Genomic DNA, 230,686 nt, shown 5'->3' with positions numbered 1-230,686 from the left:
GGAAATTCCTGAATCCATGATCGTTCTTGGCGGATCGGTTGTGGCGATGGAGTTCGCCTCAATTTATGCGACACTGGGTACGAAAGTCACCCAGGCTGTAAGATCTCAGATCCTCCGTATGGTGGATACCGAGATCGTCAAGCGGGTCAAGCCCCTCTACAAAAAGCAGGGCATTGAGGTCAATGAAAAGACCACCCCGAAAAAAATCGAAAAGACGGAACAGGGCTTTAAAGTTTACTTTGATAAGAATGGCAAGGACTATGAAGTGGAAGCACAGCATGTCCTGGTCGCTCTGGGCCGGGAACCGGTTTCGAAGGGGCTTGGATTCGAAGAAGCCGGCGTTGAACTGGTAAAGGGCTCCATCAAGGTTGACCATAACCTGATGACTACCGCCCAAGGCATTTATGCCATCGGCGACATCAATGGCATTGCCTTGCTGGCTCACGCTGCCGAACACCAGGGTGTTGCGGTCGCGGAGTACATTATGGAAGGCAAGCCGGTGGAACATGTTCCGGTACCAAACTGTATTTTTACCTTGCCTGAAATCGCCACCATCGGAGCTTCCGAGGAAGAACTTAAGGCAGAAGGCATCGAGTATAAAACAAATAAGTTTATGATGGCTGCCAACGGGAAAGCCCTCGCGCTCGGTGAAACGGACGGTCTGGTTAAAATCATTACGGACATGAATAACAAACTTCTGGGTGTCCATATCTTTGGCCCGCACGCTTCTGATATGATCCATGAAGGCATCCTGGCCATCAATAAGGGGATGACAGTGGAAGACATCAAGGCCGTCATGCACGCTCATCCGACGCTTCCTGAGGCTTTCTATGAGGCAGTCTTAGGAATTGATGGCATGATGATCCACGCCCTGAATAAGAAGAAATAAGGCATCTGAGGATCGAGCGATCCGCCTGTTCGAAAAAAGTCTAAAAAAGGGATCACGGTTATTGCCGCGGTCCCTTTCCTATCTCTTGAAATGAAAATCAGATGATGAGGAGTGCTGTTCCATGGCATGACTTTTCCCAGTTCATGCTGTTCAATGGCTTTGTTTATCCTATACACGGCGGGGCAAAGCCTGGCTGTATGACTAGCTTGTTCAAAACAGTGCCTTTCAAGGCAGTGGCGTTAAGGCGAAACTTTCCAGGGGATCCTGCTTTACAGAAGAACCTGATTAAGGTTATGCTGATTTTAGAACTTAAGCATCCATGAAAGTTCCTCTCAGTGTTGCATCAGAAGAGTACAATGATTATTGAGAGAAAAATCATTGTAAGTTTGAAGGACACGAGACGTTTTGTATCGAAGAGCCACAGCTGAATCCAACAGAATGTATAACCTCTGACATTTTTCCAGGGAGATGAAACTGCGGAGAAATCAGGCTGACATCAATAGTTTTCGAGATTTGATCCGCGTCACTGAGTGTTTTTGGAACGGGGTTTGTCCATTGAAAGAAAGTTGAGAGTAATATTGTGATCATTCAAGGGGAAAAAATTTCACTGGAACCATATACATTTGATCGTTGTCATGAGGTCTTTGAACAATATATCCCAGACCCGGCAATGACTGAGGATGACTTTCATTACGACAGAGACATAATCAACCGATATTATCAGGTAAAAGTGTTGAGATCTGATCGAGTTTACTTTGGGATCTGTGCAGCCGGGAAATGTATTGGAGAAATTCAGCTGAAGCAGATTGACAAGGCGAAAAAATGCGGGACGCTGAGTATTCTGATAGCGAATGATTCATACAAGGGAATGGGGTGTGGGTCGGAGGCTCAACGTTTACTGCTGGACTACGCCAAACACGCTCTGGATCTTCGGACCATCTATGCCGATGTTGTACTCAGAAATGAGCGGAGCAGGCATATCCTGACAAAACTTGGGTTTGAACATCTTTCCGATGATGAGCAGAAGGCGTATTACCGGTATCTTGTTACCTAGTCAGGTCACTCGGGATTTAGTCGATCTGATCTTTGCGCCTGCGCGACTATTTGGATATCAGGCTTAACAATTAATTATTTTTGCGACTATTGCAAGAATCATTCCAACATAGTAGAATAATATAAGACCTAGATGGGAAAGAGTACATTCATGGCAGATTCCTAGAGAGAGATGGCAGGTGGGAGCATCTTATGAAGCCCGAGTGGAAAACCAGTCCCGGAGTCTCCGGCAATTCAATGCCGGCGCAGGAACGTGCGTTACAATCATCTGAGTTCAAATTTAGGTGGAACCGCGAGTATGATCGCCCTATGGTGGGTGGATCATTTTTTTTATCAAAAAATCAGTTTGAGGAGGAGTTACCAATGATCAAGATTACTTTACCTGATGGATCAATTCGTGAATATGAAGATGGCGTAATGCTATTTGACGTAGCGCGCAGCATCTCGGAGGGTCTGGCCAGAAATACCCTGGGCGCAGTGGTAAACGGGCAGACCAGAGGGTTGCAGGAACGAGTGAATGAGGACAGCGAAGTTCGCTTTGTGGATTTCGAAGATAAGGAAGGAAAGGCGATATTCTGGCACACCAGTGCCCACATCATGGCCTTGGCCGTTCAGAGGCTTTATCCGGATGTTAAGTTTGCCATTGGACCTGCCATTGACGACGGATTCTATTATGACTTCGATACAGAGCATCGGTTTACTCCGGAAGATCTGGAAGCCATTGAAAATGAGATGAAGAAGATCGTCAAGGAAGGCCATGAACTGGTACGGACTGAAATGCAGCGGGAAGAAGCGATCACACACTTTGAGCCCATGGGAGAAGTGTATAAAGTCGACCTGATTCGGAATCTGCCAGAGGATTCTGTCATCAGCTTCTATACCCTGGGTGAATTCATCGACCTTTGCAGAGGTCCTCATCTGAAGGATATCTCCAAGGTCAAGGCGGTCAAGCTCATGTCCATTGCCGGAGCTTACTGGCGCGGTGATGAAAAGAATAAAATGCTGCAGCGGATTTATGGCACAACCTTTGAAAAGGCCAAGGATCTGGAAGCGTATCTCCATCGGCTGGAAGAAGCCAAGCGCCGGGATCACCGGAAGATCGGCCGAGAGATGAACCTCTTCTCGATTCAGGAAGAAGGACCTGGTTTCCCGTTCTTCCATGAAAAAGGCATGATCATCCGCAATAAATTGGAAGAGTACTGGCGCCAGGAGCACATTAAAGCAGGATATGGCGAGATCAAGACTCCGATGATCCTGAATGAAGCCCTCTGGCATCAGAGCGGACACTGGGATCATTATAAGGAAAATATGTACTTTACCGAGATTGACGAGGCGGATTATGCCATTAAGCCGATGAACTGCCCCGGATCTATTCTGATCTACAAGAATGGGATGTACAGCTACCGCGATTTCCCGATGCGCTGGGCAGAACTGGGACTGGTTCATCGTCACGAGCTCTCCGGAGCACTGCATGGACTCATGCGGGTTCGGGCGTTCACTCAGGATGATGCCCATCTCTTCATGACTCCGGCCATGATCAAAAATGAGATTAAGGGTGTCATTGAGCTGTGTGACCGCATCTACAAAACCTTTGGCTTCGAATACCATATGGAGCTGTCCACTCGTCCGGAAAACTCCATGGGAACGGAAGAACAGTGGAACCTGGCTACCGACCAGCTGCGCGAAGCGCTGGAAGAACTGGGTGCAAAGTATCAGCTCAATGAAGGCGACGGCGCATTCTACGGCCCGAAAATCGACTTCCATCTGGCCGATGCCATTGGCCGGACCTGGCAGTGTGGAACCATTCAGCTGGACTTCCAGATGCCGGAACGCTTCGACATGTACTATGTAGACGACAACAGCAACCGGGTTCGTCCGGTTATGGTTCATCGGACCGTACTCGGATCCATGGAACGGTTCATGGGCATTCTGATTGAGCAGTTCGCTGGAAAATTCCCGCTTTGGATCGCTCCCGAGCAGGTTCGTCTGATCCCGGTCACAGAACGGCATCAGGAATTTGCCGCCGGCGTTGCCGCTCAGCTTCGTGAGAAAGGATTCCGGGTAAACCTGGATTCCCGCAATGAAAAAGTCGGCTATAAGATCCGGGCTGCGCAGATGGAAAAGGTTCCTTATATGCTGGTTATCGGCGATAAGGAAATCGAGGAGAATATCTTCACGGTTCGTCATTTCATTACGGATGAGCAGGGGAAAAACTTCCAGTACGAACTGTCTCTGGAAGATCTGTCGAATAAACTTCAGCAGGAGATTGACTCCAAGCAGTACTTCCTCTAAATACCAAATAGCTTAATATCACGTTGCTGAAGGCCGGATCGATCATGATTCGGCCTGTTTTCATTGGCAGTTCACCCCAAAGGTTCGACCGATACCAGCCAGATACTTAAGTGTTGCAAAACTAATTTCGAAAGTAAGCGCATTGTAGAAGACATCTTTTAACTTCCACCCACGCGCGAGAAGATGATTACCATAAGTGTGAGTATACAGCACAAAGCACCTGAACTTTTAATTGTTCAGGTGCTTTGAATTCTCTTGACGATATACTACTTTGACATGATCCGGGATCTTATCAGACCAAGGGAGGACTTCAGCCAGCTTTTCGGGGGTCTGTTTGTTCTGACTCAGTTCATCGATCAGGTATTTCAGATACTCATAGGGATGCAGGTCATTGGCCAATGCAGTTTCGACAATGCTGTAGATGACTTCACTGGCTTCAGCGCCAGCCACGCTGTCACTGAACAGCCAGACTTTACGCCCCATCACAAACTTCTTGATCCCGCGTTCGGCTCGATTGTTCGTCATTTCCAGTCTGCCGTCTTCCAGGTAGGCCATCAGGTACTTCCACTGATTAAGGCTATAGGCGATTGCCCTGCCAAGGGCAGACCTAGGCGTTACTTCTCCCTGAGTCTTATTAAGCCATGCCTTCAGCGCCTCAAGCTTCGGTTTACTCTGCTTCAGGCGTGCTTCATATCGTTCTTCAGGGGTCATATTCTTGAACTTTCGCTCCAGTTCGGAAAGCTCCTCAAAGAACATGAATCCTTCCAAGGTCTTGCTATGCAGGTTCTTCGCGGAAGGCCCCAGGCTTTTTATGGTATCCACAAACATCCGCCGTGCGTGGGCATGACAGCCGACATTGGTCACCCCAGGGATCTGGTGGTATGCCTGGTATCCATCACTGTGGAGATAACCGCTGAACCCTTCAAGGAAGGTCAGGGGATATTCCGCTGCTCGGCCCGGCTGATATTCATAGAGCCGAATCTGTTTGGATTCCAGATGTCCACTGGGATAATGCCACATATAGGACGTCTGCTGAGGGCGGCGGCCTTTCTCCTTCAACACCTGGACTTTGGTTTCGTCCGCGTGAAGTATGTCGCTTTGGACCAACTCCTGGTGCAGCAGATCATAGACGCCCCGCAGGTAGAGTTCTGCTCCGGTTATGATCCATCGAGACAAGTTCGCTCTGGAAATTTGGATCCCCGTGTTGAGCAGCATGGTCTCCAGCTGATAGATCGTTGTTCGCTCCCAGTATTTCTTGGCCATGACATAGGCCATAAGGGATGCGGAAACATAGCTCCCGGGAATGACCGGCAGCCGCTTGGGCGCTTGAACGATGGGATTGAGAACTCCCTCCTGACTGCACGGGGGACAGACATAGGAATAGGTGATATATTTCTTTTTGATGATCTGGGCCGGAATAACTTCGATTTCTATTCGCTCAGAGCTGGTCATCTGCTTCAGCTGACCATGGCAGGAGGGGCAGAACTTGTCTTTTTCCGGCAGCTCTTCGATGACTTCCACTACGGGCAGGTGGTCGAAACAGCGCTTGGATCCACCAACTTCTCCCTTGATCCGACGGGCATGGCCCTTCTTGGGTTCCTCAAGCTCCTGAGCTTCTTCCTCGATGATTGCTTCGGCTTCGTTGAAGATACCAAATGGTTCATCATTAAGTAAGCTCATCTGGCCTGCTTGTTCTTGCTTGAGCCGTTCGCTGGAAGCGCCAAACTTCTGACTGGATCCCAAGCGCAGGAGTGCTCGCATCTGTTCGATGGTCTCTTTGAGCTCTTCATTCTCCAGTTGCAGGATTTCCCACTGAGTGATGATTTCTGCCTTGCTGAACCCTTCAAGTTTAGCCTTATTAAGTTGGTTTTTTTGAGTGTTCATGCGCTTTTCCATAAGTATATTATACTTGAATCGAGCCAACAAAAAAAGCCCTGAGAACGCTGAAAAACAGCATTTCTAGGCTCGATTCTATATGACTTTTCGTGCTAAAACCTCGGAAAATCCATCTCTTTGATTGATATTCAGGCCATTCATTAACCAATCGTATTGCTCTCTTGAGATGCTCATAACTGGCAGGGTGGACTGTGGCCATTTGAACTTGCCCGATTCCAAACGCTTATACGCTAACCAAAATCCGTTAAAATCCCACTCGATGATTTTGATTTTATTATGCTGCTTGTTACAGAACATAAAGCACCCGGATGCCATCGGGTCAAGCTGGAGCTCCAGTTGAATGATGGCGGTTAATCCATCCACGGATTTCCGAAAATCGACAGGTTCGACAATCAGATATATATCAGATTCAGGCTTGAATCCCCGGTAATTGCTGATGATAAAACACCTCCCACTTACTTGATGTCATCATTCTCTCACGCGGAGGACATCAGAATAAGATGGGTTCTATAAACCGCTTACTTTCGAAAGGTGCAGGCTGGCGGTCGAGGAGGTGTTGGCCTGAACTGATTCTTCCTGTTCGGCACGGGCTGAGGAACTGCGGCGAAAGTTCCACCGGAGGAGAAGAATTATCTGATATAATAAGAAAGTGATAAAATCAACCATTAAGCAGGAGAAAGCAATGATTAAAGCGGTACTGTTTGACCTGGATGGGACCATCGCAGATACGAATAGCCTGATCTTCGAATCCTTCCGGCACACCTTTCGCACTCACTCGATTCAAGGAGTAAGCGATCAGGAAATCTATTCCTTTTTCGGTGAACCACTTATTCAATCGATGCGTCGATATGCCCCGGACCAGGCGGAAGAACTGGTAGAAACCTATCGACAGTATAATCAGATGGTTCATGACGACATGATCCGTCATTTTCCGGGAGTCCGGGAAATGCTGACCGAATTACAGGACATGGGGTTGGCATTAGCGATTGTAACCTCCAAACGGAGTGAAGCCGCGCTGCGCAGCTTGAATGCGCTGGAACTGAAGCGTCATTTTGAAGTGGTGGTGACACCGGAAGCTACCTTACTTCACAAACCGAATCCCGAACCGGTGCTTTACGGAGTGAAGTTATTGGGCGTTGAACCGCGACAGGCCATCATGGTGGGAGATTCCCCGTACGATCTGCTGGCTGGGGGCTCGGCCGGAACCTGGACCTGCGGGGTCGAGTACACCAGACTGAATCTTGAGATCCTGCGGCAGGCGAAGCCTGATTTTATGATTGCGGCAGCGCAGGACCTGATCCCGATTATTAACCAGTTAAACCAGGAGGAGACCAATCGATGAGAACAACTCTGCAATTGCCTGAACGGTATGAATCAACCGGAGAGCTTGATCTGTCCAAGAACCGAAGTCTGAAATGGAAGCTCAATGCTGCCGCCCTTGTCCTGATGGCAGCTTTATTTTTTATTGGGAACCAGGTTTTCTCCGTGTTTTCGCTGCTATTTGATTCAGACGCTGAACCAGCGTCCATTCCTTACATCCTGGCAAAGCTGGGAGCCATTCTGCTGATCGCGGCGTTCTATCTTCTGATCCATGAAAAGATCCATGCCATGGCCATGGAGCGTCTTTCTGCTGCCAAGGCTTCTCTCGGATTTCAGGGGACTACGGCATATGCCAGCTCCAGGGCTTATTTTTCTAAGCGGGATCACCGCATTGTCTTGCTGGCCCCGGCATTTTTCCTGACACTCCTGATCACGCTTCTTACTTTGATTCTGCCGGTTGACTGGTTCTGGGTCGGACTGTCGGCCCTGATTCTAAACCTGGCTGGTTCTGTAACCGACTTTTATGCAGCCTGGCGAGTAGGCAGAGAACCCCACAATGTCCTGGTTTTGGATTCCGGATCGAGCCAAACTTATTTTGCACCGGTTAAAACAGCAGCGGCAACTGTTCCGGTCCAACGGAAACGAGTGGTATCAGAAGCCAAGCAAAAACAGATGGAACGAATTTACGGCAAAAAGCGAAAAAAATGATGATTGATTCGTCAATATGAACAAAGCGAGGTTGAAGCCCCTGGGTGGGGTCAACCTCGCTTTGTTTCTTTATCGACTCTCTTTCGAGTGATATCGGTCCATGCCGATTGTATCCCTGGAAGTTTTTTTCTAAGGGAGGAACCTTCTCAGGGAGGAACCTTCTCAGGGAGGAACCTTCTCAGGAATCTTCGTTCCATGGAAGAAATATTCCTGGGAATTCTCCTTGTTGATTTCTACGCTGGTTAATCAGCGGGAGGATCATTGATTTCCTTCAGCTCGTCTGGAAGGGAATAGCACCGGTTATCAAACTCCAGATCATCCGGCCGACAGGCACCCGAAAGATCGGGCGATGTCACAGGAACGGACGGTTCGGGTTCTTTCAGCTCAGGCCGGAGGTGGGATCTTCTTTGAATTTTAACTCCTTGTCCGGATTCTGAAGCCAGAATAGAATCTTCCAGCGGGACAATGGGAGACAGCACCTGCGGATTTACCGGGAGTATCAGTTTATGAGTCCGGCGGCGCCAGACATCATAGCCAACCAGGGCAATTAATGTTAGCAGGGTAATGATTAAGCCCGGGATAAAGCCATAGGAACGGAACTGGAAGATCAGTTCATGGGTTCCCGGTTCCAGTGCAATGCCGGACAGAATCCCGTTCATTCGTTCAATCGGCAGAGGCTTGCCGTTATCCTTTACTGTCCAGCCTTTGTTGTAGGGGATATTCAGTACCAGGATGCCTTTCTCTGTGTTGGTAATGGTTCCGGTAATGTGATTTCCCGATACCACCAGGTTTTCCATGTTGTACTTGTTGCGCTGCTCGATGAGCTGTTCATAATCACTCAGATCAACCCGGTGCAGATAGAAATCCTTGATTTCATAAGATTTCTTGGCAGCGGTCCAACGGATGGATGGTTCATTGCCGTTCAGAGCCCAAGTCCAATTATTGGTGTAGTAAACATAAGGATTGGATTCGTAGGATTTAAAAACGGTTTTTTTGTTGACGGTCTGGTCAAATTCTTTCTGGTCTTCGGGGCGAAGATAGTTGTGCAGGTACAGCTGAGAGGTATCATAAGGTTCAGGGATGGTAAAAGTAACTGCGCCGCCTTCGTCAAATTCAATGCGCTGACCGTTGAAATAGACTTTGTCAAAGGTCATGACGGAATCGGTCAGTGGAATTTCTTCCGAGCGGACAGGGGTGCCTTGAGGCAGGATTGGTTTCCCTTCCGTGATCGCGAAATGCATCAGGTTCATATCCATGTCGGGTTTGATCATCTGATAGACTTCGGTGACCGGAAGTTCTTCCTCAAACCATAAGTCCATTCCGACGGTATACTCGTTTACGTACAGGGTGTATTTCTGGTTGGAGTAGACTTTTTTGTAATAGGGGACTGGCTCGTAGCTGCCATTTTCCGTGATGAGATATTTGACGCCCAGGAGACCTTCCAGGTAGAGCCGATCATCCAGGTTGTTGAACGAGGAAAGATAGACAATATCATGGCGAATATTCAGGATCCGCTTGATCCAGTCATGCATGTTGCCATCGGTCATAGAGGAAAATGTCGATATACCATAGTAATCATAATAGGTAGTCGCATTTTCCATGCGGTTATTCCGGAAAACGGTACGGAAAAATTCATTTTCCGACGGGACAACCCGACTCATGATATCAATCAGCTCGGGGCTTTTCATTTTCTCGGTTTCCATTTTGGCTGAATTCAGGTTCAAATTCTGATCCCCGGCATAGGCCAGGTTATTTCCAACCATAATGCCGAAAATGAGCAGAACAACGACCGCGTCACTAACCTTGCGCCATTTGATTTGCCTGATCTGCTGACGCAGGGCAATCAGCAGGAACGCAGCCAGATTAAAGAGAAGGACCGCCACATATTTGTCCTTGTCATCAAATCCTTTGATAACGTCCCAGCGCAGATAGATCAGAACCGAGGAACCAATGAAGATGAGCCCGAGCCAGAACAGATTGAAATGGTGGGGCTTTTTCATTTCATCCAGGATATCGGCCAGGACATAACTGAATACAAAGAGCAGCAGATAGAACCATCGTTCCGAGTGGTAATTCATCCCGTTGAGGAAATAACCGGTAAACGGAAGCATATACAGGATCAGGAAGGTCAGCAGAAGGAAAATTTTTCGGTCGGTGAGCTCTGAAGTCCTGCGATAATTTATGAATAAGGCAAGGATTATGAGCATCGGGATCCCCAGGGTTGAGTTGTTGAAGAACAGGTTGATCGGCATGTTCATATAGAAATCCTGGGAATAGAACAAGGAAACGGGATTCACCGTATCGAATCGGTCGATCCGCAGGAAAGCGAATGCTGCCGGAAGAAACGCGAACATGGACAGCAGCAGCGCTGCGATGCCCTGCCAGGCATAGCCCCCGACTTCCCGGAACCAGTTTGCAGCTTTCTCCCGAAGGCTGCGGCCGTAATTTGGAGACTTCGCCATGATCAATACAAAGAGAATAAAAAACAGATAAGTATGGTAGGCGAAGTAATAATTATTGATTGCAGCCAGGGCAGCTGATATGACCAGCGGCCAGAAGTTTCGTCTCCTTTCCCAAATCCGATAGCCCAGGACCATGAGAGGAACCCAGAGATAAGCATCCGTCATGAAATCAAAGAAATTGGCGTTCCACATGTAATAAATGCCGCCGCCATAAACCAATGCTGCCGCGAAGGACGAGCCCCTGCTGCGTTTTTCGTAGCGCAGGAGTCCATACATGAGGGCCATGATCCAGACTTGCTTATAAATGGAAATAAAAAGCTTGAGGTTGAGAGAATTTTCCAGGGTATACCAGGACTCCGGCAATGTTTTAAACAAAGGCAGCAAGGACCAGATAATCGGTGCTGTCGTATAATAGTAGGAGAACTCAGAGAAGATATCACCGCCCATGCCATAGGTCCAGGCCCAGAAATGTCCCTTGATCAGCACTTCTTTAATAAGGTAAGGCAGGAAAAAGATCATTTGAACCGTTGAGTCGGTATGATCATCACCATACAGGAAGCCTGATTTGAAAATGTAGCGATGAAGCAGGAGAGAGAACAGGATCAGGCCAGCCAGAATGAGCAGGTCCTTGGTATCCAGCCAGCGCATCTTCTCGCCTAATTTCCGGGCTTGAAGCTGATAAGGGCTGTCATATTTGGAGGCTGAAGAAACAGGTGTTCCTTCTTCCCTGGTGAGAATCAGACGGGTGACCAGATAGGTTACCGGTATGGCGGCTAGTGAAGCCAGCAGGCCGGAGATGTTTTTGGCCAGGTGAAGCTGTTCTACCAGGAGCCAGAGTCCGGCTTGACTGATCAGGTAATTTGGCAGTGTAGTAAGCGGGAATCGGATGAACTTCTTGAGCGTTGGCTTTGTTTTGAAGGTGAAATAGGTATTAAGAAAAAAAGAGCCGATCATGGAGAGCACAAAACCCAGGGTGAAGGCAACGGGGTAGGCGATGCTCAGTTTGAGGAAGAGATTATACCAGAGCCAGAAATGAAAGGTGTTGAAAACTCCGATCAGGATAAAACGAAGCAGGGAATGGTTCCAAATGGAACCATCCCTGACAGAGCGGATCAAATTGTTAAACTGTTGCTGCATTTGTTCTTTCATGGTGCGTTGTTTCCTTTATGGTTCGCCTCGCTGCGTTCTGTAAGGTCAGGAATATTGGATTCCTGAACCAGAAAATGAGGGCGCCCTTTCACTTCATAATAAATTTTTCCAATATATTCACCCAGCACTCCGACGGAGACAAGCTGTACGCCGCCCATGATCAGGATGGCTGAAATCATCGTGAAATAGCCTGGTTCTTCAATTCCTACCACCAGAACCCGGACCAGGGAGTAAAGGATGTATAAAAGTCCCAAAAACATGGTGATGGCGCCGATGTAGAAGCTGACTCGAAGCGGCTTGTCGTTGAAACTCATGATTCCATCCGCTGCGTAGCGCAGCAGGGCTTTGAGGCTCCATTTCGTTTCTCCGGCTTCCCGCTGAACATTCTCATATTCAATCACGGTGGAGCGGAAACCGATCCAGGCGAACAGACCTTTGGAGAAACGGGTGTATTCGCGCATGGACACCAGCGCATCGATGGCTTTACGGGAGAGCAGTCGGAAGTCGCCGACGCCATCTTCCAATTTCACATCAATCAGGTGATTCACCAGGCGGTAGTAAAGTTTCGACAGAAATGTCCGGCCTTTCTTATCACCGCTGCGAGTTCTTTTTGCAATGACCTGATCGAAACCGGCCCGGCCCTGATCCATCATTGCCGGAATCATCTCCGGCGGATGCTGCAGATCGCTGTCCATGATAATGCCAAAATCACCGGAACAAAAACTCAAACCAGCCAGCATGGCAGCTTCCTTGCCGAAATTGCGGGAAAAACTGATGTATCTGACACGGGGATCTGATGCCGCAACCTGCTTGATCTCCTCCAGCGTCCGGTCGCGGCTTCCGTCATTGACAAAAACCAGCTCATATTCATAACCGGTTTCGAAGCTGTCCCGGGACAGAATCGAGGTGAGTCGTTGATGAAGTTTTCGGATTGATTCCTGCTCGTTGTAAGCTGGCGTGATGACTGAAAGCAGCATGGTCGATTCTCCTGAAGGCAGAAGCCTGTTTTATAGTGAGGCAATGAAAAGGTTTCTTTATTATTATACCAGTCTATTTTACCTTACAAAGGCAATCCCTTCAATTTCAAAGCGGTAACGAAAGAGGTAAGGCCTTTCATTCGCCTTGCAGCAGAGAAACTGGTCTTCTCTGAAGGGACTCATTACAAACTAACGTCAGACCAGCAGACCAGCAGACCAACAGACCAACAGACCAACATATTTATATACAGACATAGGACATCCGGGATCTGAGATCTGAGCCGTAAAAAAAGACTTCCAGCGGAAGTCTTTTTGAAACGTATTATATTCGATCTGTGAAGTTGGTTCGGGCTGTTTTTCTGCGTTTGGCCTGGCGTTTTGATCGGATTTTGTGCTGGGTAGATTTTCTCGATCGCAGACCTCGAATGATGAGGAAAAGAATGAGCGCCGCCGCGAGGAGGCCGCCCACTGCCAGTCCGGCATAAGGGACTGCATTTGGCATGATAATGGAGTCGAAGGTATTTGTCTGGGAGAGCGCTTTGGTGGTCAGGGTCGTTTCCCCTTTGACCAGGGTGATATCTGCCACCGGGAGTCCCTCGTTCAGTTCGAACACATCCAGGTTGGATAGGGGCTTAACTGACGGAGTGAGACCTTCCGAGTCATTGTTGATGGTGTTGTTGTACAGCATGAGATCGTCCTGAATCTGAGCCTTGATCTGAACTTTTTTAATGGGTCCGAACCAGCGGAACAGCTTGTATTCAGCGGTAATGCTGTCAACCGGTGTGCCTTTGGTCACCATGGCAACCTTTTCCATGGCATAGGCTTCATCTGCCATGGCGGCCATATCAGTGAACACCAGGGTGCTTTTGCTGGTGGTTCCGTCATTCAGTAGTACCTGAATCACTTCCCGGCCATCCCGCACATAAATACCGATCAGGCAGCGGCCGGCTTCCGGTGTAAAGCCGGTTTTTCCTCCGACATTACCGTTGATGCCCAAGAGCTGATTTGAATTTTTGATGTCACCGATCTTCTGATTCTTGGTTCGGATATTGGCAGTCTGGGTGGCAATGATTTCTCGAACCCAGTCGTTGGCATAAGCTGCTTTCGCCAGTTTTGCCAGATCATAGGCTGTCGTGTAGTGCTCCGGATCGTGCAGTCCAGACGGATTGACAAAGTGAGTGCTGGCCATGCCGAGTTCCTTGGCCTTTTCATTCATCATCTGGACGAAGCCTTCAATCGTAGTGCCAACATGTTCCGCGGCCACAACAGCCATATCATTGGCAGAGGGCAGGAGGATGGCTTTCATGGCGGCATCTGCCGTGATCGTGTCGCCTTTATAGAGCTTGTACATATTCTTATTAATGGCAAAGGAAGGCTGTTTCAGCGGTTCTGTGCCAATCTTCAGGGCATCTTCGCGATCTGAGTGCTCTGCCAGAAGCAAAGCAGTCATAAGCTTCGTGATGGATGCCGGAAACATCTTCTCATTCATATTCTTTTCTAAAATGATTTCATTATTCGTCAAATCATAGGAAATGGCGGCCTTAGCCTTCACTCGGGGCTCTACCGGCAGCAGTTTCTTCGACGTGGTTGCTCCCAAAGCCGGGACACTGAGGCTGAAAAGAATCAACAGCGACAAAATAAAAGAACTAATTTTCTTCATAAATCTCCTCTTGTACGATAAGTTCATAATTTAACAAAAATTAAATGGGATCGATGGCGGAAATGGTATATTATTATAAAGGAAGAGCGCTTGTGCTACATTTATGTTAACACAGGACCATTTTTCAGTAAATGACAGGAGTTTTTTATTTTGCTTGACTTGGACATCTTCCGTCAGTGGGAATGCCGTCCCTTTGGCAATCGTCGCCAAAGTGCCGTCCTTTTGCTGATTCAAACGATAGGAGAAGAACAATATTTAATTCTGGAAAAGAGGGCTCTGACACTGCGTACGCAGCCAGGTGACATCAGCTTTCCCGGGGGGCGAATTGAATCCGAGGAGACCCCCAGCCAGGCGGCGGTAAGGGAAACCTGTGAAGAAGTTGGGCTGAAACCTTCTGAGATTACGTTGATTGGACCCCTGGAGTTCTACGTCACCCACTATGGAGCAGTACTATACCCGTTTGTGGGGATAACCACGGTGCAGGATTTCGTGCCCAGCCCAGACGAAGTGGACCGGATCATTCGGGTGCCGCTGGCCTGGCTGATGGATCAGGAGCCGGAGATATATACCTTGAGTGTGAATCCTGTCCCTGCGGAAGATTTTCCGTATGACCGGATTCAGGGCGGCAGAAATTACCGCTTTTCGGATGTCACAATCGACGAGTATTTTTATCGCTTTGAGAACCACCATATCTGGGGCACGACGGCTCGGATTCTGCATCACTTTCTGGAGCGCCTGAAACAAGGGCAGTGACGGATGACCATGGATCCGCAAGTACTCATTAAATGGTGCGGCCTGATAGGGGTTCTTTACGAAACCAGCCCCTGAATTTATAATTTATAGTAGACATAAGGAGATCATTTTCCCATGGACATCATGTACATCTTAAAAGGCATTATCATCGCCATTGTAGAAGGAATCACTGAATTTCTCCCCATCTCATCCACCGGTCATCTGATTATCGCCAACGACCTGATTGGATTTGGCAATGGCGGTTTCGAAAAAATGTTTATGGTTGTGATTCAGCTGGGAGCCATCCTGGCAATCATCGTACTGTACTGGGAGAAGCTGGTAGGACTTCTGGTTTCTCTGCTTCGCCGGGAACCCAGGGGAATCCGCTTTACCATCGCTTTGCTGGTCGGAGTCATTCCTGCTGCCATCCTCGGGTTTTCCCTGGAGGATCTCATCGACGAGAAGCTGTTCAGTATCCCGACCGTCATCCTTGCTCTCATTGTGGGTGCGCTCATGATGATCTGGTTTGAGAAGAAATACCGCAATCAGGCCGCGATCACAGAGGTGGACCAGATTACACCTTCTGCGGCATTAAAAATCGGACTGTTTCAGTGCCTGTCCCTGTGGCCGGGGTTCTCCCGGTCAGCATCCACCATCATGGGCGGGTGGCACCAGGGGCTGGCTCCCGAAGTTGCCGCTGAGTTCTCTTTTTTTCTGGCGATCCCCATCATGTTTGGGGCTTCCGGACTAAAACTGGCGAAATTTGGAATGGACGGAGGCTTCGCTGCCATAACATCCACCCAGATCGTTACCCTGATCGTTGGGTTTGCTGTAGCCTTTGCCGTGGCACTGATCTGCGTGCGGGCCTTTATGTCCTACATTAAAAACCAGCCGATGAAGGTGTTTGCATGGTATCGGCTGATCCTGGCCGCTGCTTTAACCGTGAAAATTCTGTTCTAAGACGTTTCTGTCCGGAACCTTGGTGGAATCCATTCACTGATTTTGAAAATCCTGTAGGAGGATGCAATATGAAAGATATTAAAAAGTACCTTGACGAAGAAAGAGACGGGAGATACAGCTTCTATTTTGAAGACTTGGATGGAGCCTATACCTATGGCTATAATCAGGATGTCCCGCAGACCAGTGCAGGCTGCATGAAATTAATGCTTGCCGTCGCGTTTCTCAAAAAAGTTGAAGAAGGCATGTTCTCCATGGATGAACTGGTCCCGATTAAAGATGAGGATAAAAAACCCGGATCTGGAATCCTCTATGAATTCATCGAGCGAACCTACACCATCCGTGAGCTGATTTCATCCATGCTTGTAGTAGGTGATAATACAGCAACCTATAAGCTGATGACATTGCTTGGAGTGGATCAGATCAACATTATGTTCCGGGAAATGGGGCTCACCCATACTCACATCAGTAATTTGCCTGGAAATGAGTCAAATACTACGACTGCATCGGATATGGCGAAAATCATTAAGCTGCTCTACAAGAAAAACTATCTGACGGAGAAGCATTCAGACTACATCATTGACCTGATCCGACGTCGGGTAAAATCCAAAATCGCTTTCTATCTTCCGAACAAAGTTCGCAACCAATTCGCCAGCAAGACCGGCGATGCTCCGGGCATTGAGAATGAAGTAGCATTAATTAACACCGAATCGGGTAATTTCGTCTTCTCCATCATGTCCCATGACCTGCCCAACTCGGTTTATGGCATGATTTCTCTGGCTAAAGCCGGCATGATGATCTGGAACAGCGTTCATGAGAACTGGGAAACTGTTCAGAAGGAAACGATGGAGTAACTGACTGGACAATCAAAAGCATTTAATGAAGAAGCGCCATCAGCCCGTCTTGGTATGCTCCCTTAAGAGAGACAGTGAAAAAAGAAAATCACTGTTGATCATAAAGGGGGCATTTTTATGTCGTACCGATCAAAACGAAGTCCTGAGGAAATAATACAAATCCTAACGGATTATCTATCCGGTAAACTGTCCATGATCGATGCAGCCAATATGGCTGGAGTGGATAAGAGCACAATACGCGGCTGGGTGAGCCTTTATCAGCAAGAAGGTTCGTTGGGACTGTTGAATACAGGCTCTCAGCGAAGCTACACTGCGGCCTTGAAACTGGCAGCAGTCAAGGCCTATTTGTCAGGAAAAGGAAGTTTGCGAGACATTTGTATAGAGTATAAAATTCGCTCCGAAAGACAGCTCAGAGATTGGATTAAGGTTTATAATAGCGGCAAAGACTTCAATAATCGAACAAGAGGAAGCCGCATGAAATCAAGTCGCAAGACTACCCAGGAGGAACGACTCAAAATTGTTCGGGAGTGTCTGGAGTTAGGTCGGAATTACACAGAAATTGCACAAAAGTATCAAGTCAGCTATCAGCAAGTCTACGGATGGGTGGAAAAATACATTGCACTTGGAGAAGCCGGACTGGAAGATCGACGAGGGAAGCGAACAGCCCAGCAGGAAGCCAGGACCCCCTAGGAAGAGTTAAAGATCGAGAATGACCTGCTGTTGAAAGTATAATTCTGTGAAATTCTTATTCTTTTTCGTTGTCCTATTGACGGGATGCACACCAGCCCGTCTGGGAATGATGGCGGTTCTTCATTTTAAACAAATGATTAATGTATGTAGTTATAATGAATTTTTCGGGATTTTCTTGTCAGGCTGCGGCTTACAGAGTATGATTGATTGGTACAGAAACTGTACCAATCAAATAACTTGTCGGAGGTGTATTATGCAAATAAGTAACAAGTTAAACACAGCTGATTTTGTAGAGCTCCAAAAAATATTGATGGAACACTACAAGCCGGGTGGCGGTTTTATCTTTGTGATGAAATACCTGGTGAATTTTCTCTATGCCCTGGTAGTTTTCCTGGGATTCTATTTCATTTTGCAGCGAATTGCTCAAGTGGACAATCTCATCGTTCCTGCCATCGCCGGACTCATTGTGTTTGTACTGTTGCTCTATTATCATCCCAGAATTTTAAAAAGCCGTCTGATGCGGGCGATTGAAAAAGCCTATGCCAAGTCAGACATCCGGGTGGAACGGGATCTGACCCTGACCAAAGAAGGATTTCTCAGCAGGGATGAGAAAGAAGAAAAGTCATACCAATGGACAGATTTTGATCGCTATGTTCGCAGCGCCAACAACTACTTTTTAAAGTTGAAGAATGCGGATGAAGGGTTCATTATTAAAGGCGATCATTTAACGAAAGAAGAAACGATGATGCTGGAAGATTTTATGTCCGGTAGCGGATTAGCCATCGAGGAGAGAAATCATGCAAAATAGTGAAAACAAAAGACAAGTCAGTCGAGTAAGAGAAATCGTGTTTATGGGAATAATGATTGCCCTGGATGTACTGGCCGTACGCTTTCTTAGCGTAGAAACACCAGTGATGCGGGTCGGACTGGGATTTTTGGCGAACATTATCGCCGGAATGTATCTGGGTCCGGCAAGAGCAGGCATTGTGGGACTGTTGGCCGATCTGGTTGGATTCTTCATGTTCCCGAAAGGAACCTTCTTCCCAGGATTTACGATCTCAGCCGCTGTGAATGGAATTCTGGCGGGATATTTCCTGGAAGGCAGGAAATCCGCTAATTTCAAGTGGTTTGTGTCATATGCCATCCTGTCCACGTTGCTGGTGGATACGCTGATGAACACGATCTGGCTGGTCATGATGCATCATAATGGCGATATGTCCTTCTTCTGGACCCGCCTCAGCATCCGGATTCCCAATCAGGTGGTCGTCACCGCGTTGAAGATCATCATGGTTCCCCTGTTGTACAACACAGTATTTAAACGGCTGCGTGCTGTCGGGGTTGAACGTCCCGGCATCCGCGAGAGTTCAGCAAAATCGATCAATTAATGGGATGAAATCCCTGAAACTTTCCTCAAAGTCTGCCTGGCTTTCTTGTCAGGAAAAAAGTTGCATGGCCTAAATCAAGGCTGATGCAACTTTTTTCGATTTTAGAACACTATAAATAGAACACCTGTGCTCATTTACGAATAAAAATTGTTAGTTATGCCAAAAGTAGGTATAATAAAAGAAGCGAAAAGCAAGTCAAATAAAGGTTGGGAGCGTTTTTATGCCAATCACTGAAATAGAAAAAACCTCATATAACGTGACGGATCTGACCAGTCTGGATAAACTGGAACCGGTTCGGATCCGTCCGGGAATGTACATTGGAAATACCGGCAGTCGAGGCCTGCATCATTGCCTCTGGGAAATTCTGGATAATGCCATTGATGAAATAACCAATGGCTATGGCGACACAGCCACAGTCATACTACACAAGGACCGATCCTGCACGGTCATGGACAACGGCCGGGGAGTACCAACGGGGATCCATCCGACCAAGAAAATCAGCGGGGTCGAGATGGTCTATACCGAACTTCATACCGGGGGAAAGTTCAATAACAAGAATTACAAAACTGCGGGCGGCCTCCATGGTGTTGGGGGGTCGGTTGTAAATGCATTGTCGGAATGGTTTGAGGTAGAGGTGCATCAGAATGGAAAAATCCATTTCATGCGGTTTGAACACGCCTTTGACAAGAAGTTTGGCCGTCTGATGCCGGGAACTCCGGTTACGAAACTGGAAGTGACCGGTAAGACACAGGAATCCGGTACCAGAGTTCATTTTCTGCTGGATAAAGCGGTCTTTGGGGATCATCAGTTCAAGCTGGAACCCATTGATGAGCGCATGAAGGAGCTGTCGTTCCAGAACAAGGGAATTACCCTGAAACTGATCGATGAGCGGGGACCGGAAGTGATTGAAAAAACTTATCATTCCGAAAACGGTCTTCTGGATTTCATTGCCTATCTGAATGAGAGCAAATCACCGATTCACGACAAGCCAATTCTGTTCGAAGGTGAACGAAAAATCAATGAGCAGAATCTGGTGGGAGAAGTTTGCATCCAGTTTACGGACAGTGCGTTGGAGACGATCGCATCGTATGTCAATAACATTCCAACGTCAGAAGCCGGTACTCACGAAACCGGTTTTAAAACCGGCATGACCCGTGCGTTCAAAGAAATGGGCAAACGGTTGGGTCTGCTGGCACCAAAGGATGATTTTGAAGGGGATGACCTGCGCGAAGGCATGACGGCGATTGTCAAGGTACGGCTCACCAATCCGATTTTTGAAGGCCAGACCAAGAACAAGCTGGGAAACCAGGAGGCACAGACTCTGATGGCGGACCTCACTTACACCAAGCTGTCCGAGTGGATCGAGGACAACAAGGATGTGGCGGCCCTGATCGTAAATAATGCCGTTGAAGCGGCCAAGCGGCGGGAGAAGATCAAAAAAATCGCCGATCTGGAACGTAAGAAGATTGGAAAGGGAACCAGTCCGCTGGCCGGAAAAGTCATGGTCTGCAACGGCCGGAATCGGGCCATCAATGAATTCATCGTGGTAGAAGGGGACTCCGCCGGCGGGACGGCCAAAAAAGCCCGGGATGCCAGTTTCCAGGCGATCATGCCATCCAAGGGCAAGATCATGAATACGGAGAAGCAGAAACTCGAGAATGTCCTGGCATCGGAGGAGCTGAAAATCTTCAATGCCGCCATTGGCACGGGTACTCTGGATAATTACCGGGAAGAAGATTTAAAGTACAGCAAAATCATCATCATGAGCGACGCCGATGTCGACGGATATCACATCCGCACCCTGTGGATGACCTATATTTACCGCTACATGCGCCCCCTCATCACCAACGGCCACCTCTTCCTGGCTCAGCCTCCCTTATTCAAGGTGTATAAGAAAGTCAGGGAAAAGGGCAAGGAAAAAGAAATCAGCAAATACTGCTTCAACACGGATGAACTGGAACAGGTCAAGAAAGAAATTGGTTCCGGATATCAGATTCAGCGCTATAAAGGACTGGGGGAAATGAATGAGGATCAGCTTTGGGACACAACCCTGAACCCTGCAACCCGCACCCTCTACAAGGTCACCATCGAGGATGCGGCCAAGGCCGAACGGATGGTGTCTCTGCTGATGGGAGATGTGGTGGAACCCAGAAAGAATTATATGTACGCCTACGCAGAATTTTAAGGAGATCACAGCATGTCGAAAAGCATAATACCTAAGGATCAAAATATCATCGATCTCCCGCTGGAAGAGGCGATGCCTGACAATTACCTGCCCTACGCCGTAGAGGTAGCCAAGGACCGTGCTCTGCCAGATGTGCGGGACGGACTCAAGCCGGTTCATCGGCGGATTCTATATGGAGCCTATCTGCTGAAAGCCTACCCGGATCGAGCATACATGAAGTCAGCTCGAATTGTCGGTGACATCATGGGTAAGTTCCATCCCCATGGCGACTCATCCGTCTATGATGCCATGACGATTCTGGCACAGGACTTTTCTACCCGTATTCCCTTAATCGAAGGCCAGGGCAACTGGGGTTCCATGGACGGAGACTCAGCCGCAGCCATGCGTTACACCGAGGCCCGCTTGTCCAAAGCGGCCATGGCCCTGATCGGAGATATTGATTCCAATACAGTGGACTTCGTCAATAACTACTCAGATACCGAGACCGAACCGGTCGTCATGCCCGCCAAATTCCCCAACCTACTGGTCAACGGGTCCTTTGGCATCGCGGTGGGTCTGTCCACCAACATTCCACCCCATAACCTGGGAGAAATCATCGATGCCACCTGTGCGCTCATTGAAAACCCTGAGCTCACAGTGGAAGGGCTGATGAAGTACGTACCCGGTCCGGATCTGCCCACCGGCGGAACCGTTATTGGGCGAGACGGGCTGAAGGCGGCGTATGAAACCGGAGAGGGCAAAGCGGTTCTGCGGGCTAAAACCCAGATCGAAAAGTTGGACAACGGACGTCTGGGCATTGTTATTACTGAGTTTCCCTATCGCAAGAACAAAGCCCGCATTCTTCAGACCATCTCCGAAATGACCGGCGATAAGAAGCATCAGAAGGCCCTGGAGGCCATTACTGACATCCGGGATGAATCCGGCCGGGCTGGTGTCCGGGGAGTCATTGAGCTGCGCAAGAGTGCCGGGGAAGAGGAAGCGGATCGGGTCCTGAAGTACCTTTTAAAGAAAACGGATCTGCAGAGCAATCTGAACTTCAACATGGTAGCCATCGATAAAGGCAAACCAGTCACCTTTGGCATGAAAGGAATTCTTTCAGCTTATATCGAGCATCAGCGGGAGGTTATCACCCGACGCACTCAGAATGAGCTGGAAATCGCCGAACGTCGGTTCCACATCGTCGAGGGCTTTATGCACGCCATTGATGTCATGGATGAACTGATTATCACAATCCGGGCATCAAACAACAAAGCGGATGCCAATTCCAACATTCAAAAACAGTTCGGTTTTACCGAGATGCAGGCGACTGCGATCCTCGAATTAATGCTGTACCGACTCACCGGACTGGAAATGAGTGCCTTCCTAAAGGAGCACGAGCAGCTGGCCAAACTGATCAAGAAGCTGAAGGGAATCCTGGCGGTTCGGCGCAAGCTGGACGATCTCATCGTGGCGGAGCTGAAGGAGACCAAGGAACAGTTTTCGAATGAACGCAGAACTCTGCTCATCGATGATGAAGGGGAAGCAGCCATACACGTTGAAGAACTGATTGTAGTGGAAGACTCCATGGTGACCCTGTCGCAGGAGGGATTCATCAAGCAGATGCCGTTGAAGAGCTATCACCGCTCATCAGCCGATCCGGCTTCCATTGAGTACCGGGAAGGTGATCAGCTGATCGCTCACTTTGTGACGAATACCCTGGATCAGGTGTATTTGTTTACGAATCTGGGCAATCTCTTCCAGCTGGAATCCAAACGAATTCCCGAAGCCAAATGGAAAGACAAGGGCACCCGCTTTGATGAATTCCTTCGCACCAAGCTGGATGATGAGGAGAAGGTCGTAGCGGCTTTCAGTCTGCCCCGGATCAGTGAGGCCATGATTTTTAAGTTCTTCACAGACAAGGGCCGGATTAAGCGAACCCTGGGCGAAACCTATAATTCGAAATATACGAAGCTGGTTGCCCTGAAACTGGCACCTGGCGAGCGATTATACGGAGTTCTGATTGAAGAGGGTCAAAAGCTCATCGATCACCGTACTCAGCCGCTTGTTCCCACGGCGTCAGGCCAGATGCAGGAAGAGGATTCCATGATCCTGACACAGATCAATCCGGAAGAAGACTGGTCTGGAGAAAACGGGGCAGTGTCCGTTGAGTATCAGCGATTCCCAGAATTCTTAAGCATAACCACGGAACAAGGACTCACATTCAGCGTGCCGGAGGGCGAATGCGAGGTGCGGGATAAGATGGTTCTGCCAGATCGCTTTGCTGTTATACCGGAAAAAGATCGAATCGTGCAAATCCGCTATGTATTTGACTATGAGATCAAACCCTACGAGCTGGAAGTAACCGACCGTGGAGAAATCAAGCCGATTCAGGGAAAACGTAAGACGGCAGGATTCGTTTTAAGAGGCGATTCATATTCTGAACTGATTTTCCTGACAGCAGACGGCATGGGACACAAGCTTCCGGGCTACCTGTTTGAGAACCTGAAAAGTCCGGTGCATTTATCCAGCCTGTTCGATTTTGAACCGAGAAAACGACGCATTGTGGGAGCATTCACCGGAGACAGCAGCCAGTTGATCGAGGAAGAAATCATCCTGGCCACAGCCAAGGGACTTATCAAGAGAACTCTGCTTCACGAATTCCTGTCTGCTCAGGACAGTTTTCCAGTGGTGAAGTTCAGGCATCCGAAGGATCAGCTGGTATTTGCCCAGGTACTCTCCAATCCCTCGGAGGTGGTTATTCTGCTGACGGAGCGCGGCATGGCCATCAAGTTCTCGGCGGAAGGAGTATCCCAGATGGGACGCACCGCCGGCGGCGTACAAGGCATGTCACTAAAGGAAGAGGATCAGATTGTCTGGGGAAGTTTGGAAATGGGCTATAAGACGCTGGAGCTTGAAACAAACCGGGGCGGGAAATCAGAGGTCAAAGTAACCTCCATTAAAAATCAAAACCGGGCGGGAAAGGGTTCCAACATCATGAAGATGGTGCTGGATGAAACGATCAGCAAGGTGACGCCAAAATAAGGTCCGATGCTTTGAGGCTGAATCCGCTCATCGAAAACAATGAATGATGGATCATTCCCGTCATTATTCACGGAAACGCCCAGGATTCGTCCTCGATCCGTTCGGGATCCGTTCATGAAATGTCCGGGATTTTTTGGGGGTATTTCCGGGATGTTTCCGGCTTACTTCCGGGATATATTAACAGTCGAAAGAGCTCAAGAACATAAAAACAATCTATGGCAGGAGGTGCAGTATGAAAAAAGTAGCATGTTTCTTTGCAGATGGATCAGAGGAGCTGGAACTTATTGCGGTCGTCGATGTTTTGCGCAGAGGTGGTGTGAAAGCGGATTTAATATCAATTTCTGGTCCTATGCCGGTGTCGGCTCATGGAATCTCAATCAAGGCGGATTATCAGATGGATGCCATTCAAATCGAAGACTATGATGCGATCTTCATTCCTGGAGGTTCCAAGGGGGCGGAGAATTTAAGCAATCATCCCGAAGTGTTGAAAGCGATCCGTTTGTTCCACACTCAGGCCAAGCTGGTGAGCGCGATTTGCGCAGGACCGGTCGTGCTGGAAAAGGCTGGAATCCTGGCAGGGCATCATGGCACGTCCTATCCCGGATTTGAGGGTGAACTCAGTTTTAAGGTCTATGAAGAGAAGCTGGTTGTGGCATCGGAAGGGGTGGTTACTTCCAGAGGGCCGGCTACTGCACTGCTGCTGGGATTTGAGCTGCTCAGGCAGTTGGATCTGACAGAGGATGCTAAAAGAATCTGGAAGGGCATGCTGATGCCGCAGTTGGCGCAATCGATCAAGGATCCGGAAATCAGATCATGAGTTTAAAGCCTGGTACAAAAGGAAAACGAATTGGCTGGTTCCTTGTACTCGGAGCCGTTTTATTGGCAGTTGCCGTGTTCTTTGGCGGAAGTCAGATGGCGAAGGGAATCTCGGTGGGTTCTGTTGACCTGAATAAAATAAACGATGGAACTTACACGGGGGAAGCCACCTGGAACCCGGTTAAAGTTCGAGTGCAGGTTACAGTCGAGAATCATCGAATGACCAGAATCGACATATTGGAGCATACCAATGGGATAGGATTTCGTGCGGAAGAACCGGTTCGTCAAAGCATCTTGGATCGTCAACAGCCCAGCGTGGATCATGTGAGCGGTGCAACCATCAGTTCCAAGATTATCATGAAAGCGGTAGAAAATGCATTAAAACCATAACATTAGAGACATTGATACAGGATATACTGTCAATGTCTCTTTTTTCAATTAATCAGTTAAAATTTCACTGGATCGGAGAAAAAAAGTCGAAGTTTACCAACGCTTATGAATAATTTATGAACATATATGAACGAAAATGAACAAGATTATGTTAATTGATAACGCTTCTCATTAAGAGGTTGATAATTCATTCGCCTGAAACTATCTTTCATTTCAACTCGGATGGTTATGTCAATCAGGAAAATGAAAAGTGGAGAAAATTAATTGCAGCCGAACATCGGAATAACCAGCAAAGAAAAAACCTTGCTCAAATATATTATTCAAGAAATATCATGATAAGGAAGGAGATTATAAATAATCCATTGCATTATAATTATATTTTAATTTTAATTTCTTAAGAAGGTTACTTCCTACTTTGACAATATGGCGAAAGTAAAATTGCGGATACTCCTATAATACTTATTATGACAAATTGAGAATTTAACATTTCGTTAAAAATGAAGGTGTTAAGATTGAACGAATAAAATTAATAATTAGACTAAAATAGTTAACGAGTTTCATGGTTAATCACAACTATTAAAATAGTATAATCAAATTAAGCAATTAACTTTCTCTCATACTGCTGTCGGACCCACCCAATCAGAGGTTCTGATTTTGCCATCACTAACGGATAAATATTGAATAAAAGGAGAAAACTTATGAAAAAGATGTCTCGCAAAGGGTTTCTTTCTCTGGTTCTTCTTTTCGCTTTTCTTCTCACAAACTTTTCTCCAGTCTTTGCAGAGGTAAATGATGTTCAAACTGCCCCGGAAACCGAGATTACGGAAACGATCTCGTCCGACGCAGCAACAGAAGTGCCTGCAGAAGAAAAAGAAGAGCCGGCCAGTACTGAAGCAGAGCCTTCAGCACCAGTAGAAGAAATTGCCGAAGAGAGTAATGAGGCAACCGTGTCCGAACCAGAAGAAGAAAAAGAACCTGTTTCTGAACCGGAAAGTGCTCTGGAACCCCAAGATGTCCCTGCAATCGCAGAACCGCTGCCGCCCGCTGAACCAAAACCGGTTAAGGAGCCTGAAATCGTGGAAGTCCCCGAAGTTGAAGCTCCTGAAGCAACTGCACCAGATATTCCTGTAACTTCAGAGCCTGAAGCTCCGGTCGTGCCGGAGAAAGGCGAAGAGAAGGATCCACTGCCAGTCGTGCAGCCTGCAGTAGTTGCTCCACAATTAGTCACCGTTGAACCGACGGTCGTTACACCAGGATGCAACCCCAATCCAGGTTATTACACGACGGATATTTCGTACATTGCATTGTGTGCTTACTTCGGAAATCAGTCCACCAACAATCACACAGAACCGGAACGGCTGTGGGTCCAGGGGGGCAGAGTATTCGTAGCAGTTAAGTCTACACACCTTTTGGATAATATACAGGTCAATGGCATTGATGGAAGACTGGAAGAGTTCTATCTACCTTGGATTAAAGTGCATGTAGATGGACATGAACTGGATCTGACCGGATTAAACGGAAACATCAAGTACAGCCACTGGACCATTTATTCCTGGCCCATCAGTACATTCAACATCGGATCACCTAATATGATGTATGTTGACGGAATCGGCGGCTGCCATGATGTTACTGATACCATCGAAGTGACAATTCCTGAGACGAAGCTGATGATCACCAAGCAGTGGCTGGGAATCAATCCTCCGGCCGGAACAAAAGTGACCTTCAACATCTATGGTATGCCGGCAAACTATAAACTGAAAGAAGCCTCAATCACCTATCCCGATCTTTCAGTGACAGTTGATGTCCCGGTATCGACCAATACAGGACAGATGCACACTCATTACAAGATTACTGAGAATGGAATTACCGGATACGAATCCAATGCTCCGGTGAACTCAGTTCAGACGGATGAGAAGGTGACAACCACAACATGCGGCATTACCAGGGAATTCTTCAAGCATGCTGCGACAGTGGTTAACACTCCTTCACCCATTGATGTATCCGTTGAGAAAAAATGGGTCAATGGCGACAGCCTTTGGGCAGAAATTACTGTTCAGCTGACCCGGCACCTCGATGGCGAACCATCGGAAAATGTTGGCTTACCGGAACTTCTGAATGCCGGAAATTCCTGGAAGCACACATGGAACGGTCGGGAACGAGTAAATGAATTCGGGGAAACCTGGATTTATGAGGTGAAAGAAAGCAGCATTCCGGAGTTCTTTACACCAGATACAAAGCATTCTGTCGATGGATCCGGAAATTACTCGTTTACCATTACGAATACTTTTACATCTCCCAAGGGAGACGTGATCGGCAGCAAAACCTGGATCAATGGAGATCCGGAGGACTGGTCGGCAGTAACCCTTGATCTGTATCGCAAGGTGGGTATGGGAGATGAAGAGAAGGTAGTAGCTACTCCGGTGGTTGTACCGGACGGCATGAACAAGTGGGTTTATACATGGAAGGATCTGCCGCTCAGGAATGAAAAAGGTGAAGTTTACACCTATTTCGTGAAAGAGCCGACAGTACCTGACAATTATATTTCAACTGCCCGAGGACTCCATGTAACCAATGAGTTCGATGTAGGAAAGAAAGACATCCCGTTTGAAAAGATCTGGGATGGCGGACCAAGTCCGAGACCGGACATCACCATTCGCCTGTGGGCAGATGGACAGGAAGTTGATCACATAGTTCTTGAGGACGGGACAGTAGCTGATTCCTTTAAGGACAAGCCGATCTACAATTCGGATGGATCAACCATCGTTTATACGATTTCGGAAGATCCGGTTCCTGGTTACCTCAGTTCAGTCGACGGCTTCACCGTGACGAACGACTTTGATGAAGGCAAGAAGGACATCCCGTTCAGCAAGATCTGGGACGACGGCCCAACCCCGAGACCGGATATCACAATCCGGCTGTGGGCTGATGGCATCGAAGTAGCCCATAAGGTACTATCTGACGGCATGCTTTCTGATTCCTTTAAGGATGTACCAATTTACAACTCCGACGGCTCAACGATCGTCTATACGATCTCCGAGGATCCGGTACCTGGATACATCACCTCCATTGATGGCTTCGTTGTAACCAACGATTTTGATGAAGGTCTCCAGGATATCCCGATCATCAAGGTTTGGGTCGGAGGACCGACAATCAAACCTTCGATCACAATTCATCTTCTCGCAGATGGAGAAATGGTCAGAGAAGTTACCCTGAATAACGGAACAACGGAGTATACCTTCGAAGATCTTCCCATCTATCGGTCGAACGGAACCATGATCGAATACACGCTGCACGAAGTCGACGCAGAGGGATACACCAGCTTCATCAGAGGAATGACCATAACCAATACTTTCATCCTTGGACAGAGAGATATTGTGGTTACCAAGATCTGGCAGGGTGGACCTGAAGTAAAGCCTGACATTACCATCTACCTGTGGGCTGATGGAGTGAAAGTAAGAGAGGCTGTATTGAAGAATGGAACAACATCTTACCGATTTGAAGATGTGCCAATCTTCACGATGGAAGGCAAAGAAATTGTCTACACTGTTTCAGAAGCTCCGGTCAAGGATTACAAGACCACCATCCAAGAAATGGAGATTACGAATACCTGGACAGGCGAGCTGCCAAATACAGGAACAACTGCCTCCGCACTCCCCATCCTGGGAGCTGCATTTGCACTTGGTGGACTGGCGCTGACCTTTGGGAAAAAAATGAGACGTAAATAAGTTCAATCATCTGAGGACCGGAAACGGTCCTCTTTTTTTGGGATTTTTAGAAATGAGTACGAAGGTTGGAGAATGCTGTACAAGTTATCGGAATATATATTCTGTAAATTAAAATTCTGCCGCTTTTGTTTTATAATTGCCGAATCAAAGACTAGGAGCAATGTAAGTGAATAATCCATTCAAGTGCAAAGAAAAACAAACCTTGTCCACACATACTGATAGATTATAAATATCTTAGATCTTGGAAGATATGACCGTTATTCACCTGGATATAAAAAAAGAAGTATATGAAAATCACAATGGTCAAGTATAAGACTGCGTGAAGTTTACATCATTTTATTAAGCATTCGATTAATAACATGCCTGATAATTGCTTTGATTTCATTGATATTAATGTAATTTTAATAAAACGTTCAACTTGCCTATACTTAAATCTAATAGGAGTCTATAATCAAATCAAAGGGAAAATCATAAAAAATAGAGCGTGTCAACCCCCTTTAAGTATTGATTATTTCGACGGCTCAATGTGTTTTTGATTTTCTTTCGACATGAGATGGAATAAACTCAACTTTAATTCGTGCAACAGCATATTTATTGAGGGCGTCAAAGCATCACCAGGAGATCAAAGGTAAAAAAAAATCAGTTCGTTTCGAAAACGTATACAGAATGGCTTCGGATTCTCACATTTGGATATATTCTGAACGCCATCCTGAGAAAATAGATATTGGAGGTGGGTACTCTGTTTTCTTTGAAAAATGGATTCATGGTTGAATCAAAGAATCAAGGAAATGTGACAAACATCACTAGCTCTATAAGGTGCAAATTCATGAGAATTCCTACTGCCGGCAGTTTTTACACTTAGCTTAACTGAAAGGAGTTGAGGTTATGAGTGTAGATTTCAGACAAACCGGAAAAAATCTGCTGTCACTCTTTCTGCTGTTTACCTTCTTAATGGGCTTCCTGCCATTCGGGATGACATTAAGAGCAGAAGAGTCAGGCGGAGAGATTGAGCCTGCAATGAAGGTTCAAATTACAGCCGATGTGAAATGGGTCGACGTCCTGGCGTGGCCAGTGTCCCTTCACAAACAATGGTTCAGGCAACCATTCCGCCTCAAAGCAACACCGTGACTCAGCAGCCAACTGCCGGAACACCGTCAGCTCCGGGAACTCAACCTCTGCTGATTGGATTGGCAGCTACCGGTGTGGCAGCCATTCTGGGCTGGCTCTTCTGGAACCGGCGAAAACAGGAAGAAGGTGAGGAGCCATGATGAAGAAGCGGTTGTCTTACATCATTTTTCTGGTTGGACTGACCGTATTTATGTATCCTCATGTGTATAACATTCTCTTTGAGGTTCAGAGCATCGAAGCCTACCAGGAATATGAAGAAGCGGTTCAGGAAATCAGCGAATCGGAAGAGCAGGGGTATCTGCAGCAATTCCGGGAATATAATGAGAAACTGGCGCAGGGATACTTCAATGAGGATTTCGCAGATCCGTTTCTGCAAAACCTCCCGGTGGAAGTGACGGGCATTCAGCAGCCCGGTCCCGCGGTGACAGGACCATCCGGCCAGACCCTGCCGGGCAACCCGTCGAGCGGCGGAACCGGCGGGAATCAGACCCCAGCGAAAGACCCGCAATGGAGTGATCCCTATCCGATTCTTTCGACCAGCTCCTATCTCCCCAATGGGGCGTTTGGTTATTTGGATATTCCGAAGCTGGGGGAGAAACTCCCAATCTACCTGGGAGCAACATTCTCCCATTTGGAACGGGGCGTAGCCCAGCTGGAAGGGACTTCACTCCCGGTTGGTGGAATTGGTACCAATTCTGTTATTGCGGGACATCGCAGTCTTGCCAGAGGAGCGCTGCTGTTCAAGCATCTGGACAAGCTTCGGCCCGGGGATCGTTTCTACATCCAGATCTTCAACCAGACACTCACCTATGAAGTGATAGGTTCGGAAGTGATTCTGCCTTATCAGAGAGATAAACTGACCATCCAGCCTGGGCGCGATCTGGTGACGCTTTTAACCTGTACCCCCTACGGCCAGGTCACACACCGACTGCTGGTTTATGGAATGAGGGCGGAATGAGAGGAGAGAAATCATGAATTCTGAAGTTTTCAACGAAAAGATGATCAGTTATCTGGTCGTGGGAATCGGTTCCCTGCTTTGGATTATTGTGTTTATTCTGCTCATCCGAACTTTCCGCAAGAAATAGAGAATGCCCTGCCGGTTTTCCGGCAGGGCATTCTCTATTTTCACTATCTGGTTTTTGTATTATCTATTCTACCGTGACTGATTTTGCCAGGTTTCTTGGCTTATCGACATCGAAGCCCTTGAGCAGAGATACATGGTAAGCCAGGAGCTGGAGCGGGATGATTGCCAGCACCGGGGTGATCAGATCATGGGTATCCGGCAGAATGAAGACTTCATCGGCTGCGTCCCGGACGATATCCAAGTGTTTCTCCATGGTCAGGATAAGGTTCCTGGAACCTCTGGTTTTGACCTCATGGAGATTGGAAACCATCTTTTCTACCAGATCCGACTGAGTCACCGGACTGATCACGACAGTGCCGTCTTCAATCAGCGCAATCGGGCCATGTTTCAGTTCTCCTCCGGGATAGCTCTCAGAGTGAATGTAGGTTAGTTCCTTAAGTTTCAGGGAACCTTCGGTGGCAGTGACATTATCCAATCCTCTTCCGAGGAAATAGACATCATGGACTCGGAACATGGTTTCGGCATAGGCTCTGACTTTCTCGTTCATGGCCAGTGCTTCTTCCACTTTTTCGGGAAGATTCAGCAGAGCGCTCTTCAGTTCATCCAGATCGGAACCCTGGCTGATGTTCAGGATTTCGGCGAACTTCATGGCAAGGGTGTACATGGCCACGAGCTGGGTCAGATACGCCTTGGTCGAGGCGACGCCGATTTCCGGTCCAGCCCAGGTATAGATGACGTCATCTGCATCCCGGGCAATGGAAGAACCAACAACGTTGGTCACGGCAATAACCCGTGCCCCTTTGGCTTTGGCGTCCCTGAGGACGGCAAGTGTATCGGCGGTTTCCCCGGACTGGCTGATCACGATGACCAGGGTCGCCTGATCCACGATAGGATTCCGGTAGCGGAACTCTGACGCGACATCGACTTCGACTGGTATGCGGGCCAGATTTTCAATGGCTTTTTTCCCAGCCAGGCCGGCATGGTAAGCTGTGCCGCAGGCTACGATGTAGATCCGGCGGTAGGCTTTCAGCTGTTCCTCGGTCAGTTCCAGCTCATCCAGTCGAATCGGGTTGCCGGGCTGAATTCGGCCGGTCATGGTATCGCGCAGCGCTTTGGGCTGCTCATGAATTTCCTTCAGGGTAAAATGGTCATATCCGCCTTTTTCAGCCAGTTCCGCAGTCCAGGTAATTTCATGAATATCCTTCGCGAGCGGATTGAGATCATAATCATAGAAGTTCATGGCATCGGCGTTCAGCACGGCGATTTCCTGATTATCCAGATAAACGACCTGTTTGGTGTATTTCAGAATCGCCGGGACATCACTGGCAATGAATCGTTCTTTGTCACCAACTCCGACAATGAGAGGGGAATCCTTGCGGACGGCAATCAGCTGGCCTGGCTCGCCCTTTGAGAGAATGCCCAGCGCATAGCTGCCCTTGAGTTCCTTCACCGTGCGGGCTACTGCCTTAAGCAGACCGCCTTCCTTACTGAGATAAAATTCAATGAGATTCGGAATAACTTCCGTATCGGTGGCACTGCGAAATTCGATGCCTTCTGCCTGAAGTTTCGACCGCAGTTCATTGTGGTTTTCGATAATGCCGTTATGAACCACCGCAATATTGCCGCTCATGGAGGCATGCGGATGGGAATTGATGTCACTGGGAGCTCCATGGGTTGCCCACCGGGTATGGCCGATGCCGGCATGACCTTCCAGATGGTGATGTTCCAGTTCCTGAGCCAGATTCTTCAATCGGCCTTTGGCCTTTGACATGCTGAGCTCTCCGTTTTTCTGAATGCAGATTCCGGCTGAGTCATAGCCGCGATACTCCAGTTTGGAGAGGCCCTCCAAAAGAATCGTTTCTGCCTGCTGTTGTCCTAAGTATCCTACAATACCACACATAGTCTGTTTCCTTTCCTGTCAAAAAATTGCAGGGGCAGCCTGGTCAGATCTGTCACCGAAGTTGCCTTCGGGCTTTGCTGACTGTTATCGGAAGCTGTCATTCCGTGGAGCATCCGCCGAATTTTCGATCACTCCAACCTCGTCAACCCCAAGGGGTTCTGGCGCTTGGTTCGTCCGTAATTCCTATAATAAATTCCTGCTCATTCATTATATTGAAATTAACTACGCAATACAAATCAAATTATAAATAATATCGTGCTAAATCCTCTTTTTGTTAACACCTCTCCTTCATAGATGGCTTGATTCTGCCAATGCATTAACGATTAGCCTTTGTTCAGAATTTGAATGGGAAAGATATAAATATATTTATGTAATTTTCAGGAGTTATTCATAACTTCCAAACATTCAGAGGCTATAATGTTATAAAGATTACAGCCACTTTTTTGAAAGGGACGATTGCATATGAACAGAAAAGGGGAGAACTCATTCAATTTGGATGAGGAGAAGGCGAAATACGACCTTGGCATGGAGGTTTACCTGAAAAAGAAAACCGGTAATATCATCTTCATGAATGAGCATTATATCACAGTGAAATTTAAGGACGGCATTAAGGAATCATTTATCTGGCACGAACTTTTTGAAAAATACACGGGGATCCTGGGTGAGTCCGAGGAATCGGATGAGCCCCTTGATCTGAACCTGTAACGGAGCGTGAGCTTACATGCGAAGACCAGTGGGTCCGGCTCCGAAAAAATGGAATATGGGAAGGGCATTTCTCGGCTCCATCATGGGAGCATTCCTGGGGAGTGTTCCTTTGTTTTTTATAGAATTCAGGGATCAGCTGATGGTCCTGCCGCTGGCCGCTCTGGCAGGCTTTCTGGCCGTCATGGGCAGTCGCCTGCTGGGGGCTCGTCTGAAAAACTTCAAGGTGCTGGGAATCATTGTCCTGGGGACCATCCTGGTGAACGCAGTCTATCAGATCTTTATGAACATGCTCTATGTGTATGAGTCCGGTCAGGCGACAACTTTGGGCAATTTGTATCAGTTTACGCTGGTTGGCCCAGCCTTGATCACTGCGTTGACCCAGTTCATCTTCCGCGGTGTGATCATCCTGCTCAGTGTCATCTTCATGGCTTACTTTCTGGTTGATCCCGATCTTCTGGTTGATCCCGATCTTCAGGTTGATTCCGACCTGATGGAACAAACCCGAACCCGCTCCCGATAGCATGTCAGCTTTCTGATTTGAATGTTTGATTTATTGTCATACCATGGAAATTCGACTCCATTGCAGGCCGTCCCGGTTTGGGACGGCCTGTTTGGACTGCGGGATTCAGCAGATCAGCGGATTATGCCCTGGTATTCTGAGTGCGTCTGCAGCGGGTTTCGGCGTTGCAGGATCTCAGTCCCTTTCGTGAACTATTTGTTGAATATGAATTCATGCAGCTTTCGGACCGTATACTCTTTGTCATACTTGAGGTAATAGATGCCTTTGATCAGAACGCCCTTGGAGGTTTCATCCTCCGGGTATGAATCCTGCACCACTTCATAACCGCCCAGACCGGTGGTATAGCCCATTCCCAGAATCTCCGGAGAGGACAGTGAGGTTTTCACCAGCGGAATCAGGCTGTCTACAGCCTTGGCCATTTCGATGGGATTGAGCTTCATGAGCTTCTGAGTAATCGCGGTAAGAACTTTTCGGTGTCTCAGGGTCCGGGTAAAATCTCCGCCTGCGGTGCTTCGAATTCGGGCATAGCGCAGAACCTGTTCTCCCTGCAGATGATACGTGCCGCTGCCGGGTACACCGACAATTTTGGCCTCTGCGTCCGACAGAGTTAGTTCCAGACCGCCAAGGGTATCCACAATCTTCTTGATGGAATCAAAATTCACTGTGACATAGTCAGTTAGGTTCAGATCAAAATTGGAATTGACTGCCCGCAGCGCCAGAGAAGGACCGCCAAAGGAGAAGGCGTGGTTGAGTTTATCCATGCCGCGTCCGGCAATATATACATAGGAATCCCGGATCAGGGAGGTCAGTTTTATTTTCTTGGTGGTTCGGTCCAGCGTGAAAATCATCATGGAATCGGAACGTCCGATGCCATTTTCAGAATCGATGCCCAACAGGAGGATGTTGGTTATCGTACCATCATATTTTTTTAACGCATCGAGAACATCTTCGGACATGCCCAGCCCGTTGGTAGAGGGGGCAATTCCCTGCTGAGCCAGCAGATCGGGGTCCTCATTGGTGACGTTGGGCTCTACAACGGCTTCCTTCGGTATTTTTTCCAGGTAGTACCAGAGAGCACCGCCAACGGTTACTGAAACAACCGTCAGGATAATAAGCAGTGAAAGCAATATTTTTTTAAGCATAATCATTACGTCCTTTTTCGTTAATCACGTTTTATTATAAACCGTTCTGCACGGGAGAAGTTAAAAAAAGGTGTCAGAAGCGGAATTGTATTTGAAAAGATTTGTTGGGGTTTAAACGTTTTATGTTGCCGGAAATCATCATGTTATTATAAGATGAATGTGTCAGGCCAAATGTTTTTCTAATAATTTCGTAATTTGGCAATAAAAATAAACAGGGGGAGTCATGAATTTAGCAAAAAGAATCTTAGTCTGCATTTTGTCTGCGGTGATCCTTTCGCCCGTCATTTTTCACCAACCGGTTATGGTTTCTGCAGCCAATGAGGTGGTCATCATGTCACCGCAGCCTGATAACTGGGTAACGGACCAATATGTGGTTCGCTATAATGTCAGCAATTTGATCCTGCCGACTTCTATTCAGATCAGTTATCGCAATGCCATGAATACCGAAGCTCAAGTGATGGTAGTCCCAAATCTTTCCTCGACTACGAGGTCTTCCTACACGACATTGATCCAGGGCCTTGGTGTGGGAGCCAATTATATTAAAGTCACGGCGCAGGGTCAGGACGGGCAGATCTTCAGTGACATCCGTCAGGTGACTGTGGATCCCCAGCTGACCAACATTCATTCCGATCAGACAAATATTGCGCCATATGTCAACGACCGCAATCAGTTCAAGCACATGCTCAAGATCAGCAATGAAGCTTCCGCAAAAGAACATGGGCTCATCCCCAAGGACAACGCGTTTGTCAGCCGGTTTGTGGATCTGCTGTTTGAAGAGGCCGCCCTTGAGAAAGTCCGGCCGGATATCGTATTTGCTCAGATGATGCTTGAAACGGGCTGGCTGAGTTATCTGTATACCGTTCAGGAAACTCAGAACAACTTCGGCGGAATCGGCGCTACGGGTGGTCCGGTCCGCGGCAATGTGTTCCTGAACATGAGAGAGGGAATTCGGGTCAATGTTCAGCATCTTGTGGCCTATGCGTCCGCACGGAAACTGAATGGAACCCTGGCGGATCCGCGCTTCAATTATGTTACCCGGGGGAACGCGCCTGCTGTCGAGTATCTTGGCTATCAGGAGAACATCCAGGGCGGAGGCTGGGCTATGGGCCATCAGTATGGCTACAAGATCCGCAATATCATTGATCGGACCAGCAAGTCTTCCAACCTGCCCTTTGATCCGACGCCGGGCACAGCGGCTATTACGGACATGGAAGTCTCCAGCGTCCTGCGCTCGAAAACCAATGCCCTGAACATCACCCTGGAGGATGGCTTTGCCCCCGGACAGGAGTTGCGGGTGGCTGTTGCGACGAATTCAGATACAGAACACCGTTTCACGTTTACCAATCGTACCACCAACCAGACGGTTCAGACCGCCTGGACAGAGAATAAGGCAGCATTTTATACGCCCACAATTGCAGGAAACTATCGTTTCTCCGTTCAGATTCGGCAAAGAGGCGCAACGACGGTCAAGGATGTTAAGGAACAGGACGTGACCATCGGTGAAATCATCGAACAGCCCGATCCGGACCGCGATGTCATTCCGGTAATCGGCACGGTCCTGTTAAGCTCATCGCCTTATTATCCTGGAACTGAAATCGGAATCCAGATTGAGGATGTGTCGGAGGCTACCACCCGAGTGAATGAGTATCAGCTGGAAGTGGAACATGCCGGAAAAACCACTTTGCTCAGCTCCTGGTCAGGCAGCCGGGTTTATGAATACACACCGCAGACCACTGGAACCCATATGATTCGGGTGCTGTCCAGAAATAAACTGATCGGCGGGGAAGCGGTCCAAAGTGCCACGGTGACTGTTGAGGTGGAAGAGGCACCCGTATCGCAGGCGGTGATTGCTTCTATCTCATCTCCAACCGGAGGAGTATACGTGAATCGCCCGGCTTCGGTTACAGTGACTCCGATTGCCGGAACGGGAATGAACCTTGATTATCGACTCATAGATCAGTCCGTTTCTCCGGCCAGAATTTTACGGGACTGGAGCCTGGATCCCAAGCTCACCTTTACACCAACCCGGAGCGGCGAGCTGAACCTGACCGTTCAGGCCCGTCAGCAATCCGGCAACGGGACAGTGCTTGAAGAAAAAGGACTGAAACTGCAGGTGCTGGCGGAACCCGTTGCGGATCTTAAGACCATTGCGCTGGGAACCGGACCTTACGTAAAGGGAAGTCCGCTGTCTGTCAGCGTGACGCCTTATCGGACAGATACGGCCTATGAGTATCGACTGTTCCTCCAGGACGGTGCAGCCAGCCTGCCCCTGACTCAATGGGGTTCTTCTTCGAAGTTGAGTTTCACCCCGACCATGAAGGGTAGCATTACGCTGGGAGTAAGGGCGCGAGAAATCGCCACCGGCCGCGAAGGCGCCTTGAAGACAATTCAGGCAACCATTACCGATGCGTCTGTACCGGTATATGGACCGACTTCATATACTCCTGAAAACCCTTATTCCATCTCATTGAACGGAATGTATACCGCAGGCATTAAAGCGGCCGGCAAAAACCTCGAAATCAATGCAGCGCCTGTCAGATCGGACTACCTGTACCGCTATTACCTGATCAGCCAGTCCACCGGACAAAAGATCATGGTGCAGGACTGGTCCAGTCAACCCAAGGCCACTTGGAAAGCTCTGACCGGTTATTACACCGTTGTGGTGGAAGCCAGGCATGCTGCTTCCCGCAGTTTCTGGGATGTGCGCCGGACAGAATCCATTCGGATCAAGAACTATCCTACTGTGTTCCTGGATCCGGGCCATGGTGGAACCGATAAGGGCGTAACGGTCCTGAAAAATGGCGTGACCTACTCGGAAAGCAATCAGGCACTGTACCTGTCGAACCTGGTCAGAACCAAGCTCAAGGGCCGCGGCATCAATGTCGTTGTTTCCCGCAGCACCAATACAACGGTCTCGCTGGATCGCCGCATCGAACTGGCCAACAATGCCAAAGCAGACCTGTTTGTGTCGTTCCACTACAATAAGAGCTCAATTTCAACGACCAAAGGAATCCGCACTTACTTTGCAGGAGCCAAGCTGGATCCGCTGGCCAATCTGTACCAGCCGGAAGGCAAGGAAGCCGCTGGAATTCTGTCTTCGAAAGTCGCGCCGATCTACACCCGCAATCTGGGCATTATCTCAGATATCGACCATATGGGATACAGCTTCCGCATTCTGAAGAACACTCAGATGCCGGCAGCCCAGCTTAACCTGGGATATCTGTCCAATGTAGAAGATCTTGCCCGAATCAAGAGCAGCTCTTACCGCGACAAACTAGCTCAGGCAATCGCAGATGGGATTATGAACTACATGAACGCCAATTAAACAGGGAAAGAACTTTGATCGAATCGCGCGTTGCGCCACCACTTCAATAGAAATGACGGGGACCTTCGCGGCAGGCAGCAGCCTGCCTGGTAAGGTCCCTGTTTGATATGACGGAACTAATATTGATTTCGAAAAGTCAGGATTGATTTTGGAAAGTCAGGATTTGGTTATCAATCCTTGATCCACAACCTTAAACCCTGGATTCTTCAACAAGATCGGCTCTGGTAATTGATCGGAAGGCTCCAATTCCCGCACAGCTCAACGGGCAGGTGATAGGGTTAGCTGCCCGATTCAGCGCGGTCTGATTAAGGATACTGTCCTTCGGACGGGCCCTGCTGCAGGAAGGTTTCAGTGTTTTGTGGGGGGATATCACGGTAGATGTAGTCATGGAGTTCATCCACTGTGGCGGGTTTGTCCATTTTGATGTACCACTCGGATTTGCTGATTTCCTCCGAGGTATTGACCGTGGGGAAATGAGTTCCCTTGATGCTGAATTCTTCCGTCAGGACTTTCAGACCCAGGTCGAATATCTCATCATAAGTCAGGCTGGTCTTGACAAAGGGACTTAACTGGGCGATATAGTTGGGCAGATCCACCAGGCTGGCGGTTCGTACTTTATCATACACTTTCTTCAGGACGAGTCGCTGTCGCTCGGTTCTGGCGTAATCTCCGCCCTTCGTGCTTCGGATCCGGGCGTAGGAGGTCGCCTGGGTGCCATCGAGATGGATCAGGCCTGGTGTTTCTACATAGGGGATTTGAGTGCCTTCCAGGTTGTTGAGGTTTCGAATGCCGTTGTTGATATATTCGATTTCATTTTCTTTGATGTCCACATCAATCCCGTCCACCGCATTTATGATAGAGATCATGTCATGAAAATCAACCATGACATAATCCTCGATATCTAAATCAAAATTCGTGTTCACGGTTTTCATCAGAAGCTTGACTCCGCCATAGGCATAGGCATGGTTCAGTTTGGTGGTGCCGTGGCCGCTGATTTTTACGTGAGTATCACGCATCAGGGATGACAGTTTCAATGAATTGTGCTGATCATCAACCGAAAGAATCATCATGGTGTCCGAACGGCTGGGATCGGCCGGATCATTGTTCCGGTCAATGCCGATCAGGAGTATGTTTTTGATTTGGTTGTCGTATCGATTGATACGATCCCGAACGGAGCGATCGATTCCTGCCTCCATAGGGGTAATGGCTTCGCCGCGGATATTGGTCAGTACGGTGGAGGTGTACTGATGGATAAACCAGGCGATGCAGCCAACCAGCAAAAAAAGTACGACGAGAATGGATCTCATGATCAGTTTTCGTTCGACCAGCAATCTATGTTCTGTATGATTCGGCTCCAATGGTTCACCTCCTAGCTTAGAATACAAGGGTATTATATCATCATTAAGTTACGGCAGGGTTACAGCGGAGCGGCCTGACCGATTACTTTTTCCAGGTGGTTCTGTCAATTTGCCGGGCAGATATATTATGAAATTCGAAACATTGCCTGGCGGAGCTGGATAATTGGTGAAAGCCTGTCCTTCTCCCCGTCAGGTTGAATAAACCCCTTCCAAAGTTTATCATGAAATTACTATTTCAATTCTTCAGTCGGTTGGTATAATGATTAAGTCAACCGACCGGATGAAATAAGATCCATGAAAGAAGGTCTCAAACTGATGAAAGAAATTACATTAAATGCCATATTGCTCCAAATTCTCCGTAGAAAAAGACTGTTTGCACTGGTGATTCTGATTCCTCTGGTTCTGGGAATGGTGCTCGGCATGCAAAAGAGCCTGAGCCCTGTAAGTTCCGGAGAACAGCAGGAAGAACCACTTTCCTTCAATTATCGAAAAACTCAGTATGATGCGCTCGAAAGCCTTTACCTGAGTCAGCAGAAGAGTCTCAAGGAGAGCATTTTGCTGAATTTTGATCCTTCTGCGGTCACGACCCGCAGACACGCCATTTTTATTGATGATTCTTCCCGCGTGGAAGGAGGAGCACAGGTCCAGACTGCCAATGAAATTGGATATTTCTACTCATTCTATAAGTTCACGTCGCAAGATTATGTTCAGTTCAAGCGGATTTTGGGCAATGCTTCCCTCAGTGATGAGCAAGTTGATGAACTGGTGGCGCAGGCCTATAATGACGATCTCAATCTACTGACACTGGCGGCAGTCCATGAGGATCCGGCCGTGGCGGAAGCACTGGGAAACTACAACTATGACCGCATCATGGGGATCTATGAAGCACAGGCTAATAAAACCTATGAACTGAAAGAAATCGGCGCTACGACGCAGAAAAAAGCTGATGAGACCATCATGCAGCGGCTCACACTTCGAATTGAGCAGCTGGATGACTATAAGAAGCAAATGGATGAATTGAGACCGGCCCTCGTACTGCCAACGGATCCCTCAGCCGGAGTCAGTGCCGGTTCCATTCTCCGCTCGGTAGCGAAATGGGGACTGCTTGGGCTGTTCGGAGGATTGGCTCTGGCCTTTGTTCTGGCAGCGGTCCTGGCGGGGCGCTCCATGATGATTCATGACAGTGCAGACCTTGAGCAATTGACCGGAAGACCGCTGCTTGGGTTTATTCCGGATGGTTCGCAAAAGCTGGCTGACCGATTGATTTTTGGAACCGTGACACAGAAGGATCAGACCGAGCGACTGTTGTCGCGTCTGAGTCTTGATTTGAAGGATGCCCAGGCTCACCGTCTGACACTCATCCAGTTGGGAGCTGCCTCTGCGTCAAAGCTCCAGACGATGTTGTCGGATCAGCTGAAGGAAATGGAAGTGGAGCTGTTGGAGCGATTCGATTATGACCATCTCTCAGAAATCGGCCCGGATTCCCAGGTTGTCCTGGTTGCCAATCCCATGATTTCCAGGAGTGAACTGAAAAACGTTCAGGAACTGGCACAAAAGGCCGGAGCCAGACTGTTCGGGACGGTTATCATCGCCGAATAGAACGGCTCAATGCCACAGAAAGGAACCCTATTATGAAAGTACAATCGAATCACCGGGATCTGGTGAATCTGGGAGGGATCCTGGCATTCAAACTGGTGCTGGAGGCCATATACATCTTGTTCGTCCAGCCGCTGTTTGTTTCCAACCGGTTTATTCTGGAATTCTCTCCCTATAAATATTTGCTGGGTATATTTCTCCTGGTCCTGATGTATTTTCTAATGCCGCGGGACCAGCGCCCGGCCTCTGTCATTTTGCAGATCCACCTGCTGCTGATCTTTCTCCCAATGCTGTCCTATTACAGTCTGACGGACAGTTCCATGCGGTTCATGGGATGGAGCATAGCCGCCTTCCTGCTGGAGTGTATCCTGGTACGGGTGATCCCTCCACTGCGAATTTTACGAATTGCAAATTCCCGCCGGATTCTGCTCGTTCTGATCGCGCTGATGACGGTTGCGGTTTATGCGGTGATGATCCCGGCGAACGGTATTTCCCTCGGCGCGCTCAACTTCGACAACACGTATGACATCCGGGAAACCATCCGCTTTCCTTTGGGGATGGGATATCTGGTGCCATGGCAGAGCAAGGTCATAAACCCGTTTTTGATCGCTTTGGGATTCAAGCAGAAAAAAAAGAGCCTGCTGGGACTCGGCATAGGACTTCAGCTCCTCCTGTTTTTTATTACAGCCCAAAAGGCCATGCTGTTTATTCCCGTGGCCATCCTGGGAGTCATGTGGTTTATGGAGCACTTTGATTTCCTTCCGTCGGCGGCTCTGATTGCTCCGCTGTATGCCGCCGGCAATCTGGCAGTGTATGTCTACACCGGAAATATCTATATTCCGTCCCTGTTTATCAGACGACTTCTGTTTCTTCCCGCGCAGCTGAAGTTTTTCTGGTATGAGTTCTTCACCTTCAATCCCAAGCTGTACTATTCTCAGGGAACCATCGGGCGGATTCTGAATATCCCCAATCCGTATCCGACGGACGCGGCGAAAGTCATCGGTGATACCTTCTTCAATAAGCCGGATATGCACGCCAATGCCGGTTATGTGGCGGATGCCTATGCCAACGGCGGTCTCATTGGACTGGTGGCCATTGCCGTCGTGTTTGCGCTGATTCTGGTTCTGATCAATTCGCTCAGCCAGTCCCTGGGTCAGGATTTCATCATCGGAATGGCTATGTTCCATATCATTTCCCTGAATGACGGAGGGCTTGTAACTGGCCTGGTTACCGGAGGACTGCTGTTTCTGCTGCTGATCCTGTACCTTTATTCCTCAGAAACCGAAGATGGCCTCTCAAAAACCAGGTAAAATCTGCTCAGTGGCTTATGACAGAAGATCGCCGGGCTGACAGACCACAAATATAATGCAAAAAGAAGAAGGTGCTGGCCTTCTTCTTTTTGCGTTGTATTCGATTCGTTTTTCCCTGTGTTTGGATATGACTCATGGACTTGGGTTTGATCCCGGAAATTCTCTGATCCTGACTCTGGATGGCGGCAGGATCAGAGTCTTTGGCAGCGGTAGATGTATTTCAGTCGACTTACAACTGATAGCTACTGTTATCTACCGATTTCTACTGATATCTGCTGGTTCACGTCTTGGGAAAGGGGGATTCATGTTCGCACAGGGGGCGGTAATAAGACTTGACCATTCAGGCATCAACGATTAGGGTCAGACTGATAGATCTGACTGAGGTCCTTCACCACATGGTCCCAGGTGAACTGGAACTGAATGGATTTCATTCGTTCCCGCATTTGGGCCAGTTCCTCGCGATGGGTGGCGATATGAGCCAGCAGACGGCGAATTTCTCCGATGTCTTCACCATCGACCAGATAACCGATGCCATACCTGGTAACATACTGAGCCAGGCGGGAGAGCGGACTGACGATCATGGGGGTTCGCGTGATGATGGCTTCGAAGAACTTGATGGGTTCAGATTCCCGGTTCTGCAGCGTATCCATGGGGTACATGATATATAGCAGATCGGCTTCTGAGAACAGACGAGTGCTTTCCTGGAAATGGTAAGGACCGGTAACCTGAGCATTGGGATAGCCCGCTTCAAGCTCCTGGAGCTGTTTATATGCCGTGCCAAACCCGTGGATCGATGTGTAGACACCTTCGGCACCTGAGGCGGCATCCAGGAGGTTTTTCATTTGCTGAAAGTGCCGGACCGAACCGATATAGGAAACCCGCAGCAAAGGAGAAACGGTCTTTTCATCCGAACTGAAATTGGCTGCATCGGGATAGTTTGGCAGATGAATCAGTTTTTTACGATTCGCCGGGCTCATGTGTTCCAGCTGAAGTTCATTGACATACAGGATGGCGTCGGCCAGGCCGTGATAACGCGAAACCAGCGCACGAACCAGCCGGCGGATTTTCTGCTTTTTTCCCTGAACTTCATAGATTTCGTGCATATCAAAAATCAGTTTGGCAGAAGGATTGGCGGAGCGGCAGGCCGCGCCGACGATCATGCCGTCCAGATCATGGCAATGGAGATAGGCATATTCCTGAGTCTTAAGATATTGCCGAACCTGCCGGAGAAATTTGATGTAGGGAACCAGCTGCTGCAGGCCTGTGCCATATACAGCGGGCGGATTGAACCGGCGGATTCGTATTCCATCCACCACTTCAGTCCGGGCATATTCATTTTCCCGATCCCAGCACAGGATTTCAACGTCAAAACCTTGTGCTGTGAGGTAGCGGGCTTCTTTATAGACACGCACATCGGGATCAAACCGATTGGTCAGTATCATTTTCACGGATTGCTGCCCGGATGCAGCAGGGGAGTGGGCGACAGGCGAAACTTGTTTCATGATGGGATCCTCCAGCGGATAATTTCCATCCCCATTATATACCATGGTATAATAAAAATGGTGTATTATTGTCTGGCTTCCCATGAACAGCCAGGAACAATGGGGTCCAAGGGATCCTCAAAGCGGGAATAAATATGTTTTGATACTGTTTTGTTCTTTATTTCTTTATATGCCGGATATATAATAGGGAACGGTAAGCATTCAGACTGAATGGTGTGGCATAAAGGAAATTCCTTTATGCCATTCGTATAGTTATGGAAAGAAAAAACTTGATTCCCAAATCTGAATGGTCACTTGCACATGTGGCTGGATGTTGGGATTGATCCCTGAGGCAGAGGAGGAACCGTGCTTGTCCCCTCGAGAAGTGAATTGACATTTGAAAGGAACTATCATGACAACCAATTATCGCAAGTATGTTTTGATGATCGCGGATATCATTATTATCTCAGGCGCATATTTCATCTCGCTGAATCTGAAGCGGGACTTTTTCCTGACTTCGGGTGATATCAACTATTTTAAAACTTATGTGCCCTTTATCCTGATGATTTATCTTGGCAGTTTCCTGCTGTTCGGTCTGTATCGCAACATGTGGGCCTATGCGGGACTGGACGAATACATGAACGTCATGTATGCCAACGTCGTTGCCATGTTCGGTTCAATTATGCTGGATCAGTTTTATCTGAACGATATCACCATCGCCACGATTCTGATCTCGGTCATCATTGCGTTTATCGGGACAGAGGGGGTTCGAATTGCCTACCGCGTCCTTCTGATTAAAACCAAGGCTCCGATCCTGGGAGCAGAGAGCAAGACCAGACATGTCCTGATCATTGGAGCCGGACTGGCTGGCAAGCTGCTCATCAATGAAATCCGCAACAACCCGAATTTCGACTACGAAGTACTGGGTCTCATCGACGATGATCCCTTAAAGCTCCATCAGAGCATTTCCGGTGTATCCGTCATCGGCACCACTGCCGATATCCCAAGACTCGTGGAGGATTTGTCGGTGGATGAAGTCGTGTTTGCGATTCCGTCGCTGACCGGAGAGCAGAAGAAACGCATTATGGAAATCATCAACCAGACGAAAGTCCGGATGAAAACTCTGCCCAACCTGTCTGAAATCATCAGCAAAGGGGTCGACGTGGCTGCGATCCGCGATGTTGAAATCACCGACCTGCTCGGCCGCAAGGAGATTGAGCTCGAGGTGTCCTCCATGATGGAGTACATTGAGGACAAAGTCATCCTGGTGACAGGGGGCGGTGGATCCATCGGTTCAGAGCTTTGCCGTCAGATTGCGGAGTTTAGGCCCCGCCAGCTGATCATTTTCGACATCTATGAAAACAATGCCTATGAGATCCAGATGGAGCTCCTCCGGCGCTATCCTCAGATGAAGCTGGTCACGCTGATCGGCAGTGTCCGTGACCGCAAAAAAGTCTTTGAAGTATTTCAGACCTACCGCCCTAATCTGGTATTCCATGCCGCGGCTCACAAGCATGTTCCTTTAATGGAGACCTCTCCGAAGGAAGCGATCAAGAACAATGTGTTTGGGACTCTTAATGTGGTACAGGCAGCCGATGAAACGAAAACAGACCGGTTTGTCCTGATTTCAACGGACAAGGCAGTGAATCCGACGAACATCATGGGCGCGACCAAGCGTCTGTGCGAAATGATCATCCAGACTTATAACCAGACCTCAAAACACACGGCCTTTGTGGCAGTCCGTTTTGGCAACGTGCTGGGATCCAACGGTTCCGTCATTCCGCTCTTTAAAAAGCAGATTGCCGAAGGCGGCCCCGTAACCGTTACCCATCGCAACATTACGCGTTATTTTATGACCATTCCAGAAGCGGTCAAGCTTGTCCTGACAGCTGGTTCATTCGCCAGAGGCGGTGAAATCTTCGTTCTGGATATGGGGGAACCGGTCAGGATCTACGATTTGGCCAAGAATTTGATCCGCCTGTCCGGCTATGAACCGGATGTCGACATTAAGATTGAAGTCACGGGGCTGCGCCCCGGAGAAAAGCTCTATGAGGAGCTGCTCATGAGTGAAGAAGGACTGACCAAGACCAAAAACTCCCTGGTCTTCATTGGCAAGCCCAGCGAATTCAAGTGGGAAGAACTGCTTGACGGACTGACTCAGCTCAAAGCGGTCATCGAAGATAGCGCTGCATCGAATCAGAAAGTGAAAGACACCATGAGGACCATTGTTACGACCTACCGGGAAGCTCCCACCGAGAAGCTTTCTTGAAAGAGGGACATTTGATGAAAATTAATTTTTCGCCACCGGATATCAGCCAGCTGGAAATTGATGAAGTGGTCGACACCCTGCGGTCCGGCTGGATTACGACGGGTCCGAAAACCAAACGACTGGAACAGGAACTGGCTCAATTTGTCGGCACCAGCCGTGTCGTGTGCATGAACTCAGCGACTATCGCCATGGAAATGGTGCTGCGCTTTCTGGGAATCGGACCAGGGGATGAAGTCATTACATCAGCCTATACGTACAGTGCTTCCGCTTCCGTGATTCATCACGTCGGCGCCAAGATCGTCATGGCCGATACCGCGAAAGACACCTTTTTTATTGACCCGGAAGATGTCCGCCGCAAAATAACGAATCGGACCAAGGCGATCATACCCGTGAACCTGGGCGGTGTCATGACTGATAATTCCGCCTTGATCGAACTGTGTGAGGAGTACCGCTCTGTGTTCACTGCAGCCAATGACCGGCAGAAACAGCTCGGACGGATCGTCGTGCTGGCCGACGCGGCCCATTCTCTGGGAGCAGTTCGCAATGGACTGCGCAGCGGACAGGACGCCGATTTTTCCTGCTATTCTTTCCATGCGGTCAAGAATTTTACGACCGCAGAAGGCGGAGCCATCACCTGGCGGCAGGAAGGCGGCTGGAATGATGAGGAAGTGTATCGGGAATTCATGCTGCTGGCCCTGCACGGCCAGAATCGGGACGCCCTGGCTAAAACCAAGGGCGGTGACTGGGAATATGACATTATCTATCCCGGCTATAAGGGCAATATGACTGATATCATGGCATCTCTGGGACTGGCTCAGTTAAAGCGCTACCCCGAACTGCTGGAACGCCGGGCTCAGATGATCCACCGCTATGACGAGCGTCTGACCCAATTGCCTTACCTGCGCCCGCTGAAGCACTATGATGATACCAGCCGGTCCAGCGGACACCTCTATCTGGTCAACCTCCTGGGCTTTCCGGTTGAGGCCCGCAATGAGGTGATCGAGCGCATGAGCGAACGCGATATCGCCGTGAATGTCCATTACAAGCCTTTGCCGATGATGACGGCCTACAAAAATCTGGGATTTGACATTGCGGATTATCCCAATGCCTACCATATGTACGAAAATGAAGTCACTCTGCCCCTGCACACCCTTTTGACCGATGAGCAGGTGGAGTACCTTCTGGACCAGTTCATTGAAGTATGTGAACTAGTGCGTAAGGAGCACCGGATTGACTATGAAACCATCTAACAGCTTCGCCAAATCAGCCTTTGACCGTATATTCGGAGTCATCGGTTTTGTCCTGCTGTCGCCGTTCCTGGCAGTCATTGCCCTCCTGGTCAGACTGACTTCGCCGGGCCCTGTGCTGTTCCTTCAGGAACGGGTGGGGAAAAACGGGAAACCGTTCCGGATCATGAAGTTCAGAACCATGGTGGAAGGGGCGGAAGAAATGGGGTTGAAGATCACGGTGGGCAATGACGCCCGGGTGACCCGGGTAGGGGAAACGCTTCGCAAATTCAAGTTGGACGAACTGCCCCAGATCCTCAATATCGTCAAGGGGGAGATGAGCTTTGTCGGTCCTCGGCCGGAAGTTCCCAAATACGTCGCCCATTATACACAGGAACAGAAAAAAGTTCTGTCCATCAAGCCTGGGGTGACCGACCTGGCCTCGATTAAATACCGCAAGGAATCCGAGCTGCTGGGTCAGTCACAGGATCCTGAGAAAACTTATCTGGAAGAAATCATGCCGGAAAAACTCCGGATCAACCTGGACTATGTCGAACGCGCTTCTCTCGCTTATGACCTGAGACTTCTCTGGATGACCGTGCGTGAAGTGTTTTTCGGCAATTGACCTTCCCTGAATTTAAAGGAGATGACTCCGACCATGAACGTACTATACATTGACCATTATGCCGGCTCAGAAACCCTGGGGATGGAATTTCGCCCCTTTTACCTGGCTCATGAGTGGCGCAGGGCGGGAATTGACACGACCATCCTGGCGGCTGATTATTCACATCTGCGCAGCCATAATCCCGACATCAGCGAAGACCTGGAAGAAAAAGTCATTGACGGGGTCCGCTTTTGTTTTCTAAGGACCAGGCATTATCACGGCAATAATTTTGACCGTATTCTGTCTATGGCGCAGTTTGTTCAGAAGGGCATGAAAGCCGCCGATGAACTCATCCGGCGCTATCAGCCGGATGTGGTCATCTGTTCCTCCACGTACCCGATGGATACCTGGATCGGGCAGAAAATCAAACGAAAATCCGGGGCGATGCTGATCCATGAGATTCATGATCTCTGGCCGCTGTCACCGCGCCTTCTGGGCGGTTATTCCAAGCATCATCCCTTCATCGCGGCGATGCAGGTTGCGGAAGATTCGGCCTACCGTCAATCGGACTGCATCGTTTCGGTTCTGCCCAATGTGAAGCCCTATATTCAGTCCCGAGGCTTCACGACTCCGGTAATCCACATTCCCAATGGACTGCCGCCATCCTATTTCAAGGAAGCCGGCACCCCGCCGGAGGTCAGCGACCGCGTCGCGAACCGAATTCAGAAACTGAAAGAGCAGGGGAAATTTGTCGTCGGTTATGCCGGAGGCATCTCGGTCAGCAACGCCATGGAGGATTTGATCCGCGCCATGATTCATCTGAAGGATCATCCCGAGATTGCCTGCGTGGTTATCGGTGACGGCATTCTGAAGAGTGAGCTCCTTCGCCTGAAGGAAGAGCAACAGCTGAATGGGGTGCATTTTGAAGATCCCATTCCCAAAGCTCAGGTCATTGGGACACTTTCTGAATGCGACGCGCTGTATCTTGGCAGCCAGCCTTCGCCGCTTTATGAATATGGAGTGTCCGCCAACAAGATCTTCGATTATTTGCTGGCTGGCCGTCCCATCATCAACGCCTGGGATACGGAGCACAGCCCGATGGATGAAGTCGGGAATACCCTGAAAGCCCGTGCCGGAGATGCCCGGGACATTGCTGACCGGATCCTGGAGGCGAAGGGTCTGAAAGAGGAAGAACGAACAAAGATTTATGAGGAATCCAGACGTTTTGTCCGTGAAATGCATCACTATGGCAAGCTGTCCGATGACTTCCGCAGATTATTCCGTAAACGAAAAGAGGATAAAAAATCATGATGAAAAATGAACTGTTGAAGAAGATTCAGGATCGTGCGATCACGGTCGGGGTCGTGGGACTTGGCTATGTCGGCCTGCCGCTGGCCGTGGAAAAGGCAAAAGCCGGATTCCAGACCATCGGCTTTGACGTCCAGGAGCAGAAAGTGGACTGGGTGAACGACGGCCATAACTACATCGGAGATGTCGTGGATGATGATCTGAAAACCCTGGTCCAGCAGGGCATGCTGCGGGCCACGAATGATTTCTCGTTTATCCGTGATGTCGACTTCATCGCCATCTGCGTCCCGACGCCGCTGGATGCGTATCAGCAGCCGGACATCAGCTATGTCAAAAGCTCTACGGAAGCCATTGCAGGCTACCTGAAAAAAGGTTCCATCGTGGTCCTGGAGTCCACCACTTATCCCGGCACAACGGAAGAACTGCTGAAACCGATTCTGGAGGCTGGCTCAGGGCTGACCTGCGGCGAGGATTTCTATCTGGGATTCTCTCCCGAGCGGGTCGATCCAGGCAATAAACATTACAATACCAAGAACACCCCGAAGGTAGTGGGCGGAGTCGGCAAGGATGCCACCGAAGTCATCGCGGCCATGTACCGGGCGGTTCTGGCCGGCGATATTCTGGAAGTTTCGTCTCCGGCTGTCGCTGAAATGGAAAAGATTCTGGAGAACACCTATCGCAACATCAACATCGGTCTGGTCAATGAAATGGCGATAATCTGCGATAAAATGGGCATCTCCGTCTGGGAAGTGATCGATGCGGCCAAAACGAAGCCTTACGGCTTCCAGGCCTTCTATCCGGGCCCAGGTCTGGGCGGCCACTGCATTCCGCTGGATCCCTATTATCTGACCTGGAAAGCCAGAGAGTATGATTATCACACCAAGCTGATTGAAACGTCGGGTGAAATCAACAACTACATGCCCCAGTACGTCATCGAGCGCGCCGCCCGGGTGCTGAACCGGCATCGGAAACCGCTCAACGGCTCCAAGATCCTGATACTGGGTGTTGCCTACAAGAATGACATAGACGACTACCGCGAATCCCCGGCACTGAAAGTCATTGAAAACTTTGAGAAGCAGGGCAGCGAAGTGACATTCTTTGATCCCTACATCGCGGAATACAAGTTCAAGGGTCAAAAGCATCAGGGACTGACGGAACTCACTATCGAAACCGTGGGACAGTATGACCTGGTTGTGATCACTACGGCCCATGGCGTCATGGATTATGAAGCCATCAACCGGGAAGCCCAGGCGATCCTGGATACCCGGAATGCCATGAAATACATTGCGGATCGGTCCAAGATCGATCTGTTATAGGAGATATGTCATGAAATTTGCAATTATCGGCTGCGGCCGGATTTCGGTTAATCATTTTGCGGCGGCCCAGGCCAACGGCCTGGAGATTGTCGCCATCTGCGATGTGATTCCGGAGAGAATGGATGAAAAGGCACAGGCGTTTGGGCTTGCCCAGGTTAAGAAATACACGGATTACCGGGAGATGCTCAGGCATGAGGCCATCGACCTTGCGGCCATCTGCACCGAGTCGGGCAAACACGGGTCCATTGCCCTGGACTGCATTGATGCCGGGGTTCATCTGATCATTGAAAAGCCGATCACGCTGTCCCTGCCGGAAGCCGATGAAATCATCCGGCGCAGTACGGCCAAGGGGGTAACGGTGTGTGCCTGCCACCAGAACCGGTTCAATAAATCGGTCCAGAAGATCCGTGAGGCCATGGAACACGGCCGGTTCGGCCGTCTCCTGCACGGAACCGCCCACATCCGCTGGAACCGCGGTGAATCCTATTACAGCCAGGCTCCCTGGCGGGGAACCTGGGAACAGGACGGCGGCGCGCTGATGAATCAGTGCATCCACAATATCGATCTCCTGCGCTGGATGATGGGCAACGAGATTGAAGAAGTGGTCGCCTATACCGACAACCTGATGCATCCGTTTATTGAAGCGGAAGATCTGGGCATGGCTCTGGTCAAATTCTCCAACGGATCCTATGGCATGATTGAGGGAACAACGAACATTTTCCCGCAAAACCTGGAAGAAACGCTCTACCTGTTTGGTCAGGACGGGACCGTCAAGGCCGGCGGAAAATCCGTCAATATTATTGAAGAATGGTTGTTCCGTGACCAGCTGGACGATCCGGAAGAGATCAAAACGGTGTACCATGAGAATCCCCCCAATGTCTATGGGTTTGGCCATACGCCGCTGTATCAGGATGTCATCGCTGCCATTCGGGAAGGGCGTCCGCCGTACATCACGGCGCAGGACGGACGCAATGCCCTGGAACTGGTGCTGGCCATCTATCAGTCGGCGGCATCCGGCAAGCCGGTCAGACTGCCCCTGACAGAGGTGGCATCCACCGACTTTGAAGGCCGGTTCAGCGACCGGATCGATGTCGAGCATGTTGCCCAGGTCAAACGCAGGCTGCGAGAGACCAACTGATGAGCGAATCGATGGAACAACATCTGCCAGAGGCTACTCCGGCCTTGGAGAAGGACTATTTTGTCCATGAGTCGGCATATATCGATGAGGACGTACAGATCGGCACTGGAACAAAGGTTTGGCATTTCGGCCATATTCAGCGGGGTGCCCGCATCGGGGAACACTGCTCCCTGGGACAGAATGTCAATATCTCGAACAATGTCATCATTGGCAGCGGAGTCAAGATTCAGAACAACGTGACGGTCTACGAGGGGGTGGAGCTGGAAGATTATGTCTTCTGCGGCCCCTCCATGGTATTTACCAACGACCTGACTCCCCGGGCCAAATATCCCAAGGGACGGGTCGGCTATCTGAAGACAAAAGTAAAATATGGCGCATCGATCGGCGCCAATGCCACCATCGTATGCGGCGTCACACTGGGCGAATGGTGTCTGATCGGTGCCGGTGCCGTTGTGGTGCGGGATGTGAAAGCCCATGCCCTGATGCTGGGCAGTCCGGCCCGTCAGCGCGGCTGGGTCTGCGAATGTGGCAAGGTTCTGCCCGGGGAACTGCACTGCAGCTGTGGTCGTTCCTATGAACTGACTGAGACCGAGGAACTGAAGGAGTTGAAATAGTTGGAATTCAGAGATCTGAAAAGCCAGTATCTGGCACTAAAGGAAGCCATTGACCCCAGAGTCATGGAAATCATGGGCTCCGCCCAGTTCATCGGCGGGAAGCCGGTGCGGGAGCTGGAAGAAATGCTGGCAGATTATGTCGGAGTGAAGCACTGCATCAGCTGTGCCAATGGCACGGATGCTCTGATGCTGGTATTGAAGGCGTGGGGCATCGGACCCGGCGACGCCGTCTTCGTTCCTGACTTTACGTTTTTCGCCTCCGCGGAGGCTGTCAGCGTAACCGGGGCGACCCCGGTGTTTGTCGATGTCCTGGAGGACACGTTCAACCTCGATCCCAAAGCATTGGAACAGGCCATTCGCAAGGTTCGGGCGGAAGGCCGCCTGACCCCGAAAGCGGTGGTAGCCGTTGACTTATTTGGTCTGGCGGCGGATTATCCGACCCTGGAACCGCTGTGCCGGCGCGAAGGCCTGATGCTTCTGGAAGATGGGGCGCAGGGATTTTCCGGTGCCATCGGAGATCGCCGAAACTGCAGTTTCGGCGATGCTGCCACCACTTCCTTCTTCCCGGCCAAGCCGTTAGGCTGCTATGGCGACGGCGGCGCGGTCTTCACCAATGATGATGCAGTGGCTGCGCTGATCCGCTCCCTGGCGGTGCACGGCAAAGGGGAGGAGAAGTATGACAATGTCCGCATTGGGTACAATTCACGGCTGGATACGATCCAGGCGGTGATTTTACAGGAAAAGTTCAAGGCCCTCAGAGACTATGAGCTGGATGACATTACCGGAGCAGCCGCCAACTACGACGATCTGCTCCGGGGTGTGGCTCAGACTCCCATCATTCCTCAGGGGTATACCTCCGGCTGGGCGCAGTATACCATTAAATGCAAGGATGAAGCGCAGCGCGATCACGTCATGACCGAGCTCAAAGCCCGGGGAATTCCTACCATGGTGTATTATCCCAAACCGATGCACCGGCAGACTGCCTATGCCAACTTGGCCGTCAATGAGGCGGAGCTGGCGGTTTCAACCGACCTGTGCCGGCGTGTACTGGCTCTGCCATTGTCGCCCTATATCACGCCAGCGGATCAGGAAGCCGTTGCTGCGGCGTTAAAGGACGCTCTTCATGCCTAAGAAACCGCTCACCCCGGAGGAACGTCTGAACCAGAAACCTGCGGCTGAAACCACCAGCAGCTCAAAGGGAAAGTCTGCCCGATCGGCGGTCATCCTGCTGATGGCATTGTCAGCTTTCACGAAAGTGTTCGGATTTATCCGCGATATCCTGCTCGGCCGGTTCTTTGGGATCGGTGAAACGGCCGAAGCCTACAAAATCGCTCAGACCATCCCCATGATCATCCTGATGATGGTGGGGACAGGAATTTCCACGGGCTTCATTCCGACCTTCAACCGGACTCAGATGAAGAAGGGCAGGGACCAGGCTCACCGGTTCCTGGCCAATACAACCAATGTGACGATCCTGATCGGGATCGTCTTCAGTCTCATTGTTACGCTGTATCCCGGATTTTTTGTGAAGCTGTTTGCCTCAGGCTTTACCGGCAGCAAGCTGGAACTGACCAAGCAATTCACCCGAATTGCGGTGTGGGGCGTGGTATTCTCATTTATGAGCTATCTGCTGCAGCCCTATCTGCAGATTCACGACAACTTCTGGGTGCCGGCACTGGTGGGGATTCCGATGAACCTCGTGTTCTATCTGTCCTATCCAGCCGCAAAGTACCTGAATCCTCTGTTCCTGCCCATCGGGATTGTTCTTTCGGTGCTGGTCCAGGTTCTTTGGATGCTTCCTTTTGCCCGGCGGCTGGGCTATCGCTGGCAGCCGGTGATTGATTTTCAGGACCGGGAACTCCAGCATCTGCTGGCTCTGGCGGCGCCGGTGGTGCTGGGAGTGGCTGTCAATCAGATCAACGTTGTCGTGGACAAGACCATGGCTTCCCGGCTGCTGGACGGCGGGGTGGCTTCTCTGGACTATGCCAGCAAGATGAATGGCTTTGTACAGGGGATCTTTGTTTACTCGATCATCGCCGTCATCTATCCCAAGATCAGCAAGCTGTTTTATCAGAAAGATCTCAAAGGAGTGGAGGACATGACAACCAATTCCATGGTGACCATGGCGCTGGTAGTCATTCCGTGTGTCATGGGGCTGATGGTTTTAAGCCACCAGATCATCTATCTGCTGTTTTTTGGCGGAGAATTTGATGAACGGGCCGTCAATCTGACCGGCGGCGCCATGTTCTATTATGCACCGGGCTTGATTGGTTATGCCTTCCGTGAAATCTTCTCCCGAATTTTCTATTCCATGAGTGATTCCAGAACCCCCATGATAACAGCGGCCATTGCCGTTGGAATCAATGTGGTCCTGAACCTGTTGCTGTCGAGTTTTATGGGCATCAATGGCCTGGCTTTGGCTACCTCGATTTCCTCACTGATCAGTGCCGGCCTGCTGGTAATTATCCTGCGCTGGCGCGGAGAGATTTCGCTGCAGTATCGGTCCATGGCAGGGAAGCTTTTAAAAATCTCGTTCGCGTCCCTGGTAATGGGTGCCACGGCATGGTTCTCGTTCCATCAGCTGGAAGCAATGGCGGGGACAAAACTGGGTGTTATGGCTTCCATTCTTCTCTCTGCCGTCGTTTATGGTCTTCTGATCTTGTGTCTGAAGATCCCCGAAGTGGATCAGATCGTCCAGGCTGTCTGGAAAAAGATTCGTCGGGCCTGAAGCATAAGTTGAGCAACTCTTTGCCGCCGGCAGAGAAAGGAGCATTCGCATGAAAAGAATTCTTGTCATTTTTGGCACGAGACCGGAAGCCATCAAAATGTGCCCCCTGGTTCTGGAACTGAAAAGCCGCGAGGAGTTTGAAACCATTGTCTGTGTTTCCGGCCAGCATCGCGAAATGCTGGATCAGGTGCTGGATGTCTTTGGCATTGTGCCGGATCATGATCTTTCCATTATGAAACCCAGACAGACCCTGAATGACCTGACCACAAATATCATGACGCGGTTAAAGAAAGTGCTGGAGCTGGAAAACCCTGATCTGGTCCTGGTTCATGGCGACACGACCACAACCTTTGCCGCTTCCTTAACCTGTTTCTATGAAAATATCCCGGTGGGGCACGTAGAGGCAGGGCTGCGCACCTTTGACATTCATTCGCCCTTTCCCGAGGAATTCAACCGACGGGCGGTATCTTTGGTGGCGGATCTCCATTTCGCCCCGACGGCTACTGCCAGAGAAAATCTGCTGCGGGAAGGGGTTGACCCCGCGCGTGTCTTTGTGACGGGCAACACGGCCATAGATGCTCTGCGCACCACGATCAGCCCGGACTTTGAGCATGATGTGCTCGATTGGGTGGGCGACTCCAAAATGATCCTGATCACGGCTCACCGCCGGGAAAATCAGGGGGAACCGATGGATCACATGTTCCAGGCACTGGCTCAAATCTTGCAGGAGAGACCCGAATTGAAGGCAGTCTACCCGATCCACCTGAATCCGGACATCCGGGCAACCGCCGATCGGATCCTGGGTCACTTGGACAATCTGCTGCTGATTCCCCCGCTGGATGTTCTGGAGTTCCACAACATTATGGCTCGGGCTTATGTAGTCATGACAGACTCCGGAGGAATCCAGGAAGAAGCGCCGGCGCTGGGCATACCTGTTCTGGTCATGCGCAACACGACCGAACGGCCGGAAGGGATAGAATCCGGCACCCTCAAACTGGTCGGGACCCAAATTGAGGAAATCACCACAGCCCTGTATCAGCTTCTGGATGACCAGGCCGAGTATGACCGAATGAGTCAGGCCAGAAATCCTTACGGCGACGGAACGGCATCCAGACAGATCGCGCAGATCCTGTCGGAGACCATGAATCGCTGATCCGGCAGTTCGCTCTGGCGGATTGCCTCAGTCATAGCAAAAAATCGGATAAGACACTTCATTCAAATATTAATTCACCAAAAGGACTCCGCATCGCCGAAGGGCATCCGGAGTCCTTTGCTATTTTCGAAAGCGTTAGTTCCTTGCGGGGACAACACTTTGGAACAGCGCTTTGGGGAAAGCGCTGTTCCGGGTCAGGTTTTTTGTTAATATGTGCTTATTTTCTCCGGTTCGACATTCTAACACGTAAAGCGATCCGGCAGCGGTTGACGCCTGAAAAGCCCGGTGATAGGCTTAATTTGGGTCTTTCCGAGAATGAAAGAATTTCCGGGCAAACCGATGATCAAGACGGACAAATTTCTATTTCTTGATCGATATGGCAGCTATCATTAAGCGGATAATCCTGGATAGCAGCAAAACCATTGCCAGGTAATTCTGCTTGGAATCGGAAAGTCCATGGATTGACGAATGATGGCGAAAATAGAAACACATGACATTTTAGAGGGGGAGAAAATGAAGATTGCAGCAGCAGGGGATAACTGCATCGACTGGTATGATGAGGCCGAAACGGGGTATCCGGGAGGGAATGCGGTCAATGTGGCCGTCTATTTTAAGCGACTGGGGGGAGAAGCCTCCTACACCGGAGCGGTGGGGCCGGATGATCATGGAACCATTCTGCGCAGCGCGTTGTTGTACAAAGGGGTCGACATTACTCATCTGTACACTCTTCCGGGCCAGACGGCAGTGACGCATGTTGCCGTCAAAGAGGGAGACCGGATCTTCGGGGCCTATGAAGAAGGAGTGATGGGTGACTTTGATCTGCAGGCGACTGACATCGACTTTCTGTGCGATCACGATCTGGTAGTCACCGGCTGCTGGGGACATCTGGAACACCACCTGGCCGGTCTGAAACAACGCGGACTACAGACCGCCTATGACGCGTCGACGGACCCAAACAGTCCCGCAGCTTATCTGGCGGCAGCATCCACAGATTATTTCTTCTATTCTGCGCAAAGCCCGGATGGTCCGGAACTTCGCAAACAAATGGCGAATATCAAAGCCCGGGGCCCACGTCTGGTCATTGCGACCCTGGGTGAATCCGGCAGTCTGGTTTTTGATGGTACTGAGTATCATCAGTACGGCATTGTCCCCTGTGAAGCGGTGGACTCACTGGGAGCAGGAGACAGTTATATCGCGGGTTTCCTCAAAGGCATTCTGCTGGACCTGCCCATCATTGACTGCATGGCACTGGGGGCAGAAAGTGCCAGCATGACGCTGGAATATAAAGGAGCCTGGTAAGCAGCTCCCTGGAGCAAAGCACAATCAAGCTGAGTCATCGGTAGATCCGACTGATTCCCTCATCTCGGGATCAGCGTGATCTGGCTGATTCCCTCATCTCGGGATCAGCGTGATCTGGCTGATTCCCTTGAAATGACTACACGGCAAATAAAACTCAGAATTCGTCAGGTGCAAGGATTCTATTGGAAGAAGGAGTGAAGAACATATGTTAAATCTGGATGTCGAACGGCAGGTCATGAGCGTAACAGGGGCACTGGAGCTGCGGCCAAGGATTGAAGCTGTGGTGGATCAGTTCTGCCAGAATGGCTATGATGCTGTTTTCATCATGGGGATTGGGGGAACCTGGGCGTCCGGTCTTCAGACACAAGCTCATGTTAAGGCGAGAAGCGCCATCCCGTTTGAAATAGAACATGCAGCGGAATATCTGACCACCGGAAACCGAAGGATTACGGATCGTTCCATCGTTCTGTTTTCTTCGGTCACCGGTACTACGGAAGAGATGGTACAGGCATTGAGAAAAGTGAAGCAGACAGGGGCCAGGATTCTTGGATTCATTGATCTGGAACATACCGCGTTGGAGGAGTTCTGTGATTATTGCATCTCCTATCCGAAGAATGAACAGCTGAAGTTCTTTATGACGGCTGATCGATTTCTGTATCAGGCTGGAGATTTTCCCGATTATGACACATATTATGAAGAGATGGAGGCGCACCTGCCGCAGGCTCTCGCCGAAGTGGAGAAAGCAGCGGATGAATGGGCTCAGGAGTTCGCGGCGGACAAATACCGCTACTGCCTGGAGAATCCGCATATGCCGCATTATTTCATTGGTTCAGGCACTCAATGGGGTGCGACCTATTCCTATGCCATGTGCTACTGGGAAGAGCAGTTGTGGCTCCGGACCAAATCCATCAGCGCAGCCGAATTTTTCCACGGAACACTGGAAATCATTGATGCCCAGACCCCGGTGGTGCTGTATATCGGAGAGGATGCCCAGCGTCCCTTAGCGGAGCGAGTGGCCAGATTCCTTCCGAAAGTGTGCAGAAACTATACGGTGATTGATTCGAAAAACTACGAGCTGAAAGGAATTCGGGAAGAATACAGAGGCTCTGTTTCCCACCTGATTTTAAGAGCTGTGAACAATCGCATCGATGCCCATATGGAACGTGAATTTTGCCATCCCATGGGGATCCGGCGCTACTACCGTCAATTCGATTATTAGGATCTGCCGGTATCCAGGTGAAAAGTAAATGCAGACAAGGGACCATACGATCGTATGGTCCCTTGTTCATGAAATGCAATTTAAGGCAGGGGAAAGAGAGTATAGATTTCATCTAGAAAGGAGCAGTCTGTGACTGTTTACTGGACAGGTGCCATAAGCACAAAATCGGCTGAAATATAGTACTTGCGTCCATCCAAATTCAGTTCATACCAGCCATTGAAGTTGTTGCCAAGGATGACCTGATCTCCTTTGTACAGCTGGGTGACAACCGGGAAATCAAGGCCTGGCCCAGATCGGACATTAACGGAGTCCTCCAGGACTGTACCATTGGGGGTTGTTTTCAAATACAGTGGAGTGGTATCTGTGGCAGGACTGGTTTGCGGCTGGGAACCGGCTGATGATGTGGATCCGGCACCAGGGGTTGGGTCAGCGGCCGCAACCGGCGTAGTTGAATTTTGCGCTGTCAGGTTTTCAAATTCCGTTATTGCCAGTGATTCTTCGGGACTCAATGTCTCTTTATGGCCAAAGAAGACCATGAAGGAGAGGACGGCAACCAGGAAGATCATGTACTTCAGGATTTTCATCGTAAAAAATACCTCCAACCGGATTGGATGTCTGTTGTTATTGGGAATGAGTTTGATTAATTAATATCATCAGTTCATGATTAATTATAGCATAAGCGTTCAGTTGTGCCGTGAATTTTTGGCCAGGCTCATGACATTTGCTTGAAAATTCTTGATACGGAGTGATCAGTGTAGCGAATTCATTAATAAAAAGAACAATACGAAAAGGATGAAAACGCCGGAACAGATTGAGTTCACGGATAGGAAACCTCAATGGATGAGTAGGAGGTCTCAAACCAGGGATATTGAATGGACTTCATGAAGCAAGGCAAGAAATTGCAGACCCGATTTGTCATGTGCTGATGTTGTTTCTGGAGATAGGAAAGGCCTCTGGAAATGTTTCCAGAGGCCTTCATTTATTCACTTTACTGATTGGATCCGGTCATGGTCTTGACGGAGACGAATTCACTCTTGATGTAGAGCTGAGTTCCGTTGATGGAGACTTTCCACCAGCCGCCGACCAGTTCTTCTACAAGCTGAACTTCATTTCCCTTAAACAGCTGCATAACTGCCGGGAAATCTACGCCGGGTCCTTTTCTGACGTTGACACTGTCTTCCAGAACGATTCCGTACTTCAGGTCGGAAGGAGTTCCTTCCGTCATCGTGGGTACAACCGTTTCGGAAGCTACCTGAGTCGGAGCAGCCGGTTCACTGTCCACTTGAGCGATAAATTCCTGGACATACAGCTGTTCTTCGGCTGTCAGTGTTTCTTTCGGACCTAATACAATCATCCAAGCCATGACAGCGGCTAAAAAGAAGGTGTATTTGATCACCTGGCGTCCGATACTTTTCAATTTACCATTCAGTATCATGCAAACTTGCTCCTCACGTATAATTATGATTTCACCTTTTTCATTATATAACGAATCAGGCGAATGTAAAGTGTATTTTCCGAGAATTCTGTTGATGTCAGTTGATTATTTTACTCAGCCGGCACGCTGGTGCGCCATACGCCGCCGCGTCTTGAATCAGCCGCACCGTCCACGGTTTTGGTGACCGGATCAAACAGCAGCGCCTGGATTCCACCGAAGTAGATCGAGTCATCATTGACTCGGATGGAGTAGCCCATGCGGTTGAGATCTTCCGTAACCTGGGCGTTGAGTGCACGTTCTGTTTTGATGACGTTCTTGTCAGCAAAGATCCGGTACCGTTCCATGGCATCGCTCAGCGGAAGGTTGTAGTAGACGAAGTTTGCCACACCCTGTGCCAGCATGGAGGGGATTCGGGCTCCACCGGGAGATCCCAGACCGAGCACTTTGCCATCCTTGATCATGATGGAAGGGGTGATAAAGGAGCGGGGACTCTTGCTGACACCCCAGTAGCCGGGATTTTCATCGTAATCGTTGAAGTTTGTCAGCAGGTTGTTCATAAAGAAGCCTTTGGTGAACTTTCCGGTTCCGAAGAACGTGCCCAAAGTATTGGTCATGGAAACCATCATGCCCGTCTTGTCCACGACAACCAGGTGGGTGGTGTGGGATTCTTCCTTCGGAGCATAGGTGGGGATGGGTTCAGCCATACCGGTTGTTCCGGCGGGTGTTGTGGAGGCAGGATCCCCGGGGTTGATTTCAGAATCCTGGTTCGGAATAAAATCATTCTGATCCAGTTCGGTCTTCACCCCTGGCTTGATCTGGGCTGCCAGCTTCTGAGAATAAGTTTTGCTGGCCAGCGAGGTTGTGTCGATAACATCGACCGAAGGATCAGCCAGTTCCAGGAAGCGGGAGCGATAGGCCAGATTCGTGATGTCGGCAATGAAGTGATAATACTCCGTAGAGTCCACTGAGTAGTTCTGCAGCTTGACGTATTCCATCATGTTCAGCATCTGAACGAAGGTGACGCCAGACATTGGGGGGGATGCAGTAAAGATGTCCCAGCCCTCGAAGGAGCCTTTGACGGCTTCGTCCACATACATGGTGTATCCTGTAATATCGGACACATCCAGACCGGTCACGGCTTTGGCCAGCTCGGAGGCAAAGGGTTCCTTGTAGAAGGAGCCCAGGCCGTTATCCTGAAGATACTTCAGCGTGTCAGCATACTCCGGCTGTTTCACGAAGGTCTGCATGACGCCGCTGGGGAAGAACAGGTCATTGGCTTTTTTATCGAGCAGGTTGCCGAATTTATAGCGCTTCCAGATATCAAACAGAGTGGAGTCCATCTTGAAGCCATTGGCGGCAAGCTGCCGGGCGGGTTCAATCAGAGTTTTTTCATCCACCGACCCGAAGGAAGCGATAAGATACTCCAGACCTTTCGCCAGTCCCGGAACGCCGGTTTTTTTGCGAAGGTTCTCCGGATTGGCGGACGACTTTTCGCGGTACATGATCTGAGTGACTTTCTGATCCGCCGGGGTATAGACCAGAGCGGCGCCCGCTCCGCCCAGACCGGAAGCATGAGGTTCTACCACGCTGAGCACCAGAGCGGCGGCAGCGGCTGCATCTGCGGCATTTCCGCCCTGTGCCATAACTTCCATGGCGATATCTGCGGCAATGCGGTTTGAACTGGAGACGCCGTAGGCTCCGTCAGCGGTGACCACGGTAGTGGTGGTATTGCCAGGCTGAGTCGAAGGGTTGGTCGGAAGGGTCGAGACTCCCGGCACGGTTTTTCCCGTTGAGCCCGGTGTGGTGTTTCCGATGTTGACATATCCCTGGACATTTCCGGTTTCCCGGGTGTTCTGAAAGATCGCCATCAGTGGCTTGACTGCCATGGACAGGATGACGACAAAGCCAAGAACAACGGTCAGTTTGGATGCCCAGCTGCGATATCTGTTATTTTGATCTCCCATTAATTATCCCTCATTCTATTTCGTTCCCAGGTTGATGATGATTTTATCGTCTTTCACTTCCCACTCAATTTTGGAATCCAGATCCTTCGTCAGAAGGGCTTTCATTCGATTGAATTCCATGCCGGCCAGCGGGCCGCTCAGCGGGGATGGACTTGCTTCATTCACCTTCATGGGGGTGAGTTCAACCGTCTTGGATCCGTCGTCGTGTATTTTGAACTGGGCGACCACGGAATCCTTGGTTTTGGACCAGCCCTGGTCAAATACAAAATTGCCCAGTGAGTAGAAAATTACTTTGCCTTTGTAGATTTCCACCGGCTGCAGCGTGTGGGAATGATGTCCCACGACAATATCCGCTCCGGCATTGACCAGAGCCCGGCCGATTTCTTTCTGCCTGGGGTTAGGTGATGAATCATATTCTATGCCCCAGTGAGAATGAACAATGACCAGATCGGCATTCTTCCGGGCTTCCTTGACGATCGGCAGCACATCGGTGAGCCGGGTTTTGTTGGCACCAGCCTGATGATCGGTGGAATAACCCCACTGATAACCGACATCGGTCATCCCGACCGTTGCTACGACAAAGCCATTGTAATCTTCATAATGGATCTGTCCGGACTGGAATTTGTTCAGTCCGCCGCCGATGGCGGCAGTTTCAGTTTTTGCAAAGGTGTCCAGCGTTTCGGTGAGTCCGGCTACCCCGTAGTCCATGAGGTGATTGTTGGCCAGGTTCACGGTTGTAAACCCAATAGAGGACAGGTAGGGGGCAACATCGGCCCGGGCATGAAGGTAAATGCTTTTATCCGGCAGTTCATACTCTGATTCATTCCGCAGAATGATCGGATTTTCGAAGTTGCCCGTGTTGTAGTCGGATGCGTCCAGATAAGGTTTGGCGTAACGGAAAAGGAAATCATATCCCTTGCTGTCCACGACTTTCTGCACATTTCGGCCGAACATCATGTCACCGACCATGGTTGCTGTAAATTTCGCGTCTTTGGTTACCACCACCTGAGCGCTGGCAGTAAAGGCATTGGCCAGCTGTACGACCAGATACAACACAATGAGCCCTAACAGGAGCAGTACCGCCTGGCTGTCAGTCTGACGCCGGTTCTTTTTCTGGAACAGCATGATGCGTTCCTGAAAACTCAGATTTTTATATTTATTTGGCTTTTGGTTTCGTTCTTCCATAGGTCCCTTCCTTTTCCTAGAATATGATGTTGTATCCCAGGATGATGAGATAAGTGAGCGCTGTCATCAGAACAGTACTGGTAACGGTGAGAACGACGCCTTCCTTATGAATCGTGTTGGCGATGAGTCCGGGAACAATAACGCCGATTCCGCGGAATTCATGGATCTGAAAGGGGACGATGGGATACAGAAAGTCAAATACCAGTTTCAGCAGCAAGCCGACGGTAAGCATGGCGGCAAATTTGCGCTTTCCATAAAGAATCGTGAAACGCCCGATTCCGTGAACTACAATCAGATAGGTCAGCAGAGCGAAGATGAACACATAGGCGATGAACATGGGCTGGTCAAAAATCAATGACAGGTATCCCGGAACAACCAGACCCGATGGGGAAATACCGGTGACATCGTTATAAATCAAGCTGACAACAATTCCTACAACTAAGGCAATATACAGATCAGTACCGAACATGGTGATTAATCCTCCTGAAGACTCCGTGAAAGATAATTTGAGAATTTTGGACTGGTTGATTGAAGATTTCTATATAAGTCGGTGTGTTCACTGACCTCTTCCAGGGCTTCCAGAAGCGGCTCGCCGTCTCCGTGGATATTGCCGACGGAGAAGATGACCGAATTCGGTTCCTGTTTTCGAAGTTCCTTCATGATCGAGGCAATGGGAGCGTCTTCCATGTTTATATACTCCGGTGCCTGATACTTGCCTTGCTGATAAGCCTGAGTGATGGGATGAGTGATCTGACCCATGGCAATGATTTTCTTTACGTTCATATAAGGCAGGACATCATCGGCGAACTGCTGCGACCGGTCAACCCGGTCGGGCCGGCAGTTCATAATGACCGTGGCATTTTCCGTCTGATAGCCCAGGGCATTGATTCGCTCCAGCATGGACAGCGTAGAGGAGGCATCATTTACGGCAAAGCCATTGATGAAGTAAACATTTTTGCCGAAGGAGGGCAGGCTCCAAACCTCAGCAGCACCCGGATCCGGATGAGCGTGAAGCATACCCCGGAATGAGGTTTGCCGGTCGATGCCCAGCGCATCGGCGACCGCCAGCGCCAGCGAGGCGTTTTGCGGGAAAACCATGTATTTGAATTTTTTCAGGAACGCTTCTGAGATCAGGTTGTCATCCGCCACATAGACCTTGGTTTTGCGGCGGCGGGCGATCCGTTTATAGTAATTGACGTATTCATTATTGGAAATGATCAGCTGTCCGTTGTAGGGGATCGTATTGGTGAACCCTTCCGCAATCTGGTCCAGGGTGGGTCCCATGACGTCCATGTGATCTTCCAGGACGTTCACAATGACCACCAGATTGGCCTGTACGAATTCTTCCTGCAAGGCTTTCTGGTAATCCGGATTTACCGCCATGCATTCCGAGACCAGAGCGTCGGCTCCTTTTTTAGCAGCTTTTCGAACGACGGATTTTTGTTCCGTTATGTTCGGACCTTCCGGCCGGCGGTAAATGATCTCCTCTACCTCGGAGTCCCAATAAATCATTCGGGCTGCGGAGCCGGTAGTTTTACCAACCACCTGATAACCGGCTTCCTTCAGGATTCCGGTGATCAGTCGGGTAACCGTGGATTTCCCTCGAATTCCGTTGACGACAATTCGCAGCGGGATTTGATCAATATTTTTTTTGACCTTTTTCTTTTCCATGACGCCAAGCGCGAATGCGCCAGCCATGATGACCGGAATCAATGTTAAATTCTGCATCTCTTTAACCTTTATTTCATATTTAACGTTAATATTGTGCCCAATTGGCACACACTAAATCTTAACACATCCACTGTTCAAACTCTACCTTCAACATAAACTTTTCATTAGATGGCAAGGTGTTTACAGGTTGCATTCAGCCATCTTCCCGGGGAGTGAATCAGGTGGTTTCGGATGGAACCGGATGATGTCAGACCTCAAACCAGCTTAATGGACGGACGTGTCCAAATCATGTAGAATTTGAGGCAAATTAGTGACAAAAAAATGACACCGGGCCAGTCAGGAGATCCTAGGCTCCGAATCATTCATTGCCGTCGAGAGCGGGAAGTATGTCGAATGTAGAAACGCAAAAAAAACCGGTCAGTGACCGGTTTGGATTAAGGCAGTTTTCATTTGCTGAATCGTAAGGGACAGACCCTGCCGAATGGGCGTGACCGGAAGAGTCAGGAGTTGGTCCATCTTTTTTGTCGACAGGAAAGACCGCTCAATATCACCAGGTCTGGGTGGACCAAAGTGAGGCGGTTTTGAAAAGCCAGTGAACCCGGCGATCAGTTCATACAGCTGTAGTATGCTGGTCTCAACTCCGGTGCAGACATGAATGGTTTCCTGTCCAAAGCCCGTAAGGCAGCGCAGATTAGCCTGAGCCGCGTCGTTCACAAAGAGAAAGTCGCGGGCAGCCTGCCCGTCTCCAAAGATTACCGGGGTGCTGTCATGGAGCATGGCCTGACTGAAGATCGATACCACACCACCTTCTCCGGATGCATCCTGTCGCGGACCGTACACATTGCTGTAGCGCAGGATGGTGTAGTCCAGGCCATACAGTGCGTGATAGACCTGAAGATAGTGCTCCACTACCTGCTTGCTGACTCCGTAGGGAGAGAGGAAGGAGATGGGGTGGGACTCATCGATTGGCAGATATTGGATTTTGGCAAACATCGATGCCGAGGCGGGATAAATGATCTTGCGGACGCCTGTTCTGACGCAGGCTTCCAGAAGATTCAGCGTTCCCAGGATATTGACGGAGGCGTCATGAAGCGGATGCTCAATACTCTCAGGGACGCTGATTTGAGCCGCGTGGTGAATGACCACTTCCGGGGCCAACTGACTGATCACCTCAGTCAATGCCGGATCTCTGACATCAAAGGTCAGCAGCGGGATCTCAGAAGGCAGATTGGAACGATGGCCATGACACAGCGAATCAATCACCGTCACTTCATGGCCTTGCAGCAGTGCCAGTTCAGCAATATGTGAGCCGATGAACCCGGCTCCTCCGGTTACAGCTATTTTCATTGCCCACCTCTTTGGCTGCAGTGCGATGCGAATGGGTTAGCACTGCGGATATCAATTATTATCCTTATTATAAGGCAGGACAGCAATGTATGATCATTCTTTGCAAGGCAGCAGATAATTTTTGATGATCTATTATTGATGATCAGTGGTAAAGTCACTACAGGGTGGATTTCAGCTTGGCCAATGCCAGATCCTTCATGTAACGGACTTTCCGGTAATTCTTGCTGTATTTGTCGGCATATTCTTTCAGACCGCCATAGGGGTTCATGATGTAATAGGAGATGAGGTCTTTCTCTTCGGTGGAGAGGGTATTGTAACTCTCCTTGAGGGCCCGCTTGTCCAGGTTGTACAATACCTGGGACTCGGTATTGGCTGAATCATCCACCAGCAGGTCCATTAATTCCAGGCCGGAATCTCCTTCGGTGTTTAAACTGTCTGGCTCGGGCTTGGACAGAACCTTGCGGCATTCAAATTTCAGGGCGTTCTGCATACACCGGATAATAAAAGACGGTGCTGTGATCAGCTCCTGTTCATTCAGGCGATAAACGGCATATACGATGGTCTGGTAACAGACCTGCTTGAGATCTTCAAATTCATAGCCGCGAAGGTGATAATAGTTGCACTGCTTTACCACCCAGCCCTCAAAGCTCTTGATTACCTGAAACATCGCAGCCTGATCTCCATTCTTTGCCAAAAGCAACACATCGGTTTTCATCTATTTGGTACTCCTTTAGAGAAAATTGTTCCTACAATAATTCAATATGGTATCCTTAGGATAAAAAGCAGGTGTATTTATATTTCCGAAAATAAAAAAATATAGACAGATTTTTGCGCTATTATTATATTTGTCCTTTATTTACGGATTGTCAATGATAGATTGCATATAATCTGAGGGAGGGATCCACATGAGCGTGAAGACAAATGCCATGCGCCAACTGGACAAAGCCAGGATTTCATATCAGATGGTTGATTATTTACCTTTGAAGGAAGAGGAGGAACTCAGCTACGATGAAATATCTGCCCGAACGGGGGTGCCAAAGGAGAATATTTATAAAACCATTCTTGCAGTCGGTCATTCAGGATCCTACTGTGTCCTGGTTGTCCCGGGTGAAGCCTCCGTTGATTTGAAAAAAGCTGCAAAGGTCCTGGGTGAAAAATCCATCGAGCTGGCAGATGTCAGGGATCTAGAGAAAATCACCGGCTATGTTCGGGGCGGATGCTCTCCGGTAGGGATGAAGAAGCAGTTCCGGACGGTGATCGATCAAACGGCAGGTACTAAGGAGTACATTATGGTTTCCGCCGGCAAGCGGGGATTCCAGTTGAGACTCGTTCCAAACGATCTGATTTCTTTTGTGAAAGGATCCGTGGCAGACATATGCGCCGATATGGACTAAACGATTTCCACTGGCGCTGGCCATCAAAAACAAAGAGCCACTATGACCTCAAGGACTGCATTGCCTTCAAGAGTTGCAATGACTTCAAAGCTCTCTAAACTATAATGGGCCAGAATGCTTTTGACCTAAATTCCCGAAAAATTATAACGTGGATGGCGGGTCTACTCCCAAGTTCGTATACAAGCCTTCCTGCTTCTTGGTCACTTCGCCTACTTGGAGAGCCTTCCCTGGATTTTCAAATGCTTCTATGACATCAAGTTCGTCTAGTAGCTCCTGCATGGTGTAGTTTTGGAATAGACCCTTATCGGCCATCGTCTTTTTCAAATGGGACATAAAAATCAGGGCAATGAATTGGACAAACAGCTTTCCGTCCAGCGAGCTTTCAGATGAGACTGCAGTTCGCCTCAGATTGAGCCTTTCTTTAAGATTCCCAAACGCCTTCTCGACCAGATCTTTGTTACGGTAAATCTCCAAGGCTATGATGGGATCCTTGATGTCGTTACTTAACAGCGCGAAAAAGCCATAGTCCTTTTCAGCTCGAGTGATGGCATCCTGTTTGGGAATGATCTTGATTCCACGTACCGGGGTATCTGACAGTTCAAAGTATTTGGCGTACTGCTTCTCGTTCTCTGGTTTTCGATTTCCGCTCGTAAGCTCAGCCTCCAACTGATCCAGCATCAGATTGAAGCGGCTCTCATGTTCCAACGCCTTCTCGCTACTGTAATAGATGTGCAGATACATGCGGCGAGTATCCTTGATGACATCGCCTTTGCGGGGTCTTGTTTGAGAGTAGTTCCATTCAATGGCGGTGGAATGGCTGTATAACTGATAGATTGAGTTGTAGTTGGTCCTTGTTTTTATGCTGTCTCTGACTTTGTCTAATTCTTTTCGCACAAACTTCAGGGATACTTTGGTGGCAATCAGGAATTTCAGGTTGTTCTGATAAAGGGCATTGATGTTGGCTTCACTGTAAAAGCCACGATCCATGACCAGTTTAACTTTGCCAAAATCAAGTTGCTTTAAGTCGGCCAGCAATTTCTTCAGGGTCGAGATATCGCTGATGTTGCCGGCCAGCTTTCTGTAGTAGAACGGCAAGCCTGAGTCTTCTCCAAAGAGCAGCGCCAGGTTAATCTGGGGAAGCGGATCATGATCCTTGTTCATCCCATATTTGACTTGTTTGAGAGACTCTGAATAGGACGAAATGCTGGTGGTATCATAGGCCCAATATTCATTTTCCATCCGGCGCTTGCCCTGCAAGCGAAAGAAACGTTCTTTTGCTTCTTCCGTAATCATCGAGAACAGATCACTGCTTCGTTGGGAAGAGATGCAGGCCCCATGTGGATGAAAATGGGTCCTATCCCATTTCGGGAAACGAAGAAGGGAGTTGCGGTCCTCCAAAATCAAATAGTAGGCCACGGAGAGGATCTTCTTATAAATCTGCGGAAAGCATGCCTTCAAGTCTTGTGTGATGCCCAGCTGCTCCCCGATCGCATCAAACAGATACGTAGCGCCAAAATAACCATGCCGAGTGGAAGTAGATGGAGTCGGCCCTGGTTTAATCACAGTGGAGACCGGAGGTTGAGTGAGTCGTTTGGAAGGGATCAAATTGCCCTGTTCATCACGTTTGCCAATACAAACACGCTTACTTCGAGACTGTTTCTTCTCTTTGTCCCAGTAGTCGATGGATTCGTAGACGTAGATAACTCCGTTTTTCTTGTTTTTGACATCGATGATATTCATGCGCCACCTCACGTTATAATTATAACGTGTTCATGAGGCAAAATCAAGAGAAATTATGCTGCTAATCCAGTGATATCAACGATTTCCAGCATTCCCCGTTATAATTCGCCGGGAATCCAGGTTTTGACGAATAAAACATCGGATGATTATAACCTCACATTACTGAAACCACCGTCCCTTTGAACCACCGTCAAAAAAGAACTTCTGGCCATAAGAACACCAGGCCATAAGAACCTCAGGTCATAAGTACTTCGTACAACAATAATCCCCGTTCGATCAGATCACCAGATGAGATCAACCGGACGGGGATTGTTGTTGTGTCTGTTATTTTTCATTGATCAGATGGGTTCATCCGCCCCCCTGGGAAAGCGGGGGATAAAGAGCCATTCAATAGACTCTTCCGGTGAGGAATAAATGCCGACTGCGCCCTCTGCGGAAACACAGTAGAGGATATCAGGATCCGGCGGATTGATTTCATCGTGGACTGTACAGACGGCCAGGAGGGATGCTTTGTCATGACATTCTTCGGTTTCCTGGAAGCGCCAGTTCGAACAATGTTTCGCGGCTTCGAGAGCAGCCAATGTCAGAGTCTCGATCATCTTCAAGACAGATCACCCGTTTTCTGTGTTTTCGTTCTGTCACAGTCTTCTGCCTGGTTATGGGTGATTCCATCCCAGCCGGAGATTGTCGCGCAGACGCCGGTTTCCTGCCACAGTTCATCTTTGAGTTTCAGAATTTGCTGTGAATCCTTAATTCCATGAACGATCTCGATGTTGGAAGCGGTTCCCTTTTTACCAAAAGTCAGCTGTAGGTGCTGCTGATCGATGCGGATTCGTTTCAGGTAGTCTTTGCCAGAGCCCTCTGTGTCCCAAGGGTATACCTTGCTGCCCACCAGCAGGCCAATGTTTGAGATCACAGTATCGCCATGAGTCCGCTGCATCTTCCCACTGGCAGTTTTCAAGTAGCTGGAAGGGAAGGTCCAAATCGCATTGCTGGTTATGCGCCGGGCATGAAACAGGTGCTGGTTCAACATGAGCAGAAGGACCCATAAAAGCAGATTGATCCCCATCAGTAAATAGGGGAAATCCTTGGATGTCAGTGAGGACCACATGGTGACTGCGACTGACAGAAGTAAGAGTGCTGTGAGAAGGATTTTTTGTTGCTTTATGACTTTCATATGATGTCACACTCCGTGCACGTAATGATTAATGGAAAGAAAGAAGAGGGCAGGACAACGGTCCATGAAGTTGCGGCCGCCGGTTGTAAGTTGCAAACGCCGGTCTCTTTGATTCCTAATTATAAGGGATGAACGCCTAATAATAAACAGATTATTCACAAATAATTACGGAAATGTTAACGTTATAACTTTTTATGCATTCTCTTATATTTTAGTGAATATTGTTGGCTGAAACTGCGAATTAAGCTAAAAAAAACAACACCACCCCGAATCGAAACTGAGGTGGTGTCAAGGAATATCTGCTATTTACGTACACCGAGCAATCCACCAATGGCCATTTGCCGGATTTGGAATGCTGTCAAGCGTTCATCGGTATAGAGGCGCGGAACCACGAAATCAAAGATGCTGAAATCGGAGGCGACCACTCCACCAGGCAGACCGATAACCGGACAGTCTTGATGGTATGCCAGCATGAACATTGCTCCTGGCAATACCGATGTTCCATAGATCACTACTTGATCGCAGACGGCAGCAATGGCGTCCTTTGTGCAGTCATCGGGATCCACGGACATTCCTCCGGTCAGCTGCACCATGGTGCAGCCTTCATCAATGAAATCCCGGATGGCCTGTTCAATCGCTGCCTGTTCATCCCCTGGGTAGCGAGTTCCAGCAATTACCCCCCCTAATTCTTCATTGCGGCGAACCAGAATGGGCCCAAAGGCATCTGCGATTCGTCCGTCCGATATTTCGGATCCAGTGATAATCAGACCGACTTTTTTCGGAAGGTATGGATCCACCCGAAGGAGAGCAGGCCGGGAGCTAAATGTATCTTCGATGGCTTTCAGCTCTGATTCGGGCTTGAACAGGGGAATAATCCGGCAGGAAGCCAGGAGGTCGCCTTTTTTTACAGCCTGGTTCGGAGTTCGGGTTGAGTAACAGATTTCAGGATCTTCGAGGAGTTCCATGAGACCAGATTCATCCAGACGAAAGACTCCTGCGCAGGGACTTTTCAGGTTGACTTTTCCTTCCGCCGGTTCAGTGATTATGATGGATTCGTCGCAGGTTGAGCGGGCGATGCGCAGCCCGGCTTCATCTTCATGAACCCCTGATTCGGATCCGTCGGTTACATAAACATTCTTCTTTCCAATATCGAGTAAAAGCGGAATATCATTTGCTGTAATCAGATGACCCCGTTTAAAAAAAGCGCCTTTTTCTACTCCGGGTATAATCCGGGTTAAGTCATGGGCAAGCGTCATTCCAATGGCGTCTTCCACCCTCATTTTCTTCATGCTGATTCCTCCTGATTGGAACTTCTGACCCGCGAATGGGCAGATTGATCGATTGACTGCGCCGGGCTAAACCCAATGTCTGATTGGTATCACTATCTATTATAACCACTTTTCATGCAATTATTTGTTATCCCTTTTCAGTCTCAATTTTAATTTTCTGTCTCATACCAACAGATCAGCTGAAAAAAGCAACAGAAACCTCTCGCCAGATCGCTTCGATCCGATGATCCCAATCGATCCGTCCCTTCGGTCAGGCGATGGCATTGTCCGGATGGATTCGCCGGGATGACCGCTCAGTCCATCCGGCCGGGACATTCGAAGGGCGACCACTTGAAAGCTCTTGATAGCACAACACACAGCTGTTCCAGTGGGGGGAGCGCTTGAAAGGATGCGGCCTCACGGCAGGAGGACATGAATCCGGTGGTGTATACCCTGTTTTCGGGGATCGGGCAACGATCGGACCTGGCTTGGAACGGATGCAAGCGACGGTTTTAGAACAACGAGTCATTATGGCAAGAATTGCCAGGACGTGAAAGACTTATCCGAACAGGACAGGACAAAGATTAACAGACATTGACAGGAATCTGTTTCGAGAGTGTTTGAATGATGCCAGTTGCAGTCATGCATAAGTTGCAGTCATGCATAAGTTGCAGTCATGCATCCGTTTTTCACAAAGGGAACGTGATGCTATAATTTAATGGTTGACTCATGGCATCCTTCTGTGCAGTGGCACCAGATTCAATGCCTGGATTGACCGTATTAGCTTATATTTAGGTGTCCGCAGATCTGCCTTCGATGGCAGGAACGTCTGTGGGACAACCGGAAGTGAGGGAATCATTCATGACAGGACAAAAGGTCGTTCTGGCCACCGAGCAGCTTTCGTTCCAAAACTTCTTATCCTATCCTGACCTTGAGGTCTGTGAAGGCGAGTTTATTGCCGTTGCCGGAGCATCCGGAGCTGGAAAATCGACATTGTTTAAATTAATGAACTATACGCAGACACCCACCCAAGGGACGATCTACTATCGGGGGATGCCAACGCATGAAATGGATACGGTTGAGTTAAGACGGAAGATTCTACTGGTCAGCCAGTCGACGTTTCTGTTTGACGGAACCATCTCAGAAAATTTCGACCGGTTTTACGAGTTTCGTCAGAAGTCTCATTTAACCGAAGCGGAAAAGAAGCAGTTTTTGCAGCTGGCGCAGGTACCCTTTGGTCTGGATGAGATATGCCAGACAATGTCAGGCGGGGAGCGCCAGCGTGTCTACATCGCGATCTGCCTGTCGTTTCAACCGGACATCCTGCTGCTGGATGAACCGACATCGGCGTTGGATCAGACAACTGGCAGCAGACTGTTTCATGCCATCAGGGACTACGCGCAACATCAGGGGATGACGGTTCTTGTCATCAGCCACGATCGGTCTCTGCTGGATGGGGTTGCGGATCGTACCATTCTGATCGAGCGGAGGAATTGATATGAAAGGAATCGTCGTCATGCAGATCTGGCAGTTTGCATTAATTTATCTGCTGTTGCTGGTTGTGCTGTTTGTGATGAAAAAAAGTCGGATTGATCAGACCAGGCTGCTGGTTATAGCCAGCATTCGAATGACAGTTCAGTTGATCCTGGCCGGTCTGATTCTGACTTATATTATTCAGAACCCGCATCCTTTGTTTACTGTGGCGTATTTTCTTCTGATGACCGGGTTCGCTATTCTGCGGATTCTGCGCAAGAACAAGGGGCTGAACCGCGGCTTTCAAATCGCAATTGCCGGATCGCTCTTTTTTTCGGGACTGTTTGTCGTGGTCTTCTTTATTGCCCTGGTGGTGGGGGAGTCTGTCTTTAATCCGCAATATATGATTCCAGTCAGCGGGATGGTCGTGGGGAATGCAATGACCGGAACCACATTGGGGGTGAAAACCTTCCGGGAGAGCTTCTCGGGTCAGCGCAACCGGATTGAAGCCTTGCTCAACATCGGAGCACGGCCGGATCAGATTCTTCTGCCTTTTGTCAATCAGGCCATTGAGACGGCTCTCCTGCCGACTCTTAACTCGATGCTTGGCATGGGGATTATCGCCCTGCCGGGAATGATGACCGGGCAAATCCTGTCCGGCACTCTCCCAACCACGGCAATTCTCTATCAGATCGCCATTATGATTGCGATTACGACAGTGGTTTGTCTGTCCGTGTTCGGCTCACTTTATTTTGGGTATCGTTCGATCTACAATGACAAAAATCAGATTCTGCTGGAGTCGGATCCGGCAGCTTAGAAGCTGATACCGGCTGATCCGTGCCTGATTCACGGTTCATTCGGAGTTCCGTTACTGAACGTCCATCAACTTATGGTAAACTGGTCTCATCAGGAATCGATCTTCATAATTAAATCACAGGAAGGGAAATCGATATGAGCATTTGGGATAAATTGAAAAAGAAGCCAACAGTGCCTGCAAGTACGGATTATCACCGGGAAAAAGGCCGCTATGAAAAACCTGAAAATGAGAATTCGCCTGCCGATCACTCAGATGCTTTGAATCAGGTGAATGATGACGCTCTGAAACAGCTGTATGAGGATCAGGCCGTAAAAGCTCGTCTGAAGGAAGAACTGGCAGCCTGCGAAGACAACGAGAAGAAGACCTTTGGTCAGATGCTGGGCAAGGGTGCCGCCACCCTGGGGGAATCACTGAAGAAAGTGTCAACCGGACAGGATCTCCTGGATGAGAACCCGCAGCGGAAGGATTCTCCAAACCAGGACTAGGAGAAAAGGCAGGGACACTCACTCCGGATCCATGCATCCATTCAGTCGAAAAAACCGATCTGACTCAGATCGGTTTTTTCGTGTGGAAACCTGCAGTAATCATCTTACGGATGCCAGGGATTGATTTTTCATCTCGGAAGCGGTTCGGTTCGGGCGATCCATCAGAGGATGCCTGAACTAAAAATCATGGCGTCAACCAGTATGATTACAGCCATACTGGTTACAGTCAGTCTGTTTACTGTCAATCGATTGAAGACAGTCGGTTTAAAGCAGACTGTTCATAGCAGTTGCCAAATGGAATATCAGGATGATGAATAAAGCGGTGTGCCGGTCGGTGGTTTGTGGATCAGGTCATCATCTCATAAATCATCTTGACGAATACAGCAAAACTCATGATGAGGAAGATCGGTTTGACGAAGGAGGCACCTTTTCGGATGGCTACTTTGGTTCCAATCACGGACCCCATCAGGGAGAAGATGCCAGCCATAAGACCGAAGCTGTAGTTGATTTTGCCAGCCAAGGCAAAGACGATGAGGGAGGTAATGTTGCTGATGAAATTGAGAATTTTAGTATTGCCTCCGGCCAGGACAAAGTCCATCCCGAAAAATTTGATGAAGATGAAGAGCAGGAAGGATCCGGTACCGGGGCCAAAGAATCCGTCATAAAAGCCAATGACAAACCCAAAGAACATGCCCATCGCGATCTGAGTTTTGGATTTGAGCTGGAACGTATTGATCAGGCCGAGATCTTTCTTAAAGTAGGTATAGATGCCAACGACCAGGATCATCACCGAAATCAGCGGGTACAGGAAATCCTGATTGATCAGCAGAACTGAATTCACGCCCAGGATCGCTCCCAGAAGGGTGCAGGGGATGATGTATTTGACCAGGGGAAAGTGGATCTTGCCTTGCCGGAAAAATTCGATGGTGGAGGAAAAAGAGCCAAAGGTGGCCGACAGCTTGTTGGTGCCCAGTGCGAAGTGGGGCGGGAATCCGCCCAAAACGTAGGCTGGCACGGTGATCAGCCCGCCGCCTCCCGCAATGGCGTCAACAAAAGCTCCGATAAAAGCGGCGGCGCATATAAAAACGAATGAAATAAGACTGCCGTATTCCATATGAATAATCTCCTTAAGTCCATTAAAATCAGCACTTTTTCCATTTTATCATTCTTTTGTCCGGTCGAGACAGGGTACAGTCAATTTTCCTGTACTCTCCAGCGCAAATCAGAGGAGCATTTCAGATTGTTCCCCTATGTTATAATGGATTTCAGACACGAAAGGGAACTGAATCCATCAAGCCAAAGGAGTACCGATATGAGACGTGTTGTCATCCAGATTTTCAGCATTTATTTTTCCGTGTTTTACGGGATCTTCGGAATATACATGAGGGAGTACCCGATCGCGATTTTTTTGATTATGAGTGCCATCCTGAACTTCATAGTGGCGATCAAAATCAGTATGTTTAAATCCCGGACGAATATGTTCTATAACAGTCTGTTTATGTATCTATCGTTCCTTATAAACTACTTCATGATCCAAAACTTTTTATTGATCAATTCGGATCTGATGAGCAACTATATTTATCGTACGCTGCCTGATTTGTTGAAATACAGCTTCCTCCTGGTAAATCTGGTGGTAGTGATCATAGCTCTGATTGAATTCACCAATTCGAAAGTTATGTATTAGGACAGGCATTCAAATGAAATTTACCGAAAGGCGGAGCTAACAAGTCCATGGAAAAAAGAAGACGAAACCGACCAGAATATGAGATGGAGATCATAGATACCACCTATCCGGGCATTGGCGTGGGGTACGTGGAAGGCCAGGAGATGCATGCAAAGCATATGTTTCCAGGTCAGGTCATTCTGGGCCGGCATCTGAAAAACAAGCAGGGCATCGGTCAGATGATGGTTCTGGATAAAGTAAAGGCAGCACCATGGGAAGTTGAGCCCAAGTGCGTTCATTACTTAAAATGCGGCGGTTGCATGAGCCAGGAAGTCCCGTATGACCTTCAGATTCGCTGGAAGGAAAAAGAAGTCCTTGAGATGATGGAAGCCGGCGGCTTGATCCCGGTTCGATATCACGGTATACACTCCAGCCCGGAGCAGTATCATTATCGAAACAAAATGGAGTACACCTTCGGGGATGAAACCAAGGGTGCACCCCTTAGTCTTGGACTTCATTACCTGAGTCGCAAGAACTCAATTATTACGGTGGATCAGTGCCAACTGGTATCGGAAGATTTCAATCGCCTGCTGCGTGCTACGCTGGATCACTTCAGTGCAACTGGAATACCCTACTACTGGCCGATGAGCCATCAGGGAACCCTGCGCAATCTGATCATCCGGGAAGGCAAGCGAACCGGAGAGTTAATGGCAATTCTCGTGACCGCCACCGACCCAGAACTCGATCCCCTGGCTTGGGCCAACGAACTGCTTAAGACAGACTTGTCTGGCAAGCTGACCTCGATCTGGCACATGACCAATGATTCACTTCAGGATGCCGTAGTGGCAGACCGGCTGGATCTGTTGTATGGGGAGCCCTATATTCATGAGATTGTCTGTGGACTGAATTTCAGAATCTCCCCGCAAAGCTTCTTCCAAACCAACACAGAAGCGGCCGAGCGTATGTACCGGCAGGTTCTGGAGTTTGCCGGAGATCTTGCAGTGAAAGATGTGTTCGACCTGTACTGCGGGACCGGTACCATCGGCAACATCCTGGCTCCTTACGCCAAACACGTGACAGGAGTCGAAATTATTGAAGAGGCCGTTCAGATGGCACAGGAGAACGCCAAAATCAACGGAAATGATAATGCCACATTCCTCGCCGGTGATGTGAAAGACGTCATAGCCACACTAACCAAAGCCCCCGATTTGATCGTGGTAGATCCCCCCAGAGGCGGAATCCACCCCAAAGCACTCCAGTACCTCCTGGAGTTTAAGGCAGAACAGATCATCTATGTCTCCTGCAATCCCAAAACAATGGTTCAGGATGTCATGAAGATGACCGATTACGCAATCCATGATCTGGTTCTCATGGATAACTATCCCAATACGAACCACATCGAGGCAATCGTATTGATGTCAAGAAAATAACACTCTAAAGCCCAGTAATACAGCGGTTTCCAGGATTTCGACTCATTATGAATGATGAGGAAGAATGCCTGAAAACCGCTGTTTTCTAGTATTGGGTTAGTTGTCCAAAGGCAAAAAATCAGTCGGGTTGAGTGAACACTTTAGATAATGAGTGATTATGTCGAACCTGTGTGAAGATGGAGTGTAATGAAATAATCATCCATTTGCTTAATATAGAATCTGAAAGCTTAACCTTGTCAAGAGTATGTTATAATATCATAAGAATACAATAGGAGGATAGAGTATGAATAAGGATGATCCGAAGATTATTAATTTTGATGATATCTTCAGCTATTTTATAATGCTTATTCCTTATGCACTAAAATTCTTTGCGATAGTTTTTATAGGCATTTTAGGTGAATTTATTATCTCTGAATCTCCGTTTTCTGGGCTAATGTGTTCATTGGGTTTAGCAACATGTTTTATAATAAAAGAGTTAAAAAACTAAAAAAATACCCAAGGTATAATTATCGCCCTGTTCACCGAGGTTTTTGTTGTACGGGGGACATGTTGGCTAACCACCTTGTTGTAAGATACACTGCCATTTTTTCTAGTATTGGGATAATTATACAAAGGTAAATAATCGGCCACGTCGAGGCAAACGTATTGATGTCTCGAGTCGATAAATAGATTATTGTAGAACCATTGATACCAAAGGTTTCCAGGTTTCGAGCGCTTTTTTTGCGACCTCCGTTGCCGGGAAACCTTTGTTTTTTACGCAACTAAATCAGTGCCTGCGGGTCAAAAAACCATTGGGTTGAGTGGATACTTTACCCAAATTCCCGGGAATTCTATAGTCTACACTTCAAAGTGGAGAATGGTTTGAAGAAATTCCTCCGGTTCGATGGCGAACGCGCTAAGAATGTCCTTTTGTTTCCTGGTCAGTGGCTGGAGCAAACTGCAGCCTGATCCATAATCGGTCCGCTTGATCGTTCCCATCTGTTTGACCACCCGGTTGATGGATTTCTCCCCGCTGTTTTTCCCATGATTGGTCAAATCCGACCACAGAATAAGACTCAAAAAGGCGACAAAGGCTTTCCCTTCTGTCGTCTTTTCTGTGTGCGTCAGAAAGCGGTCATAGTCGATGCTGTTTTTTAAATTCTGGAAGGCCTTCTCCACCGTGTCCCGTCGCCCATAAAGTCGTAGTGCCTCCTCTGCGCTCTTATCCTGGGTATTGCTCAGCAGGCAGAACATGCCGGCCAGCTCAATCATCTCGGTGATCTTCTCGTGATTGCGTTCGTACTCCTCAATCGGTGATGCATTGCGTGTCACATCATAATACTTGTTATACCGAGTAATACTGATGGGCTTCATCTGATTTTGCAGCTCTTCCTCGAGACGATCAACATGCTGGTAGATCCGGGCTTCTTCATCCGCCGCACTGGATGTGTTCAGGTAGATGTGGAGGGTATAGGGCAACTCATTGATCTGGATCACTTTGGACAGTCCATAGCAGCTGGTCTGGGGGATGTGATAACGAGAGTGACGGATCACCGCGGTTGCCTCGATTAATGCCTGACGATAGATTTTCTGGGATTTGGGAGCAGCCATCAGGAAATTGAGTTGGTTCTGGGCCATGAAGCTCAGATTGTCTAGGGTGAGAAAGCCTCGATCCATGATGTAGAACAAATCATTGAGACCGACCAATTCGCCCAATTCCATCATATAGGGGAAAAAGGCCTTGTCCACGATACTTCCGCTGTAGATCTCATAGCAAAGCGGGAGGGCTGTCTTGGTGCCATAAAGCATGCCGATGTTGAGTTGCGGTAGGGTTTCCTGATCCCGATTATAGCCGTACTCTGCCATTTGGATCTCCGCATAGGTCGATATGCTCGTCACATCATAAGCCAGGGTCTGTTCCTCGTCTTTGTGGAAAGCACTCCAGAGCTTAAAAACCGAAAGCGCTGCTCTTCGCTGATCTGTGCAAACAGTTCGCTGCTGCGCTGGGAATTCAGACTGAGCCTTGTAGAAAGTAGGCTCTCCCGGATGAACAGATCCAGATTCATCATGACATTGCCTTCGCAGACCATATAGATGGCCATCGCCAAAAGCTCTTGTGCCTGCAAGGGAAATACCTGTTGTAAAGCCTTGGTCAATCCAATAGCCTCAGCTCGCTGCCACAACAGAGCGATATGACCAGCCGCCAGAACCTCTTGAGGCGGGGTCAGGGAAATGGCATCGACTGGCAGCGGATAGAACTCAGTGAATCGTTCATTGGGGATCATCCAACCGGGACGAGTAGGATCCTCTTTGCCAATGGCAACTTCCTTGGCTGTAGGGGTACCCAATGCGTTTCTGTAGCGTTTTTCGACATGATAGACGCGTCTGGGCTTATCCGGGCCATCTTTTTTGTAGGTGATGCGCTCGGTGGGAATTGGGATTGAAATATTGAGCATTGCCATAATATCCCTCCTCTGTAGACTACTTATATTATAGTCTACAGAGGGGTAATAAGCAAGATAAAAATAAATTAAGTCACAGAGCCATCTCATATGAAATCGGCTCTGTGACTTAATTCGAGGAAAATCCAACATCTATGTCACCCAATTGGGGGATCAAACCGAAGGTGTAGACTATACTATTTCCGGGAATTGGGGTACTTTAGATAATGGGGCTGTTTTAGAGGGTTGAGAAGACGGTTTTGATTTATAAGATTTAAGTCAATTTTGATTCAGGGAAAGCACAGTTGAAAATCGTAAATGAGGATAGAAACATAATCAAATGACAGCAAAATAGACTAAACATCATAGGTGGTTTCTGTGAATATGATTATTAGGCGAATCGTGTTTATTTGCCAGTAACCCACTGGATTTCAAAGTCCAAGCAGGCCTGGTCAGCACGTTTTAATGGTATTATGGAAATATATAAAAAATCTCCTGACTGTAATTCATCTTTTTCAAGAACACGCTGCCTGGTCAGGCTGATTAGGATGATAATATAATCAAAAAGTTCTGAGTAGGTTTTAAAGAGTTGTCTTTTACTGAATGTTATAAGATCTGGAGAGGTGCTCGCTATATCAACGAATTTCATTAACTGAGCAGTTAATCCGTCCATGCTTATATTGATTGAGGATTCCCAAGGATCGTTCGTTAGTCTTAGTGAATATGCCGTCAATCGATCGCGGAGCCTTGCTTTAATTTCTGAGTCGCCAGGGTAATAAACTGAAATATCCATACTGGTACCCCCTTGTTAGTATCATATGTTAGCTCTATAAATGGCCAGTATCAAGCACAAATTAATAATTACGGATCAATTTTTCTTTGGAGGTATAACATGTGGCTTAATTTGGATATGGAGGGAATAACGTTCCGACTTCAGATTCGTAATTACATACCGACCTTTGATGAAACGGACTCAAATTGGTGCAGGGTAGATTTATCTTTAAGATCTGGAGATTGGTTGAATTACCTCTTGAAAGATGATGAATTGCTCTTCTCCTATGAAGTAGATACGTTGTTAGAATCTCTGGAAAATTTATTAAATGATAAGATTGAAATTATTCAAGAAACGGAATGTATAGAACCAGATTTTAAATTTATTTTTCATCCGAAGACTGACTTAAGAAATGATCCTCGATACATTTTTATTCAAAAGGGTTACGAAATAGAAGATGGATTTATGGAATGGAATATCATCTTTTGGAACGGGGGAATCACTGATAATTTCATTTCTATCCACTTTGATAGGCAAGACATAACTAATCTAGTTTGTTACTTAAATCTCGTTGTTGGAAAGATCGATATTCATGATGAAAAAGTAGATCACTTGATCAATAAGGGTACAATAATTATCTAGGATCGGGGGTTACTAATGGCAGAAAAGACGATTACTTACATTCCACCAAAACCTCAAGTAAGAGAGAAACGAGTTGGGATCTACTGCCGTGTCAGTACAAACAGCACGGAGCAGTTGAACAGCCTGACAGCTCAAATTTCAGCCATGACCAGATTTATTTCCATCAATCCAAAGTGGCTACTGAGGGACATCTACATTGATATCACATCAGGCAAAGCCGGTTCTCAGAGGAAAGAATTTTCTCGAATGCTTCAAGACTGTAACTCTAAGGATTTGGACATTATTTTGACTAAAAGCATCAGCCGGTTTGGACGGGATACGGTGGAGGTTCTTGAGGCTTTGAGTCAGCTCAAACAGCTGGGTATTCGAGTGATCTTCCAACAAGAAGAGCTGGATACCGCTGAAGTGGAGAGTGATTTAATGATTTCTGTTATTGAAGCCTTGGCCCAGGCAGAAAATGAATCCCGCAGCCAGAACATCAAATGGGGTATCAAACAACATGCAGCGCAAGGTAGTTCCAAGTTATATAACCGAAAGTGCTTTGGGTATGTGAGTGGAAATGAAGGCAGCTTGGAAATAATCGATAGTGAAGCGAGGATCGTTAGATTCATCTATCATCAGTATCTTCGAGGCATGAGTGTAGTAGGGATTAAATCTGAACTAGAGCGGCTTGGACTCAAGTCTCCCAAGGGTAATGATCACTGGTGCAAAAGGACCATTGATGTAATGCTTAGCAATGAAAAATATATGGGGGATGTGAAGCTCCTGGATAATGGAAAGTACGATGATTATTATCTGGCTGAGGGAGCTCACCAAGCCATCATTCCGAAAATGATGTTCTATGCAGTCCAAATTGAGAAAGAGCGACGAAGTAATGTTGTTAGAAGTGATGAAGAGGGAATCAAACGAAAGAACAAGAAATACAGTTCAAGAGTCAGAAAACACCAATAGCCTAATCGAGATTTTGGCTTGAGGAAACAGAATTACTTTCAAGGCGGTAATAACACACGGTTTATTTAAGATTACGTCCCGCATTAAAATAGCCTAATAACTTCATGTTGAGACGGTAGTATTGATGTCACGCAATATATAGTAATTTACAAAACTACGAACGCAATATGTTGTGTTTTTGCTCATTTAATAAACATAAATTGCCTACTTATCATCAGTGCAAAATTGCTAATTAATGATGTGGAGGGAGCTGATGGATTCAAAGATTTGGTATATACCGGCAAGGAATGACCGTTTGGACAAGAATGTTGGAATCTACTGCAGAGTCAGTACAAACGAAAAAGAACAGCTTTATAGCCTCGCAGCACAGATTTCTGCTTTGACAAGAGCGGTTGCAAATGTCGGTCAATGGAGACTGGCAGATGTCTTTATTGATATTGCGTCTGCAAAAGGCGACGTCCCACGTAGAGAATTCGAACGTATGATTCAGGAATGTGAGGCCCACCGCATTTCTGTTATCCTGACAAAGAGCATCAGTAGATTTGGGCGGGATACGGTTGATACATTAACTGCTTTAAATAGAATGAAAGCTTCTGGTGTGCGAGTGATTTTTGAAGAGGAGAGCATTGATACTGATGATGTTGACAGTAATCTTTTGATTTCGGTAATGGAATCTGTTGCACAATCCGAGAATGAAAGCAGAAGCGAAAATATTCGTATGGGTCTTTCCTTCCGAGCAGCTAATGGAACTTCTGGTTTATATAAGCGAAGGCTATATGGATATAACAAGACTGAGACTGGCGAACTGGTTATCGATAATGGACAGGCTCAGGTGGTTCGTGATATTTTCCGGTGGTATCTCGGTGGTGACAGCGTACTGGGTATCATTAAAAAGCTATCTGAAGCAGGCATCCCTTCTCCTACAGGCAAGGAGAAGTGGAGCAAGCGCTCCATAGAGAAAATGCTTGAAAATGAAAAATACACAGGTACTGTTACACTATTAGATTCATCTACGCAGGAATATGAGTATCAGATAAAAGATAATCATCCGCCAATTATTACAGAGAATGAATACAGGTCGGTACAGGAAGAAAGAATGAAGCGAAGCAATATAGTTACAGATCATGACGGTACGCATCGTAGCAGTAATAAATATAGTTCGAAGAAGAAATAACAAATTTGAATTTGTTCGCTCAACTGTAGTATACTTACGGCTGTCCTCAACCGGACTGCCGTTTTTCAAAAAAGATATTTTTTCAAATCTCATGCAATGAAACCCGATTTTCTACGAGTAGATGAATGAAGGGCTTTTTAAATCAAATCTGACCGACAGGAGGTGATTGGATGGAGGATAATCGTATTGTTGACCTGTATTGGCAGCGCAATGAGGACGCAATCGCGGAAACTGCGTCAAAATACGGTAAGTATCTGCACAGTATCGCATATCAAATCCTCTCCAATACACAGGACACCGAGGAATGCGTCAACGATACATATACCGGTGCATGGAATACGATACCTCCCCACCGTCCTTCCATCCTATCAACCTTTTTAGGAAAGATCACACGCCGTATCTCTATTGACTTATGGAGAAGACACAGCGCCGAAAAGCGCGGCGGCGGAGAGATGAGCTTGGTCATGGACGAGCTGGAAGACTGTATATCTGCTCCGTCGGATGTGGAAACGGTCATCGAGCAGCAGGAAATGGTTCGGATAATCGGGGAATTTCTCGATGCGCTCCCTGTAACGGAACGTCGGGTGTTTCTCAGACGGTATTGGTATATGGATTCCATTGCCGATATTGCATCGGATTTCGATTTTACCGAGAGCAAAACCGCTTCCATGCTGCACCGTATTCGTTCCAAACTGCGTGAGAAATTGGAAAGTGAGGATTATCTATGAAGAAAGAACAAATCATTGATATTATTGGGGAAGCTCCCGATCATTATGTGAAAGACGCAAAAGAATATAAGAAAAAGCGGCGAATTCCCCGATGGTCAAAGTGGATGGGCAGCATTGCGGCAGTGCTGGCAATCGCACTGCTTGTGACCAACATGCCGGGGATTCCGCTGACCGTCTCCGCCCATGCGATCAGCGAGGCATCGGAATCCCGTAAGATGGAACGACCGGAAAACGGAAGCGATTCCGAAATGTTTGATGAATGGAGGACACAGCTTGACGCTCGCAAGGAACTGGTGGAAACAGCGCAGACACCGATTGCCGGGTTCGCAGGGCTTGTTTCGGACGATGTCCTTTCCGGCGTAGATGGGACTAACCGGGTTTGGTCCCCCATCAATGCTTATATCGCGCTCGCTATGACCGCAGAACTGACAGACGGTGAAACGCAGGCGCAGATTCTGGATGTCCTCGGAGTATCCGATGCAGCAGAACTGCGGAAACGCGTCAGTGCTGTATGGGAAGAAATCTATGAGGACAACGGAAAGGAAATCAGCGTTTTGGCTAACTCCCTTTGGCTTGATAAGGATGTTGAATATGTACAGGAAAAGATGGATTCCATCGCATATGACTATTATGCGTCGGTGTATCAGGGAGATCTCGGAAGCGAAAAGACCAACAAAGCGATGACAAACTGGATGCGGAATCAGACCGGCGGACTTCTCAAAGACCGCACACTGAAATGTCAGCTGGAACCGAAAGACCAGGTACTCGCTATTGCCTCCACAATATACTTCCAATCCCAATGGGCAGATAAATTCAATGCTTCCGATAACACGCATGGGATGTTCCATGCTGTCACCGGCGATGAAGAAGCTACCTTCATGAACAAGAAGGAATACCATATGAACTACTATTGGGGCGAAGATTTCGGTGCTGTTCAAATGTTCCTTGAAAACGGTTCTTATATGTGGTTTATCCTTCCGGACGAAGGAAAGACAGTCGATGATGTACTGGCAAGCGATGAGTACATGGATATGATCACGCAGCTTTCAAATAACTCTGAAGAAGAATCCAATCGCAAATGGATGAAGGTAAATTTCTCTGTTCCTCAGTTTGATGTTTCGGCAAGCACCGACTTAAAAGAAGCGCTTCAAGCGGCAGGACTTACAAATCTTTTCGAACTGTACGGAAATGACTTTTCCCCATCCATTATTAAAGCAAATGAAAACGATGATCCCGTCTATCTCGACAGCATTAATCAGGATACCCGTGTGAAGATCGACGAAAAAGGTGTCGTAGCGGCAAGTTATATTGAACTGAATTTCGGCGCAGGAGCTGCCATGCCGCCGGATGAGGTCATAGATTTTGTCCTTGACAGGCCGTTTGTGTTTGCCATCACAAAGAGCCAGATTCCGCTGTTTGTGGGAACTGTGAATACTCCATAATAATGTTTGCGCATTGGTAATGTGCAGACAAATGAATTTCAGTTTGTTTTTGTATGCGAAATTGAAATAGCCTACTTATTTGAAGCAATAAGATGGATGCCGAGACAATTCACTACACATAAAAAAACTTGCAAAATCAATGTTTTTTTACAAGTGATGGACATGTTTCTCAATAGCCTAACTATCACACGTTGAGACTGTGGTATTGATGTCAAGGGTTGATAAATAGAAAGCTGAAAAAGGCTATAAACAAAGGGTTTCCAGATATTGAGTTTTTCTCTTGGCTGCTCAGCCGGAGATACTCATATCAGGAAACCCTTATGGTTGCTGTTTGTGGTAACATAGCAACTGCCCTGAAAGGTGATAGGGTTGAGTTGACAAGATTACTTTTGGATAGGTTGTGGAGATAGGATTGATATTTAGGGATAGTGTGATAAGATGGATATAGGCTAATTAACATAGGATAAAAGTATTAAAAGGTAATTAGCCTATGTGAATTTACTAAAGATAAACTTTAAGTTGTAGTGAACATCATGAAGATTCATAATTTGATATGAAAATTATTTATATACTTTTTAGCATAGCTGTTTGCATTTGTAGACTGCTTTTTCGAAATATTTTTCTAAATATGCAACCAAATTGAAACAGATATTGTTATAAGGGGTGAAAGGAGGTTTTTCTATAATTGTTAGTGATTACTGGCATGATTTAATGGAAGAGAATGCTCCCTTAAGAGCAATTATAAATGGAAAGATAACTTCTGTACCAGAAGATTTTTATGATTTTATTATCATAAGGAATCTTCCAGAGAATGACTTTATTATGGCACGATTTATTGGTAAACTCTTAGGGGAATATAGTCTGGGAATTAGTGATAGTTGGTATGCTGCGACAACAGGCATGTTGATGATGAGGTGTTTTATAAGGCTTTTGTTGAAGTGTACAATGCAGTGGTTGAAAATAGAGAACCTTTCATGACAAGATAGAATGAACAGAATGAAAGTGATGATGATTTATTAAAAAGAGCGACAGCTAAGGGGTTTATAGGAATATTTAAATATGCAGAAGTCATTAAAGAGTTTAATGTGGATTTATTCTTCAAATTTGTTGAAATAATAACGGTTTGTGATGGTGAGAAGCTGATAGTTAGTTTGCTTGATGGGATAGAGATTGAAGTTAAAACGGAATAGTATTAATAATTATAATGCCGAAATAGTAAATGTTATAGCATAAGCTATATTTCCCTTAAGTGATTTTTTTATTCGAAATATATAGTTTGATTGACTTTATGTGCAATAAGTTGTAAAATATGTCTGTAAATTAAATCAAAATTCTTGTGCGAGGAGCGATAAAAATGGGATTTTTAACAGGCAAAACAACAATCATTACTGGAGCAGGCAGAGCGTTACTGAGTGACGGAAGCTGCGGCTCCATCGGCTATGGAATTGCAACTGCATATGCTAAGGAAGGTTCAAATCTGGTAATTACCGGACGTAATGTTCAGAAGCTAAACGATGCAAAGGATGAACTTGAAAAGTTATATGGCATTAAGGTTCTTCCTATAAGTGCTGACATTAATTCAGGCGATGATAATGAGGCGGTAGTTAATGACGTGGTTAAACAGACAATTGATACATTTGGCAGTATCGATGTTCTAATTAACTGTGCTCAGGCATCAGCATCCGGTGTTACGCTTGCTGAACATACAACCGAACAGTTTGATCTTGCGCTTTATTCTGGGCTATATGCTACATTCTATTACATGAAAGCTTGTTATCCTTACCTTAAGGAAACTAAGGGAAGCGTAATAAATTTTGCTTCCGGAGCCGGTTTGTTTGGCAACTATGGTCAGTGCGCATATGCGGCTGCAAAGGAAGGTATCCGCGGACTAACACGTGTTGCTGCTACAGAATGGGGAAGAGATGGAATAAACGTAAACATTATTTGTCCGTTAGCATGGACAGCACAGCTGGAAAACTTCCAAAAGGCATATCCTGACGCTTTTAAAGCGAATGTTAAGATGCCTCCTATGGGTCATTACGGTGATGTTGAAAAGGAAATAGGACGTGCTTGTGTTCAACTCGCTTCTCCTGATTTCAAATATATGTCCGGAGAAACTATAACTTTAGAAGGCGGCATGGGACTTAGACCATAATTTTCAATCTGCCAATACCTTTTGCTAAAGGTCAACAGTAAAGATAATAGTATATTTTTCTGTCGTTTGGTCATCTTTGACTGGCCGGCGGCTTTGATAGTGATTCGACTGTCCTAGTTTACAAAAGAAAATATGAAGTTAAGGTCATTATCGGCAGCAGTCGGTAATGGCCTTATTTAGTATACCATCGACCTCCAAGCCACGGGCAATTATTTTACCCCTGGTAAAATCTATTATAATTTCGCCAATTGGTATCATTTATCAGCCAAAACGCATGTGGAGACGGTAGTATTGATGTCAAAGGTTGAAAAATAACCGTGAAAAAAGCCTTGATGGTATAAGGTTTATAAGATTTATTGACTTTTAAGTTAGTTTTCTAAAGTGCCTATATAACTTACAACCCTGTATTATCAAGGATTTTGGGAATATATCGAGAAAAGATGAATTTTATAGGTTGAGTAGTTTACTTAGATGATTTTAGCAGGACGAGTATGTAGAATAGATGAATAATTCTTATATAATAGACTACTTAACATATGAGAAAATCACCTAAATGATGAGTAGTCGCGGTAAAGTTAGTTAAGAAGAAGGTGATAGAATTGACTTACAATCCAAGAGTACAATTTATACCAGCACGACCTCCAAAAAGAGAAATACGTGTTGCTATTTATAGTCGTGTAAGTTCAAATAGTATGGACCAATTAAATAGTCTAACAGCGCAAATATCAGCACTAACAAGGATGATAGCTTCTGTACCTAAGTGGCTACTTGTTGATATCTATATAGATATTGCCAGTAGTAAGACAGGCTCCTCAAGAAAAGAATTTAATCGTATGCTAGAAGATTGCAAATCTAATAATCTTGAAATTATTATAACTAAAAATATAAGCAGGTTTGGACGAGATACAGTTGAAGTTCTAGAAGCACTACATCAATTAAGGCTACTTGGTGTCAGGGTTATATTTGAACAAGAAAGCCTGGATACAGTTGATACCGATAGCGATCTGATGATTTCAATAATTGAGTCTATAGCCCAAGCAGAAAATGAATCTAGAAGTGATAATATAAAATGGGGTATTAAGCAAAAAGCTGCCCAAGGGACCTCGAAGCTTTATAACAGAAAATGTTATGGCTACAAAAATGATGCAGATGGTGAGTTGATTATTGATGAGGAAGAAGCAAAAAATGTTAAATTGATATTTGACCTTTACTTACAGGGAAATAGCATTGTAGGGATAATGAAGGAATTAGAAAATCGAGGAATCAAAACCCCGACAGGAAAAGATACTTGGAGCAAAAGAACAATTGATGTAATGCTAAGTAACGAGAAATATATAGGTGTGGTAATGTTACTGCTATTGTTCCTTGTCCAGAAGTTGATGGTATTTCTTGTCCGGGAATTGCTGGAAAGAATGGCAAGTTGATCTGAGTTTTGCAAACAATTATACTAATAACGATCTTCATACTCGTGAAACGCTTGTAATATCTGAGAAAATCAGCTCTTTCCCTCTTGTTATCCCCTCCTGTTATTAGTATAATTATACTAATAACAGGAGGGGATAACAATGGCTCGTCCCACTGATTCTAACAGCCCTTACCGGGTCTCGATCCATCACAATAATGGATACCACTATGCCAGTACACAGCCGGCCAGAGTGAACCCAAAGACCGGAAAACGAGAATACCGCCACGTTTATTGGGGGACGGTAACAGATGATCTTAAGTTCATTCCGGGGAAGAACTATCTTCTGGAGTCAATCGAGGAACGAGGCAAGCTCGTCTTCCCGGAAGGCTGGGATCTAAGTGAAATTGACAAACTGTCAGGACGGCGGAAGACGGGAAGGCCGGTTATTGAAAGTCAGGATGAGAACCGGCTTTACGGCGACATCTGGCTTTTAGAGAAGATTGCGGAGCAGACCGGCCTGAGATTCGACCTCATGAGCACATTTGACGGAGATAAGGAAAAAGTAGATACCCTCATGACACTGGCCCTCTATCTACTTTGTGGACGAGAGACCTATAACCAACTGGCTTCCTGGCAGCGCATAGCAAAAACACCACGGGCAAAGCCACTCTCTTCTCCGTATATTACAAGGTTTACCCAGTCCATTACAGAGCAGGATCGCATGGCGTTCTTGCGTCTGCGGGCACGCCGACTCCACGACAATGAGGTTTGTGCTGTCGATTCCACAAGCTGTTCCAGCTACGGACACTCGCTGGCAGATATCCATTACGGGCGGAACAAAGAACATCTGCCCCTTCCACAAACCCTGGAAGTAGTAGTCTACACCTTGGATGGCCACATGCCAGTCTATTATCGCAGCTTTGCCGGAAACACCCCTGACTCCCGAAGCCTGGCCGTGATCCTGAAGGATTTGAAACAGGCCGGCATGAAACGAATCATCCTGATCACTGACCGGGGGTATGAATCGATCCGCAATCTGGAACTATACATCGACCAGCAGCAACGCATGATCATGGGAACCAAAACCGGCCAGAAACATGTTCGTCAGTTGATCGATGAATTCGGAAACTTCGGCCACCACCCGGAGGGTATGCAAGTGGATCCGGAGGAACGGATCTACTATCTGCAGAAAGATATGGATTACCAGATCGAAGGGCAGCGTGACAACGTCAAGAAAGCAGAAAATCTGAAACTGAACCTGTACTTTGATCCCATCCGCCGAGGCAATGAACTAACGGATCTGGACATTGCTCTGGCAGCTCAGAGAGAAGCCTTGGAAGCGTCCCTTGTGAATAAAATTCCTTTGGACGATGATGAAACGCTGAAACAGGCTTTCCGGTTTTATCGTTTGAAGTACAATGCGAAAACTCGAATCCTGGAGGACTTCAGCCTGGATGAGAATAAGGTCATCCGGTGTCGGCGAGAAGCAGGTTTCTTTGCCAACACGACCCATGGTTTGGACATGGATGCGTTGAGTGCTAATCGGCATTACAGGCTGCGGGATGAACAGGAGAAGTATTTTGCCCTGATGAAAGGGGTCCTGGGAGCCGACCGCCAGCGAACATCAACGGAAACCGGAAAGATTGGTCGTTCCTTTATTCTCTTTGTTGCCCAGATCATGGGCTGTTACCTAAGCCATGTCCGCAAAACAAAGCTGGCTGAACAGTTTCACTCGGTAGCGGATGTGTTAAACGAGATGAGGCCGATTCGCTGTATCGAGCACCCCAACACGAAGGCGTACATTACCCCGTTTGTGGGGAAACAGGTCGACATATGCGAAGCTCTTGGCTTTGAGATCCCTGAGGGATGCGCCCCGGACTACGTGGTGAAAAAGACGAACAAAGGTAAGCGTGGACGTCCACGCAAAAACCCCTTGGTCGTCAAGGATTAATTTCTAGTATAAAACGCTGTAAAACTCAGAAAGTTGAGAGAAATTTCAACTTGCCATTTTGTTTAGCTCAGTTCCCCATTGATGACCAGTTTGACCATGTGGTCGTCAATGATTCGCTTTCCACTTTGGTAACCAAAAATCAGGGTGCTAGTACACACTTGGTTGACTAGCCTGGCGGATCCACCGGAATATCGATAGATTGCCTCAGTAGCCTCATCTGAGAAGAGCTCATGGTCGATCCCGGCATATTCCAGGTGGCGTTTCATGTATCCCTTCACCTGTGAGTGGTCCATCAATTGCATTTTGCACTGGATGTCGATCCGTTGCCGGATCGCCGTATAGGACTGCATCTGGAGTTTCTCCCATAGCTCGACCTGGCCCACCAGAACCAGTGCCATGGGACTGACGGCATCCATCCGGAAGTTGAGGAGAAAACGTACCTCTTCAAGCATTTCTCGATCCAGCAGATGCGCCTCATCGACAACGACCACCGGACGCTTATTGTGGAGTCCTTTCATCAACTCGATCTCTTTATGCAGCTGGCGTTTGGCATCCCCTCGATAGAATCTTGATTCGGCCCCTAACTGATCCAGCATCCCTTTGTAGAAATTTCTCGGCGTCATTTTCGAATCTGCCAGATAGATCAGGGTGTATCTGGTGTCATCCAGTTGATCGCGGAATCGGCGAATGGTTGTCGTCTTACCAGTGCCGCACTCTCCGGTGAGTACACAGAAGAGTTGCCGTTCGGCGACATAGGATAATCTGCTTAGGGACTCCTCCAGCGTATTGGAAGGGAATAGTTCCGTAGTCGGCAGATCCCGACAGAATGGAGTTTTCTTGAAGCCATAAAACGCTTCAAACATCACTGCCACCCCCTTTTCTTATGTCTTTGAAAGAGATGGCCGTAGACTGCTGTTTGTCTTTTCGCTTCTGATTCTGCTTTTGGGCACCATCGAGTAACCGGGAAGAGGTTGGCTTGACTGGAGTCAGGAACTCCGGCAGCTGAGGCTTGGGCGTCACACGCTCCCCAATGACCAGCTTTCTCACCACAAAGGGTTTGTCATCCTGATACTCAATGCTCAGTTCCTCGGTGTTACTGGGGTCATAGACCACTTCCACGCTGCGAGCCACATAGGGTAGCCCAACTTCATACTTCGCGCCGCCAAAGCTGATGCAGCCACTCTTATCGACTTTTCTGGTCTCAGCGTGCAAAAAGGCGTTGGCGACCTTCTCCGCTGGCAGATATTTCAAGGGCCTGGGATCCAGATTATACGCCTGATGCGGGGTCGTTCCATTGAGTGCGGTATGCGGTTTGTTCTGGTAGCATTCTTCCAACCAGATCCAGAACCGCTCATTCATAACCTCGAGGGATCGTTCCGAGTTATCGAATTTATACTCATCGAGAAACCGATCGATATTCTGATTGAATTTTTCTATTTTTCCGGTGCCTTCCGGAGAGTAGGGCTTTGCGAAGATCAGCCGGATGCCAAGCTTTGCGCAGGCTCTGGACATCCACTTATTTTTAAACTGGCGGCCGTTATCGAAGTATGCCTGCTCTGGAATTCCCCACTTGAGGATGGCTTTGCGGAAGCAATCCTCAACGATGCTCTGCTCCAGGTTCGAGTAGAACTGGGCATGGAGGATCATCCGGGTAGCGTCGTCCAAAAACGCCACCAGATAGACCTGCTGCGGCTTGTTTCCAGGACCGATCGGCAGGTAACAGCCATACTTGATATCCGAATGCCACAGTTTGTTGCGGGTGCGTTTTTGAAATCGGCGGGTAGCTACCCCGCCAGCGGCATAGATGGCCATATGCTTCCCGCTGTAGCCCTTCTCCTGCAATTTCTCCTGCAGGCTGCTTCGCTTGATCGAGCCAGCTTCGGTGAGGCCTTCCCATTCCATGATTCGAATGATCTCAGCCACACTTCTGGACGGGATCTCTTTGCGCAGCCGCACGGCTTCGTCCAACACCGGCGCCGGGATGGCTCTTGAATCCTGCGATCCCCTCGCCTGCGGTATCAGTCCGGAAAATCCCTTCTGCTGATAACTATTCAGATATCGCCGTAAGGTCCGCTCGGAAATCCCAGCCTCGCGGCAGATCTGCTCCTTAAGCACCCGGATCTGCCCCTTGTCCAAGTCATGGGAAAGAAGGGGCGCCAGTAGAATCGCCCGTTGCGTCGCTATTTCCTGTGCTTTTTCCTTGTCCTTCATGTCATGCCTCCATTCAATTTCGAGTGATGACATGATTTTAGAGGACTCCTCGGTGGACACCTATGCCAACTGGGTATGTGGCCATCGGTGATTGTTGACTAAAATCCGGACAACCTTTTTCAGCCAGCCCGCAGGCTCGCCTACAAAGAAGAAAATCCTATCGAGTATGGACTGAGGCAGATCGGAAAAGTCGACCCCATAGTCCTGAGTGACTGTAGCATATGTACTGAGCAGAGCACCGACTAAAGCGTGGGCTCTGGAGTTGAACCAGGCTCGGACCCGCCGAATGGTCGAATTCTCAACGGGCACCGCTTCATGTTGACCGGTGATGATCTGCTCCAGGATCGTTGTGGTCTGCCGCTTATAGGGAGTTAAGAGATCCGGAAGTTCGTGATGGATCTTCCCGCAACCGGGGTTGGTACAGCGCAGGCGACGAAGCACCAGGATCATGACATCCCCATTCTCGTCGATCACTGATCTCCTGCGGGAGCCAATGACCTTAAGCGACTGATGACAGATGGGACATATGCTTTTCTCCATACTCCGAACAAAAAACACCCTGATCGGGATTCCATTCTAAAACGTATTTTGATATACTGATCATGCTAATAACTTAGTAAGGATCCTCCCTGATGACTCGGCGCTAACCATAGAGTCAGGGAGGATCTCTTTTTGTCCTCCACAATATTATTAGGGACATTATATCCGTCTATTTACGGACAGACAAGGCTGGCTACTATAGGACGATTGGATCCGGCATAAACAGTGGTAAGGTTATTAGATAAAGGGGATCATGAGGTACACTATGTATCTGAAAATAACCATCCACCTATTATTTCTAAGGAAAAGTTTCAGGCTGTGCGGGCGGAAAAGATTAATAGAAGTAATGTTAAGAAAACTAAAGATGGAGTTCAAAGGAAGAGTAGTAAGTATAGTTCGAAGAAAGGAAGATAAGAATGAATGGAGAAAATCTAAAAATGAAAAATGAGGTGGGGGTAAAGAATACAATTAATATAAAAACATGGAATGTTGATTGGTTTAGAAATAAGAAGAGGTCGGGGCAAGAATGGGAATATAATGAAAACGATTGCGATATAAATGCTTATATTAATATTGTAAAAGATATTAAAGATTTTCTGGATAGTCGACAAAATGCAATTGTATTATTGCAAGAAGTTCCTTATAAAATAAAACAAGGTGCAATGTGGTTAGAGTGCGACTATCATAAGAAACTGCACAATGATTTTCCCACCAATGAATTTGAGATAGTTGAAAACATATCTAGGAATTATATAACGAGATGTACTATTGCAATTTTTAAAAAAGGAATATTTAGTAGTGATATAAACTATAAGCCTTGTAACAATAGAACAATTGGATTAAGCCTTGGTGATGACATAACAGTTCTGGGTGTACATATGCCTACTAACTTTAAAGAAGATGATCAAAATGATGATATGTGGCGAGAATTAATTGAGTATACTGCTGAAAAGAAAGCCAACAAGGAAAAGCTCATAATCGCAGGAGATTTTAATGGATATATTGGATGTAAAAATAAATTAACGGAAAAAAGATTTATAGAGCTAGCTAGAGTTGCAAAAGATATAGTCTCTGATGATACCCCAACTTATATTGGACAAACACCGATTGATCACATATTTATTAATTTTAACTCTGGCCTAGATTATAAAGTTGTTATTGAAAAAGATTGGGCCAATAGTGATCATAAGTATTTACAAGCAGAATTAAAATATTAATAACTTTTAAGTTTGTAAAATATATAATAGCCTAATCAAAAAGACCATTAGAGTTAATACAATAGATGTCAAAGGCATATAAACACAGGGTTTTGTATAGTTCTATCAAACTTTGGAATAGTCTAAGTACATCATGTTGAGTGCGTGACATTGATGTCACGGGTGAAAGAGTGAGTGTGCTAAAAACCCTTATGTATCAAGGCTTTTAGCATACATGGGTACAAAACCCATCGAGCGAAAAACATGAAAATATCGCTTCGTGGAAACAAGTCTATAAAGGCGCTTTTTGATAGTCAAGTGGTCAGGTTAGATGTTTTTTCGAGATTTTTTGAGGTTGTGTGTTCAGGTTGGATGTTGGTAGAGAATAGGTATATATTATAATTTTCTTCCAAATGAACGGAGATGATACTATGGATTCAACAGCGTGTGGTGCTGCATTTTTCAGGGCGGCTGAAACTTTAATGGATAGCTTAGTATCTTTTTGTGGATAGTTGAAAGGTGGTGTTACTTATGGCAATTCAGATTTTTGTAATTATTATTGGGCTGGTATTATGCTACTTGGCTGTAGTGATTTTTAGTCCATTTTTATCAATTGAAGCTGAGGTTATCAACAAGGGACATAAAGATAAAAGGACTCCAATATGCCGCCAAAACATCAATATTCCAATAGATGATACATTTATCAGCGGGTGGCTATATCTGCCGGAAGATATAGTGAAACCGGTCTCATGCGTAATTCTTAGTAACGGATTTTGCGGAACAAAAGATGCTGTTTTAGAAGATTATGCCCTTAAATTTGTAGATATTGGTGTGGCTGCTATTACTTATGATTATCGTTATTTTGGAGAAAGCGGCGGAGAACCCAGGCAGCTTATTAACGGAATCAAACAAATGGAAGATCTGAGAGCTGTAATCGATTATGCCAGAAACCAAGAAAATATTGATGAAAACAAAATTGTTTTATGGAGTACTTCAGCGGCAGGAAGATACGGAATAATTATCGCAGCAGAAGATGAGAAAATTGCAGGGGTCATATCCCAGTGTCCCAGTCTGGATCATGGCAAGGATGATAAGTTAATTTATCAAAGAGAGGGCATTGGTTATTTTCTTAAACTCTTCATGCATGCTCAGAGAGATAAAGGGCGTTCCAGGTTTGGATTATCTACTCACTTCATCCCTGCAGTTGGCAAACCCGGATCCTTTGCTATGCTTAATGCTCCTGGAGCATTGGAAGGTTACCGAAGTTTGATGTCTAATTCAGAGCATTTTATAAATGGGATTTGTGGCAGGAGTATGCTCATGCTGCAAGGACCAGATGTTGCCAAGGTGGCTGAGAATGTCAAATGCCCGGTACTGATTCTGGTATGTGAGAAAGACACCACAGTTTCACCTGATTCTTACAAGAAAGTAGCGGAAATCCTGGGAGAGAAAGCGACTGTAATCAAATATCCTGTTGGCCATTTCGATATATATAGGGGAGAGTTTTTTAGTAAGGCTATTAACGAACAATTGAGTTTTTTGAAACGAGTACTATAAAATGATGTGGCATAGATATACTTTCCTATTGTTTTCGACTTGCGTTCGGATGAAATGTTTGAGGCGGTTTTCTTGCTTGCCGATTTCAGGAAAAGCATAAAATAGGTGGTGAATATATGAAAATTAAGAAATACAGCAAAGCGGATGAAACTTTGCTTTTTGATTTACTCATCGATGAAGGGGACGACTGGATTGAGTATCACGGAGCGGCTGGTCGCAGTAAATATGTAAAAGCACTTGAATCAAGCATCACGTATATTGCTTATCATGAAAATCTCGTGTGTGGTTACGCACGCTGTCGGGAAGATAATGGTTTTGGTGTTTACGTATATGATTTGCTCGTAAGAAAAACACGTCGGGGAAGGCAAATTGGAAAAAGCCTAATGGAACGGGTATGCCAAGACTTTCCAGAACAGCCCGTCTATGTTATGAGTGATGTCGATATGTATTACGAAAAACTTGGATACCGCAGAGAGGGATCAATCTTTGAGGTTAAAGCAAAATGAAGCAAGGCACCCTACACTGAAATTCGTAGAGTGCCTTGCTCGTTTTTACTCTATTCATTTACATCCACCGTCACGCCGGACTTGAATTCAACAAAGATTCAACAAGCATAATGCAAAATATATATTGCATTATGTAATATATGATGTATACTGAGACTATAGAAGGGGGTATTCCATGAAAAACAAGAGAATGAAAATCGCCCGAATGGAAGTTGATATGAAGCAGGAAGACTTGGCAAAAGCGGTAGGGGTTACCCGACAAACAATCGGGCTGATAGAATCTGGTGAATATAACCCTACGCTAAACCTTTGTATAGCGATTTGTAAGATACTTGGCAAAACATTAAATGATTTATTTTGGGAGGAATCGAAATGAAAAAGCAAAATTCGCAAGACGAAAGAGTTGTAGCGCAGCGCCGTAAAATAAATAGTGAAGCATACGGCATTTTAATGATTGTGCTTCTCTGTTCAATTCTTGTACAGCAGTTTCTTCTGAATGCTCCGTTTAAGCAGTATGCCGTTGAGTTTATATGCTTTTTCGGAATGTCCCTTTATATGATAATACGTTACATGACCTTGGGACTGAACATATATGGCGAAGGAAAACGAGCGAAAGCCCTTCCCTTTGTGAACAGTATAGTAGTCGGAATTGTTGTAACAGCGACTAATGGTGTTTCGAACTATATACAGTACGCTGAACAATATAAGGAAGATGGTATCAGTTATTTTATCGCCGTGTTGGCAGTAACTTTTATTAGCGCGACCGTTTCGTGTTTTGTTGTAATGTATTCCCTAAGTTACCTGAATAAGAAAAAACAGGCGAAGATTCAAAAACAGTTAGACGAAAAAGAGCAGGATGAATAGCTGCATTTTTTGGTTAATAAGCATACTACGGAGTTCAGCTTTGTCTTCAAAGATGTAAAATTGTCTGGATTTTCAGTATACTGAAGGCACCCTACATTGTAATTTAGTAGAGTGCCTTGCTCGTTTTTACTCTATTCATTTATATCAACCGTCAGTCCAGACTTAAATTCCACTGTGAACTTGTCCTCGTGAATAGTGACCTTTTCAATCAGCCTTCGGACAAGTTGCTCATCATATTCGGTGAGAGCGGTGGGTTGCTTCTTTAGGAATGTACTCATATCAGTAATGCGTTTTTTAAGTTCATCATGGTTGGCATTTTCAACTTGCAGCTTTTGCTTTTGGTCACGCAGTCGGTGAATCTCATCACCGACTTTATCATAATCGGCATTGGAGGTAGCCAGCTTCAGCAGTTCCGTTTGTAGTTCTTCCAACCGCTTATCGATATCTGCCAAGCCCTTGTCGTTTTCTCGATTTATGACGGTAGCGATGTTATCCCGTAGAGAAGCGAGAAAGGAGTCCTTGTCGCAAAGCGTCTGATTAATAGCGGTGACAAGCACTTGTTCGATAGTGCTTTCCAGTACCGTGCGGGCATCGCAGAACAGACCAGTGTTCTCCAGTCTGCTGACACAGCGCCAGACGATGGATTTCTTGCTACGGTTGTTCCAATGAACCCTGCGGAACACTTCACCGCAGTTGCCGCAGATGACTATCTGTGCAAAACAGTGGTTGCTGCTGAAGGTTCTGGTTTTTCCGTTCGGGCTAGTATGGACAATGCGGCGTCGGACAAGTTCCTCCTGCACCTGCATGAATACTTCACGCGGGATAATGGCTTCATGCGACCCTTCTACGTAATACTGCGGAACGATACCGTTGTTCTTGACCCGCTTTTTTGTTAGGAAGTCAACCGTGTAAGTTTTCTGTAAAAGAGCGTCGCCGATGTACTTTTCATTTCGCAGGATCTGATTTATGTTGCTTGTATGCCAGCGTTCCCTGCCCGCACCGTTAAGGATACCATCCGCTTCCAAACCGCGAGCGATTTTTAGCATACTGGCACCCTCAAGATATTCTCGGTAAATGCGCTTGATGATTTCAGCTTCCTCGGGCACAACCACAAGACGCTTATTCTCATCCTTGCTGTAACCGAGGAATCGAGCGCAGTTGACTTGAATTTCACCTTGCTGATAACGATACTGCAGACCCAGCTTTACGTTTTGGCTCAATGACTGGCTTTCCTGTTGGGCAAGGGATGCCATAATTGTGAGCAGAACTTCGCCCTTGGAATCCATGGTGTTTATATTTTCCTTCTCGAAGTAAACGGGAATGTTTTTCTCCTTAAGCTGACGGATATATTTCAAACAGTCCAGTGTGTTTCGGGCAAATCGGCTGATGGACTTTGTAATGATCATATCGATATTACCGGCCATACACTCGTCAATCATGCGGTTAAATTCTTCGCGTTTCTTAGTATTGGTGCCGGAGATACCGTCGTCCGCAAAAATCCCCGCCAGTACCCAGTCGGGGTGACCTTGTATGTAGGTGGTATAGTGTTCAATCTGCGTGTCATAACTGGTAGCCTGCTCGTCACTGTCCGTGGAAACTCGGCAGTATGCCGCAACCCGGAGTTTGGGTTTTTCTTCGTCTGCACCTTTTCGGGTATGCTTCCTTGCAGGAATCACGGTGACGCTTTTACTTACTGCCATTCTTGTTCACCTCCGTTTCGATTAAACTGTAGGCGTGTTCCGCCTGTGCAAAGGGGTCGTCGAATTCTTCTCTTCCTTCTATTACATGAAAAGCAGTAGGATAGACGACCGTTGTTTCTTCTTTTGGTTCATAAATACGACCGAGTTTCTCAGCCCGCCTGATACGCTCCGCTTCGGCGGATGTAAACGTGTTCGGGTCGATTATGGCGGGGTAATAGTCGTCGCCAAGATAACGCGCATTACGAAGCATTCTGCCGATGCCCGCGTGGAAGGCTGTGATACCCGCCTTCTTTGCAGCAGTTGCCAGTGAATCACCGGACAAATAGGAATCAAATAAGGTTTTTATCTGCTTGGCAGCTTCTATATCAATTACGGCTTTTCCGTTTTCAATGCGGTAGCCAAATGGTGTGTGACTCACTTATCTCACCAGCCTTTCTTTGAGTGTAATGCCGCATTTAAACTCGAATCCAATCTCCGACCTGGAATACACAACAACCCGCTCTACAAAGCGTTTGAAAATGTTCCCGTCAAAGCCCTTCAGCATTGATGCCTTGGTAGCATATTGCAATAGGGCACTGACCTCACTTAAGTTTTGGAAATCGTTATTTAAGAATCGGGTTATGGATTCTTTTTGACGGCGTAGACGTTCTGCCTCTTGCAGCAGCTCATTGTTGCTTTTATTGTAAACGGCAGGCTCAAGATATTTTTTGGTCATCAGCCCAACCAGTACATTTCGCTGTTCCACATTTTCTTCGAGTTTCTTGTCAAGCGCATGAATGCTTTCCAGAGTCTCATCTGAATTCATCCCACGCAGACTAATGAGCAACGGCTTGAGTACAAATTCGTGCCCAAATATGAGCTTGTTCATCATGGTGACAAATGCGTATTCAAAATCGGACTCCGGCACATATTTCATAGAGCATTTTTTGATATCTACGATATGAATGGAGCAGCACCAAGCAATTCGATGTTTTCCGCTTGAATGGATTCTGCGCTTAAACGTCCCGCCGCACTGACCACAGATGATTTTTCCTGAAAAGGGGTATCGGTTCTGATATTTTTTATGTTGCCTTTCTAAGCCTTTTTCCTTGCCACGCTGTTCGATAATATCCTGAGCAGCTTCATAATCTTCATGACTGATAATTGCCTCATGATGGTTTTTGATCAGATACCGATCCTTCTCACCCCTGTTGTTATGGCGATTGAAATGGACATCGGTATAGGTTTTTTGAAAAATTGCATCTCCTGTATATTTTTCGTTCCCCACCATTCCGCGGATTGTTGTTGCTGTCCAGCGGCCACCTTTTTTGGTGGGTACTTTTCGGTTGTTCAACTCGTCGGCGATTTTATGAGTGCTTTTACCGGATAGAATTGAAGCGAAAATATAGCGAACAATTTCTGCTTGTTGCTCGTTAATGACCATCTCACCATCTATGTTATCGTAGCCATAGGGTGGATAGGATATCTTGTACGTGCCATTTTGAAAGCGACGCTGAATTGACCACTTGTTGTTTTCAGCAATGGTGACCGATTCACTTTCGGCCAGTCCACTTAGGATTGACAGCATGAGTTCACTTTCCATTGACCCCGTGTTGATGTTCTCCTTCTCGAAATAAATAAAAATGCCGAGGTCAAGCAGTTTTCGAACCAGTTCAAGGCAGTCGGTAGTGTTTCGAGCAAATCTGCTGATAGACTTCGTTACAATGAGGTCTATTTTTCTGTCTTCACAGTCGGTAATCATTCGAAGCAACTCAGGTCGTTTTTCTTTTTTCGTGCCGGTGATGCCTTCGTCATAATAAAGACCTGCAAACGCCCATTCAGGGTTTGCATTGATGTAGGTTTTGTAGTGTTTTATTTGCGTATCCAGACTGACGAGTTGCTCATCACTGTCGGTAGACACACGGCAATAAGCTGCAACTCTGAGCTTGGACTGTTCAGCTAAATCGACTGTATTTTGAGCTATTTTTGTTACCTTTTTCAATTTCTCACCTCCTTGGTCAGTGTCACATGTTACCGTCAAAACCAAGTTATATCAACGGTTTTAGAGCATAATCTCAGCTAATAAGGGTGAGAAAGTTTTGCGGTTTAGCTCGGTTATCTTGTTGAACTCTGACAAGGAAATAAGTCCACAATTCATCATTGCGGTTAGTATCTGTTGTGCCCTGACATAATCGACTTCACGCTGCATTAGTTCCTGCGGTACAGGCCTTTTTTCCGATACAGCATTAATATCGCTTGTGCTGATACCTTGGTTTTGTAAGTTGTTCACTCAGCTTTCCTCCATTCGGAGGGGAAATAAAAAGCACCCCTCTACCGTCTACAGACAGAAGAGGGGCACTTGCGTACCAGCATATGCTGGTTATTCGGTTTTGATGAAAGCATCCGTAAATCCCGCCGCCTTTACCCTTTTGAGCATGGCATCAGCATTCGATTTGACGGCGTAAGCACCGACTTGTACACGGTATAGCTTTTTCGGTTCAGTTAGGGTGGGAGGCTTTGAAGGTTCTGTTGCCTTGAGCAACCTTTGAACTTCGGCGCGAAATGTATCCATTGACTTGCCGTGCTTCGGAAACCAGTGTACTGGATCGGCATGGTTACTGGCGATGCCGCGTTTATGCCCCTCGTAATGACCGATAATAACGCCATCTGCCATCGGGTCGAGATTATACTCCTTGCAGAGATAGGCACACAGTTCGGTGGCTTCCTTGTAGACTGCGTTGAAATAGGCTTTGTCGGTTAGGCCATCCTCGCAGATTTCAAAACTTGTGTGGCTGTCATTTACCGATCCTTTTGAGCCGGAAGCCCCATGCCAACCGCGATGATTCCACGGCAGTGTCTGATAGGTAGCGATACTCCCATCAGCCAGTTTTCCGATGAAGCCATGTACGCAGACCTGTCGACCGTCCGGTTTGTCTTGATTCCAGTGGTTGTTATATTGATTCTTGCCAAGCAATCCATCGTCCGGACCCACATAACGACGCAGATTCGGATTGTTCGCGCCGGTGGAGTGAACCATAATGCCTTTGACAGTAATAGTCCTGCCAGCCTTGTAGCAGGCGTTGTTTGTGAATATCAATTTTCGTAGATTCATTTCTGTTCATCCTTTCCATGAAGCTGTGCCAGCACATCTTTTAACTTTGCAGGCACGGGTAACCCAATAGCCGTGGCATTCTCAACGAGAGAAATTCCCTCGTTAGCAATGTAGAAGAAGATAATCGCCGTCCGAAGTGGTGCTCCCGTGCCGCCGAGCAGATAGGTGTCGATGAGATGACCAATGCCGACCACAAGGAATAGCGCTACCTTCTTGGCGATACCCTGCGCTCCGATTCTGCTGGACAGTTTCTTCTCCACAATTGCCCGAAGCACGCCCGTGATGTAGTCGACGACCACGAAGGCGATGAGCGCATAAAGGAAGCCGTCCAATCCGCCCAAAAACCAGCCAAGCGTACCTCCGATGGCTGCAAATGCAACCTGAATCCAGTTCCAAATCTCTTTCATTTTCGTTTTACCTCCTGTTTTTTCGCATAAAAAACGCCTACTGAATATGCAGGCGCGAATGCCAATATGAATGATTACTCCTTAACTCTGTTTCGGGAGTGCCTCCCAAAGCCGCAAGTCTTCCTGACCGAGTGACCATAGGGCAAAACCACGCAACCGCCATCGGTATGCCGCTTCATTTGCCCAGTAGACAATCGAGTCCACGTCTTGGTAGTAGACAATTCCAAAACCATCCCCATCACCGAGGAATACCCTCGAACACCAGACGTTGATGTCGTGTGGCGTAAATTTTGCCGTGTAGTCAGCGTTGCATGGAATGTATAGCATTGCTGAATGTACGAAGTCATAGTCCATAGAGATATCCTCGCTTCGGGTAGCGGATTCCTCCACATCTGAGGTAAGCGTGAATACCTCGAATTCACTGTCCCATGTCACGCTACTCCGGGCGATCCTTCCGTAGTTTTCGGTAGTACCGTTTGGCATCGTCACATCAAAGGCTTCATACGGCTCGTAAGTCCATGCATCGCCCAAACGAAGCAGTTCACACTTGATTTCATTGTCCGACTGAATGCCGCAATAACCGCTTGTCAGTGATACTGTGGCAGTGAAGCGGAGGGTGTTACTGTTACCGGAATAGACCCTCACACGGTTGCCGCGTTTCCTCATTTCAATGAGATACATATTGGGGTTTGTGCGGATGTCGGTGGCAGGTGTTTTAGCGTAAGCTGCACCATAACTGCCGAGCAAAATAGAGTCTTGATAGAGTTCCACTCGCTCAGTGTCGATGTTGATACAACAGAAGATGTCGCCGATAAATACCCCGGCGCGCCCGCTTCCGTTATGAGGGAAAGCAAGCCGTGCTCGAAGGTGAACGTCGGAGAAACCGTCATATCTCCAGGCAAGTTGGCCACTACCTTCCAACTGTGAATAAACCCTGCCGGATGCATATTCATCGCTTCGCCAGACTGCCCAACTGCCTGAAAGTGTAGTCCAGTAAGTGCTTTGCAGCGTGATTGGGTCTTGGAAGTCCTCATACCACACCAGAGCCGAATCGGGTTTTCGCCGCAGAATCTCGGTGGTCAGTTTGAAGCCTTTGTCCGGCACAGCCATATTCCCGTTCACGTCCTTGAAGCTACGAGGAGAGAGTTCAAAGGTAGCCGAACCTGCCGAGGGCTGTTCAGAAAACGATGAGCAAAGACGAAAGCCATATAACTGCGCGCCCACCACACCGCCATCAACGGTGATGGTATGTTCTCCTGCCGACAAGCTGCGTCCTTTAGCAAGAATCGCCCAGAAGGTGCTTCTCCAATACGGCCACCATAGACGGTTTTCGTAAAAGCCGACCGAGGAACCGTCAAGGGAGATGTTGATACCGTTCTTGTCCCAATACGGATAGCAGATACGGACTGCGACATCATAAATTCCCGATTGCGGAACGGTAAAATCGTAGGTTGCTGTACCCATTTCAGATGAGAGCGTAATCATTCCGTTGCCGATCACCACGCCCTCTGTGTAACTATCCGGCTCGCCGTCACGGTCAATATAGATTGTGCCAAACTCTGCCTTTTGTGTTTTGCCGTAGCAAGTTAAGTATCGACGGCGGTTGTATGTTTCCCCGATTATTGGAGCTTCTCGGCTGGTTGCATCGCCACCCTCAGCATAATCGTAGACTTGAGGGAGTATATACGGCACTTGGTCGTAATCGTCCCAGTAGGCAAGCCACGGTATCATCGGCTGCGGAGGAGCATTACCTGTAAAGTTATAGCCGCCCTCTGCCCATATTTTAGCGGCATAGTAGGTAAGTGACACACCACGATATGTCTGGCCGAGGTCGTCAGGGTTTGCATATATCTGCCACTCCCAACCGTAACCCGGCAAACCCATATAGATCTTTTGCGGATTCATTACTCTGGCGGCATAATCATAAACACCGACAAGCCAGTCCCGTGGAGAGACAGGACCCGGTGCGCTGCCTGCCCAGGCCATACCGTATGACATAATTGCTGCCGTGTCACAGTAAGCATCGAGATCGGCATAGACACACCAATTCTCGCCGCCGACTGAGCCTTGGACGCCCGTCATACCGGGCAAACAGATATTGACCAGCTTGGCAGGATTGTACGCTTTAACGGTTTGGTAAATGTCGCTGAAGAGAATATTTGCCGCTTCCTTGTTCTCATATCCACCGCCGCGTTCCAAGTCGATATCCACACCGGCACACCACGGATATTTCTGCATGATACGCACCAATTCGGAGAGAAACTTCGTCTTTGCGCCACTTTCGTTATTTCGTAGAGCAGTGAATATAGAAGCTGTGCCGTGATTCATCACGGTAAGAAACCAACGCACTTTGGGCCATTTATTGATGTATGGCATCATGCTGGATATCGGTGTACCTGTTTCGGTTATCGTTCCTGATATGTCCACCTCAAAGGTGAAAATGCCGACGGCTTCATAGCGGTCACCGTAATTGTTCAAGGCCTGGTGCATTCGGGTGTTTCCCATGAACGACCATATCATGCACTTCTTGCCCTTAAGATAATCCTTACTCATAAGCGCGGATCTCCTTCCATCATTTCTACATATTCGAGGTAGACCCTCGCTGATTTTCCGTTTTCCAGCTTCACGTGGTGCTTGCTGTCGTAAGCGGCGGTATATTGGTAAAATCCATCCTTTAGCGTGGGATTGCCATTTCGCAGACATTCCCTTACCACAGCTTTTAAGGCAAATTCATCACCCGCATTTACCGCCGATGTAAATTTGCACTTATGCGAACCCATACCTTGTGAAATTTCAATGCTTCCCGCCGCCATTGGCTGTTTAGGATAGATATATAAGTCAAGACCCGCCGAGGTTTCCCCGGTGTTGAAGAGAACGAGGGTCGCGCCGCCACGCACCACGGCATTTTGGTAGCGAGGAGCATTCCCGCTACCTTGAAGCATGGTCGAAGTGTGCGGTGTATAGCCTGTCAGTTTGTCGCCCTCCTGAAGCTGAAGGTCGGTGAAGTAAATCTCGCCCGTGCAATCGGCGATGAGGGGACGGAGGGTTACGCTTACAATTCGCTTTTCCTCTTTGAGTTTTAGTACTTCCGCAAAGCGGATGAAGTTGTTGATTATCTTTGCCACCTCCTCCGAAAACGGTGCATAGCTCAAATGCGAGTGTGTACAAATGCTGAATTTGACAACATAGCCTATTTATTTTATAATGAAAACCAATCTATATTTGGAGGCTTGAATACACCTATGAGTGGAATCTTTCGGACTCGTCAATAAGGTGCACTAAACAAACGGAAGCGTAAAAAACTCTTCCTTTTGTTTTCGGTAAAATAGGAATGCAGAAAAAGGTCTCCAAAAGTGCATAGCGGATGATGGCAAAAATAGGAGCCATTGTCAGCACCTCAAATAAAAGTTACCCTTAGTTTGTGAAAGACTAAGGAGGTAACAGGAAGGTGTTGAAAATGGCTCAGAAAGAGTATATCAAGCATCTCTACGAAGTGGAAGATAAAAGTGTGCTTGAAATTGCAAATGCCACAGGCTTTAATTACCGCACAGTCCGGAAGTATGCGTATCAGGAGGACTGGAGCAACGACGACCTGCCGAATATCGAGCCAACAAGCTATCCGGTTTTGGAGTCTTACATTCCTACGATTGATGCGTGGCTGGAGGCTGACCGCAAGATTCCACGGAAGCAGCGCCATACCGTGAAGCGGATCTACGACAGGCTGCGGGACGAATGTGGTTTTCCCGGCAGCTACTCCAGCGTGAAGAAATATGTCCGCAAGAAAAAGTTTGTGATGAAAGCGGCCACCGAAGGATATTTACCGCTTGCACACCCTGACGGCTGCGGACAGGTGGACTTTGGCGAGTTTATCTATTACGACGCCAATCAGGAGGAACACAACGCCTATGCCCTCACAATCTCATTTCCCAATTCCAACAAGGGCTACACGCAGGCGTTCCCCTCGCAGAACCAGGAGTGCCTGCTGACGGGGATGCAGCGCATCTTTGAGCATATTGGTGGCGTTCCTCCCCGGCTGCGGTTTGACAATATGACGACCGCTGTGGCCCAGGTCTTAGAAGGTACAGAGCGTGTTCTGGCAGACGGTTTTATGCGCTTCAAGCTGCATTACCGCTTTCAGGCGGATTTCTGCAATCCTCGCTCTGGAAACGAGAAAGGCAATGTTGAGAACAAGGTTGGATACAGCCGGAGAAATGCTTTTGTGCCGGTGCCGACCATTACCTCTTTTGAGGACTTCAACGAAAGCCTTTGGGATTGGTGCGAGAAGGACGCCGAGCGCACCCACTACAAGTACAAGGTCTCCATACAGGAGTTGTGGCTTGAGGAGCAGGACAGCCTTCTGGCACTACCGGAGTACCCGTTTCCGGTGTTCCGCTACGAGAGCATGGCGGTGAACAAATACGGCTTCGCTGTGATTGACACCAACAAGTACGGCCTCGCTCCTTCTCTGTACGGAGAAACCGTGCAGGCAAAGATTTTCTATGACCATGTGGAGTTCTTCCATGACCACCAGCCCATTGGGAAGTACCGGCGTTGCTATGGCTCCAACGAAGAAATCTATGATTGGACTCAGTATGTGGCTACCCTGTGCAAGAAGCCGGGAGCCATTGAGCATACTCGGTTTTTCCACCAGATGCCGCAGCCGTGGCAGCAGCACTTGGAGCAGAGCCGCGGCAAAGACCGAAAGAATGCGTTGCAGCTTCTGAGTGAGATTGTTCGTGATGGCAACGCTGCCCTCTGCGACGATGTTTTGGAGCTTGCTGGAATGAATGGCCGCACCGATGCCGACAGTATGCGGCAATGCTATTACATGATTGCCAAAAAAGAATACCGGCCTGAACCGATGAAGATGATTTCCAATGCCCCTGCGCTGAACTACAACCCCAACCTCTCGGCCTACGATGGTTTGACGGCGGGAGGTGAGGCTCATGGATGAACAGATTGAGCAGATGATGCGGACTCTGAAACTCGGTGGTTTGGCAAAAGAATGGCGCTCCGTGGAGTACATGAACCCCGAACAGTATGTGACCGACCTTCTGATGGTGGAGATGCGAGAGCGAGAAGCCAACCGCATTAACCGCATGGTGAAGACAGCCGGATTCCAAGTGCTGAAAACGCTGGATGACTTTGAGTGGAAATCTGATCTTGAGCTTCCTGTTGGTCTGACGCGGGAGTACATGGAAGATTTACAGTTCCTTGCGCCAAAAGAAAACCTCGTTTTTATGGGTGCTGTTGGCACCGGCAAGACACATTTGGCAACTGCCCTCGCCTTGAAAGCCTGCCAAGAGGGACGGCGGGTACGGTTCTTTACCGCCGCAGCCCTCGCTAACATCCTGCTGGAAAAGAACAGCCGTGGTACGCTGAACAATTTCTTGGGGACGCTGAAAAAGGTGGAGCTGATTGTGCTTGACGAGATTGGCTTCGTACCGTTGCACAAGGACGCTGCCGAGCTGCTGTTTCAAGTGGTCTCGGATTGCTACGAGCGCAAAAGTCTGATTATTACATCCAATCTGGAGTTCTCTCAGTGGAACACGGTCTTTGGGGACAACCGCTTGACCGCAGCACTGATTGACCGGCTCATCCACCATTCTCATATTTGCATTTTCTCTGGTGAGAGCTACCGGCTTACGCAGTCCATGCTCCGCCAGAAATCCAAGAAAGGAGCTACCCGATGAATACTGCTTTGACCGCCGAAGAAAAGTGCCGCCTCCGCAAATGGATTGCTGACGGAAATGACCCTGCCGACAATCCGTGGCTCATGTCTGGAGAGGATGGCAGGCCGTTGAATTTCATTACCGCATGGCGTGATATGCTCAGCTTGGAAGCAGAGCACATGGTGGGCCTCTGAAAAGGTCCCCAAAAGGCGCTCCAAAAATGCAGAATTGGGTCTCCAAAAAGGTCCCCAAAAACGCAGAACCGGGCCTCGTAAAAGGCTCGCCAAAAGTACAGCGTTGGGCCCCCAAAAGGGCTCGGCAACCAACCATGCTGGTGCTGACCAGACTATGTACTTCTCGGGGCCCTTTTTATGCACTTTCTACTTGACGAACACACTCTTCCTTTAGTTTTGTGCACTTTTTTTCGACCCGAATAGAATCGAAAGAGGTATATTTTTTATGTCCAAAAATAGAAACCAAGGGCAAAATCCGCCCATTTGTGTATCCCAAAATTACCTGACCAGCTACAAAACAATAAAAAAATTGCTTCATAAAACCAGTATCACCGCAGGTGATCATGTGATTGAAATAGGCCCCGGTAAAGGCCATATTACTGGTTTACTCCTTGAAAACTGCCAGAAAGTAAGCGCTATTGAAGTTGACAAAAAGCTTTATGGAAGGCTTCTTGAAAAATTCAGTGATGCCGAAAACCTCGACCTTTATCATCAGGACTTCCTGCAATGGCGGCTTCCTGCTTCTGTGGACTATAAGGTTTTTGCAAACATTCCTTTTTTCCATACCACCAGCATATTGCGCAAGCTGACGGAAAGCAAAAACCCACCAACAGAAGCATGGTTAACGATGGAAAAGGGTGCGGCCAAGCGTTTCATGGGAACCTCGCGTGAAAGCCTGCGGTCACTCATGATAAAGCCAGTATTCGATCTTGAAATCGTCTACCATTTTCGCCGGGAGGATTTTCATCCGAAGCCCGGCGTAGACGTAGTATTGCTCCATCTGAATAAAAAGGCACAACCAGATGTATCGCCAGTCCAATGGCTTGCTTACGAGCGCTTTGTCTCAGCCGGCCTACGAAGCAATGGTGCCGAATTACGACGCATGTTTACAAAAAAGCAGTTGTCCAGAGCATTTCGAGAAGCTGGCATACATGGTTACGCCTCTGGGGAAATGCTTTATGTGCAATGGCTCTGCCTTTTCCGATGCTACTACAAGCATGTACTTCGCAAAGACTGAATCACCCATCCAGTGTCCACCTAATTTCACAGACATGGCCGACCCAGCCTGTGGCGACGATACCTGCTTGCAACATTAGATCAGTGAAGAACACCTCTCCAGTACAGTTCTGTATAACAAGACGGATGGTGATGGAGCGCAGCCTGCCGTAGCCTTTGGGTGAAGCGTCTCGCGCCACTTGTTGAAAAGATACCATGTGAAATCACCGCCCTCTCAATACAAATCAATAAATCGTGTTTCGGTCGTCCCGTCCTCGTATTCAAATACTACCTCGATACCGACCTGTCCATTTGCACCCTTGTTCAGATTATCTGAGCCGATTTGAGCCGAAATAGTGTAGTTACGTCTTGATGCTGGATAGACTGTTTGCGCCATGCTTTTGGTCATATCCGCCACACCAACTGCCTTAAAGGAAGCTGTACCGGATACACCGTTTTCAGTATCCACTACAAAGCCGCTATTTTGCCAATAGGCGAAGCCATCATCGGCTCTGCTGTTTCGCAGATGGTTGAACGGTACCATATCCTTGATTTCCTGCCCGATGAGATTGCTTTGGTCGAACTGGTCGGCAATCGTTGCTGATGAGGAATCGCCAAGTTCTCTGAGTTTTGTGGAGAGTTCCAATACGGTTTTCCACGGCTCTTGAAGGTTATACTGGCGGCGTATAATTCGTGTTTTAATGGTCAGATTCAAATCCCTGTCGTCAACGGTTACAATATCACCCAAATTCCAGCGCTCGTGTTCATAGCCTGTCAATACGGACAAATCCATCGCCGAGAGGACATAGGAAACGCGGGGCTTTGCGTACTCAGCAAGCCGCATATTGGTAAATTCAAGCATCTGATAGGGGTTCGTAAAACTGGAGCAGTCGAGTGTCGCTACCCGCACCTCGCTTGAATAGGTTAAGTCCTCCAGATATTCCTTGCCGCCGTTAATGGCACTAAAGGTCATGCCGTCTTTACCGATGGCGTAGAGTCGCGTAACAAGGGATCGAGTATCGACTACACGCTTAATCCCCGTCAAGTTTTTGCGGTAGGCAAAGAGCGCACCGCTGTCTGTCCCGCTGAATGTCAGTAAGTCCACTCGCCTGTCCCGGCTGTGGAATACCAAATCGCCACCATGGATGTTCTGCACCATCCGCAGGATGGAGAGTGCGTTCTTTTCTTGGCATTCCCATGTTCGAAGGGTGATCACATTTACCGTGCCGACTTCCCAGCCTGTGCCCGCAAGCGCAAACGCCATCGGGGCAGCGGGCAGGTCGGCGTTGAATTCAATCGGTTGTTTTTCTGCAGAAAAAGTCAGGTCATAGAATGCCGCTTCAGCATAGACCGTTGTGAGTATGCTGTTGCCATCCGAACCTTTTTCATCCGTCATTGTCCGTATGCGGTAAACATCCTCAGCGATCTGCACCTGCTTCTCGTTGTCAAGCGTCGCCCGCTTCGGGTCACTGTAGGGCAGCTTGAATTCCAAGGTGTCCGCTCCGTTGATCTCGCCCGTAACAATGATGTCGTAAGCATTCTCCAGAACCGTTTCCCACGCTCCGTTCCCGTCCAAAACCACGGGGCGGGCAAAACCCAGTTTCTCATATGGAGATTTTGGGATATCATGAAGTGTGATATCGAGCAGCTTCGGCGTGACCGTCGTATCGCTGGTGGTGAGCGTTACCCTGTAACGGATATATGAGCGATTCGGTGAGGACAGTTCGCCGTTTGTGCCAACTGTCTGCCATGCCGACCAGTCCTGCAAATCATCTGAAGTTGATGTTTCTATCAGTGAAATGGACGTGACGCCCGCCGTGTATTCGCTTGTTGCCGATACCCGACCGCTCCCGGCAAGGCTGCATTCGGCAGCAATCGTCGTCAGTTGGCCGATTTCGGGGTAGAGATTATCAATTCCTTTCCGTAGGGTGACAGCTCCCGGCTCAGTTAGCGCATCCACGTTACCCGAAGTATCTCCGCCATTGGCAAGCATCGCCTGACGGAAATAGTGAATCAAGTCATCAATAGTTAAGTCGCTGTCTGTTTCAAAGAACCACTCGTCCAAGCCACCTGCGTAGTAATACTGATTTGCGTGCATTCCCATGACGATATCTGCTATACAGGATGGATTCAATGTACCAGTAAATGTCCGCAAAGGGGCTGTCCACACTACACCGTCGGCACGGTTACACAGAACTATCTGAGATGTTTTTTCCGTCGCATTTATGATGGCAGAGAGGAAATACCAACCACCATTGACCATGTTGAATCCAGGTGTTTCGGTTTGGTCAAGGATAAGCGTGCCCGCTGAATTATAGAGCATCATTCGCGGCCGTCCTTGATAGAGGGAAATATATAAAATTGGCTGACCGGGTCCTTGCCTTGTATTGAAAAGCGGAATGAAGTTCTGCCCGACAGAATAGGTGGTCGGATTTACCCAACCGCCGACGGCAATGTTATCACCGAGATCAGAAAAGAATGTACCGTCGTTGGCGGCGACAAGGTGCGTCTTTTCTGTGGTTGGATTGTTGATGTTTATGCGAAAATACCGCCCAAACCTGCCGTTTAGTAAAGAGGCTGTTGTGCCGCTCCAGCCGGAGACAGTAAAATGTCGTCCGTTGCCGGAGGAGTCCGTAAGGCGGGTATCGCTGTCCGGCGTGGATTCGTTGAAACGCCAGAGTGCGGATGTTTTTTCGGTTACAGGGATCTCGCCTGTAAAGTCTGTTTGAGAAGTCAATATGGATTTTACCGCCATGTCCTCACCTCCAACGGCTCTTCGCCTGTATTTGCAGCTCTGTAAAGGTCGCACCGATTGCCGTAATGGTTACGCTGTTCGCTCCTTTGCGGAGAATTGGAAAATTCAACTCTTGAAGCAGCGGCAGACCATTTCGGAGCGTTTCGCCCGTGCCGTCTACCACCTTGGCAGTAACCAAACCGCTGTCGATGACAAGGGTTTCCCCGGCAGCCAGCGCACCGATAACGCGAAGTTCTTCGTCATTTGTTTTCAACGACACATAGGTTGATGACCCTGACGGAATGATGCCTTTCAAAAGGAAGACAGGCAGTGAGTCTGTATTGCCTTTACTCCTCGTGATCGCATTCGCGCCTGTTTGGGTTAGCGTAAAACCCTCGTCCGTCAAAGCGTAAGCATGTGGGTCGGGGCAGACGAAGTTCAAGTCAAATGCACCCGCTGAGCGAATAAGCCGTTCACAGTTCACTTCCGTCTGCAGTCGCGCTGTGAAATAGCGGTCGGCTACATCGTCAAGCACAAGCTGTTTCAGCCCCTTATCCGGGTCAAGCCATTCTGCCAGACCATCCAGAACTCCAACCAATGAAGCGAGGTTGTGCTTTGGAGCGATATTACAGCGAACGGTTATGACCCGCTCTGCGCTATCACTGCCAAAGTCTGCCACGCCGGGCTTGCCGGGTATGGAAACAAAGGAGTTGCGCAAGGGTGGCGAAGCCTGCCAAGAGGTCAGCCGAGCCTTGACGTTCATGCTTTGTGATGAGATTCCGTTGAAAATAAAGCCCACGCCAACACCTCCTTATGCCGGGCTAAACCGCCCCTGCGCCCGCGAGCCGGTTTGCATCAGGTTGTACAGTTCCTGTGATATTCTGCGGATGTCATCCTCGCTGCGGACAATCATCTGCTGTATGTTGATGAGCGAGGGCATACCTGATACCGCAAAGCCGCCATGACTTCCTGTCACATCACCCATATTTATGCCAGGCGTATCAAAAGCGGTGGGGATAGCGTTCTGCATATCGTCTGCGACTTCATCCATCGCCCGTTCAAAGCCCACACCGATGCCCTGACCCATGTTTTCGCCAAGTCCGGCAAATAAGGTGGAGGGAGAACGGATACCGAAGAAGTTTTTAATGCCGTCGACGATCCCTCCGAAGAAGCCGGAGATTTTACCCCAAATCCAATCGGTGACGTTCGAAATACCCTGCCACAGCCCCTTGATAAGGTCGCTACCGACTTGCACGATTTTACCGATGTTACCGGTAAAGCCTTTCACGATGGCCGTAATAATCTGAGGTATCGCTTTTACGATTTCCACGATGATGGTTGGCAGGTTCTTTATCAACGCCACGAACAGCTGAATGCCCGCTCCCACAAGCTGCGGGATGCTCCCGATAATCGCCGTAATAAGCGATGAGATGATCTGTGGTATCGCCGCCACGATGGCAGTTATAATCTGCGGCAGGTTTTGAACCAACGAAATTAACAGCTGAATCCCGGCGTCAATAAGCTGGGGAATAGAGCCGAGGATCGCTGTAATTAAACCCTCGATAATTTGCGGTATAGCCGCCACAATTGCCGTGATGATTTCAGGCAAGGCGTCTACTAAGGACACCAGTAGCTGAATCCCTGCATCAATAATTTTCGGGATGGCCCCGATGATAAAATCTACAATGCCGAGGATGATAGCGGGCAGAGCAGCGATCAATTGGGGCAGTGCATCCAGGATTCCCTGTGCCAGTCCAAGAATCAGTTGAAGGGCGGCATCAAGTATCATAGGCAGGCTTTCCATCAAGCCTTGAACGATTGTGATCACAGCGTTCACCGCCGCCGGTATCAACTGTGGAAGTGCATCGGCGATGCCTGTAACGAGAGTGGTCACTAATTGAACCGCTGCATCAATAAGTAATGGAAGATTATCAATCAGCGCACCCACAATGGTCATAACAGCATCCACGGCAGCGGGGATAAGTTCGGGTAAAAGCGTTAAAATCGTTGTCAGCACCTGTGTGAAAAGGTCGACTACCGTAGCGAGCAGAGTCGGAAGCAAATCACCGATTGCCTGTAGTATCCCGTCAAGGGCAGGCGGCAGTGCTCGTACGATATTCTCAATAACTGGAACAATGTTTTTCACGACGTTCTGGAACGCTTCGACCACATTACCAATCAAAAGTCCTACATCAGCATTGGCATTACCCAAACCCGCCATCAAGTTGCCGATAGCCGACTGCATCCCTGCCATAGAGCCAGTTATTGTTTCCGTGGCTTCCAAGGCGGTCGTTCCTGTGATCCCCATTTCGGTCTGAATGACATGGATTGCTTCGGTCAAATCGGAAAATGAAGAAAGGTCGTATTTAATACCGGAGATTTTTTCGGCATCAGCCAAGAGCCTCTCCATTTCAGACTTTGTGCCGCCATAGCCCAGTTTCAGGTTGTCGAGCATCGTGTAGTTCTGCTTGGCGAAACCCTGATAGGCATTTTGGATGGATGCGATGTCCGTACCCATTTTATTGGCGTTATCGGCCATATCCGTAATCGCCATGTCCGCAACCTGCGCTGCTTTTGCGGTATCGCCGCCGAGGGACTGGATAAGACTTGCTGAAAAGCCCGTGACGGTTTCCATATATTCGTTGGCGGACATACCGGCGGTCTTGAAGGCATTTTCGGCATACCCCTGTACAGACTGTGACGCCTCCCCGAACAGCGTATCCACGCCGCCGACCAGTTGTTCGTAGTCCGCATAGGCGGATATGACTTCTTTGCCAAGTTTGACGGCAGCGGCTCCGGCAGCAACAGCCACCGCGCCCATTGCCACGCCGATGCCTTTGAGGATGCCGCCCAGCCTCTCGAATTTTCCGCCGGATTTTTCGGCGCTGTCACCAGCGTCCTCCAGTTCCTCACCAAGGTCGTCGGCTTCTTCCGCTGACTCTTCCAATTCACGCTCCATGTTGTTCAGTTCCGCGTTGGCGTTATTGAGAGCGATCTGCCAGTTTTGAGTGCGCCGATCATTTTCACCAAAGCTGTCGGAGGCGTTTCGAAGAGCGGCTTCAAGGGTGGAGATTTTGTCCTTCTGGGCATCGATCGCTTTATTGAGGACTTCGTTGCGAGCGGCAGTAGCTGCTATGGATTTATCCTGTTTGTCGAACTCGCTCGTTACCAGCTTCATTTCTGAGCCCAGCACTTTGAAGGACTGGTTTATGTCACGAAGTGCGCTCTTAAATTCCTTTTCGCCCTCGACGCCTATTTTCAACCCGAAGTTATCAGCCACTTAAAACACCTCCTCCCTCAAAAAAATTAGATGCCATCAGGGATGACATCTTCAATAAACTGTTCGTGCTTTGGTTTGGTCATTCCGAGGAACTGGCGATGGCATTCCCACAAGTCCAGCAATTGCCCTATCGGGGTGAGCCACGTTTCCTCTTCGGAGCGATTCAGATGAACCGTACCGTAATATAAAAGTCGGGTAAACAACTCATCGTCGCTTACCCGACCTCGGCGTTTTTTGGTTCACCATCCTCGCTTTCGATGTTACGAGCCGTCCCTTTGAACATCGCCTCGGTAATTGCCGACTTATACGCCGCCAGTTCAAGTGGCGAGGTGAGCAATTCCACTTCCTCCTCGGTCAGCAGATCTTTCGGTTTCTCCTTGTTGCGCAGGTTGTGGATGAGGATGGGCTGGTTAGCAAGGAGCGTAATCAGCCAGATAATCTCGTCCAGCGCCATCTCGAAGTTTTCTGACTTCATTAACTTATCACCCAAGTTATCCAGCCCGCCGTAGCGTTTGGCGATTTCCTTTGTAGCACGGGTGGACAGAATCAACTGATAATCTTCATCGCCGATTTTTATGACGGCACTTCGTTCGTTATCCATGCATTAACCCTCCAAACCCGTGTCAAAGTCAGGTTCGTACACTTCTGTATACCAACCGCTGATCACACCTGGTAGCACATCCGCATCATCTTCGTTAACTTCCGCTTTCCAAGGATGACGATCGTTGCCGTCCGGTTTATTGCGGCGGGAAACAGTACCTTCAATACTCGGTGTGGAAAAGGTGATGCTATCGCCCTTGGTGGCGAGATTGGTGGACGGAACGCCGAACTTCACGCGGTAAAGCCAGAAGTAGCGGTACTTACCATTCGCTTTTTTTGCCCGAAATCCAATAGCAACAGGGTCGCCACCGTCCTCTGAAGCCGAAATAAGAACGCCGTTTTCATCCATGGTCGCTCCTGTCAGCTTTGCGGCGACGGTTTTTCCGATGTCATCCACACCAAGGGTAAGCTTACCGTTTTTGAATTCCTTGATGATTTCAGCGGCACCATCGTCCGCCCAGAGTGTCGCTTCCGCAAGTTCGATAGATAATTCAGCTGAGATTGCCTTAGCCAGCATTACCGGAGTGTCGTAGGTCTCGTGACCCGTAATAGGCGCTTCGGTGATTGTTGCGTAGTAGAGCTTATCAAGACCAATTGTAGCCATGTCAAATTTCCTCCGTTTCGTATTCTTTCGCCACATCGATGGCGTAATGATAATAGCCGCTATCGTTCTCATAGCCGATGTAGCGGCGATCTGTTATCGTAAACGCCGCACCAAGCAGGGCGGCGGTAATCTGATTTTTCCGGTTGATGTAATTGCCTTCTGAAAACAGGGATATCCTCACCTCGGACACATCAATAAGCGGTGTATTATCCCCGAACAAGGCAAACTCATCCGTCATCGGTGTGAGAACAAGATACTCGTTGGGTGCAACACCGCTGAATATGCCCGTTTCCACCGGTAGTAGAGGAGAGAGCAGCGCGTTCAGTTCCTGCAAAATGCTCATATGCGCTCCACCTCCTGGTCGAATTTTTCCTTCATCGCTTCAATAGCCGCATTCCTCGATTGTCTGCGGGCTGGTGTCATGAAGGGTTTCGGCGGCTGACCGTGCTTACCGTATTCGAGAATATTAGCGATTTTGGCGTTACTGTCGCCGTCACTTCTTGGCTCGGCAAAACCGATTTTGATATCCCAGCCTGAGCCGTCCCGTTTCTGCTTCGCAGGCGACAAACCGAGAGAGTCTTCCAACTCACCTGTGGAACGACTCTTTGTTTTCGTGCCATGCCCGACTACAGAGGAGAGGTTGCTTTTTGCCTTTGAAAGAACGACTTCACCGCCTGCTTCCAGCACATTGGGGATAATTTCATCCGTTTTATTGCCAAGTCGAGAGAGTTTTAAGAGGAATTCCTCCGGCATTTTCATTTCGATTTTTGCCATTACCTCACCGTCCCTTCCAATTTCTCCGCCAACACTTCGATATACATCCCGCGTCCACGCACATCTTCCGCGTTAATAATGTTATAGCGGCCATCAGCTTCGGAGATAAAGTGTGAAGTCGTGACCGTTAAGCCCGGAATTTTGCGGAAGCGAAACATCGCTGTTACGCTTGAAAACGCTGCATTCCCAATAATCCGTTCCCATTTTGCGGTGGTGTTGCGAACTTCCTTATATGCCTTAACCGAAGCGATGATGTTGTCGCCTTTAGTGACGAAACCCTCTGCATCTTTGATGGGATCGGTTGAGATGATGTTGATTGGCGTACTCATTTTTCCGTATCCCATGCTTACACACCCCACAATCTGTCAAGACGCAAAAGCATGTTGACCGTATTCCAGACTTGTTGAGAAGCCTGAACGCTGTCGGCAAAGAAACCGGCCGTTGAGCCATCGCGGGATTCGTACCAACTCGATACAAGCATGATTACGGCCTGTTCAGTTGCGGCGGGCATAGAATTTTCGGTGTAATAGCCCTCCGCAATATGCTGGTAGCTCTCGGCATAATTGACAGCGGCGGCGATGAGGCGCAGGAGCAGATCGTCGTCATCAGCGTGTGTCAGTATTAGGTTTTCTTTGACTTTTGGCAACAATTCCGTTGGCGTCATCGCCGCTCACCTCCATTATTCTTGGTCTGCCATCAATCCCGCAGCTTTCAGTTTTGCGAGCAGAGCATTGAAATCCGTAACAAGTGTGGCTGTGTCCTCAGCTATGCTGTCAGCTTGATTCGCAGCAGCTTTCACAAGTCCGGAGATTGACTCCGTAGCATCGGTAGGATATGTCGGGACATACAGCTTATGGTCATCGCCGATTTTAACTTCGACGGTGTCGTCCTCGGTTGCTTCGTCAGCTATGACACCGCCTAAAGTTTCATCTGTTGCCGCAGCAAGTGCTTGAACATACAGCTTACTGTCTTCGCCGATTTTCACTTCGACAGTGTCATCCTCACCAGCAGCGGCGGCTTTTACACCGCCAAGAGTATCCCCAGTTGCCACAAGGAGAGGGTCGGCGGAGAGCCCCGTTACCGAGGCTCCCTCTTTGATTTCCAGCGTGCCGCCGATGACGGTTTTTTCGCCGCCCTGTTCGGTATAGTTCTTTGTGTTATAGCTCATATTGCACCTCCGTTAAGCTTTCTGCTGGAGAACCTTGATAGCCTCCGGCAGAATCAATTTGCCATCCACACGTTGGGTGGCAACGAAGCCCACCTGCCCGGTGACAGCGAAGAGTTCATTCAGTCGCTTAAACACACGCCCCTGACGGTCGGCTACCCAGTAATAACTGAAGTCTCCAAACACAATGGTCTTGGCGGCTGCAGCGATGGTGGGTACATATGCGGAGGTGTAAACAGGACGGTTCAAAATGGTGTCAGGCGTACCCGCTTGCAGGGAGGGCTGCCACAGATACTGGCCCTGCCCATCCTTTAACTTGCGGATGGCCTTTACAGTAGCATCGTTCATAACAAATACAGCCTTGTTGCGGTAAGGCGCCTTAAGCGAGTAGAACAAATCAAGCACCTCATCCATCGTGACGGCGGTAGCTCCTGCCGTGGTTACGCCAAGCTGTGCACCGCCAGTCGCAGCAAGGATGCCAGTGGGCTTGCCGGAGCCGTCGCCGGTAAAGAAGGCGTCCTCCTCTTTATTACCGATGCGCCTTGCAAACTCTCTGGAAATGTAAGCTTCGAGATTGAACACGCTGTCGTTTAGGAGTTCCTCGGATACCTTGATGAGCGTGCCCAGCTTGTAAGCGCCGATGGACACCTGGCCGAAAGCCTCGTCGCTGTCGGGGATGGTACCTTCTTCGTCGATCCACGATGCGGTGCCTTTGGATGCTACGACAGGAATTTTACGATCACCGGAAGAGGTGGTGATGACGTTTGCCAACCTGCGGAAGACATTCTCCTCGTCGAGGGCTTCCACAAGCGTGCGCTCAAATTCGTCGGGCACGAGGTAGCCGCCCTCGGAGTCGGTGCCGATTTGCAGGGCGTTCTTTACGCTCATATCAAGACCCTCGTTGCCACGAGTGCGCATGGCATTCCAGAAGGCTTTTCTGTATTCGGCGGACGCACGGCCAGTCTTGTCCTCAGTGGACTTGTTCGGCGCACCCAAAATAGGAGCGGATGTAGGCTTACTCATCTCAAGGTCATAGGCCGCCTGGCGTTCCAGACGCTCAATTTCCTTGCCGAGAGCGACCATGTCGGCTTCCATCTTGTCGTACTCTGCGGCAGCTTCAGCGGGAACAAACCCGTCCGCGCTGCGCTTCTGGTCAAGGAACTCCTTTGCGGTGTTCCAGATTTTGTTGCGCTTCTCGCGCAGTTCAAGGATTTTATTCATTGTCATTACCTCCATAAATTTAGTGGATAATCAAATTGAGCCGCTGTTGAAGCGACTCAGCGAGTACGCCTTGCGGCTCAGGTTCGGGTTGCGGTTGTTCTTTGGTCTTTACCTTATCAAGCAAGGAATTGGTGACTGCCCTGCGACTGAACGCATAGGTCGGAGTGGCTTGATGTCTTTTGCTGTCTTCCAGCACACCGTCGGCAAAACCCAATTCAATCGCCTTGTTTGCGTTCATCCACGTTTCTGCGTCCATCCAGTGGGAGATTTTTGCTCTCGACTGATTGGTCTTGACCTGGTAGGCGTTGATGATGGATTCCTTGACCTCGTCCAGCATGGAGATGGCTTTTTGCATTTCGTCCGTGTCACCAATGGCGATGGTCAGTGGATTGTGCACCATCATCAGTGCGGTGGGAGCCATGAGGACTTTCGTGCCAGCCATAGCGATGACACTTGCCGCCGAAGCGGCGATGCCGTCAATCTTGACCGTGACGTTGTGCGGATAATCCATCAACATGGCGTAGATTTGACTTGCAGCGATGCAGTCTCCGCCGGGCGAATTTAGCCAGATGGTGATGTCACCCTTGTCTGAGAAGAGTTCCGATTTGAACATTGCCGGAGTGATTTCATCACCCCACCAAGTCTCATCCGAGATCTCTCCGTCAAAGTAAAGGACGCGCTCGCCACTTTCGTCAGCATCACGCGCCCAGTTCCAAAACTTCTTGTTTTTTGCCATTAGCTTGTATCCTCCGTTTCATTTGGTTTGTATGCTGCTCCAACATCGGCCAGCTTGACCATGTTGCCGTTGACGAAGTGCAGATCGCCGCCTTCCTCGGCAGTCAGCAGATTCATATCCTCCAAGCCACGTACATCGTTGACCGACATAAATCCGTTTTGAATGCCTGTTGAATAGCCTTGCATACGGCTTTGGTAGTCGCCGCGAAGTAGTCCGTCGAGATTAAACTTGATAAAGATCGTCGCTTTTTCCGATGGCAGAATGAGAGCCTGCTGTAAAGACTGCTCCCACCTGACCACCCACGGGTCGAGGGTATACTTGACGAACTCTAAAGACTGCTGTTCGATGTTGGAGAAGCTGCTCTTTTCAAGGTCGCCGACCATATGAGGAGGCACTCTGAAAATACGGGCGATTTCATTTGTCTGAAACTTACGTGTTTCCAAAAACTGCGCCTGTTCCGGCGGTATGGACATCTGGTGGAATTTAAGACCTTCCTCCAAAACCGCTACTTTGTGTGCATTTGCGCCTCCGAATTGCGACTGCCAGCTTTCTCTGAGCCTGTCGGCCTGTTCCGGCTTGATGACACCGGGGTGTTCCAGTACGCCGCCAGGATTCGCACCGTTGGCGAAAAAAGCAGCGCCGTAGTCCTCCGTTGCAAGGGCAAGCCCCACGGCGTTCTTTGCCATCGCTATCGGCGAGTAACCTATAAGGCCGTCAAAGCCCAAGCCGGGGATATGCAGGACGTTCTCACGCCGTAATTTGATATGCCCCTTGTCACTTTGGTAGGTGTAGACCAGTTCGCCACTTTCGTTTCTATCTACAGCCATTCGGTCGGGTAGTAGTGGATAGATTGCAAAGGGAAACCCTCTGCCGTCTCTGATAATCTGTGCGTAGGCGTTGCCCCAAAGTAAAAGATGACTCATCAGCGTTTCTCTGAACACAAATGAAGTCATCTCGCGGTTAGGCTCATCATGAAGCAGCCGGTAGAGGGGGTGCGACGGTTTTGTGGATTTGCTCCCGTTGGCGGTTCGCTCATATACATGGAGCGGAAGTCCCGCCACCGATTCGGCAAGGATACGGACGCAAGCGTAGACCGCCGAGGTCTGCATCGCCGTCCGCTCATTGACCACCTTACCGCTGGTTGTGCCACCGAAGAGAAAACTCCAGCCGCCGCCTACACGGTTTTTAGGCTTATCCCGTGAGCGGAACAACCCTGAGAATATGCTCATATAAATAACAACCCCCTTTCATCATAGACACTGTCGTTGATACCGCCGCCGAGGGTTGCCCTCGCAAGTCCCATGATCAGCGCGACCACACCATCTATTTTCTCTGTTGATTTCTTTTTATTGGGTTTGATGTTGCCTGCAGCGTCTTGGTCGACGATGACATTTCCCATATTCCAATCGAGGACAGGATGTTTGCCGTGGCGTATTTTGCCTTCCATCACAAACTGATAGAAGTCCTTTGAAGGTGGGGACATGGAAATGAAACCCTGACCGAACGGAAACACTGTAAACCCATGCTCCGCACCCAGCTCTTCAAGGTCGCGGCGTATCTTCTCCGCACCGTAGCGGTCGTAGGCGATTTCACGAACTCTAAAACGCTCCGACAGCTTGGCGATGAAAGCCACTATGTAGTCATAGTCCACCACATTGCCCTCGGTGGTGTTGAACACTCCTGTCTTTTTCCATACGGCATAAGGAACGTGGTCGCGCCTTGTCCGCAGGTCAATCACATCTTCCGGCAGCCAGTAAAACGGCATCACTGTATATTTGGTATCGCCTCCAACCGGTGGGAATACCAGAACCAGAGCCGTAAGGTCGCCGGTACTGGAAAGGTCGAGACCGCAGTAGCAATCCCGACCCTCATATTCTTCGAAGTCTATGTCTTCGCCGCAGACGTCCCATTTGTCCATAGGCATCCACCTGATATCAGCATTGCACCATTCGTTCAGGCGAAACTGCCGAAAGTGCATCTCCTCGGCAGGGTTTTGTTTCGCCTGTTCATACGCAGCCTGCACCGTTTCAAAGGGAATCGTTACGTCGATGGATGGATTGACCCGTCGCCAGACGGCTTCGTCGTTCCAATCGTCATCTTCTTCAATGCCGAATACGGCAGGATAAAAGGATGGATCAATTTTCGAGCCGTCCATAACCGCTTTGGCTTTTTGGTGGATTTCATAACAGATGCTCGTTTTATCCCTGCCCGCTGTGGTGATGAGAAAGTAGAGGGGCTGCCGCCTGGCGTCACCCGTGTACTTGGTCATGGTATCAAACAGTTCGCGGGTCTGCTGGGCAAAAAGCTCATCAAATATAAGACCGGAAACATTGAAGCCTTGTTTGGACTTTGTTTCCGAGGACAGCACTCTATAAAAACTGTTGGTGTGCGGGAATATAATTCGCTTGGTTGACGGCACGAGTTTTGACAGTTTTGCCAGATCGCCGCATTGCTCGACCATCGCTTTGGCAGTATTGAAAACAATACTCGCCTGATTGATGTCGGCGGCACAGGAGTAGACCTCGGCACCCGCTTCGCCGTCGGCGAACAGGAGGTAGAGGGCGATTGCCGCCGCCAGTTCTGACTTACCGTTTTTCTTACCGACCTCAACATACGCCGTGCGAAACTGCCGATAACCGTCCTCTCCGACGATACCAAAAATATCACGGATAATTTGCTCCTGCCACGGCATCAACTGAAAAGGTTTTCCATACCATTCGCCGGTGGTGTGCTTGAGCATGGATATAAAATTAACCGCAAAATCCGCTCGTCGTACATCATATCGGCTGGTCGGCAACATGAGTGGTGTTGGTTTGTATTTGAAATCAGGCACCGTCGTCCTCCTTTCGCGCAAAATAAAAGACCTCCGAAGAAGTCATCAAAATCTATCTGTACGAGAGACAGCCCCTTGTCGGGGTGTCTGTCTTTCGATTGTTTCGTGTTTAGTTGTACTTGCTGAGGATGATGGTGTAGACCGCCTTGACCTCATCGGTGGGCTTGATATCCCAACCCCTGTCGTAGTTAACAACGTCGCGACTTTCGCCGAACTTGCGTAGTGTCAGCTTACTGATTTTGCCGCCGTCGATACCGAACGGAGAGCTTTCCTCATAATGCTTGACCCAATATTTGTACTTGCTGCCTGTCGATGGGCAGTAGATAATTCCTTCACTCCACATTTTCAAGTTCCCCTGTCAATATCAGATTTGCATATCGCTTGGTGTCCGTGGAAATGAAGTTCGCTAATTCGTTGAATCCCATCTCCATCGCAATTTTGAACACTGCTTTGGTATCAAACATATTCGTGCGCCCCGTGGCCGCCACCTTACGACATTGTGCTTTGACAACCTCGGCTTTGGAAAGCAGTCTGATTTCATCCTCGCCAAAAACTGCTCCGAGATGTGAGCCGCTGTCCCAGATAATGAAAACCGTGCCTGTGTCGTCTACGAAGTCTACCGTACCCGTGTCGCCGGGTTTCAGCTTGGTGTAGGGGTCAGTCATGGAAATCAGTTCAACACGAGCGCCTTTCTTGTACCTTGCCCTCCGTGCTTCGAGGGCTGCTTTTGAAATGAAACTATTCACTGTCTGCCACCTCCATTTTCTTGCCGCCTTTCCAGCTTGAATTGCCCTCAAGTCTTGAAAGTAATATCTTTCGAGCTGCTTTGTACTCGTCGCCGATGAAGCCAAGGGAGAGCAGGAAACACCGCATGGCGTATTTCGGGTTGCCGTCGATGTCTTTTTCTCTTGCCGTGATACGCTTCTTTTCAATTGCAGTTTTGCAAAGCAGGCTGATCAGCGTGGCGTAGGCTTCTGTGTGTTCCGCATCAATCGTTCCTTTAAACCAGGGGAACTGCAGTGTGTCGGTGGTCTGCTTAATCGGCAGGTCATCCGTTCCGAGCGACGCCTTGAGAAGCGGGGCTTTGGCATTCACCAGTTTGGAGAGATTGTCGAGTTTTTCAGGTGTAAAGCCGTCAAGGGGTATTTCGATGGTCAGGCGGTCGCTGAGTTCCGTTTGGTATGTGCAGCTTTCGGGTCCAGTCGCCAGCTCATCGTATTCTTCGGTGACTGCCTTGAAGCTGTGCAAACCGCAAAGGTTAGCGACCAGCTCCCGGTTGTCCTCGCCCGTGACTGTGCCGGTCTTGTCGATGTGGTAGCCGCCAACCTCGTAGGCGAATGTCGGCGCTCCGAGGTAATTGGTCGGGGCGTTAAGTTCATGACTGATGGCTGCGACCAGTGTTTTACGTTCAGGGCCTGTTACGTTGTAAGAAAGTCTCATGCTCGTTTCCTCCATTTTCCTTGATTTTGCAGGGGTTTTGTCCTCCGTGCACTACATATATCACTCTGAACGCCTTTATTAGCAAGCTTTTATGTGATAATAAATGCACCGAATATCAAGGAAATACAGCCCCTTGTTATTGTGTGTATGACACAATGCCGCTGAGAATAAAATCATACTTGGAAGAGCCACATAGCGCTTTTGACTATATTAAAGCCACCTCTTTCACGAGGTCGGCATATTGTAATACCTTGCCGTCACGCTCACAGGTGATATCCTCGCCACCGTTTTGCTTGTACTCGGCATACCTGCGTAAAATGACCGAAGCATATTTCTCGTCCAATTCGAGCATGTAGCAGGTGCGGTCAAGCTGCTCGCAGGCGATGAGCGTCGACCCGGAGCCGCCGAAAGTGTCCAGCACGATGGCGTTTGCCTGACTGCTGTTGGCAATAGGATATGCCAGCAGGTCGAGGGGTTTGCTTGTCGGGTGATCGGCGTTTTTCTTTGGTTTATCGAAGTTCCAAATGGTAGTCTGCTTACGGTCGGAATACCACTTGTGTTTGGAGGTATTCTTAAAGGCATACAGCACCGGCTCGTGCATTTGCTGGTAATCACCCCGACCAAGCACGAGGGCATTTTTCACCCAGATGCAAGTCGTGGAATAATGGAACCCTGCGTCCACGCAAGCGCGGAAGAAATTTACCTTCTCCGAATCTGAATGGAAGCAGTAAAAAGCCCCGCCGTCGGCGAGGTTCTCGTAAAGATTCTTAAATGCCGACAGCAAAAAGATGTAGAATTGTTCTGCCTTCATGCTGTCGTTCTTGATTTTTAGTCCGCTCACAGATTCAAAGCTGACGTTGTAAGGGGGATCGGTCAGGACAAGATTGGCTTTGCGACCATCCATCAGCTTCTTGACAGTTTCCGATACCGTGGCATCGCCGCAAATGAGTCGGTGCCGTCCCAGCGTCCAAACATCTCCGGGTAAAACAAAAGCCGCCTGTTCAAGAGCGGCTGTTAAGTCGAAATCGTCGTCAGCTACGTCCCCGCCGGGGTCGGCGAAGAGTTTTTCAATCTCGTCGGCGTCAAAGCCCGTAATTTCGAGGTCGAAGCCGAGTTCCTTGAGGTCGGCAAATTCCAGAGCTAAAAGTTCCTCGTCCCATCCGGCATTGAGTGCCAGTCTGTTGTCAGCAAGAATATACGCCCGCTTCTGCGCTTCGGTCAGATGTTCCACAAACACGCAGGGAATTTCGGTCAAACCTTCTTCCCGTGCTGCCATAATGCGTCCGTGTCCTGCGATAATATTCAGGTCTTTATCCACGATGACCGGATTGACAAAACCGAACTCACGCAGGGAGGAACGAAGCTGTAAAATCTGCTCCTTGCTATGGGTGCGGGCGTTCCTTGCATATGGGACGAGCCGGTCTATATTTACTTTTTCAAATCGCTCTGTTGATTGCATATCCTAAAACCCCCTATTCGTGAGTAGCTCCAAAAAGGCGTTTTTTTCTTCACCTTGAGTGCTACTGTGTCGATTGATGATTTGCATAATCAAGTTAAAATCGCCTTGCATCGCCCTATAATACTGAGCGCCTGCCGTGACGTAGGGCGACAGCTTCAAGTCCTTGGTCATTCGGCCGATTTTACGGTTCATGGCTTCGCAGGCAAGGAAGCCCTGTCTGTTTAGCACATAGTCCGTAATCGTCTGCGGTGCGACATAGCCGTCACAGCCGCGAGCCTCGATGTATTCCTCGATTTCACTTCGCAACACATCTGCCGATGGCACTTCTTTTTCACATTCCTTCATGGCTATAGAGAAGTAGTCCGCCATCACATTTTTGGAATTGACCTTTTTAGGTTTTGGCTGACTTGCAGTATTCGCACCAGAAGTTTTACCTTCAAGTTTTTTATCGATTGGATTTTTCCGAGGGCGGCCTGCCCCCGGACGATAGCCTCCGCTGGGCATGAGTGTCACCTCCTCGGTTTGATTCTAAGTTTGATTTTGATTCTTTGATTTTTTGATTTTTGATTATTGAAAAACTCACACGAAAGGCCAAGCGCGCTGTCCACCTTAGAAGTCACAGGGATTGAGACCGCCCCTCGGTCTGAACTTAAAAGTAGTCGCCTTGCCCAGCGTGAAGTCTTGAGTGGCATTCCTGACAAAGCGCCATCATATTCTCCCAGTCGTTTGTGCCGCCGTCGGTCAGCTTGATCTTATGGTGGGCAAGCGTTGCGGGAGTGAGCCGTCCGTCACGTTTACACATCACACATAGCGGGTTGGCCGACAGGAACGCTGCACGGATTTGTTTCCACGTTCTACCGTAGCGTTTATTGCTGTCGGGGTCGCGGTCGTATCTGTTATATCGTTTGGCTTCCTGTTTCTGATGTTCCTCACAGTACCTACCCGTAGCCAGCTTGGCGCAGCCGGGGTAGGCGCAGGGTTTCTTTGCTTTATATGGCACGTTGCACCTCCTGTTCTGCGCATAAGAAAAGCCCCGTGGGATTGCTCCCGCGAGGCTCGTGTGTGCATTCAATTTTGCTATTCTAATAGTAACAGGCTTCTAAGCGGAATTATAGTGGTCAACAGTGGCGTATGGCATCGATCTCGTCCAAAGCCCGGCCATGAAGCCGGTAAACCCAGCGAAGGTCGAAATGCAGCTCGACCGCTATCTGTTCCCATGTCTTGAAACACAAATACCTTAATTCCAGAAGCGTCTGGAGTTCGGGGCTTTCCACGCACTTAATCACCGTGACGATTTCATGCTTCAGATTTATCAAGCGAGTCAGGTCAGCGTTGATTTCAGACTCCAGGTCTACCATCTTGGCGATAACATCTTCCATGCGGTGGACATTGCGGTTTCCCTTGCTTGGCGGCACATCGGACAGAGTGGCACTTGCTTTTCCGGCGAGTTCTCGCAATGACTGTACCTGCTCAATCTTGCTATTGATACGCCGGTCTATGCGATAGGCTTGGGACAAATAATCCTTTGCCGATAGTTTTGGTTTGCTCATAGGCTACCTCCGATAATTTAATCCCCTCGGATTGGCAGCTTTTGACTCCATAGATTGTCATAGATTTGCTTTTACCGCATCAATTAAGGCGGTTTGTGTTTTGTCCTTGGCGGACAGGGCTTTCATTACCCGTTCGTCAATGGTGTCCTTGGCGATAATGTGGTAGAGAACCACCGTTTCAGCTTTCTGACCCTGCCGCCAAAGACGGGCATTGGCCTGCTGGTAGAGCTCTAAACTCCACGTCATCCCGAACCAAATAATCGTGGAGCCGCCCGACTGTAGATTCAATCCGTGTCCGGCAGAAGCGGGGTGGATTAAGGCGACAGGCCATTTGCCCTCGTTCCAGCTTGCGATACTGTCCGATGTATCCAATTTTGTAAATGATATATGCCGTTCTTTCAGCCTTGCTGATATTCGCTCCAAATCGTGCTTGAACCAGTAGGCCACGAGAACGGGCTTGTCGTTGGCGGCTTCGATTAAATCCTCAAGGGCATCCAGTTTACGGTCATGGATGTAGTGGACTGCACCGTCGTCGCCATAGACCGCACCATTCGCCATCTGGCAGAGCTTTCCTGATAGGGCGGCGGCATTGGCGGCAGTGACATCGCCACCAGCCAGTTTTAACACCAAATCCTGTCGCAGTTCGTCGTATCGCTCACGCTCTTTGTCTGATAGCTTAATGGGGTATTGGGCGGTTACCAGTTCCGGCATGATCAAGTGGTCTGTAGATTTCATGGATATGGTAATGTCGGCGATTTTGGCATATATTTCTTTTTCAGCAAACGGCAGAGGCTTGTAGCTGAATATGACCTGACCGTTTCGTTTGTCGGGCGTAAAGTATGTGCTGCAATACTGCCCGATGAACCGTCCGAGCCGCTGGCCCATGTCGAGAAGCCGGTACTCAGCCCATAAATCCATCAAGCCGTTACTGCTCGGTGTTCCTGTCAGACCGATGATGCGTACTACTTTGGGGCGAACCTTCATCAATGACCTGAACCGCTTTGTCTGGTGGTTCTTGAAGCTGGATAGTTCATCAACCACTAAGGTGTCGAAATCGAAAGGGATGCCGCTGGCCTCGATCAGCCACCCTACGTTTTCGCGGTTGATGATGTAAATATCTGCTTTAGCCTGGAGTGCCGCTTTGCGTTCCGTCTCCGTGCCGACAGCCACGGATAACCGCAGATCGGAGAGATGCTCCCATTTATGAAGCTCATCCGGCCAGGTGTCACGGGCGACTCGAAGCGGGGCAATTACTAAGATCCTGTGGGCTTCAAAGCTGTCAAACAGCAGGTCGGCGATGGCGGTAAGTGTTAACACCGTCTTGCCTAACCCAAGCCCATATCGAGAAACACAGCAGCGACATGGTTTTTCTTGATATATTCGGTCGCATATAGCTGGTAATCATGCGGTATGAACTTCATTCGGCATCACCTCCTATCTGCTCTAAAATTTCTCCGATTTGCGCTCCACTGTTCAAAACGTAGACCGCAAAACCTAATCGCCGAAGCAGCCCATGCCGCGCTTCCTGCAAAGGTCGAGGTTTCTCCCCATGCCGCTTCACTTCAACAAAGGCGATTTTGCCACGTGGCAGGAGAATAAGGCGGTCGGGCATTCCATCAAAACCGGGACTTGTAAATTTAAGTGCGATACCACCCATTGCTTTGACTGCTTGGACGAGTTTCTGTTCTATGGTTTTCTCTCTCACGATAACCTCCAATTTCTCATTTGCCGATTGCCCGATTTTTCCTATAATTACTACGCGTGCGTTTCCCGTGTGCCTATTACTCTTATCCTTACCTATATAAATTAGTAGAATAAAATGGGCAATAAGGGAAAGAGCAACCACAGAACACTGATTTAGTAGGGGCTTGCGACTTTGCCGAGTTTGGTTGCCGAAGCCCCAAAACGAGCAGACAGGCAATAAAAATGCTTCATTCCGTTCTAACGAACACTCTCTGAATGCCATAGATGGGCAAGGATTTTTTGCCGGTCTTATTTCCATCGAATAGAGACCAGCCGCCGATACGGTTCAAGATACCTTGGATTTCGTAGGAATCAGCTTTCTTTATGGACTCGCGGGACTTTCCGAAGCACTCACACCATATCTCCATCACGCAGACTTGATTCCTGCGGACGCTTCCGCTCGCTCTTGTGGGGTCGTCAGGAGAACGGATGTATTCGATCCTGCGATAAAGGTCCATTGCATCCCAGCTTTCAGGTAGCAGGGTTTCAAGGTAATCTAAAACCATGCCCTCGCGCTCGTCGTTTTCCATAGCATTGCGCTGTTCGTCGAACGCCGCCATAGCAACATCACCTTTTAAGAACAATTCTTCGCCGCCTTGGTATTTTACGAGGGCTTCTGCCCAAATCTGGTCTATGTCCGCAAGCTCCCAAGCGCGGTATTTACTCTCGCCGGATACCCAAACAGGCCAGAAGCGTCGGTTGCCCGTGATGTCCCGCAGAAATCCGCCGTCTGAGTTGGTCGTACCCACGATAATACATTGGCGCGGGTGGCTCTCAACCGCCCGGCCGTACGAAGGACGATACTTATCATCTGTGCGGGTGATAAACGATTTTACTGTCTCGACATCCATTTTCTTAATGCCCGCAAGTTCCCCGAGTTCGAGAATCCAGTAGCCCTGAAGCTTCTCCGGGGCAGTTTTATCTTTCATATCAGATATAGAAAGGCTGTCGGAATACCATTGCTGCCCCAGTTTGGAGAAGAGTGTGGATTTTCCGATACCCTGCTTACCGTTGAGGACAAGGATGGAGTCGTGCTTTGTGCCGGGGCTAATAATCCGAGCCACCGCCGCTACGAGGGTCTTACGGGTGACGGCTCTGGTATAAGGTGAATCTTCTGCACCGAGGTAATCAATAAGCAGTGTGTCGATTCGAGGAACTCTGTCCCATTCTGGCAAGCCTTCGAGGTATTCCCGAATCGGATGATAAGCACGGTCGTCGGCAACCTTAGCCAGCGCAAGTTCATAATTTCGAGCCGAAAACGTACCATAGCGTTTATCGACGAAAGCCACAAGCTGGGCTGTATCGACATCCCTCCAAGGCTTATGCGGACGTTCCCAGGGCAGTTCGTCACCGTATATCTGGTTGGCGAGGCGATTATGTCGGATACCCGTTAAGGTTTCGTCGTTATTCAGGATAAGGAGCAGGTTGCCGAGGGTGTTGGAGAGGATGCCGCTTTTCTCACGCTGAAGCTGGGATTTCCAATCAGCATCTTCATCAAAGTCGCTTTCAGCCTTGGCAATGCGCTCCTCGGCGAGCAGTAGTTTTACATTTTCATCCTGTACTGCCAGTGCGCTCATCGCTTTAAAGCCTGCCTTTTCATCAAGGTCGGTGAACTTGTGGATGCGGACGAGGTCAAAGGCGTTTAACAGCCTGCCACAGGCGGGGTCGGTGGCGTGATGGGAATACGACCATTTGCTTTCATACAGCACCACGCCCGCCGAACTGTCGGCAGGGATATAGTCATAACGACCGCTCATTGCCGACGCTTCGTATACATCGAATAGAAATGTTGCAATCACATCTTCAATCGAATAAGCACGACAGAAAGCGCCGACTACGCCATCTTTTTCGAGCGGATCTTGCTGCTGCCTGATGCTGCGCTGTATTACTTCGGACTGGCGGCTTGATGTAGGCCAGAGTGAGCAGTCGTGCCAATCGGAGAGTTTGGAGAGGTATGCGTCTGGATCGAGTATAGTGCCATCGATATCTTTATAAATGTATTCACCGTCGGAAGGTGTGGACGGCCAGTACATCAAACGCTCCGGTTCATAGGTGCTGTCATCAAAAAAGTCCATGCCGATGACTTCCGCGACCAGTCGGGAAACGGCAGCGTATTCGTCCGGCGAAACCTCGCGGGAAAGTGGGATAACCATGCGAAGCCGGGGTTCTTCGGGTGTATGGCTGTGGGTAGAATAGATCACGCACTTGTGAGGAAACAACATCTCCACTGTGTCAATAAAATTACTGCCGGCGTGATCGGCATCAAGGGTTATCCCCGAGCGGCTTTCTACCGTATCCTTTTTACGTCTGCCACCCTTGAGATGCCCGAGAACATAGCCGCCTACATCTTTTGCGGCATCGCGACGGTCTTTGATGAATCTCTTGTATTCTGCGACAGTTTCAGTTGTGCGGCGAGTGACTTTGAACCGCTCGCACAATCCATCAAATGTGGTCTTTTTATTGATCCACCGTTTTGAAAGACGGCTGTCGCCATATGCGATTTTAAGTTCCATATTCCAGCACCTCACATTTGTGGTTGTAGTACTTAATAGGTATACCGCGCTTTTTTGCCTTAGCGATCTCGCGGGACATACCCTCTGAAGGTTTGCCGAAAACCCAAAGCTCATCGCATTTGTCAAGCAGGACCAGGGCAAAGAACATCCCTAATTCGCGCTGCTCTCTGTCATCATCATCCATGAACTGCGGGTAGTGGAGGTGGGGCGCAATCGGGATGCACCCCTTGGAAACAGCAAAGCGGCAATAGCCTCTTGCCCGTTCTATGTTTCTTTCCGTGTCTCCTGCGAAAGGTGAAGCGAGGTAAACAAGCGGACGATAAGTTTTCTTCGGGGCTCCCGATTTGGTAACCGCCGTCAATGCTTCATAGGCGGTCGGATCGGGATAACCCTCGCTATTGCACTTGTCCATCGGGCACCTCCCCTTGGTAATACTGCTCAACAAGCGAACGCAGCCAGTCGATTTCTTCATCAAGGCGGGCGTTTACCGATTCGTACATAGCGTTCTCAGCTTCAAGCGCAGCAAGCTGTTTTGACCGTTCTGCACTTTTGTCCGCACTGATAAACAGGAGTGAGAAGAAGCATGTCAGCCCGATCCACATCAATACCCACGGGAGCGCTGACCATATTGCCTTCCCAACCTTCTTCAGAGCCGTCTTGATAGCTTGCTTCTTCTCAATATTCATTTTCGTTTACCCCTTTCCCAAGGAACAGATTGATGAAATATTGCTGCCCCTTGCCTGTAACCTTGGTTGTTTTACTGATGGTGACATGACCGTCTGAATGAGTGATGGCGGTTTCCTTGACCCGGAAAAGCCCCAACTCCATCGCCCTTTGGGTTGGCGCGTTATAATCCGATCCCTTGCGCTTGATGAGGTAGCCGTCCTGACGAAGTTTTTCAAACAGACGGTTCTGGCCGATTTCGATACCGTTGCCTTTGAGGATTTTCGCCAACTCACCAATAAGAATGGTGCCCTCGGAGACAGATACCGCATCGGCGAAGATAACCTTTGGTTTATTCTCGGTGGCTTCCAGTTGCAGCCGTTCCTTGGCAGCTCGCTCTTCCTTAAGGGCGGTCAGCACTTTAATCCATGAGTCGGGATCGTTCATCAACTCTTCTAATTTGGCGGGGGTGACATACGCGCCGTGCTTGCGGATGGTAGGAAGCACTTCATGGGTGACCCAGCGTTTGAACTTTTTGGCTTCGGGCTTGCGGGATAACAGAATAATGCTGTAAAGCCCGCTTTCAGTAACTGCGATCATTTCTTGTCGGCCACCAAGGGTGTCCACTAATACCGGCTCCCTTTCATCGTCGTCTAATCGTGTTGCTGCGTCGCGATATTTCTCAATCCCGAGAATGCCGCACACATCCTTAAGTATCCAGAGAATTCCGCTACCCTTTTGAACAGTCCTGACTTCGTTCCCCTTATAGGAGAACACTTGTAATCCGTTCATATTGAACCTCCTGAAAATTTATTTTCGAGAGGAAACAACCCCTCTACTGCCTACAGACAGGAGGGGTTGTTTTGCGTACCGGCATTTAATCTTTTTTATAAAATGAGCAATCGAACCCATCGGCAATGAGTAAAAGTCCCTCAGCCCAAGGCGGCGTCCGGCTCATTTGCTGACATAAAACTTCGGCAGACATCTCTGGACCGGCTTCGATGACGACTTCGTCGTGGATGTGCATCACGATGGAGCAATGACGAAGCGTCTGCATGGCGTGGGATAAAATATCCCGGCTGATCGCCTGCACAATATTTTCTACGAACTTGGGACCATAGCTTTCGATACGTTCCCATTTCTTTGTGCCACCGACGCCTTCGTAGGTCACACAGTCTGAGCCGAATTGGTTTGTTTCGATACGTGGCTTGACGTAGGAAAGCCGTCTGCCTGAGGGAAGTGTGATAAACAGCATCCCGCTTTGATAGCCGAAGCGAATGCCATGAGTTTCGGTCATCGTCCTGTCCCTGACAGCTTTCATAGCCGCACGGTCAACATCCCACCAAAACTTCACGATATTCGGGTTCGCTGACCGCCATGCTGAAACGAGTGGACGGAGTTCCTCTTCAGATAAACCCATCTCCAAGGCACCCATCGCTTTAAGTGCACCGACCGAGCCGCCGTAGCCGAGGGCGAGTTCGGCAATCTTTCCTTTTTGTCGGAGTGGGCTACCCTTGGTAACTTCCTCAATCGGAACATGGAACATCTGGCTTGCTGAAGCTTCGTAAATCTTGCCGTGGGTGGCAAACACATCATTTCGCCACTGCTCTCCGGCAAGCCAAGCGATGACACGGGCTTCAATCGCCGAAAAGTCTGCAACAATTAGTTTGTAACCATCCTTCGGCACGAACGCTGTGCGGATCAACTGGGAGAGAACATCAGGAATATTGTCATAGAGCAGTTCCAAAGCGACGAAGTCGCCATCATGAACAAGCCATCGTGCCTCTTCAAGATCGACCAGATGGTTTTGTGGCAGGTTTTGCATTTGAATGAGCCGCCCAGCCCATCTGCCGGTTCTGTTAGCGCCGTAAAACTGAAACATTCCACGGGCGCGACCGTCAGCGCAGACGGCGTTTTCCATCGTCTGATATTTTTTGATTGAGGATTTTGCTAATTGCTGTCGGAGCGATAGGACTTTTCCAAGTGGCTCAGGTGCATCCTTAAGCAGCTCCGTTACCACTTTTTTCCCGAGAGAATCAGTTTCCATACCGTTATCGGCGAGCCACTGTTTCATTTGTTGTACTGAATTGGGATTGTCCAGATCAGTTAGTTCCTTCATTAATCGGGTCAACTCGGTACGGGAGCGGGCATCTGCTCTGATGGCATTGCGGACGAGCGCCATATCCAAAGCTACGCCACGATCGTTAATCTCTTGGTCATGGGCGTATTCTGCCCATACAGTATCAGGCACGGGAAACTTGGCAAGCCGCTCGTGGATAGAGAGTTCCGTCTCAACGTCGCGGCGATTGTATGCTTTGAATGCTTCCCATTTGTCGGGGGCATGTTCGGGTCGGTTACGAATCCGCTGACCGTTTGTGGCGGTGGGTTTACAGGGTGAGCAGAAATATCTGATGAGATCCTTGCCCTCGGTCAACTTTTGCTTCTGCAATCCTAAGACCGCTCCCGCACCTTCGAGGGAGAGGGGCAAACCCATGTAGGCTGACCAGACCATCGCACACCGCCACGATGAGGGGTTCAGGTATTTCGCCTTGCCGAGCATTTCAGAAGAGTGGTGGTTGTCGGCGAAGGGGTCAAGACTGATGTCCATATCCGAAATGTATCGAGAGAGACAGACTCTCTCAAAATTGGCGTTGAACGCCCATTTTTGAACATCATCGTCTGTTAATGCGTTGAGGATTTCTGGCGGTAGATGTTCGCCCGCCGCAAGGTCGATGACCTGAACATCGTCGCCATCTATGGAATAAGCGAACAGGAGAATATCGAAGTCGGGCGACTCGGCGTACTTGTACACGCCGCATTTGGAGAGATCGTAGCCGCTATAGGTTTCAATATCTATGGATAATGTTTTCATAAGACCTCCATAATCGAAAAAGGCGGCAAGTTGCCCTGCCGCCCTCCGTAGTCTCGCGAATGTAGTTAGCCGAGGAAATCCTCGTCGTCGTAGGTGGCAAAATCATCCTCTGCACGGGATTTACCGCCGAGGGGTTCGCCGTCGCGAATTTTCTGCAGGTTGTTCAGGCCACAGGCAATGCCTTTATTGCCGTTACTGTTGAAAGCGTAGAAATTGATGCTCGCTCTGCCATATACACCGCTGTAAACTTCAGAGCGGTTTATAATTTCCTGACGGTCTGCATCCACCACGCCCGGTGCGGTCGCACTGTTGGCGTTGATAAAATAGGCATTGTTGTAAGCGGGATCATCGGGTCTTTCGGTGTCGCCATCACGGAGCGGGGTCTTGAGGGCGGCAAGGGGCGGTACGGTTTTGCCGTTGCCTTTTAGTTTCGCCTCACCTTCGCGGTAAGCCGCTTCAATCGCTGCCTTGATTTTGGCGATGGTCTTGGTATCTGACTTGGGGATAATGAGTGATACCGAGAACTTCGGCGTGCCGCCGTTGATAGATTTCGCTTCCCACACATTAGCGTAAGACCAGCGGGTATCGGGTCCTGTGATGACCTTCATAGGGTTTTGAGCCTGTGCGTTTACATTGTTTGTCGTGTTAGCCATTGGAAATTTCCTCCTCATAATCATTAAAATCGTGTTTTGCTGTATGGATTGCCGGACGTTTGTCGCCCTCCGGTACGAGCGTTGGTTTGCCTTGGGGTTTCTCGATCAGACCGCTGAGCAATTCGGAGAACCTTACCTTGCCGAGAGCCTTTTCCATTGCGGTGATGCCCATCATCTTGTGTTCATACGGATCGTAGCCTGCCGCGCTGACGGCATCAGCGACTGCCTCATCGTTTGTGTATCTGCGGTTAGAACGTCCTTCAACCAGTTTCCAACCTGACCAGTGCTTGCCGCTGAGCGCGGTTTGCAAAGCGTAGTCCTTGATGTCCGAAACCCACGAAACAAGATCGTCTATCTTGCCAAGAATGGATTCGATTTCATCATCTTCCAAAAGGGGCGGCAGCTTGAATTCGTGTTTTGCGAGTTCAAGGTTTTGCTCCGCCCGTTTGCGGCAGTCATGCTTTGCCTTGCAGAACTGGCACCAATCGCCACATCGGAATTCGCCCTCACCGTCGTAGGCAAGTTCTGCGATAGGTATTAAGGTTTCTGCTGCCCACTGATAAAGTGATTCCTTGAAAACTGTGTGGGTACTGATGTTATCCCGCCTTGGCTGGTAAATGGTCATGCTGACTGTGTCGATGTCATAGATGCCGTCAAACAACTCCAGAGCACCCAAGGCGTATAATTTCATTTGCGGGTTGTCGTCTGCTTCTATGAGGACTCCGGCACCCATTTTAAAGTCAATTACATTGAGCGTGCCGTCAGCGATGATCACGCAGTCGCCGGTACCAAAGCCACCCTCGACATACTTAGAAAAGTCGAGCCGCTGTTCAATCAGCACCACAGGGTCGGCGCAATTCTGCTTTGCCGTTTCCACCAGTTCCATGATGTAGGCGGCGTATCCGTTGGCGCATTCCTCCATCTCTTCGGAGTAGTAGGTCAGGCTGGTGGTTGGGTCTTTGGTGCGGATGCCGAGTGCCGTTTTTAACTTGTACTCACAAAGGGTGTGTGCCTCCGTGCCTTCGGCGGCATAACTGCTGCCTTTGTCCTCGTACTTCTCACCAAGCCGGGCCGAGGGAGGGCAGTTCAACCATCGGCGGCTTGAAGAAGCAGAGAGAAGTGCATGCTTACCCATTGCCCAGTACCTCCGCTTCTGCAAGCAGGGCAGCGTACTTTTGGGGGTCGATCTCTGAAAGCTTCGCAGCACCATGCTTTTCCAGCAGTTCCCGAATTTTAGCGGTGTGACCGTTACGAGATTTTTCCGCAAGTACTGCTCTGACATCTTCCAGCGTTAGAGGTTTTGAAGTTGGCTGGACCGATGATTTGGGCTGGCTGCCGCTGAAAAGAGAAGTCAAGCTATCAGCTACTGAATTTAGGGATTGTGCAGCACTACGAAGTTCGCCGACACAGAGGTCGAGTTCACTCATCTTGCTCATCTGGTGCACCTCCTTCCCTGGTGGGTTCTTTCTGCTTTTGAAGTGCGATCAGCTTCTTGGCAAGACGTTTAGACACGACGCTTATTGCCGTGAGGATGCCTGCAAGTTCTTCATCCAGCTCGGCATCACGCATTTCCGCGTTCCTTTCAGTTGCTTCTGTTTGCATTTTCTTACCTCCGTTTCCGAGAAGCTTTACCGCCCCTCTACCGTCTACAGACAGAAGAGGGGCGGTTGCGTACCACGGAGAGTGGTTACTCGAAAAACTTCTTCAGGGCTTCGTCATTTCGCAGGATGTCAAGGATACGGCGTACATGAACGGTAATGCTCCGCGATGATTTAAAATTATACTTGGGCGCTAATTCACGTACGGTTTTTTCAAGGATAATCCGGTCTGTTATAAGCTCACGGTCTTTTTGAGTGAGGGTCGCAAGGGCGGCATAGAGGGTGTCTAATACAGCCTTTTGTTCTAAAAATTCTGTGATATCAGTGGGATCGGCAGGTTCGTAATATGTATCCGAGCCGTCAGAATCGTTACCCAATGGCTTATCAAGTTCAACAGTGCGGCTCGTGCGGGACTCACAAGTCTCACATTTTTGGTTACACTTGCTTGTTCCTTTCCATACGCATTGAAATTTCCGCTCTTGATATTTTTGTTCCCTCCATATAGAACGCATGTTGTCCCGTGCAAGGTCTTCCCCCATCTGGTTACGGGGCAGACGGACAACAAGGCCGGATTCTTCATCGACATACCAACGTTGTGGGAATGGGTTTTCGGGCTCTTCGGAACGGGCAAGACACTCTGCTCTTGGTACTTTGAATTCCTGTGCTCCATCCTCTGATAGGATGTAGTAGGCCATCGGTTCACCGGATTTCGTGCGGTGTGGAATGGGGGTGGGTTTGAAAGACTTGTTTTGGCTTTGATTGGCTTGGTTTTTCATCAGATTTCCTCCTGTGATTTGAATTGCGTGAGCAATCGCAGGGAGGAAATATGGAAGTTTTAACAGAATCAAACTTGCATCATTGATATTCGAGTTGTCGTGTGATATAATGATTTAGTGGGGTTTGGTGGGAGTTGCTTCGTCCGCCAATTTCGCTATATCCACAACCACAAGAGAAACAAAAAGCCCCTGCGATTTCTCACAGGAGCGACATGACAGCTTGTCCCTGCGAATCTCACAAGAACAATCCAAAAGTGCGTAAAGTTGACCGTCAAAAGTCGATAGAGTTTATAGAGTAGATAGAGTTACCAAGTTTCTATGGAGGCAAAAGGATGTCAATAATTGATTTTCCGCGATTATGCGGAGGTACAGTTTTTATATTGCTGTTAGCCGCACGAGGACAGCGAACCGCTAAGCGAGATAATGCTAACGGGAAAACCGACGGATTGTCACAGCCGGAACTACTTATCGAACTTGTTAGAATAATTAAGCCATCATTTAATCCGCCTGCAAAAACTTCTACTTTAAAAAAGAATGTTGGAGGATACAGAAAGTGTGAAGATAACGGAGGTACATATTTTGCTGCCGTTTTTGAGTCATCAGACATTGATGCTTTTAATGTGCGTATAAAAAGCGAATACCACAATGTAGTGTCAGCCATGTCGGAGCTGATACAACGGTTTGTCAGTGATGATAAAGTTGAGTGGCTTTTTAAGGCGTTTCTCGAAGTTATCGAAAAAGACACAAGCATTGATAAAGACTTCATAATCGAAGGAAAACAAATGTCTAAAAGTGAAGTGTTGAATATTGACAATGTGTCGCTGGCATCTTTTGCTCTCGGGGTATGGCATTATGTCGTAATGAATGTGAAGGATAATACTGTGGGACAAGCCACCTTTAACAGTTGGCACACAAAAAAAGGCGACACAAACAGCGAGTGGGTTTTTGATAGTGATATCGGAAATGAAATAAAACGGACAATAACGATTATTCCGTTTTCGGATGAATCCTCCGATACGGCAACGGATGGTTATGATTTCATTGATGAAACCGAAGCTAAAGCAGAGGGTGAGCCTCATGTATTTGAAGAAACCGCAGAGAAATCAACGTCAACAACACAACAAGTGATAGTCAATGGGAATGTTTTCAACGCTAAAAACCAGTTTTTCGGAAATGTTGAAAATGTATTTGACAGTTAGGGGGATGCTATGAATAATACATTATCAAAATTGCAAAACCCTAACGAGCAAACTGTTGTGGCGCAGACCGCCTACAACGCTCCGAACGGCAACCAGTTCTTTGGCAGTGTCAGCGCAGTTAATAGCACCGCCATATTTGTAAATGGAGTAAACGGTCAGCAACAAATTCAACTGAGCACAGATTACTGCAATCTATTTATTATTAAGGATGAGGCTTTTGCGGGGCAAACCGGCTCGTTTCTTGTACCGAGAGAGCGGGCGCAGCATTTCGTAAAGTTAAGCGATGCGTCAAAAGCTGATATATTGACATTCCCTTCTTTGTTTATGGATACAAATAAGGGCTACAGACGATGTGCAAACGCAAGCCAACAGTTTTTTTACGGTCTTGTCACGAACTTTCATGAGCAAGGAAAGTGCTATAAAGTGTTTTTTCAAAAACTATCAGTCCAGTCTTTATTCCAAAGCCAGCTAAATGAAAATGCGGTCAGGCTTGGGATCAACACCAATGACGGCAGGGATGTTTTAGACGAAACAGCATGGTTAATTAAACAGATGGATTTGAGGAGAGCCTTGATGAGTGTGGGCATTTATCTTTAACAGTTATGGATACTAACCATGAACACTATTTCCTAAGCAAGTATGAATGGAGGATTCCAATGAGCAACGAAGTCGACAATACAGTTCCTGAAAAATGGGTAAACCTTGAAGATGTAGCAACGCATTTGAGTGTGAGCCCCGATACAATTCGTGCATGGATACGCAAAGGTACTATTCCTTTCAGCCGTGCCGGAAAGCAGTACAAATTTAAACTTTCCGAGGTCGATGAATGGGTACGCGAAGGAAAGATTTCAGAATAAAATACAAGAATTTAAGGAGTCAAACAATATGGCTAAGAAAGCAGCAACGACCGAGCAATCGCTCGAATCTATAATGTGGAATTGCCGCAACGCCCTACGCGGGACGGTTGGCGGCAATGACAAGAACCGCGATGCCGTTATGGGCTTGGTGTTCTTAAAATTTGCGGGTGATAAGTTCGATAAGCGCCGTAAGGAAATAACCGAACAATACGGCGATGTTCCGGCTTTTTTGGAGAAGAAGTCCTTTTATCTATCCGAAAATGTGTTTTACTTGAACGAGACTTCTCGTTGGAATCACATCGTAACGAACGCAAGCGCAGACGACATTGCTGTTATCATCGACAAAGCGATGAAAGATATAGAGGACGGAAACCCGCCTTTGAAAGGCACTCTGCCGCAAAACTTCTACGCCACTCTCGGCACACGTCCCGAACAAGTAAAAATGCTTATCGACGAGGTCAATAAAATCGATGAGAAGCGTTTTCATGACCGCGATTTAATCGGACGGGTATATGAATATTTCCTGCAGGTCTTTGCCATCGACTCCGGCACGAGCAACGAAAAAGGCGAATACTATACTCCTTCGAGCATCGTTCAACTCATTGCCGAACTCATCGAGCCATATGAAGGTGTTGTGTACGATCCCTGCTGCGGTTCTGCTGGGATGTTTGTTTCTTCCATTAAATTTGTGGAGCGGCATAACGGTAACCGCTCAAAAATATCCATAGTCGGGCAGGAGCGTATTCCCGACACTTGGCGGCTTGCCAAAATGAACCTCGCCATTCGCGGCATTGCCCATAATCTTGGCGAACGCAATGAATCTACCTTTGCCGCGGATTTGCATAAGGACAAAAAAGTTGATTTCATCATGGCGAATCCTCCGTTTAATTTGAAATTGAATGCCCAGGGCGTGACACAGGACAAGCTGAACGGCGATCCGCGCTGGGACGGCTACACGACTCCGCCTGTTTCCAATGCCAACTATGCATGGATTCTACATATGCTCTCGAAACTGGATGTAACAAACGGCATCGCTGGTTTCCTTCTTGCTAACGGAGCATTGAACGCCGATGGCGTGGAGGGTGACATCCGCCGTGAGCTGATCGAGAACGACAAAGTAGAAGCGATTATCGTCCTGCCCCGTGAGATGTTCTATTCCACGGATATTTCAGTTACGCTTTGGATTTTGAACAACAACAAAAAAGCCCGCTCATTGAACGGGCGACAGCTTCGTAACAGGCAAGATGAGGTTCTTTTTGTTGACCTACGCCGTTGGAATGAAAATATATACGAAAAGAAATACATTCAATTTTCCGATGAACAGATTGACGCTATTAAAAATATATACACCGACTGGCAAACAAACGAGAACTTTGAAGCGGTACCGGAACTCTGCTGCTCGGCGACCAAAGCTGAAATCGCAGCGCAAAGATATTCTCTTGCGCCGAGTAAATACATCGAGTTCATTGACCATGACTTGGAAATCGACTACGCTTCCGAAATGGCACGAATTCAAGGCGAGATGCGCGAGGTGTTAAAAGCTGAGAAGGAATCACAAGCGATGCTCGAAGAAGCATTTAGGGGGATCGGATATGGGATTGACTAAACTCGGTTTATACATCGAACCGTCTGAACACCGTAATTCCGAAGGCGTTTATGATCGCACTGCTGTCGTCGGACTTTCTACTGCCAAACAGATTATTGAGACGAAAGCGAACTTAGACGGTGTAAGCATGACTTCATATAAGCTATTGCCGCCTCGTCATTTTGCTTATGTCCCAGACACATCGCGGCGCGGCGAAAAGATGTCACTTGGCTATAATACTACGGAGGAGACTTTTCTCGTGTCCTCTATATCGGTGGTATTTCGTGTTTCCGATACAGCAAACCTTAACTCCGACTATCTTTATATGTATTTCAATCGCCCGGAATTCGACCGCTATGCTCGGTTCAATTCTTGGGGTTCGGCGCGCGAAGCGTTTTCGTGGGACGATATGTGCGATATTTCTATAGATCTGCCGCCATTGCCGGTGCAAGAAAAAGTTGTCGCTGTCTACAATGCCATGCTTGCCAACCAACGTGCCTATGAAAGCGGTTTGGAGGATTTGAATATGGCGATAGCGGCAAGCATCGAAGAGTTCAAACACACTGCTCCGCGTGTGGCTGTTGGTCGATTGCTTGAAGAAATTGATACCCGCAACCGAGACAATGCGATTTCAAATGTTCAAGGCATCAATATCAACAAAGAATTCATGCCTTCCGTTGCGAACCTCAGTACAACAGATTTGACAAAATACAAAGTAATCAGAAAAAATCAGTTTGCCTACTCCGCTATGCAAACTGGTCGTGATGAGTGCATTCGCATTGCTTTGTTCCACGAGGATGAGCCTGTTATTATTTCACCTGCGTATTCTGTTTTGCAAGTGAAGGCTGAGTCGGAATATGAAGCACTCGCCGAATATATCATGCTTTGGTTTAGTCGTAGCGAAAGCGATCGTTACGGTTGGTTCATCAGCGACAGCAGTATTCGGGCAAGTTTGGAGTTAGCACGGTTTTATGAAATTGAGATTCCATTGCCATCATTGGAAAAACAGCAAGCGGTGGTGAACTTTTATAACGCCCGTCATTTAATAATGAAAAATATAACGACTGTGGGCAATATGTTAAAAGAACTCTGCCCGATACTGATAAAAGGTTCGCTCGAAGAAGCGAGTGCATAGAATTGGAGGGGGAAACCGTGGACTTGAGTTTTATACGGGGTCAGTTTACAGAAGCCCAGCTCGAAGAAGCTATCATCAGCCTGTTTCAAGAACAGGACTACAAGTATGTCCACGGTGAAACCATACACCGTGGCTTTGATGAAATATTGTTGAAGGACGATTTGCAAGCTTACCTTGCTAACCACTATCCAGACCTCACAGCGGCTGAAACGAAAAAAGTCATCAGTCGACTTGAAAACATACCGTCCGCACCGCTATACATCGGTAACCGTGAGACGTTTCTTTTGGTGAACGAGGGATTTGATTTAGTGCGTGATGACCCCAGTAAAATTGCCCTACATATCAACTATATAAATTTTGAAGAGCCAGACAAAAATGTGTTCAAAGTGGTCAACCAGTTTTCGGTGCAAGGTGACCGCTTGCGTCGCCCAGATTTGTTGTTGTTTATAAACGGCATTCCTGTGGCAGTTTTTGAGTTCAAATCCGCTATCAAAGAAAACACGACCATCTACGATGCTTGGGAGCAGATAACAATACGCTATTGCCGCGACATCCCTAAACTGATGAAATATTGCTTTTTGTCTGTCATAAGTGACGGTGCAAACACGAAAATGGGCAGTGTTTTTACGCCGTATGAATATTACTACGCATGGAATAAAATCAACGAAACGGAAAAGGTCAGCAACGGCATCGCCGCCCTGCTTACGATGATAAATGGTGCGTTTTCTCAAGAACGTGTCGTTGCCATTTTGCGAGATTTCGTCTATTACCCGGATGATGCCACAAAGGTAATCGCTATTGTTGCCCGCTATCCGCAGTTCTTTGCGGCACAAAAGATGTTTAAAAACATAAAAGATCATCTAAAACCAAACGGCGATGGTAAAGGCGGAACATACTTCGGAGCGACCGGTTGCGGTAAAACCTACACAATGCTATTTCTTTCCCGCCTACTTGCCCTGCGTGACAGGGATACCTTTAAGAATCCGACAATGGTCATTATTACCGACCGTGAGGATTTGGATAGACAGACCTCGGAGTTGTTCGTCTCGTCAAAACGGTATCTGCATGAAAATAACGTGCGGAGCATCGAAAGCCGAAGTGACTTGCAAAAAGCATTAGGGGTAGAAATATCCGAGTTCGCAAGGGTTGCGGAGGAGCCTGTTGACTATAGTGTGACAGGAGTGGAAAGCGGCGGCGTGTTCCTGACGACGATTCAAAAATTCTGCGAATCGACCGGCTTACTTTCCAACCGCGAAAACATCATCTGCATTTCTGACGAGGCGCACAGGACACAAACAGGCATCGGCTCGAAACTGAAGAAAACCGATAAAGGTGTTTTTACTACTTTCGGGTTCGCCAAATATCTACGCGACAGTTTCCCCCAAGCCACTTATTGCGGTTTTACGGGAACACCGATTGACGAGACCATAGCCGTGTTCGGTGAAGTCGTGGACAGCTACACAATGAAAGAATCAAGCGACGACGGAATCACCGTTCGTATCGCTTATGAGCCGCGCTTGGCGAGAGTTATTCTCTCCGATGAACAAGCCCGGGAAATACAAAAATACTACGACAAATGCACTGATGAAGGCTCTAACCCCGAACAAGTCGAGGAGAGTAAAAAAGCCATGAGTCAGATGCGTCAAGTTCTCGGTCACCCGGAAAGGATAAAGAAACTGGCGTTAGACATCGTCACCCACTACGAAGCGTTGACGGCACAAAAGCCTAAAATCGTCCAAAAGGCGATGATTGTATGTGCTGACAGAACGCTTGCTTTTCGTTTGTTAAAGGCGGTTATAGCACTTCGTCCTGATTGGGATAAGCCGATTAGAACCGAAAATGAAGCGGCGCTCACAAAAGCAGAATTGGAAAAACTCGTGCCTCTTGCCAAAATTAAACTCGTGGCTACCCAAGGCGAAAACGATGAACAAGAGTTGTTTGACCTATGCGGCACAAAAGACTACAGGCAGATGCTTGATAGACAATTCAAAAATAATAACTCCAACTTCAAAATTGCAATAGTGGTTGATATGTGGATTACCGGCTTTGATGTTCCGTCTTTATCGGTTATGTATATAGACAAGCCACTACAAAAACACACTTTGATTCAAACCATATCCCGTGTTAACCGCGTGTTTGACGGCAAAGATATGGGACTGGTGGTTGACTATATCGGAATCAAGCAAGATATGCTTGAAGCTGTAAAGAAATATGGAAGTCCTCTGGAAAGCCCGATTGATGAGATTAAGATTTCCCTTGCCGTATTCCGTAACCATTTGAAATTACTGGATGAGTTACTCCACGATTTTGATGCTACAAAGTTCCACACCGGCGAACCATCGGAACGCTTGATGTGTTTAGATGCCGCCGCAGAGTATGTGCAAATCAGCAAGGAAATGGAAAGCCGTTTCATGAGCCTTTCCCGCAAATTGAAAGCGGCGTATGAGATTTGCTTTCCGTCCGGTGAACTGACAGACGTTGAAACGGCAAAGGCCCAGTTTTATCTTGCCATCCGTTCTATCATTTATAAGCAGACGAAAGGCGATGCGCCGGACGCTGAAGTAATGAACCGCGTGGTCGAAAAGATGGTACAGGAAGCTATCTCCTGCACGGGTATCGAAAACATCGTTAATGCGGGTAAACCCGAAGACTTGTTCAGCGAAGATTTTATGAAGCAGCTTGATGAAATCAATCTGCCTATTTCAAAATTCAATGCCCTTTTGAAATTGCTACGGAAAACAATATCCGGCTACAGCCACGTAAACAAGGTAAAAGCAATTGAATTTGATAAACGGTTGAAGGCCGTTGTGGACAGTTATAACGATAGAGATAAACTCGTTTTCACGAGCGAGGTGGTCGCTGAATTTATCAACGGGCTTTCGGATGAGTTGATAAAAATATTTAAAGACCTCCAAACCGACAGAACTTCATTTGAGGCGTTGGGTATCACCTATGAGGAAAAGGCGTTTTATGACATCCTTGTAAAAGTGCGAGATGACAATGGATTTCCATACGCTGATGAAAAGTGTCTTGTCCTTGCCAGAGAAATAAAAATACTGGTTGATGACAAAGCACAGTTTGCCGATTGGTCGACCCGCGATGATATAAAGAACCAGCTCAACATGGATTTGACCGTGTTGCTATATAAAAACGGTTATCCGCCCGAGTGGGATGAGGAAGTATTCGAACGAGTACTTGAACAAGCCGAAAACTTCAAGAAGTGGTCGGATTAAGGAGGCAGGCAGATGAGCAAATATAAATCAGCAATAGAAAAAATAGTCGTTTCTGAGGCTACATTTCAAAATAGCCCAGAACGAGAAATTGAGCCATCGTGGATTAACTTCTTCTACGGCAACAACGGTAGCGGTAAAACGACTATTTCAAGGATGATACGGAATGGGCAAGGCTTGACCTTTGGCAACGCTGCTCAAGCTGATGAATTTGCTACTGTCGTTTTTAATCGAGACTTTATTGACGAGGAACTCAAATTCGATATTATGCCCGGAGTGGTAATGCTCAGTAAAGAAGCTTCTGATAAGCAACAGGAAATTGAGGGAAAGCAAAAAGAACAGGAACAGCTAAAGGGGCAACTCCAAACGGCAAACGACGAGGCGGATGCAATCCAAAAGAAGCGGGACAAATTGAAAGCCAGCCTTGATGCCGCAATTTGGAAAGCTGCAGCAAAGTACAAAAAGGTTTTCGGGGGCAAAGGCGATTTGAGTTCTACGGCTCGGTGTGTTCAAAGAGTATGCAGCACCGCTCCCGTCGAGCGTAATTTTGACGATATAAAAGCCCGTTACGAATCTGCAACCGACCCGAATGCCACACGATATGATGCCGCCCCACTACAATTATTGGATTTGACAAAGCTTGAGAGTGCAGAAAAATACTCAGTTCTCGGACAAGCGATAATCAGCACAGCCGATAATGCTTATAGCCGATTCTGGCAGAGTTTGCACGCGATGGATTGGGTCAATACTGGGCATATCCATTATTCTGAGAACGCAGAGGGATGCTGTCCATACTGCAAACGGGAACTACCCAGCGATTTTGAAGAACAATTCCTCGCCTGCTTTGACGAAAAATACTCTCAAGATTGCGCCCGTCTTGGCGAATTTGGGCGTAAATATGCCGAGTATATGACAGCTACATTTATAGAGCCGTTAAGACGATACATTGAGTTAATTCCGCAGACAGGATTCGGCGATTGGAAAGCATATGGCGAACAGTTAAAATTGATTGAAAATACAGTACAGATGAACAATCAAAAAATTGCCGCGAAAATTGAAAAGCCCTCGGAAGTAGTCGGACTCAACAGTATAAGAGAATATGTCGAACGAGTAAACGAGCTTCTCGCCGAAACAAATAAGCTGTTTGAAGCCAACAACAAAATCTTCGATGCTAAAGGCAAAACCTGCGAAGATTGTATCAATGAAGCGTGGGAGCTGTTGGCCTTCGAAACGAGCGGAGATAGAGCTGCGTATGACGCTGAGGATAAAAAGTTGACAACCGCCAGCCTTCAAAAAGCAGCCGCTATAAAAAAACTTAATAGTTCGCTCGGTGTCCTCAAAAATGAAATTCGAGAATTGTCAGACAAAATGGGTGGCACGGCGTCCACGGTTGATAAAATCAATGAACTGCTCCAAAAGACAGGGTTCAGAGGATTTCAACTACGCCCCCACGCGAGAGTTCCTGATAAATATGAAGTTGTCCGCGAAGACGGCGAGGTCGCCAAAGGTCTAAGCGAAGGTGAAAAGAACTTTATTGCTTTTCTGTACTTTTATTTTTATGTTCAAGGGGCGTGGCGCAAAGAAGACCTCGTTAAGGGGAAAATCGTAGTAATTGACGATCCTGTTTCGAGTATGGACAGCGGTGTTCTTTTTGTCGTCAGCTCACTCGTCCGAAAACTGGTTGAAGACTGCTTTTTAGACGGCGGCCAATTCAACATTAAGCAGATTTTTGTCTTGACACACAATCCATATTTCCACAAAGAAATATCCCATAAATATGAAACGAGCAGAGACGACATCGTTAAGAAATCATCGTTTTTCTTTGTCAAGAAATCGGATGATAATGTTTCTACCGTTAGAATCAATGAAATGGAATGCGTCACGAACGAAAGCGGCATAGAAAACGTTTCGCCAGTAAAAAACTCGTATGATGCTTTGTGGTGCGAATACAGGGACGCGCGTCTTCCGGCAACGCTTCTCAGTGTAATTCAGAGAATCGTCGAATACTATTTTCTTCAACTCTGTAGTTACAGTATCGAGGATTTGCGAGAACGGGTAAAAACCCACATCGGCGGGGACGACAAAAAGCAGCGGATAGCTGATGAAATACTTCGCTTCATCTATGACGAAAAATTCGATGCCGGAGACGGCATTAACTACGCACCAGACCACGACATACCGGCTTACAAAGAAGTGTTTGAGATGATTTTTGAAGCGTTGAGCCAAAAATCGCACTATCTCAAAATGTCTGGCGAATGTGAATGAGTTATTTAGGGCAATTATCGCTACAATTTGGGACTGTGTTGATAAATAAGGGAGGGCAAAGCGATGAACGCTTTCAAGAGCAATATCTACAAATACCTCGGCGGGACCTGTCAATACCTAATACCGCTGTATCAAAGAACATACAGTTGGGAGCGTGAGCAGTGCGCCCGTCTTTGGAGCGACATCGTAAACCTCCACACTACGCAAAGGGAGGGTCACTTCGTCGGATCGATTGTCCGCATTGACGAGGATTCCGCGGCGGGGTCTACCCTTGCAATGATTATCGACGGTCAGCAGAGGCTTACCACGCTGACTCTTCTTCTCGTCGCCCTGCGCGACTATGCGGCGACTCATTCAGACTGTGGCGTGAACCCGAACAAGATAACCGACACGCTGCTCTTGAACCAATATGAAACGGGAAATGCCAAATACAAACTGCTCCTTACGCAGTCCGACAGGGACGCGCTGATAAAGAAGATTGAGGATGCGCCAATTTCCGACACCTTGAAATCACGAGTGCTGGACAACTACGGCTTCTTCTCAGGGCAAATTGGAAAGGGCGAGATTGCACCATCCGATCTTTACGATGCCATCGGAAAACTGCAAATCGTGGACATCGTCCTCGATCGCCAGTATGATGACCCGCAGGCGATTTTCGAGAGTCTCAACTCCACAGGTATGGACTTGAAGGACTCAGACCTCATCCGCAATCATCTATTGATGGGTTTGGACTCTGCGACCCAGACGGATGTTTACAACAACATCTGGCGGCCTACGGAACTACTCTTTGACTACGAGCATCAAAGCGAGTTACTGGACAACTTCTTCCGTGACTACCTCACGATGAAGCTGGGCAGGATTCCTCGCAAAAACGAGGTCTACAAAGAGTTCCGCGCTTACCACAACGGCAGTGGACTAACCATTCGTGACCTCTGTCAAGACATCTACAGCTTCGCCAAGCACTATTCCGATATGTATTTTGTGCGGAGCGGCGACGCCGTGTTGAAATCGCTCTACGGCGATATGAAGGCAATTCGCATGGAGGTCGCTTACCCGTTTCTTCTGAAAGTGCACGACGATTGCGACAAGGGCTTGATAACCATCGAGGAACTGCGGGAAATTCTGCGGCTCTGCGTAAGCTACGTACTGCGCCGCGCTGTCTGCGACATTCCGACGAACTCCCTGAACAAGACTTTCGCCACGATGAAGAATGACATCAGACAGTTCGACTATCTGAACTCGGTAAAGGCGTTCTTTATCTTGCTCGACTCCTACAAGGAGTTCCCGAACGACAAGCGGTTCCTCGATACCTTCCTGACAAGGGACATCTACCATATGAACCGCTGCGGTTATATCCTTGGGAGACTTGAAAACTGGGACAACAAATCGGCAGTCAATGCGGAAAAGCTGACTATTGAACACATCATCCCGCAGAATCCGCACCTCTCCGCTGACTGGGTATCTGCCCTTGGAAGCGACTGGGAGGAGATTCAAAAGAAGTACTTGCATACCATCGGCAACCTGACGTTGACGGCTTATAACTCCGAGATGAGCGATTCGCCGTTCGCCGACAAGCTGACAATGGACGGCGGTTTCCAGCAGAGTGCGCTTCGCTTGAATAAGTATGTCGTCACCCAGACCACTTGGGGCGAGCCGCAGGTCAATGAACGCGCAGCCCAGCTTGGCGAGGTGGCGAAAAAGGCGTGGCCGTATCCGACGCTTACGGAAGCCGAACTCGCGCCGTACCGCAAACAGGACGACATCGCGCCGGAGTATACCCTTGAAAGCTATCAGTATCTGAACGCTTTCAACCGTATGCTCTTTGAGAAGCTGAACACCCGAATCCTTAACCTCGGCACCTATGTGAAGCGTGAGTTTAAAAAGCTGTATATCGCCTACAAGGCCGACACCAACTTCGTGGATGTTGTTATCCAGAACTCGCGGCTCCGCTTGGCCATCAATATGAAGTTTGCCGACGTCATCGACCCGAAAGGCATCTGCAAAGACATCACGGGTCTCGGCAGATGGGGCAACGGCGATGTCGAGATCGGTCTGGACAGCTTGGATATGCTTGAAGACGTGATGGAGATTATTGAGCAGGCTTTCAGACTGCAGGATGTGGAGTGAAAATAAACGGAGGGCGATGGTAAAGATCTCCGTAAAGGACAGCCGAAGTGCGTTTTACTACAAAGTTGTGGATATGCTCTCTCAAAAGAAGAAGTGATAAATTTACGTTGTTGGCAACGGCCGACTAGAATACAATCCTTCAAGATCAAAGGTAAAAAAGTAAATTCATCTGTTACTTCAATAACTATAAGACCAAATATCACAGCGAGCTTGAGTTGACAAGAAGCGAAGTAGAAAGAATGGAACATACTATAATTGAATCCGGGAAAGCAAGAGTTGAAGGCAATATCCAATATGTACCCTATTTTACTTGAGATTTGAGGTGAATATGATGACAGCGTATAAATGTATATATTGTTTACAAACAAAGGAAGAGACTGAGTTTAATAGAGAACATGTTGTGCCACAGATGATGGGAAAATACAAGAATGGATTTGTTTTAAATGATTTTCAAGTATGTAAGGAATGCAATGATTATTTTAGCAAACAAATAGAAGACAAAATAGCACTTGACTCTTTTGAAGCTTTTTTGCGTATGCAATATCGCGATACTCCAATGTCAGATGGCCGAAAACTTAACAAAAATAGAATTCGCTTAATTGGAGATGAAGGTATCTTTAAAGGGATTCCATTTACTGTGATCACAGACATAAGTAGCCCATATCGTGTCCGATTTGAATCTGAACCTATGGTAGGGATAATTAATTCCGTTGAGAAGTGTGAATATGATTATTACTCACTTGAGGAACTGCCTTATGCAGATGAAGAAGCCATTGAACGAATGAAAAAGTCGACTCAACCGATTATTAATACTGGAATAGGTCGAGAACGATTAGAACCTGTACTAATTGATAAAGGGTATCTCATTGGTGAATATGCTTATTCTGAGAAATCGGTTCTAGATTTATATGAAGAACCTGAATTCACGACAGCGATAAAGATGAGTATTGATCCCATTATGCGCAGAGTATGTGCCAAAACTGTTTTTAATTACTTGTGTTATTCCAAAGGGAAAGAGTTTGTATTAAATTCACGTTTTAATGAGATTCGCAAATATATAAGGTATGGTGAGTGGTCGGATGACCTCTGGTTTAAATATTCTAAAGGTCCTGTATCAACAGTAAACATGCCAAATAACACAGCACATGTTGTTGGTTACATGTGGTATCCGGAAAATCGGCAGTGGATATTTTGTGGGTGTCTCACTTGGTTTGGTGAGTTAACGTACATTTTTAGTCTTGGGAAGACAGGTAATAAGGTGCAGAGATTGAATGTGCTAGATTCCACTAAAATGGCCTGCTTTAACAATGTTGACCGGACTATAATTGAAGATGACGCTGTCCACATATATGGCGGTCGGCCGAATAGTGAATAAATTGCTTATTGATTATTCCAAGGCTTATTGAGTTACTAGATAAGATTTGATTCAATGTTCGTGGATGAAGGATTCGATACATTAGACGACACAAGGTTAACCCAAGCTATGCAGACGTTAATGAGCCTATCGAAGACCAGCCGACTCATCGGTATCATATCTCATGTGCCCGGGCTTGCTGAAAAAATAGACCGTAAAATTACCGTTACGAAAGAGCGTACAGGTGGTAGCAAAGCTGAAATACAGGTAGGTTAGGAGATAATTATGTTTTACCGGAAAGGTAAAACCGAAAACAATAAGACATTGACTGAAGAACTGACTTCGTGTGGATTGGTTAATCAGGGGGGCGGATTATGAACAATGAGTTTTTTCAAGAACAACGCGAGCAGTCAATAATCAAAGCGCGGATTGTATCAAAATACTTCTCGACGTGGGCGAGCATTATACTTGCGACACAGAAGAGATACCCTCAGCATGCCCAGCGAATGGCATACATAGACTTATTCGCTGGACCTGGTAGGTATGATGACCAAAGTAAATCTACGCCGCTATTGGTTTTAGAAACGATACTTTCCAATCCTGATTTGACGAGCCGAATGGTTACGTTGTTTAATGACAAAGATGCAGCAAACATCGAAAGTCTGAAAACAGCAATTGCACAAGTGCCCGGAATTAAAAAACTTAAGTATGCGCCGAGCTTTTATAATGAGGAGGTCGGCGACGAAATAGCAAAAATGTTCAGTAGCAAGAGTATTGTGCCGACATTCTTCTTTGTTGACCCTTGGGGTTATAAGGGCCTGTCGCTAAATTTGGTATCCTCAATCATCAAAGATTGGGGTTGTGACTGTGTATTCTTTTTCAACTATAATCGTGTGAATATGGGTGTAAATAATGACGCTATAAAACAGCATATGGCTTCATTGTTCGGCGGGGAACGTCTTGACGAGCTGCGAAATCAATTGTTGGATACTCTTACTACCGACGAGCGAGAAGTGATTGTTGTTCAAGAATTATGTGATGCTCTGCGACAAAATGGCAGCAGATTTGTTCTGCCTTTCCGTTTTAAGAACAACAACGGGGCAAGAACAAGCCATCATCTTATCTTTCTGAGCAAAAACTTTCGTGGTTATGAGATAATGAAAGAAATAATGGCGAAAGAAAGTTCTGACACAAAAGACGGAGTTGCAAATTTTGAATACAACCCACGCGAAATGTATTATAGGCAAGGCACATTGTTCGATCTGCTTTCACGTCCGCTTGATGAACTGCAGGGTATGCTGATAGAGCAATATGCTGGACGGACAATTGATTTTCTGGAACTTTATGAAGAGCATAGCGTTGACCGCCCATATATCAAGAAAAACTATAAAGAAGTCTTACGCACGATGTTTGACACGGGCTTGATTAGTGCCGTAAATCCAAAAACCAACAATCCTCCACGAAAAGGGTCGTTTTCAGATGAAATGCGTATAACTTTTGGAGGTGCTGTATGAGAACTACTAAGATAGAATGGACTGACAGGACGTGGAATCCGGTAACGGGCTGCACAAAGCAGTCAACTGGGTGCGCTCATTGTTATGCGGAGACAATGGCAAACAGGCTTCGTGCTATGGGCGTTGCAAAGTATGCCAATGGATTTACGCCGACAATGCATGAGGCTTCGTTATGCGAACCTATTAAATGGAAGAAATCTCATACCATATTTGTTTGTTCAATGGCCGACCTATTCCACGATGAAGTGCCGTTCGGTTTTATTGATAGCGTTATGAATACGATAAGGCAGACTCCCCAGCATCGTTATCAAATTCTTACAAAACGTGCAGAACGAATGGCTGGATATTTCTCTCAGACTGATATCCCCAAAAATGTGTGGCTCGGAGTAACAGTAGAATCGCCGTCGGTTAAACATCGCATCGAATCACTCCGTCCATTGCAAGCCTCTGTTCGATTCCTTTCGTGTGAGCCGTTGGTGGAAGATGTGGGTGAACTCGACCTTACTGATATCGATTGGGTTATTGTAGGCGGAGAAAGCGGTGTACAAGCACGCCCGATGAAACCAGAATGGGTTCGCTCAATATTACAACAAGCTGATGAGCAAGGTGCGGCATTCTTCTTCAAACAGTGGGGAACTTGGGGTTCGGACGGAGTTAAGCGTAATAAGAAAGCTAACGGCAAGGCGCTTGACGGCAAAATTATTCAAATGATGCCACAATTGGACATGCGTTAACTTAAACACGTTTTACGAGTTTGAAAATTACAGCAAACGTGTTTTTACAGCTGGTAATAAATGCCCATAACGGCATAAGAAAGTACGATGGCTAATCTTTTACTGGCTCTTCGAGGGTAGTGCAAGCCTTGGAATCGTTAAAAGACGCACCGCTCCAAAATTAGGGGTGTGCAAAAGCGGTGCATCTTTTAACGATTTAATTTGAGCGGTGCATTTTATCAATAGGTAGTACCTTTGCCACCGGAGATGACAGGAATTAAACCCCATGTATCGACTTGTTCCCCCGAACGGATAAAAACCATTGACCTGTTCCCTCGAACAGAACACCCCCATAAAAACCACTATTGAACTGTTCCCGAGAACGGACAAAACGAAAAATACATACCAGACATCAACCTGATGCTCTCATTCCACGTCGAAGCGATCGTATTGATGTCAAGAAAGTAACACTCTAAAGCCCAGTAATACAGCGGTTTCCAGGCGTTCAGCTCATTTTGAAAGATGAGAAAGATCGCCTGAAAACCGCTGTTTTGTCGTATTGGGTTAGTTGTCCAATGGCTAAAAATCAGTCGGGTTGAGTGAACGCTTTAGATAATGGGGTTGGATCGAGGGGGTGAGTGGACAAAATGGATGTTCATGTTGTTATAATAGATTCAGAAACAAAATGTAAATGTTTAAAGATAATGCGGAGGAAAGAATGAATAAGCAGCAACTTGCCAATAAAATATGGGCTACAGCTAACAACCTAAATTCCCGAAAAATTATAACGTGGATGGCGGGTCTACTCCCAAGTTCGTATACAAGCCTTCCTGCTTCTTGGTCACTTCGCCTACTTGGAGAGCCTTCCCTGGATTTTCAAATGCTTCTATGACATCAAGTTCGTCTAGTAGCTCCTGCATGGTGTAGTTTTGGAATAGACCCTTATCGGCCATCGTCTTTTTCAAATGGGACATAAAAATCAGGGCAATGAATTGGACAAACAGCTTTCCGTCCAGCGAGCTTTCAGATGAGACTGCAGTTCGCCTCAGATTGAGCCTTTCTTTAAGATTCCCAAACGCCTTCTCGACCAGATCTTTGTTACGGTAAATCTCCAAGGCTATGATGGGATCCTTGATGTCGTTACTTAACAGCGCGAAAAAGCCATAGTCCTTTTCAGCTCGAGTGATGGCATCCTGTTTGGGAATGATCTTGATTCCACGTACCGGGGTATCTGACAGTTCAAAGTATTTGGCGTACTGCTTCTCGTTCTCTGGTTTTCGATTTCCGCTCGTAAGCTCAGCCTCCAACTGATCCAGCATCAGATTGAAGCGGCTCTCATGTTCCAACGCCTTCTCGCTACTGTAATAGATGTGCAGATACATGCGGCGAGTATCCTTGATGACATCGCCTTTGCGGGGTCTTGTTTGAGAGTAGTTCCATTCAATGGCGGTGGAATGGCTGTATAACTGATAGATTGAGTTGTAGTTGGTCCTTGTTTTTATGCTGTCTCTGACTTTGTCTAATTCTTTTCGCACAAACTTCAGGGATACTTTGGTGGCAATCAGGAATTTCAGGTTGTTCTGATAAAGGGCATTGATGTTGGCTTCACTGTAAAAGCCACGATCCATGACCAGTTTAACTTTGCCAAAATCAAGTTGCTTTAAGTCGGCCAGCAATTTCTTCAGGGTCGAGATATCGCTGATGTTGCCGGCCAGCTTTCTGTAGTAGAACGGCAAGCCTGAGTCTTCTCCAAAGAGCAGCGCCAGGTTAATCTGGGGAAGCGGATCATGATCCTTGTTCATCCCATATTTGACTTGTTTGAGAGACTCTGAATAGGACGAAATGCTGGTGGTATCATAGGCCCAATATTCATTTTCCATCCGGCGCTTGCCCTGCAAGCGAAAGAAACGTTCTTTTGCTTCTTCCGTAATCATCGAGAACAGATCACTGCTTCGTTGGGAAGAGATGCAGGCCCCATGTGGATGAAAATGGGTCCTATCCCATTTCGGGAAACGAAGAAGGGAGTTGCGGTCCTCCAAAATCAAATAGTAGGCCACGGAGAGGATCTTCTTATAAATCTGCGGAAAGCATACCTTCAAGTCTTGTGTGATGCCCAGCTGCTCCCCGATCGCATCAAACAGATACGTAGCGCCAAAATAACCATGCCGAGTGGAAGTAGATGGAGTCGGCCCTGGTTTAATCACAGTGGAGACCGGAGGTTGAGTGAGTCGTTTGGAAGGGATCAGATTGCCCTGTTCATCACGTTTGCCAATACAAACACGCTTACTTCGAGACTGTTTCTTCTCTTTGTCCCAGTAGTCGATGGATTCGTAGACGTAGATAACTCCGTTTTTCTTGTTTTTGACATCGATGATATTCATGCGCCACCTCACGTTATAATTATAACGTGTTTATGAGGCAAAATCAAGAGAAATTATGCTGCTAATCCAGTGATATCAACGATTTCCAGCATTCCCCGTTATAATTCGCCGGGAATCCAGGTAACAAGATGCGGTCCAAAATCGAGGCTAATGAATATAAAGATTATATTCTTGGATTTATTTTTTATAAATATCTATCGGATAACGAACTTAAATTTTTAAGGGAAAATAGCTTTTCGACTTCTGATATTCAAAATCTGGATGAAACTGATTCCGAGACGGTCAAATACATTCGTGAAAACCTCGGTTATTTTATTTCTTATAAAGACCTTTATTCCACTTGGTTAACAATGGGAAAGGATTTTGACATCTCAAATGTGACAGATGCACTTTCAGCATTTAATCGTCTTATCAATCCTACTCACAAACAGGTTTTTGAAAAGATATTCAATACTTTAGAAAGCGGACTTTCAAAACTCGGGGACACATCCGGTCAAAGGACCAAGGCCATCAGTGATCTGATCCATTTATTAAAAGACATTCCAATGCACGCTAAACAAGATTATGATGTCTTGGGCTACATTTACGAATACCTCATTGGGATGTTTGCTGCCAACGCTGGAAAGAAAGCAGGCGAGTTCTATACTCCTCATGAAGTTTCACAAGTAATGTCCGAAATCATTTCTGACCATTTGAAAGATCGCCGAGAAATCCAGATATATGAAATAATCTTACAGAGATTGATACAATTTAATGATTGCACAACAGATTTACCTCTTGCAGGGTAAGTTGGGTTTTGCAGGGTAAGCCGGGAAACCGGTTATTTTTAACTTCTCAACGCAACTTTAAGTTGCCAATAGCAATTTCAAGTTTTAGACACATGGCTAAATTCCGAATAATATTAAGATATAAGAGATAGGAGGATAGAATCATGTTTAACGTAAAATTAAAGCAAAGAAGAGAAGATAAGGGACTAACGCAAGAAGAAGTCGCAGCTTTCATTGGACCCGACTTTAGCAGACAATCTGTATCTAAGTGGGAGCGAGGCGAAGGTTTTCCTGAAGTAGAAACACTACTTTTATTATCGGTGAAATTAGACATTTCTCTCGAAGAATTATTTTCAGAAGAGTTAGCTTACTATAGGAAAACCCCAATTTTTAATGTTAAAGATAAATACCCTGGACTTGTTGCATTCATCGATACCATTGCTGAAACTTGGAAGACTAATAAAAAATAAATGGAGGTTATCATGATCTATAAGGCTATGACTGTACAGAAAAATATAGTATATAAAAACCAAGAGAACCAAAAACTAAGTGATGCTGTACTGATTGAAATAATTCATGGAGTGAAAGAAATTGTTATGGAGTTAATAAGTAAAAACAAAATATCCAATAACAAATCATAGGAGAAAATCATGCAAGTTGAGTTCAATACAAAGAATTTGTTAGGAAGGATATCTGTAACTCCAGACCTGAAAAATCTATACGAAGCAGAGATTAAAAAAATCGTTGAGAAATATTTTGACTTTATTGACATTAGTAATTTGGAAAAGATCATCATACCGGATAACTTCGTTTCAGAAGTTCTCGAATTTCAAAAAAACCTATATATTAAGAATCCTTCAGTTACCGATAATGATTTTGGCAGAGCTTTAGGGAAAATGCTCTATGACTCAGTAAATAATAAGTTTTACATCTTTATTGATCCTCAGCTGGCAACCTTCTTAATTGATGACGAACTATTTAATATATATTTTAATAATCTCGACGATGACAATACAAGGAGGGTCATCTCTCAAAGGCAATATGCCTATAATTTACTTTGTCACGAATTAGCCCATATGGAGTTTCATTCCAACACAATTGCCCCGGATACATCCACAAGTTATGACCATCAAATAAAGTCACTCATTTTTAATTTATTTGATGAATATTATGCGTGTCGCCGATCAATAATCATTCCCTCAGATCACTACTCTTCATTTAATGACGAATACATCGGTGGTATTGAGCAAAGAATAACAGAAGAGAAGTGGAGATATAAAACGAGAGAAAGTGAACTTCATGAATTTGTGGGGCTTTTTCATGCCCTTACCAACCAGTGCCTCTTAGGAATGGTATCTGTTCTCGGTTCATTGGGGGGAGAACCATTGCAACAACATCTTTTCGTTGATTGTAAATTAGGAATTATCGTCAATGATTTCAATGTGGAATTCGACAATACATACTATAAATTCATAAGGGACAAAGCCATTTCGTTTTCGCCACTGCTGTCATCAGTCGTTAAAAATTATTATGATTCATTCAGAGTTTTCTTATCACAACGCGATAATGGAGTTTACTACGATATACCGGATTAATTGAAATTAGACTGGACATTGATTGTTCCAGGCGTCGATCATCAGCTTTTCATGTTTTCTTTCACAAGACCAAATCTCCTTGGAACCAATGCAAATCGAAGAGTAAAAAATCCCTCCAGAATTAATAAATCGATGTAGGTGAGCACTCCTCCTGAGATTAGCATAATAGACTTGATGCTGAGAATCGGATATTATGATGCGATCAGAAAAAACATCGTATTGCCCAAGTAACTGGTATTCGACGATATCCATTTCATCGTCGGAAAGTATAGCAACAGATGTATCCAGAATTTGAGCGATATCTTTCAGGGCTGCAAGTGGCGGTGTGTTTTTCTCAACCTCCCATTTTTGGACTGTATCTGGAGAGATATTCAATTTTTCGGCTAAAGTGGCCTGTGTCCATTCTCGGTTGATCCGAAGTATCCTTATTTTTTTACCTATTGTCATAAAACGATCGCCTCCCACAATAATAATACTGTGGGAGGCGAAATGTTTCCCCCGATTTAAAATCGGTTTGGCTGTGATTCATTCAGTTTCATAATCACCTATAGAATCTATTGAAATGATTGCTTGCGGCAAAGATCGTATGAATGAACTTAAAATACCCGAGGTCATATTAATCAAAAAATATCATGAGAATAAATTGTAGTTGCTTCTCTTAAATAATTGTTTAGTTTCAATGATTCAATAATTCAGTCTTCCCGTTTACAAGTTAGGATAGAATTTAACGAAAAACTGATATATAATAATAAGAATATATTTGCTGTGAGGGTTTACATGACGCGGGAAAAAAACACAAATTTGGAGTGGAAGAAAATATTCTCCGAACTTTTTACTAGTATCCTAAAATTATATGAAATTACCAATAAGGATATTGCCGAAAAACTCGGAATTAGTGAGTCTACTATTAGATATTGGCGAATCGGAAGAAATTTACCACAAGACTCTTTATTTAAAAGTCTTATAAGCTTCTTGTTGGACTGTATTAAAGATGATGCTAAAAAATTTCAGTTTTTTGATCAAAAGGCAAAAGAATTATTTACTCAAGCAGGACAAAAAGCAACATATTCACAAATTTTAAGGACAAATCCTCTTCAGAAAAAATTTATCTGTGAAATCCTATCAATTTGTTACTCCTTTGCAAAAAGTGATTTCACTTTTTTCCGAGATAAAAGAGCCCAGTCATTGGAGCGATCAATAATTACGAGAGCGGTAATTTTTGATTTTGATGGTACATTAACGGCTGGAGAATCTAAGGACACAACCTGGGAAAAAATTTGGATAGAACTAGGTTATGATAAAACCGAATGCAAGAATCTTCATAAAAAATTTAATGATAATGAAATTACGCATGAGGAATGGTGCAAGCAAACAGAAATAATGTTTTGCGCAAAACACTTACATCGCTTGACTGTTGAAAAAGTTGCAAAACGGATTCACCTCATAAAAGGTGTAAAACAAACGTTTGATGAATTGAAAAAACGAGATATAAAAATATACATCGTTTCTGGTTCCATAGGTACTGTAATTGAAGTAGTCCTGAATAATTTGAAGAAATATGTTGAATCAACAATGGCGAACATATTTGTTTACGATGCCGGTAGCGGTTTTCTAAAAGAGATTAATGGCACAAAGTTTGATTTTGAAGGTAAGGCAGATTTTATAAAACAGGTAGCCAAAGATCTTAAGATAAAACCAGAAGAAATCCTTTTTATAGGAAACTCAATAAATGATAAGTTTGCTCGTTCTTCGAGGGCAAGAACATTGTGTATAAATCCCATTCTTACTGACCCGTCGGATTCAACTGTGTGGGACAACTACATAGAGTTGTGTAAAGATTTAACAGAAATTTTACCTTATACTTAAAATGGATTCTAATATCGTGACACTTTGTGACAGCGGTCAACAGATTTCTGTGATAAAAGTGTTGCCTTCTTTTTGTTAAAATTGGTTATATGATTTATCTCCTTTTCAAGTTATTCTGTAGGTGAGAAACCAGACAAATTAGATAGGATGATAGGAGGAGATTTTATGGCGAACGAACTGCAGTTATTTCCACTTTCCAGTGTGTCACTATACCATTTTCTTACTTAGCTCAATAATATCTGCCGCCACTAGTCTTGCAACCTATGCATGAGAAGCGAATATCTCTGAAGGACGAGCTGTAACAAACTGTTGGATAGGAGGTATATATATGTTTAACTTTAGTACCTTAATTGCAAATATTTGTGTTTGTGTTGGTGTTATTGTTGCAGTTAGGCAGTTTGATTTGACAAAGAAAAGTTTCATTGCGGATCATGAACGAAGAAAAAAGCAGTCCACCATTGAGTTTTATGGCCATTTAAAAATTGTCTCATATGAGTTGGATAGAATCCTTGAAGAATTTCTAAAGGATATACGCATAACCAATGAATTGATGATTAACGCGGACAGTAACCCCAAAGTTAAAGAAGCCTTGGAAGCAATTCGTGATTACTTGGATTTAATAGAAGGGTTTTCAGTTGGTATAAATACTGAAGTTTATGATCTCAGTATCTTTATGAGAATTGCTGGTCGATCAACGACTAATAAATACGAAAAATTAAAAGAATACATTGACTTACGTAGAACTTCACTTGGCCGACCTAATTTGTACGAGGATTTTGAAAAGATGGTTAACAGAATAAGAGAAATAACAAACAAAAAAAAGGGCGGTCAAGAAGAGGATCCTCAAAGATTATTATACAGTTAACATGGATGATAAATTCCGGAGAGTCCGGTTTTTAGAACATATCCTAATAAAATGATCACCTCCCATAATAAACATATTGTGGGAGGTGAAATGTTATACTCGATCTCAAGTCGCCCTATGCTTTTATCTCATTCCCGTCCTTAAAAGTAACCCTTACATCATCCTTGTTGTAGATCGTCATAAAGTCCGCGAGGCTATACCAAAGCGCCGACTGAAACTCAGCTACTCCCTCAAGATCCTTAAGTTCGTTGAGGAAAGCTTCGATTGTCGCCTGTCGTACTTCTTTGTCACTGATTTCTTCGGTTACTTCATCCAGCCTGGACTTTGCTCTTTCAAAGCGCTCGGTTAGGGCATTATATCTTTTTTGGTAGTCGGACTGATCGAGGGCGATTCGGGCATTTTCGTTGATGCACTGATGTGTCAGCTCAGAGACTACCTGGAGTTCCGTTTGCAGTTCATGTCTCTCTGCAGTCAATCCGCTCAGGTCAAATGCAACATCTTTGGCTTCTTCAAAGGCCGCCAGGATCTCAGTTTTGTCGGCAAGTAACTTCCGTAGTGCTGAAAGGTAGACATTCTGGATCTCCTTATCGGTTAAGTGGGGAGTCGTACAAACCTCATCATGATTAAATTTATGATTACAGCGCCAGATGGTGCGGCGGTATTTGTCTGTGGAATGCCAGACCTTTGAACCATACCAGTGTCCGCACTGGCCGCATTTGATCCTGCCAGAGAATAAATGGACACCACTATGCCGGCCTCGACTTTGGTTACGTCGCGCCAGTTCCCGCTGTACCATTTCGAAGACATCCGAAGTGATAATTGCCGGGTGATTGTTCTTTACATAGTATTGAGGGATTTCGCCTTCATTGACCTTCTTCTTTTTAGTGAGAAAATCTACCGTATAGCTCTTTTGTAGGAGGGCATCCCCTCGGTATTTCTCATTACATAAGATGCTGCGCACTGATGCGGCGTTCCAGCGATTCTTTCCACCCGGTGAAAGGATCCCCTCACTAGTCAGTTGCCCTGCAATACCAAAGGGTGTCATTCCTTTCAAAAACATGCTGTAGATGCGCTTCACTGTAACAGCCTGATCTTCATTAATGACCAGATTGCCATCTTCGCCACGATCATAGCCTAGAAACCGGTTGAAGGGCACGGTGACCTTGCCATCTGCAAAGCGCTTTCTTTGGCCCCAGGTGCAGTTCTCAGAAATCGATCGGCTTTCTTCTTGGGCCAGGGAAGACATGATGGTAATGAGCAGCTCACCCTTACTGTCGAGAGTCCAGATGTTTTCCTTCTCGAAAAAGATCTCGACGCCCTTTTCCTTAAGCTGACGGACCGTCGTTAAACTGTCCACGGTGTTTCTGGCAAAGCGGCTGACCGACTTTGTGACGATGAGGTCTATTCGCCCTGAAAGAGCATCGGCAATCATCCTCTTAAAGCCTTGACGGTGTTTCGTATTAGTTCCGGTGATGCCCTCATCAGTGTAGACCTCAACAAACTCCCAGTCGTCACGACCCTTAATGAAATTCGTGTAATAGTCCACCTGCGCCTCATAACTTGTGAACTGCTCGTCGCTGTCAGTTGAGACGCGAGCATAACCGGCTGTACGGCGCTTTTTATTTTCACTAAAAGGCATTGCCGTGAAGCGGCTAATGGTTGCCGGTATCGTAGTTACTGATTTGGCCATTTCTTCTTGCTCCTTCGTTCTCTCATTTTTGCACTGGCTGCTGCTCGACGTTCCTCGGTCCAGCTGTCCCTTATGGCTTGGGTTTGCTTCACTCTACGTTCTTCAGTCCATTTTGTACCTTTTCGTTTTTCATGAAAGACACTTGAAACTTTATGTCCATCGCGGAAGTGGAAGGTTACAGAATCACCAAGTATGCTCGCATATTCAATCTTCTCATCCATGGCACCTTCATCAAAGGAGTCTAGCTCGAGGATTTCAGTTACAAGTGCCTTCAGGGTATGGTCCTTGATGCTAACCCGATCGCATCCCCCGTAAGGGCCTGTGCAATGCCAGGTTTGAATTCGAGTGCCATCTTTTAAGTTTGTTGATTGACACCGATAATTTGAGCCGCATTGACCACACTTTATGAAACCAGTGAATTCGTTGTAACTCGACTTATTGGGATTGGTGTCCTTTCGCTTGTGTAGATCACCCCATTGGCGTCTTCTCTCATTGTTACTGCTATTGTTCCTTGTCCAGAAGTTGATGGTATTTCTTGTCCGGGAATTGCTGGAAAGAATGGCAAGTTGAGAGAAATTTCAACTTGCCATTTTGTTTAGCTCAGTTCACCATTGATGACCAGTTTGACCATGTGGTCGTCAATGATTCGCTTTCCACTTTGGTAACCAAAAATCAGGGTGCTGGTACACACTTGGTTGACTAGCCTGGCGGATCCACCGGAATATCGATAGATCGCCTCAGTAGCCTCATCTGAGAAGAGCTCATGGTCGATCCCGGCATATTCCAGGTGGCGTTTCATGTATCCCTTCACCTGTGAGTGGTCCATCAATTGCATTTTGCACTGGATGTCGATCCGTTGCCGGATCGCCGTATAGGACTGCATCTGGAGCTTCTCCCATAGCTCGACCTGGCCCACCAGTACCAGTGCCATGGGACTGACGGCATCCATCCGGAAGTTGAGGAGAAAACGTACCTCTTCAAGCATTTCTCGATCCAACAGATGCGCCTCATCGACAACGACCACCGGACGCTTATTGTGGAGCCCTTTCATCAGCTCGATCTCTTTATGCAGCTGGCGTTTGGGATCCCTCGATAGAATCTTGATTCGGCCCCCAGCTGATCCAGCATCCCTTTGTAGAAATTTCTCGGCGTCATTTTCGAGTCTGCCAGATAGATCAGGGTGTATCTGGTGTCATCCAGTTGATCGCGGAATCGGCGAATGGTGGTCGTCTTACCAGTGCCGCACTCTCCGGTGAGTACACAGAAGAGTTGCCGTTCGGCGACATAGGATAATCTGCTCAGGGACTCCTCCAGCGTATTGGAGGGGAATAGTTCCGTCGTCGGCAGATCCCGACAGAATGGAGTTTTCTTGAAGCCATAAAACGCTTCAAACATCACTGCCACCCCCTTTTCTTATGTCTTTGAAAGAGATGGCCGTAGACTGCTGTTTGTCTTTTCGCTTCTGATTCTGCTTTTGGGCACCATCGAGTAACCGGGAAGAGGTTGGCTTGACTGGAGTCAGGAACTCCGGCAGCTGAGGCTTGGGCGCCACCCGCTCCCCAATGACCAGCTTTCTCACCACAAAGGGTTTGTCATCCTGATACTCAATGCTCAGTTCCTCGGTGTTACTGGGGTCATAGACCACTTCCACGCTGCGAGCCACATAGGGTAGCCCAACTTCATACTTCGCGCCGCCAAAGTTGATGCAGCCACTCTTGTCGACTTTTCTGGTCTCGGCGTGCAAAAAGGCGTTGGCGACCTTCTCCGCCGGCAGATATTTCAAGGGCCTGGGATCCAGATTATACGCCTGATGCGGGGTCGTTCCATTGAGTGCGGTATGCGGTTTGTTCTGGTAGCATTCTTCCAGCCAGATCCAGAACCGCTCATTCATAGCCTCCAGAGATCGCTCCGAGTTATCGAATTTATACTCATCGAGAAACCGATCGATATTCTGATTGAACTTTTCTATTTTCCCAGTGCCTTCCGGGGAGTAGGGCTTTGCGAAGATCAGCCGGATGCCAAGCTTTGCGCAGGCTCTGGACATCCACTTATTTTTAAACTGGCGGCCGTTATCGAAGTATGCCTGCTCTGGAATTCCCCACTTGAGGATGGCTTTGCGGAAGCAATCCTCAACGATGCTCTGCTCCAGGTTCGAGTAGAACTGGGCATGGAGGATCATCCGGGTAGCGTCGTCCAAAAACGCCACCAGATAGACCTGCTGCGGCTTGTTTCCAGGACCGATCGGCAGGTAACAGCCATACTTGATATCCGAATGCCACAGTTTGTTGCGGGTGCGTTTTTGAAATCGGCGGGTAGCTACACCGCCAGCGGCATAGATGGCCATATGCTTCCCGCTGTAGCCCTTCTCCTGCAATTTCTCCTGCAGGCTGCTTCGCTTGATCGCGCCAGCTTCGGTGAGGCCTTCCCATTCCATGATTCGAATGATCTCAGCCACACTTCTGGACGGGATCTCTTTGCGCAGCCGCACGGCTTCGTCCAACACCAGCGTCGGGATGGCTCTTGAATCCTGCGATACCCTCGCCTGCGGTATCAGTCCGGAAAATCCCTTCTGCTGATAACTATTCAGATATCGCCGTAAGGTCCGCTCGGAAATCCCAGCCTCGCGGCAGATCTGCTCCTTAAGCACCCGGATCTGCCCCTTGTCCAAGTCATGGGAAAGAAGGGGCGCCAGTAGAATCGCCCGTTGCGTCGCTATTTCCTGTGCTTTTTCCTTGTCCTTCATGTCATGCCTCCATTCAATTTCGAGTGATGACATGATTTTAAAGGACTCCTCGGTGGACACCTATGCCAACTGGGTATGTGGCCATCGGTGATTGTTGACTAAAATCCGGACAACCTTTTTCAGCCAGCCCGCAGGCTCGCCTACAAAGAAGAAAATCCTCTCGAGTATGGACTGAGGCAGATCGGAAAAGTCGACCCCATAGTCCTGAGTGACTGTAGCATATGTACTGAGCAGAGCACCGACTATAGCGTGGGCTCTGGAGTTGAACCAGGCTCGGACCCGCCGAATGGTCGAATTCTCAACGGGCACCGCTTCATGTTGACCGGTGATGATCTGCTCCAGGATCGTTGTGGTCTGCCGCTTATAGGGAGTTAAGAGATCCGGAAGTTCGTGATGAATCTTCCCGCAACCGGGGTTGGTACAGCGCAGGCGACGAAGCACCAGGATCATGACATCCCCATTCTCGTCGATCACTGATCTCCTGCGGGAGCCAATGACCTTAAGCGACTGATGACAGATGGGACATATGCTTTTCTCCATACTCCGAACAAAAAACACCCTGATCGGGATTCCATTCTAAAACGTATTTTGATATACTGATCATGCTAATAACTTAGTAAGGATCCTCCCTGATGACTCGGCGCTAACCATAGAGTCAGGGAGGATCTCTTTTTGTCCTCCACAATATTATTATGGACATTATATCCGTCTATTTACGGACAGGCAAGGCTGGCTACTATAGGACGATTGGTTCCGGCATAAACACATGATAGCCACGTTCTTTCTCGGATTCATAAAAATCCATACCTAACTCTGGTGTGTACTCAGCATGATCATTTTCGATAGCATAATTTACTAATAGGTCGATAGATCTGCTGAAGTTTTTGTACTCTCGTGGGTGATTTCTCCCACTTTTGATGTAGTCCATAAAGTCTGTCTTAAGCATGTGCCAATAGTTACTTGTGCTGTTGTCCATAATACTTGCTCCTTTCAAATATTTTTGGAATGCATATGCGATTCCTTAAGACAAGTATAGCAACAGCACAGCAATAATTATCCGAGAAGATTATTGCCAAATATTCGATTTTACAATAACTCACGAGAGAAAGGAGGATAACTACACATATGGGATATGATAATTTCGGATTAAAGATCGGAGTCGAAGGCGAGAAAGAGTTCAAGAAATCACTCTCTGAGATCAATCAATCCTTTAAAGTCCTAGGCTCTGAAATGAAACTTGTCGAGTCTGAGTTTGGGAAAAATGAAAGCAGCATCGAATCTCTCACCGCCAAGAATGAAGTCTTAAATAAACAGATTGACTCCCAGAGGGACAAGATCGAAACTCTGCGCAAAGCCCTGGAGAATGCGTCCGCCTCCTTTGGTGAGAATGATCGCCGAACTCAAAACTGGGCAGTCCAGCTTAATAACGCCCAGGCTGAGTTAAATGGCATGGAGCGCGAACTCAAAGGGAACGAGAAGGCCCTGGACCAAGTCGCAGATGAGTTTGATGATGCTGAAAAACAAGCCGATCAGTTTGGGGATGAATTAGAGAAAGCCGCCAAGGATGCCAATTCAGCGAAAGGCAAGTTCCAAAAACTCGGATCCGTCGTCAAGGGCATCGGCGTCGGGATGGGTGTTGCCTTTGCGGCAGTAGGAACTGCTGCGGTAGGTGCAGGTAAGGCGCTGGTGGATATGTCCGTGGAAGCGGCTGCTTTTGCCGATGAGATGATCACCCAATCCACCGTCACCGGAATGAGCGTTGAGAGCCTCCAGGCATACAACTATGCAGCGGATCTAGTCGATGTATCCATGGAGACCCTGACCGGATCCATGGCCAAACAAATCAAATCCATGTCTACGGCTCGTAAAGGGACTGGCTCCATTGCCGAAGCCTATGACCAGCTCGGGGTGAAGGTCACGGACTCCAACGGAAAGCTCCGGGATGGCGAGAAGGTCTACTGGGAAGTCATCGATGCCCTGGGCAAAGTCACCAACGAAACAGAGCGCGATGCCATCGCCATGCAGATCCTGGGAAAAAGCGCCCAGGACTTAAATCCCCTGATCGCTCAGGGGAGTGAGGGGATTGCCGCGCTGACTGATGAAGCCCAGAAGATGGGTGCGGTTTTAAGCGAAGATAGCATCAGTAAGCTCGGTGCCTTTGATGATTCTGTGCAGCGGCTCAAACAAGGCTCTGAGGCGGCGCAGCGGGTGATGGGGACCGTCCTGCTGCCCCAGCTCCAGACCCTAGCTGATGATGGCACGAGCCTACTCGGTGAATTCACCACAGGCCTTGCCTCAGCTGGCGGGGACTTTGACAAAATCAGCGAAGTCATCGGTGAAACAGTCGGGGGTCTTACGGACATGATCCTTGAGCACCTCCCAAAGATCATTCAGGTGGCAATGGATATCGTCATGGCCATAGGCGATGCCATCATTGAAAACCTGCCAATCCTCGTAGAATCAGCATCTTCCATTGTGATGACGCTCCTGCAGGGATTAATCGAAGCGCTGCCGGTACTCACGGAAGGGGCACTGCAGCTGGTCCTGACTCTGGTCCAAGGCATCATTGATAATCTCCCGGCGCTTTTAGAGGCGGCCATTCAGATGATCCTCACATTATCCCTCGGACTTGCTGAAGCGCTGCCGGAGCTGATCCCTTCTATTGTGGCAGCTATTTTATTAATCGTTCAGGTCCTCCTGGAGAATATGGATCAGATCCTGGCAGCTGCCTTTGCCATCATTAAGGGTTTGGCCCAGGGGCTCCTGGAAGCCTTGCCGGAGCTCGTGGAAGCACTCCCCGAGATCATTCTTACCATCGTCAATTTCATTACCGAAAACCTACCGGAGATCATTGCCCTTGGTATTGAGCTGACCGTGCAATTGGCCGCAGGTCTCATTGAAGCGATTCCCCAGCTGGTTGAGCGCCTTCCAGAAATCATCACCGCTATCGTTGAAGGACTCTCGGCTGCGGTCGCTTCAGTCTTTGATATCGGTAAAAACATTGTGAATGGCCTATGGGATGGGATCAAATCCACAAAGGATTGGCTGGGTGATAAGGTCGGCGGCTTCTTTGGGGGAGTGGTTGATGGTGCGAAAAATCTCCTGGGGATCCATTCGCCCTCCACCGTCTTTGCCGGAATCGGCTCCAATATGGGACAGGGTATCGGTGTCGGATTTACCGATGCCCTGCGAGGTGTTGAGGATGATATGAAAAAGGCTATTCCGACTAAGTTTGATGGCCTCGATGTGGATGTGGATACATCGATCCGGGGATCTGCTGGACCAAACAATCCGGCAGCTCCTGCCTCAAACAATACTGCCAATAACTACGAGATCGTGATTAATAACCCCAAGCCGGAACCGGCAGCAGATAGTGTCCGATCAACTCTGCTCAAACATTCCTACGGTTTGGTCTAGGAGGTGACCTGATGGCAAAAGAACAGTGGATCTTCCACGGAATGAGTCTTTCTCAAAGAGGGAAATGGGATGTGGAGGAAGTCCTGGAGGGGATCGGAATTCCAAGGTATCGGGGAGGTGACCTACAGGTTCCCTTTGCCCACGGCAAGCGGTGGATCAAGAAGCGCTTTGACCGACGAAAAGTGGTGCTCTCCATGTGGATCAAGGGCAAAGACCGCCCAGAGCTCGATCTTCACATTGATGAATTTTTAAGAGGCATCGGCAGTCCAGGTCAATACAGCCTGCAGCGGATCCTTCGAAATGGAGAAGTCCGGGAAGCCTTCGGCGAAGTCTGCACTGAGATCCATTTTGTCCGCAAAGGCCCGGGGTATGCCAAGTTTGCCCTGGAGATTGAACTTGCCGATCCCTTTTTTTATGGGACGACTCTTCAGGCAGACACTCGAAGCATAGCGACTGGTGTTTTTGAATGGACGCATACGAATAGTGGTTCCGCTCCTTGCAGCGACATGATCATCAAATTCCAGGGACCGCTGGCTAATCCCATACTCCGCCATAAGGGCAGCGGCATTTGGGTCCAGTTTATGGGCGTCATTGCAGCGGGCGAGACGGTCATTCTTGATACTGGCAGTTTCACTTGTACAAAAGCTGGCGACAACCTGATCTCCGCCCTCTACCATGGTGGGGACAGTCACTGGATGAGTTTGGACGCGAGGATGAATGAACTGAAACTTGAAACGGGCACATCCGGTGGCAGTGTGACGATTGAATATTACCCACCGTATTTTTAGGAGGAATCCCAATGATCGAAGAAGGAAAAAAAGAACTGGTCTACACCAAGGAAGTGAGTCCAGGGAAACTCTATGAGGAAATTTATGCGTCTGCACCTGAGCTGGCACCAGAACTGGATTCAGCCGGGGAGGTCGTTGTTTACGTGCGCATCTTCACAAACGGGGACACCCTGAAGTTATGGGTGCCCGAGGAATATGATGAAGCATTCTTTAACAGAATTGTTGAGAAGCATCTGATCGAAACGGAAATCAAAGAGGGGGATGAATAATGGGTTATTCAGAAATCCTCAGCAGGCGCATCCCCTATGACATTAACGGTACGGTGGTTGGCTACCGCGGGAATAATACTTATGCCAATGGAATGGATCGATGGCTTACATCCAGTCAGGCAGGCGAACTGAATGATGAAGATGTGACTAATGTTTTCACTGATTCTGGCCAGGTATACTGGTTCTTTTTCCCGGAAAGAATGGAAATTGAAGCAGGCATTATAAATGGAGCGGGCGAATATTATGGGGTTACCTTTTATGAGCTGCAAGGAAGCAACGACACGACCAATGGTATGGATGGGACTTGGGAAACTGCTGTATTTCCATCAGGGACGATTCATTCCACTAACTCAGGTATTTATTATAGGAGAGAGGGGATTAAGCCCATTTCTTTCTCAACCACATATAAGGTCGTTCGCTTTCGAGCTTATTCTGAATATGGTTTGCACCTACGCTACGTTCATTTTTATGGGCGAAAAGCTGCAGGTGAAACCCCGGATGATATCTTGTTTTGCGACACTGCCGGCAATGAAAAAACAGCATTAAAAGACTGGGGAGATCGGCCAGAAGGAACCACAGTCATCGATTCCTTCAAACTGAAAAACTCCAGCTCATCGAAGATCGCAAGTAACGTCAACCTTCAGTTAAACCATGGCGATCTGAGTCTGTCTTTTTCTGAAGAAGGTCCATGGACTGCCACTTTGGATATCACCAGCATTGCGCCGGGATCTTTAAGCTCCACTGTTTATGTCCGTCATACCCTGGGCAACCCCCTCTTGATTCTTGGCCCCAGAGCAGGCCGCTGCATCGTCACTGTTGGAAGCTGGTTATAAGGAGGTGGAATAGGTGGGACTACCAGTCATTAATCTTGTGTCTCCGCAAAGCCTAGAGAACATCACTAGCCTTGTGGTGCATTTTGATGCCATCTACACTGATCCAGATATAAATGCGGTAGCCACAAGCATCTCCTTTGAGGTCGACCAGGTTGAGACTTTTGATAGCTCAAAGTTTCAGTCAGTAGATTATTCCAATGTTACCCATAATACTTCAGTGCGGGTGATTAAAACTTTGGAAGAGGGCACCTGGTACTGGCGGGTTACTGCCACAAATGTTGATGGAATCACAGTTTCTCCATCACGTTCATTTACCATTTCTACCATCATGAAACGGTCGCTTTCTTTTTACGCCAACGTCTCTAAAGCGCCGGTCCCTTGGGTGAATAAACGTATCCTGGCTCAATACGCCAATGTGGCCAAGCAGACGGTTCCATGGGCCAACAAACGAGCATGGATTCAATATGCCTCTATCACAAAATCTCCTGTGCCTTGGTCCGATCGCCGGGCTTGGGCGCAGTATTCCAACATCACCGATGACCCCCCGTTTCCTTTTATTGAGCGGCTCTCAGCCCGCAGAGGCCCTCAAGGAGCGCATGTGACGATTTATGGATCAGGCTTTGGATTCACCAATTTAAGTGATGTTCAGAACGAGGATCGTTTCCTGCGGGGCTACGGCGGATTGGTGTTTCTTGGCACGACGTCTTGCGGCATTGTCTCCTGGTCCTGGAATGAAATTGTTATTCAGGTGCCCATTGGGGCAGAAAGTGGTGCGTTAAAAGTTCAGCTCACCGTTCCTGGAACCCGGGACAGTAACCTCAAAGGCTTTGAAGTTTATGCCGGGATCCCCACGGATGATGTCGGCATTGAGCTTTTTATTTGTGAGCGTAAAAGTCCCAACCTCATCGTGAGGCAGCTAGACATGGCCAAGGCAAAAGCCTTTCAGCTGCTTCAGAATAACCCCGGAAGTGGCAGTTTTCAAATTAGCCGCTACCATTCAGGAGTTGATGGAATCCGTGAAGACAATCTGATCCTAGTGAAACTTGACGGACAGCCGCTCTATAAGTGGATCATTGAATCGGTGAAACCATCCTATGTCTCATCCGATGAGCAGCAGATGATTTCAGTCAGTGGCCGAGGTGTGCTTTCACTCCTTGACCGGGCAGTCGTGTATCCGGAAAATTTAGGGCAGCCGCAGCTTGATCGTCTTTTTACAGGAACTGCCAGTAGCGTCCTTCGAACATTAATCTTAGAGGCACAGCATCGCGGCAGTCTTCTTGAGATTGACATTGGCTGGGAGGATGATCGAGACAGCATCGGAAATGTCTTTATTGAGGATGTGAATCTTTCATTCCATGTCGGGACACCCTTAAGTGAAGTGGTGACCAAATTCACCGAAGGACTGGGCTACTTTGACATTGAGATGACGCCGAGCCTGAAGCTCAACATCTACAAAGATCGAAGCGCAGATCTCCATGATTCCGTCGTCTATCGGCCAGGGCAGGCGATCTTGAGTCATCAGCACCAGATTGATACCAGTAAACTCGTCAATGAAATCTTGGTGGAGGGCAAAGAAAAGCAGCTCGCCATTTCCACTCACCCGCAAAGTGCTTATACTTTCGGACGACGGGAGGGCTATCTCTCGGCCAATAACATCCAGTCCGGCCTCAGTGAATATGGGGATGCCTACCTAAAGCGCATGGCTCTACCTCAGTGGGGGATCCAAGGGACGGTTGTGAAGTTTGCCGATGAGAACGGCTATAAGCTCAAACCCCTGGAGTCCTTTGCGATCGGCGACTGGATCGGCTGGAACATCCCGCCAGAGGGGCATGACCCTGTAGGCTTTCACGATAAGGTTAAGGTCAAAGGTATCACCGTCAGTGAAAATGATGAGACCGGGGCCTTGGAGTATACCCTGGATTTAAATAACACCATGCTCGAGCATGAGATCAAAATGAATCAAAAGGTTGAGCGGTTCACCCAGTTCAGCGGATCGGACGTCCTATCAACCCCCTCATCAAGTTCTGATGGGTATTCAGAATCTGAAGTAAACCAGCTCCTGCAGAATAAAGCCAATAAAATCCACCAGCATCTTTTTACGGATCTGGCGGACGCACCGGAGAGCTACGCAGGTCAAGAAGGCAAACAGCTCACAGTCAATGCAGAAGGGACAGGACTGGAATTTAAACCTGACTACCGGGCATTTTCTTTTTATGTTGGTGGACCGTTAAAAATAGAGCCAGCTGCAATGGCAATTTTGAGCCCGATGAATTTGAGGATCATTGAAGTTCGGCTGAGTGTTGATACTGCTCCATCTGGCGGAGGTATCTTTTGTGACCTCAATATTAATGGGGTCAGCGCATATACAACTCAGGTCAATCGTCCTGGTATTCCAGAAGCGCAGACAATGGTCCTTGCCATGCCTCCGGATGTTTCATTAATTAAACAGGGAGACAAGCTGACCTTGGATATTGACTCGGTGGGGACGACTACCCCTGGCAGTAGCTTATCTCTATCTATTTTGTGTGAGGTGGTTTAATTGGCAATAGTGAATGTGGCAAGAGGACGAAGCACATTTTGGAATTCGGGTAATTTCTCAGGAGTCAATCACTGGGATTATAAAAAAGTGACTGATGGCCTTAAATCATCCGGCTCGACTAGCACCTATATTGATGGTGGGATTTCAACTGATGGAAAGCCTGTCAAGGTAACTTTAGACCTGGGGGCTCGATATTATGTCCACGAAATCAAAGTTTGGCATTACTCAGGGAGAAGCTATTATGATGCGATTGTTGAAGTCAGTCCGGACAATATCAATTGGACAACCATTTTCGATTCAAAAGTTAGTGGCAGATACAATGAGACTAGCAGCGGAAAAACTCATACATTTCCACCAAGGCTGGTCAAGTATGTCCGAGATGGGATCAGAGGGAGTAATGCCAATTCCAGCAACCACTGGGTGGAATTGGAGGTGTGGGCTGATGATAGTTATGTACCACCAGATACTGGTGAGCGAAAAGTACGCTTTAGTCAATTCATATAGTCTTGAGCCTTAGGGGCTCTATTTTTAATTTGAGGGGGAATAAAAAAATGAAGGAACTTGTTAATACGATCCAGATGATCGTTACGGTGATGGGGGGCTATATCGGCTACTTCCTGGGCGGATGGGATGGATTTCTCTATGCCCTGGTAGCCTTTGTCGTCATTGATTACATCACAGGGCTGATGGTGGCGGTACTCGAGAAACGGCTATCTAGTGAGGCAGGCTTTCGCGGGATCTTCAAAAAGGTAGTCCTCTTTTCACTGGTGGCAGTCGGCCACATCGTTGACTCGAGGCTATTACAAAATGAAGGGGTGATCCGCACCGCTGTGATTTTCTTCTATTTATCCAATGAGGGCATCAGCATTCTGGAGAACACTGCAAAGATCGGTCTGCCGGTCCCTGAGAATTTAAAGAATGTACTCGCGCAGCTCAACAAGGAGGACTAAATAATGAATTTAAAGAAACTAATCTTCACTCAAAATGCCTGCTACAAGGCCGGAAAGACTATCACCCCACTGGGGATCATGATCCATTCCACTGGGGCCAATAACCCGGCCCTGAAGCGCTACGTGGGGCCAGACGATGGACTCCTGGGTCGCAATGTCTATGGCAACCACTGGAATCAGGATAAGCCTGATGGCCGTAAGGTCTGCGTCCATGCCTTCATTGGTAAGCTCGCTGACGGGACCATCGCCACTTACCAGACGCTACCCTGGAATCATCGCGGCTGGCATGCGGCAGGCTTTGCCAATGACACCCACATCGGCATCGAGATCTGCGAAGATAACTTAAAGGACAAAGATTACTTCACTGCAGTCTATCAGGAAGCGGTCGAGCTTTGCGTGAGTCTTTGCAAAGAGTTCAATTTCACCGAGAAATCCATTATCTGCCACAGTGAAGGTCATAAGCTTGGCATTGCCAGTAACCATGGGGATGTGCTGTACTGGTTTCCAAAGCATGGAAAGTCCATGGATGACTTCCGGGCGGATGTGAAAGCTAAACTCGCAGAAAGCGCAGAGCCAAGAAAATTCTTCCGCGTGATTTTAGGATCCTACCTGGAACGTGCCAATGCTGAAGCGGTACTGGAGAAGGCCAGAAAAGCCGGATTCAAAGATGTGTTCTTAAAATATGATTAATCGATGCCCTGAGGAGTTAAACACTCTTTCAGGGCTTTTTTTCTTTTTTGGGGGTTCGAAAAGGGACTTTTCATCGCATATAGGTACAAGGGTATTTCCTTGTGAAAGGATGCGTGCCAATATGCAAATTACAAAAATTGATGGAGCAAGGCTTCCCAGTGAAGAGTCAAAGCCCATGAACATCGAAGAATTTCAAATGGAGGTCAGCTTTTTCATTGCCCAGGAAATCCTGGAAAAGCTCTGGAAGGCAGGTTTAATTACCCAAGAAGAACACCAAGAAATCAGTCATCTTAACCATAAATCCTTCAGGCCCCAATATGAACATCTATTGCCCATAAAGCTTGATATGGTGCGGGTCTAGAGGTACTATGTCACATAACCAAAGGAGGTGAAAAGCATGCAGATTACAAAGATTCCGCCCAAACAAGCTGACTCCGCAAGAAAACTTCGGGTAGCGGCTTATTGCCGGGTCTCAACGGATTTTGAGGATCAGTTAGCAAGCCTTGAGAATCAGCGAACTCACTATGAAAGCTACATCAAGAAAAATGTACAGTGGGAGTTTGCCGGAATTTATTACGATGAATACACGCCTTATGGACAAAACCCCAAAAGCCCTTAAATAGCCGATTTGCTCGGCTATTCAAGGGCTTTTTGTTTTAATTTACATCCACACTTACCGCAAAATCGAGAACCGGGAACGACGGGCAGGCCACATTTAGGACAAAACTTCATCTGAGGAACGCTCCCATATGTCAGCGGCAGATCCTCATTCGGCGCAGCGTCAGACAGAAACAGCCAATCGATGTCCTCGCCGTCGTTACATAAGCCGATAGCTCCGGCAGGCGATACCACATAAAAGCTGTCCTCATCGATGGGGTCTTCACTATCGCTTGTTTCGGCAAGCACCAGCAAGCCTTTTACATCGTATCTATCATTTGAAGTGGCAAAACTCCAGCTTGTGCAGCGTGTTGCCGAAAACTCCGCAGCCTCCAGCAGCGTGTCAAATCTCTCCATTATAAAATCCTCCTTATTTAAATAATAGGTTATTACACCGCTTGCAGCGGTCATTTTGTATGGGGTTCATCATGGAGCAGACATTGCAGTAAATGATACGGTCTTTAGATTTGTCGTACTTCTCGTATGTACCGAATTTGGGATGAAACCGCACCCTGTCACCAACGGAGAGATAATCATACATATGCCGCCCGCTGTCCTTTTCCACGATAGTCTTTTTCTTGTCCGCATCGGTGTTAATGATTGTGGTATATTCCGTATAGGTTCTGTAGTTATCATCTTCGCCGCCCTTATGCTCGCTTTTCTCCTTGCTATACTTATTGACGACCACACCCTCCCACATTGGTTGCTTGGTTCTTCTCAACGCCAGCAGATTAAAGACCAGCATGACAAGAGCAATGCCCATGCCGATGATAATGGATTCTCCAAAGGGGAAATCGTCCATCAGCAGACCGGCGACAGGAAAGCCGATGAGCGGCACGAACACCAATATCCACATACAGCCAATGGAGAATTTTTTGTTTTTCTGTGCGGCCGCCAGTATCTCAGGGCAGTTATACCTGTCGGAAAAGCCGACCAGCCCCGCGCCGCTCTGTGGGGGCGCAGGAGTTGCTACATGGTGTGGTTCCATCGGCTCCGACGTTGCCGAATTCACCGCCTTTCCGCAGCCAATACAAAATTCGGCTCCCTCCGGAAGCGTTGCGCCGCAAGCAGTACACACACCGGGGGCGTTTGTTTGTATTTTTGTGCCGCAGCTTGAACAGAAAGCCATACCCTTCGTAATCTTGTTTCCGCAGTTAGGACAAAACATATCCGTATCACTCCTTACTTCGAATATTTGAGGCGCGGCGGGTTTCCTCGCCGCTGTTTTCTTTTTTTTCCCGCCTCTGGCTGTGCGTATGACAAGCAGCAGCAAAAGCAGATAACCGATAGGGGCGAGAATGTGGTGAATAATTGCTACTTCGCCCATCTCGCTAAATTCGCACAGCATGGCGGGCTTATTCACATAAGGTAAAAAACTAAGGTAGCGGATGCGCTCGGAGCGCGTTTCGCCCTCGGTAAGGCTCGGCCATGCCTCGTCGCTGCTATATATCACATAGCCCCGGTATTCCTTGCCGTTTACCAGAAACCAATAGCCCTTGGAAACAGTGCGGGAGCGATTTTGCCCCGCGTCGGTATCATCCAGCCGGCTGTCATAGCTGTCCACCGTACCCATTACGCTGTCGCCCCATATCGCCAGCGCCAGCGTGGAGAGACTTAAATACATGGCAAACAGCAGGACAGTGCAGATCAGGATAAGGATGGGCAGGGGTATGTTTTTGCTCGTTTTCTTCTTTGTCATGAACCCACCCCCACCGTTTATTTTACGACCCACTCGTATTCATAGGCAGTCTCTACGGAATTGTTTCCGCCGCCCATACCGATAACAATATAGACTTTATCTCCATTGGCGGAGCCGCTCGGCATTTCTCCGCCTACCGTGGCACTTTCACCCCAGTAGCCTGTATTTGTATCATTCTTGCCTGTCATTATATAGCTCCTTGTAATTTTCTCGGTTATATCATATAAACTTGTATCATACCCGACAAATGGATCGTCATCGTTTACATATGAAATTCTCGCTCCCAGCGAAGCACCAAGATGAAAGCAGATATTTGACGATGTGTTCGCAGTGATTTTCAAATCAATTTCAACCCGTTCACCTCCCATATAACTGTCTTTTGGAGTGCTTGATGTTCCAGTGTTGTTGACAAATTCACCGTGACAGTCGTCGTGCGTGCTTGCTGTATACCAATGATTCCCGATAAACTTGCAGTTGTAAGTATAGCTGCCGTTTCCGCCGCTCCATGTTTCAACATAATTTTCATTTGATGCGCTTGTTTCATATTTATTCGTAAACGACCGCACTAACTTCCAATAGCCGATTGTCTCCTTTGGACTTGCGAGATACCCCTTTTCGCGCATCCAGTCGTAAAACTTACCCCTGTCCTTGCCGCATTCCAGCCATTTATAAATGGCTTCCGCCAAGTTACCTTCGATCTCGTCTTCATTCGAGCCGAATACTGAACGGTCGCCTCCGACAAGATCGAGGATATTTTCGCGTATTTTCATAAGCGAATCTATCCTGCTCGCAAACTCCATATCTACAGGAAAACCGAGCAGCTTATTCCATGAAAGTAGTCCGTATTTGTCAAAGGTCGCAAGCATTTCTTTTATGCGGGCTTTTTCCGCCGCAATTGCGTTGCCGTTTGTATACCGGGACATGAAGCTGCGCTTAATGTCATTTACAATCTGACTGTCAAGCATGTTACGAAGCGCTTTATCCGCTTCGATCTCCTTCAGCGTTTTACCGCTTGCCTTGGCGTATGCCGTGCGGTATTCGCGCTGCATATAGTCAAGACCGCTGCCCATGTTGAAAAATATAGTGTCCCAGCTATCGGCGGAAATATTTCCGTCAGAAGCGATATTTTGTTTAAGATATACATTGTAAGCGCTCTCAACAGAATAATCCTGCCACATCTCGGCTCCGGCTTTCGTCGCCTCAACAACAGCCTTACCAAGCTTTGCCGCGGGGATAACGTCTAACGCCGCATAAACAAACTCTTTGGATGCCTCTTTGTAGTCGCCACCCTCATATAATTTTAAAGCAGCCGCGACAGCTCCTGATGTTGCTCCTCCGGCGTATGTTTTCAGCTGTTCGACAACCTTCTTGTCGCCAATGGATTTCAAAATAGCCCCTGCTACAAGCTCTGCGCCCTGTCCGGCAATATCGCCGACATCTCCGTTTTTCGCGTTGATGATAAACTCGGATGAGCTGTGCAGCTCCTTCGCAATCTTCTGCATGATAATGCCCTGTACAGTCTCGTCCGTGAAGCCCAAACTGTCCAGCGTTTGGGTGAAGCAGTCCGTAAGCTCTTCACTCGGCTTTGACCCTGTGACTTTTTGCGTCGCAAGCGTTTCGGCGTATTTATCAAGCGCCTTTTCTTTTTCGAGCTTCACCGCAGCGAAGCGTGAGAAGTGTGGAGTGCCGAACTGCAAATAACCGTTCTGCAGCGCCTCGGCATCGGGCAGTATGTATTCCCATCTTTCGCCGTCGTAATACGCACCCATGATCGTGAGGTAATGGTCCTCACTGACGGACTTCGGAAGCTTTATTCTTACCGTAACCGTCTCGCCGAGAGTATGCTCGCCTCCATCAGATGTAAGCTCTATCGGAGAAAAAAGGTAGCTCGCTCCGTCCTCAGCCGCTATCTCGTTTTCATCGGCTATACCGATACTCACGTTTACGGCTTTTTCAAAGGTTCCGGCGGGAATGACGATTTCAACGCCGTCCCGTTTCGCGTTGCCGATTTTCTTTTCCGACTTAGGTGATACCTTGCCGGAAGCTGAACCGTCGCCAGACGAACAGCTTGTAAGTCCTGCCATAGCCGACAGCAGCATTATGGCAGTCAGAATAAGGGACAATAATCTTCGTTTCATTGTGTAAATCCTCCTTAAAACTTATTCAACCGTGAATTTGAATACCAAATCCGGCGGCACATTGACAAAGCCGGAGTAATAGTGCATTGTAATCTCGCTTTTGTCGGCTTGATACTGATATATCATCCAGCCGCTGGTGGATTCACCGGGTGCAAGGTCAACTCTTGACATATATCTTTCATTGCGGTCAGCGACTTCAAGCATAACCTGTGAATTTTCCTCCGATTTCATATCGCTGTCGTCACCTGTGGCCCCCTCGGTATACACAATATACAAAGCCTTCGCCTTCGGTGATTCAATCGTTTCGTTAGATATGTTTTTGATGGTAAACCAGACTTTGATATATTCAAACCCATCTTTTGCTTTTTCAAGCGTGGTATTCGCTTCGGCTACAGCTACTTTATCTATTGTAACGGAAAGTCCGTTTGCCTCGGCCGCCTCGCCGATACCATACACCTTTGCTTCTTCTTTTTTTGAGTTATCGGACGTTGTGCTGCCGCCTGTGGGCGTAGAGCTTTCCGATGGCGATTCACCGTCGCAAGCGGCGAGGGAAATCATCATCATAAGTGTTAGAAAGAATGTAATAAACTTTTTCATCGTGTTCCTCCATTATTCAGATATAATTTTACTGGATTACCAGCCGTTGACAACTGCCGTTACGCCGGTTTCACGAAGCAGCTTTTGTGCGGCATCCAGTACCGCCTGCTTCCCTGTCATTCCGTGCAGCAGCTCTACCCGCATGGTCTGATCCTTATTGCCAAAGGTCAGGTATAACCGTTCCTGATCAATATGGGCGGTGTGCAGCCGCACGCCATGCACCCCGTCGAGGCCCCATCGGTAGATTCTGCTGCCAATTAACACACCAAAGGTAGATACTACAGTTTCCTCAGTGTCTTTTTTCATTTGGCGGCCTGGCATGGAGATGAGAGCAGATGGCACCGCAAGGATGCGATTATCCCAAATAAGTGTTGCGTCATTGAGCAGACGACTCTGCCTCACCAATAACATGAGAGAGATAAGGCTGATCGCTCCAAAGGCGAAAACCACTTCTAACATAGAAGTTACACCGAGCCACACCGCCAAACAAATACTGGCTGCGAACATTAAGGCATATCCATTGCGCCGTTTTCGGATTAATTTCATTTGCACCAACCCTCCTCCAGTAGTCATTTTAGGGAAGGATGTCTCAAAAAGCATCGTTCGAAAGGATGATTTTACGAAAAAAGGAGCTGTTGCAAAACTAGGTAACTAAATGAGCAACAACTCCTTTTTCGTTATTCAGAACTAACAATCGTATGAACTTTTTGCTTAATTCTAAGAAAGCTTGTTAAGTGTGCTATTTTTATGCGCACTTAACAAGCCTTCGAGAAAATTAGGTCTCGCCTGACTTATGCTGTCTTTTTATAAAGGATTACACCCTTTTGCTGCTTTAAAATTTTGCTGTGGAGCTTGTTAAGGTTAATCCCCATAGCCATCAGGGTGATGTCCGAAACTATTTTTTTCAGGCCACAGTGTCGGAACCGTTCATAGCGAAGTCCATCTTTTAGCTTAGAGAACTGTCCTTCCGCTTGAATCGATCGGTTCATCCTCTGAATGACGCCATCTTCACTCGTGATATTTTCATGCGACTGCCGTCGGAACGCCTCAAAGGCTGGGGAGAATTTGATGGATTTACTGGTCGGTTCAGTCTCTTTTCGGCTCTTGATGCATTGCTTACTCAACGGGCAACCACTGCATTCAGAACAACGGTAATTTCGGATGGTGTCTTCATAACCGGAATCATACCTTCGCACGGAGTCTTTCATTCGAATCAACTTCTTGCCATTTTTGCACAGATAAGCGTCTTCGCCCTCCAGATATTCCATGTTTTCTTTGCGACCGATATCTTCACGAACCTTTTTGGTTTTTGATTTTTCATAATTTGCTGGCTTGATGTAGGCTCTCAATCCATGCTCATCGATGTAGGCATAGTTTTCGACACTCTCATAACCGGCATCCAGGACGGCCTTATCCAGATAAGCTCCTAGCCGTGGCATCATCTGATTGAAGAAGGGGATCATGGTATGGAGGTCATTGCTTTTTTGACTGCCCATCACGCCGATGACGAATGCTCCGCTAGAGGCGAACTGGATGTTATAGGCAGGCTTGAGTTGGCCGTTCAGCATGTGGTCTTCTTTCATCCGCATGAAGGTGGCATCATGATCTGTTTTGGAATAGCTGTTTCGAACGCCCAGGATGCGCAGATGCTCACAATAGGCATGAAACCTTTCCAATACTTCTTTGTAGTGTTCGTAATCGCGCTGAAGCTGCGTTTTTCGTTTGCCGATGCCATAAACAAAGACAATATGCTCTTTTTTGCAGGTGTTTCGGATGTGGTCGAATTCCCTCTGCACCGTCTGTATGATCTCTTGGAGATTGCTTTTTTCGGGTAAACTAAGTTCCTTGATCATTCGCTCCGCCAGCTTTTGTTGATTCTTTTCGATACTTTTACGCCAGACAAACGTGTACCGGCCTGCCATCGACTCAATTTTTGTGCCATCGATAAAGATGCTTTCAAGGTCGATGTGGCCTTCTTCGATTAGCATCTCAACGAACTGGGTAAGAAGCTCTGTGGTGTGATCTTCCAACGAATTGCGGAATCGATTGATAGTGGAATGATCCGGTGCCTTATGACCTTCGAGAAGATAATGCGCTCGAACGTCATAAATACAAAAGTCTTCAATGCTGCGGGCGGTGAAAATTCCTTCGCTGTAGCAAAACAACAGGATCTTTAACATGGTCACAGGGTCAACAACCGGCTTTCTGCCACGACGGGAGCAGGTGCTTAAGATGGGTTCCAGATTCATCTTTTCAACAACATTGCACACCAGGCGGACCTTGTTATCTTCAGGAATGTAGGTCTCCACGTTAAAGTTCATTCTCAGTTGAAATGCAGGGACTTTTTGATTAAAATTAAAGTGAGTTAGATTTTGCATTGTAACTTAATTATAACTCACTTGAACTGGCTCTACGAGCCAGTTCAAAGCTTTTTCACAAACGAAAAAGGTCTATCGAAAATCCACTTGGGATCTCCGATAGATCTTTTTTTTGGGTGCAATTTTGCAACAGCTCCGGGTTAAACCCAGTATTTATGCAGTTTTATGTATCATCTAACCATTTGGTTTTTCAGTAGGGTGCTGATGAGCTCCGCACGGCTCCCTACATCGTATTTTGAAAAAATACTTCTTGCGTGTGTTTTAACGGTATTCTCACTGATGAACAAAGCCCCGGCAATCTCACGGTTGGATTTGCCGGAAAGGATGAGCTGCAATACCTCCTGCTCCCGGACAGTCAGCGGATCAAGCGTTTTGACCTGCCGTACAATATCCGTTTGCTGTGACTGGCTCATATTGTCATAAGCGGCAAGGTAAGCATGGCTTTTCAGCAATAGAACAAGCTGGTGGTTGAGGGGCGGCAGCATAACCAGTGTAACGCATACCACCGTCAGGGCAATCACCGCCACCTCCGCACCGGGAAGACCCATGGATGTCACAGCCATTCCCAGGACGCCTCCGCAAAGGACACCGAATACATTGGCGGAAAGCCCAATACCAAAGGTATGTGCAGGGTTATCGCTATAATCCAGCATTTCTCCGAGGATGCTCCACCAAAACAGATCGAAAATACCGCAGGCGCCGAGCATCAGCGTATCCACAGTCAGATAGTCGGAGGTATTTCGCCCCAGCAGCATAAAGCTGATGAACGCTCCTATAATCATTGCCATCCCGATATACAAAATTCTGGAACGCTTTGCTTTCATAGGCAGGTTGCGCATAATGGCGAGCGCCACGATATAAGGCACTGCCCAATACCAACTCACCAGCCCTGTCAGATGCTCAAAAGCGGGGTTGATGACCTGATACATCAGTCCGGAATTAATTGTAATGATAAAGACAAAAAGACACAGCAATATTAGTGGGTTTTTAATGCCGCCATGCGTCTTATTTTTAAATGTTTTGTTTTGCTCATTCTCCTGCTCCAACGGCAGCATCCAAATAAACACCGCTCCGATTACAAGACAAAGCATAGAGAGGCTAAGCCCGATAAAGGTTGACCTGTTCATGGCCACCACGTTGACCGCAATCATCAGCAAATTGGAATAAATCAGGATGTCGGCACAGGATTTAATGCGCTCGTTCTTGGGCGTAAAGGCCCTGAGAAAAAATCCCCATGCCGCCACCGCGCAGCCGCTAAAGTATCCGCTGACAATCAGTCCACTCAACCATAGAGAAGTAGGCGCAAAAAAGAAGGGGACGGTGGCAACAAGGCATACGCCCATGCCGCCGAGCATTATGCTTTTGGCTGCCGCCCGTGATCTGACGAACAGACCGCAGGTGAGAAGCCCCATAAAATGCGCGATAATTGCAGCCAGGATGTAACGGTCGGCGTCTGCTCCACGCAGATCCAGCAGGCTATACAGCACCTGTCCCTCAAACTGGAAGGACAGAATATATGCAAAGAGAAATGAAAATCCGGCAACAGAAAGCCTGCGGGCATTGAAAGATTTAAGTCCGTTCATTTGACAACCTCCTCTCTTTTTCTATCGCCTAAATTGTGGCCCTAATTCTTCTAAATAACTCATTCACATTCGCCTGACATTTTGAGATAGTGCGATTTTTGGCTCATCGCTTCAAAAAGCACCTCGAACACATCTTTATAAGCTGGTATGTCATGGTCGGGCGCGTAATTGATGCCGTCGCCGGCATCGAATTTTTCGTCATAGATGAAGCGGAGTATTTCATCAGCTATCCTCTGTTTTTTGTTGTCCCCGCCGATGTGGGTTTTCACCCGCCCTCGCAAATCCTCGATGCTGTAACTACAGAGTTGAAGAAAATAGTATTCGACAATTCTTTGAATTACACTGAGAAGCGTTGCCGGAAGTCGCGCGTCCCTGTATTCGCACCATAAAGCATCATATGAGTTTTTAACAGGTGACACGTTTTCTACGCCGCTTTCGTTCGTGACGCATTCCATTTCACTGATTCTAACGGTAGAAACATTATCATCCGATTTCTTGACAAAGAAAAATGATGATTTCTTAACGATGTCGTCTCTGCTCGTTTCGTATTTATGGGATATTTCTTTATGGAAATACGGATTGTGCGTCAAGATAAAAATCTGCTTAATGTTGAATTGACCGCCGTCTAAGAAGCAGTCCTCAACCAATTTACGGACGAGCGAACTGACGACAAAAAGAACGCCACTGTCCATACTTGAAACGGGGTCGTCGATAACTACGATTTTTCCCTTAACGAGGTCTTCTTTGCGCCACGCCCCCTGAACATAAAAGTAAAAATATAAAAACGCTATGAAGTTCTTCTCACCTTCGCTTAGACCTTTGGCTACCTCGCCATCCTCGCGGACAACTTCATATTTATCAGGAACTCTCGCGTGGGGGCGGAGTTGAAATCCTCTGAACCCTGTCTTTTGGAGCAGGGCATTGATTTTCTCAACCGTGGACGCCGTACCACCCATTTTGTCTGACAAATCTCGAATTTCATTTTTGAGGACACCGAACGAACCATTAAGCCTTTTTATAGTGGTTGCTTTTTGAAAGCTGTCGTCTGCTAACTTTTTGTCCTCAGCGTCATACGCAGCTCTATCTCCGCTCGTTTCGAAGGCCAACAGTTCCCACGCTTCATTGATACAATCTTCGCAGGTTTTGCCTTTGGCATCGAAGATTTTGTTGTTGGCTTCAAACAGCTTATTTGTTTCGGCGAGAAGCTCGTTTACTCGTTCGACAAATTCGCTTATGCTGTTGAGTCCGACTACTTCCGAGGGCTTTTCAATTTTCGCAGCGATTTTTTGATTGTTCATCTGTACTGTGTTTTCGATCAATTTTAACTGTTCGCCATATGCTTTCCAATCGCCGAATCCTGTCTGCGGAATTAACTCAATGTATCGTCTTAACGGCTCTATAAATGTAGCTGTCATATACTCGGCATATTTACGCCCAAATTCACCAAGACGGGTGCAATCTTGAGAGTATTTTTCGTCAAAGCAGGCGAGGAATTGTTCTTCAAAATCGCTGGGTAGTTCCCGTTTGCAGTATGGACAGCAACCCTCTGCGTTCTCAGAATAATGGATATGCCCAGTATTGACCCAATCCATCGCGTGCAAATTCTGCCAGAATCGGCTATAAGCGTTATCGGCGGTGCTGATTATCGCTTGTCCGAGAAGGGGGTATGTTTCTGCACTCTCAAGCTTTGCCAAATCCAATAATTTTAGTGGGGCGGAATCATATCGTGTGGCATTCGGGTCGGTTGCAGCTTCGTAACGGGATTTTATATCGTCAAAATCACGCTCTACGGGAGTGGTGCCGCAAACTCTCTGAACACATCGAGCCGTAGAACTCAAATCGCCTTTGCCCCCGAAAACCTTTTTGTACCTTGCTGCGGCTTTCCAAATTGCGGCATCAAGGCTGGCTTTCAATTTATTTCGCTTCGTTTGGATTGCACCCGCCTCATCGTTTGCCGTTTGGAGTTGCCCCTTTAGCTGTTCCTGTTCTTTTTGCTTTCCCTCAATTTCCTGTTGTTTATCAGAAGCTTCTTTACTGAGCATTACCACACCGGGCATAATATCGAATTTGAGTTCCTCATCTATAAAGTCTCGGTTGAAAACGACAGTGGCAAATTCATCAGCTTGAGCAGCGTTACCAAATGTCAACCCCTGCCCATTCCGTATCATCCGAGAAATAGTCGTTTTACCGCTACCGTTGTTGCCGTAGAAGAAGTTAATCCACGACGGCTCAATTTCTCGCTCTGAACTATTTTGAAATGTAGCCTCAGAAACGACTATTTTTTCTATTGCTGATTTATATTTACTCATCTGTCAACCTCCGATTCTTAGACCAATCCCAAATATTTCTCAAAGAAGCCAAGCAGCTTTGCAATCACACCCTGCTTCTTTTCCTGCCTGTTGCCGCCGCCGAAGCGCGACGCAGGCGGTAGGATTTTATCAATATCTGTGCCGGTTGTTTTTAGCGCACCGTCGCGGAACGAATTATCGATGAATCGCCGTGTTTCATTTTCCTTTAGTTTCTCGTCAATAATGAGGGTAGCGAGGTCAGCTTCTTTCTGCTCAGCTACAAATTTACGCCAATCATCGTCCACTTGCGTGGATGTATTCACACGGGCGATAAAGCCTTTGATGAGTTCCTTCTTGCTCCGCAGTTCGATGCTTGAATTAACAGCTTTATCGATGGCGGCGAGAATTTCTTTGTCGGTGCAGTTGCTTTCATGGTACTGTGCCACAAGCATAAGAATGTAGTCGATGTTTACCTCTATCTGTTTGATGAGTTCCATCTCGAACACGATGTCGTCGTTGATATTTTCCTTATCGCCATCATCTTTTGGGCGAAATTCCTGATATAGGTCAATGTACAGGCTCTGGTAATCTTGAAGATCACGATCAGATAGAATTTCATTACCCGCAAAGTCGTCAAAAGCCGTGAGGATATTGCGAAGCCGCAGAATAGCACCAAATAGAGCGATGAACGCCTTCTTTGCCGTTTCTCCAAGTATAGCGACGCCGAGGGGGTATTCCGCAAGGAGCCGCTCTATTAACTCTTTGTAGCCCGACTTGTGCTTGCCGTCCTGCTCGTATCCATTGTAATAGTCGTCATATGTTTTCAAAAGGACAATGCCACCCGCTTCACGGTCGCCGAACAGGGCGATTGCGTCGTCGGTGGCTTTTTTCAAATTACGGAAGCAGATGATGTTACCAAACGTCTTCACGCTGTTAAGGATTCGGTTGGTGCGGGAGAACGCCTGAATCAGTCCGTGGTGTTTCAGGTTCTTGTCCACCCACAGAGTGTTCAGCGTGGTCGCGTCAAAACCCGTCAGGAACATATTATTGCTCCCCTAATTAAACCTTGCGCATATTAAGAGGCATATTTTGTGGTTTTCGAATGGAAGAACCCCCTGATTTTATTAGGACGCAATTGCACCGTTTTTAAATGAGATCGAACATTATGTTCAAGCTCATCATCGCTCCTGGGACTTGGTTTTTTACTTATGCCACGTTTGAGATCGCTGTTGAGCAATTCATCAGGATTGTACTCTGGGGCATACGGTGGCAGGTAGAATAGCTCAATTTCTTCCTTATGCTTTTCTACCCACGCCATGACTTTTTTAGCATGATGAACCCGCAGATTATCGAGCACCAGGAACACTTTCTTTTTGCTGTCATGCACCAACCGCCTCATAAAATCAATCAGTTTGTCGGCATTCATGTTGTCTTTATAGAGGACAAAGCGCAATTTTCCTCGATTGGAAATTGCTGAAAGCATGTTGATCTTGATGTGTTTTGCTTCGGTTCGAACCACGGGCGTTTGACCGATTGGCGCATACCCACGCAAGCAAGTTGACTGATTTTGCAATCCGGTTTCATCTCCAAAGAAAATCTCTGCATTCTCAGCCTCTGCTCGTTCAGTAATGCCAGGAAACTCAGTTTCGACCCAATGCTGCACCTTCTCTGTGTCTTGCTTGTAGGCGCGTTTCATCGGCCGCTGGACTGAGAATCCCCACCGCGCCAAGTAGACCCCTAAAGTAGATACGGGCAGGCTGATTTTATACTTTTCATAAATGAGCTCTGCAACGGTTTTTCTGCTCCACATGCAGTCTTTGAACTTCAATTGATCCGGTGTCTTATCAACCAGGATTTGCTGTATTTCCTTTTCCTGGGCAGGAGTATGGGTTCGTTTCGCACCCTCTCGGCGACCACGCTTTTGGGGCTTGATCCCTGCGATCCCGCCTTCCTTGTATTGTTTCTTAGTGTTCTGGACGTGCCGCAAGCTTACATCTAAGATTTCTGCTATTTCCTCATTCGTTTTACCTTTTTCTGATAGTCGGATGATGTTCTTGCGAATCTGATATTGTTCTTCCGGACTAAGCCGTACTGCTTGGGTTTTTAAATCATTATTCATACGATTATTATATCAAAAATCATTAAGAAACGCAAGGTATATTTAGCGAGTCAATAATGGGTATTGAAGGAGGAAGGAACGAGTCAAGTCCGTGTTTGTGTGTAAAATTGCAACGGTATGTTAAGTAGCACTTGAGTTAGTAGATTCGGCAACAGGAAGTGGATGGGCAGAGGCCTCTGGCGGAAGGAACAGGTACCGATGCCCGGCTTGCCACTTTTCGTTGATCTCCAGGAGAAGTGCCCCAATCAGGCGGTGCAGTGACTCCTCGTTTGGGAAGATCCGGATCACTCTCTCTTCTTCGTAACTCCTCGTTATCTCTCTCGATGGCATTGGATGTGCGCAGTCCTCTGCGGATGTTCATGGGAAGGCGTAGGATTGCCGGCACATCTTCAAAGGCTTCTTCCAGAAGGGCGCAGACTTTGGGGACAGTCTCCCCGTATTAGGTGAAAATGCGGTCCCGCGTGATAGGGGCCGCTCCCTGGAAGTGTTTCCCGATGGCGCGCATCAGGCCCTTATGGGCGTCGGATACGACCAAATCCACTCCCTTATAGCCCCGGTCCTTGAGGGATGAAAAGAACTCACCCCATGATCCTTCGGACTCGGGGTCCGCCGCCATGAAGCTAAGGATCTTGTGGAAGCCATCCCCGTTCACTCCGATCACCAGAAGCAGGCCTCTGGAGGGTACAGCGCCTCTCTCCCGTACTTTGGTGCAGATGGCGTCGACGATGAGATAGTGATAAGCCTTCTCCAGCGGATGGTTGCAGAACGCGGTGACTACAGGGGCAAACTTCTCGCGCAGAGAGGATACGGTGGTCTTGGAGAAGGCGATACCGAACAGCTCTTCGGTGATTTCGGAGATCTTCCGAGTAGATATGCCGTTGACCCCATCTCCATCATGGCCAGCACCAGGGCCTGCTCATTGCACTGATAGCGCGTTGAGGGCTCCAGGATGAAGCTTCCGTCCCGCAGGCGTTGAACAGTCAAAGTCAGGGTGCCGACGCGGGTCTTCATGGTGCGATCCCGGTACCCATTGCGATAAGCTTGACAGTCTTCGATGCGTTCGAAGAAGCCGGCTCCGGTCTGTTCCATGCCTGGTGTTCCAGGACCTGATTTAGGAGCTCTCCATGAGCTTTGTGTAGGCTTGATCCCTGCTCGCAAGAGAGAACAGGTCTTTTAAAAGTACAGTGTCTAGGGTAATATTTAGTTGAGTCATTAAGCAAATCCTTCAGGTAGTTATGTCTGCAACTTAATTATACCAGGGGCTTGTTTTATGGCTTATTCAATTTGCACCAGTATATGGACTTAATCAATATGAGGGACTGTGCAACTTTGAATCAGTTATTGGTTTTAGCGAATCTGGAAAGTTATAATACTAATTTTATTAAGCAAGGAGAAGCCGCGACAGGAGAGATTCAATTGTTGAACCAGTTGGCTGCACGTCCATTTAAGGCAATTGAATAAATTGGAATAAGTGATATCAAGAAACTAGATAAGAAATAAACGAGCTTGAAACTGTTTGGTTTAGCCAAAGGATTACTGCATCCTCGTGACATCATTTCTGTCTGCTCAAGAAATGTGGAAACCGTAGTGTTAATGTCTCGAGCAGGAGGGTAACGATAGGAGTATTGTCAGAAGGGTTAATCGGAAATTATCGTGGCCTTTGACAAATTCTAGTCGGAACGCAATTGATAACCCATTACTAAGTGTGAACATAATGAGATCAGCAAAGACACAGAATTTGATGGCAGGAATGCAATTCATAAGATGGTGGTGTAATTATGAATAGTGTTAATCAAAAAATAATCAATGCGGTTATAGAAAAGGCAGAGAAAGTTTGTCCTGATTCGTTGGCACTTATCGGGATATATGGCTCGGTTGCTAGAGGGGATGATTATGAAAAATCAGATTTAGATTTGCGCATACTGATTCAGAATAATGAAGGATGGCAGCTGGGCACGGGCTTTATCTTAACGAATAGTAAAGTAGGCTATGACATATATTGTACAAACTGGGATCGACTTAGATATGATGCCGAATGTCATCATGCCCAGCTTTCTAGATTGATGGATTCCAAGATTGTGTACATTAAAAATCAACAAGCTTACGATGAACTATGTAAACTAAGAGAACAGGCAAAACTCTTTTTGACATCTGAGGAGCGCTTCCAAAGGGTGAATGAGTTGATCGACAAAGCTAAAGTATCGTATGCTAATGCTTATTTGCATGAAGAGTTAGGGCAAGTACGCCTTGATGCATTTGGGGTGATTCATTCTCTGATGAATGCAATTATGCTTTTTCATGGAAGCTATTTTAAACGCAGCACAAAAAGTATGCTTGAAGAATTAGCGACCTTGCCTATTGAAGAGTTTTTTGTTGATCATATAAAGAGCGTTGTTGCAAGTAAAGATGTTTTGGAGTTAAGAGCTTTATTAAAGAGTCTTCTTTTATATACGGAGGTTCACTTGAAACAAAAGAAAAATAAAGCAGAGCCTTCCGGAAATCTTATGGGCACCTATGAAGAAATGTATTCAAATTGGAGAAACAAGGAAGAGGAAGCGGCGAAGCAAAATAATGCTTTTTCCTCTTTTATGAATATGTGCAGTTTGCAAAATATGTTGATTGAGATTTCCTCAGAGGTTGCCATAGGAACTTGTAATATCATGGAAGAGTATAATCCAGATTGTTTAGGGGACAACGTTAAACTATTTGATGCATGTTTACAAGAATATGAGAATGTATATGAGACAGCAGGAATAGCGATTAAACATTATCCCAATGTGGATGAGTTTGTCGAAGATTATTTAAATAAATAAGCTCTGTCCGAAACATAGCGCAAACATTCAGTTTGACGTAACGGTAATTACCCATGTAACTAAATGATATCAATATTTATTAAAAAAATACAGATGATTCCTCGTTTCGTGAACCGGGAATCCAGGATGTTAACCTCTGTGGTGTCAATATAACCCGGAGGATATTCGATGAATGGAGAATTTGTCTATGTACAGCAAGATCAAGGACCTGGAGAGAAAAGGGATTCACTGAACGACGGAATGCCCGAATCCTTAGGATCAATAGTAAGATGGTGCTAAATACCGAGCGATGTTCCTGGATGACGATATGGAATATTTCACAACAAATTGCAAGCGCGACGCATTGGACGAGATCAGACCGGTCATCCGCGATTGGCTTCGTTCTATTCGCAGTATGACCTCTGCGCAGGCCCACGACTGGATCTTGGAGAGCTGTCCAGAGCGGGCGACCGCTGAACGTTCGGTCAGCCGTTATGTTCCGTACCTCAGATTGGATTGCGGAAATCCCAAATCAGGTACCGGCAGGGACTACGAAGCAATGGACGAACGGCCAATGGGTCATCCGACGCAACTGGACTTCGGTGTCAAATTTATCGTATTATACAAATTTCGAAAGTAGGTATCTGACCATGTTTATTGCCCTGACTTTATTTTTTGCGACATATGTCCTGATGATAGCCCTACCCAAATACCGTGCGTATGTCGCATTCGCTTCGGCGCTCATTTTCGTCGTTTCAGGCCTGCTGCCGGCACGATTGGCGCTGCAGGCCATCGACTGGAATGTCATCCTCATGATTGCGGGTACGATGGGAATTGTAGATTTGTTCATCGAATCAAAAATGCCTGCTCGGTTGGCGGATCTCATCATCAAGAAAGTCCCGGATATCAAATGGTCCATCATTGCATTGTCCCTTTTTTCAGGAATTGTTTCCGCATTCGTTGACAATGTTGCAACGGTCCTGATTGTTGCACCAGTGGCAGTGACTATCGCGAAGAAACTCAACATCAGCCCCGTTCCGAGTGTGATTGCCATCGCCATCGCTTCCAATCTGGAGGGTGCTGCGACCCTGGTGGGTGATACGACATCGATCCTGCTGGGCAGTTACGTGGACATGGACTTCCTTGACTTTTTCTGGATGCAGGGACGCCCGGGCATGTTCTGGATCGTCCAGCTTGGACTGGGGGCAGCGACCCTTGTCCTCCTGTTTAAGTTCCGCACTTATCGTCAGAAGGTCGACATTGAAAGAATCACACCAGTCGAAGATTTTTTCCCTACTTACTTGCTCATCAGCACAATCGTTCTCCTGATCGTGGCGTCATTTTTCCCAGACAAACCTCATATCACCAATGGCCTGATCTGTATGGGGCTGACATTTGTCGGTGTGATTTATGAGATGATCCATCAAAAACGGACGGATGTATTCTTCCGGACTTTCCTGAGTCTGGACTATTTCACCCTCCTGCTGCTGGCGTCCCTGTTTGTTGTGATCGCAGGCATCAGTGAAGCCGGTGTCATCGATGCGATCGCTGAAAGCTTCGTCAGTATCGGTGGAAATTCAGTTTTCCTGATGTACAGCATGCTCTTGTGGTTCTCCGTTCTCCTGTCCGCCTTTATCGACAACATCCCCTATGTCGCGACCATGCTGCCGGTCGTGAGCAGCATCGCTGTTTTCATGGGTGTCAATCCAAACCTTTACTATTTTGGGCTGCTTGCCGGAGCAACTCTGGGCGGCAATCTGACCCCGATCGGCGCTTCTGCCAACATCATGGCCATCGGGATCCTGCGAAAGAATGGATATGAAGTCAAAAGCAGTGATTTTATGAAAATCAGTGTTCCGTATACTCTGGCTGCCGTCACTGTGGCTTATGTTATTATCTGGCTGCTCTGGGGTATCCGCGCTTGAAGGCAATAAGGAGGATTTCATGATGAGAAAAAGAACGATTATATGCATCAGTCGTCAATATGGCAGTGGAGGGAGGATAACAGGGGAGAGGCTGTCCGAACTGCTCGGAATTCCATGTTACGATAAGGAACTCCTGACACGGACAGCCATGGAACATGGCGTACAGGAAGAAACCATCGCTACCAGTGATGAGAAAGCAGCTACCTGGAAATCGATGGGGTTTCCCAGGGGCATTCGGAATCCTTACAAGATTCCGCTTGAACTCGATTCTCATTATGCCATTAACGACACTGTCTTCCAGATGCTAACTGAGACGATTCAGAATCTGGCCAGGGAAGGGTCGTGCATCATCATTGGGAGGGCAGCAAAGAAAGTGCTGAAGGACGATCCCGATATGATTTCAGTCTTTATCCATGCTGATTTGGAAAGTCGAATCAATAGCATCATGGACCGTGAGCAGGTTGACGAAAAGCATGCCCGACACATGATTCAGGAGATTGACAAAAGGCGCGCAAAGTTTAACAACACGTATCTGAAGGACCAATGGACCGCTTGTACATCCTATGATTTGTCGATTTCAACCTCACGTTTCGGGATTGAAGGGGCTGTCAAGGCTATTATGAGCTTGCTGGAGGCAGACAAGCATTGTCAATCGGATCCCGCGGATGGATAGGCGGCGCCAGGTTACCGCATAGGAGGAACAACCGGCAGGAGCGGTCGGACAGTCGACAGCCTTCATGTTAATGTCGTATACCAAGGTAACCGTGGAAAAGGGGCTCTTGAAAGTCAGGATCGACCATGAGATACCGGATGTTGTCAAAGTCAACCACTACCTGAAAAATATGGAGGATCTCCCGGCTGTGGATGAAGTCTATGCCACCTTCTTCCCGGCGGGAACGCCTGCCCATCGAACAGTCGGTGTTTTTAGCTTTGCCGGGCGATGCTCTAATTGAGATTGTTGCCGTTGCCGGAAACACAGAAGGTACACCTCCCACCGCCTAGCAGCGGCCTCGGAACAGCCATCGGGGTCGACCGCCGGTGAGCTGACCAGCCTTTTGTAACCATAGCTCAAGGCTGAAGTCCCGCATCAAAATTACCGATAAATCCTGGAAACCATTAAGAATACTGGCTTTCAGGATTTATTTTGCTCGAAATATCACTTGCGATGCAGTCGTCTGGTAGGATAAACGCATCATCTGACAAGTGACCATAAACGCAGCAAGAGGTTCATTAGTCCTTGCAGGCCAATGGACCTCTTGCTGCGTTGCATTGATTCTTGGGCGAACTTTCCCGCTAATTTTGAGTTTACTTCCATATCCCTATTTATTATATGTATATGAAAGTTCTAAAGCGTTCTTTAGAACTTTATCATCAAAGGAATTCAGTGACAAGGCCATTTTATTGCGATTGCTCAAATTGGTGAATGCCTGCTGATCAACGGTGGTGTTGTCACCTTCATGGACCGCCAAAACCAGATGCCAGTGCAGCTGGTTTTGGCGTGCTTGTGGAATTCAAGACAATCCGCAGATGATGGTCCATCGCGCAACATCGATACACAGGACCTATGGGAAAAACATCGAGATTTCCCCTTTGTTTCCATGGAAAACTGCTGGATGGTCGGCCTCCCTCGCGTTGGTCTTCAAGCGTTGTACCTACGCTCAGTTATGTTCAGAAGCTGAGCTGTTTGCTGAGGGGCCGGTTTCGATTAGGGATTTCATCTGGAATGATGAAGCTCTTGGCTTCCTTGATGACATATTGATTTTCACCCATTAAAGTATAATTTTGAAGGTGACATAATCACAGCACACATACAAGGTGACATTTTCACAGATCATCAACAAAGATGCCAGTTGCAGTGGTCAGAGCGCAGTCTATCCGTTATACTGGAAAGAACATGTTAACAAAAGAGGTGGAATAATGAGGATCAATCAAGTGGGCATCGTCGGTGCCGGAGCGTTAGGACTGCTCCTTGGAGAACGTCTGGTGAAAACATTGGGGCCGGAAGGAGTTCAGTTCATAGCGGATGAATCGCGGTGCCGGCGTTATGAGCAAACTGGATTTCAGGTCAACGGCCAGGCCCTTCGTATCCCTTGTGTCTCCGCACCCCGGGGCAAGTACCTGGACCTGATCCTGTTTGCAGTAAAAAGCTACGATCTGCCGTCCGCTTTGGAGCTGATCCGACCCTTTGTAGGACCGGAGACCATTCTGATGTCCCTGCTGAACGGCATCAGCAGTGAGGAGATCATCGGCGAGGCGCTGGGGGCGGAGAAAGTGCTTTACACGGTCGGACAGGGAATGGATGCTACCCGGGTGGGTCAAACTCTGAACTATACTGTGCCAGGGTTCTGGCGCTTGGGTGAAGCCGACGGAACTGAGAGTGAACGGTTGCAGGCTGTAGTGGCACTTTATGACCAGGCGGGCATTGCCTTTGAAGTCTGCCCGGATATCCGATATCAGCTTTGGAGCAAGCTCATGCTCAATACGGGAGTGAATCAGACACTGGCTGTTCTGGGCGGATCCTATCGGGTAATTCACGAAAATCAAAACGACTCCCGCCGAATCATGCGTCAGGCAATGGAAGAAGTACGAAAGCTGGCTGCCCTGGAAGGGGTGACAATCCCGGAAGCTGAGATAGACGTCTGGTTCAGGATCGTCGATAGTCTAGGGCCGGATCAACAACCCTCCATGCTTCAGGATGTGGAAGCCGGTCGCCAGACGGAAGTGGAACTGTTTGCCGGAACCATCCGCCGCCTGGGGGCACGCCATGGAGTGGCAACTCCGATTAATGATTGGTTCTATGAGGAAATCCTGAAAAAATCCCCGCCCCACTCGGAAGGATTCGGATCCCGGGGGCTGACAGACTGAAGTACAGAAACGGCCATTCACTAGTGACGGATGGCCTTTTCTGTGCATGACTGCTACCTCAAAGATGTTGTTAGTCCGAGGGTTTTACGCTTTTGGGTTTTCAGATTCACCAAAGTGAAATTGGTATGGGGTGGATCTCCAGTAGTGGAGGCTGAACCACCGTGGGGACCTGGCCAATATATTCGGCGGCGCTTTTCAGGTCGTTGATTCTGTAATGTTCACGACCAGCCCGATAGAGCATCGCTTCTTACACGGTCAAGAATGGTAGCTCCATCGTCACTTATTTGAGCATCGATAGATGATCTCGATAGTATTGGGGCTGTGCTCGCGAATTGTTCTCAGGTATTCTTTCCATTGGACAGATCCTCTTCCTCCATGAAGAGTCGATGGGGAGGTAAGTATCTATCAAATCTCTTCATCGGACGGAACGAGGCAACATGACATTAACACTCAAGGCGTCGTTTTTGAGGAGCTTTAAGACCCAATCCATCCGAAAGCTCTTTGACGTCATGTCACAGGGATCTGGAAATGGCAGGACCCAGCCTTAAGACTTTCTGATCACGACTGCTGAAAATGACATCAATAGAATTTTTATGAGAATCATCAAAAATCTCTGGAGATCATGATGGAAGAGGGTATAATTGAACATTCTATCCTGTTTTCTACGTAATTGACTAATCTGATGGCTGAACCGATCTTAAAGTCCAAAGTCAGGCCTTGATTGCTTATAACAGAGAGGTCATACAACATACTTCGGCATTTCACCAAGATTATCAACATCAAATGATATTTTTCAAGATCAAGCACGCAGGAATTAATGACAGGTTCACTGACGTAGGAAATCCTTTCTCAAAAAAATCGGAGGTGGAGCTCAATTTTTTTTTTTTTCGGAAAGAGTGAATTATTGATTGGAGTACTCAGATTGAGGTAGTGGTAATCAAATCTTGAGGACATAACTCCTGGCGGAACAAAATCAGATTTTCAAACACAACCAGTCGTAGTTATACGCAAACATTACACTTGTCTATGTAAATCTAGAAGCTGGATCTCAACTGCAGTCCCGAATTTTTTCTTACTTTTTATGTTTACTTCAGCCTCTTTTCCAAACAGGATCTTGAATCTTCTGAAGGAGTTCCGGATACCTACCTGTTCGCTGCCTTCGCGGTATTCATCCCGAAGGAGCTCGTCCAGATGAGATAATTCATTGGGGGTCATTCCGATGCCATTGTCGGTGATTTCAATTCTTATTCTTTCTTTCTGCCTAAAACAGGTGACTTGGACGGTTCCCCCTTTTTCTTTGGGAAGAATTCCGTGTTCCAATGCATTTTCGACGAAGGGCTGGAGGGAAAAGAAGGGGATTTCCACACCCAGGGTGGAAGGATCGACTTTGATTTGGTAATTTAGTCTGCCTGAAAAGCGCTGTTTCTGAATGGACAGATAATTGTTGATATACTCCAGCTCAGTGCCCAAGGAGATAGTGGCGTTGCTATCATAGAGACTGTAGCGAAGCATTTTCGAAAATGAATCCACCATGGTTTTTGCCGTGTCATTTTCATTCATGCTGATGAGCCGCGACACGGAGTTCAGCACATTGAACATAAAATGGGGTGTAACTTGTTTCTGCAGGGCATCCAGTTCCGCAAGTTTAATCCGGTGCTCCATTTCAAGCTGCTTTTTTTCATATTCCAGTCGGAATCTTTCCTGTTCAGCCAATCGCTCCTGGAGCTTATTAAACATTACGGTCTGTACAATATAGTTTGCGATGTTCTGTAAGGAGACTGCAGTGGCTTGGATTTCTTCCCGGGTCAGGGTTTTGATCGATTTTAGAAACTCAGAAGTCTCTTTGGTTTTAAGCCATTCAAATTCTTGTCCCACGTTGTCTTTAGGGAATTCGTTCAGATCCGAACAGCGTACCTGACCTGCGGTAATAGCTCCGATGTATTCACCTTCAAAAGTCAGTGGAATTTCAATATTCACCAACCCGGCATGACAGATGTATATGCTGGGTTTCTTACTTTCCAGCGCAATCTCGATGGCCTGTCGATTGGTATTGGCACAGTAGGCGGCACCTTCCGGCGATTTGTTGATTTCCTGGCATAGTCGGGAAAAATTACTGCCTGAACCCAGGTGATTTCCATTCAGATCTACAAAGACCACTCCAAAGCCGGTGGAAAGGGCAAAGGATTCCTGAAACTGGTGAATAAAATCTTCCGTTAGTATATCTTGCAATGTTACGTTCATTTAATCAGTTTCCTTTCGATATTGGGAGGGCCGGTTTCCGGTATATTGCTTAAAGACCCGATTGAAATGAGAGACATTTGGATATCCAGATTCTTTTGCGATCTCGTGGATGGACAGGGTGGAGTGTGTCAAAAGGTTCAGGGCATGCTCCATCCTGAGTCTGCGCAGAAACTCAATAATAGTTATTTTCTGGTCGGAATGAAACCGCCGGGAGATATGATTTGGACTGAAATGGAATTTCTCAGCCAGTTCCTCGAGTGTAATGGCTTCCCGGAAGTGGTCTTTCAGATAATGTTCAATATATCTCGTAAGATTTGATCCGGCCAATGAAGCAGCCTTGGCCTGCAGTTTTATAAAGGCCAGAAAATCACCTACGCTAACCAACAGCTCTGCCTTATTCCGGGCTTTAAGTAATTGATCAAAGTAGCGATTGGCATTTTGGGCAATGGATTCACCGGGGACCATCTGATCCAGCTTTTTCAAAACAGAAAAGAAGGTATTGATGAGAAATAGATGATACTGTTCGACCTTGATGGACGTATAATCCAGGGATTTCAGGAGTGAAGCACAGCCTTCATCCAGTAATTCCAAATCGCAGAGTTTCAGGGCATTCATGATGGCATCCGCCTCTTGGTAAGGGTAAATGCTGAAGTCAGGATTCAGGATTTGCGGCGTGGAAGAGACGAGGGAGGCAGCTTTCAGTTTTCTGATCCCCTGATCCAGAGCCTGAATGATTTCCTGTTCCGTGGAGGGTTTCAGAAGATAGCCATCGAGATCATACTGCAATGCTTTTTTTGCGAAATCAAATTCTGAATAAGCACTGTTCATGACTATTACAGTGTGTTCCGAATGTTTTTTAATAATCCGTGAAGCTTCCAGGCCGTCGATAATGGGAATCTTAATATCCATAATGATGATATCAGGAACAAGGGATTGAGCGCACTCAATGGCTTGTTTCCCGTTCTGTGCTTCTCCGACAACGACATACTCAAACGGATATTTCGATAAAATCTGATTAATATATTTACGTTCAATCTGCTCATCATCCACGATGAGTACGGAATATGCCATGAGATCCATCTCCTTCGTACATTTACTCCTTTATGTTATCACGGAAGTTTTCAGTCCAACTTTGCATTTTTCATCAGATAATTGCCGATTTCCATACAGAACGACAGAAATTCAGAAAATGTCGGTAACCGGTTTCAATGGCATTCATGTTACCATCTATTTGAAAAACTTAGAACTGGAGGAGAATTCATGCGAGTAAACGACCGACACAGATCATTCTATTACGAACTGGACAACGATATGGGTGAGGTTCACATCGTCCCGGAGAAAACAGCGCTTTTAATCATTGACATGCAGAATGTGTTCGTAAAACGCCCGATCATTCAGCAACCCACCGAGATCGATGAGAAGAGAGCAGCAATGTGGGAACCTTTCTACCAGATTATCGATACAGTTACCATTCCTAATAACATCAGAATCCTCAAGGCTTTCCGTGAAAAAGGCATCGAAGTTGCCTATGCCATGATTGAAAGTCAGAAACGCAGCGGCAGTGATCGCTCCCTGGTTCAGAAAGCCACCGGCTTTAATGAACTGCTTCTGCCCAAGGGTTCGGAAGCATCCCGTATCATCCCGGAGCTGGCACCACTGGAAGATGAAATTGTAGTGAAAAAAACAACGGACAGTGCCATCACCGGAACCACACTTCGACTGATGCTTCGGAATATGGGCATTGATTCTGTCGTCGTAACTGGAGTTTTCCTGGATCAGTGTGTATCCGGCACCGTAAGAGCCCTTGCGGACGAAAGTTTCCATGTCTGGCTCATTGAAGATGCAACCCGGGCTGCTACTGATGAAATTCAAAAAAATGAATTGGAAATCCTCAATAACATTTACTGCCACGTGATTAATACCAATGAATTAATGCAAGCAATTGAATACTAGGAGGGATCAGATATGCCGGATCAGAAATTAAAAAGGAATTTATCGTTTGTTTCAATGATCGCCATTGCCTCAGGCGCCGTAATCGGCGGCTGGCTGGCAGAAGCTCCCTACTGCCTGGATTCCCGGCGAATTATAACGGGGAATGCTGGAAATCGTTGATATCACTGGATTAGCAGCATAATTTCTCTTGATTTTGCCTCATAAACACGTTATAATTATAACGTGAGGTGGCGCATGAATATCATCGATGTCAAAAACAAGAAAAACGGAGTTATCTACGTCTACGAATCCATCGACTACTGGGACAAAGAGAAGAAACAGTCTCGAAGTAAGCGTGTTTGTATTGGCAAACGTGATGAACAGGGCAATTTGATCCCTTCCAAACGACTCACTCAACCTCCGGTCTCCACTGTGATTAAACCAGGGCCGACTCCATCTACTTCCACTCGGCATGGTTATTTTGGCGCTACGTATCTGTTTGATGCGATCGGGGAGCAGCTGGGCATCACACAAGACTTGAAGGCATGCTTTCCGCAGATTTATAAGAAGATCCTCTCCGTGGCCTACTATTTGATTTTGGAGGACCGCAACTCCCTTCTTCGTTTCCCGAAATGGGATAGGACCCATTTTCATCCACATGGGGCCTGCATCTCTTCCCAACGAAGCAGTGATCTGTTCTCGATGATTACGGAAGAAGCAAAAGAACGTTTCTTTCGCTTGCAGGGCAAGCGCCGGATGGAAAATGAATATTGGGCCTATGATACCACCAGCATTTCGTCCTATTCAGAGTCTCTCAAACAAGTCAAATATGGGATGAACAAGGATCATGATCCGCTTCCCCAGATTAACCTGGCGCTGCTCTTTGGAGAAGACTCAGGCTTGCCGTTCTACTACAGAAAGCTGGCCGGCAACATCAGCGATATCTCGACCCTGAAGAAATTGCTGGCCGACTTAAAGCAACTTGATTTTGGCAAAGTTAAACTGGTCATGGATCGTGGCTTTTACAGTGAAGCCAACATCAATGCCCTTTATCAGAACAACCTGAAATTCCTGATTGCCACCAAAGTATCCCTGAAGTTTGTGCGAAAAGAATTAGACAAAGTCAGAGACAGCATAAAAACAAGGACCAACTACAACTCAATCTATCAGTTATACAGCCATTCCACCGCCATTGAATGGAACTACTCTCAAACAAGACCCCGCAAAGGCGATGTCATCAAGGATACTCGCCGCATGTATCTGCACATCTATTACAGTAGCGAGAAGGCGTTGGAACATGAGAGCCGCTTCAATCTGATGCTGGATCAGTTGGAGGCTGAGCTTACGAGCGGAAATCGAAAACCAGAGAACGAGAAGCAGTACGCCAAATACTTTGAACTGTCAGATACCCCGGTACGTGGAATCAAGATCATTCCCAAACAGGATGCCATCACTCGAGCTGAAAAGGACTATGGCTTTTTCGCGCTGTTAAGTAACGACATCAAGGATCCCATCATAGCCTTGGAGATTTACCGTAACAAAGATCTGGTCGAGAAGGCGTTTGGGAATCTTAAAGAAAGGCTCAATCTGAGGCGAACTGCAGTCTCATCTGAAAGCTCGCTGGACGGAAAGCTGTTTGTCCAATTCATTGCCCTGATTTTTATGTCCCATTTGAAAAAGACGATGGCCGATAAGGGTCTATTCCAAAACTACACCATGCAGGAGCTACTAGACGAACTTGATGTCATAGAAGCATTTGAAAATCCAGGGAAGGCTCTCCAAGTAGGCGAAGTGACCAAGAAGCAGGAAGGCTTGTATACGAACTTGGGAGTAGACCCGCCATCCACGTTATAATTTTTCGGGAATTTAGGCTACTGGTTTTCCATCACCGGATCGGGAGCAGCCCTGATTTTCCCAATCCTTGCAATTCTGCTGGTACCTGTGGGACTGGCGTTTGCTGAACTGGTGGCTATGCTGCCATACTCCTCTGCGGTGGATATCTGGACCACCAATGCCTTCGGGCATAAGGGAGGCTGGGCCGCCCAGTGGCTAATGTTCCTGGTTCAGGTGGTTGAACCCCCCATGATGGCTTTTATATTCATTACAGCCTTGAATTATTTCATTCCCGTGCCACCCTCCATGATGGTTTGGGTAGCCATCGGAATCGTTGTTTTATGGTATATTCTCTCTAACTTTAACATTGGATTGACAGGCAGTCTTGCTACTATCTTCTTCTTTACTATGGTCATAATCTCACTCATCGTATCAGGTAGCTTCTTCTTCAGTGGCAACTGGTCCGCTGCAAACCTTACGGCAGGCGGAGGGATGTTTCCAAAAGGTTTTAACGGAGTCTTCATTGCTTTCGCAGTTTTTTCATTGAAATTCATCGGCTTTGAAATGACCCCGACTATGATTGAAGAAACGAATTTCCCAGCCCATAAAATGTGGAAGATCATTCTATCAGCCCTTTTTGTTCCGGCGCTGCTGTATTTCTTCGTAGTCATCGCAATGGGCGGGATGGCCCCTTGGCAAGAGCTTTCTGCCATGAATATGCCAGAGCCCGAACTGATTGCTAAATACGGATTGCCAAAAATCCTCGCCATCGCAGCCATAGTATCAGGTATCCTTCATGCCTTGACCACCCTCATGGGCTTTTGGGTATCCTCCGCCAGAGTGCTATATGGAGCCGCTCAGCTGAATCAGCTGCCCCGCGCCTTCATGAAGCTTAATAAGTATGGACAACCCTATTTGGCTAACCTGGTTGTTCTGGCATTCTCAATATTCTTCTGCCTGTTTACAGGAGATAACTGGGTTCAGTACGTCTATGCCGTTTCATGCATTGCAGCCGGACTGGTATATTTTGTCTGCTGTCTGGACGCCATGGTACTGCGTCGGAAGTTCCTTGAATGGGAGAGACCCTACAAGGCACCCGGAGGAAATGCTCTCCTCATCTTGGGTATGGCTGTTTCCGTCTGGATTATCATCGGCTCGATGCTGGAAATGCCCTTCGGCGGATATGTGTCCCTGGCGATCTACTGTCTCATAGGAGTGCTGATCTACTGGTTTATGGCTATTCATCGAAAGAATCATCCCAAAGAGCTTCAGCTTATCACATTAACCCCAAAAGACATCGAGCAGTATTAATTAATAGTGCGGTAATAGTCAAGTCTCAAAATTACATGAACCGGGATGCTTCATAAAATGCAGGCATCCCGGCTTTTCCGTAATACGACTGGGAGCATGTCAGGCAGACTGGTTCGAGGAGGTAAACAGTAAGCTGCTTTGATCAAAAATCAAATAATTGATACTACCGTACCTAGTAATTAGATTGACCGTGTAAATCATATTTTTTTGATTGTTCCAATAGAAAATGGACTATCGAAATTCGACTGGGAATCTCGGTAATCCATATTTCTTCGAAAAATCTATTGACAGACCACCTGGAATGTTTTCTTTCCTAATGAGTGAAAGGTCTGATAAGAGAAATCATGCATTCATGAAGCCAAGGTGAGCTAGTACTGAAACAGTGACCATTTGTTATTTAGCCAGCTCTGTAATTTTAAGGACGGTATTATCAATAGAATTTGTAATACTATCATTCATGATCACTAGCGCTCCCCACTGGTCACCCAAGATTCTATATTCCTTAGTATTTTGTAATCCCAGGAATAACAGAAATTTCTTGCTGGTTTCCAGATTGAATTGGTCTTTCAGACTGTATTTGATAAGTTGTTGACCAACCGACTGGCCGTCCTTTTGGAAAGACGGAACTTCTTTCGAACCGACATTTTTTAACCCAGCTGCTACCCATTGATTTAGCGATGCTTTCGACATGTACTCTGCGACAGTAGTTGTCCCGCCAGCTGCAAATACTTCAACTCTCTTTTCATCATACGTTCCTTTCAAAACATCATCAATAAAAAATTCATAATAGGTAACTACGGAAGGTTCCCCTCCTTCGTTTACTACCATGGATCTGGAGTTCGGTGCAAACTTACCCGTTACCACCAGGGTGCTGTGATTGAATAATTCTTTTGAATGCAGATAAACATAATCATAGTAGCCTGCGATTTCTTTAAATACCACTACTGAAGAAGGCGCCGTAATGAATCCTGTACTTGCAATACCATTATTTGAACACCCAGTGACACCTATAATAAAAAAGCAATTGAAGCTTTTTTTTTCTTTTCATATAATCACTCCCTAAAGTGCCCCCTATTGTCAAGACACGGATTTTGATTTCATCCGAACACCTTGTTCAGGCTGCGTGATGGGTTGATTGGTTCTGGCAGAAAGCATAGGGGGTAAGACCCCCCAGGGATGCATGCGGACGAATGGTGTTGTAGGTGTGGATGTACTTTCTGATCTCTGTGATCATCTCCTTTGGTGTCTCGTACTCCTTGATGTAGAGGTCGTCGTATTTCAGACTGCGGAAGAACCGCTCGGTCCGTACATTATCCAGTGCCTGTCCTTTGCCGTCCATGGAGACCTTAACATCGCAGGAGTCCAGGAGCTTAAGGTAGGCGGGACAGGTGAAGTGGCTCCCCTGATCCGAGTTCATGATCTCAGGCTTTCTCTCGCACAAGGCACGCCTAAGGCAGCGCAGGACAAACTCCTTCTCGAGGCTATAGCTGATCTCATAGTCGACGATCCTGCGGCTGAACCAGTCGATGATGACGAACAGGTACAAGAAGCCTTTCTTGAGGGGAACATAGGTGATGTCGATCCCCCATACCTGGTCGATTCGCTCGATAACCAGGTTCCTCAAAAGGTAGGGCCGGACGTACTGCGCGTGGTATCGTCGGGAGAGGTTCGGGCCAGGATACAGGGCCTGGATGTCCATCAGGCGCATCAGGCGCCGAACCCGCTTACGGTTGATGTCGTGGCCGGAATTGCGCAGATAGTGGGCTATCTTGCGGTAACCCCAGGCCGGGTGCTCCAGATGGATCTTGTCGATGATCGTCATGAGGGTAAGATTCTCTTCTGGTTCCCCGTGGTCTATCCGCTCCTCCTTTGTACGGTAGACGCTGGTCCTGTTAACGTCAAGCAATTCGCACTGACGCTTGACGGTCAGGGTCTCATTTTCTGGGGTTACGAGTTCGGTGCGCTCCTTGTGGTCCAAAGACTTCGTCAGATTTTTTTTTTAGCCAGTCACACTCGATGCTGAGCTGACCGACTTTTTGCTGCAGGACCGCGATCTCTTCCTCTTTTTGGGCGAGCGCCTCTTCCTGATCGGACGGTCCGCTCTGGAAGATCTGGGCTGCCCGTTCCTGGAACTGGCGGTGCCAGCTGCTCAACGTGGCAGGTGCGATTTGATGGATCTGGGCTAGTTCATTGAGCGAGTGCTGTCCGCTTAAGAGCTCCAGCACAACCTTTGCTTTAAAATCAGGGCTATAGATTTTTTTCTTCTTACTCATACTCTCCATTCTATTCGGATGGAACCGGTTTGTCGTGTCTCAATTCCTGGGAGCATTATACCCCTTTGTTTGTAACAGATGTAATTGAATGCTTAATATATTTTGGAAGCTTCACTAAAATACCACGATTCTTTAAAATAATCGTAAGATCATTTCATAAATAATGGGTCAATCACAAAAACTGTGGGATTTTCCCAAGTTGACATGGAGCCTCTGTCGGCGTGGTTCCGCCAGCCTTGCCGCTAGGCTGCATAAATGCTGGGCTAGTCGGCCAGTCAGGCTACCACGTCGACCTCTCCGTGTAAACAGGGAAAATCATAATCCCACATAAAAAGTGATTGAGCCTAAATAATTCAACAAAGAAATGTTGATGGAAGAAAATTAACAAAATGTAATGATTGGTGAAAAATGTAATCCTGATCATCGACACCTTTGCCATTCAGGTGCCTGACCACTGATTACATTTGGTCAACTTTGAGTTGCATAAAATTTCTTGGAGTTAAGAGTTGAGAGGATAACTGGGTTTACGAACGACCTTTTCATGGACGATCAGCAAACGCAGTTTTCCGAGTAGGGGCGGTTGTATAAATGTTTGAAAGCGCTTCTGAATAAGTTGACTTTTGATATTGGGATCCGTTTGGAGTGTATTGCTGTTTGTGTAAAAAGGCTTCTGTTTCAATGAAATTTAGGCAAAACGTTGAATGAAGATGTTGGCTTTAACCATTTGGCTGCGATTGTAACCATTATGTTACTAAATAATAAGTTTAAAAGATTAATATTCAGATAACCGATGAAACAATTATGAAAGAGCATAGTTCATGAAATACCATGTGTTTTAATTAAAGATGAAACAGAACGGACAGCAATCGAACAGAATTTCCTTTGGGTTACAAGATCCACTGGCTGAAAAGGGGAGAAGAATGAAAAGCAGAATACTCGCATCAGGACTAGCCATTGCGATAGTACTCGGGAGTACAGGCTGTGGCATCAATTTTTACTATCCTGGAAAACAAGTCTCCGCCAGTGCTCAGAGTGGGGCTGTGCATCAAACAGAGTCCTTAAGCACTCCGGAATTTCACCCAGCCATGGAGGTTGTTGAAAAATACTTTAAGTATTCGGATGAAAAAAACGAAAAAGGTGTTTTGTCTACTCTCACTGATCGTTGGAACGCTCCTAACATAGTCTGGGAGCTGGGTAATTTGGAGTATATAGATCTCAACTTCATTGAAGAGGAAACGGATCAAAAACAGTACGAGAGTTACTTAAAAAATGGCAGAGGCAGCATCAATGGCACAACCATGGAGAACCTCATAGTGTTTAAGGTAATGTACGAAGTAGAGTATAAGAATGACTACGTAAGTTCTCAAGAGAGTGGAATGTATGAATGGTGGTTCTTCCTAATTAGAAAAGATGAAAACTCCCCGTGGCTCATTGATGATATGGGAGTCTGACAGCCTCCTTCATCTGATGATCTTTCAATCGGGAACCAGGGGATCGAAGAACAGCGGTTGCTGGTATTATTTTCGTTCCCTTGACTACTGAGATGAAGAGAGATTTTTAATAACGTGGGATATCAATGGCTGTGGCAGTGGTCCAAAATATAATTCTGAAACAGCTTGTTTGATTGATATTGGATCCCAAAACTCCTGTTGTCGGTGGGACCGCTTAATACGGGAGTGATAAAGGACAAGTGATTTTATACCAATTGATTCTGACCGACATTCATCCCCAATAATATGAACCGGAGGACGATGGCTTTGAAGAAAGTAACTGGAGTTTTCGTTGGATTACTGATTGTCTCGGCTGGGATCAATGCCTGGAAACTCATTCCGCCTTACCTGGCTGACTTTTCGGTAAAGTCAAAGATAGTTACATCCATTGTTGAAGTGAATGATCAATTTCTTGGTACGGATATTCTTGTGCCTGAGTTTGTGCCCTTTGAGAAGGATCCCTATGCCTATGTTTCAGTTCCGGAATACACACTGGTCAGGAGCCGGCAAAAGGGCGACTGGGACGGGTATGTCATATCGATCACACCAACAAAGTTATCAAACTCTCATTATTATCAACTGATGATATCGGCTCAGACCACGGATCAATTCTCTGACAGGGAACTGACCTGGGAATTACGTGACGTCAGCCATTATTATAGGCAAACGCAAAACGTTACTCCGGGAAGGTACACGAAGGTTTTGGGAACATTTCAGAAAGGACCGGTATATTATGAAGTCTCTGGTGAGATGACGGGGAAAATTGATGAGGAGCTCAAAACAGCCGCAATCGCTGAATTGCAGCTAATTATCGATCAAATGGATCCCGTCACCAGCGTGGTGAAAGAGAACTCTCCATAAATGATAAGTACTGAGTGTTCGGAACTTATCTACGCGCGTCATTACTAGAATAACGACCTCCCTCTCAATGAAGAAACCACCTGCTAAAGGCTCACGGGAGTCTTTCTGCAGGTGGTTTCTTTGCATGAGAAGCAGTGAATTATTATGCCTGCTGAAGGTCTTTCATCCGGCGTTTGCTGGTCGGATCGGAGTTGCGCAGATCCCGGATCATGCCAATCATTCCGAGGAATGCAAAGAACAGACCCATGCCAAGATCAAGGAAAGAACCCTTCAGAAATTCAATGTCGCTATAGGCTGCGGTCAGCATCAGCGGGATATCGCGAAGAGTAGCTTCGGCAATTTCACCATCATTGATCATCGTTCCTAGAATCAGGCAATCACTGAGCACATTCCCAAGAATGACACCGAACACTGAGGTGATGATGACAATCGCGATTTTTCCTTTGCCATATCGGCCTCCTGCCAGGTCATAACCCTTCTGAGCCAAAAATCCAATGACAAAGCCGAGCATGGAGACAAAGAATCCGAAAAAGAGAGCTACGGCCCAGGGGATGGCACCCAGAATGGCACCGGCCAAAGCTCCAAGAAAGCCCCGGCCATAGCTGCCGGTGTCTTCTGAGATGAATTGCTCGACCAGGTTGGCAGACTGCATTTCCGCCGCAGATGAACAGCCTGGATGGACGTGGTGTGCCACCACCTCATCCAGTTTCCAGGGATCGAAGGGGCTGATGGAAGATCCGCATAACGGACAATACCCACTGCCAGTAAAACCATAGGATTTCAGCTGGGGCAGGATCCAGTTCAGAGCATCACGGAACTTATTCATGGTACCCGGATTATCGTGAAAGTTCACGACGACCGCGTCATCATGAATATTCAGTGCATTGATTCGGAAATCTTTTAACAGCGAATCATCGTCCGGCAGGCTCGCCAGGAATGCACCAACCTGCTCAGTGTCAGGGGACTTGGTTGAGATACCAAGCAGCTTGTAGCCCATTCCTTCGGAAAACGTCACATTAAATCCAAGATATTCGCCATAGGCAATACCCTGATCGGTTTTTAAACCGAGTTCTTTTGCCAGCTTTTTTAAACCAGTTCCTACCATCAGTAACCTCACATAAAATAATTTCGATGTTCTCGATCAATTCCAATCAATCCAGCGACTCATTGTGTTTTTATGTGTATATTATAACTGAAAATAAGCTTAATAAGTCTGATGAAATCCAATTATCATTTTTTCTTCCTCATTAAACTGAAACGATAATAATTACGGAAGTTCAGGTTCTGATCCCCGAGCACCACTGTGTACGGGAATAAGCTGTCCGTTTCTGCAGAATGTTTCCTAACAATGAATTTATAATAGTGATAGAATGTTGGAGGAATCAGAGAACGATAGTAAGGCTTTATTGGCATTTTCGATCGCTCCCTTTTGGCTGGGCACTGACGGATCACAGTAGAACACCCAGGTTCGCCGTTTACCATCTTTGAATTCAAGGGATTCAGGATCCGAAAATTCAGAGCCGTTGTCCAGGTTATCCCGAATTCGGGATTACCTGGATCAGGGGAGTCACTTCACCTGTCCCGCCTACCTTAAGCTCCTGGGCTCCTGCGGTGTTAAGGTCTCCATGGACGGCAAAGGACAGGCACTGGATAATGTACGGACCGAGCGGTTCTTCCGCAGTCTGAAATACGACGACCTCTCCATCAAGGAGTACGAGACACCAAAGGAGATGATCACAGGGATCAGAAAGTACATCCACACCTACAACACCATTCGTCCGCATGCATCCCTGAGGGGTCTTACCCCTATGCTTTCTGCCAGAACCAATCAACCCATCACGCAGCCTGAACAAGGTGTTCGGATGAAATCAAAATCCGTGTATTGACAATAGGGGGCACTTTAGTAGTCATCACATCGGTGATCTCTGTGATGGAAAAACGGAAGGGGCTAACATCGGTTTGCAGCGGAAGAATCTGTTCTGCTGCGAATGGAATCCAAACCTGAAAGAGTTGTTTCGAATACATTAGCTGCGATCATGTAGGTCAAGCAGCAAAGGGGATTTATGAAAGACAAAAAATCACTCTCAGTCAATGTCATTGTGTTGGGAATCGTCAGCTTTTTTAATGATGTGGCATCAGAGATGGTTTATCCCATCATCCCCCTATTCCTTACTTCCGTTCTGGGAGCCCCGGTTGAGCTGGTAGGGCTCATTGAAGGAATTGCAGAATCCACCGCCAGCTTTCTTAAGGTTGTATCCGGCTGGCTGTCAGATCGATTCCAAAAGCGAAAGATCTTTACAGTATTTGGCTATTCACTGTCCACGATCTCCAAGCTGGTCCTCGGACTAGCGCTGGGATGGCCGATGATCCTGCTTGGGCGATTTCTGGACCGATTCGGAAAGGGCATCAGAACGTCAGCCAGGGATGCACTGATCGCGGAAAGTTCAGCTAGGGAGAATGTGGGAAGGGCTTTTGGATTTCACCGTGCGCTGGACACCGCCGGGGCTGCGATCGGTCCGTTGGCGGCAATCCTGCTGATGAATCGCTTCGGTGGGAATAACCTGCGGTCCATCTTCATTCTTGCCCTGATCCCAGGAATCATTGGGGTGATTCTGCTGGTGATATTTGTTCGAGAGAAGGCACCGGCCTTCTGTCAACATCCGCCTCAGTTCAGACTTTCGAATCTGACTTTTGAATATAAGGTGTTTCTGATTGTCAGCGCGGTGTTCGCCATCGGAAATAGCTCAGACGTTTTTTTAATCCTGCGGGCACAATCCTTGGGCATGTCCACCACTTCAACCATTCTGGCGTATGTCGTATTTAACCTGGTTTATTCGCTCCTGTCTTATTTCACCGGATCATTAAGCGATGCGCTGGGGGCTGGGAAATTGCTGGCAGGAGGCTTCTTCCTGTTTGCGGTCACTTATTTCCTGTTGGGAATCAATCAGTCCACCACGATGATCTGGTTCCTCTTTGCATTGTATGGTGTCTATATGGCCCTGACCGAAGGGATCAGCAAGGCTTATATCACTCAGACAGCCAGTCAAGAGGTGATTGCCACATCCTTTGGGGCCTACCAGACAATCATGGGCATCTGCACATTCTTTTCCTCATTGCTTGCGGGACTTTTATGGACCCATATAGATCCCAGTGCCCCGTTTCTCTTTGGGGCGATTCTGGCAGTCTGCGCCGGTTTCCTGTTTATCTTCTTTGGGAAGGTAAACGGATCCGGGAACTGGGATCACCGCAGCGGATCAGGCGCCGGGTTGTCTGCAAATGAAGCTGAGCATATTAACCGAAGCAGAAAGGAATGATCTGATGAAAGAACTACAGCTCACAATTCAAATTCGGTCTTCGAAAGAAAGTGTCTGGGCAGTTCTTTGGAACGACGAGACGTTCCGGGACTGGGCAAATATCATCGACGAAGGGACGTATCTGGAAGGAGAGATGAAGCAGGGAAATGAAATCCAGTTCATTTCCTCTGTGAATGGCTATGGGGTAACCAGTTTGATTGAACAGCTTCGTCCTTTTGAATATGTCCTGTTCCGGCATGCGGCAGACACCCAGGGAAACGGGATCGAAGATCGCGAGAAAGAATGGACCGGAGGGAAAGAAAGCTACTCATTGACAGAACATCATGGTATAACCACATTGGTTCTGAGGACGGATGTTCCTGCGGAGCTGGTGGATATTTTTGAGACCAGACTTCCTCTGGCGATGGAGCGGATCAAGCAGCTGGCAGAATCCAGGGCATAATTGATTCAGCCGAATGAAAGATCATTTGATCATCCCCACCTTCTGATCATTGCTCACTGATCAGGAGTTGGGGATTCTTAATTTGACTATTTATGGATTCATCGGCTGTTGGAGGAGGCCGTATTTCCATTGGTTAAACGAATAAGACTCTCAGTTTGATTATGAAGACTCTCAGTTTGATTATGAAGCGATCACTTAGAATCACAGTAGATCGATAAAACAGATGGAACGCCCTGAATGAAACGATTTTCTGGGTTATCACTTGTTCCGGGCGATGAGGGGAAGTCCTGGGAGCCATTCAGTGGTCTGCCGGATGATTTGCAATGAGATCCACTGAACCCAGACTGAATGGGTGATCCGTTTGGGACGGTTGACATCTTTCGGAGAGATGGGATGCTGATGATTTGAGGGGAAAGTGGTGTTATCATCAGGAGAAAGGAGTGATGGGATATGGCCGGTTTGAAAGTTCTGCTGGTGGATGATGAGGCGGGGATCCTGGATCTGATCAGGGAATATATGGCGAAAGGAGACTATGAGGCGGATGAAGCGTCAGATGGGCTCATGGCATTGGAAATGCTGACATTGAAAAACTACGACATCGTGGTTCTGGATATCATGATGCCCGGGATGGATGGCTGGACCGCAGCCAGAAGCATTCGAAGCATCTCGGATGTCCCTATCATCATGCTGTCGGCTCGGGGAGAGGAATACGACAAACTGCTAGGCTTTGAGATGGGCATTGATGACTATCTGGTCAAGCCCTTCAGCCCTCGTGAGCTCCTGGCCCGGATCCGGGCTATTACTTCCAGGAAAGCGCAGGCAGGCCTGTCCTGGGGCTCATGGCTTGCCATTGGTGAGCTCAGGATTGATCCGGATAGTCGCAGGGTGCTCCTGGGCGGAGAGGCTGTTTCGCTGACACCGAAGGAGTTTGATCTCCTTTATTTTTTGGCGAAGCACCCGGGAAAGGCATTTTCCAGAGAACATCTCCTGACGGCTGTCTGGGGGTTGGATTTCCAGGGGGACAGCCGGACTGTTGACACTCACATCAAACAGCTTCGCGAGCGTCTGCAGGAGGAGCGAAGGCTCATCGTCACCGTCTGGGGCCATGGTTATCGGCTGGATCCGGAGGTGAAACCATGAAGGGCATCTCGCTGAAGCTTTTTCAGGGCATGATGATTCTGGTCACAATCATGCTGGCCTGCCTGTGGCTCTTCCAGATCGTATTTCTGGAGGACTTTTACAGCACCCGACAGATCCGGCTGATGCAGGATAAGGTATCCGCCGTCGCGGCTCGAATCAATACCGTGGGGTGGGAGGAACCGGGACTGACCATAGAAATTCAGGAGATGGCCGAGGTCTACCATTCAGTGCTCGGTCTCTATGACAGCCAGGGAACGGTAATCTTGGAGGCTGGCCGCGAGTCAGGCGAAGGAACCGGTAAGTTTTACGATAAACACATGAGAGAACTGGCCGAGCAAACCATCCAGACCAAAACCGTGACGGTAAAGGAAGAGCGGACGCGGACCGGGGCTCACTTTCTGGTAGTTGCCTGTCCCTCTGGCGACGGGGTCCTGGCCGCCGCTGTTCCTCTGGCTCCGGTGGCAGACACCGTATCCATCCTGAAAAGTCAGCTCGCCTATGTCACCGGTATTTTGCTGGTCATAGCTTTTCTCCTGTCACTGGTTCTTTCCAGACGTTTTGTCAGGCCGATTCAGAACCTGTCAACCTATACCCGGGCCATTGCTCAGGGGGGCTTCGCTCAGGATTTCGCAGTGGCAGGAAACGACGAGATCGCTGCTCTGTCCCGCGATATCAGGGAGATGGGCCAAGAGCTGGGCCGGACGGAAAGACTTCGGAAGGAGCTGATCGGCAACATTTCGCATGAACTTCGCACACCGCTGAGCCTGATTAAAGGTTATGCCGAAACCTTGCGGGACGTCACCGGTCATGATTGAGACAAGCGAACCAGGCAGCTGGGGATCATCATCCAGGAGACTGACCGGCTGTCCCGGCTGGTGGATGACATTCTCAGCATGTCACGTCTGGATTCCGGTGTTGTGACGCTCTCCCTTGACCGGGTAGATCTGTCAGAATTGTCCCGTCAGATATCAGACCGTTTCATGGATCTCTCGGACCGTTCCGGAATCCGCCTGACGCTCGAACTGGAGACTTGCTGCACCATTCGAGCTGACAGGCGGTATATGGAACAGGTTTTAGTCAACTTGCTGAGCAATGCCTTTCGCTATGCCCGCGAGACGGTCACAATTTCGGTTTCTAAGAGGGAGGATCAGGTCGAACTGCGGGTAGCAGATGACGGTCCGGGGATCCCGCCGGAAGAACTTGCCCGGATCTGGGAAAGATATTACAAAGGAGCCAAATCCACGGACATCGGAACTGGTCTTGGCCTGGCCATCGTGAAAAGCATCCTGGAGTCCCATGGATTCTCCTATGGTGCACAGAATCTGGATACCGGCGGAGCCAGCCTGTTCTTTGCTGCCCGCATAGCCCGCTGATCCCGCCGGCTGACATCACAATCGCTCAGTTTTGACGAAAACACCTCACAGATCCATCACATATTCGCGATATGATTTGAATGTAAAAGAAACGGATTCGATCATGTGGGGGAATCATTTTGAAACGAAAACCAAAACTCAGACTTTATGTCCAGATCTTCTTTTTCACGCTCATCGGCCTCATCGCCGTCAATCACACCCTGGCAGAAGCCGGCCGGGGAATTCCATTGTTAGCCGATGCTTCGCTGCATGCCCTTTGTCCCTTCGGCGGCATGGTGACCCTGTATAATCTGGGTACCCTCGGAACCTTCGTCCAGAAAATCCATATGTCCTCCGTGATCCTGATGGTGCTAGTCTTTCTCCTGGCGATCCTGTTCGGGCCTGTCTTCTGTGGTTGGGTCTGCCCCCTGGGATCCTTTCAGGAGTGGATCGGCAAGCTTGGAAAAAAACTCCTTGGGAAACACTTCAGTCAGGTGATCCCGGCAAGCGTCGACAAGGTTTTAAAATATGCCCGCTACCTCGTGCTCATCTGGGTCGTTTATGTTACCGCCCGGTCGGGATACCTTATGTTTGCGGAGATTGATCCCTACAATGCGCTCTTCTCGTTCTGGTCCTCGGAAGCAGCGATCCCCGGACTTATCATTCTGCTCATTACCATGGCGGCTTCACTGGCCGTATCCAGGCCCTGGTGCCGGTATGCCTGCCCCTATGGGGCATTGCTGGGGCTGTCCAATAAAGTCAGGATCTTCAGCATCCGGCGGAACGATTCGACCTGCATCAGCTGCCACCAGTGCGACAAAAGCTGCCCCATGGGAATCGTGGTATCGAACAAGGGAAAGGTCACAGATCTCCACTGCATCAGCTGTCTGGAGTGCACCTCGGAGCAGGCTTGTCCAGTCCCTGACACCGTAAATCTGATGAATGGCATCTTCATGATCCAGCCAGACACGAAGGGGGAGGAAAAAGCATGAAAAAGATCACTTCAAGATTTCTCGCGCTGACTGTATTCCTGGTGATCTTTGGCGGGATTGGGGCAACCATCCTGACCGATCTCTGGACCACGAAATCCACGAAAACCCCGGTGACCTTTCAGAACGGGGAGTTTAAGGGACAGTATAATCCCGCCGATATCCGAGGCTCCTACACCTTTACGGAAGTAGCGGAGCTGTTCCAAGTCAAACTTTCGGATCTTTATGACGCCTTTGGCATACCGGCAGGGACGGACGGAACGACCATCCAGACCAAGGCTCTTGAAGAAATGTATCCGGATCTCCCCCATGAGATCGGCAATGGGTCAGTGCAGCTGTTCGTTGCACTGTATAAAGGACTGCCAGCTGAACTGGATGGCGATACGTATCTGCCCGCACCGGCCCGGGAGATTCTCCTGAAGACCAACAGCAGGCTCACCGGTGATCAAAAGGAATACATCGACGCTCATCTCCAGGACCTTTCCCAACCGACTGTTGATGGGACGGACACCACACCATCGAGTGGGTCCGGCAGTTCCACCACATCACCCAGTGGGTCGGGCAGTTCCACGACACCAATAACCACCGAGGCGGATCATGTGGAACCATTGGTGAAAGGATCCACGACATTCCAGCAAGTCCTGGATGCAGGCATCACCCAAGTTCAGATTGAAGCGATCCTTGGGGCTGCGATGCCCCCCGGCAATGCCACAATCAAGGACTACTGCCTGGAACAGGGGATTTCCTTCTCGGAAATCAAAGATCAGCTGAACGCCCTGGCAGACCGATAAGCAGACCCCAGCCGAACCGGGAGATCCGGAGCGGCTGGGGTTCCTTTATGCTGGGGCTGAGTGACTAAGTCCGTTCACGTCTGGACTTTTCGGTGAACTGCAGTTTTTTGTCCTGAACTTCATGTAGATAACGCCACAGATGATATCATGGATAATAAAACGGTAAGAAATCGGATTGCGATCCTTGAATATCGCAAAATAACAGCATAAGGCGAGGACCACAGGTGAGAGGGTTAGGAACACTGTTTAATGTCATAGGCATCATTGCAGGGGGAATTGTCGGGAATTTTGTCGGACACCGCTTAAAGTCCAAGATGCAGGAAACGCTCCTGACAATGACCGGAATCGGAGTAGTCATCCTGGGGATCGGCGGCGCGTTGAGTCAGATGCTTTCAGTGGTTGACGGGAAGCTGACCTCCAGCGGTTCGATGATGATGATCATCAGCTTAGCCGGCGGAGCCGTCATGGGAGAGCTCCTGCAAATTGAGAATAAGGTATTCCAGTTCGGTGACTGGCTGAAGCGAATCAGTCACAGTGGTGAAGACAATCGATTTGTGTCCGGCTTTGTTTCCGCCTCCTGTACCGTGTGTATCGGAGCCATGGCGGTGATTGGTTCGATCCAGGACGGGGTCAGCGGCGATTACTCAGTGCTTGTCGCCAAGGGAGTCATTGACGCGATCATTATTTTCGTCATGACAGCAGCTCAGGGGAAGGGGAGTATTTTTTCCGCGGTACCAGTTGGCCTGTTCCAAGGCATCATCACTTTGCTGGCTTTTTTTGCAGGTGATTTTCTGCCGGCCCAGGCCATCAGCAACCTGTCCTTCGTCGGTTCCATTCTGATCCTCTGTGTCGGTTTGAACCTGGTTCGCGATAAACAAATTCGCGTAGCCAATACATTGCCGGCTGTGGTCATTGCAGTGGTCTTTGGGTATTTCCAATAGCCGGTGCCATGTTTCAGGCCTGACCTGACCCACAGGAATCCAGGGCAGCCATGCAAACCGGGAGCGTCCGGCGTCGACGGATCATTTCACGAACCGCAATCGTCATGTCCGGAGCTTCCTCGCGCCACAGGTGTGGAGTCAGACAGCGAACGGAGTTAGCCAGAGCATCCCTCGATAAGAACGGATGCTCTGGCTAACTCCGTTCCAGTTCTCTTCCCGGAGGATCATATTCGCTGCAGCTTGACTGGCATAGACAGAACCAAGGATTTTAAGAGGTGTGTCATAAAAGGTCTGTTTCTTAATTAACAATTGCAGGAGCTGATCGTTGGACTTTTGGATTGTGGAGAAAGCTTTGAAAAAAGTGAACGTTCACTGGAACGGTCAAATAATGGTTGAAGAGAGTTTAACAAGGGAGTAACATATAGAAAATATCATCACAAAAAAGAAGTGATAACAAGACAAATTTCCTTTTATGTGCTTCCGCCGCGGAAGTTGAATGGAGTAAATTAAGTCAAGTTCACGAAAGATTAAGCACCAGTTTTGCCAAACTGTGAAAACGTTGACATGGAGAAAATACTAACAAGCATTGAAAACACTTGAAATTAAGGAGTGTCGTTTCAAAGTTCTGTTTGATTCGTGTAGTGTGCCGGGACAGGATTATATCACTGCAAGACCTGCTGTTTATTGCATTTCCCATTTTTGAATTATCTTTACGGGGGGATCGTATTTCATGAAATCAATTGTAAATAGAAATCGAATCAAAGTGAATGTCAACGGAAGAGAAGTAGAAGTCTATGAGGATCTGACCATCCTGCAGGCGCTGACCCAGGAGGATATCTATGTGCCGCACCTTTGTTACGACATCCGTCTGGAGCGTGCCAACGGCAACTGTGGGCTGTGTGTCGTGGAACTGGGGGAAGGGGAGGATAAAGTTGAAGTGAAATCCTGCCAGACGCCGGTGAAAGAAGGCATGGTGATTCATACAACCAGCGAGAAACTAACCGCATACCGGAAAATTCGTCTGGAGCAGCTGCTGTCAGACCATAACGCGGACTGCGTTGCTCCCTGCGTCAATACGTGTCCGGACAACGTTGATATTCAGAAGTATCTGCGCCATGCTCAAACCGGCAACTTTGCGGATGCCCTGAGAACGATCAAGACCACGAATCCATTTCCGGTGGTCTGCGGCCGCGTCTGTCCTCATCCCTGTGAGGCAGAATGCCGGCGAAATCTGGTCGATACGCCCGTAGCCATTAATAATGTCAAACGGTTTGTCGCAGATCTGGACATTGATGGTTTAAGCCCCTATATGCCCAAAGTCAAACCCGCGACGGGCAAGCGGATCGCGATCATCGGCGCCGGTCCCTCCGGAATGACGGCTGCTTATTACAGTGCGATCAACGGACATGATGTCACGATCTTCGAGCGTCAGCCCCATGCCGGCGGCATGATGCGGTATGGCATCCCGGAGTATCGCCTGCCTAAGACAACCTTGGACAAGGAAATCAACATGATCCGGAACCTCGGGGTCAAAATCATCACGGGAAAGGAAGTCGGAACCCATATTACCCTGACCGATCTCCAAAAAGATTTTGACGCGGTATATCTGGCAATTGGTTCCTGGGGCGCCACTCCGATTCAGTATGAAGGCGTCTGGATGGGCATCCAGTATCTGGAGAAAACCACCAAGGGTCTGGATACGAAAACCGGCAAGAACGTGGTGGTCATCGGCGGAGGCAATACAGCCATCGACTGTTCCAGAACCGCGATCCGCAGCGGAGCGGAAAATGTCACGATTCTGTATCGCAGAAGCCGGGAAGAAATGCCGGCTGAGCCTTATGAGATTGAAGAAGCTCTCGAAGAGGGCGTCAAGATGGAATTCCTGGTTTCCCCGGAGAAAATCGTTGCCAGAGACGATAAAATGCTACTGCACTGTATCCGGATGGAGCTGGGTGAACCGGATCGTTCGGGAAGAAGGCGCCCCATCCGCATTGAAGGCAGTGAAACCATCATTGAAGCGGATACCGTCATCGGTGCCATCGGCCAGACCACGGATACCAGATTCCTGTACAATGACCTCCCGGTCCGGTTGAATAACTGGGGTGATGTGGATGTTAACGGCAGAACGTTTGAGACATCCGAGCGCAAGATCTTTGCCGGCGGTGACTGCGTTACCGGTCCGGCAACGGTGATTCAGGCCATTGCGGCCGGCCGTCACGCCGCGGAATCCATCGACTGCTTCCTGGAGAAAGGCTACGTGAAACCCCATGACGTGGATTTCAGCTGCAGCCGCGGAACCCTGGAAGACCTGCCCAAGTGGGAATTTGAGGAAATGCCCCGGCTGAACCGGACTCAGGGCGCGACCATCGATCTGGAACGGAGAAAGTCCGGCTACACTGAGGTTGAACTGGGACTGACAAAAGAACAGGCTATGGAAGAAGCTGCCCGCTGTCTGCAGTGCGGCTGCAAGGAGCGGTATGACTGCAATCTTCGGAACACGGCCACCGAGCACGGCATTCACTACAAAAAGCCCGCCCACGTACGGCCATACTTCCCGATTGTGGAGGATCATCCCTTCATCACCAGAGATCATAATAAGTGCATATCCTGCGGGCGCTGCATTGCTGCCTGTGCAGAAGTTGAAGGTCCGGACATTCTGACCTTCTACATTCGGGACGGCCGTCAGATCGTTGGCACCAAGAGCGGCCTGCCGCTGCAGGAAACGGACTGCATCAGCTGCGGCCACTGCGTCAATGCCTGCCCCTGCGGCGCGCTGAGCTACAAGACGGAAAAAGACCAGGTATTCTCCGCGCTGAATGATCCCACCAAGACGGTGGTTGGCTTTGTCGCCCCGGCGGTTCGAGCCATTGTCGCCGAACACTACGGTTTAACGGCAGAGCAGGCAACCCCCTTTATGGCAGGCATGCTGAAACGGATGGGCTTCAAGAAAGTATTCGATAATGCCTTCGCCGCCGATCTGACCATTCTGGAAGAAACTAATGAGTTCCTGACTCGTGTAACCAGCGGCGGTGTCATGCCTCAGTTCACCTCCTGCTGTCCGGGCTGGGTAAACTTCGTGGAACGCCGCTATCCGGAAATCATCCCGCATCTGTCCACCTGCAAATCTCCTCAAATGATGATGGGAGCGACGATCAAGAGCCACTTTGCCAAAGTAAGCGGCATTGACAAGAAAGACTTGTTCGTTGTTTCCGTGGTCCCATGCATCGCCAAGAAGTATGAAGCCAAACGCCCCGAATTCGCCCCGGATGGCGTTCCGGATGTCGATGCGGTCATCAATTCCCTGGAACTGCTCGAAATGCTTGAAATGAAAGGCATTGAAAAAGAGGACATCTCCGCACAGGACTATGATGATCCGTATAAGATCGGAACAGGAGCCGGCATCCTCTTCGGAAATTCCGGCGGCGTTGCGGAAGCTGCCTTGAGACTGGCCGTGGAGAAACTGTCGGGGGTTCCCCTGGGCGATCATGTCGACTTTACGGAGATCAGAGGATTTGACGGTGTCAAGGAAACGACCATCGAGGCCAACGGCATGAAGGTCCGGGTAGCCGTCATCAGCGGCTTGAACAATGCCGAACCGATCCTTCAGAAAATGGCTGACGGTGAAGAAATCGGCTATGATCTCATTGAAATCATGGCATGCCCCGGCGGCTGCATTTCCGGTGCCGGGCATCCGGTCCCGAAAAAAGTCGGAACTCTGGAACAGCGCGGTCAGGTGATTGTGGATGCGGATAAAGGTTCGAAATTCCGGAAGTCGCAGGACAACCCGGACATCCTGAAGCTGTATCATGATTTCTTTGGAGACCCCAATTCTCATCTGGCTCATGAGCTGCTGCACACTCATTACACTCAGGTCAAAGGGGATACGCTGGGACGCAATGTGGTTCGCAAGAGCAACTCCGCGTTCATCACCCGTGAGTTTGACATCTGTGTCTGCGACAAATGCGCTGCCTTAGGCTCCAGAGAACTGTATGAGCATACGGCAAAGAAAATTAAGGAAGAGAACAAGGAAGCCTTTGCCCGAGTCAGAACCATCCGACTGAAAGAGAATCATCCCGGTGATGGGATTTATGTGACTTTGGACGGAAAGGTCATCGAGTCCGGAAAACTGAGCAATATCTATCGGACCATTAAAGAGAATCTTTAAAGATCTCAGAAAATAATGCCAGACCAAGATCCCGCCGGGCAATCCCCGGCGGGATTATTTCTTCTGTTTCATGGCCCGCTTCATTTTGGATGGTTCGGACTGAATCTCCAGGACTGAATCTCCAGGACTGAATCTCCAGGACTGAATCTCCAGGACTGAATCTCCAGGACTGATTCTCCAGGACCGAATCTCTGCGACGGAATCTCTGCGACGGAATCTCTGCGACCAAATCTCTGCAATCGGATCGTCTGAAGCGCTTATTGAAGCTTGCGATGTGCGATGAGATATTGTGAAACCAAAGCTGACGGACATCAGCAGTCAAAACGGAATTGGACCAGAAAGCGATACAGAAGAAATGCGGTCTGAAAGGGATGATAGAGGTTGGGCAATTCCAGACTAAGCGCAATGAGGGACGTTCAAAAAATAAAAAAGAATAGGTATCCTGTAAATGTGGTATACTACCTTAGTCTATATCCTCGGTGAACTTCACCGGAGGAGGTTTACCAGCAAACAACAACATCTCTCTGCCGTCACCGGAAGCTTGTTTGTCAATTAATACTATGTGTCGGCGGAGGAAATGTGAGATCAGATGAATTTTAAAGAGTTAAATGTAATAGGGCCGATTTTGAAAGCCCTGGAAAAAGAAAAGTACGAGTCGCCCACTCCGATTCAGGAACAGGCGATACCCCATATCTTAAAGCAGCGTGACCTTCTGGGCTGTGCTCAGACCGGTACCGGCAAAACAGCAGCATTCGCGGTACCCATGCTTCAGCTGCTGTCAAAGAAAGGCGGATCCGGCAAAGGAAACCGTTCGATCAAAGCCCTGGTGCTGACGCCTACCAGAGAACTGGCCATCCAGATCTATGACAGCTTCAGAACCTACGGGCAGTTCACGAACCTGACATATGGTGTAATTTTTGGCGGTGTGTCGCAGGTTCCCCAGGAACAGGTACTTCGGACCGGCATTGATATTCTGGTAGCTACACCAGGCCGGCTCAATGACCTCATTGGTCAGGGACTGATTAACCTGAAGGCGCTTGAGATCTTCGTATTGGATGAAGCTGACCGCATGCTGGACATGGGCTTTCTGAACGATGTGAAGAAAGTCATTCGACAGCTGCCGGCAAAAAAGCAAACCCTTCTGTTTTCGGCAACGATGTCTCCGGATATCATGGAAATTGCCAACTCCATCCTGGTCAAGCCAGAAAAGGTGTCTGTCACTCCGGTGTCATCCGCCGTTGATACGGTCCAGCAGGTTTTATACCATGTTGACAAGGGAAATAAGAAAGAACTTCTGAAACACCTGCTGCAGGATCCAACCATTGATTCTGCGCTGGTATTCAGCCGGACCAAGCATGGTGCGGATAAAATCGTGAAAGATCTGGAGCGGGCTAATATCAAAGCCGCTGCGATTCATGGCAATAAATCCCAGGGAAACCGCCAGACGGCGTTAAGCAATTTCAAGAACCGGGTCACCCGGGTCCTGGTAGCCACTGACATTGCGGCTCGCGGAATTGATATCGATGAGCTGTCCCATGTCTTCAATTATGATTTGCCCAATGTTCCGGAGACCTATATCCATCGCATCGGCCGAACCGGAAGAGCAGGTCTGGAAGGCACAGCCATTTCTTTCTGTGATTTCGACGAAAAGCCGCTTTTGAAAGATATTGAAAAGTTGATGGGCAAAAAGGTTCCTGAAGTGAAGAACCACCCCTATCCGATGGTTGTTCTGACCCCTGCGGTCAAAGCAGAGCCCCAGAGGCCGGCTAACCCAAGAAAGAACTCGAAAGCACCGGTTCAGAATCAGCCCAGAGCTGCAGGAACTCGGAAACAACAGCAGAAAACGCACTGCCAATAGAACATTCGGAAGAATACACCCCAGTGGAGTGCATAACCCAGAACCAAAATGGAATAATGACCTGAAATGGGCTCTTCTGACTGGTGTCAGAAGAGCCCTTTTTCAATACAAGGCAGCCCTAATGTTTTTTGATAAGGATGATAAGGATGATAAGGGTTATTTGGATTAATCGGATTGAACGGCTGTACGAAACGGATCTTTTGGGTAGCCGCAAGAGTTGACACATTGGCGAGTTCGTGATTTTCTAAGGGTATAGCCGCCAGTCGGGCTCGATCAGCCTGCTCAGTCAGACTCATAAGAATCAGGCTGGTCATGAGACCAGGCGAACAATACGGGAGGTAGGAGAATGATTGGAGCAATCATCGGAGATATTGTCGGGTCAAGGTTTGAGCGTAACAACCATCGGAGCAAGGAATTTGAGCTGTTTACTCCGGAGTGCCGGGCAACGGACGACAGCATCATGACCCTGGCAGTAGCCCGGGCAATCATGGAAGCGCAGAAATATATTGAGGCAGGAGCAGAGCCAATGAGTGATTCTTATCTGGAACTGCTTAGTAATCTAACGGTGAAATCGATGCAGTCCCTGGGACGCAAATACCCCAACTGCGGCTTCGGCGGTCGGTTCATCTACTGGATCTTTTCTTTAAGTCCGCAACCCTATTATAGTTTTGGCAATGGCTCCGCCATGAGGATCAGTCCGGTGGGGAATATTGCACCTACTGAATCCGAGGTCATCGCCTGGTCCAATGCGGCCACCCGAGTGACTCATAATCACCCCGAAGGGTTAAAGGGAGCGGAAGCCACCGCGCTGGCGATTTATATGGCCCGACAGGGCGCTTCAAAAGAGGAGATTCGCAGCAGGATCACCCAGCGGTATTATCCCCTGGATTTCACGATTGATGGGATCCGCAGCAGCTACAAGTTCGATGTATCATGCCAGAATTCGGTTCCCCAAGCGATCCAGGCATTTCTGGAATCTGCTTCCTTTGAGGATGCCATTCGCCTGGCGATTTCTGTGGGAGGGGACAGTGACACCTTGGCTGCCATTGCGGGAGGGATTGCTGAAGCTCATTATGGGGTACCGGAACCCCTCAGACATAACGCATTGAGCTATTTGGATGAGGAGCTAAGGGGCATCTATGACGACTGGATGGCATTTATGGGGGAAGAGGGACGGAACTAACATGTGCACTGATCTGTGGGATTGGCAGCTGCTGTAGCCCCAGCAGCTGAATCCGTGTTTTGAAACAGACACGGAGTATCCTGTTCTCATCATCTGTCGAGCCATTCAGACAAAGAAATAGTGAGAAGAATCGTTCGGATGATCGTCTCTTTTTGATCGGATGCGATATGATAGAATCATAAGATTATTGCGAAAGAACTGTTAGAAGTAATCAGATGAAAAATAAATATTTCGGGAGGAACTATGAAAGTTGTAGCGTTTAACGGAAGTCCAAAACGGGAAGGAAATACTTATGAAGCGTTGAACCTGACCCTGGCCGAACTGGCCAGTCAGGGAATTGAAACAGAGCTGATCCATGTGGGGGCTCAGCAAATCGCGGAATGCACCGCCTGCGGCATGTGTGCTAAAAACAGGGATGAATGCTGTGTTCTGACCGGGGATGATGTCAATCTCTGGATTCAGAAGATGAAAGAAGCCGATGGGATTCTGTTTGGATCACCGACGCATTTTTCGGGGATTTCCAGCAAGATGAAATCGTTCATGGACCGTGCGTTTTATGTTTCCGGGAATAACGGCGGCCTGTTCCGGCATAAAGTGGGAGCGCCGGTCATTGCGGTCCGCCGGTCCGGCGGAGTTCCCGCCTATGACATGATCAACCGCTACCTGCTCTACTCAGAGATGCTGGTTCCAGGAGCTAATTACTGGAACGTGATTCATGGAGCCGTTCCGGGCGAGGCCGGACAGGATGCGGAAGGAAGTCAGACTCTGCAGATCCTGGGCCGGAACATGGCCTGGCTGCTCCAGGTGGTTGAAGAAGGCAAGAAGACGATACCGGCTCCGGAGCCGGTCAAGAAAGTTCGCATGAACTTTATTCGCTGATCCCAGACCAGCCACGAAGTGAGAACTGTCGCAGCCGGTTTGACGCAGATATTGAGCTGGCCCCAGGGCCAGTTCTTTGCATGGAGGGAAGGAGAAACAACTTGGAACATACAATTCGCAGCTATTGTGAGGCAGCTGCACAGGACGAGCTTTTTTCGGGGGCTTGTCTGGTCAAGCAGGGAAACCAGGTAATTTATCAGGGATCCTTTGGACTGGCTCATCGGGGATATGGCATTCCGAACCGGCTGGATACCCGGTTTGATATTGCTTCGGTAACCAAGCTGTTTACGGCAGCCGCGGTCCTGCGTCTGGCGCAGGAGGGAACCCTTCGTTTGGAAGACCGGATATCGGATTTGATTTCGTTGGAAGGGACGAAAATTCCAAATGATGTCACCCTGTTCCATCTTCTGACTCATACCTCCGGCATCGCCGATGATGCGGATGAAGAGGCGGGAGAAAGCTATTCAGATCTGTTCATCACCAAACCGAATTATTCCATCCGAACAACCAGGGACTTCCTGCCGCAGTTTGCCTATAAACCACCTGTGTTCCCAGCCGGCACGGCGGTTCGGTACAACAACTGCGCCTTTGTCCTGCTGGGACTGGCCATCGAAGCGGTGACCGGCCGGACCTACCGTGACTTTGTTCAGACCGAGATTTTTGATCGTCTCGGAATGGATCGGTCCGGTTTCTTCGCGATGGACGGGATCGACCCGGATGTAGCGGAAGGATACATTGACCTGCGGGATGAACAGGGGATGATCATAGGCTGGAAGAAAAATATCTATTCCTGTCCGCCCATCGGCTCACCGGATGGCGGAGCCTATTCCACCGTCACGGATCTGGACCGCTTTCTGCGCAAGGTACACTTCGGGGAACTGCTGAATCCGACATATACCGATTTATTTCAAACACCCCGGATTATTCAGTCCAGGCCCTACCGTTGGAGCCGATTCCCCGATGCGACGATTCGCAATGGATTTGGCTTTGAATTCATTGAAAGCGGAGAAACGATTCTTTGCCTGCGAAAAGATGGGATGAATGAAGGGGTTGCGGCCATGGCAGCCTATTACCCGCAAGCTGACCGGAGCATTGTCCTTCTGGCCAATCAGGGAGCGGATGTCTGGACTCTGCATCGAAAGATTCAAGATCTGCTGTTTGATCAACCAGGAGCTGGCAATTAGCTAAGCTGATCGTAGCTTGGGCAGAAGCAATACTGTTGAGAAAAACTTGGAAGAGGAGACCACAGAACAATGAGTGATTTACGCATTAAGCCGACTTTGCGAGGGGATCGGGTGATCCTGCGCCCCTTTGAACCAGGCGACGGGGAGCTCATGCTGAAGATTCTAGCCGACCCGTAACTGCAAAAACTGACCGGATCCTGTACTTCGGATGAAAAAGTCACTCAAACGTTATCCCATGAGGAAACCCGGCGGGTCAGCCAATGGTATGAGACCAGGAACGAACAGACCGACCGTCTGGATTTGGCCATCGTAGACCGCGCCACCGGTCAGCTGGTGGGGGAAGTTGTCTTTAATGACTGGGACGAAAAAGCCCGGTGCGTCAACTTTCGGATTCTGATCGGAGCACCTGGGCGAAATCGCGGACTGGGACAGGAAGCCATTCGCCTGTTTGTGCGCTATGGTTTTGAAGCCCTGAACCTGAACCGAATTCAGCTGGAAGTGTTTGATTTCAATCCCAGAGCCCTGGCGGTATACCGGAAAACCGGCTTTGTCCTGGAAGGAACCAGCCGGGAGGCATTTTATTTTAATGGAAGGCCGGTGGATGTCCACCAGATGGCCATCCTCAGGAGAGAATACAGGCCAGAGCCTGAATGCGAAAGCAAAGAGTGAACGGATTTCAGATCGAACATCCGGGTGTTGTTCCGGGGTTCGGCTGTATCCTGGCAGGTTGTTGATTGGATTAAGTACCGCAGAAGGAAGGTGTCTGTGTGGATTGGATTATCGTTGGAATCATCATTGCACTCATCCTGCTGTATACTGTGATTTCGGATTTTTTCCCGCATCGAATGGGAATCGGAGCATGGAAGCGGCATTATCGAGCGGGCGTGGTACTCACTTTTGATGATGGCCCGGACCCGGATCATACTGGGAAATTTCTGGATTTGCTGAAAGAGAATGAAACTCAAGGAGTGTTTTTTCTTGTGGCGGAACAGGCTCAGCGCCATCCGGAGATTGTCAAGGAAATTCTGGAGCAGGGTCATCAGATTGGCCTGCACGGGATGGTTCATCAGCATGGCTGGCGGATGGGACCATTCCGGACATGGCAGAACTGGACCAAGGGAAAACAGGTGCTGGAGGCAATCACCGGAGGTCCGGTGGTCTGGATGCGGCCGCCCTGGGGCGTGTTTAATCTGATCAGCCTGATCTGGGTGAAAACCCATGGCATGAAGGCAATTCATTGGAGCCAGGAAGGTCATGACTGGAATGCTTCCTCAGAGCAGGACGTAGTGGAACGGATTCGTCCGGGACTGCGCGATGGAAGCATCCTGCTGCTCCATGACGGAGACCGGACTGGGAAAGCACGCCAGACACTCAAAGCCACGGAGCAGCTGATTCATCTGATTACCAGGGAGGCCAGACTTCCCATCGTTCCACTGGAATTGCCGGACTGGACCTGGTCCAGGCGACTGATGTACCGGCTGTGGGAAACCTGGGAGCGCTTTTACGCCAGGCAGCTGGGTATTATCAACATTGATGATGTCAATATTTATCGAATCAATCCCATTCAGTATGACGGACCGGATCTGGTGAATGAAGCAGGCGATCTGATTGCCCAAGCAGGCGACCGGGTACTG

The 230,686-nt window shown here is 47.7% G+C and carries 208 protein-coding genes and 5 pseudogenes (2 of these 213 running past the window's edge); 116 read left to right on the top strand and 97 right to left on the bottom strand.

Going from position 1 to position 230,686, the window contains the following annotated elements; genetic code table 11:
• From lpdA to thrS, 3 genes are all read left to right on the top strand, one after another.
• Positions 1-889: the 3' portion of a dihydrolipoyl dehydrogenase gene (gene lpdA, locus P6M73_RS11645; RefSeq protein ID WP_277853221.1), read on the top strand. 491 nt of this gene lie to the left of the window's left edge; the window shows 889 of its 1,380 coding nt (coding positions 492-1,380); its start codon lies beyond the left edge, outside the window; it ends in the stop codon at positions 887-889.
• A gap of 580 nt (positions 890-1,469) precedes the next feature.
• Positions 1,470-1,943, top strand: coding sequence for a GNAT family N-acetyltransferase (locus P6M73_RS11640; RefSeq protein WP_277853220.1), 474 nt, complete (start codon positions 1,470-1,472; stop codon positions 1,941-1,943).
• A gap of 362 nt (positions 1,944-2,305) precedes the next feature.
• Complete coding sequence (gene thrS, locus P6M73_RS11635; protein WP_277853219.1) at positions 2,306-4,234, top strand: threonine--tRNA ligase; 1,929 nt, start codon at positions 2,306-2,308, stop codon at positions 4,232-4,234.
• Positions 4,235-4,462: 228 nt separating this feature from the next.
• Here the strand turns inward: thrS and tnpC are convergent, their stop codons facing one another.
• Both tnpC and tnpB read right to left on the bottom strand, forming a co-directional pair.
• Positions 4,463-6,118, bottom strand: a complete 1,656-nt coding sequence (tnpC, locus tag P6M73_RS11630) for an IS66 family transposase (RefSeq protein WP_277853218.1) — start codon at positions 6,116-6,118, stop codon at positions 4,463-4,465.
• A gap of 87 nt (positions 6,119-6,205) precedes the next feature.
• The gene (gene tnpB / locus P6M73_RS17020; protein ID WP_489666503.1) at positions 6,206-6,523 is read right to left on the bottom strand and encodes an IS66 family insertion sequence element accessory protein TnpB; all 318 of its coding nucleotides are present in this window, start codon (positions 6,521-6,523) and stop codon (positions 6,206-6,208) included.
• 289 nt (positions 6,524-6,812) lie between these two features.
• Between tnpB and ppaX the strand changes: the two genes are divergently transcribed.
• Both ppaX and P6M73_RS11620 read left to right on the top strand, forming a co-directional pair.
• A complete protein-coding gene (gene ppaX / locus P6M73_RS11625; RefSeq protein WP_277853217.1) occupies positions 6,813-7,472 on the top strand; it encodes a pyrophosphatase PpaX in 660 nt (219 codons plus the stop codon).
• A complete protein-coding gene (locus P6M73_RS11620; RefSeq protein ID WP_277853216.1) occupies positions 7,469-8,158 on the top strand; it encodes a DUF3267 domain-containing protein in 690 nt (229 codons plus the stop codon). Before ppaX ends, P6M73_RS11620 begins: the two co-directional genes overlap by 4 nt.
• Before the next feature lie 242 nt (positions 8,159-8,400).
• Here the strand turns inward: P6M73_RS11620 and P6M73_RS11615 are convergent, their stop codons facing one another.
• The 3 genes from P6M73_RS11615 to P6M73_RS11605 all read right to left on the bottom strand — a co-directional run bounded on the left by P6M73_RS11615 (position 8,401) and on the right by P6M73_RS11605 (position 14,406).
• Entirely contained in the window at positions 8,401-11,769 is a 3,369-nt protein-coding gene (locus P6M73_RS11615) for a GtrA family protein (protein ID WP_277853215.1), read from the bottom strand.
• Positions 11,766-12,746, bottom strand: coding sequence for a glycosyltransferase family 2 protein (locus tag P6M73_RS11610; RefSeq protein ID WP_277853214.1), 981 nt, complete (start codon positions 12,744-12,746; stop codon positions 11,766-11,768). Before P6M73_RS11610 ends, P6M73_RS11615 begins: the two co-directional genes overlap by 4 nt.
• 322 nt (positions 12,747-13,068) lie before the next feature.
• The gene (locus P6M73_RS11605; RefSeq protein ID WP_277853213.1) at positions 13,069-14,406 is read right to left on the bottom strand and encodes a D-alanyl-D-alanine carboxypeptidase family protein; all 1,338 of its coding nucleotides are present in this window, start codon (positions 14,404-14,406) and stop codon (positions 13,069-13,071) included.
• Between the two features lie 150 nt (positions 14,407-14,556).
• Here P6M73_RS11605 and P6M73_RS11600 point away from each other — a divergent pair, with 150 nt between their 5' ends.
• The 13 genes from P6M73_RS11600 to P6M73_RS11540 all read left to right on the top strand — a co-directional run bounded on the left by P6M73_RS11600 (position 14,557) and on the right by P6M73_RS11540 (position 31,247).
• A complete protein-coding gene (locus P6M73_RS11600; RefSeq protein ID WP_277853212.1) occupies positions 14,557-15,159 on the top strand; it encodes an NUDIX hydrolase in 603 nt (200 codons plus the stop codon).
• Between the two features lie 114 nt (positions 15,160-15,273).
• Positions 15,274-16,098: an undecaprenyl-diphosphate phosphatase gene (locus tag P6M73_RS11595; protein ID WP_277853211.1), complete on the top strand. Its 825-nt coding sequence runs from the start codon at positions 15,274-15,276 to the stop codon at positions 16,096-16,098.
• Positions 16,099-16,166: 68 nt separating this feature from the next.
• Positions 16,167-16,949, top strand: a complete 783-nt coding sequence (locus tag P6M73_RS11590; RefSeq protein ID WP_277853210.1) for a serine hydrolase — start codon at positions 16,167-16,169, stop codon at positions 16,947-16,949.
• A gap of 117 nt (positions 16,950-17,066) precedes the next feature.
• The gene (locus P6M73_RS11585) at positions 17,067-17,639 is read left to right on the top strand and encodes a helix-turn-helix domain-containing protein (protein WP_277853209.1); all 573 of its coding nucleotides are present in this window, start codon (positions 17,067-17,069) and stop codon (positions 17,637-17,639) included.
• A gap of 253 nt (positions 17,640-17,892) precedes the next feature.
• Positions 17,893-18,447: a hypothetical protein gene (locus P6M73_RS11580; RefSeq protein WP_277853208.1), complete on the top strand. Its 555-nt coding sequence runs from the start codon at positions 17,893-17,895 to the stop codon at positions 18,445-18,447.
• Positions 18,437-19,024 (top strand): folate family ECF transporter S component, encoded by a 588-nt coding sequence (locus tag P6M73_RS11575; protein WP_277853207.1) that lies wholly within the window; start codon positions 18,437-18,439, stop codon positions 19,022-19,024. The genes P6M73_RS11580 and P6M73_RS11575 overlap by 11 nt, the downstream gene beginning before the upstream one ends.
• A 220-nt stretch (positions 19,025-19,244) precedes the next feature.
• Entirely contained in the window at positions 19,245-21,209 is a 1,965-nt protein-coding gene (locus P6M73_RS11570; protein ID WP_277853206.1) for a DNA gyrase/topoisomerase IV subunit B, read from the top strand.
• A 12-nt stretch (positions 21,210-21,221) separates the two neighbouring features.
• Complete coding sequence (locus tag P6M73_RS11565) at positions 21,222-24,230, top strand: DNA topoisomerase (ATP-hydrolyzing) (protein ID WP_277853205.1); 3,009 nt, start codon at positions 21,222-21,224, stop codon at positions 24,228-24,230.
• A 232-nt stretch (positions 24,231-24,462) separates the two neighbouring features.
• Positions 24,463-25,047: a DJ-1 family glyoxalase III gene (locus tag P6M73_RS11560; RefSeq protein ID WP_277853204.1), complete on the top strand. Its 585-nt coding sequence runs from the start codon at positions 24,463-24,465 to the stop codon at positions 25,045-25,047.
• The gene (locus P6M73_RS11555) at positions 25,044-25,436 is read left to right on the top strand and encodes an FMN-binding protein (RefSeq protein WP_277853203.1); all 393 of its coding nucleotides are present in this window, start codon (positions 25,044-25,046) and stop codon (positions 25,434-25,436) included. The genes P6M73_RS11560 and P6M73_RS11555 overlap by 4 nt, the downstream gene beginning before the upstream one ends.
• A 698-nt stretch (positions 25,437-26,134) precedes the next feature.
• Positions 26,135-29,161, top strand: coding sequence for a Cna B-type domain-containing protein (locus P6M73_RS11550; RefSeq protein WP_277853202.1), 3,027 nt, complete (start codon positions 26,135-26,137; stop codon positions 29,159-29,161).
• An 885-nt stretch (positions 29,162-30,046) separates the two neighbouring features.
• Positions 30,047-30,289: a hypothetical protein gene (locus P6M73_RS11545; protein ID WP_277853201.1), complete on the top strand. Its 243-nt coding sequence runs from the start codon at positions 30,047-30,049 to the stop codon at positions 30,287-30,289.
• 136 nt (positions 30,290-30,425) lie between these two features.
• Positions 30,426-31,247, top strand: a complete 822-nt coding sequence (locus P6M73_RS11540) for a class C sortase (RefSeq protein WP_277853200.1) — start codon at positions 30,426-30,428, stop codon at positions 31,245-31,247.
• A 190-nt stretch (positions 31,248-31,437) separates the two neighbouring features.
• On the opposite strand, the gene glmS is transcribed toward P6M73_RS11540, so the two are convergent.
• Complete coding sequence (glmS, locus tag P6M73_RS11535; RefSeq protein ID WP_277853199.1) at positions 31,438-33,273, bottom strand: glutamine--fructose-6-phosphate transaminase (isomerizing); 1,836 nt, start codon at positions 33,271-33,273, stop codon at positions 31,438-31,440.
• Positions 33,274-33,735: 462 nt separating this feature from the next.
• On the opposite strand from glmS, the gene P6M73_RS11530 reads away from it, so the two are divergent.
• The gene (locus P6M73_RS11530) at positions 33,736-33,978 is read left to right on the top strand and encodes a hypothetical protein (protein WP_277853198.1); all 243 of its coding nucleotides are present in this window, start codon (positions 33,736-33,738) and stop codon (positions 33,976-33,978) included.
• Between the two features lie 109 nt (positions 33,979-34,087).
• The gene (locus tag P6M73_RS11525) at positions 34,088-34,498 is read left to right on the top strand and encodes a hypothetical protein (protein WP_277853197.1); all 411 of its coding nucleotides are present in this window, start codon (positions 34,088-34,090) and stop codon (positions 34,496-34,498) included.
• Between the two features lie 191 nt (positions 34,499-34,689).
• Here P6M73_RS11525 and P6M73_RS11520 read toward each other — a convergent pair whose 3' ends face one another.
• The gene (locus P6M73_RS11520) at positions 34,690-35,640 is read right to left on the bottom strand and encodes an LCP family protein (RefSeq protein ID WP_277853196.1); all 951 of its coding nucleotides are present in this window, start codon (positions 35,638-35,640) and stop codon (positions 34,690-34,692) included.
• A 223-nt stretch (positions 35,641-35,863) separates the two neighbouring features.
• On the opposite strand from P6M73_RS11520, the gene P6M73_RS11515 reads away from it, so the two are divergent.
• A complete protein-coding gene (locus P6M73_RS11515; protein ID WP_277853195.1) occupies positions 35,864-38,965 on the top strand; it encodes an N-acetylmuramoyl-L-alanine amidase in 3,102 nt (1,033 codons plus the stop codon).
• Positions 38,966-39,270: 305 nt separating this feature from the next.
• Here the strand turns inward: P6M73_RS11515 and P6M73_RS11510 are convergent, their stop codons facing one another.
• Positions 39,271-40,323 (bottom strand): LCP family protein, encoded by a 1,053-nt coding sequence (locus P6M73_RS11510; RefSeq protein WP_277853194.1) that lies wholly within the window; start codon positions 40,321-40,323, stop codon positions 39,271-39,273.
• 315 nt (positions 40,324-40,638) lie between these two features.
• Between P6M73_RS11510 and P6M73_RS11505 the strand changes: the two genes are divergently transcribed.
• On the top strand, positions 40,639-41,922 hold the full coding sequence (locus tag P6M73_RS11505) for a hypothetical protein (protein WP_277853193.1): 1,284 nt from the start codon (positions 40,639-40,641) through the stop codon (positions 41,920-41,922).
• 32 nt (positions 41,923-41,954) lie between these two features.
• Complete coding sequence (locus tag P6M73_RS11500; RefSeq protein WP_277853192.1) at positions 41,955-43,229, top strand: hypothetical protein; 1,275 nt, start codon at positions 41,955-41,957, stop codon at positions 43,227-43,229.
• Positions 43,230-43,576: 347 nt separating this feature from the next.
• On the opposite strand, the gene P6M73_RS11495 is transcribed toward P6M73_RS11500, so the two are convergent.
• On the bottom strand, positions 43,577-44,731 hold the full coding sequence (locus tag P6M73_RS11495) for a glycosyltransferase (RefSeq protein ID WP_277853191.1): 1,155 nt from the start codon (positions 44,729-44,731) through the stop codon (positions 43,577-43,579).
• Between the two features lie 391 nt (positions 44,732-45,122).
• Between P6M73_RS11495 and P6M73_RS11490 the strand changes: the two genes are divergently transcribed.
• From P6M73_RS11490 to P6M73_RS11435, 12 genes are all read left to right on the top strand, one after another.
• Positions 45,123-46,979, top strand: coding sequence for a polysaccharide biosynthesis protein (locus P6M73_RS11490; protein WP_277853190.1), 1,857 nt, complete (start codon positions 45,123-45,125; stop codon positions 46,977-46,979).
• A gap of 14 nt (positions 46,980-46,993) precedes the next feature.
• The gene (locus P6M73_RS11485; protein WP_277853189.1) at positions 46,994-48,229 is read left to right on the top strand and encodes a DegT/DnrJ/EryC1/StrS family aminotransferase; all 1,236 of its coding nucleotides are present in this window, start codon (positions 46,994-46,996) and stop codon (positions 48,227-48,229) included.
• The gene (locus P6M73_RS11480) at positions 48,216-48,830 is read left to right on the top strand and encodes a sugar transferase (RefSeq protein ID WP_277853188.1); all 615 of its coding nucleotides are present in this window, start codon (positions 48,216-48,218) and stop codon (positions 48,828-48,830) included. The genes P6M73_RS11485 and P6M73_RS11480 overlap by 14 nt, the downstream gene beginning before the upstream one ends.
• A gap of 33 nt (positions 48,831-48,863) precedes the next feature.
• On the top strand, positions 48,864-50,120 hold the full coding sequence (locus P6M73_RS11475) for a glycosyltransferase family 4 protein (RefSeq protein ID WP_277853187.1): 1,257 nt from the start codon (positions 48,864-48,866) through the stop codon (positions 50,118-50,120).
• The gene (locus tag P6M73_RS11470) at positions 50,120-51,433 is read left to right on the top strand and encodes a nucleotide sugar dehydrogenase (protein ID WP_277855770.1); all 1,314 of its coding nucleotides are present in this window, start codon (positions 50,120-50,122) and stop codon (positions 51,431-51,433) included. Before P6M73_RS11475 ends, P6M73_RS11470 begins: the two co-directional genes overlap by 1 nt.
• Before the next feature lie 10 nt (positions 51,434-51,443).
• A complete protein-coding gene (locus tag P6M73_RS11465) occupies positions 51,444-52,571 on the top strand; it encodes a Gfo/Idh/MocA family protein (RefSeq protein WP_277853186.1) in 1,128 nt (375 codons plus the stop codon).
• 11 nt (positions 52,572-52,582) lie between these two features.
• Positions 52,583-53,185 (top strand): acyltransferase, encoded by a 603-nt coding sequence (locus tag P6M73_RS11460; protein WP_277853185.1) that lies wholly within the window; start codon positions 52,583-52,585, stop codon positions 53,183-53,185.
• Complete coding sequence (locus P6M73_RS11455; protein ID WP_277853184.1) at positions 53,186-54,316, top strand: DegT/DnrJ/EryC1/StrS family aminotransferase; 1,131 nt, start codon at positions 53,186-53,188, stop codon at positions 54,314-54,316.
• Positions 54,309-55,913, top strand: a complete 1,605-nt coding sequence (gene murJ, locus P6M73_RS11450) for a murein biosynthesis integral membrane protein MurJ (protein ID WP_277853183.1) — start codon at positions 54,309-54,311, stop codon at positions 55,911-55,913. The genes P6M73_RS11455 and murJ overlap by 8 nt, the downstream gene beginning before the upstream one ends.
• Before the next feature lie 49 nt (positions 55,914-55,962).
• On the top strand, positions 55,963-57,066 hold the full coding sequence (gene wecB / locus P6M73_RS11445) for a non-hydrolyzing UDP-N-acetylglucosamine 2-epimerase (protein ID WP_277853182.1): 1,104 nt from the start codon (positions 55,963-55,965) through the stop codon (positions 57,064-57,066).
• A 513-nt stretch (positions 57,067-57,579) separates the two neighbouring features.
• Positions 57,580-58,365 carry a fructoselysine 6-kinase gene (frlD, locus tag P6M73_RS11440; protein ID WP_277853181.1) on the top strand — a complete coding sequence of 262 codons (786 nt, stop codon included), beginning with the start codon at positions 57,580-57,582 and terminating at the stop codon, positions 58,363-58,365.
• 205 nt (positions 58,366-58,570) lie between these two features.
• Positions 58,571-59,584, top strand: coding sequence for an SIS domain-containing protein (locus P6M73_RS11435; protein ID WP_277853180.1), 1,014 nt, complete (start codon positions 58,571-58,573; stop codon positions 59,582-59,584).
• A 137-nt stretch (positions 59,585-59,721) separates the two neighbouring features.
• On the opposite strand, the gene P6M73_RS11430 is transcribed toward P6M73_RS11435, so the two are convergent.
• The 8 genes from P6M73_RS11430 to P6M73_RS11395 all read right to left on the bottom strand — a co-directional run bounded on the left by P6M73_RS11430 (position 59,722) and on the right by P6M73_RS11395 (position 67,901).
• Positions 59,722-60,168 carry an SH3 domain-containing protein gene (locus tag P6M73_RS11430; RefSeq protein WP_277853179.1) on the bottom strand — a complete coding sequence of 149 codons (447 nt, stop codon included), beginning with the start codon at positions 60,166-60,168 and terminating at the stop codon, positions 59,722-59,724.
• 404 nt (positions 60,169-60,572) lie between these two features.
• On the bottom strand, positions 60,573-61,019 hold the full coding sequence (locus P6M73_RS11425) for an SH3 domain-containing protein (protein ID WP_277853178.1): 447 nt from the start codon (positions 61,017-61,019) through the stop codon (positions 60,573-60,575).
• A 110-nt stretch (positions 61,020-61,129) separates the two neighbouring features.
• Complete coding sequence (locus tag P6M73_RS11420; protein WP_277853177.1) at positions 61,130-62,983, bottom strand: gamma-glutamyltransferase; 1,854 nt, start codon at positions 62,981-62,983, stop codon at positions 61,130-61,132.
• Between the two features lie 15 nt (positions 62,984-62,998).
• A complete protein-coding gene (locus tag P6M73_RS11415; protein WP_277853176.1) occupies positions 62,999-64,168 on the bottom strand; it encodes a CapA family protein in 1,170 nt (389 codons plus the stop codon).
• Between the two features lie 16 nt (positions 64,169-64,184).
• Complete coding sequence (gene pgsC, locus P6M73_RS11410; RefSeq protein ID WP_277853175.1) at positions 64,185-64,637, bottom strand: poly-gamma-glutamate biosynthesis protein PgsC; 453 nt, start codon at positions 64,635-64,637, stop codon at positions 64,185-64,187.
• Positions 64,638-64,642: 5 nt separating this feature from the next.
• Complete coding sequence (gene pgsB / locus P6M73_RS11405; RefSeq protein ID WP_277853174.1) at positions 64,643-65,896, bottom strand: poly-gamma-glutamate synthase PgsB; 1,254 nt, start codon at positions 65,894-65,896, stop codon at positions 64,643-64,645.
• 360 nt (positions 65,897-66,256) lie between these two features.
• Complete coding sequence (locus tag P6M73_RS11400; RefSeq protein WP_277853173.1) at positions 66,257-67,186, bottom strand: NAD-dependent epimerase/dehydratase family protein; 930 nt, start codon at positions 67,184-67,186, stop codon at positions 66,257-66,259.
• Between the two features lie 157 nt (positions 67,187-67,343).
• Entirely contained in the window at positions 67,344-67,901 is a 558-nt protein-coding gene (locus P6M73_RS11395) for a helix-turn-helix domain-containing protein (RefSeq protein WP_277853172.1), read from the bottom strand.
• A 190-nt stretch (positions 67,902-68,091) separates the two neighbouring features.
• Here P6M73_RS11395 and ybaK point away from each other — a divergent pair, with 190 nt between their 5' ends.
• Entirely contained in the window at positions 68,092-68,580 is a 489-nt protein-coding gene (ybaK, locus tag P6M73_RS11390) for a Cys-tRNA(Pro) deacylase (protein ID WP_277853171.1), read from the top strand.
• Positions 68,581-68,721: 141 nt separating this feature from the next.
• Here the strand turns inward: ybaK and P6M73_RS11385 are convergent, their stop codons facing one another.
• The 4 genes from P6M73_RS11385 to P6M73_RS11370 all read right to left on the bottom strand — a co-directional run bounded on the left by P6M73_RS11385 (position 68,722) and on the right by P6M73_RS11370 (position 72,786).
• On the bottom strand, positions 68,722-70,320 hold the full coding sequence (locus P6M73_RS11385; protein WP_277853047.1) for an IS1634 family transposase: 1,599 nt from the start codon (positions 70,318-70,320) through the stop codon (positions 68,722-68,724).
• A gap of 338 nt (positions 70,321-70,658) precedes the next feature.
• Positions 70,659-70,925, bottom strand: a complete 267-nt coding sequence (locus P6M73_RS11380; protein WP_277853170.1) for a hypothetical protein — start codon at positions 70,923-70,925, stop codon at positions 70,659-70,661.
• A complete protein-coding gene (locus P6M73_RS11375; RefSeq protein ID WP_277853169.1) occupies positions 70,922-71,497 on the bottom strand; it encodes a hypothetical protein in 576 nt (191 codons plus the stop codon). The genes P6M73_RS11380 and P6M73_RS11375 overlap by 4 nt, the downstream gene beginning before the upstream one ends.
• Before the next feature lie 302 nt (positions 71,498-71,799).
• A complete protein-coding gene (locus P6M73_RS11370) occupies positions 71,800-72,786 on the bottom strand; it encodes a molybdopterin-binding protein (protein ID WP_277853168.1) in 987 nt (328 codons plus the stop codon).
• Positions 72,787-73,626: 840 nt separating this feature from the next.
• On the opposite strand from P6M73_RS11370, the gene P6M73_RS11365 reads away from it, so the two are divergent.
• The 3 genes from P6M73_RS11365 to P6M73_RS11355 all read left to right on the top strand — a co-directional run bounded on the left by P6M73_RS11365 (position 73,627) and on the right by P6M73_RS11355 (position 75,540).
• Entirely contained in the window at positions 73,627-74,262 is a 636-nt protein-coding gene (locus P6M73_RS11365) for an ABC transporter ATP-binding protein (protein ID WP_277853167.1), read from the top strand.
• A 1-nt stretch (position 74,263) separates the two neighbouring features.
• Complete coding sequence (locus P6M73_RS11360) at positions 74,264-75,055, top strand: ABC transporter permease (RefSeq protein ID WP_277853166.1); 792 nt, start codon at positions 74,264-74,266, stop codon at positions 75,053-75,055.
• A gap of 134 nt (positions 75,056-75,189) precedes the next feature.
• Positions 75,190-75,540, top strand: a complete 351-nt coding sequence (locus P6M73_RS11355; protein ID WP_277853165.1) for a hypothetical protein — start codon at positions 75,190-75,192, stop codon at positions 75,538-75,540.
• A 346-nt stretch (positions 75,541-75,886) separates the two neighbouring features.
• On the opposite strand, the gene P6M73_RS11350 is transcribed toward P6M73_RS11355, so the two are convergent.
• Entirely contained in the window at positions 75,887-76,654 is a 768-nt protein-coding gene (locus P6M73_RS11350; RefSeq protein WP_277853164.1) for a sulfite exporter TauE/SafE family protein, read from the bottom strand.
• Between the two features lie 198 nt (positions 76,655-76,852).
• On the opposite strand from P6M73_RS11350, the gene P6M73_RS11345 reads away from it, so the two are divergent.
• The 3 genes from P6M73_RS11345 to P6M73_RS11335 all read left to right on the top strand — a co-directional run bounded on the left by P6M73_RS11345 (position 76,853) and on the right by P6M73_RS11335 (position 79,120).
• Positions 76,853-77,224, top strand: a complete 372-nt coding sequence (locus P6M73_RS11345; protein ID WP_277853163.1) for a hypothetical protein — start codon at positions 76,853-76,855, stop codon at positions 77,222-77,224.
• A gap of 47 nt (positions 77,225-77,271) precedes the next feature.
• Positions 77,272-78,633 (top strand): 23S rRNA (uracil(1939)-C(5))-methyltransferase RlmD, encoded by a 1,362-nt coding sequence (gene rlmD, locus P6M73_RS11340; RefSeq protein ID WP_277853162.1) that lies wholly within the window; start codon positions 77,272-77,274, stop codon positions 78,631-78,633.
• A 283-nt stretch (positions 78,634-78,916) separates the two neighbouring features.
• Positions 78,917-79,120 (top strand): hypothetical protein, encoded by a 204-nt coding sequence (locus P6M73_RS11335; protein ID WP_277853161.1) that lies wholly within the window; start codon positions 78,917-78,919, stop codon positions 79,118-79,120.
• A gap of 350 nt (positions 79,121-79,470) precedes the next feature.
• On the opposite strand, the gene P6M73_RS11330 is transcribed toward P6M73_RS11335, so the two are convergent.
• From P6M73_RS11330 to P6M73_RS11320, 3 genes are all read right to left on the bottom strand, one after another.
• Positions 79,471-80,511, bottom strand: a complete 1,041-nt coding sequence (locus P6M73_RS11330; RefSeq protein WP_489666448.1) for an IS1634 family transposase — start codon at positions 80,509-80,511, stop codon at positions 79,471-79,473.
• On the bottom strand, positions 80,508-81,074 hold the full coding sequence (locus P6M73_RS11325) for a hypothetical protein (RefSeq protein WP_277853159.1): 567 nt from the start codon (positions 81,072-81,074) through the stop codon (positions 80,508-80,510). The genes P6M73_RS11330 and P6M73_RS11325 overlap by 4 nt, the downstream gene beginning before the upstream one ends.
• Before the next feature lie 385 nt (positions 81,075-81,459).
• The gene (locus P6M73_RS11320) at positions 81,460-81,846 is read right to left on the bottom strand and encodes a hypothetical protein (RefSeq protein ID WP_277853158.1); all 387 of its coding nucleotides are present in this window, start codon (positions 81,844-81,846) and stop codon (positions 81,460-81,462) included.
• Positions 81,847-81,945: 99 nt separating this feature from the next.
• Here P6M73_RS11320 and P6M73_RS11315 point away from each other — a divergent pair, with 99 nt between their 5' ends.
• From P6M73_RS11315 to P6M73_RS11275, 9 genes are all read left to right on the top strand, one after another.
• A complete protein-coding gene (locus P6M73_RS11315) occupies positions 81,946-82,467 on the top strand; it encodes a WapI family immunity protein (protein WP_277853157.1) in 522 nt (173 codons plus the stop codon).
• Between the two features lie 15 nt (positions 82,468-82,482).
• Positions 82,483-83,418: a recombinase family protein gene (locus tag P6M73_RS11310; RefSeq protein ID WP_277853156.1), complete on the top strand. Its 936-nt coding sequence runs from the start codon at positions 82,483-82,485 to the stop codon at positions 83,416-83,418.
• Positions 83,419-83,671: 253 nt separating this feature from the next.
• Positions 83,672-84,592, top strand: a complete 921-nt coding sequence (locus P6M73_RS11305) for a recombinase family protein (RefSeq protein WP_277853155.1) — start codon at positions 83,672-83,674, stop codon at positions 84,590-84,592.
• Between the two features lie 170 nt (positions 84,593-84,762).
• Positions 84,763-85,320 (top strand): RNA polymerase sigma factor, encoded by a 558-nt coding sequence (locus tag P6M73_RS11300; protein ID WP_277853154.1) that lies wholly within the window; start codon positions 84,763-84,765, stop codon positions 85,318-85,320.
• On the top strand, positions 85,317-86,762 hold the full coding sequence (locus P6M73_RS11295; protein WP_277853153.1) for a serpin family protein: 1,446 nt from the start codon (positions 85,317-85,319) through the stop codon (positions 86,760-86,762). Before P6M73_RS11300 ends, P6M73_RS11295 begins: the two co-directional genes overlap by 4 nt.
• 663 nt (positions 86,763-87,425) lie before the next feature.
• Positions 87,426-87,740: a DUF3658 domain-containing protein gene (locus P6M73_RS11290; RefSeq protein ID WP_277853152.1), complete on the top strand. Its 315-nt coding sequence runs from the start codon at positions 87,426-87,428 to the stop codon at positions 87,738-87,740.
• Positions 87,741-88,116: 376 nt separating this feature from the next.
• Positions 88,117-88,917 (top strand): SDR family NAD(P)-dependent oxidoreductase, encoded by an 801-nt coding sequence (locus P6M73_RS11285; protein ID WP_277853151.1) that lies wholly within the window; start codon positions 88,117-88,119, stop codon positions 88,915-88,917.
• Between the two features lie 599 nt (positions 88,918-89,516).
• Positions 89,517-90,341 carry a recombinase family protein gene (locus tag P6M73_RS11280; protein WP_277853150.1) on the top strand — a complete coding sequence of 275 codons (825 nt, stop codon included), beginning with the start codon at positions 89,517-89,519 and terminating at the stop codon, positions 90,339-90,341.
• 141 nt (positions 90,342-90,482) lie between these two features.
• Entirely contained in the window at positions 90,483-92,273 is a 1,791-nt protein-coding gene (locus P6M73_RS11275; RefSeq protein ID WP_277853149.1) for an IS1634 family transposase, read from the top strand.
• Positions 92,274-92,335: 62 nt separating this feature from the next.
• Here P6M73_RS11275 and P6M73_RS11270 read toward each other — a convergent pair whose 3' ends face one another.
• From P6M73_RS11270 to P6M73_RS11260, 3 genes are read right to left on the bottom strand one after another with little or no spacing between them, the layout of a single operon-like run.
• Positions 92,336-93,136 carry an ExeA family protein gene (locus P6M73_RS11270; protein WP_277853148.1) on the bottom strand — a complete coding sequence of 267 codons (801 nt, stop codon included), beginning with the start codon at positions 93,134-93,136 and terminating at the stop codon, positions 92,336-92,338.
• Positions 93,129-94,484, bottom strand: a complete 1,356-nt coding sequence (locus tag P6M73_RS11265) for a DDE-type integrase/transposase/recombinase (protein WP_277853147.1) — start codon at positions 94,482-94,484, stop codon at positions 93,129-93,131. Before P6M73_RS11265 ends, P6M73_RS11270 begins: the two co-directional genes overlap by 8 nt.
• 60 nt (positions 94,485-94,544) lie before the next feature.
• Positions 94,545-95,024, bottom strand: a complete 480-nt coding sequence (locus P6M73_RS11260) for a DUF6431 domain-containing protein (protein ID WP_277853146.1) — start codon at positions 95,022-95,024, stop codon at positions 94,545-94,547.
• A 225-nt stretch (positions 95,025-95,249) separates the two neighbouring features.
• On the opposite strand from P6M73_RS11260, the gene P6M73_RS16860 reads away from it, so the two are divergent.
• The 6 genes from P6M73_RS16860 (at position 95,250) to P6M73_RS11235 (ending at position 99,147) form a co-directional block, all read left to right on the top strand.
• Positions 95,250-95,438 carry a recombinase family protein gene (locus tag P6M73_RS16860; RefSeq protein WP_347276281.1) on the top strand — a complete coding sequence of 63 codons (189 nt, stop codon included), beginning with the start codon at positions 95,250-95,252 and terminating at the stop codon, positions 95,436-95,438.
• Positions 95,439-95,440: 2 nt separating this feature from the next.
• Positions 95,441-96,241 (top strand): endonuclease/exonuclease/phosphatase family protein, encoded by an 801-nt coding sequence (locus tag P6M73_RS11255; protein ID WP_277853145.1) that lies wholly within the window; start codon positions 95,441-95,443, stop codon positions 96,239-96,241.
• Positions 96,242-96,751: 510 nt separating this feature from the next.
• Positions 96,752-97,777 carry an alpha/beta hydrolase gene (locus P6M73_RS11250; RefSeq protein WP_277853144.1) on the top strand — a complete coding sequence of 342 codons (1,026 nt, stop codon included), beginning with the start codon at positions 96,752-96,754 and terminating at the stop codon, positions 97,775-97,777.
• 116 nt (positions 97,778-97,893) lie between these two features.
• Entirely contained in the window at positions 97,894-98,283 is a 390-nt protein-coding gene (locus P6M73_RS11245) for a GNAT family N-acetyltransferase (RefSeq protein WP_277853143.1), read from the top strand.
• 175 nt (positions 98,284-98,458) lie between these two features.
• Positions 98,459-98,659 (top strand): helix-turn-helix transcriptional regulator, encoded by a 201-nt coding sequence (locus P6M73_RS11240; protein ID WP_277853142.1) that lies wholly within the window; start codon positions 98,459-98,461, stop codon positions 98,657-98,659.
• Positions 98,656-99,147, top strand: coding sequence for a DUF6773 family protein (locus tag P6M73_RS11235; RefSeq protein WP_277853141.1), 492 nt, complete (start codon positions 98,656-98,658; stop codon positions 99,145-99,147). Before P6M73_RS11240 ends, P6M73_RS11235 begins: the two co-directional genes overlap by 4 nt.
• A gap of 131 nt (positions 99,148-99,278) precedes the next feature.
• On the opposite strand, the gene P6M73_RS11230 is transcribed toward P6M73_RS11235, so the two are convergent.
• From P6M73_RS11230 to P6M73_RS11195, 8 genes are all read right to left on the bottom strand, one after another.
• Positions 99,279-100,847 (bottom strand): recombinase family protein, encoded by a 1,569-nt coding sequence (locus tag P6M73_RS11230; protein WP_277853140.1) that lies wholly within the window; start codon positions 100,845-100,847, stop codon positions 99,279-99,281.
• Positions 100,834-101,265: a serine integrase family protein gene (locus P6M73_RS11225; RefSeq protein WP_277853139.1), complete on the bottom strand. Its 432-nt coding sequence runs from the start codon at positions 101,263-101,265 to the stop codon at positions 100,834-100,836. Before P6M73_RS11225 ends, P6M73_RS11230 begins: the two co-directional genes overlap by 14 nt.
• The gene (locus P6M73_RS11220) at positions 101,266-102,828 is read right to left on the bottom strand and encodes a recombinase family protein (RefSeq protein WP_277853138.1); all 1,563 of its coding nucleotides are present in this window, start codon (positions 102,826-102,828) and stop codon (positions 101,266-101,268) included.
• 60 nt (positions 102,829-102,888) lie between these two features.
• Positions 102,889-103,116 (bottom strand): SHOCT domain-containing protein, encoded by a 228-nt coding sequence (locus P6M73_RS11215; RefSeq protein WP_489666447.1) that lies wholly within the window; start codon positions 103,114-103,116, stop codon positions 102,889-102,891.
• Between the two features lie 90 nt (positions 103,117-103,206).
• Complete coding sequence (locus P6M73_RS11210) at positions 103,207-103,938, bottom strand: N-acetylmuramoyl-L-alanine amidase (RefSeq protein ID WP_277853137.1); 732 nt, start codon at positions 103,936-103,938, stop codon at positions 103,207-103,209.
• Entirely contained in the window at positions 103,935-104,345 is a 411-nt protein-coding gene (locus P6M73_RS11205) for a phage holin family protein (protein WP_277853136.1), read from the bottom strand. Before P6M73_RS11205 ends, P6M73_RS11210 begins: the two co-directional genes overlap by 4 nt.
• Positions 104,346-104,426: 81 nt before the next feature.
• A complete protein-coding gene (locus P6M73_RS11200) occupies positions 104,427-106,898 on the bottom strand; it encodes a glycosyl hydrolase family 18 protein (RefSeq protein ID WP_277853135.1) in 2,472 nt (823 codons plus the stop codon).
• A complete protein-coding gene (locus P6M73_RS11195; RefSeq protein ID WP_277853134.1) occupies positions 106,895-107,470 on the bottom strand; it encodes a hypothetical protein in 576 nt (191 codons plus the stop codon). Before P6M73_RS11195 ends, P6M73_RS11200 begins: the two co-directional genes overlap by 4 nt.
• A 332-nt stretch (positions 107,471-107,802) precedes the next feature.
• Between P6M73_RS11195 and istA the strand changes: the two genes are divergently transcribed.
• The 4 genes from istA (at position 107,803) to erm (ending at position 111,268) form a co-directional block, all read left to right on the top strand.
• Positions 107,803-109,299 (top strand): IS21 family transposase, encoded by a 1,497-nt coding sequence (gene istA, locus P6M73_RS11190; protein WP_277853133.1) that lies wholly within the window; start codon positions 107,803-107,805, stop codon positions 109,297-109,299.
• The gene (gene istB, locus P6M73_RS11185) at positions 109,292-110,038 is read left to right on the top strand and encodes an IS21-like element helper ATPase IstB (RefSeq protein WP_277853132.1); all 747 of its coding nucleotides are present in this window, start codon (positions 109,292-109,294) and stop codon (positions 110,036-110,038) included. Before istA ends, istB begins: the two co-directional genes overlap by 8 nt.
• Complete coding sequence (locus tag P6M73_RS11180) at positions 110,035-110,211, top strand: hypothetical protein (protein WP_277853131.1); 177 nt, start codon at positions 110,035-110,037, stop codon at positions 110,209-110,211. The genes istB and P6M73_RS11180 overlap by 4 nt, the downstream gene beginning before the upstream one ends.
• A gap of 265 nt (positions 110,212-110,476) precedes the next feature.
• Complete coding sequence (gene erm, locus P6M73_RS11175; protein WP_277853130.1) at positions 110,477-111,268, top strand: 23S ribosomal RNA methyltransferase Erm; 792 nt, start codon at positions 110,477-110,479, stop codon at positions 111,266-111,268.
• Positions 111,269-111,481: 213 nt separating this feature from the next.
• Here the strand turns inward: erm and P6M73_RS11165 are convergent, their stop codons facing one another.
• The 33 genes and pseudogenes from P6M73_RS11165 to P6M73_RS11000 all read right to left on the bottom strand — a co-directional run bounded on the left by P6M73_RS11165 (position 111,482) and on the right by P6M73_RS11000 (position 140,460).
• Positions 111,482-114,001 carry a phage tail protein gene (locus P6M73_RS11165; protein WP_277853128.1) on the bottom strand — a complete coding sequence of 840 codons (2,520 nt, stop codon included), beginning with the start codon at positions 113,999-114,001 and terminating at the stop codon, positions 111,482-111,484.
• Between the two features lie 4 nt (positions 114,002-114,005).
• Positions 114,006-114,779 carry a distal tail protein Dit gene (locus P6M73_RS11160; protein ID WP_277853127.1) on the bottom strand — a complete coding sequence of 258 codons (774 nt, stop codon included), beginning with the start codon at positions 114,777-114,779 and terminating at the stop codon, positions 114,006-114,008.
• Positions 114,780-114,791: 12 nt separating this feature from the next.
• A complete protein-coding gene (locus tag P6M73_RS11155) occupies positions 114,792-117,260 on the bottom strand; it encodes a phage tail protein (RefSeq protein ID WP_277853126.1) in 2,469 nt (822 codons plus the stop codon).
• 214 nt (positions 117,261-117,474) lie between these two features.
• Positions 117,475-117,861 carry a hypothetical protein gene (locus tag P6M73_RS11150; RefSeq protein ID WP_277853125.1) on the bottom strand — a complete coding sequence of 129 codons (387 nt, stop codon included), beginning with the start codon at positions 117,859-117,861 and terminating at the stop codon, positions 117,475-117,477.
• Positions 117,862-117,864: 3 nt separating this feature from the next.
• Positions 117,865-118,464 (bottom strand): major tail protein, encoded by a 600-nt coding sequence (locus P6M73_RS11145; RefSeq protein ID WP_277853124.1) that lies wholly within the window; start codon positions 118,462-118,464, stop codon positions 117,865-117,867.
• Position 118,465: 1 nt separating this feature from the next.
• Positions 118,466-118,807, bottom strand: coding sequence for a hypothetical protein (locus tag P6M73_RS11140; RefSeq protein WP_277853123.1), 342 nt, complete (start codon positions 118,805-118,807; stop codon positions 118,466-118,468).
• A complete protein-coding gene (locus P6M73_RS11135; protein WP_277853122.1) occupies positions 118,804-119,238 on the bottom strand; it encodes an HK97-gp10 family putative phage morphogenesis protein in 435 nt (144 codons plus the stop codon). Before P6M73_RS11135 ends, P6M73_RS11140 begins: the two co-directional genes overlap by 4 nt.
• Entirely contained in the window at positions 119,238-119,582 is a 345-nt protein-coding gene (locus tag P6M73_RS11130; protein ID WP_277853121.1) for a head-tail adaptor protein, read from the bottom strand. The genes P6M73_RS11135 and P6M73_RS11130 overlap by 1 nt, the downstream gene beginning before the upstream one ends.
• Before the next feature lie 2 nt (positions 119,583-119,584).
• Positions 119,585-119,902, bottom strand: a complete 318-nt coding sequence (locus tag P6M73_RS11125) for a head-tail connector protein (RefSeq protein ID WP_277853120.1) — start codon at positions 119,900-119,902, stop codon at positions 119,585-119,587.
• A gap of 15 nt (positions 119,903-119,917) precedes the next feature.
• Positions 119,918-120,406, bottom strand: coding sequence for a head fiber protein (locus tag P6M73_RS16855; protein WP_347276280.1), 489 nt, complete (start codon positions 120,404-120,406; stop codon positions 119,918-119,920).
• A 12-nt stretch (positions 120,407-120,418) separates the two neighbouring features.
• The gene (locus P6M73_RS11115) at positions 120,419-121,624 is read right to left on the bottom strand and encodes a phage major capsid protein (RefSeq protein ID WP_277853119.1); all 1,206 of its coding nucleotides are present in this window, start codon (positions 121,622-121,624) and stop codon (positions 120,419-120,421) included.
• 19 nt (positions 121,625-121,643) lie between these two features.
• Complete coding sequence (locus P6M73_RS11110) at positions 121,644-122,360, bottom strand: head maturation protease, ClpP-related (RefSeq protein ID WP_277853118.1); 717 nt, start codon at positions 122,358-122,360, stop codon at positions 121,644-121,646.
• Positions 122,360-123,589: a phage portal protein gene (locus P6M73_RS11105; protein WP_277853117.1), complete on the bottom strand. Its 1,230-nt coding sequence runs from the start codon at positions 123,587-123,589 to the stop codon at positions 122,360-122,362. Before P6M73_RS11105 ends, P6M73_RS11110 begins: the two co-directional genes overlap by 1 nt.
• Positions 123,586-125,160 carry a terminase large subunit gene (locus tag P6M73_RS11100; protein ID WP_277855767.1) on the bottom strand — a complete coding sequence of 525 codons (1,575 nt, stop codon included), beginning with the start codon at positions 125,158-125,160 and terminating at the stop codon, positions 123,586-123,588. Before P6M73_RS11100 ends, P6M73_RS11105 begins: the two co-directional genes overlap by 4 nt.
• 142 nt (positions 125,161-125,302) lie before the next feature.
• Positions 125,303-125,536, bottom strand: a complete 234-nt coding sequence (locus P6M73_RS11095) for a DUF7678 domain-containing protein (protein WP_277855766.1) — start codon at positions 125,534-125,536, stop codon at positions 125,303-125,305.
• Positions 125,526-125,939 (bottom strand): DUF4314 domain-containing protein, encoded by a 414-nt coding sequence (locus tag P6M73_RS17015; protein ID WP_489666446.1) that lies wholly within the window; start codon positions 125,937-125,939, stop codon positions 125,526-125,528. The genes P6M73_RS11095 and P6M73_RS17015 overlap by 11 nt, the downstream gene beginning before the upstream one ends.
• Positions 125,932-126,633 carry a virulence protein gene (locus P6M73_RS11080; protein WP_277853116.1) on the bottom strand — a complete coding sequence of 234 codons (702 nt, stop codon included), beginning with the start codon at positions 126,631-126,633 and terminating at the stop codon, positions 125,932-125,934. Before P6M73_RS11080 ends, P6M73_RS17015 begins: the two co-directional genes overlap by 8 nt.
• A gap of 205 nt (positions 126,634-126,838) precedes the next feature.
• Positions 126,839-128,092 carry a site-specific DNA-methyltransferase gene (locus P6M73_RS11075; RefSeq protein ID WP_277853115.1) on the bottom strand — a complete coding sequence of 418 codons (1,254 nt, stop codon included), beginning with the start codon at positions 128,090-128,092 and terminating at the stop codon, positions 126,839-126,841.
• A gap of 3 nt (positions 128,093-128,095) precedes the next feature.
• Positions 128,096-128,596 carry a hypothetical protein gene (locus tag P6M73_RS11070; protein ID WP_277853114.1) on the bottom strand — a complete coding sequence of 167 codons (501 nt, stop codon included), beginning with the start codon at positions 128,594-128,596 and terminating at the stop codon, positions 128,096-128,098.
• 145 nt (positions 128,597-128,741) lie between these two features.
• Positions 128,742-129,092 (bottom strand): HNH endonuclease, encoded by a 351-nt coding sequence (locus P6M73_RS11065; protein ID WP_277853113.1) that lies wholly within the window; start codon positions 129,090-129,092, stop codon positions 128,742-128,744.
• A 118-nt stretch (positions 129,093-129,210) separates the two neighbouring features.
• Positions 129,211-129,642, bottom strand: a complete 432-nt coding sequence (locus tag P6M73_RS11060) for a DUF1492 domain-containing protein (protein ID WP_277853112.1) — start codon at positions 129,640-129,642, stop codon at positions 129,211-129,213.
• Between the two features lie 57 nt (positions 129,643-129,699).
• Positions 129,700-131,063, bottom strand: a pseudogene (locus P6M73_RS11055) (SNF2-related protein).
• Complete coding sequence (locus tag P6M73_RS11050) at positions 131,060-131,347, bottom strand: PDDEXK family nuclease (RefSeq protein WP_277853111.1); 288 nt, start codon at positions 131,345-131,347, stop codon at positions 131,060-131,062. Before P6M73_RS11050 ends, P6M73_RS11055 begins: the two are co-directional and overlap by 4 nt.
• Positions 131,348-131,573: 226 nt before the next feature.
• Positions 131,574-133,898, bottom strand: a complete 2,325-nt coding sequence (locus P6M73_RS11045) for a virulence-associated E family protein (protein WP_277853110.1) — start codon at positions 133,896-133,898, stop codon at positions 131,574-131,576.
• Positions 133,888-134,310: a DUF7768 domain-containing protein gene (locus P6M73_RS11040; RefSeq protein ID WP_277853109.1), complete on the bottom strand. Its 423-nt coding sequence runs from the start codon at positions 134,308-134,310 to the stop codon at positions 133,888-133,890. Before P6M73_RS11040 ends, P6M73_RS11045 begins: the two co-directional genes overlap by 11 nt.
• On the bottom strand, positions 134,294-134,584 hold the full coding sequence (locus P6M73_RS11035; protein ID WP_277853108.1) for a hypothetical protein: 291 nt from the start codon (positions 134,582-134,584) through the stop codon (positions 134,294-134,296). Before P6M73_RS11035 ends, P6M73_RS11040 begins: the two co-directional genes overlap by 17 nt.
• Complete coding sequence (locus P6M73_RS11030; RefSeq protein WP_277853107.1) at positions 134,574-135,353, bottom strand: phage antirepressor; 780 nt, start codon at positions 135,351-135,353, stop codon at positions 134,574-134,576. Before P6M73_RS11030 ends, P6M73_RS11035 begins: the two co-directional genes overlap by 11 nt.
• Positions 135,354-135,438: 85 nt before the next feature.
• The gene (locus P6M73_RS11025) at positions 135,439-137,433 is read right to left on the bottom strand and encodes a DNA polymerase (protein ID WP_277853106.1); all 1,995 of its coding nucleotides are present in this window, start codon (positions 137,431-137,433) and stop codon (positions 135,439-135,441) included.
• A 65-nt stretch (positions 137,434-137,498) separates the two neighbouring features.
• Entirely contained in the window at positions 137,499-138,086 is a 588-nt protein-coding gene (locus tag P6M73_RS11020) for a DUF2815 family protein (RefSeq protein WP_277853105.1), read from the bottom strand.
• A complete protein-coding gene (locus P6M73_RS11015; RefSeq protein ID WP_277853104.1) occupies positions 138,079-139,221 on the bottom strand; it encodes a DUF2800 domain-containing protein in 1,143 nt (380 codons plus the stop codon). The genes P6M73_RS11020 and P6M73_RS11015 overlap by 8 nt, the downstream gene beginning before the upstream one ends.
• Positions 139,214-139,522 carry a DNA ligase gene (locus P6M73_RS11010; RefSeq protein WP_277853103.1) on the bottom strand — a complete coding sequence of 103 codons (309 nt, stop codon included), beginning with the start codon at positions 139,520-139,522 and terminating at the stop codon, positions 139,214-139,216. Before P6M73_RS11010 ends, P6M73_RS11015 begins: the two co-directional genes overlap by 8 nt.
• Positions 139,506-139,688 carry a hypothetical protein gene (locus P6M73_RS11005; RefSeq protein WP_277853102.1) on the bottom strand — a complete coding sequence of 61 codons (183 nt, stop codon included), beginning with the start codon at positions 139,686-139,688 and terminating at the stop codon, positions 139,506-139,508. Before P6M73_RS11005 ends, P6M73_RS11010 begins: the two co-directional genes overlap by 17 nt.
• An 85-nt stretch (positions 139,689-139,773) precedes the next feature.
• Positions 139,774-140,460 carry a sigma-70 RNA polymerase sigma factor region 4 domain-containing protein gene (locus P6M73_RS11000; protein ID WP_277853101.1) on the bottom strand — a complete coding sequence of 229 codons (687 nt, stop codon included), beginning with the start codon at positions 140,458-140,460 and terminating at the stop codon, positions 139,774-139,776.
• Positions 140,461-140,792: 332 nt separating this feature from the next.
• Between P6M73_RS11000 and P6M73_RS10995 the strand changes: the two genes are divergently transcribed.
• The 11 genes from P6M73_RS10995 to P6M73_RS10945 all read left to right on the top strand — a co-directional run bounded on the left by P6M73_RS10995 (position 140,793) and on the right by P6M73_RS10945 (position 156,460).
• Entirely contained in the window at positions 140,793-141,659 is an 867-nt protein-coding gene (locus P6M73_RS10995) for a hypothetical protein (RefSeq protein ID WP_277853100.1), read from the top strand.
• Positions 141,660-141,668: 9 nt separating this feature from the next.
• Entirely contained in the window at positions 141,669-142,256 is a 588-nt protein-coding gene (locus P6M73_RS10990) for a hypothetical protein (RefSeq protein WP_277853099.1), read from the top strand.
• 59 nt (positions 142,257-142,315) lie between these two features.
• Positions 142,316-142,516 carry a helix-turn-helix domain-containing protein gene (locus P6M73_RS10985; protein WP_277853098.1) on the top strand — a complete coding sequence of 67 codons (201 nt, stop codon included), beginning with the start codon at positions 142,316-142,318 and terminating at the stop codon, positions 142,514-142,516.
• Positions 142,517-142,544: 28 nt separating this feature from the next.
• The gene (locus P6M73_RS10980) at positions 142,545-144,122 is read left to right on the top strand and encodes a type I restriction-modification system subunit M (protein ID WP_277853097.1); all 1,578 of its coding nucleotides are present in this window, start codon (positions 142,545-142,547) and stop codon (positions 144,120-144,122) included.
• Entirely contained in the window at positions 144,109-145,236 is a 1,128-nt protein-coding gene (locus P6M73_RS10975) for a restriction endonuclease subunit S (protein WP_277853096.1), read from the top strand. The genes P6M73_RS10980 and P6M73_RS10975 overlap by 14 nt, the downstream gene beginning before the upstream one ends.
• Positions 145,237-145,253: 17 nt before the next feature.
• Positions 145,254-148,469, top strand: coding sequence for a type I restriction endonuclease subunit R (locus tag P6M73_RS10970; protein WP_277853095.1), 3,216 nt, complete (start codon positions 145,254-145,256; stop codon positions 148,467-148,469).
• A gap of 12 nt (positions 148,470-148,481) precedes the next feature.
• Positions 148,482-150,731 (top strand): AAA family ATPase, encoded by a 2,250-nt coding sequence (locus tag P6M73_RS10965; RefSeq protein ID WP_277853094.1) that lies wholly within the window; start codon positions 148,482-148,484, stop codon positions 150,729-150,731.
• Between the two features lie 63 nt (positions 150,732-150,794).
• A complete protein-coding gene (locus P6M73_RS10960; protein ID WP_277853093.1) occupies positions 150,795-152,858 on the top strand; it encodes a DUF262 and DUF1524 domain-containing protein in 2,064 nt (687 codons plus the stop codon).
• Between the two features lie 328 nt (positions 152,859-153,186).
• Positions 153,187-154,233, top strand: coding sequence for an HNH endonuclease (locus tag P6M73_RS10955; protein WP_277853092.1), 1,047 nt, complete (start codon positions 153,187-153,189; stop codon positions 154,231-154,233).
• A 353-nt stretch (positions 154,234-154,586) separates the two neighbouring features.
• Positions 154,587-155,726, top strand: a complete 1,140-nt coding sequence (locus P6M73_RS10950; protein WP_277853091.1) for a three-Cys-motif partner protein TcmP — start codon at positions 154,587-154,589, stop codon at positions 155,724-155,726.
• A complete protein-coding gene (locus P6M73_RS10945) occupies positions 155,723-156,460 on the top strand; it encodes a phage Gp37/Gp68 family protein (protein WP_277853090.1) in 738 nt (245 codons plus the stop codon). Before P6M73_RS10950 ends, P6M73_RS10945 begins: the two co-directional genes overlap by 4 nt.
• 761 nt (positions 156,461-157,221) lie before the next feature.
• On the opposite strand, the gene P6M73_RS10940 is transcribed toward P6M73_RS10945, so the two are convergent.
• The gene (locus tag P6M73_RS10940; RefSeq protein WP_277853089.1) at positions 157,222-158,820 is read right to left on the bottom strand and encodes an IS1634 family transposase; all 1,599 of its coding nucleotides are present in this window, start codon (positions 158,818-158,820) and stop codon (positions 157,222-157,224) included.
• Between the two features lie 128 nt (positions 158,821-158,948).
• Here P6M73_RS10940 and P6M73_RS10935 point away from each other — a divergent pair.
• The 4 genes and pseudogenes from P6M73_RS10935 to P6M73_RS10920 all read left to right on the top strand — a co-directional run.
• Positions 158,949-159,545 (top strand): annotated as a pseudogene (locus P6M73_RS10935) (N-6 DNA methylase); the annotation flags it as partial.
• Between the two features lie 206 nt (positions 159,546-159,751).
• Positions 159,752-160,057, top strand: a complete 306-nt coding sequence (locus P6M73_RS10930) for a helix-turn-helix transcriptional regulator (protein WP_277853088.1) — start codon at positions 159,752-159,754, stop codon at positions 160,055-160,057.
• A 12-nt stretch (positions 160,058-160,069) separates the two neighbouring features.
• The gene (locus tag P6M73_RS10925) at positions 160,070-160,228 is read left to right on the top strand and encodes a hypothetical protein (RefSeq protein WP_277853087.1); all 159 of its coding nucleotides are present in this window, start codon (positions 160,070-160,072) and stop codon (positions 160,226-160,228) included.
• A 9-nt stretch (positions 160,229-160,237) separates the two neighbouring features.
• On the top strand, positions 160,238-161,182 hold the full coding sequence (locus tag P6M73_RS10920) for a hypothetical protein (RefSeq protein WP_277853086.1): 945 nt from the start codon (positions 160,238-160,240) through the stop codon (positions 161,180-161,182).
• Positions 161,183-161,188: 6 nt separating this feature from the next.
• Here P6M73_RS10920 and P6M73_RS10915 read toward each other — a convergent pair whose 3' ends face one another.
• The gene (locus tag P6M73_RS10915) at positions 161,189-161,629 is read right to left on the bottom strand and encodes a helix-turn-helix domain-containing protein (RefSeq protein WP_277853085.1); all 441 of its coding nucleotides are present in this window, start codon (positions 161,627-161,629) and stop codon (positions 161,189-161,191) included.
• A 330-nt stretch (positions 161,630-161,959) separates the two neighbouring features.
• On the opposite strand from P6M73_RS10915, the gene P6M73_RS10910 reads away from it, so the two are divergent.
• Together P6M73_RS10910 and P6M73_RS10905 are read left to right on the top strand one after the other, a co-directional pair.
• Complete coding sequence (locus P6M73_RS10910; RefSeq protein WP_277853084.1) at positions 161,960-163,048, top strand: HAD-IB family phosphatase; 1,089 nt, start codon at positions 161,960-161,962, stop codon at positions 163,046-163,048.
• Positions 163,049-163,376: 328 nt separating this feature from the next.
• Positions 163,377-163,913 (top strand): DUF4760 domain-containing protein, encoded by a 537-nt coding sequence (locus P6M73_RS10905; RefSeq protein ID WP_277853083.1) that lies wholly within the window; start codon positions 163,377-163,379, stop codon positions 163,911-163,913.
• Between the two features lie 115 nt (positions 163,914-164,028).
• On the opposite strand, the gene P6M73_RS10900 is transcribed toward P6M73_RS10905, so the two are convergent.
• The 8 genes and pseudogenes from P6M73_RS10900 to P6M73_RS10870 all read right to left on the bottom strand — a co-directional run bounded on the left by P6M73_RS10900 (position 164,029) and on the right by P6M73_RS10870 (position 169,322).
• Positions 164,029-165,603: a recombinase family protein gene (locus P6M73_RS10900; RefSeq protein ID WP_277853082.1), complete on the bottom strand. Its 1,575-nt coding sequence runs from the start codon at positions 165,601-165,603 to the stop codon at positions 164,029-164,031.
• Entirely contained in the window at positions 165,588-165,824 is a 237-nt protein-coding gene (locus tag P6M73_RS10895; RefSeq protein ID WP_277853081.1) for a hypothetical protein, read from the bottom strand. Before P6M73_RS10895 ends, P6M73_RS10900 begins: the two co-directional genes overlap by 16 nt.
• Positions 165,825-165,869: 45 nt before the next feature.
• Positions 165,870-166,010: pseudogene (locus P6M73_RS17010) on the bottom strand (hypothetical protein); the annotation flags it as partial.
• A gap of 188 nt (positions 166,011-166,198) precedes the next feature.
• A complete protein-coding gene (locus tag P6M73_RS10890; protein ID WP_277853080.1) occupies positions 166,199-166,654 on the bottom strand; it encodes an ExeA family protein in 456 nt (151 codons plus the stop codon).
• Positions 166,654-166,998, bottom strand: coding sequence for an ATP-binding protein (locus tag P6M73_RS10885; RefSeq protein WP_277853079.1), 345 nt, complete (start codon positions 166,996-166,998; stop codon positions 166,654-166,656). The genes P6M73_RS10890 and P6M73_RS10885 overlap by 1 nt, the downstream gene beginning before the upstream one ends.
• Positions 166,991-168,346: a DDE-type integrase/transposase/recombinase gene (locus tag P6M73_RS10880; protein WP_277853078.1), complete on the bottom strand. Its 1,356-nt coding sequence runs from the start codon at positions 168,344-168,346 to the stop codon at positions 166,991-166,993. The genes P6M73_RS10885 and P6M73_RS10880 overlap by 8 nt, the downstream gene beginning before the upstream one ends.
• A 60-nt stretch (positions 168,347-168,406) precedes the next feature.
• Positions 168,407-168,886 carry a DUF6431 domain-containing protein gene (locus P6M73_RS10875; protein ID WP_277853077.1) on the bottom strand — a complete coding sequence of 160 codons (480 nt, stop codon included), beginning with the start codon at positions 168,884-168,886 and terminating at the stop codon, positions 168,407-168,409.
• A 196-nt stretch (positions 168,887-169,082) separates the two neighbouring features.
• Positions 169,083-169,322, bottom strand: a complete 240-nt coding sequence (locus P6M73_RS10870) for a hypothetical protein (RefSeq protein WP_277853076.1) — start codon at positions 169,320-169,322, stop codon at positions 169,083-169,085.
• 149 nt (positions 169,323-169,471) lie between these two features.
• On the opposite strand from P6M73_RS10870, the gene P6M73_RS10865 reads away from it, so the two are divergent.
• From P6M73_RS10865 to P6M73_RS10820, 10 genes are all read left to right on the top strand, one after another.
• The gene (locus P6M73_RS10865; RefSeq protein ID WP_277853075.1) at positions 169,472-171,763 is read left to right on the top strand and encodes a phage tail protein; all 2,292 of its coding nucleotides are present in this window, start codon (positions 169,472-169,474) and stop codon (positions 171,761-171,763) included.
• Positions 171,764-171,774: 11 nt separating this feature from the next.
• Positions 171,775-172,551 carry a phage tail family protein gene (locus tag P6M73_RS10860; protein WP_277853074.1) on the top strand — a complete coding sequence of 259 codons (777 nt, stop codon included), beginning with the start codon at positions 171,775-171,777 and terminating at the stop codon, positions 172,549-172,551.
• A gap of 11 nt (positions 172,552-172,562) precedes the next feature.
• Positions 172,563-172,820 (top strand): hypothetical protein, encoded by a 258-nt coding sequence (locus tag P6M73_RS10855; RefSeq protein ID WP_277853073.1) that lies wholly within the window; start codon positions 172,563-172,565, stop codon positions 172,818-172,820.
• Complete coding sequence (locus tag P6M73_RS10850) at positions 172,820-173,653, top strand: hypothetical protein (RefSeq protein ID WP_277853072.1); 834 nt, start codon at positions 172,820-172,822, stop codon at positions 173,651-173,653. Before P6M73_RS10855 ends, P6M73_RS10850 begins: the two co-directional genes overlap by 1 nt.
• A 13-nt stretch (positions 173,654-173,666) precedes the next feature.
• Complete coding sequence (locus tag P6M73_RS10845; RefSeq protein ID WP_277853071.1) at positions 173,667-176,192, top strand: IPT/TIG domain-containing protein; 2,526 nt, start codon at positions 173,667-173,669, stop codon at positions 176,190-176,192.
• 9 nt (positions 176,193-176,201) lie between these two features.
• Positions 176,202-176,696: a discoidin domain-containing protein gene (locus P6M73_RS10840; protein WP_277855765.1), complete on the top strand. Its 495-nt coding sequence runs from the start codon at positions 176,202-176,204 to the stop codon at positions 176,694-176,696.
• Positions 176,697-176,743: 47 nt separating this feature from the next.
• Positions 176,744-177,142 (top strand): phage holin family protein, encoded by a 399-nt coding sequence (locus P6M73_RS10835; protein ID WP_277853070.1) that lies wholly within the window; start codon positions 176,744-176,746, stop codon positions 177,140-177,142.
• A gap of 3 nt (positions 177,143-177,145) precedes the next feature.
• Positions 177,146-177,832 carry a peptidoglycan recognition protein family protein gene (locus P6M73_RS10830; protein WP_277853069.1) on the top strand — a complete coding sequence of 229 codons (687 nt, stop codon included), beginning with the start codon at positions 177,146-177,148 and terminating at the stop codon, positions 177,830-177,832.
• A 121-nt stretch (positions 177,833-177,953) separates the two neighbouring features.
• The gene (locus P6M73_RS10825; protein ID WP_277853068.1) at positions 177,954-178,193 is read left to right on the top strand and encodes an SHOCT domain-containing protein; all 240 of its coding nucleotides are present in this window, start codon (positions 177,954-177,956) and stop codon (positions 178,191-178,193) included.
• Between the two features lie 36 nt (positions 178,194-178,229).
• Positions 178,230-178,451: a recombinase family protein gene (locus P6M73_RS10820; RefSeq protein ID WP_489666445.1), complete on the top strand. Its 222-nt coding sequence runs from the start codon at positions 178,230-178,232 to the stop codon at positions 178,449-178,451.
• Positions 178,452-178,468: 17 nt separating this feature from the next.
• Here P6M73_RS10820 and P6M73_RS10815 read toward each other — a convergent pair whose 3' ends face one another.
• The 13 genes and pseudogenes from P6M73_RS10815 to P6M73_RS10755 all read right to left on the bottom strand — a co-directional run bounded on the left by P6M73_RS10815 (position 178,469) and on the right by P6M73_RS10755 (position 192,380).
• A complete protein-coding gene (locus P6M73_RS10815; RefSeq protein ID WP_277853067.1) occupies positions 178,469-178,846 on the bottom strand; it encodes a zinc ribbon domain-containing protein in 378 nt (125 codons plus the stop codon).
• A 13-nt stretch (positions 178,847-178,859) separates the two neighbouring features.
• Positions 178,860-180,188, bottom strand: coding sequence for a zinc-ribbon domain-containing protein (locus P6M73_RS10810; protein ID WP_277853066.1), 1,329 nt, complete (start codon positions 180,186-180,188; stop codon positions 178,860-178,862).
• 17 nt (positions 180,189-180,205) lie between these two features.
• Positions 180,206-182,326, bottom strand: a complete 2,121-nt coding sequence (locus P6M73_RS10805; protein WP_277853065.1) for a hypothetical protein — start codon at positions 182,324-182,326, stop codon at positions 180,206-180,208.
• A gap of 21 nt (positions 182,327-182,347) precedes the next feature.
• On the bottom strand, positions 182,348-182,923 hold the full coding sequence (locus P6M73_RS10800; RefSeq protein WP_277853064.1) for a DUF4352 domain-containing protein: 576 nt from the start codon (positions 182,921-182,923) through the stop codon (positions 182,348-182,350).
• A 36-nt stretch (positions 182,924-182,959) separates the two neighbouring features.
• Entirely contained in the window at positions 182,960-183,469 is a 510-nt protein-coding gene (locus P6M73_RS10795; protein ID WP_277853063.1) for a hypothetical protein, read from the bottom strand.
• 245 nt (positions 183,470-183,714) lie between these two features.
• Positions 183,715-185,244 (bottom strand): IS1182 family transposase, encoded by a 1,530-nt coding sequence (locus tag P6M73_RS10790; protein WP_277853062.1) that lies wholly within the window; start codon positions 185,242-185,244, stop codon positions 183,715-183,717.
• Between the two features lie 227 nt (positions 185,245-185,471).
• A complete protein-coding gene (locus P6M73_RS10785) occupies positions 185,472-186,884 on the bottom strand; it encodes a LuxR C-terminal-related transcriptional regulator (RefSeq protein ID WP_277853061.1) in 1,413 nt (470 codons plus the stop codon).
• A gap of 59 nt (positions 186,885-186,943) precedes the next feature.
• Positions 186,944-189,193: an AAA family ATPase gene (locus P6M73_RS10780; RefSeq protein WP_277853060.1), complete on the bottom strand. Its 2,250-nt coding sequence runs from the start codon at positions 189,191-189,193 to the stop codon at positions 186,944-186,946.
• Positions 189,194-189,210: 17 nt separating this feature from the next.
• Entirely contained in the window at positions 189,211-190,215 is a 1,005-nt protein-coding gene (locus P6M73_RS10775) for a type I restriction endonuclease subunit R, EcoR124 family (protein ID WP_347276276.1), read from the bottom strand.
• 32 nt (positions 190,216-190,247) lie between these two features.
• Complete coding sequence (locus P6M73_RS10770; RefSeq protein WP_277853059.1) at positions 190,248-191,291, bottom strand: IS630 family transposase; 1,044 nt, start codon at positions 191,289-191,291, stop codon at positions 190,248-190,250.
• 120 nt (positions 191,292-191,411) lie between these two features.
• Positions 191,412-191,709, bottom strand: a pseudogene (locus tag P6M73_RS10765) (transposase); the annotation flags it as partial.
• Positions 191,710-191,730: 21 nt separating this feature from the next.
• Positions 191,731-192,120: a transposase gene (locus tag P6M73_RS10760; protein WP_277855764.1), complete on the bottom strand. Its 390-nt coding sequence runs from the start codon at positions 192,118-192,120 to the stop codon at positions 191,731-191,733.
• Positions 192,066-192,380, bottom strand: a complete 315-nt coding sequence (locus tag P6M73_RS10755) for a transposase (protein WP_277853058.1) — start codon at positions 192,378-192,380, stop codon at positions 192,066-192,068. The genes P6M73_RS10760 and P6M73_RS10755 overlap by 55 nt, the downstream gene beginning before the upstream one ends.
• A gap of 689 nt (positions 192,381-193,069) precedes the next feature.
• Here P6M73_RS10755 and P6M73_RS10750 point away from each other — a divergent pair.
• The 6 genes from P6M73_RS10750 (at position 193,070) to P6M73_RS10725 (ending at position 198,873) form a co-directional block, all read left to right on the top strand.
• Complete coding sequence (locus tag P6M73_RS10750) at positions 193,070-194,104, top strand: nucleotidyltransferase domain-containing protein (protein ID WP_277853057.1); 1,035 nt, start codon at positions 193,070-193,072, stop codon at positions 194,102-194,104.
• 307 nt (positions 194,105-194,411) lie between these two features.
• Entirely contained in the window at positions 194,412-194,723 is a 312-nt protein-coding gene (locus P6M73_RS10745) for a hypothetical protein (protein WP_277853056.1), read from the top strand.
• Positions 194,724-194,733: 10 nt separating this feature from the next.
• The gene (locus P6M73_RS10740) at positions 194,734-196,008 is read left to right on the top strand and encodes an ArsB/NhaD family transporter (protein WP_277853055.1); all 1,275 of its coding nucleotides are present in this window, start codon (positions 194,734-194,736) and stop codon (positions 196,006-196,008) included.
• Positions 196,009-196,027: 19 nt separating this feature from the next.
• A complete protein-coding gene (locus P6M73_RS10735) occupies positions 196,028-196,681 on the top strand; it encodes a cytidylate kinase-like family protein (RefSeq protein WP_277853054.1) in 654 nt (217 codons plus the stop codon).
• A gap of 64 nt (positions 196,682-196,745) precedes the next feature.
• Complete coding sequence (locus tag P6M73_RS10730) at positions 196,746-196,961, top strand: RidA family protein (protein ID WP_277853053.1); 216 nt, start codon at positions 196,746-196,748, stop codon at positions 196,959-196,961.
• Positions 196,962-197,925: 964 nt separating this feature from the next.
• Positions 197,926-198,873, top strand: coding sequence for a ketopantoate reductase family protein (locus tag P6M73_RS10725; RefSeq protein WP_277853052.1), 948 nt, complete (start codon positions 197,926-197,928; stop codon positions 198,871-198,873).
• 1,014 nt (positions 198,874-199,887) lie between these two features.
• On the opposite strand, the gene P6M73_RS10720 is transcribed toward P6M73_RS10725, so the two are convergent.
• Together P6M73_RS10720 and P6M73_RS10715 are read right to left on the bottom strand one after the other, a co-directional pair.
• Positions 199,888-201,114 carry a sensor histidine kinase gene (locus tag P6M73_RS10720; protein WP_277853051.1) on the bottom strand — a complete coding sequence of 409 codons (1,227 nt, stop codon included), beginning with the start codon at positions 201,112-201,114 and terminating at the stop codon, positions 199,888-199,890.
• On the bottom strand, positions 201,115-202,185 hold the full coding sequence (locus tag P6M73_RS10715) for a response regulator transcription factor (protein ID WP_277853050.1): 1,071 nt from the start codon (positions 202,183-202,185) through the stop codon (positions 201,115-201,117).
• A gap of 189 nt (positions 202,186-202,374) precedes the next feature.
• Here P6M73_RS10715 and P6M73_RS10710 point away from each other — a divergent pair, with 189 nt between their 5' ends.
• The 4 genes from P6M73_RS10710 (at position 202,375) to P6M73_RS10695 (ending at position 206,190) form a co-directional block, all read left to right on the top strand.
• On the top strand, positions 202,375-203,067 hold the full coding sequence (locus P6M73_RS10710; protein ID WP_277853049.1) for a cysteine hydrolase family protein: 693 nt from the start codon (positions 202,375-202,377) through the stop codon (positions 203,065-203,067).
• Positions 203,068-203,079: 12 nt separating this feature from the next.
• Positions 203,080-203,226, top strand: a complete 147-nt coding sequence (locus P6M73_RS10705) for a hypothetical protein (RefSeq protein WP_277853048.1) — start codon at positions 203,080-203,082, stop codon at positions 203,224-203,226.
• Between the two features lie 75 nt (positions 203,227-203,301).
• Entirely contained in the window at positions 203,302-204,900 is a 1,599-nt protein-coding gene (locus tag P6M73_RS10700) for an IS1634 family transposase (protein ID WP_277853047.1), read from the top strand.
• Positions 204,901-204,930: 30 nt separating this feature from the next.
• Positions 204,931-206,190: an APC family permease gene (locus P6M73_RS10695; RefSeq protein ID WP_277855763.1), complete on the top strand. Its 1,260-nt coding sequence runs from the start codon at positions 204,931-204,933 to the stop codon at positions 206,188-206,190.
• Between the two features lie 393 nt (positions 206,191-206,583).
• Here the strand turns inward: P6M73_RS10695 and P6M73_RS10690 are convergent, their stop codons facing one another.
• Together P6M73_RS10690 and P6M73_RS10685 are read right to left on the bottom strand one after the other, a co-directional pair.
• Positions 206,584-207,132, bottom strand: a complete 549-nt coding sequence (locus P6M73_RS10690; protein ID WP_277853046.1) for a hypothetical protein — start codon at positions 207,130-207,132, stop codon at positions 206,584-206,586.
• A 172-nt stretch (positions 207,133-207,304) separates the two neighbouring features.
• Positions 207,305-208,463 (bottom strand): IS3 family transposase gene (locus P6M73_RS10685; protein ID WP_277853045.1). Its coding sequence is split into 2 segments (ribosomal slippage): positions 207,305-208,190 and positions 208,189-208,463, totalling 1,161 coding nucleotides; the frame shifts between segments, so codons are not numbered across the junction.
• 920 nt (positions 208,464-209,383) lie between these two features.
• On the opposite strand from P6M73_RS10685, the gene P6M73_RS10680 reads away from it, so the two are divergent.
• A complete protein-coding gene (locus P6M73_RS10680; RefSeq protein WP_277853044.1) occupies positions 209,384-209,914 on the top strand; it encodes a DUF4829 domain-containing protein in 531 nt (176 codons plus the stop codon).
• Between the two features lie 306 nt (positions 209,915-210,220).
• Entirely contained in the window at positions 210,221-210,814 is a 594-nt protein-coding gene (locus P6M73_RS10675; RefSeq protein ID WP_277853043.1) for a hypothetical protein, read from the top strand.
• Positions 210,815-210,956: 142 nt separating this feature from the next.
• Here P6M73_RS10675 and P6M73_RS10670 read toward each other — a convergent pair whose 3' ends face one another.
• On the bottom strand, positions 210,957-211,919 hold the full coding sequence (locus P6M73_RS10670) for a hypothetical protein (protein ID WP_277853042.1): 963 nt from the start codon (positions 211,917-211,919) through the stop codon (positions 210,957-210,959).
• A gap of 451 nt (positions 211,920-212,370) precedes the next feature.
• On the opposite strand from P6M73_RS10670, the pseudogene P6M73_RS10665 reads away from it, so the two are divergent.
• The 16 genes and pseudogenes from P6M73_RS10665 to P6M73_RS10590 form a co-directional block, all read left to right on the top strand.
• Positions 212,371-212,700: pseudogene (locus P6M73_RS10665) on the top strand (transposase); the annotation flags it as partial.
• A gap of 177 nt (positions 212,701-212,877) precedes the next feature.
• Positions 212,878-214,128 carry an MFS transporter gene (locus P6M73_RS10660; protein WP_277853041.1) on the top strand — a complete coding sequence of 417 codons (1,251 nt, stop codon included), beginning with the start codon at positions 212,878-212,880 and terminating at the stop codon, positions 214,126-214,128.
• A gap of 4 nt (positions 214,129-214,132) precedes the next feature.
• Positions 214,133-214,570 carry a hypothetical protein gene (locus P6M73_RS10655; protein ID WP_277853040.1) on the top strand — a complete coding sequence of 146 codons (438 nt, stop codon included), beginning with the start codon at positions 214,133-214,135 and terminating at the stop codon, positions 214,568-214,570.
• A gap of 450 nt (positions 214,571-215,020) precedes the next feature.
• Entirely contained in the window at positions 215,021-215,710 is a 690-nt protein-coding gene (locus tag P6M73_RS10650; protein WP_277853039.1) for a response regulator transcription factor, read from the top strand.
• Positions 215,707-216,525 carry a HAMP domain-containing protein gene (locus P6M73_RS10645; protein ID WP_277853038.1) on the top strand — a complete coding sequence of 273 codons (819 nt, stop codon included), beginning with the start codon at positions 215,707-215,709 and terminating at the stop codon, positions 216,523-216,525. The genes P6M73_RS10650 and P6M73_RS10645 overlap by 4 nt, the downstream gene beginning before the upstream one ends.
• A gap of 78 nt (positions 216,526-216,603) precedes the next feature.
• Positions 216,604-217,083 (top strand): sensor histidine kinase, encoded by a 480-nt coding sequence (locus P6M73_RS10640; RefSeq protein WP_277853037.1) that lies wholly within the window; start codon positions 216,604-216,606, stop codon positions 217,081-217,083.
• 119 nt (positions 217,084-217,202) lie between these two features.
• Complete coding sequence (locus tag P6M73_RS10635; protein ID WP_277853036.1) at positions 217,203-218,054, top strand: 4Fe-4S binding protein; 852 nt, start codon at positions 217,203-217,205, stop codon at positions 218,052-218,054.
• Positions 218,051-218,842, top strand: a complete 792-nt coding sequence (locus P6M73_RS10630; protein ID WP_277853035.1) for a hypothetical protein — start codon at positions 218,051-218,053, stop codon at positions 218,840-218,842. The genes P6M73_RS10635 and P6M73_RS10630 overlap by 4 nt, the downstream gene beginning before the upstream one ends.
• Before the next feature lie 224 nt (positions 218,843-219,066).
• Complete coding sequence (locus P6M73_RS10625) at positions 219,067-219,783, top strand: DUF554 domain-containing protein (protein WP_277853034.1); 717 nt, start codon at positions 219,067-219,069, stop codon at positions 219,781-219,783.
• Positions 219,784-220,513: 730 nt separating this feature from the next.
• Positions 220,514-223,948, top strand: coding sequence for a [FeFe] hydrogenase, group A (locus P6M73_RS10620; protein WP_277853033.1), 3,435 nt, complete (start codon positions 220,514-220,516; stop codon positions 223,946-223,948).
• 589 nt (positions 223,949-224,537) lie between these two features.
• Positions 224,538-225,806, top strand: a complete 1,269-nt coding sequence (locus P6M73_RS10615; protein ID WP_277853032.1) for a DEAD/DEAH box helicase — start codon at positions 224,538-224,540, stop codon at positions 225,804-225,806.
• Positions 225,807-226,152: 346 nt separating this feature from the next.
• Positions 226,153-226,989: an ADP-ribosylglycohydrolase family protein gene (locus tag P6M73_RS10610; RefSeq protein ID WP_277853031.1), complete on the top strand. Its 837-nt coding sequence runs from the start codon at positions 226,153-226,155 to the stop codon at positions 226,987-226,989.
• 243 nt (positions 226,990-227,232) lie between these two features.
• On the top strand, positions 227,233-227,868 hold the full coding sequence (locus P6M73_RS10605) for a flavodoxin family protein (RefSeq protein WP_277853030.1): 636 nt from the start codon (positions 227,233-227,235) through the stop codon (positions 227,866-227,868).
• A 101-nt stretch (positions 227,869-227,969) separates the two neighbouring features.
• Positions 227,970-229,052 (top strand): serine hydrolase domain-containing protein, encoded by a 1,083-nt coding sequence (locus P6M73_RS10600; RefSeq protein ID WP_277853029.1) that lies wholly within the window; start codon positions 227,970-227,972, stop codon positions 229,050-229,052.
• Positions 229,053-229,229: 177 nt separating this feature from the next.
• Positions 229,230-229,721 carry a GNAT family N-acetyltransferase gene (locus P6M73_RS10595; RefSeq protein ID WP_347276334.1) on the top strand — a complete coding sequence of 164 codons (492 nt, stop codon included), beginning with the start codon at positions 229,230-229,232 and terminating at the stop codon, positions 229,719-229,721.
• A gap of 98 nt (positions 229,722-229,819) precedes the next feature.
• Positions 229,820-230,686 carry the 5' portion of a polysaccharide deacetylase family protein gene (locus P6M73_RS10590; RefSeq protein ID WP_277853028.1) on the top strand. 378 nt of this gene lie beyond the right edge of the window, so the window shows 867 of its 1,245 coding nt (coding positions 1-867); it begins with the start codon at positions 229,820-229,822; its stop codon lies off the right edge, out of view.

Source organism: Anaerococcoides asporogena (assembly GCF_029590275.1).
Lineage (GTDB): Bacteria > Bacillota > Clostridia > Clostridiales > Clostridiaceae > JG1575.
This window is presented reverse-complemented; position numbering and strand designations above follow the sequence as displayed.

Bases quoted from the DNA above. Each gene is read 5' to 3' on its own strand.
- P6M73_RS11360 (WP_277853166.1), top strand. From the start codon at position 74,264: ATGAAAGGAATCGTCGTCATGCAGATCTGGCAGTTTGCATTAATTTAT.
- P6M73_RS11115 (WP_277853119.1), bottom strand. From the start codon at position 121,624: ATGAATAAAATCCTTGAACTGCGCGAGAAGCGCAACAAAATCTGGAAC.
- P6M73_RS11425 (WP_277853178.1), bottom strand. From the start codon at position 61,019: ATGATACTGAATGGTAAATTGAAAAGTATCGGACGCCAGGTGATCAAA.
- P6M73_RS10710 (WP_277853049.1), top strand. From the start codon at position 202,375: ATGCGAGTAAACGACCGACACAGATCATTCTATTACGAACTGGACAAC.
- P6M73_RS11335 (WP_277853161.1), top strand. From the start codon at position 78,917: ATGAATAAGGATGATCCGAAGATTATTAATTTTGATGATATCTTCAGC.
- P6M73_RS10830 (WP_277853069.1), top strand. From the start codon at position 177,146: ATGAATTTAAAGAAACTAATCTTCACTCAAAATGCCTGCTACAAGGCC.
- P6M73_RS11355 (WP_277853165.1), top strand. From the start codon at position 75,190: ATGAGCATTTGGGATAAATTGAAAAAGAAGCCAACAGTGCCTGCAAGT.
- P6M73_RS10780 (WP_277853060.1), bottom strand. From the start codon at position 189,193: ATGAGTAAATATAAATCAGCAATAGAAAAAATAGTCGTTTCTGAGGCT.
- P6M73_RS11300 (WP_277853154.1), top strand. From the start codon at position 84,763: ATGGAGGATAATCGTATTGTTGACCTGTATTGGCAGCGCAATGAGGAC.
- P6M73_RS11435 (WP_277853180.1), top strand. From the start codon at position 58,571: ATGTTAAATCTGGATGTCGAACGGCAGGTCATGAGCGTAACAGGGGCA.
- P6M73_RS11500 (WP_277853192.1), top strand. From the start codon at position 41,955: ATGAAAGTACAATCGAATCACCGGGATCTGGTGAATCTGGGAGGGATC.
- P6M73_RS11265 (WP_277853147.1), bottom strand. From the start codon at position 94,484: ATGAAGGACAAGGAAAAAGCACAGGAAATAGCGACGCAACGGGCGATT.
- P6M73_RS11530 (WP_277853198.1), top strand. From the start codon at position 33,736: ATGAACAGAAAAGGGGAGAACTCATTCAATTTGGATGAGGAGAAGGCG.
- pgsB (WP_277853174.1), bottom strand. From the start codon at position 65,896: ATGCAGAATTTAACATTGATTCCGGTCATCATGGCTGGCGCATTCGCG.
- P6M73_RS16855 (WP_347276280.1), bottom strand. From the start codon at position 120,406: ATGAGCTATAACACAAAGAACTATACCGAACAGGGCGGCGAAAAAACC.
- P6M73_RS10680 (WP_277853044.1), top strand. From the start codon at position 209,384: ATGAAAAGCAGAATACTCGCATCAGGACTAGCCATTGCGATAGTACTC.
- P6M73_RS10915 (WP_277853085.1), bottom strand. From the start codon at position 161,629: ATGACAATAGGTAAAAAAATAAGGATACTTCGGATCAACCGAGAATGG.
- ppaX (WP_277853217.1), top strand. From the start codon at position 6,813: ATGATTAAAGCGGTACTGTTTGACCTGGATGGGACCATCGCAGATACG.
- tnpC (WP_277853218.1), bottom strand. From the start codon at position 6,118: ATGAACACTCAAAAAAACCAACTTAATAAGGCTAAACTTGAAGGGTTC.
- P6M73_RS11310 (WP_277853156.1), top strand. From the start codon at position 82,483: ATGGCAGAAAAGACGATTACTTACATTCCACCAAAACCTCAAGTAAGA.
- P6M73_RS11130 (WP_277853121.1), bottom strand. From the start codon at position 119,582: ATGGGATACGGAAAAATGAGTACGCCAATCAACATCATCTCAACCGAT.
- P6M73_RS11020 (WP_277853105.1), bottom strand. From the start codon at position 138,086: ATGGCTAACACGACAAACAATGTAAACGCACAGGCTCAAAACCCTATG.
- P6M73_RS10955 (WP_277853092.1), top strand. From the start codon at position 153,187: ATGATGACAGCGTATAAATGTATATATTGTTTACAAACAAAGGAAGAG.
- P6M73_RS10945 (WP_277853090.1), top strand. From the start codon at position 155,723: ATGAGAACTACTAAGATAGAATGGACTGACAGGACGTGGAATCCGGTA.
- rlmD (WP_277853162.1), top strand. From the start codon at position 77,272: ATGGAAAAAAGAAGACGAAACCGACCAGAATATGAGATGGAGATCATA.
- P6M73_RS11485 (WP_277853189.1), top strand. From the start codon at position 46,994: ATGAAAATTAATTTTTCGCCACCGGATATCAGCCAGCTGGAAATTGAT.
- P6M73_RS11465 (WP_277853186.1), top strand. From the start codon at position 51,444: ATGAAATTTGCAATTATCGGCTGCGGCCGGATTTCGGTTAATCATTTT.
- P6M73_RS11430 (WP_277853179.1), bottom strand. From the start codon at position 60,168: ATGAAAATCCTGAAGTACATGATCTTCCTGGTTGCCGTCCTCTCCTTC.
- P6M73_RS11180 (WP_277853131.1), top strand. From the start codon at position 110,035: ATGAATACTGCTTTGACCGCCGAAGAAAAGTGCCGCCTCCGCAAATGG.
- P6M73_RS11370 (WP_277853168.1), bottom strand. From the start codon at position 72,786: ATGAAGAAAATGAGGGTGGAAGACGCCATTGGAATGACGCTTGCCCAT.
- P6M73_RS10795 (WP_277853063.1), bottom strand. From the start codon at position 183,469: ATGAAATTAATCCGAAAACGGCGCAATGGATATGCCTTAATGTTCGCA.
- P6M73_RS11580 (WP_277853208.1), top strand. From the start codon at position 17,893: ATGCAAATAAGTAACAAGTTAAACACAGCTGATTTTGTAGAGCTCCAA.
- P6M73_RS11100 (WP_277855767.1), bottom strand. From the start codon at position 125,160: ATGTTGCCGACCAGCCGATATGATGTACGACGAGCGGATTTTGCGGTT.
- P6M73_RS11365 (WP_277853167.1), top strand. From the start codon at position 73,627: ATGACAGGACAAAAGGTCGTTCTGGCCACCGAGCAGCTTTCGTTCCAA.
- istB (WP_277853132.1), top strand. From the start codon at position 109,292: ATGGATGAACAGATTGAGCAGATGATGCGGACTCTGAAACTCGGTGGT.
- P6M73_RS11040 (WP_277853109.1), bottom strand. From the start codon at position 134,310: ATGGACAAGTGCAATAGCGAGGGTTATCCCGATCCGACCGCCTATGAA.
- P6M73_RS11295 (WP_277853153.1), top strand. From the start codon at position 85,317: ATGAAGAAAGAACAAATCATTGATATTATTGGGGAAGCTCCCGATCAT.
- P6M73_RS10750 (WP_277853057.1), top strand. From the start codon at position 193,070: ATGAATAGTGTTAATCAAAAAATAATCAATGCGGTTATAGAAAAGGCA.
- glmS (WP_277853199.1), bottom strand. From the start codon at position 33,273: ATGTGTGGTATTGTAGGATACTTAGGACAACAGCAGGCAGAAACGATT.
- P6M73_RS10895 (WP_277853081.1), bottom strand. From the start codon at position 165,824: ATGGATGAGAAGATTGAATATGCGAGCATACTTGGTGATTCTGTAACC.
- P6M73_RS10980 (WP_277853097.1), top strand. From the start codon at position 142,545: ATGGCTAAGAAAGCAGCAACGACCGAGCAATCGCTCGAATCTATAATG.
- P6M73_RS11570 (WP_277853206.1), top strand. From the start codon at position 19,245: ATGCCAATCACTGAAATAGAAAAAACCTCATATAACGTGACGGATCTG.
- P6M73_RS10910 (WP_277853084.1), top strand. From the start codon at position 161,960: ATGACGCGGGAAAAAAACACAAATTTGGAGTGGAAGAAAATATTCTCC.
- P6M73_RS11270 (WP_277853148.1), bottom strand. From the start codon at position 93,136: ATGTTTGAAGCGTTTTATGGCTTCAAGAAAACTCCATTCTGTCGGGAT.
- P6M73_RS10630 (WP_277853035.1), top strand. From the start codon at position 218,051: ATGAAAAAGATCACTTCAAGATTTCTCGCGCTGACTGTATTCCTGGTG.
- P6M73_RS11210 (WP_277853137.1), bottom strand. From the start codon at position 103,938: ATGAATCTACGAAAATTGATATTCACAAACAACGCCTGCTACAAGGCT.
- P6M73_RS11475 (WP_277853187.1), top strand. From the start codon at position 48,864: ATGAACGTACTATACATTGACCATTATGCCGGCTCAGAAACCCTGGGG.
- P6M73_RS10990 (WP_277853099.1), top strand. From the start codon at position 141,669: ATGAATAATACATTATCAAAATTGCAAAACCCTAACGAGCAAACTGTT.
- P6M73_RS11420 (WP_277853177.1), bottom strand. From the start codon at position 62,983: ATGGGAGATCAAAATAACAGATATCGCAGCTGGGCATCCAAACTGACC.
- P6M73_RS11125 (WP_277853120.1), bottom strand. From the start codon at position 119,902: ATGACGCCAACGGAATTGTTGCCAAAAGTCAAAGAAAACCTAATACTG.
- P6M73_RS10860 (WP_277853074.1), top strand. From the start codon at position 171,775: ATGGCAAAAGAACAGTGGATCTTCCACGGAATGAGTCTTTCTCAAAGA.
- P6M73_RS11460 (WP_277853185.1), top strand. From the start codon at position 52,583: ATGGAACAACATCTGCCAGAGGCTACTCCGGCCTTGGAGAAGGACTAT.
- P6M73_RS10805 (WP_277853065.1), bottom strand. From the start codon at position 182,326: ATGAAACGAAGATTATTGTCCCTTATTCTGACTGCCATAATGCTGCTG.
- P6M73_RS10800 (WP_277853064.1), bottom strand. From the start codon at position 182,923: ATGAAAAAGTTTATTACATTCTTTCTAACACTTATGATGATGATTTCC.
- P6M73_RS11030 (WP_277853107.1), bottom strand. From the start codon at position 135,353: ATGAACGGATTACAAGTGTTCTCCTATAAGGGGAACGAAGTCAGGACT.
- P6M73_RS11240 (WP_277853142.1), top strand. From the start codon at position 98,459: ATGAAAAACAAGAGAATGAAAATCGCCCGAATGGAAGTTGATATGAAG.
- P6M73_RS11200 (WP_277853135.1), bottom strand. From the start codon at position 106,898: ATGAGTAAGGATTATCTTAAGGGCAAGAAGTGCATGATATGGTCGTTC.
- P6M73_RS10930 (WP_277853088.1), top strand. From the start codon at position 159,752: ATGTTTAACGTAAAATTAAAGCAAAGAAGAGAAGATAAGGGACTAACG.
- P6M73_RS11550 (WP_277853202.1), top strand. From the start codon at position 26,135: ATGAAAAAGATGTCTCGCAAAGGGTTTCTTTCTCTGGTTCTTCTTTTC.
- P6M73_RS10755 (WP_277853058.1), bottom strand. From the start codon at position 192,380: ATGGAACAGACCGGAGCCGGCTTCTTCGAACGCATCGAAGACTGTCAA.
- P6M73_RS11615 (WP_277853215.1), bottom strand. From the start codon at position 11,769: ATGAAAGAACAAATGCAGCAACAGTTTAACAATTTGATCCGCTCTGTC.
- P6M73_RS10975 (WP_277853096.1), top strand. From the start codon at position 144,109: ATGGGATTGACTAAACTCGGTTTATACATCGAACCGTCTGAACACCGT.
- P6M73_RS11325 (WP_277853159.1), bottom strand. From the start codon at position 81,074: ATGGCAATGCTCAATATTTCAATCCCAATTCCCACCGAGCGCATCACC.
- P6M73_RS10655 (WP_277853040.1), top strand. From the start codon at position 214,133: ATGAAAGAACTACAGCTCACAATTCAAATTCGGTCTTCGAAAGAAAGT.
- P6M73_RS11610 (WP_277853214.1), bottom strand. From the start codon at position 12,746: ATGCTGCTTTCAGTCATCACGCCAGCTTACAACGAGCAGGAATCAATC.
- P6M73_RS10670 (WP_277853042.1), bottom strand. From the start codon at position 211,919: ATGGTAGGAACTGGTTTAAAAAAGCTGGCAAAAGAACTCGGTTTAAAA.
- P6M73_RS11035 (WP_277853108.1), bottom strand. From the start codon at position 134,584: ATGAATATTGAGAAGAAGCAAGCTATCAAGACGGCTCTGAAGAAGGTT.
- thrS (WP_277853219.1), top strand. From the start codon at position 2,306: ATGATCAAGATTACTTTACCTGATGGATCAATTCGTGAATATGAAGAT.
- murJ (WP_277853183.1), top strand. From the start codon at position 54,309: ATGCCTAAGAAACCGCTCACCCCGGAGGAACGTCTGAACCAGAAACCT.
- P6M73_RS11275 (WP_277853149.1), top strand. From the start codon at position 90,483: ATGGCTCGTCCCACTGATTCTAACAGCCCTTACCGGGTCTCGATCCAT.
- P6M73_RS10960 (WP_277853093.1), top strand. From the start codon at position 150,795: ATGAACGCTTTCAAGAGCAATATCTACAAATACCTCGGCGGGACCTGT.
- ybaK (WP_277853171.1), top strand. From the start codon at position 68,092: ATGAGCGTGAAGACAAATGCCATGCGCCAACTGGACAAAGCCAGGATT.
- P6M73_RS11515 (WP_277853195.1), top strand. From the start codon at position 35,864: ATGAATTTAGCAAAAAGAATCTTAGTCTGCATTTTGTCTGCGGTGATC.
- P6M73_RS11590 (WP_277853210.1), top strand. From the start codon at position 16,167: ATGAAAGATATTAAAAAGTACCTTGACGAAGAAAGAGACGGGAGATAC.
- P6M73_RS10865 (WP_277853075.1), top strand. From the start codon at position 169,472: ATGGGATATGATAATTTCGGATTAAAGATCGGAGTCGAAGGCGAGAAA.
- P6M73_RS11015 (WP_277853104.1), bottom strand. From the start codon at position 139,221: ATGGGTAAGCATGCACTTCTCTCTGCTTCTTCAAGCCGCCGATGGTTG.
- P6M73_RS11565 (WP_277853205.1), top strand. From the start codon at position 21,222: ATGTCGAAAAGCATAATACCTAAGGATCAAAATATCATCGATCTCCCG.
- P6M73_RS11595 (WP_277853211.1), top strand. From the start codon at position 15,274: ATGGACATCATGTACATCTTAAAAGGCATTATCATCGCCATTGTAGAA.
- P6M73_RS10660 (WP_277853041.1), top strand. From the start codon at position 212,878: ATGAAAGACAAAAAATCACTCTCAGTCAATGTCATTGTGTTGGGAATC.
- P6M73_RS11520 (WP_277853196.1), bottom strand. From the start codon at position 35,640: ATGCTTAAAAAAATATTGCTTTCACTGCTTATTATCCTGACGGTTGTT.
- P6M73_RS11315 (WP_277853157.1), top strand. From the start codon at position 81,946: ATGTGGCTTAATTTGGATATGGAGGGAATAACGTTCCGACTTCAGATT.
- P6M73_RS11110 (WP_277853118.1), bottom strand. From the start codon at position 122,360: ATGGCAAAAAACAAGAAGTTTTGGAACTGGGCGCGTGATGCTGACGAA.
- P6M73_RS10820 (WP_489666445.1), top strand. From the start codon at position 178,230: ATGCAGATTACAAAGATTCCGCCCAAACAAGCTGACTCCGCAAGAAAA.
- P6M73_RS10720 (WP_277853051.1), bottom strand. From the start codon at position 201,114: ATGAACGTAACATTGCAAGATATACTAACGGAAGATTTTATTCACCAG.
- P6M73_RS11400 (WP_277853173.1), bottom strand. From the start codon at position 67,186: ATGAAAATAGCTGTAACCGGAGGAGCCGGGTTCATCGGCTCACATATT.
- P6M73_RS11555 (WP_277853203.1), top strand. From the start codon at position 25,044: ATGAGTTTAAAGCCTGGTACAAAAGGAAAACGAATTGGCTGGTTCCTT.
- P6M73_RS11140 (WP_277853123.1), bottom strand. From the start codon at position 118,807: ATGAGCATTTTGCAGGAACTGAACGCGCTGCTCTCTCCTCTACTACCG.
- P6M73_RS11385 (WP_277853047.1), bottom strand. From the start codon at position 70,320: ATGAATATCATCGATGTCAAAAACAAGAAAAACGGAGTTATCTACGTC.
- frlD (WP_277853181.1), top strand. From the start codon at position 57,580: ATGAAGATTGCAGCAGCAGGGGATAACTGCATCGACTGGTATGATGAG.
- P6M73_RS10985 (WP_277853098.1), top strand. From the start codon at position 142,316: ATGAGCAACGAAGTCGACAATACAGTTCCTGAAAAATGGGTAAACCTT.
- P6M73_RS11305 (WP_277853155.1), top strand. From the start codon at position 83,672: ATGGATTCAAAGATTTGGTATATACCGGCAAGGAATGACCGTTTGGAC.
- P6M73_RS11490 (WP_277853190.1), top strand. From the start codon at position 45,123: ATGACAACCAATTATCGCAAGTATGTTTTGATGATCGCGGATATCATT.
- P6M73_RS11320 (WP_277853158.1), bottom strand. From the start codon at position 81,846: ATGGATATTTCAGTTTATTACCCTGGCGACTCAGAAATTAAAGCAAGG.
- P6M73_RS11080 (WP_277853116.1), bottom strand. From the start codon at position 126,633: ATGAGACTTTCTTACAACGTAACAGGCCCTGAACGTAAAACACTGGTC.
- P6M73_RS11395 (WP_277853172.1), bottom strand. From the start codon at position 67,901: ATGAAAACCGATGTGTTGCTTTTGGCAAAGAATGGAGATCAGGCTGCG.
- P6M73_RS11010 (WP_277853103.1), bottom strand. From the start codon at position 139,522: ATGAGCAAGATGAGTGAACTCGACCTCTGTGTCGGCGAACTTCGTAGT.
- P6M73_RS10605 (WP_277853030.1), top strand. From the start codon at position 227,233: ATGAAAGTTGTAGCGTTTAACGGAAGTCCAAAACGGGAAGGAAATACT.
- P6M73_RS11620 (WP_277853216.1), top strand. From the start codon at position 7,469: ATGAGAACAACTCTGCAATTGCCTGAACGGTATGAATCAACCGGAGAG.
- P6M73_RS10825 (WP_277853068.1), top strand. From the start codon at position 177,954: ATGCAAATTACAAAAATTGATGGAGCAAGGCTTCCCAGTGAAGAGTCA.
- P6M73_RS10875 (WP_277853077.1), bottom strand. From the start codon at position 168,886: ATGGAGAAAAGCATATGTCCCATCTGTCATCAGTCGCTTAAGGTCATT.
- P6M73_RS10790 (WP_277853062.1), bottom strand. From the start codon at position 185,244: ATGAACTTTAACGTGGAGACCTACATTCCTGAAGATAACAAGGTCCGC.
- P6M73_RS11505 (WP_277853193.1), top strand. From the start codon at position 40,639: ATGAAAGAAATTACATTAAATGCCATATTGCTCCAAATTCTCCGTAGA.
- P6M73_RS10815 (WP_277853067.1), bottom strand. From the start codon at position 178,846: ATGGAGAGATTTGACACGCTGCTGGAGGCTGCGGAGTTTTCGGCAACA.
- P6M73_RS11350 (WP_277853164.1), bottom strand. From the start codon at position 76,654: ATGGAATACGGCAGTCTTATTTCATTCGTTTTTATATGCGCCGCCGCT.
- P6M73_RS10950 (WP_277853091.1), top strand. From the start codon at position 154,587: ATGAACAATGAGTTTTTTCAAGAACAACGCGAGCAGTCAATAATCAAA.
- P6M73_RS10885 (WP_277853079.1), bottom strand. From the start codon at position 166,998: ATGTTTGAAGCGTTTTATGGCTTCAAGAAAACTCCATTCTGTCGGGAT.
- P6M73_RS10900 (WP_277853082.1), bottom strand. From the start codon at position 165,603: ATGGCCAAATCAGTAACTACGATACCGGCAACCATTAGCCGCTTCACG.
- P6M73_RS11025 (WP_277853106.1), bottom strand. From the start codon at position 137,433: ATGAAAACATTATCCATAGATATTGAAACCTATAGCGGCTACGATCTC.
- P6M73_RS10705 (WP_277853048.1), top strand. From the start codon at position 203,080: ATGCCGGATCAGAAATTAAAAAGGAATTTATCGTTTGTTTCAATGATC.
- P6M73_RS10925 (WP_277853087.1), top strand. From the start codon at position 160,070: ATGATCTATAAGGCTATGACTGTACAGAAAAATATAGTATATAAAAAC.
- P6M73_RS11480 (WP_277853188.1), top strand. From the start codon at position 48,216: ATGAAACCATCTAACAGCTTCGCCAAATCAGCCTTTGACCGTATATTC.
- P6M73_RS11415 (WP_277853176.1), bottom strand. From the start codon at position 64,168: ATGGAAGAACGAAACCAAAAGCCAAATAAATATAAAAATCTGAGTTTT.
- P6M73_RS11375 (WP_277853169.1), bottom strand. From the start codon at position 71,497: ATGAAAGTCATAAAGCAACAAAAAATCCTTCTCACAGCACTCTTACTT.
- P6M73_RS11205 (WP_277853136.1), bottom strand. From the start codon at position 104,345: ATGAAAGAGATTTGGAACTGGATTCAGGTTGCATTTGCAGCCATCGGA.
- P6M73_RS11005 (WP_277853102.1), bottom strand. From the start codon at position 139,688: ATGCAAACAGAAGCAACTGAAAGGAACGCGGAAATGCGTGATGCCGAG.
- P6M73_RS11575 (WP_277853207.1), top strand. From the start codon at position 18,437: ATGCAAAATAGTGAAAACAAAAGACAAGTCAGTCGAGTAAGAGAAATC.
- P6M73_RS10940 (WP_277853089.1), bottom strand. From the start codon at position 158,820: ATGAATATCATCGATGTCAAAAACAAGAAAAACGGAGTTATCTACGTC.
- P6M73_RS11585 (WP_277853209.1), top strand. From the start codon at position 17,067: ATGTCGTACCGATCAAAACGAAGTCCTGAGGAAATAATACAAATCCTA.
- P6M73_RS11150 (WP_277853125.1), bottom strand. From the start codon at position 117,861: ATGGATAACGAACGAAGTGCCGTCATAAAAATCGGCGATGAAGATTAT.
- P6M73_RS10870 (WP_277853076.1), bottom strand. From the start codon at position 169,322: ATGGACAACAGCACAAGTAACTATTGGCACATGCTTAAGACAGACTTT.
- P6M73_RS11605 (WP_277853213.1), bottom strand. From the start codon at position 14,406: ATGAAGAAAATTAGTTCTTTTATTTTGTCGCTGTTGATTCTTTTCAGC.
- P6M73_RS10770 (WP_277853059.1), bottom strand. From the start codon at position 191,291: ATGAATAATGATTTAAAAACCCAAGCAGTACGGCTTAGTCCGGAAGAA.
- P6M73_RS11230 (WP_277853140.1), bottom strand. From the start codon at position 100,847: ATGGCAGTAAGTAAAAGCGTCACCGTGATTCCTGCAAGGAAGCATACC.
- P6M73_RS10810 (WP_277853066.1), bottom strand. From the start codon at position 180,188: ATGACAAAGAAGAAAACGAGCAAAAACATACCCCTGCCCATCCTTATC.
- istA (WP_277853133.1), top strand. From the start codon at position 107,803: ATGGCTCAGAAAGAGTATATCAAGCATCTCTACGAAGTGGAAGATAAA.
- P6M73_RS11075 (WP_277853115.1), bottom strand. From the start codon at position 128,092: ATGCAATCAACAGAGCGATTTGAAAAAGTAAATATAGACCGGCTCGTC.
- P6M73_RS11245 (WP_277853143.1), top strand. From the start codon at position 97,894: ATGAAAATTAAGAAATACAGCAAAGCGGATGAAACTTTGCTTTTTGAT.
- P6M73_RS11545 (WP_277853201.1), top strand. From the start codon at position 30,047: ATGAGTGTAGATTTCAGACAAACCGGAAAAAATCTGCTGTCACTCTTT.
- P6M73_RS10640 (WP_277853037.1), top strand. From the start codon at position 216,604: ATGTCACGTCTGGATTCCGGTGTTGTGACGCTCTCCCTTGACCGGGTA.
- P6M73_RS11255 (WP_277853145.1), top strand. From the start codon at position 95,441: ATGAATGGAGAAAATCTAAAAATGAAAAATGAGGTGGGGGTAAAGAAT.
- P6M73_RS10715 (WP_277853050.1), bottom strand. From the start codon at position 202,185: ATGGCATATTCCGTACTCATCGTGGATGATGAGCAGATTGAACGTAAA.
- P6M73_RS10645 (WP_277853038.1), top strand. From the start codon at position 215,707: ATGAAGGGCATCTCGCTGAAGCTTTTTCAGGGCATGATGATTCTGGTC.
- P6M73_RS10965 (WP_277853094.1), top strand. From the start codon at position 148,482: ATGAGCAAATATAAATCAGCAATAGAAAAAATAGTCGTTTCTGAGGCT.
- P6M73_RS11540 (WP_277853200.1), top strand. From the start codon at position 30,426: ATGATGAAGAAGCGGTTGTCTTACATCATTTTTCTGGTTGGACTGACC.
- P6M73_RS10725 (WP_277853052.1), top strand. From the start codon at position 197,926: ATGAGGATCAATCAAGTGGGCATCGTCGGTGCCGGAGCGTTAGGACTG.
- pgsC (WP_277853175.1), bottom strand. From the start codon at position 64,637: ATGTTCGGTACTGATCTGTATATTGCCTTAGTTGTAGGAATTGTTGTC.
- P6M73_RS10615 (WP_277853032.1), top strand. From the start codon at position 224,538: ATGAATTTTAAAGAGTTAAATGTAATAGGGCCGATTTTGAAAGCCCTG.
- P6M73_RS10890 (WP_277853080.1), bottom strand. From the start codon at position 166,654: ATGAAAGGGCTCCACAATAAGCGTCCGGTGGTCGTTGTCGATGAGGCG.
- erm (WP_277853130.1), top strand. From the start codon at position 110,477: ATGTCCAAAAATAGAAACCAAGGGCAAAATCCGCCCATTTGTGTATCC.
- P6M73_RS10620 (WP_277853033.1), top strand. From the start codon at position 220,514: ATGAAATCAATTGTAAATAGAAATCGAATCAAAGTGAATGTCAACGGA.
- P6M73_RS11560 (WP_277853204.1), top strand. From the start codon at position 24,463: ATGAAAAAAGTAGCATGTTTCTTTGCAGATGGATCAGAGGAGCTGGAA.
- P6M73_RS10730 (WP_277853053.1), top strand. From the start codon at position 196,746: ATGTTAATGTCGTATACCAAGGTAACCGTGGAAAAGGGGCTCTTGAAA.
- P6M73_RS11135 (WP_277853122.1), bottom strand. From the start codon at position 119,238: ATGGCAAAAATCGAAATGAAAATGCCGGAGGAATTCCTCTTAAAACTC.
- P6M73_RS11095 (WP_277855766.1), bottom strand. From the start codon at position 125,536: ATGTGGAGTGAAGGAATTATCTACTGCCCATCGACAGGCAGCAAGTAC.
- P6M73_RS10855 (WP_277853073.1), top strand. From the start codon at position 172,563: ATGATCGAAGAAGGAAAAAAAGAACTGGTCTACACCAAGGAAGTGAGT.
- P6M73_RS11165 (WP_277853128.1), bottom strand. From the start codon at position 114,001: ATGGCGGTAAAATCCATATTGACTTCTCAAACAGACTTTACAGGCGAG.
- P6M73_RS10920 (WP_277853086.1), top strand. From the start codon at position 160,238: ATGCAAGTTGAGTTCAATACAAAGAATTTGTTAGGAAGGATATCTGTA.
- P6M73_RS11285 (WP_277853151.1), top strand. From the start codon at position 88,117: ATGGGATTTTTAACAGGCAAAACAACAATCATTACTGGAGCAGGCAGA.
- P6M73_RS11060 (WP_277853112.1), bottom strand. From the start codon at position 129,642: ATGAGCAAACCAAAACTATCGGCAAAGGATTATTTGTCCCAAGCCTAT.
- P6M73_RS10650 (WP_277853039.1), top strand. From the start codon at position 215,021: ATGGCCGGTTTGAAAGTTCTGCTGGTGGATGATGAGGCGGGGATCCTG.
- P6M73_RS11045 (WP_277853110.1), bottom strand. From the start codon at position 133,898: ATGGAACTTAAAATCGCATATGGCGACAGCCGTCTTTCAAAACGGTGG.
- P6M73_RS11235 (WP_277853141.1), top strand. From the start codon at position 98,656: ATGAAAAAGCAAAATTCGCAAGACGAAAGAGTTGTAGCGCAGCGCCGT.
- P6M73_RS11000 (WP_277853101.1), bottom strand. From the start codon at position 140,460: ATGAAAAACCAAGCCAATCAAAGCCAAAACAAGTCTTTCAAACCCACC.
- wecB (WP_277853182.1), top strand. From the start codon at position 55,963: ATGAAAAGAATTCTTGTCATTTTTGGCACGAGACCGGAAGCCATCAAA.
- P6M73_RS10740 (WP_277853055.1), top strand. From the start codon at position 194,734: ATGTTTATTGCCCTGACTTTATTTTTTGCGACATATGTCCTGATGATA.
- P6M73_RS10785 (WP_277853061.1), bottom strand. From the start codon at position 186,884: ATGAACGGACTTAAATCTTTCAATGCCCGCAGGCTTTCTGTTGCCGGA.
- P6M73_RS10610 (WP_277853031.1), top strand. From the start codon at position 226,153: ATGATTGGAGCAATCATCGGAGATATTGTCGGGTCAAGGTTTGAGCGT.
- P6M73_RS10880 (WP_277853078.1), bottom strand. From the start codon at position 168,346: ATGAAGGACAAGGAAAAAGCACAGGAAATAGCGACGCAACGGGCGATT.
- P6M73_RS10735 (WP_277853054.1), top strand. From the start codon at position 196,028: ATGATGAGAAAAAGAACGATTATATGCATCAGTCGTCAATATGGCAGT.
- P6M73_RS11470 (WP_277855770.1), top strand. From the start codon at position 50,120: ATGAAAAATGAACTGTTGAAGAAGATTCAGGATCGTGCGATCACGGTC.
- P6M73_RS11250 (WP_277853144.1), top strand. From the start codon at position 96,752: ATGGCAATTCAGATTTTTGTAATTATTATTGGGCTGGTATTATGCTAC.
- P6M73_RS11070 (WP_277853114.1), bottom strand. From the start codon at position 128,596: ATGCCCAGCGGAGGCTATCGTCCGGGGGCAGGCCGCCCTCGGAAAAAT.
- P6M73_RS11345 (WP_277853163.1), top strand. From the start codon at position 76,853: ATGAGACGTGTTGTCATCCAGATTTTCAGCATTTATTTTTCCGTGTTT.
- P6M73_RS10835 (WP_277853070.1), top strand. From the start codon at position 176,744: ATGAAGGAACTTGTTAATACGATCCAGATGATCGTTACGGTGATGGGG.
- P6M73_RS11145 (WP_277853124.1), bottom strand. From the start codon at position 118,464: ATGGCTACAATTGGTCTTGATAAGCTCTACTACGCAACAATCACCGAA.
- P6M73_RS10905 (WP_277853083.1), top strand. From the start codon at position 163,377: ATGTTTAACTTTAGTACCTTAATTGCAAATATTTGTGTTTGTGTTGGT.
- P6M73_RS11495 (WP_277853191.1), bottom strand. From the start codon at position 44,731: ATGAAACAAGTTTCGCCTGTCGCCCACTCCCCTGCTGCATCCGGGCAG.
- P6M73_RS10700 (WP_277853047.1), top strand. From the start codon at position 203,302: ATGAATATCATCGATGTCAAAAACAAGAAAAACGGAGTTATCTACGTC.
- P6M73_RS11105 (WP_277853117.1), bottom strand. From the start codon at position 123,589: ATGAGCATATTCTCAGGGTTGTTCCGCTCACGGGATAAGCCTAAAAAC.
- P6M73_RS10850 (WP_277853072.1), top strand. From the start codon at position 172,820: ATGGGTTATTCAGAAATCCTCAGCAGGCGCATCCCCTATGACATTAAC.
- P6M73_RS10745 (WP_277853056.1), top strand. From the start codon at position 194,412: ATGGAATATTTCACAACAAATTGCAAGCGCGACGCATTGGACGAGATC.
- P6M73_RS10995 (WP_277853100.1), top strand. From the start codon at position 140,793: ATGTCAATAATTGATTTTCCGCGATTATGCGGAGGTACAGTTTTTATA.
- P6M73_RS11260 (WP_277853146.1), bottom strand. From the start codon at position 95,024: ATGGAGAAAAGCATATGTCCCATCTGTCATCAGTCGCTTAAGGTCATT.
- P6M73_RS10775 (WP_347276276.1), bottom strand. From the start codon at position 190,215: ATGTTCCTGACGGGTTTTGACGCGACCACGCTGAACACTCTGTGGGTG.